The sequence below is a fragment of the Mycobacterium paraintracellulare genome (genome assembly GCF_000276825.1).
Lineage (GTDB): Bacteria > Actinomycetota > Actinomycetes > Mycobacteriales > Mycobacteriaceae > Mycobacterium > Mycobacterium intracellulare.
The window spans coordinates 3,882,160-4,109,448 of record NC_016948.1 but is presented as its reverse complement, the minus strand read 5'-3'; the positions used below and the strand labels follow the sequence as shown (position 1 = coordinate 4,109,448).

Annotated in this window: 224 protein-coding genes, 2 tRNA genes and 4 pseudogenes (2 of these 230 cut by a window edge); 148 read left to right on the top strand and 82 right to left on the bottom strand. The window is 69.5% G+C overall.

Annotated elements, in window-relative coordinates; translation table 11 throughout:
• Positions 1-850: the 5' portion of a cytochrome P450 gene (locus OCQ_RS18890; RefSeq protein WP_008259190.1), read on the bottom strand. Its footprint begins 626 nt before the window's first position; 850 of the gene's 1,476 nt are visible here — the first part of the coding sequence; its start codon is at positions 848-850; its stop codon lies off the left edge, out of view.
• A gap of 113 nt (positions 851-963) precedes the next feature.
• Between OCQ_RS18890 and OCQ_RS18885 the strand changes: the two genes are divergently transcribed.
• Together OCQ_RS18885 and OCQ_RS18880 are read left to right on the top strand one after the other, a co-directional pair.
• Positions 964-1,599, top strand: coding sequence for a TetR/AcrR family transcriptional regulator (locus OCQ_RS18885; protein WP_008259189.1), 636 nt, complete (start codon positions 964-966; stop codon positions 1,597-1,599).
• 37 nt (positions 1,600-1,636) lie between these two features.
• Positions 1,637-2,578, top strand: a complete 942-nt coding sequence (locus OCQ_RS18880; protein ID WP_008259188.1) for an SDR family oxidoreductase — start codon at positions 1,637-1,639, stop codon at positions 2,576-2,578.
• Here OCQ_RS18880 and OCQ_RS18875 read toward each other — a convergent pair.
• On the bottom strand, positions 2,513-3,556 hold the full coding sequence (locus OCQ_RS18875; protein ID WP_008259187.1) for a DNA polymerase IV: 1,044 nt from the start codon (positions 3,554-3,556) through the stop codon (positions 2,513-2,515). The genes OCQ_RS18880 and OCQ_RS18875 overlap by 66 nt on opposite strands.
• An 8-nt stretch (positions 3,557-3,564) precedes the next feature.
• Positions 3,565-4,179, bottom strand: a complete 615-nt coding sequence (locus tag OCQ_RS18870; protein WP_008259186.1) for a TetR/AcrR family transcriptional regulator — start codon at positions 4,177-4,179, stop codon at positions 3,565-3,567.
• A 91-nt stretch (positions 4,180-4,270) separates the two neighbouring features.
• Here OCQ_RS18870 and OCQ_RS18865 point away from each other — a divergent pair, with 91 nt between their 5' ends.
• The 4 genes from OCQ_RS18865 (at position 4,271) to nrdE (ending at position 8,212) form a co-directional block, all read left to right on the top strand.
• A complete protein-coding gene (locus tag OCQ_RS18865; protein ID WP_008259185.1) occupies positions 4,271-4,825 on the top strand; it encodes an NAD(P)H-dependent oxidoreductase in 555 nt (184 codons plus the stop codon).
• A gap of 528 nt (positions 4,826-5,353) precedes the next feature.
• Complete coding sequence (locus OCQ_RS18860) at positions 5,354-5,593, top strand: redoxin NrdH (protein WP_008259184.1); 240 nt, start codon at positions 5,354-5,356, stop codon at positions 5,591-5,593.
• Positions 5,594-5,624: 31 nt separating this feature from the next.
• The gene (gene nrdI / locus OCQ_RS18855) at positions 5,625-6,077 is read left to right on the top strand and encodes a class Ib ribonucleoside-diphosphate reductase assembly flavoprotein NrdI (protein ID WP_008259183.1); all 453 of its coding nucleotides are present in this window, start codon (positions 5,625-5,627) and stop codon (positions 6,075-6,077) included.
• A 17-nt stretch (positions 6,078-6,094) separates the two neighbouring features.
• Positions 6,095-8,212: a class 1b ribonucleoside-diphosphate reductase subunit alpha gene (nrdE, locus tag OCQ_RS18850; protein ID WP_014385517.1), complete on the top strand. Its 2,118-nt coding sequence runs from the start codon at positions 6,095-6,097 to the stop codon at positions 8,210-8,212.
• 27 nt (positions 8,213-8,239) lie between these two features.
• On the opposite strand, the gene OCQ_RS18845 is transcribed toward nrdE, so the two are convergent.
• Entirely contained in the window at positions 8,240-8,707 is a 468-nt protein-coding gene (locus tag OCQ_RS18845; protein ID WP_167324041.1) for a VOC family protein, read from the bottom strand.
• A 27-nt stretch (positions 8,708-8,734) separates the two neighbouring features.
• Between OCQ_RS18845 and OCQ_RS18840 the strand changes: the two genes are divergently transcribed.
• The 4 genes from OCQ_RS18840 (at position 8,735) to OCQ_RS18825 (ending at position 12,587) form a co-directional block, all read left to right on the top strand.
• Positions 8,735-9,565: a helix-turn-helix domain-containing protein gene (locus OCQ_RS18840; RefSeq protein WP_008259179.1), complete on the top strand. Its 831-nt coding sequence runs from the start codon at positions 8,735-8,737 to the stop codon at positions 9,563-9,565.
• Between the two features lie 74 nt (positions 9,566-9,639).
• Positions 9,640-10,368: a TetR/AcrR family transcriptional regulator gene (locus OCQ_RS18835; protein WP_041785136.1), complete on the top strand. Its 729-nt coding sequence runs from the start codon at positions 9,640-9,642 to the stop codon at positions 10,366-10,368.
• Between the two features lie 155 nt (positions 10,369-10,523).
• Positions 10,524-12,077, top strand: a complete 1,554-nt coding sequence (locus tag OCQ_RS18830; protein ID WP_008259176.1) for a flavin-containing monooxygenase — start codon at positions 10,524-10,526, stop codon at positions 12,075-12,077.
• A 51-nt stretch (positions 12,078-12,128) separates the two neighbouring features.
• Positions 12,129-12,587 carry a universal stress protein gene (locus tag OCQ_RS18825; protein WP_008259174.1) on the top strand — a complete coding sequence of 153 codons (459 nt, stop codon included), beginning with the start codon at positions 12,129-12,131 and terminating at the stop codon, positions 12,585-12,587.
• A 14-nt stretch (positions 12,588-12,601) separates the two neighbouring features.
• Here OCQ_RS18825 and OCQ_RS18820 read toward each other — a convergent pair whose 3' ends face one another.
• Together OCQ_RS18820 and OCQ_RS18815 are read right to left on the bottom strand one after the other, a co-directional pair.
• On the bottom strand, positions 12,602-13,138 hold the full coding sequence (locus tag OCQ_RS18820) for a TetR/AcrR family transcriptional regulator (RefSeq protein WP_008259171.1): 537 nt from the start codon (positions 13,136-13,138) through the stop codon (positions 12,602-12,604).
• Complete coding sequence (locus OCQ_RS18815; RefSeq protein WP_009954742.1) at positions 13,122-13,568, bottom strand: SRPBCC family protein; 447 nt, start codon at positions 13,566-13,568, stop codon at positions 13,122-13,124. Before OCQ_RS18815 ends, OCQ_RS18820 begins: the two co-directional genes overlap by 17 nt.
• Before the next feature lie 210 nt (positions 13,569-13,778).
• Between OCQ_RS18815 and nrdF the strand changes: the two genes are divergently transcribed.
• Together nrdF and OCQ_RS18805 are read left to right on the top strand one after the other, a co-directional pair.
• A complete protein-coding gene (nrdF, locus tag OCQ_RS18810; protein ID WP_009954743.1) occupies positions 13,779-14,753 on the top strand; it encodes a class 1b ribonucleoside-diphosphate reductase subunit beta in 975 nt (324 codons plus the stop codon).
• 143 nt (positions 14,754-14,896) lie between these two features.
• Positions 14,897-15,247, top strand: a complete 351-nt coding sequence (locus tag OCQ_RS18805; protein ID WP_014385513.1) for a DUF3349 domain-containing protein — start codon at positions 14,897-14,899, stop codon at positions 15,245-15,247.
• A 4-nt stretch (positions 15,248-15,251) separates the two neighbouring features.
• Here the strand turns inward: OCQ_RS18805 and OCQ_RS18800 are convergent, their stop codons facing one another.
• Both OCQ_RS18800 and OCQ_RS18795 read right to left on the bottom strand, forming a co-directional pair.
• Positions 15,252-16,292 carry an NAD(P)-dependent alcohol dehydrogenase gene (locus OCQ_RS18800; RefSeq protein WP_014385512.1) on the bottom strand — a complete coding sequence of 347 codons (1,041 nt, stop codon included), beginning with the start codon at positions 16,290-16,292 and terminating at the stop codon, positions 15,252-15,254.
• 101 nt (positions 16,293-16,393) lie between these two features.
• Entirely contained in the window at positions 16,394-17,452 is a 1,059-nt protein-coding gene (locus tag OCQ_RS18795; RefSeq protein WP_014385511.1) for an iron-siderophore ABC transporter substrate-binding protein, read from the bottom strand.
• A gap of 344 nt (positions 17,453-17,796) precedes the next feature.
• On the opposite strand from OCQ_RS18795, the gene ctaD reads away from it, so the two are divergent.
• The 8 genes from ctaD (at position 17,797) to OCQ_RS18755 (ending at position 26,211) form a co-directional block, all read left to right on the top strand.
• Positions 17,797-19,542 carry an aa3-type cytochrome oxidase subunit I gene (ctaD, locus tag OCQ_RS18790; RefSeq protein ID WP_008259158.1) on the top strand — a complete coding sequence of 582 codons (1,746 nt, stop codon included), beginning with the start codon at positions 17,797-17,799 and terminating at the stop codon, positions 19,540-19,542.
• A gap of 24 nt (positions 19,543-19,566) precedes the next feature.
• Positions 19,567-20,802, top strand: a complete 1,236-nt coding sequence (gene serB / locus OCQ_RS18785) for a phosphoserine phosphatase SerB (protein WP_008259156.1) — start codon at positions 19,567-19,569, stop codon at positions 20,800-20,802.
• A 24-nt stretch (positions 20,803-20,826) separates the two neighbouring features.
• Positions 20,827-21,687, top strand: a complete 861-nt coding sequence (locus OCQ_RS18780; RefSeq protein WP_029385157.1) for an ABC transporter ATP-binding protein — start codon at positions 20,827-20,829, stop codon at positions 21,685-21,687.
• The gene (locus tag OCQ_RS18775; RefSeq protein WP_014385509.1) at positions 21,684-22,514 is read left to right on the top strand and encodes an NUDIX hydrolase; all 831 of its coding nucleotides are present in this window, start codon (positions 21,684-21,686) and stop codon (positions 22,512-22,514) included. The genes OCQ_RS18780 and OCQ_RS18775 overlap by 4 nt, the downstream gene beginning before the upstream one ends.
• Positions 22,511-23,275, top strand: coding sequence for an enoyl-CoA hydratase (locus tag OCQ_RS18770; protein WP_051019792.1), 765 nt, complete (start codon positions 22,511-22,513; stop codon positions 23,273-23,275). The genes OCQ_RS18775 and OCQ_RS18770 overlap by 4 nt, the downstream gene beginning before the upstream one ends.
• Before the next feature lie 10 nt (positions 23,276-23,285).
• Entirely contained in the window at positions 23,286-24,257 is a 972-nt protein-coding gene (locus OCQ_RS18765) for a class I SAM-dependent methyltransferase (RefSeq protein WP_008259148.1), read from the top strand.
• Complete coding sequence (locus tag OCQ_RS18760; RefSeq protein ID WP_179960106.1) at positions 24,215-25,453, top strand: THUMP-like domain-containing protein; 1,239 nt, start codon at positions 24,215-24,217, stop codon at positions 25,451-25,453. The genes OCQ_RS18765 and OCQ_RS18760 overlap by 43 nt, the downstream gene beginning before the upstream one ends.
• Positions 25,454-25,527: 74 nt before the next feature.
• A complete protein-coding gene (locus OCQ_RS18755; RefSeq protein WP_014380768.1) occupies positions 25,528-26,211 on the top strand; it encodes an esterase in 684 nt (227 codons plus the stop codon).
• Between the two features lie 7 nt (positions 26,212-26,218).
• On the opposite strand, the gene OCQ_RS18750 is transcribed toward OCQ_RS18755, so the two are convergent.
• Positions 26,219-26,605: a DUF6264 family protein gene (locus tag OCQ_RS18750; protein WP_014380767.1), complete on the bottom strand. Its 387-nt coding sequence runs from the start codon at positions 26,603-26,605 to the stop codon at positions 26,219-26,221.
• An 18-nt stretch (positions 26,606-26,623) separates the two neighbouring features.
• Positions 26,624-27,958, bottom strand: a complete 1,335-nt coding sequence (locus tag OCQ_RS18745; protein WP_014385506.1) for an outer membrane protein assembly factor BamB family protein — start codon at positions 27,956-27,958, stop codon at positions 26,624-26,626.
• Positions 27,959-28,040: 82 nt separating this feature from the next.
• Between OCQ_RS18745 and OCQ_RS18740 the strand changes: the two genes are divergently transcribed.
• Positions 28,041-28,778 (top strand): acyltransferase, encoded by a 738-nt coding sequence (locus OCQ_RS18740; protein WP_008259129.1) that lies wholly within the window; start codon positions 28,041-28,043, stop codon positions 28,776-28,778.
• Here OCQ_RS18740 and OCQ_RS18735 read toward each other — a convergent pair.
• The 4 genes from OCQ_RS18735 to OCQ_RS18720 form a co-directional block, all read right to left on the bottom strand.
• Complete coding sequence (locus tag OCQ_RS18735) at positions 28,775-29,320, bottom strand: anti-apoptotic protein (protein ID WP_036459391.1); 546 nt, start codon at positions 29,318-29,320, stop codon at positions 28,775-28,777. The two genes, OCQ_RS18740 and OCQ_RS18735, sit on opposite strands and share 4 nt — an antisense overlap.
• 92 nt (positions 29,321-29,412) lie before the next feature.
• A complete protein-coding gene (locus OCQ_RS18730; RefSeq protein WP_014385504.1) occupies positions 29,413-30,741 on the bottom strand; it encodes a cryptochrome/photolyase family protein in 1,329 nt (442 codons plus the stop codon).
• 11 nt (positions 30,742-30,752) lie between these two features.
• Complete coding sequence (locus OCQ_RS18725) at positions 30,753-31,232, bottom strand: TspO/MBR family protein (protein WP_008259124.1); 480 nt, start codon at positions 31,230-31,232, stop codon at positions 30,753-30,755.
• Positions 31,229-33,334: an MMPL family transporter gene (locus OCQ_RS18720; RefSeq protein WP_369751693.1), complete on the bottom strand. Its 2,106-nt coding sequence runs from the start codon at positions 33,332-33,334 to the stop codon at positions 31,229-31,231. The genes OCQ_RS18725 and OCQ_RS18720 overlap by 4 nt, the downstream gene beginning before the upstream one ends.
• A 144-nt stretch (positions 33,335-33,478) precedes the next feature.
• On the opposite strand from OCQ_RS18720, the gene fni reads away from it, so the two are divergent.
• Both fni and OCQ_RS18710 read left to right on the top strand, forming a co-directional pair.
• Positions 33,479-34,525, top strand: a complete 1,047-nt coding sequence (fni, locus tag OCQ_RS18715; protein ID WP_008259122.1) for a type 2 isopentenyl-diphosphate Delta-isomerase — start codon at positions 33,479-33,481, stop codon at positions 34,523-34,525.
• A gap of 11 nt (positions 34,526-34,536) precedes the next feature.
• A complete protein-coding gene (locus OCQ_RS18710) occupies positions 34,537-35,787 on the top strand; it encodes a glycosyltransferase (RefSeq protein ID WP_008259121.1) in 1,251 nt (416 codons plus the stop codon).
• A 15-nt stretch (positions 35,788-35,802) separates the two neighbouring features.
• Here the strand turns inward: OCQ_RS18710 and OCQ_RS18705 are convergent, their stop codons facing one another.
• The 4 genes from OCQ_RS18705 to OCQ_RS18690 form a co-directional block, all read right to left on the bottom strand.
• A complete protein-coding gene (locus OCQ_RS18705; RefSeq protein WP_008259120.1) occupies positions 35,803-36,369 on the bottom strand; it encodes a MarR family winged helix-turn-helix transcriptional regulator in 567 nt (188 codons plus the stop codon).
• A 136-nt stretch (positions 36,370-36,505) separates the two neighbouring features.
• Positions 36,506-36,838 carry a DUF3140 domain-containing protein gene (locus tag OCQ_RS18700; protein ID WP_009955826.1) on the bottom strand — a complete coding sequence of 111 codons (333 nt, stop codon included), beginning with the start codon at positions 36,836-36,838 and terminating at the stop codon, positions 36,506-36,508.
• A gap of 20 nt (positions 36,839-36,858) precedes the next feature.
• Positions 36,859-37,074: a hypervirulence associated TUDOR domain-containing protein gene (locus tag OCQ_RS18695; protein WP_008259118.1), complete on the bottom strand. Its 216-nt coding sequence runs from the start codon at positions 37,072-37,074 to the stop codon at positions 36,859-36,861.
• Positions 37,071-37,502: a hypothetical protein gene (locus OCQ_RS18690; RefSeq protein ID WP_008259117.1), complete on the bottom strand. Its 432-nt coding sequence runs from the start codon at positions 37,500-37,502 to the stop codon at positions 37,071-37,073. The genes OCQ_RS18695 and OCQ_RS18690 overlap by 4 nt, the downstream gene beginning before the upstream one ends.
• Before the next feature lie 152 nt (positions 37,503-37,654).
• Between OCQ_RS18690 and OCQ_RS18685 the strand changes: the two genes are divergently transcribed.
• The gene (locus OCQ_RS18685; protein WP_008259116.1) at positions 37,655-37,876 is read left to right on the top strand and encodes a hypothetical protein; all 222 of its coding nucleotides are present in this window, start codon (positions 37,655-37,657) and stop codon (positions 37,874-37,876) included.
• On the opposite strand, the gene OCQ_RS26195 is transcribed toward OCQ_RS18685, so the two are convergent.
• The 10 genes from OCQ_RS26195 to OCQ_RS18635 all read right to left on the bottom strand — a co-directional run bounded on the left by OCQ_RS26195 (position 37,811) and on the right by OCQ_RS18635 (position 46,452).
• Entirely contained in the window at positions 37,811-38,134 is a 324-nt protein-coding gene (locus OCQ_RS26195; RefSeq protein WP_369751753.1) for a DUF2784 domain-containing protein, read from the bottom strand. The two genes, OCQ_RS18685 and OCQ_RS26195, sit on opposite strands and share 66 nt — an antisense overlap.
• Positions 38,135-38,261: 127 nt before the next feature.
• The gene (locus tag OCQ_RS18675; RefSeq protein WP_014385502.1) at positions 38,262-39,266 is read right to left on the bottom strand and encodes a DUF5914 domain-containing protein; all 1,005 of its coding nucleotides are present in this window, start codon (positions 39,264-39,266) and stop codon (positions 38,262-38,264) included.
• The gene (locus OCQ_RS18670) at positions 39,263-40,795 is read right to left on the bottom strand and encodes an FAD-dependent oxidoreductase (protein ID WP_014385501.1); all 1,533 of its coding nucleotides are present in this window, start codon (positions 40,793-40,795) and stop codon (positions 39,263-39,265) included. Before OCQ_RS18670 ends, OCQ_RS18675 begins: the two co-directional genes overlap by 4 nt.
• The gene (locus OCQ_RS18665; protein WP_014385500.1) at positions 40,792-41,517 is read right to left on the bottom strand and encodes a class I SAM-dependent methyltransferase; all 726 of its coding nucleotides are present in this window, start codon (positions 41,515-41,517) and stop codon (positions 40,792-40,794) included. Before OCQ_RS18665 ends, OCQ_RS18670 begins: the two co-directional genes overlap by 4 nt.
• Complete coding sequence (locus OCQ_RS18660) at positions 41,504-41,815, bottom strand: lycopene cyclase domain-containing protein (protein WP_009955833.1); 312 nt, start codon at positions 41,813-41,815, stop codon at positions 41,504-41,506. The genes OCQ_RS18665 and OCQ_RS18660 overlap by 14 nt, the downstream gene beginning before the upstream one ends.
• Positions 41,812-42,135: a lycopene cyclase domain-containing protein gene (locus tag OCQ_RS18655; protein ID WP_014385499.1), complete on the bottom strand. Its 324-nt coding sequence runs from the start codon at positions 42,133-42,135 to the stop codon at positions 41,812-41,814. Before OCQ_RS18655 ends, OCQ_RS18660 begins: the two co-directional genes overlap by 4 nt.
• Positions 42,132-43,085 carry a phytoene/squalene synthase family protein gene (locus OCQ_RS18650; RefSeq protein ID WP_014385498.1) on the bottom strand — a complete coding sequence of 318 codons (954 nt, stop codon included), beginning with the start codon at positions 43,083-43,085 and terminating at the stop codon, positions 42,132-42,134. Before OCQ_RS18650 ends, OCQ_RS18655 begins: the two co-directional genes overlap by 4 nt.
• Positions 43,082-44,602: a phytoene desaturase family protein gene (gene crtI, locus OCQ_RS18645; protein ID WP_014385497.1), complete on the bottom strand. Its 1,521-nt coding sequence runs from the start codon at positions 44,600-44,602 to the stop codon at positions 43,082-43,084. The genes OCQ_RS18650 and crtI overlap by 4 nt, the downstream gene beginning before the upstream one ends.
• Positions 44,603-44,630: 28 nt before the next feature.
• Positions 44,631-45,752 carry a polyprenyl synthetase family protein gene (locus OCQ_RS18640; protein WP_014942678.1) on the bottom strand — a complete coding sequence of 374 codons (1,122 nt, stop codon included), beginning with the start codon at positions 45,750-45,752 and terminating at the stop codon, positions 44,631-44,633.
• Between the two features lie 268 nt (positions 45,753-46,020).
• Positions 46,021-46,452 (bottom strand): STAS domain-containing protein, encoded by a 432-nt coding sequence (locus OCQ_RS18635; RefSeq protein WP_009955839.1) that lies wholly within the window; start codon positions 46,450-46,452, stop codon positions 46,021-46,023.
• Positions 46,453-46,781: 329 nt separating this feature from the next.
• Here OCQ_RS18635 and OCQ_RS18630 point away from each other — a divergent pair, with 329 nt between their 5' ends.
• The 3 genes from OCQ_RS18630 to OCQ_RS18620 all read left to right on the top strand — a co-directional run bounded on the left by OCQ_RS18630 (position 46,782) and on the right by OCQ_RS18620 (position 49,380).
• The gene (locus OCQ_RS18630; RefSeq protein ID WP_014380751.1) at positions 46,782-47,522 is read left to right on the top strand and encodes an Rv1815 family serine proteinase; all 741 of its coding nucleotides are present in this window, start codon (positions 46,782-46,784) and stop codon (positions 47,520-47,522) included.
• Positions 47,523-47,591: 69 nt separating this feature from the next.
• Positions 47,592-48,275 carry a hypothetical protein gene (locus tag OCQ_RS18625; RefSeq protein WP_014380750.1) on the top strand — a complete coding sequence of 228 codons (684 nt, stop codon included), beginning with the start codon at positions 47,592-47,594 and terminating at the stop codon, positions 48,273-48,275.
• A 25-nt stretch (positions 48,276-48,300) separates the two neighbouring features.
• Positions 48,301-49,380: an NAD-dependent epimerase/dehydratase family protein gene (locus OCQ_RS18620; RefSeq protein WP_009955841.1), complete on the top strand. Its 1,080-nt coding sequence runs from the start codon at positions 48,301-48,303 to the stop codon at positions 49,378-49,380.
• On the opposite strand, the gene OCQ_RS18615 is transcribed toward OCQ_RS18620, so the two are convergent.
• Genes OCQ_RS18615 through OCQ_RS18600 form a run of 4 tightly spaced genes read right to left on the bottom strand, consistent with a single transcriptional unit; the run spans position 49,358 to position 54,422 of the window.
• Positions 49,358-50,740, bottom strand: coding sequence for a TIGR01777 family oxidoreductase (locus tag OCQ_RS18615; protein WP_009955842.1), 1,383 nt, complete (start codon positions 50,738-50,740; stop codon positions 49,358-49,360). The two genes, OCQ_RS18620 and OCQ_RS18615, sit on opposite strands and share 23 nt — an antisense overlap.
• Positions 50,741-50,762: 22 nt before the next feature.
• On the bottom strand, positions 50,763-52,007 hold the full coding sequence (locus OCQ_RS18610) for a glycosyltransferase family 4 protein (RefSeq protein WP_041785750.1): 1,245 nt from the start codon (positions 52,005-52,007) through the stop codon (positions 50,763-50,765).
• Positions 52,008-52,020: 13 nt separating this feature from the next.
• Positions 52,021-53,601 (bottom strand): 1,4-alpha-glucan branching protein domain-containing protein, encoded by a 1,581-nt coding sequence (locus OCQ_RS18605; RefSeq protein ID WP_009955845.1) that lies wholly within the window; start codon positions 53,599-53,601, stop codon positions 52,021-52,023.
• Positions 53,598-54,422: a class I SAM-dependent methyltransferase gene (locus OCQ_RS18600; protein ID WP_014385494.1), complete on the bottom strand. Its 825-nt coding sequence runs from the start codon at positions 54,420-54,422 to the stop codon at positions 53,598-53,600. Before OCQ_RS18600 ends, OCQ_RS18605 begins: the two co-directional genes overlap by 4 nt.
• Positions 54,423-54,651: 229 nt before the next feature.
• Between OCQ_RS18600 and OCQ_RS18595 the strand changes: the two genes are divergently transcribed.
• The 6 genes from OCQ_RS18595 (at position 54,652) to mnmA (ending at position 60,757) form a co-directional block, all read left to right on the top strand.
• Positions 54,652-55,452, top strand: a complete 801-nt coding sequence (locus OCQ_RS18595) for an electron transfer flavoprotein subunit beta/FixA family protein (RefSeq protein WP_008259088.1) — start codon at positions 54,652-54,654, stop codon at positions 55,450-55,452.
• 51 nt (positions 55,453-55,503) lie between these two features.
• Positions 55,504-56,460 carry an electron transfer flavoprotein subunit alpha/FixB family protein gene (locus OCQ_RS18590; RefSeq protein WP_009955847.1) on the top strand — a complete coding sequence of 319 codons (957 nt, stop codon included), beginning with the start codon at positions 55,504-55,506 and terminating at the stop codon, positions 56,458-56,460.
• Between the two features lie 332 nt (positions 56,461-56,792).
• Entirely contained in the window at positions 56,793-57,635 is an 843-nt protein-coding gene (locus OCQ_RS18585; protein WP_014380749.1) for a GNAT family N-acetyltransferase, read from the top strand.
• Positions 57,632-58,468 (top strand): lysophospholipid acyltransferase family protein, encoded by an 837-nt coding sequence (locus OCQ_RS18580; RefSeq protein WP_014380748.1) that lies wholly within the window; start codon positions 57,632-57,634, stop codon positions 58,466-58,468. The genes OCQ_RS18585 and OCQ_RS18580 overlap by 4 nt, the downstream gene beginning before the upstream one ends.
• A gap of 33 nt (positions 58,469-58,501) precedes the next feature.
• Positions 58,502-59,680 carry a cysteine desulfurase family protein gene (locus tag OCQ_RS18575; protein ID WP_009954359.1) on the top strand — a complete coding sequence of 393 codons (1,179 nt, stop codon included), beginning with the start codon at positions 58,502-58,504 and terminating at the stop codon, positions 59,678-59,680.
• Positions 59,681-60,757 (top strand): tRNA 2-thiouridine(34) synthase MnmA, encoded by a 1,077-nt coding sequence (gene mnmA / locus OCQ_RS18570; RefSeq protein WP_014385493.1) that lies wholly within the window; start codon positions 59,681-59,683, stop codon positions 60,755-60,757.
• Positions 60,758-60,764: 7 nt separating this feature from the next.
• On the opposite strand, the gene OCQ_RS18565 is transcribed toward mnmA, so the two are convergent.
• Positions 60,765-61,355 (bottom strand): sensor domain-containing protein, encoded by a 591-nt coding sequence (locus tag OCQ_RS18565; RefSeq protein ID WP_179960105.1) that lies wholly within the window; start codon positions 61,353-61,355, stop codon positions 60,765-60,767.
• Between the two features lie 153 nt (positions 61,356-61,508).
• Between OCQ_RS18565 and OCQ_RS18560 the strand changes: the two genes are divergently transcribed.
• The 6 genes from OCQ_RS18560 (at position 61,509) to OCQ_RS18535 (ending at position 67,290) form a co-directional block, all read left to right on the top strand.
• Positions 61,509-62,525, top strand: a complete 1,017-nt coding sequence (locus tag OCQ_RS18560; RefSeq protein WP_041785746.1) for a uroporphyrinogen decarboxylase/cobalamine-independent methonine synthase family protein — start codon at positions 61,509-61,511, stop codon at positions 62,523-62,525.
• A 64-nt stretch (positions 62,526-62,589) separates the two neighbouring features.
• A complete protein-coding gene (locus OCQ_RS18555; RefSeq protein ID WP_009954355.1) occupies positions 62,590-63,072 on the top strand; it encodes an SRPBCC family protein in 483 nt (160 codons plus the stop codon).
• Positions 63,069-63,404, top strand: a complete 336-nt coding sequence (locus tag OCQ_RS18550; RefSeq protein WP_008259061.1) for an ArsR/SmtB family transcription factor — start codon at positions 63,069-63,071, stop codon at positions 63,402-63,404. Before OCQ_RS18555 ends, OCQ_RS18550 begins: the two co-directional genes overlap by 4 nt.
• 48 nt (positions 63,405-63,452) lie before the next feature.
• Positions 63,453-65,534 (top strand): NAD-dependent DNA ligase LigA, encoded by a 2,082-nt coding sequence (gene ligA, locus OCQ_RS18545; RefSeq protein WP_014385490.1) that lies wholly within the window; start codon positions 63,453-63,455, stop codon positions 65,532-65,534.
• 3 nt (positions 65,535-65,537) lie between these two features.
• A complete protein-coding gene (locus OCQ_RS18540; RefSeq protein WP_014385489.1) occupies positions 65,538-66,644 on the top strand; it encodes a cystathionine gamma-lyase in 1,107 nt (368 codons plus the stop codon).
• A 34-nt stretch (positions 66,645-66,678) separates the two neighbouring features.
• Entirely contained in the window at positions 66,679-67,290 is a 612-nt protein-coding gene (locus OCQ_RS18535) for a TetR/AcrR family transcriptional regulator (protein WP_029384610.1), read from the top strand.
• On the opposite strand, the gene OCQ_RS18530 is transcribed toward OCQ_RS18535, so the two are convergent.
• A complete protein-coding gene (locus OCQ_RS18530; RefSeq protein ID WP_014385488.1) occupies positions 67,287-67,805 on the bottom strand; it encodes a pyridoxamine 5'-phosphate oxidase family protein in 519 nt (172 codons plus the stop codon). The two genes, OCQ_RS18535 and OCQ_RS18530, sit on opposite strands and share 4 nt — an antisense overlap.
• A 246-nt stretch (positions 67,806-68,051) precedes the next feature.
• On the opposite strand from OCQ_RS18530, the gene OCQ_RS18525 reads away from it, so the two are divergent.
• The 3 genes from OCQ_RS18525 to OCQ_RS18515 all read left to right on the top strand — a co-directional run bounded on the left by OCQ_RS18525 (position 68,052) and on the right by OCQ_RS18515 (position 72,732).
• Complete coding sequence (locus OCQ_RS18525; protein WP_009954349.1) at positions 68,052-68,456, top strand: MmpS family transport accessory protein; 405 nt, start codon at positions 68,052-68,054, stop codon at positions 68,454-68,456.
• Positions 68,453-71,353 (top strand): MMPL/RND family transporter, encoded by a 2,901-nt coding sequence (locus OCQ_RS18520; RefSeq protein ID WP_014385487.1) that lies wholly within the window; start codon positions 68,453-68,455, stop codon positions 71,351-71,353. The genes OCQ_RS18525 and OCQ_RS18520 overlap by 4 nt, the downstream gene beginning before the upstream one ends.
• A gap of 80 nt (positions 71,354-71,433) precedes the next feature.
• Positions 71,434-72,732 carry an HNH endonuclease signature motif containing protein gene (locus OCQ_RS18515; protein ID WP_041785133.1) on the top strand — a complete coding sequence of 433 codons (1,299 nt, stop codon included), beginning with the start codon at positions 71,434-71,436 and terminating at the stop codon, positions 72,730-72,732.
• 116 nt (positions 72,733-72,848) lie between these two features.
• Here the strand turns inward: OCQ_RS18515 and OCQ_RS18510 are convergent, their stop codons facing one another.
• On the bottom strand, positions 72,849-73,505 hold the full coding sequence (locus OCQ_RS18510; protein WP_085977602.1) for an ACT domain-containing protein: 657 nt from the start codon (positions 73,503-73,505) through the stop codon (positions 72,849-72,851).
• A 99-nt stretch (positions 73,506-73,604) separates the two neighbouring features.
• Here OCQ_RS18510 and gatC point away from each other — a divergent pair, with 99 nt between their 5' ends.
• The 5 genes from gatC to gatB all read left to right on the top strand — a co-directional run bounded on the left by gatC (position 73,605) and on the right by gatB (position 79,264).
• Positions 73,605-73,904 (top strand): Asp-tRNA(Asn)/Glu-tRNA(Gln) amidotransferase subunit GatC, encoded by a 300-nt coding sequence (gene gatC / locus OCQ_RS18505; protein WP_009952003.1) that lies wholly within the window; start codon positions 73,605-73,607, stop codon positions 73,902-73,904.
• Positions 73,901-75,382, top strand: a complete 1,482-nt coding sequence (gatA, locus tag OCQ_RS18500; protein WP_014380741.1) for an Asp-tRNA(Asn)/Glu-tRNA(Gln) amidotransferase subunit GatA — start codon at positions 73,901-73,903, stop codon at positions 75,380-75,382. The genes gatC and gatA overlap by 4 nt, the downstream gene beginning before the upstream one ends.
• A 43-nt stretch (positions 75,383-75,425) precedes the next feature.
• Entirely contained in the window at positions 75,426-76,457 is a 1,032-nt protein-coding gene (locus OCQ_RS18495) for an ATP-dependent 6-phosphofructokinase (RefSeq protein WP_008259042.1), read from the top strand.
• Positions 76,458-76,515: 58 nt separating this feature from the next.
• Entirely contained in the window at positions 76,516-77,628 is a 1,113-nt protein-coding gene (locus OCQ_RS18490) for a MinD/ParA family ATP-binding protein (protein WP_225336823.1), read from the top strand.
• A gap of 124 nt (positions 77,629-77,752) precedes the next feature.
• Positions 77,753-79,264: an Asp-tRNA(Asn)/Glu-tRNA(Gln) amidotransferase subunit GatB gene (gene gatB, locus OCQ_RS18485; protein ID WP_014385484.1), complete on the top strand. Its 1,512-nt coding sequence runs from the start codon at positions 77,753-77,755 to the stop codon at positions 79,262-79,264.
• Positions 79,265-79,354: 90 nt separating this feature from the next.
• Here gatB and OCQ_RS18480 read toward each other — a convergent pair whose 3' ends face one another.
• Positions 79,355-80,485, bottom strand: coding sequence for a PQQ-dependent sugar dehydrogenase (locus OCQ_RS18480; protein WP_080552487.1), 1,131 nt, complete (start codon positions 80,483-80,485; stop codon positions 79,355-79,357).
• Positions 80,486-80,738: 253 nt separating this feature from the next.
• Between OCQ_RS18480 and OCQ_RS18475 the strand changes: the two genes are divergently transcribed.
• Positions 80,739-81,599: a DoxX family protein gene (locus tag OCQ_RS18475; protein WP_008259038.1), complete on the top strand. Its 861-nt coding sequence runs from the start codon at positions 80,739-80,741 to the stop codon at positions 81,597-81,599.
• 12 nt (positions 81,600-81,611) lie between these two features.
• Here the strand turns inward: OCQ_RS18475 and OCQ_RS18470 are convergent, their stop codons facing one another.
• On the bottom strand, positions 81,612-81,968 hold the full coding sequence (locus tag OCQ_RS18470) for a PH domain-containing protein (protein ID WP_008259037.1): 357 nt from the start codon (positions 81,966-81,968) through the stop codon (positions 81,612-81,614).
• 405 nt (positions 81,969-82,373) lie between these two features.
• Here OCQ_RS18470 and OCQ_RS18465 point away from each other — a divergent pair, with 405 nt between their 5' ends.
• From OCQ_RS18465 to ilvC, 3 genes are read left to right on the top strand one after another with little or no spacing between them, the layout of a single operon-like run.
• Positions 82,374-84,176, top strand: a complete 1,803-nt coding sequence (locus OCQ_RS18465; RefSeq protein ID WP_225324875.1) for an acetolactate synthase large subunit — start codon at positions 82,374-82,376, stop codon at positions 84,174-84,176.
• A complete protein-coding gene (gene ilvN, locus OCQ_RS18460) occupies positions 84,176-84,682 on the top strand; it encodes an acetolactate synthase small subunit (RefSeq protein WP_008259035.1) in 507 nt (168 codons plus the stop codon). The genes OCQ_RS18465 and ilvN overlap by 1 nt, the downstream gene beginning before the upstream one ends.
• Before the next feature lie 33 nt (positions 84,683-84,715).
• Entirely contained in the window at positions 84,716-85,717 is a 1,002-nt protein-coding gene (gene ilvC, locus OCQ_RS18455; RefSeq protein WP_009952794.1) for a ketol-acid reductoisomerase, read from the top strand.
• 89 nt (positions 85,718-85,806) lie between these two features.
• Here ilvC and wrbA read toward each other — a convergent pair whose 3' ends face one another.
• Together wrbA and OCQ_RS18445 are read right to left on the bottom strand one after the other, a co-directional pair.
• The gene (gene wrbA / locus OCQ_RS18450; protein ID WP_009952793.1) at positions 85,807-86,409 is read right to left on the bottom strand and encodes an NAD(P)H:quinone oxidoreductase; all 603 of its coding nucleotides are present in this window, start codon (positions 86,407-86,409) and stop codon (positions 85,807-85,809) included.
• On the bottom strand, positions 86,406-87,833 hold the full coding sequence (locus OCQ_RS18445; protein WP_014380738.1) for a phytoene desaturase family protein: 1,428 nt from the start codon (positions 87,831-87,833) through the stop codon (positions 86,406-86,408). Before OCQ_RS18445 ends, wrbA begins: the two co-directional genes overlap by 4 nt.
• Before the next feature lie 29 nt (positions 87,834-87,862).
• Here OCQ_RS18445 and serA point away from each other — a divergent pair, with 29 nt between their 5' ends.
• Together serA and OCQ_RS18435 are read left to right on the top strand one after the other, a co-directional pair.
• Positions 87,863-89,449, top strand: a complete 1,587-nt coding sequence (serA, locus tag OCQ_RS18440) for a phosphoglycerate dehydrogenase (protein WP_009952790.1) — start codon at positions 87,863-87,865, stop codon at positions 89,447-89,449.
• Between the two features lie 61 nt (positions 89,450-89,510).
• A complete protein-coding gene (locus OCQ_RS18435; RefSeq protein WP_009952789.1) occupies positions 89,511-90,521 on the top strand; it encodes a 3-isopropylmalate dehydrogenase in 1,011 nt (336 codons plus the stop codon).
• On the opposite strand, the gene OCQ_RS18430 is transcribed toward OCQ_RS18435, so the two are convergent.
• Both OCQ_RS18430 and OCQ_RS18425 read right to left on the bottom strand, forming a co-directional pair.
• Positions 90,518-91,708, bottom strand: a complete 1,191-nt coding sequence (locus OCQ_RS18430; protein ID WP_014385483.1) for an MFS transporter — start codon at positions 91,706-91,708, stop codon at positions 90,518-90,520. The genes OCQ_RS18435 and OCQ_RS18430 overlap by 4 nt on opposite strands.
• Positions 91,709-91,711: 3 nt before the next feature.
• Entirely contained in the window at positions 91,712-93,028 is a 1,317-nt protein-coding gene (locus OCQ_RS18425) for an MFS transporter (RefSeq protein WP_009952786.1), read from the bottom strand.
• Positions 93,029-93,314: 286 nt separating this feature from the next.
• Between OCQ_RS18425 and OCQ_RS18420 the strand changes: the two genes are divergently transcribed.
• The 4 genes from OCQ_RS18420 to OCQ_RS18405 all read left to right on the top strand — a co-directional run bounded on the left by OCQ_RS18420 (position 93,315) and on the right by OCQ_RS18405 (position 95,953).
• Positions 93,315-94,121: a fumarylacetoacetate hydrolase family protein gene (locus OCQ_RS18420; protein WP_009952784.1), complete on the top strand. Its 807-nt coding sequence runs from the start codon at positions 93,315-93,317 to the stop codon at positions 94,119-94,121.
• A complete protein-coding gene (gene gltX / locus OCQ_RS18415) occupies positions 94,118-95,584 on the top strand; it encodes a glutamate--tRNA ligase (RefSeq protein WP_080588037.1) in 1,467 nt (488 codons plus the stop codon). The genes OCQ_RS18420 and gltX overlap by 4 nt, the downstream gene beginning before the upstream one ends.
• Positions 95,585-95,735: 151 nt before the next feature.
• Positions 95,736-95,807, top strand: a tRNA-Gln gene (locus OCQ_RS18410).
• 73 nt (positions 95,808-95,880) lie between these two features.
• Positions 95,881-95,953, top strand: a tRNA-Glu gene (locus tag OCQ_RS18405).
• Positions 95,954-95,968: 15 nt separating this feature from the next.
• On the opposite strand, the gene OCQ_RS18400 is transcribed toward OCQ_RS18405, so the two are convergent.
• Both OCQ_RS18400 and OCQ_RS18395 read right to left on the bottom strand, forming a co-directional pair.
• A complete protein-coding gene (locus OCQ_RS18400; protein ID WP_009952782.1) occupies positions 95,969-96,481 on the bottom strand; it encodes a pyridoxamine 5'-phosphate oxidase family protein in 513 nt (170 codons plus the stop codon).
• A 50-nt stretch (positions 96,482-96,531) separates the two neighbouring features.
• Entirely contained in the window at positions 96,532-97,233 is a 702-nt protein-coding gene (locus OCQ_RS18395) for an IclR family transcriptional regulator (protein ID WP_014380734.1), read from the bottom strand.
• An 85-nt stretch (positions 97,234-97,318) separates the two neighbouring features.
• Here OCQ_RS18395 and leuC point away from each other — a divergent pair, with 85 nt between their 5' ends.
• The 3 genes from leuC (at position 97,319) to OCQ_RS18380 (ending at position 100,240) form a co-directional block, all read left to right on the top strand.
• On the top strand, positions 97,319-98,758 hold the full coding sequence (gene leuC / locus OCQ_RS18390) for a 3-isopropylmalate dehydratase large subunit (protein ID WP_008259010.1): 1,440 nt from the start codon (positions 97,319-97,321) through the stop codon (positions 98,756-98,758).
• Between the two features lie 26 nt (positions 98,759-98,784).
• Entirely contained in the window at positions 98,785-99,381 is a 597-nt protein-coding gene (gene leuD, locus OCQ_RS18385) for a 3-isopropylmalate dehydratase small subunit (protein ID WP_008259008.1), read from the top strand.
• A 211-nt stretch (positions 99,382-99,592) separates the two neighbouring features.
• Positions 99,593-100,240: an HU family DNA-binding protein gene (locus OCQ_RS18380; RefSeq protein ID WP_008259006.1), complete on the top strand. Its 648-nt coding sequence runs from the start codon at positions 99,593-99,595 to the stop codon at positions 100,238-100,240.
• 113 nt (positions 100,241-100,353) lie between these two features.
• On the opposite strand, the gene mutT1 is transcribed toward OCQ_RS18380, so the two are convergent.
• The 3 genes from mutT1 to cofC all read right to left on the bottom strand — a co-directional run bounded on the left by mutT1 (position 100,354) and on the right by cofC (position 104,379).
• A complete protein-coding gene (gene mutT1, locus OCQ_RS18375; RefSeq protein ID WP_014385481.1) occupies positions 100,354-101,301 on the bottom strand; it encodes an 8-oxo-(d)GTP phosphatase MutT1 in 948 nt (315 codons plus the stop codon).
• An 84-nt stretch (positions 101,302-101,385) separates the two neighbouring features.
• Entirely contained in the window at positions 101,386-103,587 is a 2,202-nt protein-coding gene (locus OCQ_RS18370) for an RNA degradosome polyphosphate kinase (protein ID WP_009952778.1), read from the bottom strand.
• 141 nt (positions 103,588-103,728) lie between these two features.
• Complete coding sequence (cofC, locus tag OCQ_RS18365) at positions 103,729-104,379, bottom strand: 2-phospho-L-lactate guanylyltransferase (protein WP_009952777.1); 651 nt, start codon at positions 104,377-104,379, stop codon at positions 103,729-103,731.
• Positions 104,380-104,534: 155 nt separating this feature from the next.
• Here cofC and OCQ_RS18360 point away from each other — a divergent pair, with 155 nt between their 5' ends.
• On the top strand, positions 104,535-105,578 hold the full coding sequence (locus OCQ_RS18360; RefSeq protein WP_009952776.1) for an NAD(P)H-dependent glycerol-3-phosphate dehydrogenase: 1,044 nt from the start codon (positions 104,535-104,537) through the stop codon (positions 105,576-105,578).
• A 31-nt stretch (positions 105,579-105,609) separates the two neighbouring features.
• A complete protein-coding gene (locus OCQ_RS18355) occupies positions 105,610-106,755 on the top strand; it encodes a D-alanine--D-alanine ligase family protein (RefSeq protein WP_014380729.1) in 1,146 nt (381 codons plus the stop codon).
• Here the strand turns inward: OCQ_RS18355 and OCQ_RS18350 are convergent, their stop codons facing one another.
• Entirely contained in the window at positions 106,756-107,340 is a 585-nt protein-coding gene (locus tag OCQ_RS18350) for a DUF3515 domain-containing protein (protein WP_014380728.1), read from the bottom strand. It abuts the gene before it with no gap.
• A gap of 45 nt (positions 107,341-107,385) precedes the next feature.
• Here OCQ_RS18350 and OCQ_RS18345 point away from each other — a divergent pair, with 45 nt between their 5' ends.
• Genes OCQ_RS18345 through OCQ_RS18335 form a run of 3 tightly spaced genes read left to right on the top strand, consistent with a single transcriptional unit; the run spans position 107,386 to position 109,993 of the window.
• Complete coding sequence (locus tag OCQ_RS18345) at positions 107,386-108,333, top strand: thiamine-phosphate kinase (RefSeq protein WP_179960087.1); 948 nt, start codon at positions 107,386-107,388, stop codon at positions 108,331-108,333.
• 41 nt (positions 108,334-108,374) lie between these two features.
• The gene (locus OCQ_RS18340) at positions 108,375-109,058 is read left to right on the top strand and encodes a uracil-DNA glycosylase (RefSeq protein WP_014380726.1); all 684 of its coding nucleotides are present in this window, start codon (positions 108,375-108,377) and stop codon (positions 109,056-109,058) included.
• A 5-nt stretch (positions 109,059-109,063) separates the two neighbouring features.
• Positions 109,064-109,993 (top strand): NADP-dependent oxidoreductase, encoded by a 930-nt coding sequence (locus OCQ_RS18335; RefSeq protein ID WP_008258982.1) that lies wholly within the window; start codon positions 109,064-109,066, stop codon positions 109,991-109,993.
• A gap of 10 nt (positions 109,994-110,003) precedes the next feature.
• On the opposite strand, the gene OCQ_RS18330 is transcribed toward OCQ_RS18335, so the two are convergent.
• The 4 genes from OCQ_RS18330 to OCQ_RS18315 are packed head-to-tail and all read right to left on the bottom strand — an operon-like array spanning position 110,004 to position 113,713.
• On the bottom strand, positions 110,004-110,834 hold the full coding sequence (locus tag OCQ_RS18330; RefSeq protein ID WP_008258981.1) for an oxidoreductase: 831 nt from the start codon (positions 110,832-110,834) through the stop codon (positions 110,004-110,006).
• A gap of 2 nt (positions 110,835-110,836) precedes the next feature.
• A complete protein-coding gene (locus OCQ_RS18325) occupies positions 110,837-112,081 on the bottom strand; it encodes a hypothetical protein (protein ID WP_008258980.1) in 1,245 nt (414 codons plus the stop codon).
• Positions 112,074-113,264: a sulfotransferase family protein gene (locus tag OCQ_RS18320; protein WP_014385478.1), complete on the bottom strand. Its 1,191-nt coding sequence runs from the start codon at positions 113,262-113,264 to the stop codon at positions 112,074-112,076. Before OCQ_RS18320 ends, OCQ_RS18325 begins: the two co-directional genes overlap by 8 nt.
• 5 nt (positions 113,265-113,269) lie before the next feature.
• On the bottom strand, positions 113,270-113,713 hold the full coding sequence (locus tag OCQ_RS18315; protein WP_008258978.1) for a nuclear transport factor 2 family protein: 444 nt from the start codon (positions 113,711-113,713) through the stop codon (positions 113,270-113,272).
• A gap of 67 nt (positions 113,714-113,780) precedes the next feature.
• On the opposite strand from OCQ_RS18315, the gene OCQ_RS18310 reads away from it, so the two are divergent.
• Both OCQ_RS18310 and OCQ_RS18305 read left to right on the top strand, forming a co-directional pair.
• A complete protein-coding gene (locus OCQ_RS18310) occupies positions 113,781-114,683 on the top strand; it encodes an SDR family NAD(P)-dependent oxidoreductase (protein WP_008258976.1) in 903 nt (300 codons plus the stop codon).
• Positions 114,684-114,685: 2 nt separating this feature from the next.
• Entirely contained in the window at positions 114,686-115,507 is an 822-nt protein-coding gene (locus OCQ_RS18305) for a mycofactocin-coupled SDR family oxidoreductase (RefSeq protein WP_008258974.1), read from the top strand.
• 6 nt (positions 115,508-115,513) lie between these two features.
• Here the strand turns inward: OCQ_RS18305 and rpmB are convergent, their stop codons facing one another.
• Complete coding sequence (gene rpmB / locus OCQ_RS18300; protein ID WP_008258973.1) at positions 115,514-115,705, bottom strand: 50S ribosomal protein L28; 192 nt, start codon at positions 115,703-115,705, stop codon at positions 115,514-115,516.
• 459 nt (positions 115,706-116,164) lie between these two features.
• On the opposite strand from rpmB, the gene OCQ_RS18295 reads away from it, so the two are divergent.
• From OCQ_RS18295 to OCQ_RS18280, 4 genes are all read left to right on the top strand, one after another.
• The gene (locus tag OCQ_RS18295) at positions 116,165-116,848 is read left to right on the top strand and encodes a transglycosylase (RefSeq protein ID WP_330981670.1); all 684 of its coding nucleotides are present in this window, start codon (positions 116,165-116,167) and stop codon (positions 116,846-116,848) included.
• 165 nt (positions 116,849-117,013) lie between these two features.
• On the top strand, positions 117,014-118,663 hold the full coding sequence (locus OCQ_RS18290; protein WP_051019747.1) for a DAK2 domain-containing protein: 1,650 nt from the start codon (positions 117,014-117,016) through the stop codon (positions 118,661-118,663).
• A 2-nt stretch (positions 118,664-118,665) separates the two neighbouring features.
• Positions 118,666-120,885 (top strand): ATP-dependent DNA helicase RecG, encoded by a 2,220-nt coding sequence (gene recG, locus OCQ_RS18285; RefSeq protein WP_014385475.1) that lies wholly within the window; start codon positions 118,666-118,668, stop codon positions 120,883-120,885.
• Positions 120,882-121,595: an HNH endonuclease family protein gene (locus OCQ_RS18280; RefSeq protein ID WP_009955164.1), complete on the top strand. Its 714-nt coding sequence runs from the start codon at positions 120,882-120,884 to the stop codon at positions 121,593-121,595. The genes recG and OCQ_RS18280 overlap by 4 nt, the downstream gene beginning before the upstream one ends.
• A gap of 7 nt (positions 121,596-121,602) precedes the next feature.
• Here the strand turns inward: OCQ_RS18280 and OCQ_RS18275 are convergent, their stop codons facing one another.
• Together OCQ_RS18275 and OCQ_RS27390 are read right to left on the bottom strand one after the other, a co-directional pair.
• A complete protein-coding gene (locus OCQ_RS18275) occupies positions 121,603-122,448 on the bottom strand; it encodes an aldo/keto reductase (protein WP_161807802.1) in 846 nt (281 codons plus the stop codon).
• A 5-nt stretch (positions 122,449-122,453) separates the two neighbouring features.
• Positions 122,454-122,674 (bottom strand): annotated as a pseudogene (locus OCQ_RS27390) (aldo/keto reductase); the annotation flags it as partial.
• 130 nt (positions 122,675-122,804) lie between these two features.
• On the opposite strand from OCQ_RS27390, the gene OCQ_RS18270 reads away from it, so the two are divergent.
• From OCQ_RS18270 to OCQ_RS18245, 6 genes are all read left to right on the top strand, one after another.
• Complete coding sequence (locus tag OCQ_RS18270; protein WP_009955165.1) at positions 122,805-123,923, top strand: alpha/beta hydrolase; 1,119 nt, start codon at positions 122,805-122,807, stop codon at positions 123,921-123,923.
• Positions 123,924-124,018: 95 nt separating this feature from the next.
• On the top strand, positions 124,019-124,786 hold the full coding sequence (locus OCQ_RS18265) for a DsbA family protein (protein WP_041785129.1): 768 nt from the start codon (positions 124,019-124,021) through the stop codon (positions 124,784-124,786).
• On the top strand, positions 124,783-125,415 hold the full coding sequence (locus tag OCQ_RS18260; RefSeq protein WP_008258963.1) for a vitamin K epoxide reductase family protein: 633 nt from the start codon (positions 124,783-124,785) through the stop codon (positions 125,413-125,415). The genes OCQ_RS18265 and OCQ_RS18260 overlap by 4 nt, the downstream gene beginning before the upstream one ends.
• A gap of 10 nt (positions 125,416-125,425) precedes the next feature.
• The gene (gene rsmD / locus OCQ_RS18255) at positions 125,426-125,980 is read left to right on the top strand and encodes a 16S rRNA (guanine(966)-N(2))-methyltransferase RsmD (protein ID WP_008258961.1); all 555 of its coding nucleotides are present in this window, start codon (positions 125,426-125,428) and stop codon (positions 125,978-125,980) included.
• Positions 125,981-126,155: 175 nt separating this feature from the next.
• Positions 126,156-126,638, top strand: coding sequence for a pantetheine-phosphate adenylyltransferase (gene coaD, locus OCQ_RS18250; protein WP_009953984.1), 483 nt, complete (start codon positions 126,156-126,158; stop codon positions 126,636-126,638).
• Between the two features lie 226 nt (positions 126,639-126,864).
• Positions 126,865-128,574 carry a thiamine pyrophosphate-requiring protein gene (locus OCQ_RS18245; RefSeq protein WP_014385472.1) on the top strand — a complete coding sequence of 570 codons (1,710 nt, stop codon included), beginning with the start codon at positions 126,865-126,867 and terminating at the stop codon, positions 128,572-128,574.
• A 6-nt stretch (positions 128,575-128,580) separates the two neighbouring features.
• Here the strand turns inward: OCQ_RS18245 and OCQ_RS18240 are convergent, their stop codons facing one another.
• Positions 128,581-129,747, bottom strand: coding sequence for a permease (locus OCQ_RS18240; RefSeq protein WP_041785127.1), 1,167 nt, complete (start codon positions 129,745-129,747; stop codon positions 128,581-128,583).
• 433 nt (positions 129,748-130,180) lie between these two features.
• Between OCQ_RS18240 and sepIVA the strand changes: the two genes are divergently transcribed.
• From sepIVA to mutM, 4 genes are all read left to right on the top strand, one after another.
• Complete coding sequence (sepIVA, locus tag OCQ_RS18235) at positions 130,181-130,918, top strand: cell division protein SepIVA (RefSeq protein ID WP_009956333.1); 738 nt, start codon at positions 130,181-130,183, stop codon at positions 130,916-130,918.
• 69 nt (positions 130,919-130,987) lie between these two features.
• A complete protein-coding gene (locus OCQ_RS18230; protein ID WP_179960086.1) occupies positions 130,988-131,587 on the top strand; it encodes a YceD family protein in 600 nt (199 codons plus the stop codon).
• Positions 131,584-132,291: a ribonuclease III gene (rnc, locus tag OCQ_RS18225; RefSeq protein WP_014385469.1), complete on the top strand. Its 708-nt coding sequence runs from the start codon at positions 131,584-131,586 to the stop codon at positions 132,289-132,291. Before OCQ_RS18230 ends, rnc begins: the two co-directional genes overlap by 4 nt.
• 4 nt (positions 132,292-132,295) lie before the next feature.
• Positions 132,296-133,144 carry a DNA-formamidopyrimidine glycosylase gene (gene mutM, locus OCQ_RS18220; RefSeq protein ID WP_009956339.1) on the top strand — a complete coding sequence of 283 codons (849 nt, stop codon included), beginning with the start codon at positions 132,296-132,298 and terminating at the stop codon, positions 133,142-133,144.
• 111 nt (positions 133,145-133,255) lie between these two features.
• On the opposite strand, the gene OCQ_RS18215 is transcribed toward mutM, so the two are convergent.
• On the bottom strand, positions 133,256-134,029 hold the full coding sequence (locus OCQ_RS18215; RefSeq protein WP_009956340.1) for a PIG-L deacetylase family protein: 774 nt from the start codon (positions 134,027-134,029) through the stop codon (positions 133,256-133,258).
• 52 nt (positions 134,030-134,081) lie between these two features.
• On the opposite strand from OCQ_RS18215, the gene OCQ_RS18210 reads away from it, so the two are divergent.
• The 7 genes from OCQ_RS18210 (at position 134,082) to OCQ_RS18180 (ending at position 144,313) form a co-directional block, all read left to right on the top strand.
• A complete protein-coding gene (locus OCQ_RS18210) occupies positions 134,082-134,495 on the top strand; it encodes an OsmC family protein (RefSeq protein WP_014382984.1) in 414 nt (137 codons plus the stop codon).
• A complete protein-coding gene (locus OCQ_RS18205; RefSeq protein ID WP_008258938.1) occupies positions 134,482-134,775 on the top strand; it encodes an acylphosphatase in 294 nt (97 codons plus the stop codon). Before OCQ_RS18210 ends, OCQ_RS18205 begins: the two co-directional genes overlap by 14 nt.
• 135 nt (positions 134,776-134,910) lie before the next feature.
• A complete protein-coding gene (smc, locus tag OCQ_RS18200; RefSeq protein ID WP_008258935.1) occupies positions 134,911-138,501 on the top strand; it encodes a chromosome segregation protein SMC in 3,591 nt (1,196 codons plus the stop codon).
• A gap of 62 nt (positions 138,502-138,563) precedes the next feature.
• On the top strand, positions 138,564-139,895 hold the full coding sequence (ftsY, locus tag OCQ_RS18195) for a signal recognition particle-docking protein FtsY (protein WP_014382983.1): 1,332 nt from the start codon (positions 138,564-138,566) through the stop codon (positions 139,893-139,895).
• A 153-nt stretch (positions 139,896-140,048) separates the two neighbouring features.
• A complete protein-coding gene (locus OCQ_RS18190; RefSeq protein ID WP_009955175.1) occupies positions 140,049-141,470 on the top strand; it encodes an ammonium transporter in 1,422 nt (473 codons plus the stop codon).
• Complete coding sequence (gene glnB, locus OCQ_RS18185) at positions 141,467-141,805, top strand: nitrogen regulatory protein P-II (RefSeq protein ID WP_003878721.1); 339 nt, start codon at positions 141,467-141,469, stop codon at positions 141,803-141,805. Before OCQ_RS18190 ends, glnB begins: the two co-directional genes overlap by 4 nt.
• A gap of 45 nt (positions 141,806-141,850) precedes the next feature.
• Complete coding sequence (locus OCQ_RS18180) at positions 141,851-144,313, top strand: [protein-PII] uridylyltransferase (RefSeq protein ID WP_080588036.1); 2,463 nt, start codon at positions 141,851-141,853, stop codon at positions 144,311-144,313.
• An 18-nt stretch (positions 144,314-144,331) separates the two neighbouring features.
• Here the strand turns inward: OCQ_RS18180 and OCQ_RS18175 are convergent, their stop codons facing one another.
• From OCQ_RS18175 to OCQ_RS18160, 4 genes are all read right to left on the bottom strand, one after another.
• On the bottom strand, positions 144,332-144,700 hold the full coding sequence (locus OCQ_RS18175; protein ID WP_036459365.1) for a VOC family protein: 369 nt from the start codon (positions 144,698-144,700) through the stop codon (positions 144,332-144,334).
• A 23-nt stretch (positions 144,701-144,723) separates the two neighbouring features.
• Positions 144,724-145,152 (bottom strand): DUF6188 family protein, encoded by a 429-nt coding sequence (locus tag OCQ_RS18170; protein ID WP_009955179.1) that lies wholly within the window; start codon positions 145,150-145,152, stop codon positions 144,724-144,726.
• A gap of 61 nt (positions 145,153-145,213) precedes the next feature.
• On the bottom strand, positions 145,214-146,977 hold the full coding sequence (locus OCQ_RS18165; RefSeq protein ID WP_014385468.1) for a DEAD/DEAH box helicase: 1,764 nt from the start codon (positions 146,975-146,977) through the stop codon (positions 145,214-145,216).
• 101 nt (positions 146,978-147,078) lie between these two features.
• Positions 147,079-147,873: an alpha/beta hydrolase gene (locus OCQ_RS18160; RefSeq protein ID WP_009955181.1), complete on the bottom strand. Its 795-nt coding sequence runs from the start codon at positions 147,871-147,873 to the stop codon at positions 147,079-147,081.
• Between the two features lie 205 nt (positions 147,874-148,078).
• Between OCQ_RS18160 and ffh the strand changes: the two genes are divergently transcribed.
• The 4 genes from ffh (at position 148,079) to OCQ_RS18140 (ending at position 153,268) form a co-directional block, all read left to right on the top strand.
• The gene (gene ffh, locus OCQ_RS18155; protein ID WP_009955183.1) at positions 148,079-149,635 is read left to right on the top strand and encodes a signal recognition particle protein; all 1,557 of its coding nucleotides are present in this window, start codon (positions 148,079-148,081) and stop codon (positions 149,633-149,635) included.
• A 19-nt stretch (positions 149,636-149,654) separates the two neighbouring features.
• Positions 149,655-150,737 (top strand): amidohydrolase family protein, encoded by a 1,083-nt coding sequence (locus tag OCQ_RS18150; RefSeq protein ID WP_014385467.1) that lies wholly within the window; start codon positions 149,655-149,657, stop codon positions 150,735-150,737.
• A gap of 103 nt (positions 150,738-150,840) precedes the next feature.
• Positions 150,841-152,673, top strand: coding sequence for an N-acyl-D-amino-acid deacylase family protein (locus tag OCQ_RS18145; RefSeq protein WP_020188524.1), 1,833 nt, complete (start codon positions 150,841-150,843; stop codon positions 152,671-152,673).
• A gap of 1 nt (position 152,674) precedes the next feature.
• A complete protein-coding gene (locus OCQ_RS18140) occupies positions 152,675-153,268 on the top strand; it encodes a TetR/AcrR family transcriptional regulator (protein WP_014385466.1) in 594 nt (197 codons plus the stop codon).
• Between the two features lie 16 nt (positions 153,269-153,284).
• Here OCQ_RS18140 and OCQ_RS18135 read toward each other — a convergent pair whose 3' ends face one another.
• Positions 153,285-154,172 carry a D-alanyl-D-alanine carboxypeptidase family protein gene (locus tag OCQ_RS18135; RefSeq protein WP_009955186.1) on the bottom strand — a complete coding sequence of 296 codons (888 nt, stop codon included), beginning with the start codon at positions 154,170-154,172 and terminating at the stop codon, positions 153,285-153,287.
• 59 nt (positions 154,173-154,231) lie between these two features.
• On the opposite strand from OCQ_RS18135, the gene OCQ_RS18130 reads away from it, so the two are divergent.
• The 5 genes from OCQ_RS18130 to trmD all read left to right on the top strand — a co-directional run bounded on the left by OCQ_RS18130 (position 154,232) and on the right by trmD (position 156,874).
• Positions 154,232-154,651, top strand: coding sequence for a nuclear transport factor 2 family protein (locus OCQ_RS18130; RefSeq protein ID WP_009955187.1), 420 nt, complete (start codon positions 154,232-154,234; stop codon positions 154,649-154,651).
• A gap of 219 nt (positions 154,652-154,870) precedes the next feature.
• Complete coding sequence (gene rpsP, locus OCQ_RS18125) at positions 154,871-155,392, top strand: 30S ribosomal protein S16 (protein WP_014382972.1); 522 nt, start codon at positions 154,871-154,873, stop codon at positions 155,390-155,392.
• 8 nt (positions 155,393-155,400) lie between these two features.
• Entirely contained in the window at positions 155,401-155,643 is a 243-nt protein-coding gene (locus OCQ_RS18120) for an RNA-binding protein (protein ID WP_003878715.1), read from the top strand.
• Positions 155,644-155,652: 9 nt separating this feature from the next.
• Complete coding sequence (rimM, locus tag OCQ_RS18115; RefSeq protein WP_014385465.1) at positions 155,653-156,168, top strand: ribosome maturation factor RimM; 516 nt, start codon at positions 155,653-155,655, stop codon at positions 156,166-156,168.
• A gap of 10 nt (positions 156,169-156,178) precedes the next feature.
• Positions 156,179-156,874 (top strand): tRNA (guanosine(37)-N1)-methyltransferase TrmD, encoded by a 696-nt coding sequence (trmD, locus tag OCQ_RS18110; RefSeq protein ID WP_014385464.1) that lies wholly within the window; start codon positions 156,179-156,181, stop codon positions 156,872-156,874.
• On the opposite strand, the gene OCQ_RS18105 is transcribed toward trmD, so the two are convergent.
• Positions 156,871-157,857, bottom strand: coding sequence for a serine hydrolase (locus OCQ_RS18105; RefSeq protein WP_014385463.1), 987 nt, complete (start codon positions 157,855-157,857; stop codon positions 156,871-156,873). The two genes, trmD and OCQ_RS18105, sit on opposite strands and share 4 nt — an antisense overlap.
• 353 nt (positions 157,858-158,210) lie before the next feature.
• Here OCQ_RS18105 and rplS point away from each other — a divergent pair, with 353 nt between their 5' ends.
• The 4 genes and pseudogenes from rplS to OCQ_RS18085 all read left to right on the top strand — a co-directional run bounded on the left by rplS (position 158,211) and on the right by OCQ_RS18085 (position 160,646).
• Entirely contained in the window at positions 158,211-158,552 is a 342-nt protein-coding gene (gene rplS, locus OCQ_RS18100; RefSeq protein ID WP_007775353.1) for a 50S ribosomal protein L19, read from the top strand.
• A 102-nt stretch (positions 158,553-158,654) separates the two neighbouring features.
• Complete coding sequence (lepB, locus tag OCQ_RS18095; protein WP_014385462.1) at positions 158,655-159,551, top strand: signal peptidase I; 897 nt, start codon at positions 158,655-158,657, stop codon at positions 159,549-159,551.
• A gap of 2 nt (positions 159,552-159,553) precedes the next feature.
• Positions 159,554-160,325 (top strand): annotated as a pseudogene (locus OCQ_RS18090) (ribonuclease HII).
• A 15-nt stretch (positions 160,326-160,340) separates the two neighbouring features.
• Complete coding sequence (locus tag OCQ_RS18085) at positions 160,341-160,646, top strand: DUF2469 domain-containing protein (protein ID WP_003875077.1); 306 nt, start codon at positions 160,341-160,343, stop codon at positions 160,644-160,646.
• Between the two features lie 7 nt (positions 160,647-160,653).
• Here the strand turns inward: OCQ_RS18085 and OCQ_RS18080 are convergent, their stop codons facing one another.
• On the bottom strand, positions 160,654-161,424 hold the full coding sequence (locus OCQ_RS18080) for a GAF and ANTAR domain-containing protein (protein ID WP_009955198.1): 771 nt from the start codon (positions 161,422-161,424) through the stop codon (positions 160,654-160,656).
• 191 nt (positions 161,425-161,615) lie between these two features.
• On the opposite strand from OCQ_RS18080, the gene OCQ_RS18075 reads away from it, so the two are divergent.
• The 9 genes from OCQ_RS18075 to OCQ_RS18035 all read left to right on the top strand — a co-directional run bounded on the left by OCQ_RS18075 (position 161,616) and on the right by OCQ_RS18035 (position 172,001).
• Positions 161,616-162,605 (top strand): NAD-dependent epimerase/dehydratase family protein, encoded by a 990-nt coding sequence (locus tag OCQ_RS18075; RefSeq protein WP_014380694.1) that lies wholly within the window; start codon positions 161,616-161,618, stop codon positions 162,603-162,605.
• Between the two features lie 46 nt (positions 162,606-162,651).
• Complete coding sequence (locus OCQ_RS18070; protein WP_029384859.1) at positions 162,652-164,991, top strand: FdhF/YdeP family oxidoreductase; 2,340 nt, start codon at positions 162,652-162,654, stop codon at positions 164,989-164,991.
• On the top strand, positions 164,991-165,812 hold the full coding sequence (gene fdhD, locus OCQ_RS18065) for a formate dehydrogenase accessory sulfurtransferase FdhD (RefSeq protein ID WP_009955202.1): 822 nt from the start codon (positions 164,991-164,993) through the stop codon (positions 165,810-165,812). Before OCQ_RS18070 ends, fdhD begins: the two co-directional genes overlap by 1 nt.
• 119 nt (positions 165,813-165,931) lie before the next feature.
• Complete coding sequence (locus OCQ_RS18060; protein ID WP_051019746.1) at positions 165,932-166,306, top strand: YraN family protein; 375 nt, start codon at positions 165,932-165,934, stop codon at positions 166,304-166,306.
• Positions 166,306-167,817, top strand: coding sequence for a YifB family Mg chelatase-like AAA ATPase (locus OCQ_RS18055; RefSeq protein ID WP_014380692.1), 1,512 nt, complete (start codon positions 166,306-166,308; stop codon positions 167,815-167,817). Before OCQ_RS18060 ends, OCQ_RS18055 begins: the two co-directional genes overlap by 1 nt.
• A gap of 26 nt (positions 167,818-167,843) precedes the next feature.
• Positions 167,844-168,983: a DNA-processing protein DprA gene (dprA, locus tag OCQ_RS18050; protein ID WP_179960104.1), complete on the top strand. Its 1,140-nt coding sequence runs from the start codon at positions 167,844-167,846 to the stop codon at positions 168,981-168,983.
• Between the two features lie 33 nt (positions 168,984-169,016).
• Positions 169,017-169,886: a siderophore-interacting protein gene (locus tag OCQ_RS18045; protein WP_008258817.1), complete on the top strand. Its 870-nt coding sequence runs from the start codon at positions 169,017-169,019 to the stop codon at positions 169,884-169,886.
• 25 nt (positions 169,887-169,911) lie between these two features.
• Complete coding sequence (locus tag OCQ_RS18040; protein ID WP_014385459.1) at positions 169,912-171,072, top strand: lactate 2-monooxygenase; 1,161 nt, start codon at positions 169,912-169,914, stop codon at positions 171,070-171,072.
• Positions 171,073-171,104: 32 nt separating this feature from the next.
• The gene (locus tag OCQ_RS18035; RefSeq protein ID WP_008258813.1) at positions 171,105-172,001 is read left to right on the top strand and encodes a tyrosine recombinase XerC; all 897 of its coding nucleotides are present in this window, start codon (positions 171,105-171,107) and stop codon (positions 171,999-172,001) included.
• Between the two features lie 231 nt (positions 172,002-172,232).
• On the opposite strand, the pseudogene OCQ_RS18030 reads toward OCQ_RS18035, so the two are convergent.
• Positions 172,233-172,688 (bottom strand): annotated as a pseudogene (locus tag OCQ_RS18030) (M23 family metallopeptidase); the annotation flags it as partial.
• Positions 172,689-173,027: 339 nt separating this feature from the next.
• On the opposite strand from OCQ_RS18030, the gene rpsB reads away from it, so the two are divergent.
• The 3 genes from rpsB to OCQ_RS18015 are packed head-to-tail and all read left to right on the top strand — an operon-like array spanning position 173,028 to position 176,139.
• A complete protein-coding gene (gene rpsB, locus OCQ_RS18025) occupies positions 173,028-173,864 on the top strand; it encodes a 30S ribosomal protein S2 (RefSeq protein WP_008258810.1) in 837 nt (278 codons plus the stop codon).
• 12 nt (positions 173,865-173,876) lie between these two features.
• On the top strand, positions 173,877-174,704 hold the full coding sequence (gene tsf / locus OCQ_RS18020) for a translation elongation factor Ts (RefSeq protein ID WP_008258809.1): 828 nt from the start codon (positions 173,877-173,879) through the stop codon (positions 174,702-174,704).
• 31 nt (positions 174,705-174,735) lie between these two features.
• Positions 174,736-176,139, top strand: coding sequence for an amidase (locus OCQ_RS18015; protein WP_014382957.1), 1,404 nt, complete (start codon positions 174,736-174,738; stop codon positions 176,137-176,139).
• On the opposite strand, the gene OCQ_RS18010 is transcribed toward OCQ_RS18015, so the two are convergent.
• On the bottom strand, positions 176,140-176,565 hold the full coding sequence (locus tag OCQ_RS18010) for a MarR family winged helix-turn-helix transcriptional regulator (RefSeq protein WP_008258807.1): 426 nt from the start codon (positions 176,563-176,565) through the stop codon (positions 176,140-176,142).
• Between the two features lie 132 nt (positions 176,566-176,697).
• Between OCQ_RS18010 and OCQ_RS18005 the strand changes: the two genes are divergently transcribed.
• The 5 genes from OCQ_RS18005 (at position 176,698) to OCQ_RS17985 (ending at position 180,934) form a co-directional block, all read left to right on the top strand.
• Complete coding sequence (locus tag OCQ_RS18005; protein ID WP_014385455.1) at positions 176,698-177,111, top strand: ChaB family protein; 414 nt, start codon at positions 176,698-176,700, stop codon at positions 177,109-177,111.
• A gap of 144 nt (positions 177,112-177,255) precedes the next feature.
• Positions 177,256-178,434, top strand: coding sequence for a phosphatidylserine decarboxylase (locus OCQ_RS18000; protein WP_014385454.1), 1,179 nt, complete (start codon positions 177,256-177,258; stop codon positions 178,432-178,434).
• A gap of 139 nt (positions 178,435-178,573) precedes the next feature.
• The gene (locus OCQ_RS17995) at positions 178,574-179,074 is read left to right on the top strand and encodes a hypothetical protein (protein WP_014385453.1); all 501 of its coding nucleotides are present in this window, start codon (positions 178,574-178,576) and stop codon (positions 179,072-179,074) included.
• Between the two features lie 11 nt (positions 179,075-179,085).
• Entirely contained in the window at positions 179,086-180,576 is a 1,491-nt protein-coding gene (locus OCQ_RS17990; RefSeq protein ID WP_041785124.1) for a molybdopterin-dependent oxidoreductase, read from the top strand.
• Between the two features lies 1 nt (position 180,577).
• Entirely contained in the window at positions 180,578-180,934 is a 357-nt protein-coding gene (locus tag OCQ_RS17985) for a hypothetical protein (protein WP_009952693.1), read from the top strand.
• Here OCQ_RS17985 and OCQ_RS17980 read toward each other — a convergent pair.
• The 4 genes from OCQ_RS17980 to OCQ_RS26825 all read right to left on the bottom strand — a co-directional run bounded on the left by OCQ_RS17980 (position 180,900) and on the right by OCQ_RS26825 (position 183,493).
• The gene (locus OCQ_RS17980; RefSeq protein WP_014385451.1) at positions 180,900-181,232 is read right to left on the bottom strand and encodes a hypothetical protein; all 333 of its coding nucleotides are present in this window, start codon (positions 181,230-181,232) and stop codon (positions 180,900-180,902) included. The genes OCQ_RS17985 and OCQ_RS17980 overlap by 35 nt on opposite strands.
• 10 nt (positions 181,233-181,242) lie before the next feature.
• Positions 181,243-182,313 (bottom strand): YncE family protein, encoded by a 1,071-nt coding sequence (locus tag OCQ_RS17975; RefSeq protein ID WP_014942632.1) that lies wholly within the window; start codon positions 182,311-182,313, stop codon positions 181,243-181,245.
• Between the two features lie 81 nt (positions 182,314-182,394).
• Positions 182,395-183,234: an SDR family oxidoreductase gene (locus OCQ_RS17970; RefSeq protein WP_008258798.1), complete on the bottom strand. Its 840-nt coding sequence runs from the start codon at positions 183,232-183,234 to the stop codon at positions 182,395-182,397.
• An 82-nt stretch (positions 183,235-183,316) separates the two neighbouring features.
• On the bottom strand, positions 183,317-183,493 hold the full coding sequence (locus OCQ_RS26825; RefSeq protein WP_167324040.1) for a hypothetical protein: 177 nt from the start codon (positions 183,491-183,493) through the stop codon (positions 183,317-183,319).
• A gap of 296 nt (positions 183,494-183,789) precedes the next feature.
• On the opposite strand from OCQ_RS26825, the gene OCQ_RS17965 reads away from it, so the two are divergent.
• The gene (locus OCQ_RS17965) at positions 183,790-184,368 is read left to right on the top strand and encodes an MPT63 family protein (RefSeq protein ID WP_008258797.1); all 579 of its coding nucleotides are present in this window, start codon (positions 183,790-183,792) and stop codon (positions 184,366-184,368) included.
• A 91-nt stretch (positions 184,369-184,459) separates the two neighbouring features.
• Positions 184,460-185,398, top strand: a complete 939-nt coding sequence (locus tag OCQ_RS17960) for a lysophospholipid acyltransferase family protein (RefSeq protein WP_020188526.1) — start codon at positions 184,460-184,462, stop codon at positions 185,396-185,398.
• A 45-nt stretch (positions 185,399-185,443) separates the two neighbouring features.
• Here the strand turns inward: OCQ_RS17960 and OCQ_RS17955 are convergent, their stop codons facing one another.
• Together OCQ_RS17955 and mbp1 are read right to left on the bottom strand one after the other, a co-directional pair.
• A complete protein-coding gene (locus tag OCQ_RS17955) occupies positions 185,444-186,166 on the bottom strand; it encodes a winged helix-turn-helix transcriptional regulator (protein WP_014385447.1) in 723 nt (240 codons plus the stop codon).
• 190 nt (positions 186,167-186,356) lie between these two features.
• Positions 186,357-186,596: a microaggregate-binding protein 1 gene (gene mbp1, locus OCQ_RS17950; protein ID WP_008258793.1), complete on the bottom strand. Its 240-nt coding sequence runs from the start codon at positions 186,594-186,596 to the stop codon at positions 186,357-186,359.
• Positions 186,597-186,921: 325 nt separating this feature from the next.
• Here mbp1 and pyrH point away from each other — a divergent pair, with 325 nt between their 5' ends.
• From pyrH to OCQ_RS17920, 6 genes are all read left to right on the top strand, one after another.
• Positions 186,922-187,719, top strand: a complete 798-nt coding sequence (gene pyrH / locus OCQ_RS17945; protein ID WP_014712070.1) for a UMP kinase — start codon at positions 186,922-186,924, stop codon at positions 187,717-187,719.
• 15 nt (positions 187,720-187,734) lie between these two features.
• Complete coding sequence (gene frr, locus OCQ_RS17940) at positions 187,735-188,292, top strand: ribosome recycling factor (protein ID WP_014385446.1); 558 nt, start codon at positions 187,735-187,737, stop codon at positions 188,290-188,292.
• Between the two features lie 32 nt (positions 188,293-188,324).
• Positions 188,325-189,269 carry a phosphatidate cytidylyltransferase gene (locus OCQ_RS17935; RefSeq protein ID WP_036429090.1) on the top strand — a complete coding sequence of 315 codons (945 nt, stop codon included), beginning with the start codon at positions 188,325-188,327 and terminating at the stop codon, positions 189,267-189,269.
• 32 nt (positions 189,270-189,301) lie between these two features.
• Positions 189,302-190,405 carry a 23S rRNA (adenine(2503)-C(2))-methyltransferase RlmN gene (rlmN, locus tag OCQ_RS17930; protein ID WP_008258789.1) on the top strand — a complete coding sequence of 368 codons (1,104 nt, stop codon included), beginning with the start codon at positions 189,302-189,304 and terminating at the stop codon, positions 190,403-190,405.
• 74 nt (positions 190,406-190,479) lie between these two features.
• Positions 190,480-190,989, top strand: a complete 510-nt coding sequence (locus OCQ_RS17925; RefSeq protein ID WP_014385444.1) for a protein disulfide oxidoreductase — start codon at positions 190,480-190,482, stop codon at positions 190,987-190,989.
• A 4-nt stretch (positions 190,990-190,993) separates the two neighbouring features.
• Positions 190,994-191,875: a cytochrome c biogenesis CcdA family protein gene (locus OCQ_RS17920; RefSeq protein WP_014385443.1), complete on the top strand. Its 882-nt coding sequence runs from the start codon at positions 190,994-190,996 to the stop codon at positions 191,873-191,875.
• Here the strand turns inward: OCQ_RS17920 and OCQ_RS17915 are convergent.
• Positions 191,868-192,122: a DUF2631 domain-containing protein gene (locus tag OCQ_RS17915; protein WP_036390065.1), complete on the bottom strand. Its 255-nt coding sequence runs from the start codon at positions 192,120-192,122 to the stop codon at positions 191,868-191,870. The genes OCQ_RS17920 and OCQ_RS17915 overlap by 8 nt on opposite strands.
• Positions 192,123-192,236: 114 nt before the next feature.
• Between OCQ_RS17915 and dxr the strand changes: the two genes are divergently transcribed.
• The 13 genes from dxr to OCQ_RS17850 all read left to right on the top strand — a co-directional run bounded on the left by dxr (position 192,237) and on the right by OCQ_RS17850 (position 206,861).
• A complete protein-coding gene (gene dxr, locus OCQ_RS17910) occupies positions 192,237-193,448 on the top strand; it encodes a 1-deoxy-D-xylulose-5-phosphate reductoisomerase (RefSeq protein ID WP_020823213.1) in 1,212 nt (403 codons plus the stop codon).
• A gap of 19 nt (positions 193,449-193,467) precedes the next feature.
• Positions 193,468-194,691, top strand: coding sequence for a M50 family metallopeptidase (locus OCQ_RS17905; RefSeq protein WP_008258786.1), 1,224 nt, complete (start codon positions 193,468-193,470; stop codon positions 194,689-194,691).
• Positions 194,692-194,699: 8 nt separating this feature from the next.
• Positions 194,700-195,866, top strand: a complete 1,167-nt coding sequence (gene ispG, locus OCQ_RS17900) for a flavodoxin-dependent (E)-4-hydroxy-3-methylbut-2-enyl-diphosphate synthase (protein ID WP_014385441.1) — start codon at positions 194,700-194,702, stop codon at positions 195,864-195,866.
• A 49-nt stretch (positions 195,867-195,915) separates the two neighbouring features.
• A complete protein-coding gene (locus tag OCQ_RS17895) occupies positions 195,916-196,770 on the top strand; it encodes a GNAT family N-acetyltransferase (RefSeq protein ID WP_009952679.1) in 855 nt (284 codons plus the stop codon).
• Positions 196,771-196,937: 167 nt separating this feature from the next.
• Positions 196,938-198,752: a penicillin-binding transpeptidase domain-containing protein gene (locus tag OCQ_RS17890; protein ID WP_008258774.1), complete on the top strand. Its 1,815-nt coding sequence runs from the start codon at positions 196,938-196,940 to the stop codon at positions 198,750-198,752.
• 51 nt (positions 198,753-198,803) lie between these two features.
• Complete coding sequence (locus OCQ_RS17885; protein ID WP_014382951.1) at positions 198,804-199,388, top strand: DUF1707 SHOCT-like domain-containing protein; 585 nt, start codon at positions 198,804-198,806, stop codon at positions 199,386-199,388.
• Between the two features lie 31 nt (positions 199,389-199,419).
• The gene (gene map / locus OCQ_RS17880) at positions 199,420-200,277 is read left to right on the top strand and encodes a type I methionyl aminopeptidase (RefSeq protein WP_009952674.1); all 858 of its coding nucleotides are present in this window, start codon (positions 199,420-199,422) and stop codon (positions 200,275-200,277) included.
• A 25-nt stretch (positions 200,278-200,302) separates the two neighbouring features.
• Entirely contained in the window at positions 200,303-201,823 is a 1,521-nt protein-coding gene (locus tag OCQ_RS17875; RefSeq protein ID WP_008258771.1) for a cobyric acid synthase, read from the top strand.
• A 153-nt stretch (positions 201,824-201,976) separates the two neighbouring features.
• Positions 201,977-202,528 (top strand): alpha/beta hydrolase, encoded by a 552-nt coding sequence (locus tag OCQ_RS17870; protein ID WP_008258770.1) that lies wholly within the window; start codon positions 201,977-201,979, stop codon positions 202,526-202,528.
• A gap of 20 nt (positions 202,529-202,548) precedes the next feature.
• Complete coding sequence (locus OCQ_RS17865; RefSeq protein WP_008258769.1) at positions 202,549-203,934, top strand: glutamine synthetase family protein; 1,386 nt, start codon at positions 202,549-202,551, stop codon at positions 203,932-203,934.
• Entirely contained in the window at positions 203,915-204,712 is a 798-nt protein-coding gene (locus OCQ_RS17860; RefSeq protein ID WP_232065617.1) for a gamma-glutamyl-gamma-aminobutyrate hydrolase family protein, read from the top strand. The genes OCQ_RS17865 and OCQ_RS17860 overlap by 20 nt, the downstream gene beginning before the upstream one ends.
• Position 204,713: 1 nt before the next feature.
• Positions 204,714-206,078 (top strand): aldehyde dehydrogenase family protein, encoded by a 1,365-nt coding sequence (locus OCQ_RS17855; protein WP_014385438.1) that lies wholly within the window; start codon positions 204,714-204,716, stop codon positions 206,076-206,078.
• Positions 206,079-206,081: 3 nt separating this feature from the next.
• A complete protein-coding gene (locus OCQ_RS17850) occupies positions 206,082-206,861 on the top strand; it encodes a 3-oxoacyl-ACP reductase (RefSeq protein ID WP_014385437.1) in 780 nt (259 codons plus the stop codon).
• On the opposite strand, the gene OCQ_RS17845 is transcribed toward OCQ_RS17850, so the two are convergent.
• The 8 genes and pseudogenes from OCQ_RS17845 to OCQ_RS17810 form a co-directional block, all read right to left on the bottom strand.
• Positions 206,833-207,792 (bottom strand): PPE family protein, encoded by a 960-nt coding sequence (locus OCQ_RS17845; RefSeq protein WP_038536960.1) that lies wholly within the window; start codon positions 207,790-207,792, stop codon positions 206,833-206,835. The genes OCQ_RS17850 and OCQ_RS17845 overlap by 29 nt on opposite strands.
• A 117-nt stretch (positions 207,793-207,909) precedes the next feature.
• Positions 207,910-208,371 carry a hypothetical protein gene (locus tag OCQ_RS17840; RefSeq protein ID WP_014380670.1) on the bottom strand — a complete coding sequence of 154 codons (462 nt, stop codon included), beginning with the start codon at positions 208,369-208,371 and terminating at the stop codon, positions 207,910-207,912.
• A gap of 82 nt (positions 208,372-208,453) precedes the next feature.
• Positions 208,454-209,578: an alkaline phosphatase family protein gene (locus OCQ_RS17835; RefSeq protein WP_014380669.1), complete on the bottom strand. Its 1,125-nt coding sequence runs from the start codon at positions 209,576-209,578 to the stop codon at positions 208,454-208,456.
• A 47-nt stretch (positions 209,579-209,625) separates the two neighbouring features.
• A pseudogene (locus OCQ_RS17830) lies at positions 209,626-210,492 on the bottom strand (Kae1-like domain-containing protein); the annotation flags it as partial.
• A 24-nt stretch (positions 210,493-210,516) separates the two neighbouring features.
• The gene (locus tag OCQ_RS17825) at positions 210,517-211,014 is read right to left on the bottom strand and encodes a hydrogenase maturation protease (protein ID WP_009955396.1); all 498 of its coding nucleotides are present in this window, start codon (positions 211,012-211,014) and stop codon (positions 210,517-210,519) included.
• A gap of 398 nt (positions 211,015-211,412) precedes the next feature.
• A complete protein-coding gene (gene nicT / locus OCQ_RS17820) occupies positions 211,413-212,552 on the bottom strand; it encodes a Nickel transporter NicT (protein WP_014380667.1) in 1,140 nt (379 codons plus the stop codon).
• Positions 212,553-212,695: 143 nt separating this feature from the next.
• A complete protein-coding gene (gene mtr, locus OCQ_RS17815; RefSeq protein WP_008258759.1) occupies positions 212,696-214,075 on the bottom strand; it encodes a mycothione reductase in 1,380 nt (459 codons plus the stop codon).
• A gap of 4 nt (positions 214,076-214,079) precedes the next feature.
• Entirely contained in the window at positions 214,080-215,093 is a 1,014-nt protein-coding gene (locus OCQ_RS17810; protein WP_008258758.1) for an alpha/beta hydrolase, read from the bottom strand.
• A gap of 166 nt (positions 215,094-215,259) precedes the next feature.
• Here OCQ_RS17810 and mqo point away from each other — a divergent pair, with 166 nt between their 5' ends.
• From mqo to OCQ_RS17770, 8 genes are all read left to right on the top strand, one after another.
• The gene (gene mqo, locus OCQ_RS17805; RefSeq protein ID WP_050989421.1) at positions 215,260-216,693 is read left to right on the top strand and encodes a malate dehydrogenase (quinone); all 1,434 of its coding nucleotides are present in this window, start codon (positions 215,260-215,262) and stop codon (positions 216,691-216,693) included.
• Positions 216,686-217,156: a GNAT family N-acetyltransferase gene (locus tag OCQ_RS17800; protein ID WP_008258755.1), complete on the top strand. Its 471-nt coding sequence runs from the start codon at positions 216,686-216,688 to the stop codon at positions 217,154-217,156. The genes mqo and OCQ_RS17800 overlap by 8 nt, the downstream gene beginning before the upstream one ends.
• On the top strand, positions 217,153-218,994 hold the full coding sequence (locus tag OCQ_RS17795) for a magnesium chelatase subunit D family protein (RefSeq protein ID WP_014385433.1): 1,842 nt from the start codon (positions 217,153-217,155) through the stop codon (positions 218,992-218,994). Before OCQ_RS17800 ends, OCQ_RS17795 begins: the two co-directional genes overlap by 4 nt.
• Positions 218,995-219,009: 15 nt before the next feature.
• Entirely contained in the window at positions 219,010-219,624 is a 615-nt protein-coding gene (gene cobO / locus OCQ_RS17790; RefSeq protein ID WP_009956278.1) for a cob(I)yrinic acid a,c-diamide adenosyltransferase, read from the top strand.
• 11 nt (positions 219,625-219,635) lie between these two features.
• Entirely contained in the window at positions 219,636-221,018 is a 1,383-nt protein-coding gene (locus OCQ_RS17785) for a cobyrinate a,c-diamide synthase (RefSeq protein ID WP_014385432.1), read from the top strand.
• A gap of 81 nt (positions 221,019-221,099) precedes the next feature.
• Complete coding sequence (gene cobA / locus OCQ_RS17780) at positions 221,100-222,305, top strand: uroporphyrinogen-III C-methyltransferase (protein WP_014385431.1); 1,206 nt, start codon at positions 221,100-221,102, stop codon at positions 222,303-222,305.
• A 33-nt stretch (positions 222,306-222,338) separates the two neighbouring features.
• On the top strand, positions 222,339-223,946 hold the full coding sequence (locus OCQ_RS17775) for an MFS transporter (RefSeq protein WP_041785119.1): 1,608 nt from the start codon (positions 222,339-222,341) through the stop codon (positions 223,944-223,946).
• Between the two features lie 116 nt (positions 223,947-224,062).
• Positions 224,063-225,814, top strand: a complete 1,752-nt coding sequence (locus tag OCQ_RS17770; protein WP_014385429.1) for a proline--tRNA ligase — start codon at positions 224,063-224,065, stop codon at positions 225,812-225,814.
• Here OCQ_RS17770 and OCQ_RS17765 read toward each other — a convergent pair.
• Entirely contained in the window at positions 225,811-226,257 is a 447-nt protein-coding gene (locus OCQ_RS17765) for a ferritin-like domain-containing protein (RefSeq protein WP_008258734.1), read from the bottom strand. The genes OCQ_RS17770 and OCQ_RS17765 overlap by 4 nt on opposite strands.
• The gene (locus tag OCQ_RS17760; RefSeq protein ID WP_014380661.1) at positions 226,254-226,781 is read right to left on the bottom strand and encodes a hypothetical protein; all 528 of its coding nucleotides are present in this window, start codon (positions 226,779-226,781) and stop codon (positions 226,254-226,256) included. Before OCQ_RS17760 ends, OCQ_RS17765 begins: the two co-directional genes overlap by 4 nt.
• 207 nt (positions 226,782-226,988) lie before the next feature.
• Here OCQ_RS17760 and rimP point away from each other — a divergent pair, with 207 nt between their 5' ends.
• Positions 226,989-227,289, top strand: the 5' portion of a protein-coding gene (gene rimP / locus OCQ_RS17755; RefSeq protein WP_014385427.1) for a ribosome maturation factor RimP. It continues 224 nt past the right edge of the window; the window shows 301 of its 525 coding nt (coding positions 1-301); it begins with the start codon at positions 226,989-226,991; its stop codon lies beyond the right edge, outside the window.

The following is a 227,289-nucleotide window of genomic DNA, read 5'->3' as shown; positions in this document are numbered from 1 at the left end:
CGTCGTCGTCCTCGGTGTGGCACAGCACCGTGAGCATGTCGTTGCCCGTGGCGTTGCGGCGCTCCTTGACCCGCTCGTTGAAGTAGTCCTCGAGCAGCTGGCGGGCGCGCAGGCCACGCCACCACTTGAACGGCGGAACCGGCTGCCGGATGATCGCCCCACCGGCGCGGGTCGTGGTGGTGAACGCCTGGTTGACCTTGGTGACGAGGTCGTGGTCGGACCCTGGCTCGTGCCCCATGAACACCAAGGACGCGATGTCGAGGGTGAGTTCCTTCATCGCCGGGTGGAACAGGAATCGGGCGTCGTTGGTCGGCCAGCCGGCGACGATGTCGGTCGCCACGCGGTCGATGTGCTCGACGTACCCGGTCAGGCGGCTGCGGGTGAACGCCTCCTGCATGATGCGCCGGTGATACATGTGCTCGTCGAAGTCCAGCATCATCAGCCCGCGGTTGAAGAACGGCCCGATCACCGGGTGCCAGCCCTTCTGCGAGAAGTCCTTGTTGCGGTTGGAGAACACGGCCTGGGTGGCGTCGGGCCCCAGCGCCGTGACCGCCGGCATGATCGGCGAATCGAGGTAGATCAGCGGGCCCTTGTTCCTGTAGAGGTACAACGCGTAGTCCGGGCCGCCGCGAAACAATTCGATGATGTGGCCGAGGATCGGGAGCCCGGCGTCACCCATCACGGGCTTCAGGTCGCTGCCGGCGGGCGGTTCCGCCAGGACTTTCGTGTCCCACTCGTGGGCGAGCAGACGCTTCTCGATCGCCCCCATGCCGGGGATGGTGTTCAGCGTCGGGGTGAATCGGCGCCGCGCCTGATCCAGCAGGTAGTGCGGAGTGCTGATGGTGGTCATAGACGCTCCTTTGCGTGCCCTCGGGGTGACAGCGGTCACTGATTATTACCTTCGCTGAAAAACTTGACGGCTGTCAAGTTTGCTTTTTGCGCGGCGTGGTGCAAGGTCAGGGAGTGAGCAGCCACCCCGCCAATCCGGAGCCGGGCGCGCGTCGGCGTGGCGACAAGCAACGCCAGGCGATCGTGGAGGCCGTGCGCGAACTGCTGCAGGAAAAACCGTTCGCCGAGTTGTCCGTCAGCACCATCAGCCTGCGCGCCGGGGTCGCCCGTTCGGGCTTCTACTTCTATTTCGACTCCAAATACGCCGTGCTGGCACAGCTGATGGCGGAGGCCACCGAAGAGCTCGAGGAACTCACCCAGTACTTCGCGCCACGCCAGGCGGGCGAGTCACCCGAGGAGTTCGCCAAGCGGATGGTCGGCAGCGCCGCCGCCGTCTACGAGCACAACGATCCGGTGGTGACCGCCTGCAACGAGGCCCGCCACACCGACGTGGAGATCCGCGACCTGCTCGACCAGCAGTTCGAGGTGGTGCTGGCGCAGATCGTCGCCATCGTCGAGGCCGAGATGAAGGCCGGGACCGCCAGGCCGATCAGCGACGATCTTCCGACGCTGATCCGCACCCTGACGGGTACCACCGCGCTGGTGTTGACCGGCGACCCGGTTCTGACCGGATCCGACAGCGACCGTGACCGACGGGTGCGCGTGCTCGAGCAGTTGTGGCTGCACGCCCTGTGGTCCGGCCGTCCCTAGCGCCGGTCTGGGTGATACCGGCGGTATCGTCACCGCCATGGCGAACAAGGCGTCCGGGCGGTATTTCGCGGGAAAGCGGTGCTTTGTCACCGGCGCGGCCAGCGGCATCGGCCGCGCGACGGCATTGCGGCTCGCCGCCCAGGGGGCCGAGCTCTACCTGACCGACCGCGACTCCGACGGTCTGGCACTGACGGTGGCCGACGCGCGCGCGCTGGGCGCGCAGGTCCGGGAGCATCGGGCGCTCGATATCGCCGACTACGACCAGGTGGCCGCGTTCGCCGCCGACATCCACGCCGCGCATCCGGCCATGGACGTGGTGCTCAACATCGCCGGCGTATCCGCCTGGGGCACCGTCGACCGGCTGACCCACGAGCAGTGGAGCAAGATGGTCGCCATCAACCTGATGGGCCCGATCCACGTCATCGAGACGTTCGTGCCGCCGATGGTGGCGGCCAAGCGGGGCGGCCATCTGGTCAACGTGTCCTCGGCGGCCGGGTTGGTCGCCCTGCCCTGGCACGCCGCCTACAGCGCCAGCAAGTACGGACTGCGCGGCGTCTCGGAGGTGCTGCGTTTCGATTTGGCCCGCCACCGCATCGGGGTGTCGCTGGTGGTGCCCGGCGCGGTGAACACCCCGCTGGTGGGGACCGTGGAGATCGCCGGTGTGGACCGCGAGGATCCCAACGTCGCCCGGTGGATACGGCGATTCGCCGGCCACGCCGTGTCGCCTGAGAAGGCCGCCGAAAAGATCCTTGCCGGCGTGGCCAAGAACCGATACCTGATCTACACCTCGGCCGACATTCGGGCGCTCTACGCGTTCAAAAGGCTTGCGTGGTGGCCCTATAGCGTCGCCATGCGCCAGGTGAACGTGATCTTCACCCGCGCGCTGCGGCCGGGCCCACCCAACCCGGCGCCGCTAGTCCGGCATGAGCAACTCCAGCCGCACCCCGAGCAGGCGGACCGGGCGGTCGAGGGAGAATAAATCCAGGACGCGCAAGGCGGCAGCGACGATCGTGTCGCGATCGGTGGTGGGCGCGTCGAGTTTGCGAATCTTGGTGCGGGTGTAGAAGGTTGAGGTTCGCACGGTGACCGCCACCCGCGTCACGACCCGCGCTTCGGCCAGCACGTCGTCCAGCGCTTGTTCGGCCAAACCCGTAACGGCCGCGTTCATCTCGGCGCGATCGGTGAGGTCGCGGGGAAAGGTGACGACGTGGCTGCGCGAGCGCGGCACCCACGGCTCGGCGCTGACGTGGCTGTCACCCCCACCCTTGGCCAACAGCAGGAGCCACAGCCCGGTGCGCGCCCCGAACGTGGCCGTCAACAACTCGGCGTCGCTGTGGGCCAGTTGCCACACCGTCGTAATCTCAAGATCCGCAAGTTTTTTCGCGGTCTTGGGCCCCACGCCCCACAGCGCGTCGACCGGACGGTCGGCCATCAGCGCCATCCAATTCGCATCGGTGAGCACGAAAACGCCGTCGGGCTTGGCGAATCCGGTGGCGACCTTGGCGCGTTGCTTGTTGTCGCTGATGCCGACCGAGCAGGACAGTCCGGTTTCGGTGGAGATGACGCTGCGGATCTGTTGTGCCACCTCGCCGGGGTCCTCGGCGTGGACGGCGACGTAGGCCTCGTCCCATCCCCACACCTCCACCGGATGGCCCAGATCCCTTAGCAGGCCCATGACTTCACCGGACGCCGCGTCGTAGGCGGCCGGGTCGGAGGGGAGGAAGGTCGCATCCGGGCAGCGGCGGGCCGCCGCGCGCAGTGGCATGCCCGCCCGCACACCGAATTCCCGGGCCTCATAGGACGCGCAGGTGACGACCTTGCGCGGTTCGCTGGGATCACCGCTGCCGCCGACGATGACGGGCAGCCCGGCCAATTCGGGGCGACGGCGCAACTCGACCGATGCCAGGAATTGGTCGAGGTCCACGTGCAGGACCCAGTCGCGCGCCGCCGCGGACATGCCGACGTTCACCTCCCACAAAGCTTGCGCGCCAAGCTTTCCCACGCGTCGCCCAATGTCTGCAGGGTGTGACCGCCGTCGTTCAGCTGATGCTCCACGTAGTCGGTGTCGAGGAGGGCGAGCAGGGCGTCGGCCTGGACCACGAGGTCGCCGGACGTCTCCGCCGAGGCCAGCAGCACGCGCACGTGCCTGCGCAGGACGGCGGCCGGCGGCCCGTAACGGGTCCGCGGGTCGCGGTTGGCCGCCGACAGCAGCGCGTGATGGGTGTGGGCGAAGCGCATCCGTTCCCGGCCGAAGGCCACCAGCCGATCCCACGGCGGGGCGTCGGGCCCCAGCGGCGGGGGACCGAACAGAAACGCCTCCTGGCTGGCGCGTTCGTCCTCGTCGAGCAGCACCATCATCAGGCCGGCCCGGCTGCCGAACCGGCGGAATAGGGTGCCCTTGCCGACGCCGGCGGCCGCGGCGACGTCGTCCATGGTGACGGCGTCGGCCCCGCGCTCGGCGACCAGGCGACGCGCCGCATCCAGCAACAGCGCGCGGTTGCGCAGGGCGTCGCCCCGTTCCTGCGCCGGCAGCTGCGGCACGCACATCGGCAACTCGCCCGACCGTTCGACGCCGCTCACCCTTGCACTTTAACGCCGGAGGAATAAATCGGACCACAGTCCGTTTAGGTCGTGCGAGGATGTATACCAACGACCGAAGGGAACTGCGAGAGTGGCAATCAAAATCTTGGCGTTAGTGGGAAGCCTGCGCGCGGCGTCGATCAACCGCCAGATCGCCGAATTGGCGGCGGCGGTCGCCTCCGACGGTGTCAGCGTCACGCTCTTCGAGGGGCTCGCCGACCTGCCGTTCTACAACGAGGAGATCGACGACGCGATGAACGCCGACGCCCCGCCGCTGGCCCCGGTGGCCGCGCTGCGGGCCGCGGCGGCCGACGCCGACGCCGCCCTGGTGGTCACACCCGAGTACAACGGCAGCATCCCGGCGGTGGTCAAGAACGCGATCGACTGGCTGTCGCGCCCGTTTGGCGACGGCGCGCTGAAGGGCAAGCCGCTGGCCGTCATCGGGGGCTCCTTCGGCCAGTACGGCGGGGTGTGGGCGCACGACGAGACCCGCAAGTCCTTCGGCATCGCCGGCGCGCGGGTCGTCGATTCGATCAAACTGTCCGTGCCGTTCAAGACGCTGGAAGGCAGGCCGCCCGCCGAGCATGCCGAGCTGTCGGCGAACGTGCGCGACGTGGTGGGCAAGCTCGCCGCCGAAGCCGGCTGATTGGCAGAAGTCGACAAGCCGTCCGGGAGGTGACCAGCGGGGTTGCCGCCGACGAATAGCCAAAGCCGCCAGCACCGTCTGGCGGCTTTGCTAGCTGTCGGTAGGCCCGTCGTGGCCAGCGGTTCGAAACCGGGGTTGTCGGTGGCCGCTGCTATACCGATACCCGGAGGCGACTTGGCGTCGGCGTGTGATCTGCGACACGCCGGGGCGGGTTCCCGAATTTGTTCGACACAGGCCTCACGACCAGGGAATTTCAGAAATGTTATTCAGAACATCTTGTATCTCGACATCTTGTCAGCCACTAGGTGTAGTGTTTCGATGCACCGGCGGATCCCAGGATCGCCAAGCCAGCCAGGCTCGGTGAACCCCCCGAAATCGGCGCGAAGTGGTCGAAGACAGGTCTTCGGCACTGGTCGCCGCAGGACGGGAATCTGGGCGCCTGCCGGATCGCTGAACCTAGCAAAGACGCAGTCCAAAAGTAGTTGCCAGTCCATTGGGTCCCCCTCTTCCGCAAAGGAGCGGCATTCTATGAGCATCACCGTGTACACCAAGCCGGCATGCGTGCAGTGCAGCGCCACCTACAAGGCGCTGGACAAGCAGGGCATCGTCTACGACACGGTCGACATCACGTTGGACTCCGAGGCGCGTGATTACGTGATGGCGCTGGGCTATCTGCAGGCTCCCGTCGTGGTGGCCGGCAACGACCACTGGTCGGGTTTCCGGCCCGATCGCATCAAGGCGCTCGCCGCGGTGGAACTCAGCGCGTAAGGCAAGACGTTAGGTAAGGAGTTGCCGCACCATGGACACCACGGGGCGCAACCTGGTCTATTTCTCCTCCGTGTCGGAGAACACCCACCGCTTCGTGGAGAAGCTGGGGATTCCCGCCACGCGGATACCGCTGCACGGCCGTATCGAGGTGGACCAGCCGTACGTCCTGGTGCTGCCCACCTACGGCGGCGGGCGGGCCACTCCTGACCTCAACGCCGGCGGCTATGTCCCCAAACAGGTCATCGCCTTTTTGAACAATGAGCACAACCGTTCGTTGATCCGCGGCGTCATCGCCGCGGGCAACAACAACTTCGGCGCCGAATTCGCCTACGCGGGCGACGTGATCTCACGCAAGTGCGGCGTCCCGTACCTCTATCGCTTCGAACTCATGGGAACCCAGGACGACGTGGATGCCGTCCGCGCGGGCTTAGCCGATTTCTGGAAGGAACAGACGTGTCAACAACCGTCGCTGCAGAGCCTGTAACCACCGGAGCCCACGCGTTGCCGGGGGAGACGGATTACCACGCGCTCAACGCGATGCTGAATCTGTACGACGCGGACGGCAAGATTCAGTTCGACAAGGACCGCGAGGCCGCGCATCAGTACTTCCTGCAGCACGTCAACCAGAACACGGTGTTCTTCCACAATCAGGACGAGAAGCTCGACTACCTGATCAAGGAGAACTATTACGAGCGCGAGGTTCTCGACCAGTACAGCCGCAACTTCGTCAAGACGCTGCTGGATCGGGCCTACGCCAAGAAGTTCCGGTTCCCGACGTTCCTGGGCGCGTTCAAGTACTACACCTCCTACACGCTGAAGACGTTCGATGGGAAGCGCTACCTGGAGCGCTTCGAGGACCGCGTGGTCATGGTGGCGCTGACGCTGGCCGCTGGTGACACCATCCTCGCCGAGAAGCTCGTCGACGAGATCATCGACGGACGGTTCCAGCCGGCCACCCCGACGTTTTTGAACTCGGGCAAAAAGCAGCGCGGCGAGCCGGTGAGCTGCTTTCTGCTGCGCATCGAAGACAACATGGAGTCCATCGGGCGATCGATCAACTCCGCGCTGCAGCTGTCCAAGCGGGGCGGGGGAGTTGCGTTGCTGCTGAGCAACATCCGCGAGCACGGCGCCCCGATCAAGAACATCGAGAACCAGTCCTCGGGCGTCATCCCGATCATGAAGCTGCTCGAGGACTCGTTCTCCTACGCCAACCAGCTCGGGGCGCGCCAGGGCGCGGGCGCGGTGTACCTGCACGCGCACCACCCCGACATCTACCGATTCCTGGACACCAAGCGCGAGAACGCCGACGAGAAGATCCGCATCAAGACGCTGAGCCTGGGCGTGGTGATTCCCGACATCACCTTCGAGCTGGCCAAGAAGAACGAGGACATGTACCTGTTCTCGCCCTATGACGTCGAGCGGGTGTACGGCCTGCCGTTCGCCGACATCTCGGTCACCGAGAAGTACTACGAGATGGTCGACGACGCCCGCATTCGCAAGACCAAGATCAAGGCGCGCGAGTTCTTCCAGACGCTGGCCGAGCTGCAGTTCGAATCCGGCTACCCCTACATCATGTTCGAGGACACGGTGAACCGGGCCAACCCGATCGACGGCAAGATCACCCACTCGAACCTGTGCTCGGAGATCCTGCAGGTCTCCACGCCGTCGGTGTTCAATGATGACCTGTCGTATGCCAAAGTGGGCAAGGACATTTCGTGCAACCTGGGGTCGCTGAACATCGCCAAGACGATGGACTCGCCCGACTTCGCCCAGACCATCGAGGTGGCGATCCGCGCGCTGACGGCGGTGAGCGATCAGACGCACATCACCTCGGTGCCCTCAATCGAGCAGGGCAACAACGAGTCCCACGCGATCGGGCTCGGACAGATGAACCTGCACGGCTATTTGGCCCGCGAGCGCATCCACTACGGCTCCGAAGAGGGCGTCGACTTCACCAACATCTACTTCTACACCGTGCTCTACCACGCGCTGCGCGCGTCGAATCGTATTGCGATCGAACGGGGAAGCAAGTTCGGTGGCTTCGAGAGGTCGAAATACGCCTCGGGTGAGTTCTTCGACAAGTACACCGAGCAGGTGTGGGAGCCGGCCACCCCGCGGGTCCGCGAGATCTTCGCCGAGGCGGGCATTCGCATTCCGACGCAAGACGATTGGCGGCGGCTAAAGGAGTCGGTGGCCGAGCACGGCATCTACAACCAGAACCTGCAGGCCGTCCCGCCGACGGGGTCGATCAGCTACATCAACCACTCGACCAGCTCGATCCACCCGGTGGCGAGCAAGATCGAGATCCGCAAGGAAGGCAAGATCGGCCGCGTCTACTACCCGGCGCCGTATCTGACCAACGACAACCTGGAGTACTACCAGGACGCCTACGAGATCGGCTACGAGAAGATCATCGACACCTACGCCGCGGCCACCCAGCACGTGGATCAGGGGCTGTCGCTGACGCTGTTCTTCAAGGACACGGCCACCACCCGCGACGTGAACAAGGCGCAGATCTACGCCTGGCGCAAGGGAATCAAGACGCTGTACTACATCCGTCTTCGCCAACTGGCATTGGAGGGCACCGAGGTCGAGGGCTGCGTGTCCTGCATGCTGTAGGACACGGATTCACTCTCCGGGAGTGCTTTACAGGTTGTCGGCGCCCCAGCTGGCAAGCCGGTGTTCGCGCTCGGCGGGATCGATGTCTTCGACCCTTGTCATGATCGACCAGCGTTGCCCGAAAGGGTCGACGATTGAGCCGAACCGGTCGCCCGTGACGAAGGTCTGGGCCTCTTCGCGTACCGTCGCGCCCGCTCGCTGGGCCCGCGCCAGCACGGCGTCGACGTCGGTGCAGTAAAACACCAAAGAATGGGTCACCGATTCTGTCCGGCCGGGGGCTTCGAGGTGGTAGCCGGGGTTGGGATCGGACAGCTGCAACCTGCCGTGGCCGAAGTCCAGTTCCGCGTGCGCGATCGTGTCATTCGGTCCGGCCATCTTCTCGACGAGTGTCGCGCCGAAGACGTCGATGTAAAAGCTGATGGCGGCTTCGGCGCCATCGACGACCAAGAACGGGGTCAAACTCGTGTAGCCCTCGGGAATCGGTTGCACATTCATGCAATCCAGGTTGGCTAGATTCGTCATGTGGAGGCTTGGAAAAACGCGCCACAGGCGATCGGTCCACAGCCGGGGGTGGTCGGACGCGCGGGCAGCGCATCGACGTTCGACCTCCGTCGCCAAGCGCCGTCGCAGGCCGCAGCCAAGTTCGTCGAGCATTTTTGGTCGGTGTGCTGGGATCTGACGGGACAGCCGCCGCGTGAAAGTCAGGTGATCACTTTCCCGTCGATCAACCTGAGCCATGAATGGGGCACCGACTCCCCGCGCCATGGATTCGCTTTGCCCGCCACGTTGGTACACGGCGTCGTCGAGAGGGTCTTCACCATCACGTTGTCGGGGCGTGGTGCGGTTGTCGGTGCGCGCTTCCGCGCCGGCGGGTTCACCGCCCGATTCGGACGCGATGCGGCTGCGCTGACCGGCCGAATCGTTCGAGTCGACGACGACTTGTTCAGCGGTCCAACGCTTTTCGACGACGACATCGAGCTCGCCGCCGCACAACTGGACATGGCGATCGGCGCTGCGACCATCTGCGACCCGACCTACGACGCCCTCACGGCGCTGCTCCGCCGGATGCACGACGACGAGGCTTTGCACCGCGTGGAGCAGGTGATGGCGTGCTCGCCCTGGAGCGCGCGAACCACTCAGCGCGTGTTCCGGCGCTATGTCGGTGTGCCGGTCAAGTGGGTGCTGTGCCGTTACCGCCTGCAGCAAGCTGCGTTGGCGATCGAGAGCGATCGACGCGTCGACTTCGCCGACCTGGCCGTCCGGCTCGGCTGGTATGACCAGGCGCATTTCACCAACGAGTTCCGGTCGATGCTCGGCTGCAGCCCGGGGGAGTACGCCCAGCGGCACCGTTAACCGCGGTGTCTTCGTCTGGGCCAGTCTGCCCAGGTCAGAAGCGACGACGGGGTAAAGTGCGTGAGGTGGTGAGAATGCCTCGACCTCCCAGGCCCCACCCGGCCGCCAAGCCGGGGGCCAAGGTCGACGCGCGCAGCGAACGCTGGCGCGAGCACCGCAAGAAGGTGCGCGGCGAGATCGTCGACGCGGCGTTCCGCGCCATCGACCGCCTGGGACCCGAGCTCTCCGTGCGGGAGATCGCCGAGGAGGCGGGCACCGCCAAACCGAAGATCTACCGGCATTTTCACGACAAGTCCGACCTGTTCCAGGCGATCGGGGAGCGGCTGCGCGACATGTTGTGGGCGGCGATCTTCCCGTCCATCGACCTGAAAACGGACTCGTCCCGCGAGGTGATCCGGCGCGCCGTCGAGGAGTACGTCAACCTGGTCGACAAGCACCCCAACGTGCTGCGGGTCTTCATTCAGGGCCGCTCGCCGGCGAGCCCCCAGATCCTCAACGAGGGACGCGGCATCACCCTGGCGGTGGCCGACATGTTCGACAACGAGTTGCGCGAGATGGAGCTGGACCACGCGGCCGTCGAGCTGGCCGGGAACGCGGCGTTCGGCTGCGCCGCCTCGGCCACTGAGTGGTGGCTGGGCCCCGACCCCGACAGCCCCCTTCGCATGCCGCGCGAGCAATTCGTCGCCCACCTCACGACCATCATGATGGGGGTCATCGTCGGCACCGCCGAGGCGCTCGGCATCCGCATGGACCCTGACCAGCCGATCCACAGCGTGGTCCCGGCCAACCGCGCCGCGGGCTGAGAACCTTCGGCACGTTGACATCACCCTGGCGATCGTCAACACTCGTCCCAACCGATACCCTGGGTACTGGGTATCTGCGCCAGCCGGGCGGCTACGGCCGAGGATGCCGGCGAGCGCCGACCCGAGACTGGCCCGACTAGAAAGACCGATCGACCGTGACCGACGTCGTGACACACACCGAGACCGCCCCGGTTCCGGCGGCCAAGGCCTCCAAACCCGTCCACACCCGCGCCGTCATCATCGGGACCGGGTTCTCCGGCCTGGGGATGGCCATCGCGCTGCAGAAGCAGGGTGTGGGCTTCGTCATCCTGGAAAAGGCCGACGACATCGGCGGCACCTGGCGCGACAACAGCTACCCCGGGTGCGCCTGCGACATCCCGTCGCACCTGTATTCGTTTTCGTTCGAGCCCAAGCCGGACTGGAAGAACCCGTTCTCGTATCAGCCCGAGATCTGGGACTACCTCCAGGGCGTCACCGAGAAGTACGGGCTGCGCCGCTACATCGAGTTCAACTCACTGGTGGATCGGGCCCACTGGGACGACGACGAGCACCGCTGGCACGTGTTCACCGCCGACGGGCGCGAATACGTCGCGCAGTTCCTGATCTCGGGCGCCGGCGCGCTGCACATCCCGTCCATGCCCGACATCGAGGGTCGCGACGAATTCGCCGGTCCCGCTTTCCATTCCGCGGAGTGGGACCACAGCGTCGACCTGACCGGCAAGCGGGTGGCGGTGATCGGTACCGGCGCCAGCGCGATCCAGATCGTGCCGGAGATCGTCGGGCAGGTCGCCGAACTTCAGCTCTACCAACGCACCCCGCCGTGGGTGGTGCCGCGCTCGAACCCCGAGATCCCGTTGGCGGTGCGCCGGGCCATGGAGAACGTGCCCGGCCTGCGCGCGCTCGTGCGACTTGTCATCTACTGGGGCCAGGAGGCTTTGGCCTTCGGCATGACCAAGCGGCCCAACCTGCTCAAGTTCATCGAGGCGTACTGCAAGTACAACATTCGGCGATCGGTCAAGGATCGGGAGTTGCGCCGCAAGCTGATCCCCAACTACCGCGTCGGGTGCAAGCGAATCCTGAACTCCTCCACCTATTACGGCGCGGTCGCCGACCCGAAGACCGAACTGGTCACCGACCACATCGCCCGGATCACCGCCGACGGCATCGACACCGTCGACGGCACGCACCGCCAGGCCGACGTGATCGTGTACGCCACCGGCTTTCACGTCACTGACTCCTACACCTACGTCCAGATCAAGGGCCTGCACGGCGAGGATCTGGTGGACCGCTGGAACCGCGAGGGCATCGGCGCCCACCGCGGGATCACCGTGGCCGACGTGCCCAACCTGTTCTTCCTGCTGGGCCCCAACACCGGGCTGGGACACAACTCGGTGGTGTTCATGATCGAGTCCCAAATCCGTTACGTCGCCGACGCGATCGCCACCTGCGACAAGCTGGGCGCGCAGGCGCTCGCCCCGACCCGGGCCGCCCAGGACGAGTTCAACGACGAGCTGCAGCGCCGGCTGGGCCCGTCGGTGTGGAACAGCGGCGGCTGCAGCAGCTGGTATCTGGACGAGCACGGCAAGAACACCGTGCTGTGGGGCGGCTACACCTGGGAGTACTGGCGGGCCACGCGCTCGGTCAGGCCCGCGGAGTATCAGTTCTTCGGGGTCGGCACGGGCAGGCACGCGGCCGCCGTGCAAAGTTGAGCCAATTCGTTTGGAGATTTGGCCGCCGCCGGGCGTTACAGTGACAGGGAAATGAGCGCCTATCAGACCGTCGTGGTCGGCACCGATGGCTCGGACTCGTCGCTGCTCGCGGTGGAGCGCGCGGCGGCGATCGCCGCGGACCACGGCGCGCGATTGATCGTGGTGACGGCGCACCTCCCCGTCCCCAAGGAACGCGGCCGCTACGCCATCCCGCCGGGGAGCGACCACGGCCAGGACTATCGGACGGTTGGGGAGGCCCCGTACTACAGGATCCTTCGCGACGCCACGGAACGGGCGCACCAAGCGGGGGCCAATAACGTGGAGGAACGGTCGATCGTCGGCGCGCCCATCAACGTGCTGGTGCAGGTCGCCGAGGAGGTCCGTGCCGACCTGATGGTCGTGGGCAACGTCGGGCTCAACAGCGTCGCCGGGCGGCTGCTGGGATCGGTGCCGTCCGAGGTCTCCCGCCGGGTCAAGACCGATGTCCTGATCGTGCACACCGCCAACTGAGGCACCGGTACGAATCAGCGGAGCAGTTCCGCAAAGGCGCGCGCGGCCGCGTCCACGCCGGCGTCATCGTCGGTGGCCACGAGATCCAGTAGCAGGCCTCGGATTACGGCCAGCCCGAGCCTCGCCAGGGCGGGGTCGACCGGGCCGTCGGCGGCCTCCTTGACCTCGCCCAGCCAGCCGTCGACGGCGCCGGGAACCATTCGCGCGAAAGGCTTTTCGCCCTGCGCGGCGCGGGCGTAACACTCGAAGAAGAGTCGCTCGAACTGTCGCAGTTCGGGCCGGCGGACATCGGCCCACATGGCGGCGAAGCCCTCGACCGGGTCGTCGGGCAACTCGGCCAGCAGTCCCATCTGGCGGCGCTCGACCTCCTCGACGATCGCTACCAGCAGTCCTTCCCGAGACCCAAAGTGGTGCAACAACATTCGGTGACTGGTGCCGACCGCGTCGGCCACCGCGCGCAGCGACCGATCGCCGACGCCGCCCGTGGCGAACTCGGTGACGAGGGCATCGAGGAGTTGGCGGCGCCGCTCGGTGTCAGGGGTGCGCGCCATCGGCGCGGCTGAGCTGCTCGGAGCGGGCCTTGAGGCCCTGGGCCTCGAGTTTGAGGTATCGCCGGGTCATCGATCGCATGAGCCGCCCGACAAGTGCGCCGAGCATGCCGTTCTGGTCGATGCGCTGGCGCACCAGGGTGCCGCCGCCGGGCTGCGCGATCACATCATGGCGGGCGCTGGCCCGCGCGCCGGGGGCGCGTTGCTCCCAGGTCCAGGACGTCCCCGGCTCGAGCTCGGTGATCTTCCAGACCAGCTTCGACATGCGTGGCTGCTTGATCGCGAACCGCTTGCCGACCGCGAGCCCGGGCCCGTCCACCGCGGCCAGCGACGTCACCGAGGCCGTCCACTCGGGCCAGCGCTCGACATCGCTGAACACCTTCCACACCACTTGCGCCGGCGCGTCGATCTCGACGCTGTCTTCGGTAATCATGTACCAAATGGTACATCCCGCTCCCCGGTTGTGGCCACGAAACGTCGGCCCGCGCGCGCATACTGGAGTGAAGAGGCAAATCCGGCGGCCCGCGGGCGTCCGCGACACGCAAAACACAACTTCTTGTGTTGCGCTCGGTTGTCGTACCCCAGGGGTAGTGTCTGGAGCCTGACGTCCCTCAGGCAAAACGGCGTGTGAAGCGGGGTTCTGGTGACCGAAAACATGAAGCTGATCGACCGCGTTTCGGCGATCAACTGGAACCGGCTGCAGGACGAAAAAGACGCGGAGGTGTGGGACCGGCTCACCGGCAACTTCTGGTTGCCCGAGAAGGTGCCGGTGTCCAACGACCTGCCGTCGTGGGGCACCCTGACCGCCCACGAAAAGCAGATGACCATGCGGGTGTTCACCGGCCTGACGCTGCTGGACACCATCCAGGGCACGGTCGGGGCGGTCAGCCTCATTCCCGACGCGCTGACCCCGCACGAGGAGGCCGTCTACACCAACATCGCCTTCATGGAGTCGGTGCACGCGCGCAGCTACAGCAACATCTTCTCCACGCTGTGCTCGACGGCCGAGATCGACGACGCGTTCCGCTGGTCGGAGGAGAACCCCAACCTGCAGCGCAAGGCCGAGATCGTCATGCAGTACTACAAGGGCGACGAACCGCTCAAGCGCAAGGTCGCCTCCACGCTGCTGGAAAGCTTCCTCTTCTACTCCGGCTTCTACCTGCCGATGTACTGGTCGAGCCGGGCCAAGCTGACCAACACCGCCGACATGATCCGGCTGATCATCCGCGACGAGGCCGTCCACGGCTACTACATCGGCTACAAATTCCAGCGCGGCCTGGCGCTGGTCGACGACGCACGCAAGCAGGAGCTCAAGGACTACACCTACGAGTTGCTCTTCGAGCTCTACGACAACGAGGTGGAGTACACCCAGGACCTCTACGACGAGGTCGGGCTCACCGAGGACGTCAAGAAGTTCCTGCGCTACAACGCCAACAAGGCGCTGATGAACCTCGGCTACGAGGCGCTGTTCCCGCGCGACGAGACTGACGTGAACCCGGCGATACTGTCGGCGCTCTCACCGAACGCCGACGAGAACCACGACTTCTTCTCCGGCTCGGGCTCGTCGTACGTGATCGGCAAGGCCGTCGTCACCGAGGACGAGGACTGGGACTTCTAGCAGGGCATTCAGCCAAGCGGTGTGTGAACGCCGCGTGAATTGTGGCGACCCCGCGGCGGCCCGGTGGCGCCGCCGGCCGGGTTGCCGGGAGACTGGTGGGCGTGGCGATTACCCCATCTTCTACGGCCGCTTTCTTCCGTTCAGTGATCCAGTGGCTGCAATGCGGCTACCCCGACGGCGTTCCCGGACCCGACCGTGTACCGCTGTTGGAGCTGCTGCGCAGCACCCCGCTGACAGAGGACCAGATCAAGGAAGTCGTCGACGCGATAGACGAGGAAACCAGGCCGGGCGAGGAGATCAACCGCGACGTGATCGCCGATTTCATCTCCGACATGACCCACTACGACGCCGGCCCGGAGAACATCGCGCGGGTGGCCGCCCGGCTGGCCGCGGCGGGCTGGCCGCTGGCGGGCATCACAAACCCGCCCGAGGCGGCCGAAAATCCCGGCGCGGCCAACGGCAAGGCCGAACCGGCCCCGCACACGGCGTCCTGAGCCGCTACAGCTTCGAGATGTCGATGACGAAGCGGTAGCGGACGTCGCTGGCCAGGACGCGCTCGTACGCCTCGTTGATGTAGTCGGGGTCGATGACCTCGATTTCGGGCGTCACGTTGTGTTCGGCGCAGAAGTCCAGCATTTCCTGGGTCTCGGCGATCCCGCCGATGTTCGACCCGGACAGGCTGCGGCGTGCCAGCGCCAGCGGGAACGCGCCGACTTCCATGGGGTGCTCGGGGATGCCCAGTTCGACGAGGGTGCCGTCGACGTCGAGCAGGCTCAGGTAGTCGTTGAGCTTCAGGTTCGCCGAGACGGTGTTGAGCATCAGGTCGAAGCTGCTGCGCAACTTCTTGAAGGTCTCGGGGTCGGCGGTGGCGTAGTAATGCTTGGCGCCCAGCCGCAGCCCGTCTTCCATCTTCTTCAGCGACTGCGAGAGCACGGTGACCTCGGCGCCCATCGCCGCGCCCAGCTTGACGCCCATGTGCCCCAGGCCGCCCAGGCCGATGATCGCCAGCCGGGTGCCCGGCCCGGCCTTCCAGTGCCGCAGCGGCGAGAACAGCGTGATGCCCGCGCACAGCAGCGGCGCCGCCTTGTCCAGCGGCAGCGAGTCGGGGATGCGCAAGACGAAGTTCTCGTCGACGACGACCGCCTGGCTGTACCCGCCCTGCGTCGACGTGCCGTCCTTGTCGATCGAGTTGTAGGTGAAGGTCGCGCCGTTCTTGCAGTACTGCTCGAGCCCGGCGTCGCAGCTGCTGCACCGGCCGCAGGAATTCACCATGCAACCCACGCCGACGTGGTCGCCCACCTTGAACTTGGTGACCTCGGCGCCGACCTCGGTCACGACGCCGGCGATCTCGTGGCCCACGACCACGGGGTAATTCGGCGTGCCCCATTCGCCCTTGGCGGTGTGGATGTCGGAGTGGCAGATGCCGGCGAATTTGATGTCGATCGCCACGTCTCGCGGGCCCGGGTCGCGCCGCTCGATGGTGGTCTTGGTCAGCGGTTCGGTCGCCGACGTGGCGGCGTATGCCGAAACAGTGCGCATGAATATTCCTCTTCGGTCCGATGGCTTCGACCAAAATTTTAGCTAGGGTAACGTTCTTCCGCCAACTATCGGGGCGAACATCACGTTCGACTGGCCCGGCCTCAGTTGATGGGGGCGTTCACCAGGCGCAGGTCGTCGACGATGCCGCGGGCCGCGATCAGCCCCTCGCCGGTTTGCCAGATCTCGTCGTTGACGACATAGACCCGGTTGTCGCGGTTGGCCGACAGCTTGCGCCACGGGCCGCTGTCGAGCACCGTGGCGGCACGGTCGGCGGCGGCCGGGGTGGCGCACGACAGGTACACCACGTCGGCGTCGGCGATGGACAGGTCGGGATCCTTCGCGAGGTCGGCGTCGGTGGCGCCGATCTCGACGTAGGGCTTGTCGGTGAACCGCTGCGTCGCCGGCCGGTCGACGCCGACCGAGCCGAGCACGCTGGCCGGGAAGTTGTTGGCGCCGTAGACCCGGATCGCCTCGGTGGTCAGCCGCACGATCGACGCCTGAAAGTGGGAGGCGTCGTGGCGCGCGCCTACGTCGGTCGCCCGTTTCGCGAACCCGCCGAGCAACCCGTCCATCGCGGTGCCGCGCGCGGTGGCGGCGCCGACGGCGCGCAGGTTGTCCTCCCACCCCGCGCCCGGCGCGCCGGTGAACACCGTCGGGGCGATCGCCGCCAGCTGCGGATACAGGGTGGGCGTCAACCCCTGGGAGCCCAGGATGAGATCCGGGTGGGCCGCCTCGATCGCCTTCACGTCCGGGTGGGAGCGCGTGCCGGCGCCGGGCACACCGTGCACCGCGCCACCGAGATAGGCGGGCTGGGTCGGCGAGCCGTCCGGCAGCGCGGCGGCGACCACCCGCGATTGCAGGCCCAGGGCGCACAACGCGTCGAGCTGATCGCCGGAGAGCACCACGATGCGCTGCGGGTCGGCGGGCACCTGCACCACGTCCGGCTCGACGCCGGCGGCGTTGTGGACGCGCCGCTTCGCGGCCCCCGCGTCGGCCTCGGCGGCCTCGCGGGCGCACGAATCGTCGGGCCGGCGGTCGTTTCCGAGCACCCCGGCCCCCGCGATCTGCGTGGTGGGGGTGACCAGCGAACGGGCCGGGGGCGTGGCGGCGGGCCGGTGGGATCCGCAGCCGCCGCATGCCAGCACGACCGCGGCCGCCACGGCGCCGGCGACGGCAACCCGGGGGCCACCGGGGGGGTCTGATCACGCCGAACGACACGCGTCAGACGCTAACATCGCCGACCCCCATGGCGATCGCGAGCGCGGCGGAGCCGGGCGAAGCGGGTCGCCACCATCGACCCGTGGCGATCGCGAGCGCGGCGGAGCCGGGCGAAGCGGGTCGCCACCATCGACCCCTCCCGGCGCCGCGACGAAGGACGCGGCGCCCCGCAGACCCATTTACGACAGTTTGTAGGACCAGCCCTGACGTCGCCATCATCGACGGCTAAGATTCGACTCAATAGTGATGTTGGGCCAGTGTCCGATCCGGATGTTTGGAGAAGCTGTTGACAGCCGAAGCGCCCCCCTTGGGAGAACTCGAGGCCGTTCGTCCGTACCCGGACCGCATGGGCCCCAAAGGGAACCTCGTCTACAAACTGATCACGACCACCGATCACAAGCTGATCGGCGTGATGTACACCGTCACCTGCTTCGCCTTCTTCTTCATAGGCGGGCTGATGGCGTTGCTGATGCGCACCGAGTTGGCCGCTCCCGGGCTGCAGTTCCTGTCCAACGAGCAGTTCAATCAGCTGTTCACCATGCACGGCACGATCATGCTGCTGCTCTACGCCACCCCGGTGGTGTTCGGTTTCGCCAACCTGGTGCTGCCGCTGCAGATCGGGGCGCCCGACGTGGCGTTCCCGCGGCTGAACGCCTTCTCGTACTGGCTGTTCTTGTTCGGCGGGCTGATCGCCGCGTCCGGCTTCATCGTCCCGGGTGGGGCCGCCGACTTCGGCTGGACCGCCTACACACCGCTGTCTGACGCCGTCCACTCGCCCGGCGCCGGGGGAGACCTGTGGATCACCGGGCTGATCCTCGCCGGTCTGGGGACCATCCTCGGGGCGGTCAACATGATCACCACCGTGGTGTGCATGCGCGCGCCCGGGATGACGATGTTCCGGATGCCGATCTTCACCTGGAACATCCTGGTGACTTCGATCCTGATCCTGATCGCGTTCCCGATCCTGACCGCCGCGCTGTTCGGACTGGCCGCCGACCGCCATCTGGGCGCCCACATCTACGACGCGTCCAACGGCGGAGTCCTGTTGTGGCAGCACCTGTTCTGGTTCTTCGGCCACCCCGAGGTCTACATCATCGCGCTGCCGTTCTTCGGCATCGTCACCGAGATCATCCCGGTGTTCTCGCGCAAGCCGGTCTTCGGCTACACCACGCTGGTGTACGCGACGCTGTCGATCGCGGCCTTGTCGGTAGCTGTGTGGGCGCACCACATGTTCGCCACCGGAGCCGTTCTGCTGCCGTTCTTCTCGTTCATGACGTACCTGATCGCGGTGCCCACCGGGATCAAGTTCTTCAACTGGATCGGCACAATGTGGAAGGGGCAGTTGACCTTTGAGACACCGATGCTGTTCTCGGTCGGCTTCCTGCTCACCTTCCTGCTCGGTGGCCTGACCGGCGTGATGCTGGCCAGCCCGCCGCTGGACTTCCACGTCACCGACAGCTACTTCGTCGTCGCCCACTTCCACTACGTGCTGTTCGGCACCATCGTGTTCGCGACGTATGCGGGCATCTACTTCTGGTTCCCGAAGATGACCGGCCGCCTGCTCGACGAGCGGCTGGGCAAGCTGCACTTCTGGTTGACGTTCATCGGGTTCCACACCACCTTCCTGGTGCAGCACTGGCTGGGCGACCTCGGCATGCCGCGGCGCTACGCCGACTACCTGCCCAGCGACGGCTTCCAGCCCTACAACATCGCGTCGACCGTGGGCGCCTTCATCCTGGGCGCGTCGATGTTCCCGTTCGTCTGGAACGTCTTCAAGAGCTGGCGCTACGGCGAGGTCGTCACGGTCGACGACCCGTGGGGCTACGGCAACTCCCTGGAGTGGGCGACCAGCTGCCCGCCGCCGCGGCACAACTTCACCGAGCTGCCCCGAATCCGTTCGGAGCGGCCGGCATTCGAGTTGCACTACCCGCACATGGTGGAACGGCTGCGCGCCGAGGCGCATGTGGGCCGGGCGCACGGGCCCGCGGACAAGGACGTCACCAGGCTGGACGACGTCCAGGTTCGCAGCTGATGGCCTGACGGGCGGCTGTCGCGAGTGAACTCACCACCCAAGGTGTCGGTGCTGATCACCGTCACCGGCGTGGACCAACCGGGTGTGACCGCGACCCTTTTCGAGGCGTTGTCGCGGCACGGGGTCGAGCTGCTCAACGTCGAACAGGTGGTGATCCGGCACCGGCTGACGCTCGGCGTGCTGGTGTGCTGCCCGGCGGCCGTCGCCGACGGCGACGAGCTTCGCCACGACGTCGAGTCGGCCATCCGCAAGGTGGGCCTGGACGTCAGCATCGAGCGCAGCGACGACGTGCCGATCATCCGGGAACCCTCGACGCACACCATCTTCGTCCTGGGCCGGCCCATCACCGCCGGCGCGTTCGGCGCGGTGGCCCGCGAGGTGGCCGCGCTGGGCGTCAACATCGACCTGATCCGCGGGGTCTCCGACTATCCGGTGACGGGGCTGGAGTTGCGTGTCTCGGTGCCGCCCGGGACCGACGGCCGGCTGCGGACCGCCCTGAACCGGGTGTCCAGCGAGGAGCACGTCGACGTCGCGGTCGAGGACTACACGCTGGAGCGGCGGGCCAAGCGGCTCATCGTGTTCGACGTGGACTCCACCCTGGTGCAGGGTGAGGTCATCGAGATGCTGGCGGCCAAGGCGGGCGCCGAGGGCAAGGTCGCCGCGATCACCGACGCCGCGATGCGCGGCGAGCTGGACTTCGCGCAGTCGCTCGAGCAGCGGGTCGCGACGCTGGCCGGCCTGCCCGCCACGGTGATCGACGAGGTCGCCGATCAGCTGGAGCTGATGCCGGGCGCGCGGACCACGCTGCGGACCCTGCGGCGGCTGGGTTACGCGTGCGGCGTGGTCTCCGGGGGCTTCCGCCGGATCATCGAGCCGCTGGCCGAGGAGCTGATGCTGGACTACGTCGCGGCCAACGAGCTCGAGATCGTCGACGGCACCCTCACCGGGCGCGTGATCGGCCCCATCGTTGACCGGGCCGGAAAAGCAACGGCGCTAAGGGAATTCGCGCAGCACGCCGGTGTTCCGATGGCGCAGACCGTCGCCGTGGGCGACGGCGCCAACGACATCGACATGCTGGCCGCCGCCGGGCTGGGGATCGCGTTCAACGCCAAGCCCGCGCTGCGCGAGGTCGCCGACGCGTCGCTGAGCCACCCGTATCTGGACACGGTGCTGTTCCTGCTGGGCATCACCCGCGGCGAGATCGAGGCGGCCGACGCGATCGACGGCGAGGTCCGCCGGGTGGAAATCCCGCCCGAGTAGGTTGCTTGTGTCGATCCGATGGGCATACGGCACCATGGTCGGGTGCCCGAAAACGGAAGCGAGGCAGCCGACCCCGATCTGCTGATCGAATTGCGCGAGGTGGCGCTGCAGCGCGGCGGCAACGTCCTGGTCGGGCCGTTGGATTGGGCGGTCGAACTCGACGAGCGCTGGGTCATCGTCGGGCCCAACGGGGCGGGCAAAACCTCGCTGCTGCGGATCGCCGCGGCCGCCGAACATCCCTCGTCCGGCGTGGCTTTCGTGCTCGGTGAGCGGCTGGGCCGGATCGACGTGACGGAGTTGCGTTCCCGCATCGGCCTCAGTTCCTCGGCGTTGGCGCAGCGCGTCCCCGGCGACGAGGTGGTGCGCGATCTCGTGGTCTCGGCCGGCTACGCGGTCCTGGGCCGCTGGCGCGAGCGCTACGAAGACGTCGACTACCGCCGGGCGATCGACATGCTGGAGAGCCTGGGCGCGGAGCATCTGGCGGACCGCACCTACGGCACACTGTCGGAGGGCGAGCGCAAGCGGGTGCTGATCGCCCGCGCGCTGATGACCGACCCCGAACTGCTGCTGCTCGACGAACCGGCCGCCGGCCTGGACCTGGGCGGCCGCGAGGAGCTGGTGGCGCGGCTGGCCGACCTGGCCGCCGACCCCGACGCCCCCGCCCTGGTGCTGGTCACGCACCACGTCGAGGAGATCCCGCCCGGGTTCAGTCACTGCATGCTGCTCGCGGAAGGTCGGGTGGTGGCCGCGGGATTGCTCACCGACGTGCTGACCGCGGAGAATCTGTCCACCGCGTTCGGCCAAGCGATCGCCCTCGACGTCGTCGACGGGCGCTACTTCGCGCGGCGAGTCCGCACCCGCGCAGCCCACCGGAGGCAACTATGACGTCACCCGAGGAAGCCCCGCTGGTCCCCAGGCCGGCGGCGACCGTGATGCTGGTCCGAGACACGGGTCCGGGACTGGGCGTCTTCCTGATGCGGCGGCACGCCAAGATGGAGTTCGCCGCCGGGACGATGGTGTTCCCCGGAGGCGGCGTCGACGACCGCGACCGCAACGCCGACATCGCCTGGGCCGGACCGCCGCCGGAGTGGTGGGCGCAGCGCTTCGGCATCGAACCCGACCTGGCCGAGGCGCTGGTCTGCGCCGCGGCCCGCGAGACGTTCGAGGAATCCGGGGTGCTGTTCGCGGGGCCGGCGGGCCGGGGCCGTTCGGCGCCGGACAGTATCGTTGGCGACGCGTCGGTGTACGGCGACGCCCGCCGGGCGCTGGCCGACGGGACGTTGTCGTTCGCGGATTTCCTGCGGCGGGAGAACCTGGAGCTGCGCTCGGACCTGTTGCGGCCGTGGGCCCGCTGGGTCACCCCGGAGGCCGAGCGCACGCGGCGCTACGACACCTATTTCTTCGTGGGCGCCCTGCCGAAGGGGCAGCGCGCCGACGGCGAGAACACCGAATCCGACAGGGCGGGCTGGACGACGCCGGAGGCGGCGATCGAGGACTTCGCGGCCGGACGCAGCTTTTTGCTGCCGCCGACCTGGACGCAGCTGGACTCGCTGGCCGGGCGGACCGTCGCCGAGGTGCTGGCCGTGGAGCGCCAGATCGTGCCGGTGCAGCCGCACCTCGAAATCCAGGGCGACAACTGGGTTTTCGAGTTCTTCGATTCCGACCGCTACCACCAGGCGCGGGAAGCCGGCGGGCTGGGGTGGCGGCATTGAGCGAGTTCGTCAGCGTCGTGGTCAGCGACGGCTCGCAGGACGCCGGCCTGGCCATGCTGCTGCTGTCGCGGCCACCGACGAACGCGATGACCCGCCAGGTCTACCGCGAGGTCATCGCCGCGGCCGAGGAACTGGGTCGCCGGGACGACGTCGCCGTCGTGATCCTGTTCGGCGGCCACGAGATCTTCTCGGCCGGCGACGACATGCCCGAACTGCGGACGCTGCGGGGCGCCGAAGCCGAGACCGCCGCCCGAGTCCGGCAGGAGGCCATCGACGCGGTGGCGGCCATCCCCAAGCCGACCGTGGCCGCGATCACCGGATACGCGCTGGGCGCGGGGCTCACGCTGGCGCTGGCCGCCGATTGGCGCATCAGCGGGGACAACGTGAAGTTCGGCGCGACCGAAATCCTGGCCGGCCTGGTGCCCGGCGGCGACGCGATGGCCCGCCTGACCCGGGCCGCCGGGGTGAGCAAGGCCAAGGAACTGGTGTTCAGCGGGCGATTCTTCGACGCCGAGGAAGCCCTGGCGCTGGGCCTCATCGACGAGATGGTGGCGCCCGACGACGTCTACGACGCCGCCGCACGATGGGCGCGCCGTTTCCTCGACGGCCCCCGGCACGCGCTGGCCGCCGCCAAGGCCGGGATCAACGACGTGTTCGACCTGGAGCGCGCCGAGCGGCTCGCCGCCGAACGCCGCCGCTACGCGGAGGTGTTTTCCGCTGGTCAGGGCGGTGGCGATCGGGCGGATCCCGGCGGCCGTTAGGCTGCCCTGCATGACGAGTTCGACCGACGCCGTTCCGACGCCCCACGCCACCGCCGAGCAGGTGGAGGCCGCCCGGCACGACAGCAAGCTGGCCCAGGTGCTCTATCACGACTGGGAGGCCGAAACCTACGACGAGAAGTGGTCGATCTCCTATGACCAGCGCTGCATCGACTACGCGCGGGGCCGTTTCGACGCCATCGTGCCCGACGCGGTGCTGCGGGAGTTGCCCTACGACCGGGCCCTCGAATTGGGCTGCGGCACAGGGTTTTTCCTGCTGAATCTGATCCAGTCCGGGGTCGCTCGCCGCGGGTCGGTGACCGACCTGTCGCCGGGCATGGTCAAGGTCGCCACCCGCAACGGGCAGTCCCTGGGCCTGGACATCGACGGCCGGGTGGCCGACGCCGAGGGCATCCCGTATGAGGACAACACCTTCGATTTGGTCGTCGGGCACGCCGTGCTGCACCACATTCCCGATGTCGAGCTTTCGCTGCGCGAGGTGATCCGGGTGCTGCGCCCGGGCGGGCGGTTCGTCTTCGCCGGCGAACCGACCAGCGCCGGCGACGTCTACGCCCGCGAGCTGTCCACGCTGACCTGGCGGATCGCCACCAACGTCACCAAGCTGCCGGGCCTGGGCAGCTGGCGGCGCCCGCAGGCCGAGCTCGACGAATCCTCCCGCGCCGCGGCGCTGGAGGCCATCGTCGACCTGCACACCTTCACGCCCGGTGACCTCGAGCGGATGGCCGCCAACGCCGGCGCGACCGAGGTGCGGACCGTCAGCGAGGAGTTCACCGCCGCGATGTTCGGCTGGCCGGTGCGCACCTTCGAGGCGTCGGTGCCGGCCGGGCGGCTCGGCTGGGGCTGGGCGAAATTCGCGTTCAACGGCTGGAAGGCCCTGAGCTGGGCGGATGCCAATGTGTGGCGGCGCGTGGTGCCGAAGGGCTGGTTCTACAACGTGATGGTGACCGGGGTCAAACCCTCCTGAGCGGTGGGCTGCGGTTCAGCGCCGACGACGTCGGCTACCTGCGGTCGCAAGCCGGCGCCGCGGCGCTGGCGGCCGTCGCCGAACTCGAGCTGACGGACGCCACCCGGGTCGCCGACGTCGCCGCGACCCGCGCCCGCTTCGGTGAGCGGGCGGCGGTGCTGGTGGAGACGGTCCTGTTGCGCCGCCGCGCCGCGGAGAAACTGAGCGGGCTGGGGTGCGCCGTGTCGGACTGGCTGTTCACCGACGAGGCGCTGCAGCAAGCCACCGCCGCGCCGGTGGCGGTGCACCGGGCCGGGCGGCTGGCCGAGGCCGCCCCGGACGCCGTCGTGCACGACGCGACGTGTTCGATCGGCACCGAGCTGGCCGCGCTGCGCGGCCGCGGGATCACGACGGTGGGCAGCGACGTCGACGCCGTGCGGCTGGCCATGGCCCGCCACAACGTGGGGGCGGCGGGGCTCTGCCGCGCCGACGCGCTGCACCCGGTGACCCGCGATGCCGTGCTCGTCGTCGATCCGGCGCGCCGCGCCGAGGGTCGGCGGCGCCTGCGCATCGACGACTATCAGCCCGGCCTGGCCGCGTTGCTGGAGGCGTATCGAGGCCGGGATTTTGTCGTAAAGTGCGCTCCGGGAATCGATTTCGACGAGGTGCGGCGGCTGGGCTTCGACGGAGAGATCGAGGTGACGTCCTATCGCGGCTCGGTTCGGGAAGCCTGCCTGTGGTCGTCGGGATTGGCGCGGCCCGGCGTCACCCGGCGGGCGAGCGTCCTCGACCGCGGCGAACAGGTCACCGACGCCGACCCCGACGACTGCGGCGTGCGCCCAGTCGGGCGGTGGATCGTCGACCCGGACGGCGCCGTGGTCCGGGCCGGGCTGGTGCGCCACTACGGCGCGCGGCACGGGCTGTGGCAGCTCGATCCCGACATCGCCTACCTCTCGGGTGATCGGCTGCCGGCCGGGGTGCGGGGCTTCGAGGTGATCGAGCGGCTGGTCTTCGACGAACGACGGCTGCGGCAGGCGCTCTCGGCGCTGGACTGCGGGTCGCTGGAGGTATTGGTCCGCGGGGTGCGGGTCGACCCCGACGCGCTGCGCAAACGGATGCGGCTGCGGGGCCGCCGGCCGCTGTCGACGGTCATCACCCGGATCGGGTCGGGAACCTCGGGGCGCGCGACGGCGTTCGTTTGCCGGGCGTCCCGGTAGCGCCGGGTACGCTGGCGGCGGTTACTTTTCCGGTCGCACCCCCGCCCTGGCTAGTTTGCGAGGACAATTCCACGATGCGTTATCTGATAGCCGCTGCGCTGCTCGCAACGGCGGTGTTGTTGGGCTGGCCGGCCGCCGCCGAGCCGCCGTCGTGCGCGAGCCTCGGCGGCAGCGTCGAGGCCGGCCAGATGTGCCGCGTGCACGCCACCGGCCCCAACTACATGCTCACCATGACGTTTCCCACCGACTACCCGGATCAACAGGCGCTGACCGACTACATCACCCAAAACCGGGACGGCTTCGTCAACGTCGCGCAGAGTTCCGGGGGGCGCGACCAGCCGTACCAGCTGGAGGCCACCACCGACCAGCACAGCGCCGGTCAGCCGCCGCACAACACCCGCAGCGTGGTGCTCAAGTTCTTCCAGGACGTCGGGGGAACGCGGTCGTCGATCTGGTACAAGGCGTTCAACTACAACCTCGGGACGAAGCAGCCCATCACCTTCGACACCCTGTTCCCGCCGGGGACGACGCCGCTGGACGCCATCTTCCCGATCGTGCAGCGCGACCTGGAACGTCAAACCCCTTTGGGCGCCGCGATTTTGCCGTCGACGGGCCATGATCCGTCGCACTATCAGAATTTCGCCATCACCGACGATCAGCTGATCTTCTACTTCGCCCCGGGCGAGATGCTGCCGGCGTTCGGGGGGCCCGCCCAGGCCCAGGTGCCGCGCAACGCGATCCCGCCGCTGGCAATCTGACCACGGCTCAGACCGGCCCGGCCCGCAATTCCATCGCCACGGCCAGCGCCGCCAGCGCCACCTGGGCGAGGCAACCGATGATCGGGACGAAGAAGGCCCTCCTCCCGCGCACCAGCAGGTACACGGCGACCACGACGTCGGCGACCAAGAGGGCGGCCCCGCCCCAGGTGCCCAGGTTCATGGCCCGGTCGATCCAGGCGGGATCGCCGCACTTCTGATAGCTGCACGGGTCGGTGCTCATCACCAGCAGGCCCAGGACCACAAAGGTCGCCCCGTAGAGGCCGCCATGGATGACCAGCAGGACGAGCGTCGCCACGATGTCGGCGGTGCTTGCGCGCCGGCCCTCCGCCGTGGTGGTCGCGGCGTCCTGCGCTGTGGGGTCGTCGATCGGCACTTAAGGAGTATGTCCCGGTCAGGCCGGCGCGAAACCGTAGACCTGGCCGTCGCTGGTGGCGGCCACCACCCGCCGGTCGGTGCCGACCGCAACCCCGAGCGGATACCCGGTGGCCGCCGGCAGCGGATAACTGTTCAGCGTGTGGCCGTCACCGGGATCGAAGACCAGCACCGACATCCCGGGGGCGCCGTTGGCGGGCGGTCCGCCGACCACCGTGTAGCCGACCCCGGCGCCCGCGAGGCTCGACGACGACAGGGGGACGGCGTCGTCGCGGCGCCACACCTGGTCGGCGTGATCGCCGGCGTCCTTGAACGCGACGAGCCGCGTGTCGGGCCCGCCACCGGACACGATCAGCCCCTGCGGGGTGATCGCCGGGGGAGTCTGCGCCAGAAATCCCAGCGGCGCCGACCACTTCACCTTCGCGTCCGCTGTGCGCAGCGCCCACAGGCGTTCGTCGCGGCCGTTGACGTAGACGGTCGACCCGTCGGCCGAGAGCACCGGGCTGGCGATGGCGCCGGCGCCCACGGCGTCGCTGGTCCACTCCTTGGTCAGCAGCGGCGTCTGCCCGGGGTGGTACTTCAGGCCCACCAGCACAGCGGCCGGTGCCCCCGGCTGCCAGACGCCGAGCACCGCCATCCCGTTGGCGGCCGAGAAGGCGGGGGCCGCCGCCACCGGGCAGCCCTGGCGCGCCGGCGCGCAGTCGGCGAGCCCGCGCGTCGCATCGGTGGGATCGATGCCGTCCACCAGATCGAGCGGGCTGCTCACCACCTGGCCGCGATGTGAGTCGAAAACCAGCACCTGCCCCAGGTGCGTGGCGACGAGTAACTCGCCGCTACCGAGGAACCGCGGCGTCGTGGGCATGCCGATGACCGGCTGGCGCCAGCGCGTCCACTGCGTCACCGGGAACGACAGGAAGGCGCCGGGCTGGCCGACGTAGAGGTTGTCGAAGCCGTCGAGCAGCGGCCCGCCGAAGCCGCCGCCCTGGAACAACCGCACACACCAGCGCTGGCGTCCGTTGTGGTTGTTCTCCCACTCCATCAGCGAACAACCCGCGGAGGTCTGGGCGTTCAGTGCCAGATAGCCCCGCCCGCTCAGCGCCGGTCCGGCGGCCAGGCTCCCCTTGACCGACCGGGTCCACTGCAACGACAGCTTGGTGGCCCCGCCGGTGGGGGTGTAGCTGCTGTTGGCGGCGTCGGCGTATTGCGCCGGCCAGCCTTGTGCGGCCGATGCGTCCACCCACGAGTCGGTGGTGCCGCAGCCGCCGACCCCGGCCACGAGCGCCGCCGCCAGCAGCGCGGATGAGCAACGCCGAAGCCCACTGACGAGGTGTCGGGCAAGCACGTCGGTTTCCAAGTCCTTCCCCAGGGCGTGCGCAGGTGCGGCGGTCGAGTACACGTGAGGGTATCGCTTGGGCTCTCGACTAGGCTTTCCGGCCATGACGAGCATGTGGGGCGCCCCGGTCCATCGCCGCTGGCGTGGATCGAACCTGCGCGACCCGCGCCAGGCCAGGTTCCTCACGCTGGCCTCGCTGAAGTGGGTGCTGCGCAACCGCGCATACACCCCGTGGTACCTGGTGCGCTACTGGCGGTTACTGAAGTTCAAGCTGGCCAACCCGCACATCATCACCCGCGGCATGGTCTTTCTCGGCAAGGGTGTGGAAATCCATGCCACGCCCGAGCTCGCGCAGCTCGAGATCGGGCGCTGGGTCCACATCGGTGACAAGAACACCATCCGCGCGCACGAGGGTTCGCTGCGGTTCGGCGACAAGGTGGTGCTGGGCCGCGACAACGTCATCAACGCCTACCTCGACATCGAGCTCGGCGATTCGGTCCTGATGGCCGACTGGTGCTACGTCTGCGATTTCGACCACCGCATGGACAACATCGACATGCCCATCAAGGACCAGGGCATCGTCAAGTCCCCGGTGCGGATCGGCCCGGACACCTGGGTGGGGGTCAAGGTGTCGGTGCTGCGGGGCACGTCGGTCGGGCGCGGTTGCGTGCTGGGATCGCATGCGGTGGTGCGCGGGGTGATTCCGGACTACTCGATCGCGGTGGGCGCGCCGGCCAAGGTGGTCAAGAACCGCCAGCTCGCCTGGGAGAGCTCGGCCGCGCAGCGTGCCGAACTCGCCGCCGCCCTGGCCGACATCGAACGGAAAAAGGCCTCCCGCTAGCTGTCCGGTTGCGGCCGGTCGTCGACCTTGAAATGGAAGTTGACGTCGCCCGCGGCGACGTTCGTGACGGTCACCAGCACACCGTATTTCTGGCCGTGGTCGGTGAGCTGACACCGAAGTGTCGCGCCCGCAACGCCTCTCAGATTGTCGGGGCAGGTCACCGAGTCCGGCTTTCTGCCCACCCGCTGGCCGAGCTGGGTGCTGATCGCGGCGGCGACCTGCTCCTTGCCGACCATCTCCACCATGTCGAACTTGACGTCGCCGCCCTCGACGCTGGTGACCGTGACGTTGACGCCGAACGGCCGGTTCTTGACCTTCATTTCGCAGGTCATCTGCGCGCCGAGGGTTGCTGGCAGGTCGTTCGGGCAGTTCACCGACTCGGGCTTGTTGCCCGCGGCGTCGGTCATCTTCGCGGAGATCTGGCCGGCGACCTCGCTCCTGCTCACCGCGTGCGACGAACCGATCGAGCAGGAACAGCCCGCGACGGCGGTGATGAGGCCGGCGGCAGCGCACGAAACCGGCAGCGCACGGATGACGGTTATTGTCGCCTCCCGAATGGCTTGACCAGCTGAATCGGCCGATCATGGCATGCCCATCGGCTACGGGTGCACGATTGGGCAAACGAGCGCCGAGATCAGATGCTCTGATAGCGCCGCAGCGCTTCGGCCCGTTCGGCGGCGTGGTCGACGATGGGCTGCGGGTAGTTGTCCGGCCGCCGGCCCCTGCGCAGGTGCGCGTCATCGGCCGAGCGCAGCTCGGGCACCCAGCGGCGGATGTAATCGCCTGTGGGGTCGAACTTTTCGCCCTGTGTCGTCGGGTTGAACACCCGGAAGTAGGGCGCGGCATCGGTGCCGCAGCCCGCACACCACTGCCAGCCGTGCTGGTTGTTCGCCATGTCCCCGTCCACGAGCTGGTCCAGAAACCATTCGGCGCCCCACTGCCACGGCAGATGAAGGTCCTTGACCAGAAACGACGCGACGCTCATCCGCACCCGGTTGTGCATGAACCCGGTTTCGCGCAGCTGCCGCATCCCGGCGTCGACGAAGGGAAAACCGGTCTCACCGGCCTTCCACGCCGCGAAGCGGCGCTCGGCCTCGGCGCCGGAGTCGGTCGGGATGCCGTCGAAATCTTTGTTCCAGTTGCGCCACGCGCTCGCGGGCCAGTGGTGCAGCACGTCGGCGTAGAAATCGCGGAAAGCCAACTCCCGCAGGTACGCCTGCGCCCCGCCGCCGCGCAGGTCCAGGTCGGCGGCCAGGGTGCGGGGGTGGACGGTGCCGAATTTCAGGTGCGCCGACATCCGGCTGGTGCCGCGCAGGTCGGGCCTGTTGCGGTCGTCGGCGTAGCTTCTCAATCCGTTGTCGAGGAAGGACTTCCACTGGGCGCGCGCCGCGGCCTCGCCGGCGGCGACATCGAGCGAGACACCGGGGTCGGGGATTTCGCAGTGCTCGACTTGCAGGCGCGCCGGATCGAGCCAGCGCGCGGAGGCGGCGCCCGATGTGGCCGGGGCCCGCCAGCCGACTTCGTGCCACTGCCGCAGAAACGGTGTGAACACCTGGTACGGGGAGCCGTCCGGCTTGGTGACGCGTCCGGGCGAGACGAGGTACGGCGAGCCGGTCGCCACCAGCGGGACCGCGCCCAGTGCGGCGCGCACCCGTTCGTCGCGGCGCGTGCCGAACGGCGCGAAGTCCTCGGAGATGTGCACCGACGTCGCGCCGATCTCCTTGGCGATGTGGGGAATCTGGGTGTCGGGCCGCCCGCGGGTGACGAGCAGCCGCCCGTCGAGGTCCGCGCGCAGCCGCCGCAGCGAGTCACCCAGGAACTGCAGCCGGCGCTGTCCCGACGAGCTTTCCAGCCGCGGATCGAGCACAAAGCAGGCGAGCACCTCGTGGGCCTCGGCCGCGGCGAGCAGCGCCGGATGGTCACGCAGCCGCAGATCGCGGCGAAACCACAACAGGGCGGGCATGATTCGGCCCCTTAACGGTTGAGCCGCCAGATGTGGGTGGACAGGACGGTCGCGAAGCCGCACCACATGGGGTAGGGCAGTAGCGCCGGCCCGCCCCGCGGGCCGGCTTGCGCGGTGCGCCTCACCAGGTCGGCGCTGCTGGCCGTCAGCGCCGCGGCACCGACCGCGGCCGCACCGAGCTTGTGGTACCGAAAGAAGAGCCAACTCCACCCGGCGTTGAGGAGCAGATTGACCACCAGGGCAGCGGCGTAGCTGCGCGCCTGGTCATGGCGCCCGGTGGCGCGAAACCGGTCGATGGCCACCGCCGACGTGACCGCGATGTCCGCGTAGAGCGTGGTCCACGCGACGGGGAAGGCGGCGCGCGGCGGCTGGTACGCGGGCTTGCGAAGCCGCGCGTACCACGGCGAGGCGGCGTTGGCGCTGGCGACGCTGCCGGCGCCGGCGGCCGCGGCGACTCCCAGGGCCGTCGCACCTAAGATCGATTTGTTCACGGCGTGCTCCGTTCGCGTTGGGCCCGATCCGCTTGTTGTTCAACGGGTTCGGCATTGGCGGGGCTGGTGGGCCACCAGATTCGGTCGCCGATGAGGGCGAACAACGCCGGGATGACCAGGGTGCGCACCACGAAGGTGTCGAGCAGGATGCCCAGGCCGACGATGATCCCCAACTGCGTCAGGACGATCAACGGCAGCACCCCGAGCACGCAGAACACGGCGGCCAAAACGATTCCCGCGCTGGTGATTACGCCTCCGGTCGCCGACACCGCGCGCACCATCCCGTCGCGCGCGCCGTGCCGTGCGGCCTCTTCGCGGGCGCGGGTGACCAGAAAGATGGTGTAGTCCACGCCGAGGGCGGCCAAGAACAGGAAGGCGAACAGCGGGGTGGTGTTGTCCAGTGCCGGAAAACCGAAGATATGGATGCTCGCCCAGCCGCCCATGCCCAACGCGGCCAGGGCACCCAGAATCGTCGCGGCCAGCAGGGTCGGCGGCGCGAGGGCGGATCGCAGCAACGCATACAGGACGACCAGGATGACGGCCAGGATCGCCGGGATCAGCAGCACGCGGTCATGCGCGGCCGCGTCCCGGACGTCGAGGGCCTGCGCGTCGGCGCCGCCCACCAGCGCGCCGGGGTCGGCGGCCCGGGTCGAATCCCGCAGTGCGGCAACGATGCCGAACGCCCGGTCGGACGACGGCGGTGCGTCGATCACCACCGACCACTTCGTCAGCCCCGTTTCCGCGCGGCCGGACTCGGTCACCGAGACGACGCCGGGCGTGGCCCCGATCGCCTGCCGCACGGGCGACGCGTGGGCGGTGGGCGCGACAACCAGTGTCGGGTTGGCCAGGCCGGCCGGGAAGTGTTCGGCCACCACGGCGTAACCGGACACCGAATCCGCGCGCACGCGGAACTGCTCGGTCTGCGACAGCCCGATCCGGGTCCCCCACAAGCCCGTGCCCAGGGCGGCCAGCACCGCGATCGCGACCACCGCAACCAGCGCGGGACGACGGGCGACCGATTCCGCGATGCGCCGCCAGGCACCGGAATCCCGGTCCTCGGCGTCGTCGGCGTGCGGGATGAACGGCCAGAACAATCGGCGGCCGCACACGGCCAGCATCGGCGGCAGGATGACCAGCACCGACACCGCGGCGACCACGAGGCCGCACGCCGCCAGCGCGCCCAGACTGCGTGTGCTCGGAGTGGCCGCGAACAGCAGCGTGAGCAGCGCCAGCACCACGGTGGCATTGCTGGCAACGATGGCCGGCCCCGCCCGGCGCACGGCGTGCCGCAGCGCGACGCGGTGCCCGGAATGGCGCCGTAGCTCTTGGCGATACCGGGAGATCAACAACAGCGCGTAATTGGTGCCCGCCCCGAACACCAGCACGCTGGTGATGCCCGAGGTGGCGCCGTCGAAGCTCAGCCCGGTCAGCGACGCCACCGCCGTACCGACCGCGGCGGCGACCCGGTCGGCGAATCCGACGACGAGCAAGGGGACCAGCCACAGCACCGGGGACCGGTACGTGGCGATCAGCAGCAGCGCCACCACCGACGTCGTCACGGCGAGCAAGGTGATGTTGGCGTTGGTGAAGGCGCTGGCGATGTCGGCGCCGAACGCCGGCCCGCCCGTGACGTGCACCTGCAGATCCGTGGGCAGGCCGCTCGCCGCGGCCGTGCGCAGCGCCGTGACCGTGCGGTCGAGGTCAAGCCCCGACAGGCCGCCGCTGATCGGCACGATGCCCAGGACGGCCTTCCCGTCGGTCGACGGCAGCGCGGGCGCCGCGCCATCCCCGCCGGGCGGCGCGGCGGCCTGGGCCCGATCGCGGGCCGCGCGTGCGGCCGAAACGTCCGAGGGGCTGAGCACCGCGCCGTCGGTCCGGCTGACCACGACAATCACCGGGGCGCGGTCGCCGCCGGTGAACTGCCGCGACAGCGCGTCCACCTCGGCCGACGCGGAGTCGTCGGGCAGCGATTTCGGTGACTGGCCCGCCGCCGCGTTCTCGCCGATGAGAACCATGAAACCGACCCCCAGCAGGGCCGCGACCAGCGCGAGCAGCCACGAACGTCGACCCGTCACAGCGGTGGCCAAGGGCTCCCATACCACGAACACAACCCTTTCAGTTAGTTAAACATTAATCAACTGAAACGACGCAGCGCCACGAAGTCGGCATGGCGCTGCGCGAAAGGGGGCACTATGAACATTATGGACGCGATGCGGAGACATTGATGGACGCGAGGCTTGCCGGCGATGACCGCTGACCGTGGCGCGATGAAGAATCGCAAGCGGCGGCACATCGACGTGTGCCTGAGCGAGCCGGTCGGTTATGCCGGGGTCAGCACCGGCCTGGACCGGTATCACCTGCCCTACAACGCGCTCACGCAGACCAGCCTGGGCGACATCGACCTGTCCACCACGTTTTTCGGTGCCAACCTGCGCTCTCCGATCCTCATCGGCGCGATGACCGGGGGCGCAGAGTTGTCCGGGACGATCAACCGCAATCTGGCGGCCGCCGCCCAACAGCTCGGCGTCGGCATGATGCTCGGCTCGCAGCGCATCATGCTCGACAGCGCGCTGGGGGAGCGCGCCGCGGACAGCTTCACGGTTCGCGACGTCGCCCCAGATGCGTTGCTGTTCGGCAACATTGGGCTATCCCAGCTGGCGAAGGCGGCCGTGCCGGACCTGGCCAAGGCCCTCGATCGGGTGGGCGCCGACGCGCTTGCCGTGCATACCAATCCGTTGCAGGAAGCGATGCAACACAACGGCGACACCGACTTCTCCGGCTCGGTGGACCGGCTGCGCGAAGCGGCCGACGCCCTCGGCTACCCCGTGTTGCTCAAGGAGGTCGGCCACGGGATCGGCGGCGCCGCGGTGGCCGAACTCCTTGGGGCCGACGGCACGCTTCCGGTTGCCGGAATCGACGTGGCGGGCGCCGGCGGCACGTCGTGGTCGCGGGTCGAACAGTTCGTGCGTTACGGCGAACTGCGCCATCCGGAGTTGGCCGACTGGGGAATCCCCACCGCGCGTGCGGTCGTGGAGGTGCGCGAGGCGCTGCCGGAGATCCCGCTGGTGGCGTCCGGTGGCATTCGAACCGGGATGGACGCGGCCAAGGCGATCGCCCTGGGGGCCGACGTCGTGGCGGTGGCCCGGCCGCTGCTGCCGGCCGCGATCGAATCCACTGCGGCGGTGGTGGATTGGCTGCAGCCGTTCATCGATGAGCTTCGGGTTTGCCTGCACGGCTGCGGTGCGGCAAACCTCGCGGCGCTGCGCGACGTCGACCTCGTCCGCGTTACGTAGCTTCGCGCGACGTGGCTGTCATCCTCGCGTACGGCTCGCCGGCACTCGGACATCTGCTGCCGGTCGGCGCCCTGCTGGCCGAACTCGCCCGGCGGGGTCACGACGTTCATGTGCGCACCATGGCGGGCGGCGTCTCGACGATGCGCTCGGTTGGCGTGCACGCCGCGCCCGTCGATCCGCGAATCGAGGCGATTGCCGGGAAGGACTGGCGGGCGCGAAACGCCTTGGAGGTCTTGACCTCGTCGGTCGACGTGCTGTGCCGGCGAGCGGTGTTCGAGGTCGACGACCTGCGTCGGGCCGTGGCCGAGGTTCGGCCGGATGCGGTCATCGTGGACGCGAATTGTTGGGGCGCCTTGTCGGCCGCAGACGCCGGGGAGATTCCGTGGTCGCTGTTTTCGCCGTTCACCCCGTACCTGCGCTCCCGGGGCGTGCCGCCGTTCGGTCCCGGGCTGCGGCCCCTGCCGGGCGTCGTCGGTGACCTGCGGGACGCCACGGTACGCCCGATCGTGAGGTACCTGTTCGACCGGCCAATGCTGCCGCGCGTCAACGCAATTCGCGTGCAGCTGGCGGTGCCACCGGTAACGTCGGTGGACGGCTTCATGCGCCGCGCGCCGCTGCTGCTGGCCGTCGGAGGCGAGCCTTTCGAGTATCGGCATCCGGGATGGCCCGATGTGTTGCACCACATCGGCGCGTGCGTATTCGAGCCGACCGAAACCGTGACAGCGGGTTGGATCGATGACCTCGACCGGCCCGTCGTGCTGGTGAACACGTCGTCGTTGCGGCAGGCCGACGAACCGCTGGGGCGAATCGCCTTGCACGCGCTGGCCGATGAGGACGTGCACGTCGTGGCGACGTTTCCGGCGGGCATACCCACCGATTTGCCGCGCCCCGACAACGCGACGGTATGCCGTTTCGTGCCGCACACCGCCGTCCTGGAGAAGGCCGCCTGCGCGATCACGCATGGCGGAATGGGGACCACACTGAAGGCTCTCGACCGGGGTGTACCGGTCTGCGTCGTTCCCTTCGCCCGCGATCAGGCCGAAGTCGCCCGGCGGGTGGAGGTCGCTCACTGCGGCACCCGGCTGAGGGCGAAAAAACTCACACCGGCGCGGCTGAGAGCGAAGGTGCGTCAGGCAATGACGATGGCGGACGGTGCGCGACGGGTGGCCGCCGGGTTCGCGGCCACCGGAGGTGTGGCCCGCGGAGCGGATCTCATCGAGCAGCGGCTGTTGGGATGCACCGTCGAGCGCCCGGTGCACTAACCGGCCCGGTGCGTCTCAGCGCACGGCGCCGCCGCGGCCTTTCGCCGGGGTGCGCTTCCCCTCGGGGGTGGCGGGCCGTTTGGGAGCCGGTGCGGTGAGCGTGGATTCGAAGGCGGACATCGCCTCGATCATCGCCGTGAAAACCCGATGAGCGGCCGCCAAGTCGCGGTCGGGAAGCTCGGCGAGGGCGGTATGCAGTTCGGCGCCCAACGGCGTGAAAAATGAGCGCGCCAGCGCCATTCCAGGTTTCTCGTAGCGCAGCAGCGTCTTGCGGCGGTCCTGCGGGTCCGGTTCGCGCCGGAGGTGCCCTGCGTCGATCATGCGGTCCACGAGATAGGTGATGGCGGCGGGCGATACGTCCATGCGCCTCCGCAATTGCGCCGCCGTCAAAGGCGTTCCGGCAGTCTCGGCGACCATGATGTGCAGCAGGGCGTGGAAGTCGGTGCCGCTGACCTCGTTTTGCCGCGCGAAGTGCCGGCCGATGCGGTCGGACTGCGCCGTGATCGCGCGCATGTCCGCCGACATCAACTTCTCGAGTTCGGCTCGGTCCATTCGCCGGTCAGCGGCGCCGCGCTTGGTCACTTACCCGCATCCTCTTGCAAGATAGGCCGACCAGCGTTTCGGGACCGCTGCGCGCGGCCCCCGGTCCGGTCGGTGGCCATCAGCCTACGGCACCCCTACCGGATCACCGTGGCTTAGCCGGTGGGTCGAGGCGGTGTCACGACTTCGCGGGGTCGTGACCCCAGTTCATCAACGAGTAGCGCCAGGGGCTCTCGTCGATGTTGCCCTGTGGACGTTGCGCCAGATGGCGCTTGGCGTACCCGACAACCTTGCGCATGTGCGCGTAGTCGGCCTCGGTGAGGTCTTTTCGCTTCGCCGTGAGTATCTCGACGATGCGGCGCCCGCTGGCATGACCGGTCGACTCGCTCTCGCCCTGCTTTTGTCCCACGGCGTTCGACTCTTCTGTGGCGAGCCACTTTTCCAGCTCACCGGCGGTCATGTTCACCGCGTCGTGGAAGCGGGCCCAGGTGGTGTCCTTGTCCTCTGTCATCGGATGACCCTCGACACGAATCAGTCCGCGCGGCGCAGCGCGTCCGGCTTGTGCACCGCATCCGCGCCCGTCTTGTCGCTGCGCACCTTGTACTGCGGCTGGTCCGCGGAGGCGCGCACCGTGCGCCCGGCGGCCTCGGTATCCGAGGTGATCTCGCCCTCGACGGTACCGCGGACCGTCGTGCCGTGGCTTTGCCACTCGACCGCGTCGCCCTTGTCGAATTCTCTGTTGCTCATAGGTTTTCACCATTCGTCGATTCGTCGTTGGGCGACGCGGTGTGGGCGGGGTGACCCGCGGTGCGCCGCTCCTCTTTCATCGCCATCTCGTAGCGGTGGCGCTGTCCGCCGGCGAGTCGCATTCGCACCAGCTGTTCGATCTCCTTGAAGCAGCGGTAGTAGCCGTCGTCGTAGTCTTCGACCACCTGAAAGCTCCAGCGCCCCGGGAGGACGTTGCGCCCGATCAGCTCGCGGCTGATGTGTTGGGCCAGACCGGCGTGCCCGAGTTCGTGCAACCGCGACACCGCCTCGTCGAGTTGGAGGTCGGCATGGCCGGTGAGTTGGTGGAAGGAGTACAGGTGTCCCCGGGCGCGCTCGATGGTTTCCAGCGCCTCGGTGACTTTTCCCACCGCCTGCGTGGCGCCCTCGCCGGTGTTGTCGAAGCTCATGGTGTTCCTTCCCCGTATTCCGCTATGGCATTCCCGCTGAGCAGGGCGCCGAATCGCGGAGACGTTTCATGTATTCAATAGTCAAATGCTTGTGGCTACAGACCGCGGCGTCCTGCGGTTTGAACAGGTGCTCCTCGGGTATGTGATGGCCGATGACCGTGCACGAGACGTCGCAACGCCTGCGGGGCGCCCAGCGCAAAGTGCTGCGCCTGCAACGGCGTGTGTGGCTTGCCGAACTGGCCCTGTGGCCGGCCGCGATCGTGTTCGCGGCGCTGGTGCTGGGCACCGTATGGCTGCTGTGGCGGCGCTCAGCCGTTCACGCCGACGGGCCGCCTCCGGGGATGAAGGATCCGCCGCGCCAGGACGCACCATGAGACGCCGGCCGCGCTGAACGCCAACGCCTGTGCGGCACCAATGCGCCCGGTCGGCACGAAATGACCTGCGACATAACGCTCGATGAAGCCCGCGGTCGGCAGCGGATTCATCCCCGCGCTGCGGCGGGCCCACGATTCCAGGATGGTCAACGGGCAGGGGAGCCTGAGCGTGACGACGGCGATACCCCAACCCACCGCCGGCACGTGCAGCGCCATGGTGCGCGGCCAGCGCAATGCGAGAAAGCCGCCGCTGGGCACGTAGAGCAGGTACGCAAGGTGCGCGCCGACGGTCACTGCGACCGCGACTGCGTAGTGCCTCGTGACGGCCGAGGCGGACTCGGGTGCGGAACTGATCCGACGATTCTTGCATGCGCACCGCTGTGGGTCATCCGCGTGCGGCGCGTACCTGGTAACGACGCTCGGCGTAGGCGAGGTCGTCGCGCCAGAGCCTGCTCGACGCGAAGCGCATGAGCGGCGTGATCAGCGGCGCCACCCGGGATGCCCGCTTGAACCCGGGCCGCCCCGAGTGCGCGATGGTGGCTTCCAGGACGGCGGTGCGGGGGCGGCCATCGGGGCCCAAACCGATTGGGGTGGCGTGGGTTTCGACGACGCTGCCCGCCCCCTCCCCGTCCACGATGCGCATGACGATGGTGCGGGCCTCCGGGCAGCTGAACTCCGCGACGACCGGCACCCCCAGGCGTCCCATCCGGAACGTCACGGCCACCAAGAAGCGGTCGGCGTGTTCGGTCGGTGTGGTGAGCACCTCGAGGCGGGTGAACGAGTACGGGTGAAACCAGGCGCCATGCCACGGATCGAGCCGGTTGGCGATGACGTCGATCGGCTCGCAGACGCCCTCCATGCGGGCGACTGCGGCCAGGGTGTCGCCGGTCGGCCGCTCCGGAATCACCGGAAGCTCCAGCGGCGGCTCCCGTCCGACCGCATCGAGCCGCACCCAGACCAGGGTGCCGTCGTCGTGACCGGGCAATGGGCTCCAACCGAATTCGCGGGCGCGCCCGTCCAGGGTCAGCCCGTGCCACCGGCACACCAGCGTGCCGCGGTGCACCGTGCCGGTGGCGAGGTCGGCCCCCAGGTGCGGGCAACTGCGCGGTCCCACGCACAGGCGGTGCTGCTCGTCGCGCCAGGCGACGACCTCGACGCCGGCGACGAGCGCGCCGAACGGCCGCCCGCCGACCACCTGCCGGCTGGCGGCGAACGCGTACCAGTTGCCGGTGGGGCGGTGCTGTGAGCGGCGCAGCGCGGCGTCGATGACGGCGGGTTGTGCATCGCGATAGGTCGGGCGCTGATCGGCCCACGACACACGCGGGATCACCTGCAGGGGCCAATCTTTGGGCCACGCCCGCAGGCTTTGCAGCTGGTCGCGGATCTTCATCGCCGGGCGGCTCCCTCGCGGGTGGCAAGCCATCGCAGCAGTGGTGAACGGCCCCGGGTGGGCACCGTGGACAACGGGTGTCCGGCCAGTCCCCAGCGTTTCAGCAGTTGGTTCGCGGCGCACCACCCAGTGGTGGCGGCGCGCTCCATCAGCGCCACCGGCAGGTCGATCCGGATGGCGTCGCCGGCCAACACCAGGCCCGGTGTCGGGGTGATCACCGCGGGGCGGTCCGTATAGGTGCCCGGCGCGAAAAGCGGGCAGTCGCTGCGGTGCAGCAGCCTCTCGTGAACGATGTGTGCCGCCGCCGTTTCCGGGTACACCGCGTGCAGCCGGCGGAGCGCGGCGGCGCGCGACGGCGCCGAATCCAATGCGTAGGAATGCAATTCGACCACCGAACCCTGATGCGCGCACGCCCACGCGCGGGCTTCGCGTTCGTAGCGTTCCAGCACGCTGATGTTGTCCAGCGGCTTGTACCCGGCCGTGCCCAGAAACGCCGGGCGCCGCGCCGAGACGGGGCGATCGAGCCAGAACCGATGCACGGCGAACGGCGGCGCGGTGCGCAGCCGCGAGATCCGGGCCCGCCAGTCATCGGTGCCAAGGCCGCTCGATCCCGCCACGATCCGCTGCAGGCCCGCGACGTCGGTGGCCAGCACCACCGCGTCGACGTCGAGCCGCTCGCCGGAATCGGTGTGCACGCGAAAGCGCCCCGCCGAATCCCCCTCGATGCCCAGGGCGGCGGTGCCGAGCCGAAACCGCACCCCGCGCCCCTCGAGGTAGCCGCACAACGGCTGCCACAGCGCGCTGTCGTAGTTCGCGCACGGGACGTCGAAGATCAGCCCCTCGGCCGATCCCAGGAAGTAGATGTGGAACATGGTCGCCAACTCGGCCGCGGACAGCTTGGCGGGGTCGGCGAAGAAGCTGCGGGAGAACACCTCGAACGCCAGATGCCGTGCGGCCTCGGGGAATCGGATGTTTTCGAGGAACGCCGCGGCGTCGATGTGGTCGAGGCGCTCGTAGGTGCCCGGCACCGACACCGCGGCCAGCGGCGCGGCGGCGCGGGCATCGATGCGGGTGAAGTCGCGAAGGCGGAACGTCGGGCTGCGCGCGGCGAAGGCGACGGCGTTCCACGGCGGGGTGCGCGGCAGCCCGCGGAAGCTGTCGCGCCGCCCCGCGCCGTCGATGAGCGGGTAATCCTCGACGGGAGTCAGCATCCGCAATCGCGGGTCGATCCGGGCCAGCAGGGCGCGCAGGTTGTAGTACTGCCGGAAGAACGCGTGGAAGCCGCGGTTCATCGCGAGGTCGACGCCGCCGTCGCGCTCGGTCCAGCCGCCGACCCGACCGCCGAGGTAGGGTTCGCGTTCGATGACCTCGACCGCGACGCCGCGCTCGGCGAGTCCGGTGGCGGCGGCCAGTCCGGCGATCCCGCCGCCGACGACGGCGACCCGGGGCCGCGACGGCAGCGCGCCGGCGTCCGGCAATCCCGTTGGTGCGGGCAATGTTCGGCGGCGACGGTCGGCGTGCGCGGTCATGACGGCGCGTCCGCCAGGAAGGTGTGCACGATGTTGGCTTCCCAGCCGGGCATCGTCTCGCTGTGCACGGCGGTGAAGCCGGCGTCGGCGAGGCGGGTCCGGAACCGCGCGGCGCCGTCGAATGCGAGCACGCTACGCCACAGGTAGCGATACAGCGCGGTGTCGCGGGTGCGCCACCACCCGGACGGGATGATGATGCCCCAGCAGACCGCGTGCCAGATGCGGGTGGCGGCCCGGGAGTCGCGCACCGAATACTCGTGCACTGCCAGGGTGCCGCCGGGGCGCAACAGTGTGCGGAAATTGCGCAGTTGGTCGTCGCGGTCGGCGACGTTGCGGATCAGGTACGCGGCCAGGATGGCGTCGAAGGGCCCGGTGATCCCGTGCTCCGCCAATTGTTCGACGGGGGTGTGGACGAAGCGCACCGTGGCGGGCCAGTCCTTCGCGCGCGCCGCGTCGAGCATTCCGCGCGACGCGTCCACGGCGACGATGTCGGCGTGGGGCGCGACGGCGAGCAGTGCGGCCGTCGAGGCGCCCGTCCCGCAGCCGGCGTCGAGCAGCCGTAAGCCCTTGCCGCGGGCCGGAATCCGCATCCGGCGCGCCGACAGCAGCAGTTGCGCGTGGTAGCCCGGGCTGGCGCCGACCAGCCGGTCGTAGGCCGCGGCACCCGCGTCGAACGCGGCTGCCAGGTCGGCGGGGGCGGGGCCCGCATCACCGACGCGCATGTTGCCGTTCCCACAGCAGCAGCACCGCGGTGACCAACGCGAAACCGAACAGAAAGTCTTCGACCGGAATGTCGAACGGGAAGCGCAGCCCGCTCAGCTGCCGATCGTCGTAGCTGACGATGGGCGAGCTGAGCTTTGTCAGCCATCCGTCGACCGGGATCTGGAATCCCAGGACGATCACCATCGACAGCCAGTAGGCCGGCCGGCGAAACAGCCCGGTGCGCAGCACCGCCAATTCCAGTGCGCAGACGGCCAATACCGCCAGCGCGGCGGGCAGGGTGTAGCCGAGACCGCTCACCGCCGGTGCACCCTTGCCAGGATGGCGCCCACTGCGTTGTAGGTCAGCAGCGCGCATGTCGGAATGACGAGAAAGAACAGCACCTCTTCGATCGGCACCCGAAACGGGATGCTCAGGCCGCTGAGGTACGCGCCGTCGTAGGTCCACACGCGCGCGGCGACGGCGATCTCATCCCAGATCAGGAACACCGCGGCGACCGGCAGCACCGCCTTGAGGAAGCGTCGCCACTGTCGGTAGACGCCGGGGCCCAACGCCTCCAGCGGCGCCGTGATCAGCAGGCATGCGGCCAGGACCACAAGGTATTGCCACCGATCGCTCATGCGGCCCCCGAGTTGAGATCGTCCCGCTCGCGATTTCGCGCCCGCCACGACCGTATCAGTCCCGCACCGGCGACCCGAAGCCGTCGAGCCCGGCCCACGGTGGCCCGGTGGTCGAACACCGCGAACTCGCTTCTTTCGATGCAGTCCAGGATCTCGGCGTACAGGGCGGCCGCGGTTGCCACGCACGGCCGTGAGCGACGCGCCAGCGTGGCGATCCCCGCCGCGGCGAATCGGTAAGTCTGACGCGCGATTTCGTGCTGCGCGGCCAGGGCGCGGCGCACCCGGGGGTCGGTGCGGCGATGCGCATGACACCACGTCAACAGCTCCCGATCCACGCCGTCGGCCGCGAGTTCGTCGGTCGGCAGGTAGACCCGGCCGCGCACCAGATCTTCGTCGACATCGCGCAGGAAGTTGGTGAGCTGGAAGGCCCGGCCCAGCGCCGCGGCATACGGCGCGGCCTCCTCCATCGGCGTCACGGTTCCCAGGATCGGGAGTACCTGCAGCCCAATGGCTTCCGCGGAGCCCCGCATGTAGAGGTTGAGCGCTGCGCGGTCGGGATAGTCGGTGACCGTGAGATCCATCCGCATCGAGTTCAGGAAGTCCTCGAAGAGCCCGGCGCTGATCCGGTAGCGCCGTGCGGTGTGCGTCACCGCCGCCACCAACGGATCGTCGAGGTGGGCGCCGTCGGAGAAGAAGCGCTCGGACAGTTGCTGCAGCCGCCTGCCACGACTGCAAGGGTCCAGCCGCGGATCGAGATCGTCGAGGATGTCGTCGGCGTAGCGGGCGAAGCCGTACAGCGCGTGCACGGGCGGCCGTTGGTCGGGCGCGAGCAGCCGGGTCGCCAGGAAGAAGGTGCGGCCATGGGCGGCATTGAGTTCCCGGCACTGGCGGTATCCCTCGCGCAGCCGCGGATCGTCGATTCCGGCCGCGGCCAATTCGCTGCGCATCATGGCAAACCGGCTTTCGTGTCGAGGACGGCGATGGCCCTCGTGGCGGCCCCGGTGATGCGGTCCGCGGCGAGCCGCCCGGAAATCAGGGTGGTCGGCACGCCGACGCCGGGCACCGTGGAGGAACCGGCGAGCACCGCGTTGTAGATGCCGCGCACCATGTTGGCCGGCCGGAACGGCCCGGTCTGACCGAACGTGTGGGCCAGCGCGAAGGGGCTGCCGGCCGCCATGCCCTGACGGGCCCAGTCGGCGGGTGTGACGACGTCGAGAACCGTTGCGTCCTCCCGCAATCCGGGGAGCAACCGGTCCGCGACGTGTGCGACGAGGCCCTCGGCGTAGGCGGCGCCGGCCCGCGACCAATCGATGGTGCCGCGCTCCAGGTTCGGCGCGGGGGCCAGGACGTAGAGCAGATCGCGGCCCTCGGGAGCCAGCGCCGGGTCGCCGGCCGTCGGGCGGGTCACCAGCAACGACGGATCGGTCATCAACCGGCCGTCGCGGATGATGTCGGTGAAGGTCTGATCCCATGCCTCGCCGAACAGGATGGTGTGGTGGGCCGTGTCGCGAGCGACCGCGGGGCAACCCAGGTGCGCCACCACCGCCGACGGGGAGGCCCGCAACCGCACGGCGCGGCGGGGTGTGCGGCCCAGCAGCGCGTAGGTCTGGGGCAGTTCGGTGGTCAGCACGATCGCGTCGCACGAGATGCGCCCGGCCTGTTCGGTGAGTACGGCCCTGACCCGGCCGCCGGATTGTTCGAGGGCCGTAACGGTTGCGCCGTAACGGAATTGGACGCCGGCGTCGGTGGCCGCCGCGGCCAGCGCGTCGGGCAGCGCGCGCACGCCGCCCCGCGGGAACACCACGCCCGCGATGGTGTCCATGTAGGCGATGACCGCGTAGACCGCCAGGGCGTCGCGCGGCGCCACCCCGGCGTACAGCGACTGGAAGGTGAAGATCCGCTGCAGTCGCTCATCGCTGATGTGCCGCTTGACCATGCGATCCCACCTGCGGAAGCCGCCGATCGCCGTCAGCTGCGCCAGCCGCGGCGTGAGCAGCGAGAGCGGGGAATCGAAATTGGCACCGATGAACCCGTCGAATTCGGTGCGGTACAACCTGGTCAGCCACGTGCGCAGCCGCCGGTAGCCCGCCGCCTGCCCGGAACCGGCGAAGTCGGCGATTGCGTCGGCCATCCGGTCTGCGTCACTGTGCACATCGAGCGCGCTGCCGTCGGCGAACACGGCGCGGTAGGCGGGATCAACCGGCGACAGCTCCAGCCGGTTGGACCTTGTCTCGCCGACGGCCGCGAAGGTCTCGTCGATGATGTCCGGCATCGTGAGCACCGTTGGCCCGGTGTCGATCCGGTACCCGTCGATGTCGAGGCGCCCGGCCCGCCCGCCCGGCCATGGCTCACGTTCCACCACGGTGACCGCGCGCCCCCGCCCGGCCAGGTGCAGCGCCGCGGACAGGCCGGCCAGGCCGGCGCCGACCACCACGACGTGATCGGTGCGTCCGTCGATGGTCCGCATGGTCAACGCGCTCCCGACTCGGTACCGGTCATACGGCGCGATCCGTACAAGCCGCCGCCATTTCGGCCAGCGCGATGCGAACGGGCTCCTCGATCGGCAGGTCCCCGAGGTGGGCGCGCGCGGACGCGACGCGGTCGCCGATCATCTCTTCGATCAGCCCCACGGCCCCGGTCCCGATGATCAGCGCCTTCCACCTGTCGATCGCGTCACGCCCGAGGCCTTCACGATTCGCCAGCTCGGTGAGTTCACGGCGGGTCGCGGGATCGGCCAGCTGGTGGGCGGCCACCACGACGCTGGTTGCCTTGCGCTCGAGCAGGTCTATCGCGCCGGGCTTACCCGTTACGGCGGGTGAACCGAAGACGCCGAGCACGTCGTCGCGGAGCTGAAACGCCTCGCCGACGGCGCGGCCGTAGCGGCCCAGTTGGCACAGCGTGTGAGCGCCGCAGCCGGCCATGGCCGCCCCGATCTCCAGGGGTCGGCGCACGGTGTAGTTGCCCGATTTGCGCCGTGCCACATCGAGAACGAATTCCAGCCCGGGCGCCTGCCGCGCGTCGTTGATCAGGTCGGCGAACTGTCCCACGGCGAGCTCGGTGCGCATCGCGTCGTAGCGCGGCCACGCCAATTGCAGCCGCCGGGGATCGATTCCGCTGTCCCGCAGCATTTGTTCGGCCCAGATCAGGCACAGATCTCCGAGCAGGATGGCCGCGGACTCGCCGAATCGCCGTGAGGCGCCGGGCAATCCGCGTTCCCGGTGCCACCGCCCGAATTGCCGGTGCGCCGACGGGCGGCCGCGCCGTACGTCGGAACCGTCCATGACGTCGTCTTGCAGCAGCGCGAAGGCGTGCACCAACTCAAAGCTCGCCGCGGCCCGCAACGCCGCGGGGTCGGCCGGCGCGCCGCACAGCCACCCCAGGTACACGAACGTCGACCGCAGGCATTTACCGCCGGAGACGAAGTCGGCCAGGATGTCGCCGACCGCTTCGATGCCCGCCCCGTCCAGGTCGGCGGCGCGTCGCTGCGCGACGAACTCGGCGACCTCGACCAAAACCCTCCGCCGGACCTCCGACCGCCACTCGCCGAAGTCGTCACCGCCCGAGGAGCCCGTCACGGGCGGTGATGCGCCCGCGGGCGAAAACGACAAAGCTCCCATGGTGCCCAAGCGCTCCCTCCCGGACGGCTGGGAATGGCCGGGCCTGCGCTGGCCCGGCACACGCGGTCATACCCGCCGACGAGGCGGGCAAACCACGGCACGAGCCGCCAGGCCCCGCCCCGCGCCGCCCGGTGGGAGATACCACGTTGTTCAATAACTTAAACATTCACTTGATGAAGGTGATCCGTGTTTGCCGAGTCACGCTGGGCCCGAAACCGAGCACGGAGCCGAAACGCCAACCCGTGCGGTGTTTTAACCCCCATCGGGGTCACGACGCGGCGCTGCGGGGGACCCGGCTACGCGGCTGTCTCGGGCGGGCGAGTTCGGAGACGAAACGCCGTCGCGCCGCAAGGATGTCTTCGATGGTTTGAAAGGCCTCCGGTACCGAGTCGGTGGTCGCCAACCCGTTGTCGTGCACGATCCGCAGCAGCGGCCGGATCGCCTTGCCGGTGACCACGCTGCAGTGCACGCGGGCTTTACGGAGCTCGTCGTTGACGAACAGCAGCGCCCGAAAGCCCTCGACGCTGAGGAAGCGCAGTCGGCTCAAATCGAGGACCACCGGGGTCTTGAGCCGGGCGAAGCCGCGGATGGCTTCGGTGAGGTCTCTCGCATTCGCGGCATCGATCTCGCCGTCGACGCGCACCACCGTGGCGAGGCAGCGCGCATAGACGAACACGTGCGCCCTGGCGAATTGGGCCATGTGGCGGCCGCGTGTGGGATGTTGTTGGTCCGCCGAATCCGCGGAGTGAAGAGCAGCCATTGAAGCGCCTATCGATTGTGGTGAGAAGGGAGTGACCAGTGTTTGCACACCGCTCCCGCTAAAGACGCAGCTGTGAACTCAACCTGACAGCAGCCTAGCGTCCCCGCCGTCGCGCGGTAGCAAAGTTTCGTTTTCTGGACGGTGAGCAACGACGCCGATGAACCCGGTGGTGAATGCGTGTTTGGCGGCGTAACCGCGGGGTATACGCGGGCCACGTAACAAACGCGACGAATCCCTTGACGGACGGACGCGAGGGGTGGTGCGGCCCAATGGAAAAGCTCGGCCGCCGCTGGTGCCGGTTAGCGCTTGCGCCCGCTGCCATCATGATGTTTATCGGCGCACCGGGATGGGCCGGCGCCGACCCGGGGATCACGGTGTTTCCGGGAATGGAGATTCGTCAGGGCAACACGGTATGCATGCTCGGAATGGTCGAGCCGCGGCTGCGGGTCGCGCTGACCAGCGGGCAGTGCGACGGTGGGCAGTCGATGGTGACCGACCGTGACCGCAAGCCGATCGGCGATGTGGTCCTCGGCCGTAGGCAGGTCGACACGGACTCGGCTGCGGACACGTCGATGCTGCCGGTCGAATACGAAGTCATCGCTCTTGCAGGCAATGTCACGGCCTCGGACGTGTTGCCCACGGGCCGGCAGTTGCGGTCGACGCCCGGGCTGCGCGCGCAGCCGGGCCTGCCCGTGTGTCAGCTGCGCCGCTCGACCGGGCAGCGCTGCGGGCCGGTCGGCACGGTCACCAACGGCCGTTTCGCCATCCCCGACATGGTCGTGGACGGTCGCGACTTCGGCGGCCCGGTCTACGCGCTGACCGACGACAACAAGGCCGTCATCGTGGGGCTCTACGAGGGCATGTGGAGGGCCTCACCCCAGTTCGAGTCGTGGCAGGCGGTCATGGCGCAGGTCTACATCGACAGCCACTCCTACAGCGGGCAACAACAGCTGCCCGCTCTGCGCATGATCAACTGGCGCACCGCCGCTCGCGCTGTGGCGGCGCCGTAGCCGTCCCGTCGTCACCCAGGGACGCCGCGCGGCGTGTTTCCCCCGACACAGAACGGGAATCCGCCGCCGGTGAATGTTTTCGATCTTGTGGCGCTGCCCTTCCAGTGGGGCTCCGCGATCCGGGGCAAACGGATCTTTCATCCGAGCGGGGTGCTGGCGAGGGGCTTCATCGAACGCATCGCCCCGGCGGGTCAGGGCTTGCCGATCCCCTCGTCGGAGATCGTTGCCCGGGTATCCAAGGCCAGCGGCACACCGGGCGCGCTGCCCGACTTCGTCGGCCTGGCTTTCCGGTTGACGCCCCCGGAGCCGGCGGGAAAGCCGTGGGACATCTTGCTCGTGTCCGCCGGGTCGGGGGTGCTGTCCCGGGCGGTGGCGCTGCGGCCGACCGCGTCGTGGAACGGACAGACACTGACCACCCTGATGCCGTTGCACTATCAGAACCACAATTGGTGGCTGCGGGCCCGCACCCCGAGCGACATCGACGGCCTCGGCTTGTCGCTGGCCAACGTCCGCAACCGTCTCGAACGCGGCAATATCGAGATCGCGCTCGACCAAGCCTGCGGCAGAGGGCATTTCACCCCGGTGGGCCACTTGACGCTGACCGCGGTCGTCGACGACGAACAGCATCGCGACGTGTCGTTCGATCCCGTCGTCAACACCGCGCCGGGCCTGAGCCTGCACCCGCGGTGGCTCGCCGACCTGCGCGCCCGCGCGTATCGGCAGAGCCGTGACGGCAGGGATGCCGATGAGTAACCGGGCGTAGGAAAGGGGGTAGCCGGTGCCCAAGCGCATCGTGATCACCGGGGCCAGCGGCAACGTCGGCACCGCCTTACTGCGCCGGCTCACCGCCGACGACTCGGACTATGAGATCGTCGGAATCAGCCGGAGGCGACCGCCTTCGGACGACGTGTACCGGTCCGCCCACTGGCACGAGCTGGACCTGGCCGACTCGGGCGTGGAGCTCGAGCTGCTCAAGGTCTTCCGCGGGGCCGCGTGCGTGGTCCATCTGGCGTGGGGTTTCCAGCCCACACGCAACAGGCGTTATTTGGACGCGGTCGGGGTCAACGGCAGCGCGGCGGTATTGAGCGCGGCACACAACGCGAAAGTGCCGCACCTGCTGCACATGTCGTCGGTGGGGACCTACGCCGCCGGGCGATACGGGCAGAAGGTCGACGAGACCTTCTCGACCGCGGGCATACCATCCTCCGCGTACAGCAGGGCGAAATCCGCGGTGGAGCACATGCTCGACGGCTACGAGGGGCACAACCCCGACGGGGTCGGAATCACCCGGATGAGGCCCGGTTTCATCCTGCAGCGCGACGCCGCGTTGGGCCTGCGACGCTACACCCTGCCCGCCTACGTGGACCCGCGTTGGGTGCGCTGGTTGCCGCTGCTACCGCTGGACCGCTCGCTGAGCGTGTCCATCGTGCACGCCGACGACGTCGCCGACGCGTGCGTCAAGGCGATCGAGCGCCGCGCACTCGGGCCCTTCAACCTGGCCGCCGAACCGCCGGTCGGCCGCGATGACATCGCAAAGGCGTTGCGGGCACGCCCGATTCACGTGCCCTCCCCGCTACTGGGGCTGTTGGTGGCGGCGTCGTGGCGGGCCAGGTTGCAACCCCTCGATCGTGGCTGGCTGGACATGGCGTTTTCGTTGCCGCTGCTGGGCACCGACCGCGCGCGTAACGTTCTCGGATGGTCGCCGCGGTGGAGTTCCGAGGCTGCGCTGGCCGACCTGGTCGACGGGTTCTTGCATACCTGGGGAACCCAGAGCCCCGTCCTTCGTGCGCGTTCGTGCGCCGAGGCCATCAGCCGCGACCTTCACGAAGGCCCGCTCACCGTCCGCCGGGTGCCCTAACCGTTGACTGCCCGCGGCCCAACAGGTGACGCAGCGCCTGGGTCAGGTCGGGTTGACGGAACCGGTGCCCGGCCGCGACGAGCTTGCGGGGTGCCACCCGCTGGCTCGCGCAGGCCAGTTCGCGGGCGCCCTGCCCCCCGAGCAGGAGGCGAGGCCCCAGCGACGGCACCGGCAACACGGCCGGCCGATGCAGCACCGCCGCCAGGGTCGACGTGTACTCCGCGTTGCGGACGGGTTGCGGCGCAACGGCATTCACGGGCCCCGACAGCGCCGTGTCCCACAGCGCGCGGTGATACACATCGACCAGGTCGTCGATTCCGATCCAGGACAGCCATTGCCTGCCGTCGCCCAATCGCCCCCCGAGCCCGGCGGCAAACAGCGGACGCATCAGCCTCAGCGTGCCGCCGCGCGGTGACTGGACGATGCCGGTGCGCACCCGCACCACCCGCAGCCCCGCCTCCTGCGCGGGTGCGGTCGCCTCCTCCCAGTCGGCCACCACGTCGGCCAGGAATCCCTCCCCACGGTCGCTGTCCTCGCTCAGCGTGTCGTCGCCGCGGTCGTATCCGTAATAGCCGACCGATGACGCCGAGATCAGCACGGCGGGCCGGGGGTCGGTGCGGGCCAAGAGTTCGGCGAGGCGCCGGGTGGGCCCAATCCTGCTGTCCCGGATGGCATCCCGGTGCTTGTCGGTGAACCGTCCGGCGATGGAGGCGCCAGCCAGATGGATGACCGCGTCGACTCCGGCCAACAGCTGCGGGTCGGGATCCTCGGGGTCCCAACGCCGTTCGTCGGTGTCGCGTGCGTCGCGCCTGACCAGCAGGATGACCCGGTGCCCGCCGGTGCGCAGAAACGCCGTCAGCGCCGAACCGACCAGCCCCGACGATCCGGTGACGGCGATCGTCGATCGCTTCAGACCGTTCTCGGCGGCCAACCGGTGGGCAGCCAAGTCGTCGGCCAGCTGGCGGTGCCGGTAGTCGAACATGGGCCGCAACAGCGATCCCGGCACCGCGGTCTCGACCCGGTCGATCACCCGCGTGCGGTCATCGCCGATGTCTACGAACTCGTGGGTGTGGCGCCAGCGCAACGCCATTCGCGCCGGAAGCGTGGCCAGGCCGTCACCACCGAGGGCGTCGACGAACCGGCGCGGGGGATCGTAGCCGTCCGGCTGATGCACGGCGATCCAGCGCAGGCCGCCGGGCAGCGCCAGCGTCGCCCGCCCGTCCTCGAGCGAGGATGCCTCGGCGATGAGGCGCATCGGCTGCCACGGCGGCGAGAGGCGGTGGAAGGCACCCGGCCTGGCATGCCAATCGAAGACGTCCGTGATCGGCGCGTGCACCACGCTCGAATAGTCCAGGCCCATGCCTGAAACGTTAGAAAGCTCGCTACCGGTCCGGCAAGGCGTGTTCGACGATGGGGAGCCGCGCCTGCGGCTGCCGCTCGCCGCGCTTGGCCGACAGATAGACCTGCGCGGTCTTGTCGGCCACCGTATGCCAATCGAAGTCGGACGTGAGGCGTTCGCGGGCGGCCCGGGCGCGTTGTTGCGCGGCGCGCGGATCGTCGAGGACGGTGCGAATCGCCGCGGCCAGCCGGGTCACGTCGCGGGGCGGGCACGATACGCCGGTCCGACCGTCGATCACCGCCTCGCCCAGCCCGCCGATGTTCGACGTCACCAGGGGAGTGCCGGCCGCGGCCGCCTCGAGCGCCACGATGCCGAACGGCTCGTAGTGGCTGGGCAACACCGCGGCGTCGGCGCGATGCAGTACGGCCAACAGCTCCGCGTGCTCGAGGTGCCCGACGAACCGAATCGCCTTGAGCACCCGGTGTTTACGGGCTTGCTCGATGAGCCAGCCCTGCTGGGTGCCCTCGCCGGCGATGGTCAGCGTGGTGCCCGGGTGGGTGCGCCTGACCCGCGGGAGCGCGGCGATGACGTCGTGCACCCCCTTTTCGTACTCCAGCCGCCCCAGGTAAAGCAGTTCGGCCGGCCCCGTGCGCGGCCGCCGCGCCGCGAACGGCCACCGCGCCGTCTCGATGCCGTTGCAGATCACGGTGATCTCGGCCAGCCCCGGACCGAACAGTTCGGTGATCTCGTCGGCCATCGACCCCGAACAGGTGATCAGCGAATCGGATTCGCGCACCAGCCAGGACTCGACCGCGTGCACCTGACGGCTGAGCCCGCCGCTGACCCAGCCGGAATGCCGACCGGCCTCGGTCGCGTGGATCGTGGAAACCATTGGCACGTCATAGAATTGGGCCAGCGCGATCGCCGGATGGGCCACCAGCCAGTCGTGGGCGTGCACGACGTCGGGCCGCCACGCGTGGCTGCTGCCGGGTTTCTTCAGGCTCAGCCCGGCGCGGACCATGGAATGCCCCATCGCGAGCGTCCAGGCCATCATGTCGGTGCCGAAGGTGAACTCGTGCGGATCCTGCGCGGCCGCGATCACCCGAACACCCTCGCTGATCTGGTCGGACGACGGATGGCTGCGGGGATCGGTCCCGGTGGGTCGGCGTGACAGCACCACGACGTCGTGACCTGCGGCCGCCAGCGCGGTGGACAGGTGGTGGACGTGCCGGCCGAGCCCGCCGACGACCACCGGCGGGTACTCCCACGACACCATCAGGATCTTCACTTCGTGGTCCACCTCATCGGGGCAACCTGCGGGCGTCGAGGGCGCCGAAGAGTCCGTCCGCGCGGTTCCACCCCTCCGCCAGGCGCTGCGCGGTGTCGCGCCGCCCGGACGCCAGCGCCCCCGCGATCTCACGGGTGGCGTGCGCGTGCAGGTGGGCGCGGTAGCGGGCGTAGTCGGCGGCCGAATCCTTGCTCACCATGAACGGCCAGTCGCTGGAGACCGTCAGCAAGGTTTCGCGCAGGATCTGGTCGGCGACGTGGTCGCGGGGGATGGGCCCGTCCAGCGTCGCGGTTTGGGACAGCGCCTTGTCGACGGTGCTCAGCGCGGTGTCGACCACTTCGTTGTTGAGCTGCACCAGGTCGGCGACCTGGTCGCCGGCCCACACCTGCCAGTCCTTGCCCGAACCCCACGAGCTGGGCGGCAGGGCCACCGGGCTACCGACGAAGCCGTCGGCGATCGCGTCGGTCAGGGTGCCCACCCGCACGCCGGCCTCGGGCAGGGCGCGCAGCACCCGCTCCAACCAGGTCGGGCCCTCGTACCACCAGTGGCCGAACAGCTCGGTGTCGAAGGCGGCGATCACATGCGCGGGCCGCCCGATGCGCGCGGACTCGCTCGTCAGGCGGTTGCGGACCGTCTCGACGAAGTCGGCGACGTGAATGTCGACGGCGTGGTCGGCCCGCTCGGGGTCGTAGGGCGCCTTGCCTTCCGAGGGCACGTTGCGGCCGGTGACCCTGGCCGGCTTGAGCCCGGTGAGGTGGTCATAGGTGTGGAAATCGCGATAGGCGGCGTGCCCGGGGTAGCCGGACTTCGGCGACCACACCCGGTAGCTGACCTGCAGGTCGCGCCCGAACGCCACCACGTCGGTGTCGCCGACGGGCCGGCCCAGCGCAGTGTCGCCGTGCAGTGACGGGCCGTCGACCATGAAGTGCGTGACCCCGGCGGCGGCGTAGTCGTGTTCGAGCCCGGGCGCGTACGCGCATTCGGGCGCCCAGATGCCGGTGGGGGTGTGCGCCAGCCGCTGCCCGGCGTCGGCCAGCCCCTCGCGCAGGGCGAACTCGCGCAGGCGGGGGGCGAGCAGCGGTTGGAACGGGTGGGCCAGCGGCCCGCCGAGCAGCTCCACCGTGCCGGCGTCGAGCAACCCGCGCAGCGGCGCGCTGCCGCCGTGCCGCCATAGGGTGGCGAAGTCCTCAAGGGCGTTCTCGGCCTCCGCCTCCTCGCGAATCCCCAAGGCGCGCAACGCCTCCGGCGTGCACGACTGATAGCCGGCCGACTTCGATCGGGGAATCGACCGCACACTGGCCGCCTCGGCTGCGCGCAGCCGCCAGTTCGCCAGCCAATGATGCATGCCGCCAAGGCAATACGGGTCGTCGAGTTGCGCGTTCACCACCGGCGTGACGCCGAGCGTGATCAGTCCCTGGCGGTCCTCGCCGGCCAGCGTGTTCAGCACGCGCATCAGCGGCAGGTAGGCCGCCGCCCAGGATTGATACAGCCATTCCTCACCGACCGGCCAGCGGCCGTGGTGGGCCAGCCACGGAAGATGGGTGTGCAAAACCAGGGTGAACAGGCCGGGGACCCGGTCTGGCGTCGAGTTCACGGCGCTACCGCGATTGCGATCAGGTCGAGGCTGTCGTCGATGTGCCGGCCGGTCGCCGCGCCGGATCCGCTTTCTACGAGTTCGAAGTCGTCGGTGGTGACCGCGGCGACGTCCGCCGCCAGGTCGGGTGGCCACGGGGCGTCGGTTACCGCGCGCGCGATCTGCGCGTCGATGATCGAACCGCCGTGCCGGGCGTCCATCTCCTGCAGCCGCGGACCGTGGAACAGGCCGCTGATCGACACGTCCGAAAAACCGCCGGCGATGAGCAGCTCAGCCATCTCGTCGGCGTTGAGTTCGCGGGTGTGGAACGGGTTGATCGGGGTGTCGCGCCCGGGCGAGAAGGTGATCCGGTTGGGCGTCGACATCATCAGCAGCCCCGACGGTCGCAGCACCCGCGCGCACTCGGCGACGAATTGTGTTTGGTCCCACAGATGCTCGATGACCTGGAAGTTGACCACAATGTCCACCGACGAATCGGGCAGCGGGAGCCGCGCGAGGTTGGCCTGCATGACGTCCACCCGGGGGTAGCGGGCGCGGACGTGGGCCACGGCGGACTCGTCGTAGTCCACCGCGATGACGCGGCGAGCGACGCCGGCGATCAGGTCGGCGCCGTATCCCTCGCCGCAGCCCGCCTCGAGCACCTCGCGGCCCACGCAGCGCTCGGCAAGCCGCTGGTAGACCACCTCGTGGCGCCGAAACCAGTAGTTTTCGATGTCCAAACCCGGGATGGTGCGCTCGCCCGTCAGCATCATCACCGCGTCGCCCACCGACGCGGTGACGCCGGGGGTGTGCGGGGGGAGGTCAGGTACCGGTGCGCTCATTGCATAGGCAGGCTAACGCGAAGTGTCGGATTCGCGAACCACACAAGTGGGTAACCCCGCGCGCGCAGGGGGAGGCGGGCCGCAAGAACCTGCAGCACTACCAGCTATGGTGTGAAGGCATACCGCACAAAGTTACCGGGTAGTAACACGGCTGTGCGTTGCGAAAAACGCGTACCGAGGTCTCGCAGTCGAGCGCTGCGGACCCCTTCGAGGAGGACGAACCACACTCATGACGAACATCGTGGTCCTGATTAAGCAGGTCCCAGACACTTGGTCAGAGCGCAAGCTGACAGACGGCGATTACACGCTGGACCGCGAGGCCGCCGACGCGGTGCTGGACGAGATCAACGAGCGCGCGGTAGAAGAGGCCCTGCAGATCCGGGAGAAGGAAGCCGCCGACGGCGTCGAGGGGTCGGTGACCGTGCTGACCGCGGGTCCCGAGCGCGCCACCGAAGCGATCCGCAAGGCCCTGTCGATGGGCGCCGACAAGGCCGTCCACCTCAAGGACGACGGCCTGCACGGCTCCGACGTGGTGCAGACCGGGTGGGCGCTGGCCCGCGCGCTGGGCACCATCGAGGGCACCGAGCTGGTGATCGCCGGTAACGAGGCCACCGACGGCACCGGCGGGGCGGTCCCGGCCATCATCGCCGAGTACCTGGGCCTGCCGCAGCTCACCCACGTGCGCAAGCTCTCCCTCGAGGGCGACAAGGTGACCGGCGAGCGCGAGACCGACGACGGCGTCTTCAACCTCGAGGCCACGCTGCCCGCGGTCGTCAGCGTCACCGAGAAGATCAACGAGCCGCGCTTCCCGTCGTTCAAGGGCATCATGGCCGCCAAGAAGAAAGAGGTCACGGTGCTGACCTTGGCCGAGATCGGGGTCGAAAGCGACGAGGTCGGGCTGGCCAACGCCGGATCCACCGTGCTGTCGTCGACGCCGAAGCCGCCGAAGACCGCGGGTGAGAAGGTCACCGACGAGGGCGAGGGCGGCAACCAGGTCGCCCAGTACCTGGTCGCCCAGAAGATCATCTAATTCGAGCACCCCATCGAAGACCATTCCTGAGACGAGAAGAGCGATATAACCATGGCTGAAGTATTGGTGCTCGTGGAGCACGCCGAAGGTGCGCTGAAGAAGGTCACCTCCGAATTGATCACCGCCGCCCGCGCGCTGGGCGAGCCCTCCGCCGTCGTGGTCGGGGCGCCGGGGACGGCCGCCCCGCTGGCCGACGGGCTGAAGGAGGCCGGCGCCGCCAAGATCTACGTCGCCGAGTCCGACGACGTGGACAAGTACCTGATCACCCCGGTGGTCGACGTGCTTGCCGCGCTGGCCGAGTCGAACGCGCCCGCGGCCGTGCTGCTGGCCGCCAACGCCGACGGCAAGGAAATCGCCGGCCGGCTCGCGGCCCGGATCGGTTCCGGTCTGCTGGTCGACGTGGTCGAGGTCAAGGAGGGCCCCAAGGCCATCCACTCGATCTTCGGTGGCGCGTTCACCGTCGAGGCCCAGGCCAACGGCGACACCCCGGTGATCACCCTGCGCGCCGGCGCCGTCGACGCCGAGCCGTCCGCCGGAGCCGGCGAGCAGGTCACCGTCGAGGTCCCGGCCCCCGCCGAGAACGCCACCAAGATCACCGCCCGCGAGCCCGCGGTCGCCGGTGACCGCCCCGAGCTGTCCGAGGCCACCATCGTGGTCTCCGGCGGTCGCGGCGTGGGCAGCGCGGAGAACTTCAGCGTGGTCGAGGCCCTGGCCGACTCGCTCGGCGCGGCCGTCGGCGCGTCTCGTGCCGCCGTCGACTCCGGCTACTACCCGGGCCAGTTCCAGGTGGGCCAGACGGGTAAGACGGTCTCGCCGCAGCTCTACATCGCGCTGGGCATCTCCGGTGCGATCCAGCACCGCGCCGGGATGCAGACGTCCAAGACCATCGTCGCGGTCAACAAGGACGAAGAGGCACCCATCTTCGAGATCGCCGACTACGGCGTGGTGGGCGACCTGTTCAAGGTCGCCCCGCAGCTGACCGACGCGATCAAGGCACGCAAGGGCTGAGCTTCTCGGCCTCGAAGAGCCCCCGGCGCCGCGGCGCCGGGGGCTTTCTTGTGTGCCACGCCCGTCCGGTGCGTCACACCGGCCCCACCAGTCCCCGGCCCAGGGGGATGTGCCGTTGTGCCCACCTCCGAGCGACAACCGCAACGGCGGCCGTCGTTGTCGCTCGGAGGTGGGCACAAAGCTCCTCCCGCCTTCCAGTGATCCGAGTGACGGATGGGACGACGGCGCCCCCGCGTCGTCGGTTGGCTCGGTCTCATTTCGTCATCTGACGTGCACCGACACGTCACAGCGCCGATGCCGACCCGCTCACCGGCTACGCCACGTTGTGTCTCATGAGCATCGCTTCTGTCCTCATCCCCGCCGACAAGCTCAGCGGCGCGTCGACCACGCCGCGCTACTCGCTGTTGCTGTCCACCGATCCCGGCCTGATCGAAGCGGCGCAGCGACTCCGGTATGACGTCTTCACCAGCACCCCCGGCTTCGCCCTGCCGCCGGACGGCGGGCACGGATCGGACCGGCGCGACGAGGACCGCTTCGACGAGTTCTGCGACCACCTGCTGGTCCGGGACGACAACACCGGTGAGCTGGTGGGCTGCTACCGCATGCTGGCGCCGGCGGGCGCCATCGCGGCCGGCGGGCTCTACACCGCCACGGAATTCGACATCCGCGCGTTCGACCCGCTGCGGCCGTCCCTGGTCGAGATGGGGCGCGCCGTGGTGCGCGACGGGCACCGCAACGGCGGCGTGGTGCTGCTGATGTGGGCGGGCATCCTGGCTTACCTCGACCGCTACGGCTACGACCACGTCACCGGGTGCGTGTCGGTGCCCATCGGCGACGAGGCCGACGATCAACCGCCGGGCAGCCGGCTGCGCGGCGTCCGCGACGTCATCCTGGCCCGTCACGGCGCGCCCGCGCACCACCGGGTGCGGCCACACCGCCCCGTCGTCGTCGACGGGACCGCGCTCGACGACATCCCGGCGCCCGCGCGGCCCTCGGTTCCGGCGCTGCTGCGCGGCTACCTGCGGCTGGGCGCGCGGGTGTGCGGGGAGCCCGCGCACGACCCGGATTTCGGTGTCGGTGACTTCTGCGTGCTGCTGGGCAAACAGCACGCCGACACCCGATACCTGAAACGCCTCCGCTCGGTGTCGGCCGCCGCGGAGATGGCGGGGAAATGACCGGCATCGCGCACTCCTGGCTACCGCGCGCCTCGTGCGGCGCCGGCTGCGTGCGCCCCGGCGACGCGGTCGCCTGCCCGCCGCCGCTGGTGGCGCTGCGGGTCACGCTTCGCCTGCTGCTGGCGCTGCTGCTCGCGCCGGGGCTGCCGCTGCTGGCCCTGCCACTGCCGGGCCGCACCCGCGTGCAGCGCATCTATTGCCGGCTGGTGCTGCGCTGCTTCGGTGTCCGGATTGCGGTGTCGGGCAACCCGATTCGCAACCTGCGCGGTGTGCTGGTGGTCAGCCCGCACATGTCGTGGCTCGACGTCTTCGCGATCGGCTCGGTGTTGCCCGGGTCGTTCGTCGCCCGTGCCGACATGTTCAGCGGGCCGGCGACCGCGATCGTGGCCCGCGTCTGCAAGGTCATCCCGATCGAGCGGTCCAGTTTGCGGCGGCTGCCCGGCGTGGTGGACGCCGTCGCCCACCGGCTGCGCGCCGGGCAGACGGTGGTGGCGTTTCCGGAGGGCACCACGTGGTGTGGTCGCGACTGCGGGGCGTTCTATCCGGCCATGTTCCAGGCCGCGATCGATGCCGGACGGCCGGTGCAGCCCCTGCGGCTGACCTACCACCACATCGACGGCGGCCTGTCGACGGTGCCGGCCTTCGTCGGCGACGAGACCCTGCTGGGCTCGATCCGCCGGCTGCTCGCGCAGCGCCGCACGCTGGCGCGGGTGCACGTCGAGTCGCTGCAGCTCCCGGGGACCGATCGGCGCGCCCTGGCCGGCCGCTGCCAGTCGGCGGTGGGCGCCGGAACGGCCCGGGGCGCTGGTCACGGGCGCGTGCTGGTGGCCTGAGCCCACCGGTGGGCCGGTATCGTGGGTCGCGTCATGGTCTATTTGGATCACGCCGCCACCACCCCGATGCACCCCGCCGCCGTCGAGGCGATGACGGCTGTGCTGGGCACGGTGGGCAACGCCTCCTCGCTGCACACCAGCGGCCGGGCGGCGCGGCGCCGCATCGAGGAATCCCGTGAACTGATCGCCGACAAGCTGGGGGCGCGTCCCTCGGAGGTGATCTTCACCGCCGGCGGCACCGAGAGCGACAACCTGGCCGTCAAGGGCATCTACTGGGCCCGGCGCGACGCCGAGCCGCGGCACCGGCGCATCGTCACCAGCGAGGTCGAACACCATGCCGTGCTGGACTCGGTCAATTGGCTCGTCGAGCACGAAGGAGCCGAGGTGACGTGGCTGCCGACGGCGCCCGACGGCTCGGTGTCGGCGGCGGCGCTGCGCGAGGTGCTCACCCACCACGACGATGTCGCGCTGGTCTCGGTCATGTGGGCCAACAACGAGGTCGGCACCGTGCTGCCCGTCGCCGAACTCGCCGCCGTCGCAGCCGAATTCGGGGTGCCGATGCACAGCGACGCCATTCAGGCGGTGGGGCAGCTGCCCGTGGACTTCGCCGCCAGCGGGCTGTCGGCGATGAGCGTGACCGCGCACAAGTTCGGGGGCCCCGCAGCCGTGGGCGCGCTGCTGTTGCGCCGCGACGTCGCGTGCGTGCCGCTCGCACACGGCGGCGGCCAGGAGCGCGACATCCGTTCGGGGACGGCCGATGTGGCCGGTGCGGTCGGAATGGCCGCGGCGGCCCGGATCTCGATCGACGGGCTCGAGGTCAACAGCGCCCGGCTGCGGGCGCTGCGGGACCGGCTGGTCGACGGGGTGCTCGGCGGCATCGAGGACGTCAGCCTCAACGGTGCCCGCGACCCGCTGCGCCTTCCCGGCAACGCGCACTTCACGTTCCGCGGTTGCGAGGGCGATGCGCTGTTGATGCTCCTGGACGCCAACGGAATCGAGTGCTCGACCGGTTCGGCGTGCACCGCCGGTGTCGCGCAGCCCTCGCACGTGCTGATGGCCATGGGCGCCGACCCGACCAGCGCCCGTGGGTCGCTGCGACTCTCATTGGGGCACACCAGTGTTGACGCCGACGTCGATGCGGTGCTGCGGGTGCTGCCCGGGGCGGTGGAGCGGGCGCGTCGGGCGGCCCTGGCCGCGGCGGGGGCGTCCTAAGTGAAGGTGCTTGCAGCCATGAGCGGTGGCGTCGACTCGTCGGTCGCCGCGGCCCGGATGGTCGACGCCGGACACGACGTGGTGGGCGTGCACCTGGCGCTGTCGTCCTCGCCCGGCACGCTGCGCAGCGGCTCGCGCGGCTGCTGCTCGAAGGAGGACGCCTCGGACGCGCGGCGGGTCGCCGACGTGCTCGGAATACCGTTCTACGTCTGGGATTTCGCGGAAAAGTTCCAGGCGGACGTCATCGACGAATTCGTGTCGTCCTATGCCCGCGGCGAGACGCCCAACCCGTGCGTGGTGTGCAATCAGAAGATCAAGTTCTCGGCCCTGTCGGCGAGAGCCGTTGCGCTCGGGTTCGACACGGTGGCCACCGGCCACTACGCCCGGCTTTCCGGTGGTCGGCTGCGCCGCGCCGTGGACCACGACAAGGACCAGTCCTACGTGCTGGCCGTGCTGAGCGCCGAGCAGCTGCGCCACGCCGCGTTCCCGATCGGCGACACCCCCAAGTCACAGATCCGCGCCGAAGCCGCCCGCCGCGGCCTGGCCGTCGCCGAAAAGCCGGACAGTCACGACATCTGCTTCATCCCGTCGGGCGACACCCGCGCCTTTTTGGGCTCACGCATCGGGGTTCGCCGCGGCGCCGTGGTCAATGCGGACGGGACGGTGCTCGCCGAGCACGACGGCGTGCACGGCTTCACCATCGGGCAACGCAAGGGTCTCGGCATCGGCGGGCCCGGCCCCGACGGTCGCCCGCGCTACGTGACCGCGATCGACGCCGAGACCGCGACCGTGCGGGTGGGGGACGCGGCCGATCTCGAAGTGCGCGAATTGACCGGGCGGGCACCGGTATTCACCTCGGGTGTGACGCCGTCGGGGCCGATCGAGTGCGCGGTTCAGGTGCGCGCGCACGGTGAGACGGCCGACGCCGTGGCCGAACTCGCCGGCGGCGAACTCGTCGTGCGGTTGCGCGTCCCGCTGCGCGGCGTCGCGCCGGGCCAGACGCTGGTGCTGTACCGGCCCGACCCCGACGGGGACGAGGTGCTCGGCAGCGCCGTCATCGCCGCGACGTCGCGCTGATCGCGAACTAGCGCGGCACGTTCGCGGCGATGTTCGTCATCACGATGTCGGACACCGATTGCGCGAAGCCGCAGAACGTGACCTCCAGCATGGCCACCGACAGGATCCGGTAGTCGCGGCCGCAACCGCCGGGCCGCAGGTGCAGCGAGGTGCCGTCGGCGTTCCACTCGCCGACGTAGAGCTGCCCACCCGAGCCGTTCGCGCAGTCCCCGACGGTGCCCACCAGGGCGTTGAAGGCGGTCCGCGCGGAGTCGGCGTCGCGATAGGCCGCCGCGCCCTCCGAGATCAACGCGCCGTCGGGCGGGTCCTGAAAGGTCGTCTTGTGAAACGCCTCGAGATCGGTCCCGAAGGTCGCGGTCTCGTCGTAGATGAACCGGCACTCCCGCGGCGCGGTCTGGGCCAGCGCGTCGATGTTCACCGGGCTGGTGCCGTCCATCGAGGGAATGATGGTCAGGTGCTCACCGGCGCCGGTGATCGCACGCATCCGCGACTGGTCCAGCAGGATCGTGTCGACATTGACGCCCTGCACCACCCTGCGGTTGTTGTCAGGACCCGCGAGCGCCGCGCCGTCCACCACCCGGGTGCACGACACCGCCATCAGCACCGCCCCGCACCACAGCGGTAGCCTCGCCCACTTCGTCCTCTGCGACACCGTTTTTGCACCCCTCTGCGGTTGAACCTACCCGCGGGGACCCTCGGCACACAGCCCCTGCCGACCGGCGGCCCGGGCGACGTCGAATACGGTTGGCCGGTGAGTGTTTTCGCGGGGCCCAGTGGCGTCGGTTCCTGGCCGGGCATCGCGGCGCGGGAGGCCGCCGCCGTGATCGTTGGCGAATTGGCGGGGGCGCTGCCGCACATCGTCGAACTGCCCGCCCGCGGGGTGGGCGCCGACCTGCTGGGCCGGGCCGGGGCGCTGCTGGTCGACGTCGCCATCGACACGGTGCCGCGCGGGTACCGCCTCGTCGCCCGTCCGGGCGCGGTCACCCGCCGCGCCATCAGCCTCCTCGACGAGGACATGGACGCGCTGGAAGAGGCCTGGGAGGCCGCCGGCCTGCGCAATGACGGCCGCGTGGTCAAGGTGCAAGCGCCGGGCCCCATCACGCTGGCCGCCGAGATCGAGCTGGCCAACGGGCACCGGGCGATCACCGACCCCGGCGCGCTGCGCGACCTCACGTCGTCGTTGGCCGAAGGCGTCGCCGCGCATCGTGCTCAGCTGTCGCGGCGCCTCGAGACGCCGGTGGTCGTCCAGTTCGACGAGCCGTCGCTGCCAAAAGCGTTGGGGGGCGCGTTGAGCGGGGTGACGGCGCTCAGTCCGGTCGCGCCGCTCGACGAGGCGGTGGCCGGCGGCCTGCTCGACGCCTGCGCCGAGACGGTGGGCGGCGAGGTGGCGCTGCACTGCTGTGCACCCGGCGTGCCCTGGGACCTGTTGCAGCGCAGCGCATTCAGCGCGGTCTCGGTCGATCCGGGCGCCTTGAGCGCGGCGGATCTCGACGGCATCGCCGCGTTCGTCGAGTCCGACCGCGCCGTCGTGCTGGGCGTCGTCCCCGCTAGCGCCCCGGCGCGGCGGCTGTCGGCGGAGGAGGTCGCCGGTGGTGTGGTCGCGGTGACCGATCGCCTCGGCTTCGCCCGCTCGGCGCTGCGCGAACGCATCGGCGTCACCCCGGCCTGTGGTCTGGCCGGCGCCACCCCCGCGTGGGCCCGCACCGCGATCGAGCTAGCCCGCAAGGCCGCCCAGATGTTCGCCGAGGATCCCGACGCCATCAAATAGGCAACCGAGGGGTTGCGCTTCATACCGCGCCGTGCTGAACTAATAGGCAACCAGGAGGTTGCATATGAAGATCGAAAAGCAGGTGGTGCTGCGCGCGCCGCTGGAGCGGGTGTGGCGGGCCATCAGCGACGCCGAGGAGTTCGGCCGCTGGTTCGGGGTGCGCTTCGACGGGCCGTTCGTCGCCGGGACATCGGTGACCGCGGCGATCAGCCCGACCACCGTCGACGGCGAGGTCGCCAAGCGCCAACAGTCGCACGCGGGCGTGACGAGCACCTGGCAGATCGTCGCCGTCGAGCCGCGGCGGCGGTTCGCCTACCGCTGGCATCCCTTCGCCATCGACCCGGAGGTCGACTATGAGGGCGAGCCGACCACGCTGGTCGAGTTCACCCTCGCCGAGCAGTCCGACGGGGTGCTGCTGACCATCACCGAATCCGGTTTCGAGGCCATTCCGGAGGCCCGCCGCGGCGCGTCGTTCGAGGCGAACGGCGAAGGCTGGGCGATCCAGACCACGCTGGTGCGCAAGTACATCGAGGGCGTCCGGGTATGAGCGGACGAGTCGCCGTCGGCGCCCCGATCTTCGGTGCGCTCGGTGACCCGAACCGGCTGCGCATCATCGTGCGGCTCTGCGATCAGGGCCCGAGCTCGACGTCGCAGGTCACCAGCGTCGTCCCGGTCACCCGGCAGGCGGCGAGCAAGCACCTGCAGCTGTTGGAGTCGGTCGGGCTGGTCACCAGCAGCCGGCGGGGGCGCGAGCGCGTGTGGACGGTGCAGACCGGGCCGCTGGCGTCGGCCAGCGACTACCTCGACCAGTTGTCCCGCCGGTGGGATGCGGCCCTGGATCGGTTGCGGTCCTTCGTGGAAGACGGAGTGGAGGATTGAGTCGAGCGCGCCGGGTTTTGCGTCGGTGTCCTCGGATAGCCTGCCAAGGTGAGCTCAGCAGAAGCTGATTCGGTAGCGCCCGAGGTCCGGCGGCAGTGGCAGGACCTGGCCGAAGCGGTCCGGGAACACCAGTTCCGCTACTACATCAAGGACGCGCCGATCATCTCGGACGCCGAATTCGACACGATGTTCAACGAGCTCCTCGCGCTGGAGGAGCGCCACCCGGAGCTGCGGGTCGCCGATTCGCCGACCCAGCTGGTCGGCGGCGCGGGCTTCGCCACCGACTTCGCCGAGGCGCAGCACCTGGAACGCATGCTGAGCCTCGACGACGTCTTCGACCGCGACGAGCTGGTGGCCTGGAGCAATCGCGTCGAGAACGAGGTCGGCAAGGAACCGCATTACCTGTGCGAACTCAAGATCGACGGGGTCGCGCTCTCACTGGTGTACCGCGACGGCCGGCTGGAACGCGCCGCGACCCGCGGCGACGGCCGCGTCGGTGAGGACGTGACGCTCAACGCGCGCACCATCGACGACGTGCCCGAGCGGCTGTCCGCCGCCAAGGACTTCCCGACGCCGTCCCTGCTGGAGGTGCGCGGCGAGGTGTTCTTCCTGCTCGCCGATTTCGAGGCGCTCAACGCCAGCCTGGTCGAGGACGGCAAGGCCCCGTTCGCCAACCCGCGCAACAGCGCCGCCGGGTCGCTGCGCCAGAAGAACCCGGCCGTCACCGCCCGGCGCAAGCTGCGGATGATCTGCCACGGCATCGGCCGCACCGAAGGGTTCGCCCCGAAGACCCAGCACGAGGCCTACGCCGCGCTGAAGGCCTGGGGGCTGCCGGTGGCCGAACAGACGGCACGCGTGCGCGGCCTCGCCGCGGTCGAGGAGCGGATCGGCTACTGGGGAGAGCACCGCTACGACCTCGAGCACGAGATCGACGGCGTGGTGGTCAAAGTCGACGACGTCGCGTTGCAGCGCAGGCTCGGCACCACGTCGCGCGCGCCGCGCTGGGCCGTCGCCTACAAGTACCCGCCTCAGGAGGCGCAGACCAAGCTGCTCGACATCCGCGTCAACGTCGGGCGCACCGGGCGCGTCACGCCCTTTGCCTTCATGACGCCGGTGAAGGTGGCCGGGTCCACCGTCGGGCTGGCCACCCTGCACAACGCCGCGGAGGTCAAGCGCAAGGGCGTGCTGATCGGAGACACCGTGATGATCCGCAAAGCCGGCGACGTCATCCCGGAGGTGCTGGGCCCCGTCGTCGACCTGCGCGACGGCTCCGAACGCGAATTCGTCATGCCCACAACGTGTCCCGAGTGCGACACCCCGCTGGCACCGGCCAAGGAGGGCGACGCCGACATCCGCTGCCCCAATGCCCGGTCCTGCCCGGCGCAACTGCGGGAGCGGGTGTTCCACGTCGCGGGTCGCGGGGCGTTCGACATCGAGGGGCTCGGCTACGAGGCCGCCATCGCGCTGCTCAAGGCCGAAGTGATCGCCGACGAGGGCGACCTGTTCACGCTGACCGAGGACGACCTGTTGCGCACCGAGCTCTTTCGGACCAAGGCGGGCACCTTGTCCGCCAACGGCAGACGGCTGCTCGACAACCTGGACAAGGCCAAAAAGGTTGCGCTGTGGCGGGTTTTGGTGGCGTTGTCCATCCGCCACGTCGGGCCGACGGCGGCGCGCGCCCTGGCGACCGAGTTCGGCGACCTGGACGCCATCATGTCGGCCTCGACGGAGCGGCTCGCGGCGGTCGAGGGTGTGGGCCCGACGATCGCCGCCGCGCTCACCGAATGGTTCACCGTCGACTGGCACCGCGCGATCGTCGACAAGTGGCGCGCCGCCGGCGTGCGGATGGCCGACGAGCGCGACACCAGCGTGCCGCGCACCCTCGAGGGCCTGACGGTGGTGGTCACCGGGTCGCTCGCCGGCTTTTCGCGCGACGACGCCAAGGAGGCGATCCTGGCGCGCGGGGGCAAGGCCGCCGGGTCGGTGTCGAAGAAGACCGACTACGTCGTGGCCGGGGATTCGCCGGGGTCGAAGTACGACAAGGCCGTCGAGCTGGGGGTGCCCGTCCTCGACGAGGACGGCTTCCGGCGGCTGCTGGCCGACGGTCCGCAAAAAACACCGGCGGAATAACCGATGAGCGGCCGGTACGGCGATTCCACCCGCAGCCTCAAAGCCGTGAATTCCCAAGCGGTTTCGGGCCAGCCCGTCGCGCCGCAGCCGGTGCTCGCCGCCACGTATCACCTTTCGGCCGACGAAACCCTGGACAGCTACGGCCGCAGCTCCAACCCGACGTGGCGGCAACTCGAATCGGCCCTCGCCGAGCTGGAGGGGGCGGCGGGTGCGGTGGTGTTCGGCTCGGGGATGGCGGCCGTGAGCGCGGTGTTGCGGGCCTGGGCGCCGCCCGGGTCGACGGTGGTGGTGCCGGCCGACGGCTACTACCAGGTGCGCCGTCACGCCACCGAGGATCTGGCGCTCGCGGGGGTCACGGTCGTCGCGGCGTCGAGCTCGCAGATCTATGACGCCGCCGCGCAAGCCGACGTGGTGCTCGCCGAGACCCCCACCAATCCGGCGCTCGACGTGGTCGACCTGCACCGGCTGGCCACCATCTGCCACGGCCGCGGCGCACGCCTGGTCGTCGACAACACCGCCGCCACGCCGCTGGGTCAGCAGCCGCTGTCGCTGGGCGCCGACGCGGTGGTGGCCAGCGCCACCAAGGCCCTGTCCGGTCACAGCGACCTGCTGGCCGGCTATGTCGCAACCAGTCAGTCCGAGTTACTCGCCGCCGCCGAGCGCCAACGCCTGCTCGCCGGCGCGGTCCTGGGCGGGTTCGAGGCGTGGCTTCTGTTGCGCAGCCTGGAAACTGCCGGACTGCGATTCGAGCGCCAATGCCAGAACGCCCGGGCGGTGGCGACGATGTTGGCCGGCCACCCGGCGGTGCGGGCCGTGCGCTACCCGGGGTTGGCGCAGGATCCGGCGCATCCCGTCGCCATGGCGCAGATGCGCCGATTCGGCGGCCTGCTCTGGGTCGAACTGGCCGACGCCGCGGCGGTGCACGCCCTCGTCGACGCCAGCGAGCTGCTGATCGCCGCCACCAGCTTCGGGGGCCTGCACACGTCGGTGGATCGGCGGGCACGCTGGGGCGACCCGGTCGCCGACGGGTTCGCGCGCATCTCGCTGGGCATCGAGGACACCGACGACCTTGTCGCCGACATCGAACACGCGCTCATGACCTCCCGATAACGACATATACATGCCGCACCGCCCGGGCGGCTCTATCGTGGGTTCTATGACCCAGACGGCCGAGGAGTGCGCGCAGGCATCGCCGTGGTCGCCGCGCGAGGCCGAGATCCTGGCGGTGACCCTGCGGCTGCTGCAGGAACACGGCTATGACCAGCTGGCGGTTGACGCGGTGGCCAATGCCGCCCGCGCCAGCAAGGCCACGGTGTACCGGCGCTGGCCGTCCAAGGCCGAACTGGTGTTGGCCGCCTTCATCGAAGGCGTCCGCCAGGTGGCCGTCCCGCCGAATACGGGCACGTTGCGCGGCGACCTGCTGAGCCTGGGGGAGACCATCGCCGTCGAGTGCGGGCAGCACGCCAGCACCATCCGCGCGGTGATGGTCGAGGTGTCGCGGCACCCCGCACTCAACGAAGCCCTGCAGCATCAATTCCTCGACCAGCGCAAGGCGATGATTCAGCACGTGCTGCACCAGGCCGTCGACCGCGGCGAGATCACCGAGGACGTCATCACCGACGAACTCTGGGACCTGTTGCCCGGCTACCTCATCTTCCGGTCGATCATCCCCGGGCGTCCGCCCACCCGTCGCACCGTGCAGGCGTTCGTCGACGGGTTCCTCATCCCGGGCCTGACCGCGGGGCCCGGCGCCTAGGGCGCGAACCGCCAACGCGTCGCCCCGTGGGGCTCGGCGGTTGCGACACCGACAGCGCCCCGGGCCACGAATCGGTACAAATACCACGGCGGCGGCCCCGCGCTCTGGGCGCTGTACGGGGCGGTGACGGCGTCGCCGTCGCGTTCGCAGGGCCAGCCGGAGTCGCGATAGCGCGCCGTGACCTCGTCGAGTTCGCGCACATCGGTGGTCCGGTGGGCTACGCCGTCGAGGACCAGGTCGACTCCGGGAAGGCGGAACGACAGGGTGCAGGCCGGATTGGCGGCCAGGTTGCGGGATTTCAGCGTCGCGGGGCCGCTGGTGAAATAGATGTGGCCGCCGTGTTCGATCGAGCCGATACCCGCCGAGTGTGGGCTGCCGTCCGCCCGGACCGTCCCCAGAAACTGTGGCGTCTCCTCGGACGGCAGGGCCTTCATCGCGTCAAGGGCCCTGGCCCACGGCAGCTCGGCGTCGCCGTAGATGTTCAGGTCGGTTGCCGAAATCGGGTCGGGCAGCATGGTTACTCCTCGCAGGATTGCTCGTACGGAGACTGACCGGTGACGGCGCCGGAATTCATCGCCCGACTTGACCAGGGGAAAAATTTCCCCTTGTAGAGTACGGTCCCGTACCGCACTGTCATAGCTGTCGATCACGCTGACGACGTTGGCAGCCGCGCTCGCATCGGGCGCGTCCCTGTCACCCGATTTTCGAAAGGCTAACGGGTGAAAGGCTTTTCGTTAGCACCCCTGGTGAGGCGGGGGTGGATGGTGATCGTCAGCGTGCTCGTCGTCGCGCTCGCGGGGTTCGGGATCTATCGGCTGCACGGCATCTTCGGCTCGCACGACAACACGACGGCCAACAGCGGCCTGGCGGCCGAGATCGTCCCGTTCAACCCCAAGCAGGTGGTCCTCGAGGTTTTCGGCGCCCCGGGCGCGGTGGCCACCATCAACTACCTGGACGTCAACGCCCAGCCGCAGCAAGTCAAGGACGCGCCCCTGCCATGGTCGTTCACCATCACCACCACGGAGCCCGCGGTCATCGGCAACGTCGTCGCGCAGGGCAACGGGGACACCCTCGGCTGCCGCATCACCGTCAACGGTGAAGTGAAAGACCAACGCACGGTTCACAAAGTCGACGCCTACACCTTCTGTCTGGACAAATCTGGATGAGCAACGAACAACAGCCGCGGTCCTTTGTGCCGCGCACCATTCGCCGGCTCGCGCTGCCGATCCTGCTGTTCTGGGTGGGGCTCGCCGCCCTCACCAACATCGCGGTGCCGCAACTGGAAGACGTTGGGAAAACCCATAATGTGGCGCTGAACTCGCCCGACGCCCCGTCGCTCAAGGCGATCAAGCGCATCGGTGAAAAATTCCACGAGTTCGACACCGACAGCTCGGCCATGATCGTGCTGGAAGGTGACAAGCCGCTCGGCGCGGACGCCCACCGCTTTTACGACGAGATGATCCGAAAGATCGAGCGGGACAAGAAACACGTCCAGCACGTCCAGGATTACTGGGGCGACACGCTCACCGCGGCGGGATCGCAGAGCAGCGACGGCAAGGCCGCCTACGTTCAGGTCAACCTCGCCGGCAATCAGGGCTCGGCGCTGGCCAACGAGGGCGTCGGCGCCATCCGCGACATCGTCGAACACATGAAGCCGCCCCCCGGCGTCAAGACCTATGTGACCGGCGCGGCGCCGCTGATCTCCGATCAGTTCGACGTCGGGAGCAAGGGGACCGCCAAGGTCACCGGGATCACGGTGGGGGTGATCGCGGTGATGTTGTTCTTCGTCTACCGCTCGGTGCTCACCACGTTGCTGGTGCTCGCCACGGTCCTGATCGAAATGTCAGCCGCCCGAGGCCTTGTCGCGTTCCTCGGCAACGCGGGAGTCATCGGGCTGTCGACCTATGCGACGAATCTGCTGACGCTTCTGGTGATCGCCGCGGGAACCGACTACGCGATATTTTTCGTCGGCCGCTATCAAGAAGCGCGCGGATCCGGTGAGGATCGCGAAACCGCGTTCTACACGATGTATCACGGCACCACGCACATCGTTCTGGGGTCGGGTCTCACCGTTGCGGGTGCGGTGGCCTGCCTGAGCTTCACCCGGCTGCCCTACTTCCAAAGTCTGGGTGTGCCGGCGGCATTGGGCATTCTCGTCGCGCTGTTCGCCGCGCTCACCCTGGGGCCGGCCATCCTCACTTTGGGCGCCAAGGTGGGGATCTTCGACCCCAAGCGGGCGATCCGGACGCGAGGTTGGCGGCGCATCGGCACCGCCATCGTCCGTTGGCCCGGCGCGGTTTTGGCGTCGGCGTGTGCGCTGGCGCTGGTCGGTCTGCTCGCCCTGCCCGGATACAAGACGAGTTACGACACCCGGCCATACATGCCCGCGAGCGCACCGGCCAACATCGGTTACACGGCCGCCGAGAAGCACTTCTCGCGGGCCCGGCTCGAGCCCGAATTGCTGATGGTCGAAACGGATCACGACATGCGTAATCCGGAGAGCATGCTCATCCTGGACAAGGTGGCCAAGGCGGTGTTCCACGTTCCCGGCATCGCCCAGGTGCAGTCCATCACCAGGCCGTTGGGAACCCCGCTGGTCCACAGCTCGCTTGCCTTCGTGGTCAGCAATCAAAGTGCGGCGCAACAGCAAAACCTGACCTACCAACGCGATCGGGCCGACGACGCCCTCAAGCAGGCCAATGAGCTGACCAAGACCATCAACATCTTGAAGCAGCAGTACGTATTGCAGCAGCAGCTCGCCGGCACCACCCACGAGGAAACCGAAAGTTTCCGCGACACGCTCGGCACGATCCGGGACCTGCGCGACAAGATCGCGAATTTCGACGATTTCTTCCGGCCGGTGCGCAGCTATTTCTATTGGGAAAAGCATTGTTACGACATTCCCGCCTGCTTCGCGTTCCGCTCTCTCTTCGATGCGATCGACGGCATCGACCAGCTCACCGAGAAGTTCGAAAACCTCACCGCTTCCCTCGACAAGCTTGACGCGTTGCAACCGAAACTGACGGCGCTGATCCCGCCGCAGATCGAGAGCCAGCAGACCAATCGCGATCTGACCTTGGCCAATTACGCGACGCTGTCGGGCATTTACGCGCAGACCGCCGCGGCGATCGACAACGCGACGGCACTGGGGCGAGCCTTCGACGCGGCCAAGAACGACGACACCTTCTACCTGCCGCCCGAGGTGTTCAACAATCCCGACTTCAAACGCGGGCTGAAGCTGTTCCTGTCACCGGACGGCAAGGCCGCCCGCATGATCGTCACCCATGAGGGCGATCCCGCTACGCCGGAAGGCATTTCGCACATCGATCCGATGGCCAAGGCCGCGCACGAGGCCCTGAAGGGCACGCCGATGGCCGGCGCGCAGATCTATCTCGGCGGCACCGCCGCGACGTACAAGGACATCCAGGACGGTGCCAAGTACGACCTGATGATCGTGGCCTTCGCGGCGCTGAGCCTCATCCTGCTGATCATGATGATCATCACGCGCAGCCTGATCGCCGCGCTCGTCATCGTGGGTACCGTGGCCCTGTCGCTGGGCGCCTCGTTCGGGCTATCGGTTCTGGTGTGGCAGTACATCTTCGGCATCCAGCTCTATTGGGTGGTGCTGGCGCTGGCCGTGATCCTGCTGCTCGCCGTCGGGTCCGACTACAACCTGCTATTGATCTCGCGATTCAAGGAAGAGATCCGTGCGGGTATCAATACCGGCATCATCCGGGCGATGGCCGGCTCGGGCTCGGTGGTCACCTCGGCCGGCGTCGTGTTCGCCGTCACCATGTGTGCGTTCGTCTTCAGCGGTTTCCAGGTCCTCGGCCAGATCGGCACGACCATCGGACTCGGCCTGCTGTTCGACACGCTGATCGTGCGGTCGTTCATGACGCCTTCTGTCGCAAGGCTTCTCGGGCGCTGGTTCTGGTGGCCGCAGCGGGTGCGGCCACGACCCGCCAGCACCATGCTGCGCCCCTACGGCTCGCGCCCGGCGGTTCGTCAGCTGCTGCTGTGGGAGGACGACGACCCGGTGGCGATGTCGTCGGGTGCCCGCTGATCTGGTTGCGCCGGGTCGCGCCCTCCTAGCGCGACATGACTTGGCCCGAACTTGTCGGTGGTGGCTGTGATGATGACAGCATGTCGTCGATCGCATCCGCTGAGGCTGTGGTGGTCACTGCGAGTGACCGTCTTGAGGTGTTGTTTGGGGAGTTGGCGGAGTTGGCGGGTCAGCGCAATGCGATTGATGGGCGCGTTGTGGAGATCGTGGCCGAGATTGATCGTGACGGGTTGTGTGGTGTGACCGGGGCGCGCTCGGTGCCGGCGTTGGTGGCCTGGAAGCTGGGGTGTTCGTCGGCCAACGCGCACACGCTGGCCGCGATCGCGGCCCGGCTCGAGGAGTTTCCGCGCTGCACCGCCGGCCTGCGGGAGGGTCGGCTGTCGGCCGATCAGGTCGGGGTGATCGCGGCGCGCGCGGGTGAGGGGTCTGATGAGCATTACGCGGAGCTGGCCGCGGTGGCGACGGTCAGTCAGTTGCGTACCGCGGTGAAGCTGGAACCGCGACCCGAGCCTGAACCTCGGTCCGAGTCAGAGTCAGAGTCCGAGTCCGAGTCCGAACCTCGGCCCGAGATCGAGCCGGAGCGTTCGATCACTACGACCGCCATTGAGTGGGGCGCCTGTTATCGGATCATGCTGGGCCACTTGGATGCCGCGAAGTTCGACGCCGCTTTGGCGTCTCATCGTGAGGCGCTGATCGCCGAGTGGAAACACGATCAGGCAAACGGCGCGGGTTCATCCGATCAGCGGCCCCCGTTGCCGAGTACGGTCGATGCGTTGATGCGGCTGGTCGAGGCGGGTTGGGACGCCGAGGCCGCCCGCCGCCCCCATGGGCAGCACACCACGGTGGTGGCCCACCTCGATGTGGGGCGCCGCGTGGCGGGGCTGCATTTGGGTCCGCTGCTCTCGGATGCCGAGCGCCGCTTGTTGACCTGTGATGCCACCTGTGAGGTGTGGTTTGAACGCGAGGGTGAGGTCATCGGTGCCGGCCGGACCACGCGGGTGATCAATCGGCGGCTGCGCCGCGCGCTGGAGTACCGCGACCGCTCGTGTGTGGTGCCCGGTTGTGGGGCCAGCCGTGGCCTGCACGCGCATCACCTGTGGCATTGGGAAGACGGTGGCCCCACGGAGTTGGCCAACCTGGTGCTGGTCTGCCCGTATCACCACCGGTTGCATCACCGGGGCGTTATCACCCTCACCGGACCCGCCGACGCCCTGACCGTGACCGACGAGGCCGGCCGGGTACTGAGCCCGGGATCGTTGGCGCGTCCACCCACTGGGCCCCCGCCCGCGGTGCCACCGTGTCCGGGACCTACCGGCGAGCGGGCCGACTGGTGGTGGTATGACCCCTTCCAACCCCAACCACCACCGACAAACAACTAGCCCGGTCAGTGCTGGCGATCAAACACGTTGGTGCATAACGGAATTCATTCCTACCACACTCGCACCGCCGCCCGCCCGGAACCCCAAGGCCTAGGCTTCGACGGGGTTGCGGCCGATCAGCGCAGCATGGTGGCGACGATCCCGGCGAGGTAGCCCAACCGGGCGACCTCGGACGGCCGGAATTCGGGGCCCGGCCGGCCGAGCACCACGGCGGTGTGCGGGTCTCCCAGCGGGGCCGCGACCATCGTCATGTCCATGTCGCGCCATGCCTTGGGCACCCAGTCGGCGCTGCTGTCCAGCGGCACGGCCCGCTCGAGGGGCAGCCACGGGGCCGTGTCCGCCTTGGTTTCGGGGGCGCCGCGACTGCCGGCGAGGCGCTGCAGCTCGCCGCCGGCACTGCGCAACACCGTGCACCAGCTGACGCGCAGCACCCTGGGCGCCTCGTTGGCCAGCACCTGCAGCCTGGACGCCGTGTCGCCGGCCGCGGCAATGTGGTCGAGCAGCTCGAGCTCGCGGTGCGCCTCCAGCAGACCGGTGTGCGGGCGCACACTGTCCACCCGGACCCCGGACAGTGATTCGGCGGCGGTGATCAGCGAGTCCGGCATCGCCCCCGGCGGCAGCTCGATGACCAGGTCGTCGATCGCGTACCCCGAGCTCCGCTCCACGACGTCGAGCGACAAGATGTCGGCGCCCACCGAACCGAGCGCGACCGCCAGCGACCCCAGGCTTCCCGGACGGTCGACGAGCTCGATGCGCAACAGATAGGAGGGCACGGCCAACACTGTTGCACAGCGATGTGTCGGCGGCATTTCGGCTCGAGCCGGCTCGGGCCCCCTCCGCCGGCAGCGGGCCCGCGGCTAGGCTTTCGGATCGTGTCCCAGATCTCCCGCGACGAGGTAGCGCACCTGGCCCGGCTGTCCCGGCTGGCGTTGACCGACAGCGAGCTCGACAGCTTCGCCGGCCAACTCGACGCCATCCTGACGCACGTCAGCCAGGTACAGGCGGTCGACGTCACCGGTGTCGAAGCGACGGACAACCCGCTCAAGGACGTCAACGTCACCCGCCCGGACGAGCCGGCGCCCTGCCTGACCCAGGCCGAAGCGCTGGCCGAGGCGCCGTCGGCCGTCGACGGCCGCTTCGCGGTCCCGCAGATCCTGGGAGACAGCGAGTGAACGAGATCATCCGGTCCGACGCCGCCACGCTGGCAGCCCGGATCGCCGCCAAGGAACTGTCGTCGGTCGAGGTCACCCAGGCGTGTCTGGACCAGATCGAAGCCACCGACGATCGCTACCACGCCTTCCTGCACGTGGCGGCCGACGAGGCGCTCGGCGCGGCCGCCGTCGTCGACGAGGCGGTGGCCGCGGGGGAACGGCTGCCGTCGCCGCTGGCCGGGGTGCCGCTGGCGCTCAAGGACGTCTTCACCACGGTCGACATGCCCACCACCTGCGGATCCAAGATCCTCGAGGGCTGGCGCGCCCCCTACGACGCCACCGTCACCTCGCGGCTGCGCGCCGCCGGCATCCCGATCCTCGGCAAGACCAACATGGACGAGTTCGCGATGGGCAGCTCGACCGAGAACTCCGCGTACGGGCCCACCCGCAACCCCTGGAACGTCGACCGGGTGCCCGGCGGCTCCGGTGGCGGCAGCGCGGCGGCGCTTGCCGCGTTCCAGGCGCCGCTGGCCATCGGGACCGATACCGGCGGCTCCATCCGGCAGCCCGCCGCGCTGACCGCGACCGTCGGCGTCAAGCCGACCTACGGCACGGTGTCGCGCTACGGCCTGGTGGCGTGCGCGTCGTCGCTGGATCAGGGCGGCCCGTGCGCGCGCACCGTGCTGGACACGGCGCTGCTGCATCAGGTGATCGCGGGGCACGACACCCGCGACTCGACATCCGTCGACGCGGCGGTGCCCGACGTCGTCGGCGCGGCGAGGGCCGGGGCGGCCGGTGACCTCAAGGGCGTGCGCGTCGGCGTGGTCAAGCAGCTGCGCGGCGAGGGGTATCAGCCCGGGGTGCTGACCTCGTTCGAGGCCGCCGTCGAGCAGCTGACCGCGCTGGGCGCCGAGGTGAGCGAGGTCGACTGCCCGCACTTCGAGTACGCGCTGTCCGCCTACTACCTGATCCTGCCCTCGGAGGTGTCGAGCAACCTGGCGCGCTTCGACGCGATGCGCTACGGGCTGCGGATCGGCGACGACGGCAGCCACAGCGCCGAGGAGGTGATGGCGCTGACCCGCGCCGCGGGCTTCGGCCCGGAGGTCAAGCGGCGCATCATGATCGGCACCTACGCGCTCTCGGCCGGCTACTACGATGCCTACTACAACCAGGCTCAGAAGGTGCGCACCCTGATCGCCCGCGATCTGGACGAGGCGTACCGGTCGGTCGATGTCGTGGTGTCACCGGCGACGCCGACCACCGCGTTCGGGCTCGGTGAGAAGGTCGACGATCCGTTGGCGATGTACCTGTTCGACCTGTGCACGCTGCCACTGAACCTGGCCGGTCACTGCGGCATGTCGGTGCCGTCGGGCCTGTCGCCGGACGACGACCTGCCCGTCGGATTGCAGATCATGGCGCCCGCGCTGGCCGACGACCGCCTGTACCGCGTCGGGGCCGCCTACGAAGCGGCGCGCGGGCCGCTGCCGGCCGCGATCTGACGTCTGCTCGCGCCGGTAGCCCGCCGCCCGGCAAGATAGGGCTATGCGGATCGGAGTGCTCACCGGAGGCGGCGACTGCCCCGGGCTCAACGCCGTCATCCGGGCGGTGGTGCGTACGTGCGACTCCCGGTACGGCTCGTCGGTGGTCGGATTTCAGGACGGATGGCGCGGGTTGCTGGAGAACCGGCGCGTCCAGCTGCACAACGACGACCGCAACGACCGCCTGCTGGCCAAGGGCGGAACGATGCTGGGGACCGCGCGCGTGAATCCCGACAAACTTCGGGCCGGGCTGAACCAGGTCAAGCAGACCCTCGACGACAACGGGATCGACGTCCTCATCCCGATCGGGGGGGAAGGCACGCTGACGGCCGCGCACTGGCTCTCCGAGGAAAACGTTCCCGTGGTCGGCGTGCCGAAGACCATCGACAACGACATCGATTGCACGGACGTGACTTTCGGCCACGACACCGCGTTGACCGTCGCCACCGAGGCGATCGACCGGTTGCACAGCACCGCCGAGTCCCACCAGCGCGTGATGCTGGTCGAGGTGATGGGCCGGCACGCGGGTTGGATTGCGCTGAACGCGGGCCTGGCTTCCGGCGCGCACATGACGCTGATCCCCGAGCAGCCATTCGACGTCGAAGAGGTCTGCCGGCTCGTCAAACGTCGCTTCCAGCGCGGAGATTCGCACTTCATCTGCGTGGTCGCCGAGGGCGCCAAACCCATACCCGGCTCGATTGCGTTGCGGGAAGGCGGGATTGACGAGTTCGGCCACGAGAAATTCACCGGTGTGGCCGCGCAGCTGGGCGCCGAGGTGGAAAAGCGCATCAACAAGGACGTCCGGGTGACCGTCTTGGGTCACGTCCAGCGCGGCGGCACCCCGACGGCATATGACCGGGTGCTGGCCACCCGGTTCGGCGTGAATGCGGCCGACGCGGCGCATGCCGGCGAATACGGCCAGATGGTGTCGCTGCGCGGCCAGGACATCGGCCGGGTGCCGCTGGCCGATGCCGTCCGCCAGCTCAAGCTGGTGCCCGACAGCCGCTACGACGACGCCGCGGCCTTCTTCGGCTAGGCCCGCCGGGCAGATAACCGGTGGTTTCCGGACCCGTGCATAACGGCTATACCGGGGTATGAGCAACCGTGGTGAGAGTCGCGGAGTCGTTCAGCATTCCGTCGGATCGGCGGGCCCACCGGGCCCGGCACCCCACCACCCGCGCCCGCCCAGCTGGCGCGCCGACGCCCGCCCGTCGGCGACCACGGTGCCCCAACCTCGCGGGCCCGGCCGCCGTCCGCCGGTCCCGCCGCGCCCCGGGCCGGTGCTGGGCGAGACCGCGCTGGATCGCTTCGACCACCCCGAGACCGACGCCAGGCTCAACTGGCGAGGGTTGATCCACCGCGTCACCGGGATCGATCTCGGCCCGGGCAAAAACGCCGCCTACGAGACGGAGTTGCGGGAGCGCATCCGCGCGACCGTGGGCAGTGCTTTTCCGATCGCCGTCCTCAACCTCAAAGGCGGGGTGGGCAAGACCGCGGTGGTCGAGGCCCTCGGGTCGACTTTCGCCGCGGTGCGCAACGACCGGGTGCTCGCACTCGACATCGACGCGGGGGACCTGGCCGAGCGCCACGGCCGTCACAACCCGCACAGCATGGCCGACCTGCTCCGCGGCGGCCCGGCAACGAGCTACGAGGACATCCGGGCGCTGACCTATATGAACGGCTTCGGGCTGGAGGTGCTCGGGCTGCCGGACTACGCAAGCACCGACTGGCGCCTGGAGCGCCGTGACGTTCTGCGGGCGTTCTCGATGCTGAGAAACCAGTATTCGGTGGTGCTGGTCGATTGCGTCAAAGCGCTCAATTCCAGTGTGATGGAGGCTGTTCTGCCGGAGTCGCGGGCCCTCGTGGTGGTCACGAGCACCTCGATCGACGCGATACGCAAGACCCACACCACCCTGGAGTGGCTGTGCCACAACGGGTATCAACGATTGATGGCGTCGACCGTGCTCGCGGTCAATCACGTCGAGCCGGCCAAGGTGGAGGGTGTGGCCGTGACGGAACTTGACCGGCTGTCCGCACGCGTCGCCGCCACCGTGGTGCTGCCGTTCGACCGGCACGTGCACGAGGGCAGGAAGATCGCGCTGGACCGAATGAGCAAGGAGAGCCGGCGCAGCTACCTCGAGATGGCCGCCGTGCTGGCCGGGATGTTCCCGGGCAGGGGAGGAGAGCGCGCTCGCGATCACCACTAGTCTTGATCGGTGGTGACCCGCTTCGCCCGGCTCCGCCGCGCTCGCGATCACCACTAGTCTTGATCGGTGGTGACCCGCTTCGCCCGGCTCCGCCGCGCTCGCGATCACCACTAGGATCGAGCGCATGAGTGTTGCCGCCAGCGCCGACCTGATGGAGTACGACGACGTCATCGCGCGTTTCGATCCGGTGCTCGGCCTCGAGGTGCACGTCGAGCTGTCCACCGTCACCAAGATGTTCTGCGGCTGCACGACCGCATTCGGCGCCGAACCCAACACCCAGGTGTGCCCGGTGTGCCTCGGGCTGCCCGGCTCGCTGCCGGTGCTCAACCAGACCGCGGTGGAGTCGGCCATCCGAATCGGGCTGGCGCTCAACTGCGAGATCGTGCCCTGGTGCCGCTTCGCCAGGAAGAACTACTTCTACCCGGACATGCCGAAGAACTACCAGATTTCGCAGTACGACGAGCCCATCGCCATCAACGGCTACCTCGAGGCCCCGCTGGAAGACGGCAGCACCTGGCGGGTGGAGATCGAGCGCGCGCACATGGAGGAAGACACCGGCAAGCTCACCCACATCGGCAGCGAGACCGGCCGCATTCACGGCGCGACGACGTCGCTGATCGACTACAACCGCGCCGGGGTACCACTGATCGAGATCGTCACCAAGCCCATCGTCGGGGCCGGGGACCGGGCCCCGCAGATCGCCCGGGCCTACGTGACCGCGCTGCGGGACCTGTTGCGCGCCTTGGACGTATCCGACGTCCGGATGGATCAGGGCTCCATGCGCTGCGACGCCAACGTGTCGCTGAAGCCGACCGGCCAGGCCGAATTCGGCACCCGCACCGAAACCAAGAACGTCAACTCGCTGAAAAGCGTCGAGGTGGCCGTGCGTTACGAAATGCAGCGCCAGGCCGCCGTCCTGGCCTCCGGCGGCCAGATCACCCAGGAAACCCGGCACTTTCACGAGGCGGGCTACACCAGCCCGGGCCGCGTCAAGGAGACCGCCGAGGACTACCGCTACTTCCCCGAGCCCGACCTGGAGCCCGTGGCGCCCAGCCGCGAGCTCGTCGAGCGGCTGCGCCAGACCATCCCCGAGCTACCGTGGTTGAGCCGCAAGCGAATTCAGGAAGAGTGGGGGATCTCCGACGAGGTGATGCGCGACCTGGTCAACGCCGGCGCCATCGAACTGGTCACCGCCACCATCGAACACGGCGCGTCCAGCGAACAGGCGCGGGCCTGGTGGGGGAACTTCTTGATGCAGAAGGCCAACGAAGCCAACGTCGCGCTCGACGAACTGGCCATCACGCCGGCCCAGGTCGCCGCGGTGGTGGCGCTGGTCGACGAGGGCAAGCTGTCCACCAAACTGGCGCGCCAGGTCGTCGAGGGCGTGCTGGCCGGGGAGGGCGAACCCGAAGAGGTCATGTCCGCGCGCGGCCTGGCGCTGGTGCGCGACGACTCGGTCACCCAGGCGGCCGTCGACGAGGCGCTGGCCGCCAATCCCGATGTGGCGGAAAAGATCCGGGGCGGCAAGGTGGCCGCGGCGGGCGTGATCGTCGGAGCGGTGATGAAGGCCACCCGCGGGCAGGCCGACGCCGCCCGGGTGCGCGAACTGGTCCTGGCGGCCTGCGGCCAGGGCTAGCCCCACCCCAAAGTCGCGAGAGTGCAGTTGTCGACGGCGCGTCTCGGCAGATGCATCGCCAGTTGCACTTTCGCGCAAACCCGGCGCGCGCTACGTCTTGTCGTCGTTGTTGCGCGGGAAGCCGCCGCCCTGCGGGAAGAGCGGGAACACCACGTCGTCCAGTTTCTCGGCGTCGCCCGCCGTCTTGTTTACGGTTGCGCCCCAGACGTTTCCATCCGGTGACATGCGCAGCGCCCACGCGTGCGCGTGCGTGTCCTTGCGCACGACGTCGGGTTCACCGGTGACCGCGCCCGTCGTCGGAGCCAGCCGGACCGCCACCGTCAGCTTGGTGTTGATCAGGTTCACCAGCACGGTGCCGTCCATCGCCGCGCAACCGGCCACGCCGGGTTTGTCCGGCCAGGTCCACACCGTGGAGACGTCCGACGTTTTGGTGATGCGCTGCAACCGATCCGCGGTCGGGGTGCGGTCGGCGACATACAGCGAGCCGTCGACCGGGTCGGTGCACAAGCCGCCGCCCGAACCCACGCCGGACAGCGCCGTGGTGGGCGGGGCCTGACCGACGGTGGTCGGCTGCTCGATGCGCAGCACCTTGCCGGCCAGCGAATTGGGGTCCGCGGCCATCGCCGGGTTACCGGCGTCGCCGGTCAGCACGACCAGCGTGGTGGGGCTGGTGAAGATCAACGCCCCGGTGTTGCCGGTGGCGCCCTTGGGGATCCCGGTCAGGATGTCCTTGGGGATGTCGCCGTCGGCGATGCGAATGACCCGGTTGTCGGTCGGGGTGCTGACGTAGGCGTACATCAGGCGGTCTTGGGTGTAGGTGGGCGACAACACGATGTCCATCAACCCGCCATCCCCGGACGGGTCGACCGGGATGACCATCTTCACCTTCGGCTCGGCGCTGACCGAGATCTCCTTGACCGCTCCGGTGGTGCGCTCGGCGACCAGCGCGGTTTTGCTGTCGGGCCCCATAATCAGCCCGCTGGTGCTCTCCAGGCAGCCCTGCATGACCCCCGGCGCCGGGCAGGCCTTCGGGAACGGGGTGGGCGGCAGCGGCGGCGGCGGGGGCGGCGTCGAGCTCGGCTGCGGCTTCAATTCCGGGGCGGTCGTGAACGGTTGTGATTGCGCGTCGTTGAAGCGCGCGCACCCGCTCGTCACCAGCACGAGGGCACACAGCGCGGCGAACCCGCGCCGCACCGACCGCCCCGATCGCCCTAGTCGCATGACCGTCAGGCTACGGACACCGCCGCCGCCGCCGCCACACGCGTCCCGCTCGCCCGCCGCCGAACCCGCGATCGGATCCCGCTTTCCGCCGGGTGCCGACGGGCCCCGAATCGTGCCTTCCGGCCCCTCCAGACGGGCTCGCAGGCCGATTTCGGACCGATCCGGGCGTTTTTGGCGGGCAAACCGTCGATTGCCTGGCGAAAGCGCCGCTCAAATCCCCAATTCGGGGCCAACTGCCCTTACCCTGACACCCGTGACCAGTCAACCGAATGACGCAGATTGGCAGCGGCCCGGCGAATCCCCGGAGTCGACCCCGGGACGCCCCGCCTCGGCGCGCCTGGTCGACCCCGAAGACGATCTGACCCCAGTCGGCTACCCCGGTGACTTCAACCCGTCCACGGGAACCACCACCGTCATCCCCTACGGCGCCGCCGCGGCGATGGCCGGCTCCGGGGCCTCGGGTTACAACCTGCTCGAACACCAGGAGCCGCTGCCGTACGTCCAGCCGCATTCGGCGGCCCGGCACGCGGCGCCGGAGTCCACCGACATCGACGACGACGAGCACGACGACCGGTTGCACGACGTCGGGCGGCGCGGAACCCAGCATCTGGGTTTGCTGGTGTTGCGGGTCGGGCTTGGCGTGGTGCTCGGCGCCCACGGGCTGCAGAAGTTGTTCGGCTGGTGGGGCGGTTCGGGAGTGACCGGGTTCAGGAACTCGCTGTCCGACGTCGGCTACCAGCACGCCGACATCCTCGCCTACGTGAGCGCCGGCGGCGAGCTCGTGGCCGGTGTGCTGCTGGTGCTGGGCCTGTTCACGCCGCTGGCCGCGGCCGGCGCTCTTGCGTTTTTGATCAACGGCCTGCTGGCCACCGTCTCGGCGCGGCCGCACACGCACACCTTCTCGTACTTCCTGCCCGAGGGGCACGAATACCAGATCACCCTCATCGCCGTGGCCGCCGCGGTCATCCTGTGCGGACCCGGCCGCTACGGTCTCGACGCGCGCCGCGGCTGGGCCCACCGGCCGTTCATCGGGTCGTTCGTCGCCCTGCTGGCCGGCATCGCCGCCGGCATCGGCGTGTGGGTGGCGCTCAACGGCGTGAACCCGATCGGCTGAGCTGGGCCGCCGTCACTGATAGGGGTTGGGAACCCGCCCCGCGCTGGCCGCGGTGAGCTCCGGCAGCGTCGAGAAGCTGACCGCCGGCAATCGCAGCTCGGCGCCGCTCTTGAGGCGCGCCCGTGCCCAGGAACCGCGATGGAAACGCAGCCCGTCGATGTCGTCCCAGCGCACCGTCTGGCTGCCCAGCAGCGTGCGGACGGTGACACCGCGGTCGTCGGCGACGGTGCGTAACCGGACGATCATCGCCGACAGCACCACCGGAATGATCAACAGCGGCGCGGACGGCGGCCACAGCATCACCGGGATCAGCAAGCCCAGGGCCAGGAATCCGACCGCGAGGTGCGCGATGGGGGACAGCTTGATCACGAGAGGTGTTCGGGAAGACGAACCGGTAGCCACCCGACCATCATTTCACCCGGGGCGCCCGGCGGATCCCGCGAGCGGCCAGGCGGCGGCGCGCGCCCAACCCGGCTGGTGACGGTGACGGATTTGACTGCTGAGCTGTGCGAAGACTACCGTCGAGCGCTATGGATACCGCCGGAAAGCCCGGGATGCTCGTAGTAATTAGGCGCGTTGGTGCCTGACTTGCCTTTGAGCATTTGAAGCAATCCAGCACCAACGCGCAACCCTCGTGCAGCAGATGAGCTGTCGGGGGTTTTTTGTTGCCCCCGCGAGATTCCCAGAGTGAATAAGGACTGAACGACAGTGAGCGCTCCCACCAGGCGGCCCGCCCCCGACACACCGGGCGCCGCCGACATCGCCACCGACGCGGTGAAGCCGGCCGCGAAGTCTGCCAACGGCAAGCCGAAACGCATTGGGCCCGAGCAACTTACCGGCGCGCAGTCGGTGATCCGGTCGCTGGAGGAACTCGACGTCGACGTCATCTTCGGCATCCCCGGCGGCGCGGTGCTGCCGGTCTATGACCCGCTGTTCGACTCAAAGAAGCTGCGCCACGTGCTGGTCCGCCACGAACAGGGCGCGGGTCACGCCGCCAGCGGCTACGCGCACGCCACCGGCAAGGTCGGTGTCTGCATGGCGACTTCCGGCCCCGGGGCCACCAACCTGGTCACCGCGCTGGCCGACGCCCAGATGGACTCGATCCCCGTCGTCGCGGTCACCGGCCAGGTGGGGCGCACGCTGATCGGCACCGACGCCTTCCAGGAAGCCGACATCTCGGGCATCACGATGCCGATCACCAAGCACAACTTCCTGGTCCGCTCCGGTAACGAGATCCCGCAGGTGCTCGCCGAGGCCTTCCACATCGCCTCCTCGGGCCGCCCCGGCGCGGTGCTCGTCGACATCCCCAAGGACGTGCTGCAGGGCCAGTGCACGTTCAGCTGGCCGCCGCGCATCGATCTGCCCGGATACAAGCCGACCGTCAAGCCGCACAACCGGCAGATCCGCGAGGCCGCCAAGCTGATCGCCGCGGCCCGCAAACCGGTGCTGTACGTGGGCGGGGGTGTCATCCGCGGGGACGCGACCGAGCAGCTGGCCGAGCTGGCCGAGCTGACCGGCATCCCGGTGGTGACCACGCTGATGGCGCGCGGCGCGTTCCCGGACAGCCATCGTCAGCACATGGGCATGCCCGGCATGCACGGCACCGTCGCCGCGGTGGCGGCCCTGCAGCGCAGCGACCTCCTGATCGCGCTGGGCACCCGCTTCGACGACCGGGTGACCGGGAAGCTGGACACCTTCGCGCCCGAAGCCAAGGTCATCCACGCCGACATCGACCCGGCCGAGATCGGCAAGAACCGCCACGCCGACGTGCCGATCGTCGGTGACGTCAAGGCCGTCATCGCCGAGCTGGTCGAGCAGCTCCGCCACGACGGGGTGCCCGGCAAGATCGACATGACCGAGTGGTGGGCCTACCTCGACGGGGTTCGGTCCACGTATCCGCTGAGTTACGGACCGCAGAGCGACGGCAGCCTGGGCCCGGAATACGTCATCGAGAAGCTCGGCCAGATCGCCGGCCCGGACGCCATTTACGTCGCCGGCGTCGGCCAGCACCAGATGTGGGCGGCCCAATTCATCTCCTATGAGAAGCCGCGCACCTGGCTCAACTCCGGCGGCCTGGGCACCATGGGGTTCGCCATTCCGGCCGCCATGGGCGCCAAGATGGCCCGCCCGGACGCCGAGGTCTGGGCGATCGACGGCGACGGCTGTTTCCAGATGACCAACCAGGAGCTGGCCACCTGCGCGATCGAAGGCGTGCCGATCAAGGTGGCGCTGATCAACAACGGCAACCTGGGCATGGTCCGCCAGTGGCAGACGCTGTTCTACGAAGAGCGTTACTCGCAAACGGATCTGGCCACGCATTCGCACCGCATCCCGGACTTCGTGAAGCTGGCGGAGGCGCTGGGCTGCGTCGGGTTGCGTTGCGAGCGTGAGGAAGACGTCGCCGACGTGATCGAGCAGGCGCGGGCGATCAACGACCGACCGGTCGTGATCGACTTCATCGTCGGCGCGGACGCGCAGGTGTGGCCGATGGTCGCCGCCGGCACCAGCAATGACGAGATCCAGGCGGCCCGCGGGATCCGCCCGCTGTTCGACGACGAGAGTGAAGGGCACGCCTGATGAGTCCGCAAACCCACACTCTGTCGGTGCTGGTCGAAGACAAACCCGGTGTCCTCGCCCGCGTGGCCGCGCTGTTCTCGCGGCGCGGCTTCAACATCGAGTCCCTGGCGGTCGGCGCGACCGAGCAGAAGGACATGTCCCGGATGACGATCGTGGTCTCCGCCGAGGAGACCCCGCTCGAACAGATCACCAAGCAGCTCAACAAGCTGATCAACGTCATCAAGATTGTCGAGCTCGACGACGACAACTCGGTGTCGCGGGAATTGGCGATGATCAAGGTGCGCGCCGACGCCGGCACCCGCAGTCAGGTGATCGAAGCGGTGAACCTGTTCCGCGCCAAGGTGATTGACGTTTCCACGGAGGCGCTGACGATCGAGGCGACGGGCGACCGCGGCAAGATCGAGGCGCTGCTGCGGATCCTGGAACCGTTCGGCATCCGTGAAATCGTGCAATCGGGAGTGGTGTCGTTGTCTCGCGGTCCACGCGGAATCGGCACGGCCAAGTAACACACAAGGAGATATTCAACAGTGGCACTAGAAATGTTCTATGACGACGATGCGGACCTGACCATCATTCAGGGTCGCAAGGTCGGGGTCATCGGATACGGCAGCCAAGGGCACGCGCACTCGCTGAGCCTGCGCGACTCCGGCGTGCAGGTGAAGGTGGGCCTGAAGGAGGGTTCGAAGTCGCGGCCCAAGGTTTCCGAGCAGGGCCTGGACGTCGACACCCCCGCCGAGGTCGCCAAGTGGGCCGACGTGATCATGCTGCTGGCGCCCGACACCGCGCAGGCCGACATCTTCAAAAATGACATCGAGCCGAACCTGAAGCCCGGTGACGCGTTGTTTTTCGGTCACGGCCTCAACATCCACTTCGACCTGATCAAGCCGCCCGCCGACGTCACCATCGCCATGGTCGCGCCCAAGGGGCCCGGTCATTTGGTGCGCCGGCAGTTCGTCGACGGCAAGGGTGTGCCCTGCCTGATCGCGGTCGACCAGGACCCGTCCGGCAAGGGTGAGGCGCTCGCCTTGTCCTACGCCAAGGCCATCGGCGGTACCCGCGCCGGCGTCATCAAGACCACCTTCAAGGACGAGACAGAGACCGACCTCTTCGGTGAGCAGGCCGTCTTGTGCGGTGGCACAGAGGAATTGGTGAAGACCGGTTTCGACGTGATGGTCGAGGCGGGCTACCCGCCGGAGATGGCGTACTTCGAGGTGCTGCACGAGCTCAAGCTGATCGTCGACCTGATGTATGAGGGCGGCATCGCCCGGATGAACTACTCGGTGTCCGACACCGCGGAATTCGGCGGGTATCTGTCGGGGCCCCGCGTCATCGACGCCGGCACCAAGGACCGGATGCGGGAGATCCTGCGCGACATCCAGAACGGCGACTTCGTCAAGAAGCTGGTCGCCAACGTCGAGGGCGGCAACAAGCAGCTCGAGCAGCTGCGCAAGGAGAACGCCGAGCACCCCATCGAGGTCACCGGCAAGAAGCTGCGCGACCTGATGAGCTGGGTCGACCGGCCGATCACCGAGACGGCTTAGCTTTTCGGCGCCGAGCGTGCACTCAGGGCGAGTTTTCGTCGATTTTTTCGCCGTGAGTGCACGTTCGGCGGGCTAAGAGGCGAGGCGGCTCAGGACGAGGCGAGGCGATCCGCCGTCTCGACCACCCGGCGGGCCAGGTGCTCGAGGGCCTTGTCGGTGGGCTCGTCGAATTCGTTGATGTTGTCGTGGGTGGTGACCAGGCTGACCCCGTACGGGTTGCCGTCGACGAACTTGCACGCATCCGTGTAGCCCGGCGGCACGATGATGCCGCCGAAATGCATCAGCGTGATGTACAGGGAGAGCAGGGTGGTTTCCTGACCGCCGTGCACGGTGTTGGACGACGTGAAGCCCGCATACACCTTGTCGGCGAGCTTGCCCTGTGCCCACAGCCCGCCCAGCGAGTCGAGGAACGCGCGCAATTGCGCTGCGGGAGAGCCGAACCGCGTCGGTGAACCGAAGATCACCGCGTCGGCCCAGACGATGTCGTCGCCGGTTGCCACCGGAAGGTCCTTGGTGGCCTCGTAATTCGCCGTCCAGGCCGGGTTGTGGGCGAACGAGGCGGGATCCTGGGTTTCGGCGACGTGGCGCAGGCGGACATCGGCCCCTGCCGACTCGGCCGCCGCGGCGACGCGCTGCGCCATCGTGGTGCCGTGTCCGGTGGCCGAGTAATAGATGATCGCGAGTTTGGTCACGGGGCCAGCTTAGGCATGCCGATCCCGAATTCGCGGCGCAACAGCGTGCGCGCGGCGTAGTAGCCGGCCATGCCGTGGACGCCGCCGCCCGGTGGCGTGGCCGCCGAACACAGGTACACCTTGGGAATGGGTGTGCGCCAAGGGTTTAGCCGCGGAGTCGGTCCCGCGATCGCTCGCCAGGCCGAATTGCCGCCCATCCCGATGTCGCCGCCCACATAGTTGGCGTTGTGGTCGCACAGCCGCGCGGCGGGCACCGCGCGTGCGGCCACCACGACGTCGCGGAAGCCGGGCGCGAAGCGCTCGACCACCGCGGTCACGGCCTCCGTCGGATCGACGGTGGACCCCGACGGCACGTGGGCATAGCTCCAGAACGGGCGGCGTCCGTTCGAGTCGATGCGGCCCGGGTCGGCGACGTGCGGAGAGGCGGCCAGCACCATCGGCCATTGCGCGTGCCGGCCGGCGGCGATCTCGGCCTCGGCGCGGGCCATCTGGGCCCGGGTGCCGCCGAGATGCAGGGTGGGGGCCTTTCGTAGCCGCGGGTCCGCCCAGGGGATCTCGTCGGCCAGGACGAAGTCGACCTTGGCCACCCCCGGGCCAAACGTGTAGCGCCGCAACGCTTTGGCGTAGCGCCTCGGGAGGGAGTCGCCGTAGATCCGCAGCAGCGCGGTCGGCGCCGTGTCGAAGGCGACGACCCCGCCAGGCGGCGAAGTGACCTCCGTGCCCGCCGTCAGCTCGCCGCCGTGAGCGCGCAGGTCGGCGATCAGTGCGTCGGTGATCGCCTGGCTGCCCCCCACCGGAATCGGCCAGCCCACCGAATGCGCGAGGGTGGCCAGCATCATCCCGGCACCGGCCGCCGTCAACGACGGCATCCGCGAAATGATATGGGCGGCAACACCGGTGAACAGGGCGCGGGCGTCCTCGCCGGTCAGCGAACCCCACGCCGGGGTGCCCTGGGCCAGCATCCGCACCCCGAGCCGCCACGCCGACGGCACGGAGTTCGGCACCGACCGCTTGTCGCCCAGCAGCAGGGCCACCACGTCGTCGGAGCGCTCGACCAGCGGGCCGAGCAGGCGCCGGAATGAGGCGCCGCCCTCCAATTCGGCGCAGGTGCGGTCCAGGTCGCGGTACGCGATGGCCGCCGGGCGGCCCGGCAACGGGTTGGCGTACGAAATCTCGGGGACCGCCAATTGCACGCCGCGCGCGGGCAGGTCGAACTCCATGAAGAACGGCGATGCCAGCGCCAACGGGTGCACCGCCGAGCAGATGTCGTGCACGACGCCCGCGGAATCGGGATCGGTCGCGGTGCGCGCACCCCCGCCAAACGTCGGTTGAGCTTCGACGACCTGCACTTTCAGGCCGGCCCGGGCGCAGATTACGGCGGCGGTCAACCCGTTGGGTCCGCTGCCGACGATGGTGACGTCCACCCGTCAATTACAGCCGATAGGCTGGCCGGGTGAATTTGCCTGTTGTACTCATTGCCGACAAGCTCGCTGAATCAACCGTCGCGGCCCTGGGCGACCAGGTCGAGGTGCGCTGGGTAGACGGGCCCGATCGCGAGAAACTGTTGGCGGCCGTGCCTGAGGCCGACGCGCTGCTGGTGCGCTCGGCCACCACCGTCGACGCTGAGGTGCTCGCGGCGGCCCCCAAGCTGAAGATCGTCGCCCGCGCCGGGGTCGGCCTGGACAACGTCGACGTGGACGCGGCCACCGAGCGCGGTGTCCTGGTGGTCAACGCGCCGACGTCGAACATTCACAGCGCCGCCGAGCACGCGCTGGCGCTGCTGCTCTCCGCGGCCCGCCAGATCCCGGCGGCCGACGCCTCGCTGCGCGAGCACACCTGGAAGCGGTCGTCGTTCTCGGGCACCGAGATTTTCGGCAAGACGGTGGGCGTCGTCGGGTTGGGCCGCATCGGGCAGCTGGTCGCCCAGCGGCTCAGCGCCTTCGGCACCCACCTGATCGCGTATGACCCTTACGTGTCGCCGGCCCGCGCCGCGCAGCTGGGCATCGAGCTGTTGACGCTCGACGAACTGCTGGCCCGCGCCGACTTCATCTCGGTGCACCTGCCCAAGACGCCCGAAACGGCCGGACTGATCGGCAAGGACGCGTTGGCGAAAACCAAGCCGGGCGTGGTCATCGTCAACGCCGCCCGCGGCGGCCTGGTCGACGAGGCGGCGCTGGCCGACGCGGTCCGCAGTGGCCACGTGCGCGCGGCCGGCCTTGACGTGTTCTCCAAGGAGCCGTGCACCGACAGTCCGCTGTTCGAGCTGCCGCAGGTGGTGGTCACACCCCATCTGGGGGCCTCGACTGAGGAGGCCCAGGATCGGGCCGGCACCGACGTCGCGGCGAGCGTGAAGCTCGCGCTGGCCGGGGAATTCGTTCCCGACGCCGTCAACGTCGGCGGCGGGGTGGTCAACGAAGAGGTGGCGCCGTGGCTGGACCTGGTGCGCAAGCTCGGCGTGCTGGCGGCCACCCTTTCCGACGGTCCGCCGGTGTCGTTGTCGGTGCAGGTGCGCGGCGAGCTCGCATCCGAAGACGTTGAGGTGCTGAAACTTTCGGCTCTGCGGGGGTTGTTCTCGGCCGTCGTCGAGGGTCCGGTGACGTTCGTCAACGCTCCGGCGCTGGCCGAGGAACGCGGCATCACCGCCGAAATCGGCACGGCGTCGGAGAGCCCGAACCACCGCAGCGTGGTCGACGTGCGCGCGGTCGCGCACGACGGCAGCGCGGTCAACGTCGCCGGCACCCTGTCCGGGCCGCAGCTGGTGGAAAAGATCGTGCAAATCAACGGCCGCAACTTCGACCTGCGCGCCCGCGGCATCAACCTGGTGATCAACTACGTCGACCAGCCCGGTGCGCTGGGCAAGATCGGTACCCTGCTGGGCTCGGCCGGGGTGAACATCCAGGCCGCGCAACTGTCCGAGGACGCCGAAGGTCCGGGAGCGACGATCCTGTTGCGCCTGGATCGGGACGTGCCGGGCGACGTGCGGGCGGAGATCGGTGCGGCCGTCGGCGCGAACAAGCTTGAGGTGGTTGATCTTTCATGAGGCGCGCCGGCGACCCGACCACGCGCCGCATGAGCGGCGCCAATGAGGAGGAGCGGCGCCCATGAAGCTGGCGGTGATCGAGGGCGACGGTATCGGGCCCGAAGTTGTGGCCGAGGCCGTCAAGGTCCTGGACGCGGTGCTGCCCGGCGTGGAGAAGACCAGCTACGACCTGGGGGCGCGGCGTTACCACGCCACGGGTGAGCTTCTGCCGGACTCGGCGGTCGACGAGCTGCGCGCGCATGACGCCATCCTGCTCGGCGCCATCGGTGACCCGTCGGTGCCCAGCGGCGTGCTGGAGCGAGGTTTGTTGCTGCGCTTGCGTTTCGAGCTGGATCATCACATCAACTTGCGGCCCGGGCGGCTGTACCCGGGTGTGAACAGCCCACTGGCCGGCAACCCCGACATCGACTTCGTGGTGGTGCGCGAGGGGACCGAAGGTCCCTACACCGGCACCGGCGGCGCCATCCGCGTCGGAACGCCCAACGAGGTCGCCACCGAGGTCAGCCAGAACACGGCTTTCGGCGTGCGACGCGTGGTGGCCGACGCGTTCGAGCGGGCTCAGCGACGCCGAAAGCACTTGACCCTGGTGCACAAAACCAACGTGCTGACCTTCGCCGGAAGGTTGTGGTCGCGCATCGTGGCCGAGGTCGGCCGGGACTATCCCGACGTCGAGGTGGCGTATCAGCACATCGACGCGGCCACCATCTTCATGGTGACCGATCCCGGTCGGTTCGACGTGATCGTCACCGACAACCTGTTCGGCGACATCATCACCGACCTGTCGGCGGCGGTGTGTGGCGGAATTGGCTTGGCCGCCAGCGGAAACATCGACGCCACGCGGACCAACCCCTCGATGTTCGAGCCCGTTCACGGCAGCGCACCGGATATCGCCGGGCAGGGCATCGCCGATCCGACGGCGGCGATCATGTCGGTGGCGTTGCTGCTCGCCCATCTCGGCGAGGACGACGCCGCCGCCCGGGTGGACCGGGCCGTCGAGCGCCACCTGGCAACGCGCGGGAGCGAACGGCTCGCCACCCGCGAAGTCGGCGAACGGATCGCCGCCGGGCTCTAGTCGCGGGCGGCCGCGCGCGAGCGCGCCTCCGACGGCACCACCGGCAGGGCCAGCAACGGAAACAACGCGCACACCGCGAAGGCCAGCGGGTATCCGGTCGCGTCGATCATCTCGCCGAAAACCGGGGGCCCGACCGCCGCGGTGAGTCGCTGAGTGGTGTTCTGCGCGCCCATGGCGCGCCCGCTCCAAAATCGGCCGGCCACTTCCGGAATGGCGGTGAACGCCAAACCGTTGTCGAGCACGGTGATCACCGACGCGGCGACCATCAGCGTCACCGCCATCGCGGAGTGCGCATGATCCGCGATCGCCAGCAAGACCATCACCACGGCGGCGGCCATCGCGATGATGCGGATCGGGCGCATTCGCGATCCCAGGCGGTCGGACCATCTGCCGACGGCGATGCGTCCCAGCGCGCTCAACAGCTGCGAGAAGCTCACCAAGACGCCGGCCGTCGCGATCGACCAATGCTGGTTTTTCATCAACCAGACGAGCATGAACGTCAAGACCACGGTTTGGGGCACCATGAGCAGCGCCGACGCGAAGTGAATGCGCCACAGCACCGTCGTGCCGCGGTACGGGCTGGCCAATTCGGCCTTGTCGGCCGTCGACCGTTCGGGGCGTGCGGGATCGCGCACCCACACGGCGCACAGCACCGCGGACACCGCGCACACCGCCGCGGGGAACAACAGCGCGACCGAGATGTTGCGTTCGCCGAGCTCGGGAAGTACCAAGGCGGCCAACGCGATTCCCAACGGTTGCGCGGTCTGTCGAATCCCCATCGCCAGGCCGCGCTGCTGCGGCGGGAACCACCCCGTCACCAGGCGGCCACTGGCGGTGTTGGCGCTCGCCGCGGCCATGCCGCCACCGAACAGGGCGATCCCTTCCGTCAGCATGGATTCCGGCACCGCCGCAGCGATGAGCGCCGCCGCCGCGGTGAGGGCCAAGCCCGCCGTGAGCACGATCCGCTCGCCGACGATGTCGAGTATGTAGCCCCAGGCGATCAGCGTGACCACCATGCCGAAGCTGGGCATCGCCGAGAGCAGCGCCGCCTCGGCCAGATTGATGCCGCGTACGTCGTTGAGGGCGGGGATCAGAAAGGCGATGCCGTTGATGAAGACCGTCGCGCTCAACGTCGCGATCAGTCCCGTCCCCAGCATCACCCATCGACGCGTCGATGTCGTCTGCACCTATTAATAGTTCTCACCGGATCGTTGCGGCAAACGTCGCTCCGGCCTATTCGGCATTGCGTGGGAACGGATGGCACGCCACCAACGAACGCGACGGACGGTTTGCCGCCGGGCCCTGGTCTCCAAACCGGGCGGCAGCAACCGCGTCGGCACCAGCGGCACCGCCGCCAACGGGAACAAGGCGCACAAGAGCCACGCCGGTGGATATTTCGCGGCCGCGATCAAGGCGCCGAACAGCGGGGGTCCGGCCGCCGCCATCATGCGCTGGGTGGTGTTCTGAATGCCCAGGGCGCGGCCGCTCCAATACGGGCCGGCGAATTCGGTGATGGCAGTGGCCTCCAGCCCGTTGTCGAGCACGGAGATCACCGCGATGACCACCATGAGCCCCGCCTGCCACCGCGAATTCATGTAGTCGGCCCACGCCAGCAAGAGGAGCGCCAACACCGCGACCGCCGCGATGTAGCGCACGGGACGCATCCGCGACCCGACGCGATCGGACAGGCGGCCCACGGCAACCCGGCCGAGCGCGCCCAACAGCTGCGAGAGGGTGACCAACCCGCCCGCGGCCGTAACCGACCAGTGCAGGTTCCTGATCAGCCACACCAGCATGAACGTCACCGTCACCGTTTGCGGCATCATCATCAGGCCCGCCACAGCGTGAATCCGCCACAGCGTCAACGACTTTCGATAGGGACTGGCGAGTTCCTGATGACTCGCGCTCGCGCGCGGTTTCCGGGGCGGGTCGACGATTCCGATCACGCTCGCTATCGCCCCGACCGCGCATGCCAGGGCGGCGAACCTGAGGCCGTGCTGCGGTCCGTGTTCGGCGAGCTCGGGAATTACCATCGCGCCCAAGGCGATTCCCAGGGGTTGCGCGGTCTGGCGGATGCCCATGGCCAGGCCGCGTTGCTGCGGCGGGAACCAGGCGGACACCAGCCGCCCGCCCGCCGTGTTGCAACTGGCGGCGGCCATGCCGCCGAGAAACAGATACACCGACATCAGCACCAACGAATGCGCGGACGCCGCGGCGTAGGCCGCCGCCGCGGTCAGCGCCGAGCCCGTGGCCATCACCACCCGTTCGCCCACCCGGTCGAGCACATAGCCCCACAACACCAGCGTCACCACCATGCCCCAGCTCGGCATCGAGGCAAGCAGGGCGGCTTCGTCCAGCCGGACTCCGCGCACTCGCAGCGACGGGATCAAAAATGCGACGCCGTTGATGAAGAGGAACGAACTCGCCGTCGCCAGCAGCGAAACGACCATGATCGACCAGCGCACGCCCGCGCCGATTTCGGGCGTATCGGTCGAGTCGGTCTGCATTCCCCATGCTTGCATACCACCGGGAAATTTGGCCGCAGGACGTGTGCCGTTGCTGGTCATCGCCTGGCCCGCCACGCCCGGCTTCGCCGCGCTCGCGACCCTGGCTAGGCGGGATCGTCCGGCTCCTCCTCGGGCCGTCCCGGCCCGAATCGTCGCCAGACTAGGTCGGATGGTGACGGCCCGCCACGCCCGGCTACGCCGCGCTCGCGACCCTCACTGGGTCGGATGGTGAGGGCCCGCCACGCCCGGCTTCGCCGCGCTCGCGACCCTCACTAGGCTCAACCGAATGCGCCTTGGTCGAATCGCCAGCCCCGACGGTGTCGCCTTCGTCAGCATCGAAGGCGAACTCGACGACCCCGCCGAGATGATCGCCCGTGAGATCGCCGAGCATCCATTCGGCACGCCGAACTTCACCGGCCGGTCATGGCCGCTCGCCGACGTCCGGCTGCTCGCCCCGATACTCGCCAGCAAGGTGGTCTGTGTCGGCAAGAACTACACCGATCACATCGCCGAGATGAAGGACATGACCGGCCCCGCGCCGGCCGAGCCGGTGATATTCCTCAAGCCGAACACCGCCATCATCGGGCCCAACGTACCGATTCGCCTGCCGGCCAACGCATCACCGGTTCACTTCGAGGGCGAGCTGGCCGTGGTCATCGGCCGGCCCTGCAAGGACGTCTCGGCCGCCCAGGCCGCGGACAACATCCTCGGCTACACCATCGGCAACGACGTGTCGGCGCGCGATCAACAAAAAGCCGACGGCCAGTGGACGAGGGCCAAAGGCCACGACACCTTCTGCCCGGTCGGGCCGTGGATCGTGACCGACCTCAAGCCGCTGGACCCGGGCGATCTCGAATTGCGCACCGAGGTCAACGGCGAGGTCAAGCAACACAGCCGCACGTCGCTGCTGATCCACGACATCGGCTCCATCGTCGAGTGGATCTCGGCGGTGATGACCTTGCTGCCCGGCGACATCATCCTCACCGGAACCCCGGCGGGCGTCGGCCCCATCGAGGACGGCGACACCGTCTCCATCACCATCGAGGGCATCGGCACCCTGACCAATCCCGTGCTCCGCAAAGGAAAATCGTGACTGCACCCGCGAACGTACGCGTCCGATTCTGCCCGTCGCCCACCGGCACCCCGCACGTCGGCATGGTCCGCACGGCGCTGTTCAACTGGGCCTACGCCCGGCACACCGGGGGCACCTTCGTCTTCCGCATCGAGGACACCGACGCCCAACGCGACAGTGAGGAAAGCTATCTGGCGCTGCTGGACGCGCTGCGCTGGCTCGGCCTGGACTGGGACGAGGGGCCCGAAGTGGGCGGCCCCTACGGCCCGTACCGCCAATCTTTGCGCGGCGAGATCTACCGCGACGTGGTGGCCAAGCTGGTCGAGGCGGGAGAGGCCTACTACGCCTTTTCGACGCCGGAGGAGGTCGAGGCGCGGCACCTCGCCGCGGGCCGTAATCCCAAGCTGGGCTACGACAATTTTGACCGGCAGCTGACCGACTCGCAGCGCGCGGCATTCCTCGCCGAGGGCCGCCAGCCGGTGGTGCGGCTGCGGATGCCCGACGGCGACCTCAGCTGGGACGACCTGGTGCGGGGAACCACCACCTTCGCGGCCGGGTCGGTGCCCGACTTCGCGCTGACCCGCGCCAACGGAGATCCGTTGTACACCTTGGTCAATCCGTGTGACGACGCGCTGATGAAGATCACCCACGTGCTGCGCGGCGAGGACCTGCTGCCGTCGACATCGCGCCAGCTCGCTCTGTATCAGGCGCTGATCCGCATCGGCGTCGCCGAGCGCACCCCGCAGTTCGCGCATCTGCCAACGGTATTGGGGGAGGGCACCAAAAAGCTGTCCAAGCGCGACCCGCAGTCGAACCTGTTCGCGCACCGCGACCGCGGCTTCATCCCCGAAGGGCTGCTCAATTACCTGGCGTTGCTGGGCTGGGCCATCGCCGACGACCACGACGTGTTCAGTCTCGATGAGATGGTGGCCGCGTTCGACGTCGTCGACGTCAACTCCAACCCGGCCCGCTTCGACCAGAAAAAGGCCGACGCGCTCAACGCCGAGCACATCCGGATGCTCACCGTCGAGGACTTCACCGCCAGGCTGCGCGATTACTTCGGCGTGCACGGTCATCGCCTCGAGCTCGACGACGCCGGCTTCGCCACGGCCGCCGACCTGGTGCAGACCCGGATCGTGGTGCTCGGTGACGCCTGGGACCTGTTGAAGTTCCTCAACGACGACGAGTACGCGATCGACCCCAAGGCCGCGGCCAAGGAGCTGGGGCCGGACTCGGCCACCGTGCTCGATGCGGCGCTGGGCGCGCTGGACGGCGTCGCGGACTGGACGACGCCACAGATCGAAGCCGCCCTCAAGGCGGCGCTCATCGACGAGCTGGGCCTCAAACCGCGCAAGGCGTTTGGCCCGATCCGGGTGGGCGCCACCGGCACGACGGTCAGCCCGCCGCTGTTCGAGTCGCTCGAGCTGCTGGGCCGCGACCGCAGCGTGCGGCGGCTGCGCGCGGCGCGCGCGACGATCGGTTAGGGGAGACCCAGACCACGCATGCGGACTGCCCCGCGAGACTTTGGTAGTCTGCACTGCGGTTTACCAAAGCCGACAACGACTGGCAGTGGCGGTCCCCAAAGAGCTTGCAAAGGCCCGCAATCGGCGCTGACCAGCAGTTTTAGGCGGCCAATGGGGTATGGTGTAATTGGCAACACAGCTGATTCTGGTTCAGCCATTCTAGGTTCGAGTCCTGGTACCCCAGCAAAATCCGCACCGTTTCAAGCGATTAGGTGGGCTTAGCGCGGTGAGCTATGCTGACTGCTCGGATCGTTTCTGGCCCCGTCGTCTAGCGGCCTAGGACGCCGCCCTCTCACGGCGGTAGCGTGGGTTCGAATCCCATCGGGGCTACAAACTAAACCGCAGTTACTGGTCGTTCCCCAGGACGGCCGGAGCGGTCGATCCACCCACCGGCATCGGCGCCAGGCCCAGTTTGCGGTGATCCCACGAACGAGCGCGGCGGGCCACGATGCGAACACAGACCCGCTTGTTCATCATCTGCTCGACGAACGGCTTCATGTCCTCGGTGTAAGGGCCGGTGTAGCGCTCCCAGACGCTGACCCCTACCCGGTGTGAGACGTCGGGGTCGTCCACGATCTCCGCGACGCCCTCGAAGGACACCCCGCGAAGCGTGTCGTAGGTGTGGCCGTCCTCGATCAAAAAGCTCACCCGCGGGTCCCGCTTGAGGTTGACGGCCTTCTGCGACTTCGCCTTGGTCTCCAGCCAGATCTCGCCGTCGACCACGGCGTACCACATGGCGGTCAGGTGAGGCTGGCCGTCGGGGCCGACGGTGGCCAGCGTTCCGGTGCGGCTCTTGACGACGAAATCGGCGATCTCGTCTTCCGACATGACGATGCTCGCGCGCTGATTGGTTCCCATGCCGGTCAGTCTGTCAGGCCCGCCGCGGCGCTCGCGGAAGGACCTGGGAACTAGAGCCGGCGGGCCATCGCATCGGCGGCGGACAGCAGATCGGCGGCCCAACGCGCGCCCGGACGCCGGCCGATCCGATCGATGGGGCCCGACACCGAGATGGCGGCGACGACGGTGCCGCGGCCGTCGCGCACCGGGGCGGACACGCTCGCCACACCGGGCTCGCGCTCGGCCACGCTCTGTGCCCAGCCACGGCGGCGCACCTCGGCCAGCGTTCGTTCGGTGAATTTGGCCGTCGCCAGCACCGCCTTCTGGGTGGCCGCGTCGCTATGTGCCAGCAGCACTTTGGCGCCCGACCCCGCCGTCATGGGCAGTCGCGCCCCGACCGGAACCGTATCGCGAAGGCCCGCAGCGGGTTCCAGGGCGGCCACACAGACCCGGTCGGTGCCCTCACGCCGGTACAGCTGCACGCTTTCGCCGGTGGTCTCGCGCAACAGGGGCAGCACCGCGCTGCTGGCGGCCAGCAGCGGATCGTTGACGTGCGCCGCGAGTTCGGTGACGGCCGGGCCCAGCCGCCAACGCCCTTCGTCGTCGCGCGCCAACAGGCGATGGACTTCCAGGGCCGCCGCCAACCGATAGGCCGTGGCCCGGGGCAGCCCGGTCCGCTCACACAGTTCGGCCAATCCGCAGGGGGATTGGGCGACGCTGTGCAGGACACCCACGGCTTTGTCCAGGACGCCGATACCGCTATGCTGTCTCACAAGAAGATACTAGCGTCTCGCATTCTGAGATCACAGCCCGAATGATCGGCGAGCCGCGGATGACGCGAATTGAGGCGAGTTCGATATGGGGAGCGACGCAGGGGCGGCCGCCAAGCCGCGCACGCTGGCCGAAAAGGTCTGGGACGACCATGTTGTGGTCTCCGGGGGTGCCTCGGGGCAGGGGGCCCCCGACCTGATCTACATCGATCTGCACCTGGTGCACGAGGTCACCAGCCCGCAGGCTTTCGACGGCCTGCGCCTGGCCGGCCGGCCGGTGCGACGCCCCGATTTGACGCTGGCCACCGAGGATCACAACGTTCCGACCATCGACATCGACAAGCCGATCGCCGACCCGGTGTCCCGCACGCAGGTCGAGACATTACGGCGAAATTGTGCCGAATTCGGTGTGCGGCTATATCCGATGGGCAACCTCGAGCAGGGCATCGTTCATGTCGTGGGGCCACAACTGGGCCTCACCCAGCCGGGCATGACGATCGTCTGTGGGGACAGTCACACCTCGACCCACGGCGCATTCGGCGCGCTGGCCATGGGAATTGGCACCTCGGAGGTCGAGCACGTGCTCGCGACCCAGACGTTGCCGCTGCGGCCGTTCAAGACGATGGCGGTCAATGTCGACGGGAAATTGCCCCCCGGCGTGACGGCCAAGGACATCATCCTCGCGCTGATCGCCAAGATCGGCACCGGCGGCGGGCAGGGGCATGTCATCGAATACCGCGGCAGCGCCATCGAATCCCTGTCGATGGAAGGCCGGATGACCGTCTGCAACATGAGCATCGAAGCCGGCGCCCGGGCGGGAATGGTGGCTCCCGACGCCACCACCTACGAATTCCTGTGTGACCGCCCGCACGCCCCGAAAGGCGCGCAATGGGATGCGGCCATGCGTTATTGGCAGCAGCTGCACACCGACCCGGGCGCCGAATTCGACACCGAGGTCTACCTCGATGCGGAGTCGCTGAGCCCGTTCGTGACGTGGGGCACAAACCCCGGCCAGGGCGTGCCGCTGGCCGCCGCCGTGCCCGACCCCGAACTGATGGCCGACGACGGCGAGCGCCAGGCCGCTGAGAAAGCGTTGGCATACATGGACCTTCGACCGGGTACCCCGATGCGTGACATCGCCGTCGACGCGGTGTTCGTGGGCTCTTGTACCAACGGTCGTATCGAAGATCTCCGCGCCGTGGCCGACATTTTGCGCGGGCGCAAAATCGCCCCGGGGGTGCGGATGCTCGTCGTGCCGGGGTCGATGCGGGTGCGCGCGCAGGCCGAAGACGAAGGGCTGGGCGAGGTTTTCACCGCCGCGGGCGCCGAATGGCGGCAGGCGGGCTGCTCGATGTGCCTGGGGATGAATCCGGACCAGTTGGCGCCGGGCGAGCGGTGCGCGGCGACGTCCAACCGCAACTTCGAAGGGCGCCAGGGTAAAGGCGGCCGCACGCATTTGGTGTCTCCGGCCGTTGCCGCGGCGACAGCAGTTCGGGGCACATTGTCCGCTCCGGCCGATTTGAGCTGACGTATCCGACGTCTGAAGGGATGAGCATGGAAGCTTTTCACACCCACACCGGTATCGGTGTGCCGCTGCGGCGCTCCAACGTCGACACCGATCAGATCATTCCGGCGGTGTATTTGAAGCGTGTAACCAGAACCGGTTTCGAGGACGGCTTGTTCGCGAGCTGGAGGTCGGATCCGTCATTCGTGCTCAACCTCAGCCCGTTTGATCGGGGGTCGGTCCTGGTCGCAGGACCCGATTTCGGGACCGGCTCGTCGCGCGAGCACGCGGTGTGGGCGCTGATGGACTACGGGTTCCGAGTGGTCATCTCGTCTCGATTCGGTGACATTTTCCGGGGCAACGCCGGCAAGGCGGGGCTGCTGGCGGCCGAAGTTTCTCAGGACGGGGTGGAGCTGCTCTGGAAGCTGATCGAGCAGAGCCCCGGCTTGGAAATCACTGCCAATCTTCAAGATCGAAATATCACCGCGGGAACGACGGTGCTGCCGTTCAAGATTGACGACCACACCGCGTGGCGGCTACTCGAAGGTCTCGACGATATAGCCCTTACGCTGCGGAAACTCGATGAAATCGAGTCTTTCGAGGCGGCCTATCCGGACTGGAAACCTCGCACTCTGTCCACCTCCTGAACGGTCGGACGGAGCCGAATTTCTGCTCGATCGGCTAACTAAACCGGGCCGATTTTACGATCCCCCACCGGTCAAGGGCGGCAACCGGATTGCGAAAACGCCGTACCCCTTGCCGTGAAATTGCGCGTGGCTCTTGGAAATTTGCTGGGTGAGGGTTTACCGTGTCCACTAGTCGGTTCAAAATCGAGGACCACTAGTGTCGGAGGGATTGATGAATAAGGCAGAGCTCATTGATGTGCTCACACAGAAATTGAACACGGACCGTCGGCAGGCGACCGCAGCGGTCGAGAACGTTGTCGACACCATTGTGCGTGCGGTACACAAGGGCGACAGCGTCACCATTACCGGGTTCGGTGTGTTCGAACAGCGGCGCCGCGCAGCGCGCGTGGCTCGCAACCCGCGTACCGGTGAGACGGTGAAGGTGAAGCCGACTTCCGTCCCCGCGTTCCGTCCCGGTGCCCAATTCAAAGCGGTTGTGTCTGGCGCACAGCGTCTCCCGTCGGACGGCCCGGCCGTCAAGCGCGGTGTGGTAGGTGGCACGGGCGCGGCCAAGAAGACCGCGGCCAAGAAGGCTCCCGCCAAGAAGGCTGCGGCCAAGAAGGCTCCCGCCAAGAAGGCGGCGGCCAAGAAGGCTCCCGCCAAGAAGGCCGCAGTGAAGAAGGCTCCGGCCAAAAAGGCCGCAGTGAAGAAGGCTCCGGCCCGCAAGGCCGCGACCAAGGCTCCGGCCAAGAAGACTGCGGCAAAGAAGGCTCCGGCCCGCAAGGCCGCGACCAAGGCCCCGGCCAAGAAGGCCGCGAGCAAGTCGACGGCCCGCAAGGCTCCCGCCAAGAAGACGACCGCGCGTCGCGGCCGCCGCTAGGCAGAGCACGTTCTAGACACGAATACCCTTCGGCGGCAGCGGTGCCCCGGAGGGTATTCGTGTGCTAGCGGCGGGCCGCCGCCATCGAGCTGCGGTCGGCCGTCGCTCTTTCGCTAGGCGCGCACGTTGGCGGCCAGCGCACCGCCGAGGTGATCGGCGGCGACCAGCCGGCCGCCCGACAACGACAGCACCCAGGTGCTGCCCTTGTGATTGCGCGATTTGTCCGGCCGCACCCCATCGCGGGCACACCACCACGCGATCAGGTCCGGAATCACCTTGCCCTGCGTGCAGACAACCGGTGTGCCGTGCTCGCCGGCGATGTCCAGCATCCGGTGGCGGCCGCGTTTGGCGTTCTTGGCGTAGGCCTCTTCGGTGAGGGTGGGCTCGTTGTGCACGGTCGAGCCGAGTTCCTCGGCGAGTGGTTCCACGGTCTGATGACAGCGGACCCGGTCGGCCGCATACACCCGCGACGCACCGAAGGCGAGCAGCTGGGGAACCAGCGCCTTGGCCTGCGCGCGCCCCCGTTTGTCCAGCGGCCGCTTGGTGTCATCGCCGGAGAAGCGCGACTTGCGTCCCGCGGTCGCGTGCCGGACCACCAGCACGGTCTGGGTGTCGGCCGGCTTTTTGTTGAAGTGGCGCAACACTTTTCGGTCCTGGGCGTAATCGAGTTTCCGCATGGCTTCGGCCGCCGGCAACCAGAGCAACCGGTCGACCTCGTCGCCGGGAACGAACTCGCCGCCCACGGCGCGCGCCGACCAGTAGGAGACTTTTTTGACGCCCGCGTCGATCGGATAGCTCACCGCGTTGAGCCGCCTGCCCAGGACGGCGTGTTGGCCGGTCTCCTCGTACACCTCCCGCACCGCCGCCACGGGCGCGGTCTCGCCGGGGTCCACTTTGCCTTTGGGCAGTGACCAATCGTCATAGCGGGGGCGGTGGATGACGGCGATCTCGACATCGTGGTCGGCGGTGTCGGCATCGCCCGGCCGCCACAGGACCGCGCCGGCGGCATGGACGATTCGGCTTCCAGAGCGCCGGGCGCTAGACGAGCTCGAAGGCGGCACCTCAACTCCTGCAGGTCAATTCGGTCAGAGTCGCACGTTCAATCACGCTGCGGCCCGGGAACAACCGGAAATCACCGCACAGGTCTAGGGACTGCGATGCCGCTCCATCAACGATACTTGGTGGTCGCGCACCGTATGGCCCTCTTGCGGCGACGCGGTCCACTGCCCGTCGGACCCGAGTTCCCAGCAGCGCGTGGACGGATCCAGTGCGGACTCGAACAATTCATCCAGCTGCGCGGTGAGCTTGGGGTCCTTGACCTGAGCCAGCACCTCCACGCGGCGATCGAGGTTGCGGTGCATCATATCGGCGCTGCCGATCCAGAATTCGTTGATGTTGCGGAAATGGATGATCCGCGAGTGCTCGAGGAAGCGCCCGAGAATGGAGCGCACAACGATGTTTTCGGAGTAGCCCTGTGCACCCGGGCGCAGCGCGCAGATGCCACGCACCACCACCTCGACCCGCACGCCGGCCTGCGACGCCCGGTACAGCGCATCGATGACCTGCTCGTCCACCAGCGCATTCATCTTGAGACGAATTCGCCCGTCCCCGCGTTCGCGGTGCGCCGCGATCTCACGTTCGACGCGTTCGATGATCCCGGTGCGAATTCCGTGCGGCGCCACCAGCAGATTGCGGTAGGAGACCTTACGCGAATAGCCGGTAAGCGAATTGAACAAATCGGTGAGGTCGGCGCCGATGTCGGGGGCCGCGGTCAGCAGGCCGACATCCTCATAGAGACGGGCGGTCTTGCTGTTGTAGTTGCCCGTTCCGATGTGGCAGTAGCGCCGGATCGCCGAGCCTTCGCGACGCACCACCAAACAGGTCTTGCAGTGCGTCTTGAGCCCGACGAGTCCGTAAACCACGTGCACGCCCGCCTGTTCGAGTGCGCGCGCCCAGCGGATGTTGGCCTGTTCGTCGAAGCGCGCCTTGATCTCCACCAGTGCCACGGCCTGCTTTCCGGCCTCGGCCGCTTCGATCAGCGCGCGAACGATCGGCGAATCACCGGAGGTGCGGTACAACGTCTGTTTGATCGCCAGCACGTTGGGGTCGGCGGCGGCCTGCTGGATGAATCGCTGCACGCTGGTGGAGAACGAGTCATACGGGTGATGCACCAGCACGTCGCCCTCGCGCAGCGTCGCGAAGATGCTCTTGGGGGATTCGCGATCGGCGAAGGCCGGATGCGTGTCGGGGACGAACGCGGGGTCCTTGAGCGCCGGGCGGTCCAGGTCGTAGATCTGCCACAGCGACGAAAGATCCAAAAGGCCGGGGACTTCGATGACGTCGCCGGGATGCACATCGAGTTCGCGCAGCAGCAATTCCAGCATGCCCTCGGTCATGTCGTCGGCGATCTCGAGTCGCACCGGCGGGCCGAACCGCCGGCGCGCCAGTTCGCGTTCCAGGGCCTGCAGCAGGTCTTCGTCGCGGTCTTCTTCGACCTCCATGTCGGCGTTGCGGGTGATGCGGAAGGCGTGGTGCTCCACGATTTCCATGCCGGGGAAGAGAAGAGGAAGGAAGGCCGCGATCAGTTCTTCCAGCGGCAGATAGCGCACGATGGACCGGGCTTCGCCCGCGGCGCTGTCCCGGCCCGACCTGGGGGCGGCGAGTTCGACGAAGCGATCGACGTTGTTGGGCACCTTGACTCGCGCGAAGTGCTGGCCACCATCCTCGGGCTGGCGGACCATGACCGCCAGATTCAGGCTCAGCCCGCTGACGAATGGGAACGGGTGCGCGGGGTCGACGGCCAGCGGCGTCAGGACGGGAAAGACTTGTTCGGTGAAATAGGCCGAGAGTTCGTCGCGTTCGGCCTGATCGAGGTCCGCCCACGTGACGATGTGGATGCCTTCCTCGGCCAGCGCGGGCCGCACCGAATCGAGGAACACCCGCGCGTGCCGGGTCGCGATCCGCTGGGTCTGTTCCCCGATGAGGGCCAGCTGCTTGCGCGGCGTCAGACCGTCGGCGGAGCGCACCGACAGGCCCATCTCGTCGCGGCGCTTGAGGCCGGCGACCCGCACCATGTAGAACTCGTCGAGGTTGGAGGCGAAGATCGCCAGGAATTTCGCCCGTTCCAGCAGCGGCAACGAATTGTCGTCGGCCAGCGCCAGCACGCGGGCGTTGAAGTCCAGCCAGCTCAGTTCCCGGTTGAGGTAACGCTCGTCGGGCAGATCGGTCATCGCGGTGGGCGTCGCAGCCGGGGGCGCCGCCACGGCCGAGTCGCCGGAATGCCACAAATTCTCGTCGGGTCGCGCCTCAGCTTCGATTTCAGTCACCCTGCGATCATCGCTCATCACGCGCGGGTGCTGCCAGTGGTGATCGCGAGCGCGGCCGTGGCGGGTCGCCACTACAGGCCGTCACCGGGCGCAGCGCGCACGGGAATCATTCGCCGTTGGGCCGACGTTCGCTTTCCGGACATCGACCGCTCGTGAGGCAAATCAGTGCGCGGCGATGGCGCGGGCGGTCGCGGCGCCCACCCCCAGGCGGCGGGCGGCAGCGAGGTCGGTCGGAGTGTCGACGTCACAGCGCAGGCCGGGCCACGCGCCGGTCAGCTCGATCGCACCCGAACTGCGGTGCCGCGCCGAGGAATCGGAACCGAACCGGGGATCGAGCGGACCCCCGAACGCGAAGAGCGCCGCGGTTCCGGTCGCCAGCCGGTCGGCGACGAAGCTGCGCCGGTGCTGGCGGGCGGCGGCGACGGCCTCGGCCAGCTCCTGGGTCTGCAGCGCCGGCAAATCACCTTGCAGCGCAACGACATTGGAGAACGAAGTTGCCACCGCGCGCGCCGCGGTGGCGATCGCGTTGTTCAGGGGATCGGGGTGGCCCTCGGGCGTCGGGTCGACCAGCACGTCGGCACCCAGCTCGGCGGCCGCAGCGGCCGCCGCGTCGTCGGGGGTGATGACGGTGATCGAGCCCAGCGATTCCACGCGTCCCGCGGCGGTCAGGGTGTCCATCAACATCGCCAGCACCACGCTCTCGCGGGTGCGCGCCGAGAAAACCGGCGCCAGTCTTGTCTTGGCCGCGGCCAACCTCTTGACGGCGATGATCAACGCGACATCGCCCGCGCCGTCGGCTCGTATGCCGCTCATGAGATGTCATCCTGCCAGCGCGGCCCCGCGCGCCGGCGTCATGGCCCCGGCGCGCGGGACACGCTGGCGCGCGTGACGCCCGGTCCGTCGCTGATCTAGGGTGTAGCGGCTGCACGTGCCGCATGAGCAACGCCGACCACGACAGGGGGTGACACATGACCAGCACGCATGCCGGTTCGACCGGCGCCGTCACGGTCATGGGCGCCGGGGCGTGGGGCACGGCGCTGGCGAAGGTGCTCGTCGAGGCGGGCGGGCCGGAAACACAGGTCACGTTGTGGGCCCGCAGGCCGGAGCTCGCCGAGCGGATCAACGCCACCCGATCGAACCCGGACTATCTGCCCGGCACGTCGCTGCCGCCGGGCATCCGCGCCACCGCCGACGCCGCCGAGGCGCTCCAGAACGCGTCCACGGTGCTGCTCGGCGTGCCGGCGCAGACGATGCGGAGCAACCTCGAGCGCTGGACGCCGCTGCTGCGCGAGGGCGCGACCCTGGTCAGCCTGGCCAAGGGCATCGAGCTGGGCACCCTGATGCGGATGAGCCAGGTGATCGTCGCGGTGACCGGCGTCGACCCCGCTCACGTCGCGGTGATCTCGGGGCCGAACCTGGCCAGCGAGATCGCCGGATGCCAGCCGGCCGCGACCGTGGTCGCCTCCGGCGACTCGGGCCGGGCCGTCGCCCTGCAGCGCATGCTGAACAGCGGATACTTTCGCCCCTACACCAACAGTGATGTGGTGGGCACCGAGATCGGCGGGGCGTGCAAGAACGTGATCGCGCTCGCCTGCGGGATGGCCGCCGGCGTGGGGCTCGGCGAAAACACCGCGGCGGCGATCATCACCCGGGGCCTGGCCGAGATCATGCGGCTGGGGATCGCGCTGGGCGCCAAGGGCGCGACGCTGGCCGGGCTCGCCGGCGTGGGCGACCTGGTGGCCACGTGCAGCTCCCCGCATTCGCGCAACCGGTCGTTCGGTGAACGGCTCGGCCGCGGAGCAACCGTCGAGTCGATTCTTTCCGGCACGCCCGACGGCGGCGACGGGCACGTCGTCGAGGGTGTGACGTCCTGCGAGTCGGTGCTGGCGCTGGCGGCCAGTTACGACGTCGAAATGCCGCTCACCGATGCCGTGCACCGGGTCTGCCACAAGGGGCTGTCGGTCGATGAGGCGATGGCGCTGCTGTTGGGCCGTCGCACCAAGCCCGAGTGAGACCCCACCTACCCGGTAGCCTCTTGAGATTGTGAATGCCAGCGATCGGTCGACGCCGCACCCCGGCTCGGGGGGCGGCGAGCGGGCGCGCGTGGCCGTCGTCTTCGGGGGGCGCAGCAACGAGCACGCCATCTCGTGCGTCTCGGCGGGCAGCATTCTGCGCAACCTCGACCCCGAGCGTTTCGAGGTGGTCGCGATCGGCATCACCCCGGAAGGTTCCTGGGTGCTCACCGACGGCGACCCGGCCGCGCTGGCGATCACCGACCGGCGGCTGCCCGAAGTCACCGCCGAGTCGGGAACCGAACTGGCGCTGCCGGCCGATCCGCGGCGCGGCGGCCAATTGGTCGCCCTGCCGCCCGGCGCCGGTGAGGTGTTGGCGTCCGTCGACGTGGTGTTCCCCGTGCTGCACGGCCCCTACGGCGAGGACGGCACCATCCAGGGTCTGCTCGAACTCGCCGGCGTGCCGTATGTGGGCGCCGGTGTGCTGGCCAGCGCCGCCGGCATGGACAAGGAGTTCACCAAGAAGCTGTTCGCCGCCGAGGGATTGCCGGTCGGCGACTACGCGGTGCTGCGCCCCTCGCGCGCGCGGCTGCGGCCCGAGGAGTGCCAGCGGCTGGGGCTGCCGGTGTTCGTCAAACCCGCCCGGGGAGGTTCCTCGATCGGTGTGAGCCGGGTAGCGAGCTGGGACCAGCTGGACGCCGCCGTCGCCGCGGCGCGCCGCCACGATCCCAAAGTCATCGTCGAGGCCGCGATCGTCGGCCGCGAGCTGGAGTGCGGTGTGCTCGAAATGCCCGACGGCACAGTCGAAGCCAGCGCGCTCGGCGAGATCCGGGTGGCAGGCGTGCGGGGCCGCGAGGATTCGTTCTACGACTTCGCCACCAAATACCTTGACGACGCAGCCGAATTGGACGTGCCCGCAAAGGTCGACGACGAAATCGCCGACACAGTGCGCCAATTGGCGGTCCGCGCCTTCAAGGCCATCGACTGCCAGGGTCTGGCGCGGGTGGATTTCTTCCTCACCGAGGACGGGCCGGTGCTCAACGAGATCAACACGATGCCGGGGTTCACCACGATCTCGATGTACCCGCGGATGTGGGCGGCCAGCGGCGTGGACTACCCGACCCTGCTGGCGACGATGGTCGAGACGGCGCTGGCCCGCGGGGTGGGCCTGCGCTAGCTAGCGCGCCGGCCCGGGGCTGATGGGCCCGGCCGGGATGCGCTGCGCGATTACCTCCGACAGGCGCTGGATGGGCGCCGGGCCCGACCCGGTGGGCAGCGTGAGCGCCACGTAGACACCGCGATCCACCGCGTACCAGGTGGATCTGCCGGCGTCACCGGCGGATTGCTGGTCGGAGCGCACCTGGAACCACTGCACCCGGTCGACCACCTGGATCGGGGAGCCGACGACGAACTCGCCCGGGCGGTCCAGGCCGCAGCGCAGCACGACGGGGTCGGCGCCCCGCCCGGAGCGCCATGCCGCCGCGCCCACCGGTTCCGGCTGCTCGAGCGCCGCCCGCTGGTAGTCACCCAGGCGCTGCGGCAGCGCGTCCATCAGCGCCCGGCACGCGGGGCTGTCGGCCTGCGGCGCCGGGACGCCCGCGACGGCGACCGGCTGCGGGGGCGCCTCACGGGTGGCCGCGATCGCCAGGATCACCCCGATGGTCGTGACGGCCAGCGCCACCGCGACGATGATCACCGCGCGCGGCGGCCCGCCGTCGGCGTCCGATTCGGTTGCCACCGCCCGCACCTCCTGTCCCCACATCACTATCGCCTCAGCTCACCCCGATGGCCAATTATCGTGGGTGGCGTGCGGGACGAATCGACGCTGCGGCAACTCGGCGAATTCGCCGTGATCGACCGCCTGGTGGCCGGTCGCCGCCAGCCCGCCGCTGTGGTGCTCGGGCCGGGTGACGACGCGGCGCTGGTCGCGGCCGGCGACGGCCGCACCGTGGTGTCGACCGACATGCTGGTGCAGGACCGCCACTTCCGGCTGGACTGGTCGACGCCGCACGACATCGGCCGCAAGGCGATCGCCCAGAACGCCGCGGACATCGAGGCGATGGGCGCGCGGCCCACGGCGTTCGTCGTCGCCTTCGGCGCGCCCGGTGAGACGCCGGCGGCCGCGGTGGACGCGCTCGTCGACGGGATGTGGGACGAGGCGCAACGGGTCGGGGCCGGCATCGCCGGCGGCGACCTGGTCAGCTGCCCGCAGTGGGTGATCTCGGTGACGGTGCTCGGCGATCTCGGCGGCCGCGAGCCGGTGCGGCGATCGGGCGCAACGCCGGGTTCGCTGGTCGCCGTCGCCGGTGACCTGGGCCGTTCGGCCGCGGGATTCGCCCTGTGGCACAACGACATTGGTGGGTTCGACGAGCTGCGGCGCCGGCATGTGGTGCCCGAGCCGCCGTACGGTCAGGGCGCGGCCGCGGCCGCCGGGGGAGCGCAGGCGATGATCGACGTCTCCGACGGCCTGATCGCCGACCTGCGGCATGTGGCCGACGCGTCGGGGGTGGGCGTCGACCTGTCCACGGCGGCGCTGGCCGCCGACCGCGACGCGCTCGCCGCGGCGGCCGCCGCCGCAGGCGCCGATCCCTGGCCGTGGGTACTGGGGGGCGGCGAAGACCACGCCCTGGTGGCATGTTTCGCCGGACCCGCGCCGGCCGGATGGCGCATCATCGGGCGGGTGCTCGACGGGCCCGCCCGGGTGCTCGTCGACGATCAGGAGTGGAGCGGCCACGCCGGCTGGCAGTCGTACTAGGGTGACGCGGTGACCGTTTACCCGATCGCGAAGGGCCGACGATGACGGCGCGCCCGCTGAGCGAATTGGTCGAGCCGGGCTGGGCGAACGCGCTGCAACCCGTGGCCGGGCAGGTCGCCCAGATGGGGCAGTTCCTGCGGGACGAGATCGCCGCCGGGCGCAGGTATCTGCCCGCCGGCCCGAATGTGTTGCGCGCCTTCACCTATCCATTCGACCAGGTCCGGGTGCTGATCGTCGGGCAGGACCCCTACCCGACGCCCGGACACGCTGTGGGGCTGAGCTTTTCGGTGGCCCCCGAGGTGCGGCCGCTGCCGCGCAGCCTGGCCAACATCTTTCAGGAGTACACGACCGACCTGGGCCACCCCCCGCCCTCGTGCGGTGACCTGACGCCCTGGGCGCAGCGCGGTGTGCTGCTGTTGAACAGGGTGCTCACCGTGCGACCCAGCAATCCGGCGTCGCACCGGGGCAAGGGCTGGGAAACGGTGACCGAATGCGCCATCCGGGCGCTGACCGCGCGCTCGCTGCCGCTGGTGGCGATCCTGTGGGGCCGCGACGCCTCGACGCTCAAACCAATTCTCGCCCAAGGCAATTGCGTGGCCATCGAGTCACCGCACCCCTCGCCGCTGTCGGCGTCGCGGGGGTTCTTCGGCTCCCGCCCGTTCAGCCGTGCCAACGAACTGCTGGCCGGAATGGGCGCGGACGCGATCGATTGGCGGCTGCCCTGAACGAGATGACCGCGCTACGGGCGAACCGGCGCGGCGGACCGGAGCAGCTGGTGATCGAGCGGGCGCCCGTGCCGGTCGCGGCGGCCGGGGAAGCCTTGGTGGCCGTGCACGCGGCCGCCATCACCTTCGACGAGCTGACATGGGAGGAGACGTGGACCCGCGACGGCGTCAGCCGAACCCCCGTCATCCCGTCCCACGAGGTCTCCGGTGTGGTGTCCGCGGTGGCCGACGACGTCACGGATTTCGTGCCCGGCGACGAGGTCTACGGACTGATCGCGTTCGACCGCGACGGCGCGGCCGCCGATTTCGTCGCCGTGCCCGCGGCCGATCTGGCCGCCAAACCGTCGACGGTCTCCCACGTCGTCGCCGCCGCGCTCCCGCTGGCCGGCCTGACCGCGCTGCAGGCACTGGTCGATCACGCCGCGGTGCAGCCAAAGGAGAGCGTGCTGGTGCACGGAGGCGCCGGCGGGGTGGGCCTGTTGACCGTTCAGTTGGCCGCCCTGCTGGGTGCGCGGGTGACCGCGACCGTGCGCAGCGACACCGCGAATCTTCTTCGCGGCTGCGGCGCGCAGCGGGTGATCGACACACGCACCGAGGCATTTGACGAGGCCGGCGCCGCCTACGACGTCGTCGTCGACACCGTCGGCGGGCAGACGCTGGAAAGGTCCTACGGCGTGCTGCGCCGCGGCGGCCGGCTGGTGACGTTGTCGGCACCGCCGCCGGACGGCCGGGCCGACGAATTCGGCGTCAGCGCAACCTTCTTCATCGTCACACCGAATCGGGATCAGCTCGCCGAGCTCGCCGCGCTCGTCGACAGCGACCGGTTGCACGTCGCGATCGCCCAGACGTTCCCGCTCGACGAGGGCCGGGAGGCGTTCGAAAGCCGGGAGCGGGGCGGCCGCGCCGGCAAGACGGTCCTGGTCGTGCGGGATTGACGGCTCGGCGTCACGACGCCGGGAAGTTGACGTCCTTGGTGACGGCTTCCCATTCGTCGATCGACGCCGACAACGCGGCGATCTTGTCCCGCATGGCCTTGAGCACGTCGCGGCCCAGCAGCAACCGCAGCGGCGGGTCGTCGAGCTTGGCGAGCATCAGCACCGCCTCGGCCACCTTGCGCGGGTCGCCGGGCAGGTGATCGGCGAACTGCTTGATCAGGTCCTTGCGCGCCGCCACGTCGGCGTAATCGGTGATCGGCGCCCCGGATTCCTTCATCGACCTTGTCGCCCAATCGGTGCGGAACGCGCCGGGTTCGACGGCGGTCACCTTGATGCCCAGGGGGCGGACCTCGGTGGCGAGCGCCTCGGTGACCGCCTCCAGCGCGAACTTGGTCGACGAATAGTAGGCGTTGGGCGGGTTGGCCACCAGGCCGGTCATCGAGGAGATGTTGATGATGTGGCCCGATCCGCGGGCGCGCATGGCCGGCAGCACCGCCTTGATCATGTCGACGGCGCCGAAGTAGTTCACGTCGAACAGCTTTCGGACCTCGGCGTCCTCACCCTCTTCCACCGCGGACAGGTAGCCGTGTCCGGCGTTGTTGACCAGCACATCGATTCCGCCGAAGGCCTCGTCGGCCGCCGCCACCGCGGCCGCGACCTGGCCGGTGTCGGTCACGTCGAGCGCGACGGCCAGCGCCCGGTCGCCGAACTCGTCGGCGAGGTCCTGCACCGCCTCGGCGCGCCGCGCCGTCACCACCACGCTGTGGCCGGCTTCCAGTGCGGCGCGGGCGATTTCGCGTCCGAAGCCGGTGGAGCATCCCGTGATCAGCCAGCGAGCCATCGCTAAATCGTCCCTTCCGGTAGGCGGCGCAGATATCCCTTGCGGCGCTCGGCGAGCTGGGCGGCCCGCTGCTGCGGGCTCACCCGCGCCAGGTGTGGCACCTCGGCGTCGAGCCGGTCCAGCTTGACGACGCGACCGCGGGCCCCGAGGTCTTCGCGGGGACCGTTTTCGCCGAACTCCGCCATGCGCAGGGTCAGGATGGCCTCGCGCAGGCCGTCGGAGTCGATCCAGTTGGCCACGCCGGGGTCGACGGGGGAGATCACGTAGGTGTAGGCGCCGTCCTGGTTGGGGACCGACTGCGCCTTGTTGAGGCTGCCGGTGCGGTCGACGAGCTCGAGCGTGGTGCCCCAAACGTTGCTGAGCGGGACGGTGAAGTATTCGGCGCCACCGTCATTCAGGTCGACGACGAACGCCTCGTCGGGGCCGAGATCGAAGCGGCCCATCACGTACACCTGGTTGCGCATGGCGCCGATCTTGTCGGCCGACCAGGCCAGGTTGAACTGGTTGGCCGGCATCTTGTACACGCCGTGGCTGAGCTTGCCGGTGAAGTTCGCGAAGTAATCCATCATGGCGGCGGTGGCCTCGGCCTGCTCGTCAAGGGTGCGTGCCGGTGTTGACGCCGGGGCGCCAAGCCGTTGCACCTCAAGGTGATTGGGGTCGTCGCGGCCCCAGTCCAGCAGTACGTCTCGAATGTAGAACTCGTGTGCCGCCGGGGTGCTCCGCACGTGATTGGGCCGGCCGTTGGCGGGTTCGGAGTCGACGGTGATGGTGAAGCTGCCGTCGGAATCGACCCGCATGGTGCGGCCGTTGAGCACGTCGACGGTGCCCATGTTCGCATCCCAGAGGGTGAAGTAGTTCTCGGTCATCCGGTGTTCGCCGACCCGGCCGTGGATCTCGTAGCGCTCGTCCCCGGAGATGGGGATCACCCGGTACACGCTGTCGGGATTGTCGATGCCCCACCGCGATCCGGGGATCCGGCGGCCGTTTACGGGGTGGGCCAGCCGGGTGATGCAGCTGACCTTGGGGCGCAGCTTGTCCTGGTTGGACGACCACATCGCCGCCGAGAACATCACCTCGGCGAACGCGCCGTCGAACCGCTCGCGCATCGCGTCGGACGCCTTGGCGCGGCCCAGCCAGGTTTCGGCAACGGTCCGGTACGCGGCCTTGACGGTGGGATGCTCGATCAGCTCGAGCGCCGCCAGTTCCTGTTCGTGCTGGGATGCCGTCGCGACCGGGTCTTCAGGCATGCGCTGTTCCTCCGATATATCGTGCAAATCGCTTGTTGTACAACGTGAATCGCTCGTCGACCTGCTCGGGAAGCAGACCGTAGTTCTCCAGGCCGTAGGGCGGGCGCGCCGCCTCGCGCGGGCGCTCACGCAGCCAGCGCCGCATCGCGTCCTCGGCCTCGGCCGTCAGCGGCAGCCCGATCGCGTCGTAGACGCGGGCCACCTGCCCGATCGGGTCGGCCACCGCATCGTCGAACCCGATGTCGGTGACGCGCTCACCGTCGTCGGACCAGCCGTCGCGGGTCGTCATCGCACGGTCGTTGGTCCAGCCCATCCGTGCCAGCCATTGCGCGCCGACCCGGTGGGCGTCGACGACGTCGGCGTGCATCGCGTGCAGCGTGGCGTTCAGACTGGCCCCCGACGCGATCGTGGTGCGAGGATGGCGGTGCATGTGCACGACGTGCAGGTCGGGGAACTGGGCGCGCAGCAGGCCCAAATACCCCAGGTGCGCCGGCGATTTGAGCACCCACCGTTGACCGGCCAGCCCGCGTTGGCTTTTTTGCCATTGCAGGAACTGCAGCATGCGGTGCAGGTAGCCATAGGCGGGGGAGAAGTCCTGGTCGTCGAGCCAGGTTCGGTAGTGGGGCAGGTGGGCGCCCGACTCGGGGACGTGTGACAAGAAGGCGTCCGCCAAAAAGACGATCTCCTCCTCGGCTTCGGTGGCGTACATCGGGTGGATGGAGAACAACTCCGGCGCCAGTTCGCGCGATTTCGCCTCGCGCGCTTGGCTGATGGCGATGCGCGGATCCACCCCGGTGAACGGACGGTTCAACCGCGGCGCGACCTCGACGACCTCCCACCCGTACGCGCAGACGAAGCGCGGATCGGCCGCCAGCAGGCGCTGCAACAGCGTGGTCCCGCTGCGCATCATCCCGACGACGACGATCGGCGCGGCCACCCGCTCGTCGAGAATCTCCGGATGGCGGCGGATCCACTCCTGGGTGCGCAGCCGCATCCGCAGGCTGTGCACGATGCCCGAGCGCAGGATGTGGGCGCCGATCGCGTTGAGGTCGGCGCGCGCATAGTCGCGCAGCAGGACGGTCAGCGGCTCTTCGAATTCGCCCGGGCCCCAGTCGGTGAGCCCTTCCTTGCGTTGCGCGTCGGCCAGGACGGCGGCCGGCTCGAAGACGCTGGGGGATGGCACGAGGCTCAGAACTTCAGGTGGTGGCTGACGTCGCCGACCTGGTCGACGAACATGGTGCGGCTGTCGAAACACCAGGCGCCGTCCACCCGGTGAAAGGTGTCCTTGTAGTGCCCGGTCACGATGACCTGCAGCGGCAGGTCGGGGGTGGCCTGGGTGACGCAGTAGTAGGACGTGCTCGTCGCGGTGCCCTGAGCCTCGTCGATGTACAGCTGGACGTTGGTGGTGTTGTGTTTGGTCTTCGGGGTGCCGTCTTCGTAGATGCGCGTGGCCATTTCGTACATCTCGCGGACCCGCGCCGAGCCGGCGAACACCGTTTCCGGCGGGCCGTCCTCGACGCCGCAGATGCGGCCGTGCTCGAAGAGGCGGGCCACCCCGTCCAGGTCGCCGCCGTCGAGCAGCTGCGCATAGGTGTAGATGAGATTGGTGATCTCGGTGGCGCTGTCACTCATGTCGAACCGCCTCGGGAAAGTCCGTCCGGTCCAACTTACATAGAACCGACGATTACTCTTAGTCGCCGTGACCTTACCGTGGACGCCGAGCAGGCTCGGCAACCTGACCGGCAAGCGCGTGATCGTGACCGGAGCGACCAACGGGGTGGGGCTGGGCACCTCGCGCGCGCTCGCCCACGCCGGCGCGCACGTGATCCTGGCCGTGCGCAACACCGAACTCGGCGAGCAACGCGCTGCCGAAATCTCCGCGAACGGCGGCGGTGCGACGTCGGTGCTCAAGCTCGACCTCGCCGACCTGTCGTCGGTGCGGGCCTTCGCCGGCCTGATCGACGAGCCGGTGGACATCCTGATCAACAACGCCGGCGCGCTCACCGACCGCCGCACCGAGACGGTCGACGGATTCGAGATGACGCTGGGCACCAACCTGCTCGGGCCGTTCGCGCTGACGAACCTGCTGCTGCCCAAGGTGCGTTCGCAGATCATCAACGTCGGCTCCGACGCCCACCGGTCGGCGACGCTGCACCTCGACGACCTGCACCTGCGCCGCCACAAGTGGACGAGGTTGGGCGCCTACGCGCAGTCCAAGCTCGCCGTGATGCTGTGGGGGCTCGAGCTGGACCGCAGGCTGCGCGCGGCCGCATCGCCGCTCGTCACGCAGCTCACCCACCCCGGTTGGGTGGCCTCGAACCTGTCCAACCTGGGCGACTCGCCGCTGATGTCGCTGGCCCACAAGGGGGTCAAGGCGGTGGCCGACCGGTTGGCCAACGACATCGACGAGGGCGCGGCGCCGACGCTGTACTGCATCAGCGAGCCGATTCCGCCCGGCAGCTACGTCGGGGTCAGCGGCAGGTTCGGGCTGCGCGGTGGGCCGGTGCTCATCGGCCGCACGCAACTGGCATGCGACTACGACACGGCCGCGCGGCTGGTGGCCTTCGCCGAGCGCGAGACCGGCACGAAACTGGAGATCTGAGCATGGGTGAATTCGACAACGTCGTCGCCGTCGTGACCGGCGCCGCGCGCGGCCAGGGCCGCAGCCACGCCGTCGCGCTGGCTGAGCAGGGCGCCGACATCATCGCCGTCGACATCTGCGCCGACCTCGAGGCCATTCCCTACGCGTTGGGCACCGAGGCAGAGCTGGCCGAAACGGTCCAGCTGGTCGGGTCGGCGGGCCGCAAAGCGGTTCCGGTGATCGCCGACGTGCGCGACCTTGCGGGTCTGCGGGCCGGCGTGCAGGCGGGCATCGACGAGCTCGGCGAGGTCGACGTCGTCATCGCCAACGCCGGGGTGGTGGCGATCGGCGTCACCGAGCCCGACGCCGAACCGGTGTTCAACACGATCGTCGACACCAACCTCAAGGGTGTGTGGCACACCATGCTGGCGACGGTCCCCTCGATCGTGCGCAAGGGCGTCGGCGGCTCGGTCGTGCTGGTCAGTTCGTCGCAGGGCCTGACCGGACGTGGCGGTGACGGCAGCGCCGCGATGTTCGCCTACGCGGCGTCCAAGCACGGTGTCGTGGGTCTGATGCGCTCGGCGGCCAATGCGTATGCGCCGCACAAGATTCGGGTCAACTCGGTGCACCCCAGCGGTGTCGCGACGCCGATGATTCTCAACGACTTCGTGGTGAACCGGATGACGGAGAACCCGAACCCGGCCGTCTCGCAGATGCTGCTGCCCGGCGTGCCGTTGGTCGAGGCGCGGGACGTCACCGAGGCGGTGCTGTGGCTGGCCGGGCCGCGGTCGCGCTACGTGACCGGGGTGTCGATCCCGGTCGACGCCGGCCACGTCGTCATGTAGGGGGAACTAGCCCCTGACGACCTTGCCGGCCTTGATGCAGGACGTGCAGACATTGAGGCGCTGCTTGTTACCGCCCGGACGGGCGACGTGCACGGTCTGGACGTTGGGGTCCCACCGGCGGCTGGTGCGGCGGTGGGAGTGCGACACCGACTTGCCGAAGCCGGGGCCTTTCCCGCAGATGTCGCACACAGCGGCCATTGTTCAAGCTCCTCAAAATCTCGGGGGTCCGGCAATCCGGCCGGGACAGCCCGGCCTCACCGGGCCCAATCAGAATACCGATTGTCGTGGTAACCACCAAAACGTCGACGGGCGGCCCGGGCCATGCCGGGGTCAGGTGTGCGCCGCGACCCCTTGGGCGGTAAACACCGAGTCGATCACAGTACCGGCGCGAATCCGGGCTGCTCGGACGCGGCGCCGCTAGGATGGCGTCGCCGCCGATGGTCGGTGCGGTCGCTGCCTATATCAGGTGCGGACGGCGCGCTGATTGGCTGAAGTCTTCTTCCCGGTGGTGCCGGCCCGCGCGGAGCTGCGGATGAGGCTGGGAAGCGAATATCGGCAGGCTTGAGGGGAGTGCGCGGGGTGGTTGCGCGCGCCGAAAACGCCGCCGGTCCAGCCGACGTCGAAAGCGGGCGGGGCTCACCGGCGGGCGTACGACGGTTGGTGTTGAGGTTGCGCCGGGTGGCGGCGGCCTATCTGGTGGTGGCGGCGCTGGGCAGCGTCGCCATAGGGAGTACGTCGGTCAACTGCCCGACCGCTGTGGGCGGGCAGGACGGCATCGGGCAGGGCGGACCGGGCCCGAGAGCATCGGGCCCCGCTCCAGCCGATGCGACGTGGTGGTGGCAGCCCCGTCCGCCCCGTCCCGCGGTGCAAGAGGCGGCCGCGGTGCGCGGCGGAATCCAGCTGCGGCAGGTCGCTTTCGACGGTCGGGGAGTGTGGCCGGACGGACCCGACGCGATCCGCGGCTATCTCGAGGAGGCACTGACCCGGGTCGGCGTCACCGAGGCGTCGGCCCGTGGTCACTGGATCGAGGGCATGATGACCATCGCCGACCACGAATCGCAATTTCATTCGGGTGCGATCAACCTGTCAGACAGCAACGCCTACGGGCCTTCTCAGCTCGACGGTGGCCCGCTGCACGCCACGCGCGGCCCGTGGCAGGTAATGCCGGATACCTTCGCGGCCTTCCACCAGCCCGGGACGTCGAACTCGGCGTGGGATCCGGTGGCGGCCGCATGCGCGTCGATGAACTATCAGATGAGCCGCTACGGCGTCAGCCGCGACGGCAGCAATCAGCGCGCGCTGGTGGGGCAGGCCAATCCCGGTATCCGGCAGGGCTATTAAGCTCTGCCGCTGCCGGCCGGCCGCTCGATCTTCCTCAACGGCGCGGAGCAACTGAGCGCAGCGGCTGCGTCGCCGGGCTACGCTGGCGCCCACCGGGAGACAGGTGCGGAGGAGGTGGGTCAACTGGGCACTGCTGATACGTCGCAGCTACGTCTCCTGGACGCGATGACCCTGCGAGACTGGGCGCACACCGCCGTCAGCGACCTGATCACCCACATCGACGAGATCAATCGACTCAACGTCTTTCCCGTCGCCGACTCCGACACCGGCGCGAACATGCTGTTCACCATGCGTTCGGCCCTGGCGGAACTGAACGCGCAGGGCGGCTCGGGGTGCGCCGCCCGGGCCGCGGCCGCGCTGTCGGCCGGCGCGCTGAACGGCGCCCGTGGCAACTCCGGGGTGATCCTGTCGCAGATCCTGCGCGGCCTCGCCGACGTCACCGCCACCGCCGCGAGCGACGCCGGCGGCGACCTGCCCCACATCGACGCCGTCGTGCTGGGCGATGCGCTGCAGCGCGGCGTGGAGCTGGTCATCACCTCGATGGGCGGCGAGGAAGTCCCGGGGACCATCGTCTCGGTGCTACGGGCCGCCGCGACCGCCGTGCAGCAGTGCGCGCGCGCCGGGGACGGGCTCGCGCCGGCGGTCATCGCCGCCGGGGACGCGGCGGTGGTCGCCCTGGAAAAGACCCCCGAGCAGCTCGACGTGCTCGCCGACGCCGGAGCCGTGGACGCCGGCGGGCGGGGCCTGCTGGTCCTGCTGGACGCGTTGCGGACCACCATCACGGGGCAGGCGCCCGCCCGGGCGGTCTACGAGCTCGCGCCGCGGGCGCAGCGCACCGAAGCCCCCGCGCCGCGCCCGGCGCCCCAATTCGAGGTGATGTACCGGCTGGACGGCTGCGAGCCCGCGGCGGCGGACGCGCTGCGGGACCGGCTGGAGGACCTGGGCGATTCGGTGGGCATCGCGTCGGCGCCGTCGTCCGCGCAACGCACCTATTCCGTGCACGTGCACACCGACGACGCCGGCGCCGCCGTCGAGGCGGGACTGACGGCCGGACGACTCAGCCGCATCGTCATCTCGGCCCTGAGCTCCGGGGCCCCCGGGTTGCCCGCGGGCGGCTGGACGCGGGAACGGGCGGTGCTGGCCGTCGTCGACGGCGACGGCGCCGCCGAGCTGTTCGCCGGGGAAGGCGCCTCCGTGCTGCAACGCGACCCCGCGGCGCACGATCCCACGACCAACATCAGCGCGCACCAGCTGATGCGCGCCGTCGTCGACACCGGCGCCGCGCAGGTGATGGTGCTGCCCAACGGCTATGTGGCCGCCGAGGAGCTGGTCGCGGGGTGCACGGCGGCCATCGGCTGGGGGATCGACGTGGTGCCGATCCCGACCGGGTCGATGGTGCAGGGCCTGGCCGCGCTGGCCGTGCACGAGACCGGCAGGCAGGCCGTCGACGACGGCTACACCATGGCCCGGGCGGCCGGCGCCGCGCGGCACGGATCGGTGCGCATCGCCACCGAGAGCGCGTTGACCTGGGCGGGCCGCTGCCATCCCGGCGACGGCCTGGGCATCGCGGGCGACGAGGTGCTGATCGTGGCCGCCGACGCCGTCGGGGCGGCGATCGGCCTGCTCGACCTCCTGTTGGCCTCCGGCGGCGACCTGGTGACCGTGCTGCTGGGCGCCGGCATCGAGACCGATGGGGACGTCGGCGCCGTCGGCGACATCCTGGAAGAGCACATGCACGACCACCACCCGGGGACCGAACTGGTCACCTACCGCACCGGCCACCACGGTGACGCGCTGCTGATCGGGGTCGAGTAGCGATGGTGTCGCTGTCCGACCGGCTGGACTACGCCGTCGGCGGGAAGGTCGTGGAGCTCCTCGACGAGGTGTTCGGCATCCGGACCGTCAACGACCTGCTGCGCCACTACCCCCGCAGCTACACCGAGGGCGCCAGCCGCTGGGACGCCGACGACGAACGGCCGCCCGCCGGTGAACACATCACCATCGTCGACACGATCACCGACACCGAGACGTTCCCGATGAAAAAGACGCCGAAGAAGGTCTGCCACCGCATCACGCTCGGCTCCGGGCGCAACAAGGTGACCGCCACGTTCTTCAACGCGAACTACATCAAAAAGGACCTCACCACCGGCACCAAGGTGATGCTCTCCGGCGAGGTCGGGTTCTTCAGGAACGTCATGCAGCTCACCCATCCCGCGTTTCTCCTCCTCGACACGCCGGACGGGAAGAACCGCGGCACCGTGTCCCTCAAGAGCATCGCCAACGCCTCGCACGCCACCACCGGCGAAGACATCGCGGACGCGTATCAGCGCCACTTCTTCCCGATCTATGCGGCCAGCGCCAAGCTGCAGAGCTGGACCATCTTCGCCACCGTCCGCCAAGTGCTCGACGTCCTCGACCCGGTGCCCGATCCCCTGCCCGAGGACCTGCGCGCGAAATTCGGCCTGGTCTCCGAGGATCAGGCGTTGCGCGACATCCACCTCGCCGAAAGCGAGCCCCGCCGTCAGCAGGCACGCGAGCGCCTGACCTTCGACGAGGCCGTCGGGCTGCAGTGGGCCCTGGTGGCCCGCCGGCACGGCGAGCTTTCGGAATCGGGGCCCCCGGCGCCGCCGCGTTCGGACGGTTTGGCCGCGGAACTGTTGGGGCGGTTGCCTTTCGAGCTGACCGCGGGGCAGCGTGACGTGCTCGGCGTGCTGTCCGAGGGGCTGGCGTCCAACCGCCCGCTGAACCGCCTGCTGCAGGGGGAGGTGGGCTCGGGTAAGACGATCGTGTCGGTGCTGGCGATGCTGCAGATGGTGGACGCCGGTTATCAGTGCGCGCTGCTGGCCCCGACGGAAGTGCTTGCCGCGCAACATCTTCGATCCATCCGCGACGTGCTCGGCCCGCTGGCGATGGCGGGCCAGCTGGGCGGCGCCGATCGGGCCACCCGGGTGGCGCTGCTCAGCGGTTCCATGACCGCCGCGCAGAAGAAGCAGATCCGGTCCGAGATCGCCGGAGGCGAGGTGGGCATCGTCGTCGGCACCCACGCGCTGCTGCAGGACGCGGTGGAGTTCGACAACCTGGGCATGGTGGTGGTCGACGAGCAGCACCGCTTCGGGGTCGAACAGCGAGATCAGTTGCGGGCCAAGGCCCGTCCCGGTGTCACCCCGCACCTGCTGGTGATGACGGCGACGCCGATCCCGCGCACCGTCGCGCTCACCGTCTACGGGGACCTGGAAACGTCGACGCTGCGCGAACTTCCGCGTGGACGCCAGCCGATCACCAGCAACGTCATCTTCGTCAAGGACAAGCCCACCTGGCTCGGCCGCGCCTGGCAGCGCATCAGCGAAGAGGTCGCCGCCGGCCGGCAGGCCTACGTGGTGGCGCCCCGCATCGACGAGGACGACGATCCGGGCGCGCAGGAACAGAACGCCAAGGCCCCCGAGACCGCCGAAGGCCTCTACGCCCGACTGCGTTCCGGCGAGCTGGCGCACCTGCGGCTGGGGCTGATGCACGGGCGGCTGTCCGGCGACGAGAAGGACGCGGTGATGGCGGCCTTCCGCGCCGGCGAGATCGATGTGCTGGTGTGCACCACCGTCATCGAGGTCGGCGTCGACGTCCCCAACGCCACCGTGATGCTGGTGATGGACGCCGACCGGTTCGGGATCAGCCAGTTGCATCAGCTGCGCGGCCGGATCGGCCGCGGCCGGCACCCGAGCCTGTGCCTGTTCGCCAGCTGGTCCGCGCCCGACTCGCCGGCCGGCCGGCGGCTGCGCGCGGTGGCCGGGACGCTGGACGGCTTCGCCCTGGCCGACCTGGACCTCAAGGAGCGCCGCGAGGGAGATGTCTTGGGCCGCAACCAGTCCGGCCGGGCGATCACGCTGCGGTTGCTGTCCCTGGCCGACCATCTGGAGTACATCGAGGCGGCGCGGGAATTCTGCGTCCGAACCTATTCCGAGGACCCCTCCGATCCCGGATTGGCCGTGCTGGCGGCGCGATTCACCGACACCGACCGCATCGAATACCTGGACAAGAGTTGAACCGCAAGGTGCTGTTGTGGTTGGCCGCGGCGGCCGCGCTCGCGGTGGTGGTGGCCTACCAGACGGTCGGGACCTCGGCCTCCCGGCACTCCGCGGAATACGCTGCGCGCGCGGATGTTCCGACGGTGCTGCCCGGCGTCGACGTGCTCGCGGGCATCGCGGTCGTGCCGGTGCGGCTGCACCGCTACGACTACCTGCGGGCGGCGTTCGGCGACGCCTGGGATGACGACAACGACGCGCCGTTGGGGCACAACGGGTGCGACACCCGCGACGACATCCTCAACCGCGATCTCGTCGACAAGACGTACGTGTCGATCAAGCGGTGCCCGGACGCCGTGGCCACGGGCACGCTGCACGACCCGTACACCAACAAGACGATCGCCTTTGCGCGCGGCCCCAAGGTCGGCGAATCGGTGCAGATCGACCACATCGTGCCGCTCGCGTACGCCTGGGACATGGGCGCGTACGGCTGGCCGGCGCCCGAGCGGCTGCGCTTCGCCAACGATCCGGCCAACCTGCTGGCCGTCGACGGGCCGGCCAATCAGGACAAGGGCGATTCGCCACCGGGCCAATGGATGCCGCCCAACGGGGCGTTCGCCTGCCAGTACGCCATGCAATTCATCGCCGTGCTGCGCGGCTATGCGCTGCCGGTGGATGCGGCGTCGACCGGTGTTTTGCGTCAGGCCGCCGCGAGCTGCCCCGCGGGGTAGCCGTCGGTTATGAACCCTCGTAGGTGTCGGGGTCCGGGCGCAGCCGGGTGCCGTCGTTGAGCCCGTTGATCGCATCCATGTGCTCGGCGGCCAACTCGAAATCGAACACGTCCATGTTGGTCGCGATGTGCTCTTCCTTGGCCGAGCGGAAGACGACCGCGTTGCCCAGCTGCAGGTTCCACCGCAGCAGCACCTGCGAGGCGGTCTTGCCGTATTCGCCGGCGATCGAGCTCACGGTCGGGTTGTCGATCAGCTTGCCCAGCGCCAGCGGCGTGTAGGACTGGGTGACGACGTTGTGCTCGGCGTTGGTCTTGCGCAACGCCTCCTGGTTGAGCAGCGGGTGCAGCTCGATCTGGTTGACCGCGGGAGTGACGAACGTGAGGTCAATGACGGTCGTCAGGTGTTCCTCGGTGAAGTTGGAGACGCCGATCGAGCGGGCCTGCCCGTCCCCGCGGGACTGGATCATTCCGCCGAAGGAGTTCACGTAGTTGCCCAGCGACGGGGCCGGCCAGTGAATCAGGTACAGGTCGACGTAATCCAGGCCCAGCCGTTCCAGGCTGGCGGTGCAGGCGTCCATCGCCCCCTTGAAACCCTGATCGGAGGTGGCCAGCTTGGTGGTCACGAACAGCTCGGCGCGCGGAATCCCGGAGGCGGCGATGGCGCGCCCGACGGCGGCCTCGTTGCCGTAGGCCGCGGCGGTGTCGATGAGCCGGCAACCGATTTCCAGCGCCGCCGATACCGCGCGTTCGGTCTCGTCGTCCGACAATTCCGCGACGCCCAGGCCCAGGGCCGGCATCGTGTTTTCGTCGTTGAGAGCAATTGAGGGTGCGGCGGAGCCCGACTCGCCAGTCAATTCATTCACCTGCCTGTGAAATTAATGGTCCGAGATTGTGCACCGAGCCGGGTTCCGCCATCGCGCGAGAAGATCAACGGCGTTCGGCGCCGAGTTCGAGGCGCTGCGTTCGAAATCGAACACGTCGAAGTTGCTCGCAATCCGTGAGGGCTTCATCGGCTTGGGGATCACGATATTACCGAGGGAGCAAATGCAACCTAATCAACACCTGGGCAGGTGTCCATCCGCGGCCTCCGGTACCCGGTGCGCCACCACGTACAGTTGGTCGCGCGGCACACCGGAATCGGCGGCCGCTCAGGGGTGAAATCACTTTCGTCGTCAAGCGGTGCCACGTTGTTTGAAAAAGGGGGTTGCCCATGACCAAGCCTCTGTCTGCCGCGCCAGACGTGCACACCGCAGCGCAGCGCGCGTCGGTGCCCCTGGCCAGTCGCATCCAGGGCGCCGTCACCAGCGCCGGGGTCAAGGTCATCCCGTGGATCCCGACCGCGGTGCGACGAGGGCTGGTTCGCGGCCGATCGGTCATCATCGACGGCAACACCCTCGATCCCACCTTGCAGCTGATGTTGTCGGGCCTGCGCGCCGTCGGCATCGACGGGCTGGTCGTCGGCGACGACCCGGCGGCGTCCCGGGCGCAGATGCACGACTCGACCGTGGGCTTCCCCGGTCCGCAGATCCACGTCGAGGTCACCGAGTTGTCGCTGCCCGGCCCGGCCGGGGACATCGGCGCCCGGCACTATCGTCCGGCCGACGGCGCGGCGGCCCCGTTGCTGGTCTTCTACCACGGCGGCGGCTGGTCGATCGGTGACCTGGACACCCACGACGCGCTGTGCCGGCTGACCTGCCGTGACGCGGGCGTCCACGTGTTGTCGATCGACTACCGGCTGGCCCCCGAGCACCCGGCGCCGGCCGCGATCGAGGACGCGTACGCCGCGTTCACGTGGGCATACGAGCACGCCGGCGAGCTGGGCGCCGCCCCCGGCCGTATCGCGGTCGGCGGCGACAGCGCCGGGGGCAACCTCGCCGCCGTCGTCAGCCAACTGGCGCGCGACGAGGGCGGCCCCGCGCCGGTGTTGCAGTGGCTGATCTATCCGCGGACCGACTTCACCGCGAAGACCCGGTCTCTGAGCCTTTTCTCGCGCGGCTTCCTGCTGACCAAACGCGACATCGACTGGTTCGAGTCCCAATACCTGCGCCGTTCGGAGCTGGACCGCACGGACCCGCGCGTCTCGCCGGCCCTGGCCGAATCGCTGGCCGGACTGGCGCCGGCGCTGATCGCGGTTGCGGGCTTCGACCCGCTGCGCGACGAGGGCGAGGCCTACGCCGAGGCGCTGCGGGCCGCCGGGACGGCGGTCGACCTGCGTTACCTGGGCTCGCTGACCCACGGCTTCGCCAACATGTTCCAGCTGGGCGGCGACAGCATGGTCGCGACCAGCGAGCTGATCTCGGCCCTGCGCGCACACCTCAGCCGGGTCTGAGTCGCCCGGCGGCCCGCGCCGGTAATCTAGAGGCGCCTTGTCCGATCGCTTTGTCGGCAGACCGACAACTCGCCTACCGAAAGATCAGGGAACCTGTGGCCGACAAACCCAAACGCCCCCCACGATTCGACATGAAGTCGGCCTCCGGCGGTAGGTCCGGCCGGCTCGTCCAGATCGGCGGTACCGCGTTCGTCGTGATCTTCGCGGTCGTCCTCGTCTTCTACATCGTGACGTCGAACCACAAGAAGCCCGCCGCCACCGGCGCGGGCGACACGGTGCGGGTGACGTCGAGCAAGCTGGTCACCCAGCCCGGCACCAACAACCCCAAGGCCGTGGTGACGTTCTACGAGGACTTCCTGTGCCCGGCCTGCGGCAACTTCGAACGCACCTTCGGGCCGACGGTGTCGCGGCTCATCGACGTCGGGGCCATCGCGGCCGATTACTCCATGGTGTCGATCCTGGACAGCTCGCGGAACCACAACTATTCGTCGCGCGCGGCCAACGCGGCCCGCTGCGTCGCCGACGAATCCCTCGACGCCTTCCGCCGTTTCCATACCGCGCTGTTCACCACCGACATTCAGCCCAGCGAAACCGGCAAGAGCTTCCCGGACAACGCGCGGTTGATCGAACTCGCCCGTGAGGCCGGCGCCGCGGGCAAGGTGCCCGACTGCATCAACAGCGGCAAATACCTCGACAAGGTCACCGGCGAGGCCGCGGCCGCACAGATCAAGGCCACGCCGACGATCAAGATCAACGGCGAGGACTACGACCCGTCGACGCCCGACGCGCTGGTCAGCAAGATCAAAGAGATCGTGGGCAACATCCCGGGCATCGACGGCGCGGTCGCGCCGGCCGCCATGTGACCGGCGCGGTGTCGACCGAATCGGCCGATCCCAGCGCCGATCCCACCCCGGCCCCGGTGCCGGCGCCCAGCGCGTGGTGGCTGCTGATCGCCGGGGCGATCGGCCTGGTGGCGTCGATGACGCTGACGGTCGAGAAGATCGACATCCTGCTCGACCCGTCGTACGTGCCGTCCTGCAACATCAACCCGATCCTGTCGTGCGGCTCGGTGATGATGACGCCGCAGGCGTCGCTGCTGGGGTTCCCCAATCCGTTGCTCGGCCTGGTGGCCTTCACCGTGGTGATCGTCACCGGACTGCTGGCGTTGACGAAAGTTGTTCTGCCCCAATGGTATTGGCTGGGACTGACGGCCGGGGTGCTGGCCGGTGCGATGTTCGTGCACTGGCTGATCTTCCAGAGCCTGTATCGCATCGGCGCGTTGTGCCCGTACTGCATGGTGGTGTGGGCGGTCACCATGTCGCTGCTGGTGGTGGTCGCCTCGATCGCGTATCGCCCTGCGCTGCAGGCCCGCCAAGCCGGCCCGGCGTGGGTGGTGTACCAATGGCGATGGTCGATCGCCGCGCTGTGGTTCACCGCGGTGTTTCTGCTGTGCATGGCGCGGTTCTGGGACTATTGGTCGACGCTGCTGTAGGAATCTGGACGTGACCCGGATCATCGGCGGCGTGGCCGGGGGCCGGCGCATCGCGGTCCCGCCGCGGGGCACGCGGCCCACTACCGACCGGGTCCGCGAGTCGCTGTTCAACATCCTGACCGCGCGCCGCGAGCTGCGCGGCCTGGCGGTTTTGGACCTCTACGCCGGCTCGGGCGCCCTGGGATTGGAGGCGCTCTCCCGCGGCGCCGCCAGCGCGCTCTTCGTGGAGTCCGACCCGCGCACCGCGTCGGTCATCGCGCGCAACATCGACACCCTGGGGCTGCCGGGCGCGACGCTGCGCCGGGGCGCGGTGGCGGCCGTGCTGTCGGCCGGGACCGCCTCTCCCGTCGACCTCGTCCTGGCCGACCCGCCGTACGACGTCGCCGCCGCCGAGGTCGAGGCCGTGCTGGCGGCGCTGATCGCGCACGGGTGGGTGCGCGAGGGCGCCGTCGCGGTCGTCGAGCGCGCGGCCGGCGGCGCGCCGCTGCGCTGGCCGGCCGGCTGGTCGGTGTGGCCGCAACGCGTTTACGGCGACACCCGTTTGGAGCTCGCCGAGCGGGTATGAGCGGGCGTGTACCGTCATTTGCCATGGCGCCGCTCCTCCGCATCGCTTCGCTCTGCATCGTCTCGGCGCGCGCCATGGCGCCGCTCCTCATTGCTTGCTCTGCATCGTCGCCGGCGCACCACGTGGGCGCCGCTCCTCCGCATCGCTTCGCTCTGCATCGTCGTCGGCGCGGGCTATGAGCGGCGCGGTATGCCCGGGCTCGTTTGACCCGGTGACGTTGGGCCACATCGACGTCTTCGAGCGCGCGTCGGCTCAGTTCGACGAGGTGGTGGTGGCGATCCTGACCAACCCCGCCAAGAAGGGCATGTTCGACCTCGACGAGCGGATCGCGATGATCAACGAATCGACGACGCACCTGCCCAATCTGCGGGTGGAGGCCGGGCAGGGCCTGGTGGTCGATTTCGTGCGGTCGCGGGGGATGACCGCCATCGTGAAGGGGCTGCGCACCGGCACCGACTTCGAATACGAGCTGCAGATGGCGCAGATGAACAAGCACGTCGCCGGTGTCGACACCTTTTTCGTCGCGACCGCGCCCCGGTATTCGTTCGTGTCGTCGTCGTTGGCCAAGGAGGTCGCCATGCTCGGTGGCGACGTGTCGGAGCTGCTGCCCGAAGCGGTCAACCGTCGCTTGCGCGAAAAGCGTGCCGGTCGGTCCTGAGCGACACCGTCTGCCGCCGAAGGCGTTGGGCGGCAACGTCGTTGACGAGACGGCAACGGTGTGGAGTAGCCGGGCGCTGCGCGGGTACCCGATGGCTCCGAGCGCGCAACGCCACGCCCAGCGAGCGGAACGGGTCAATTACGCCACGGCGGAACGTATCTTGAAGATCTGATCCGAAGAAGAGGGGGGTTCGCGCGGTCGCCGACGTCAAAGGAGAACGGCAGCCATGACGGTAGACAATCTTTTCGACGTTCCCGAGGCCGCGACCAACCTGATCGCCCTGCTGGCCGACGAGGGAGTCGCGCACTTCTTCATCAACCCCGGAACCGACTCCGCCCCGATCCAGGAAGCGCTGGCGGCGGCGCGCGCGGCCGGCACGCCGAGCCCGCGGGCGGTGCTGTGTGTCCACGAGAGCGTCGCGTTGGCGGCGGCTATCGGACACCACATGGCCAGCGGCCGTCCGCAGGCGGTCATGGTGCACGTCGATGCCGGGACGCTGAACCTGGGCTGCCAGCTGCACAACGCCCAGCGCAACGGGACGCCGGTGGTGATGTTCGCCGGGCGCACCCCCTACAGTTCGGCGCCGGAGGTCCGCGGCCACCGCGACGCCTACATCCATTGGCAGCAGGAGCAACTCGACCAGCCGGCCGTCGTGCGCAACTACGCCAAATGGCACATGGAGGTTCCCCGCGGGCGAGAGTTGGCCCCCATCGTCCGGCGGGCATTCCAGGTCGCCCAGTCCAGCCCGTCCGGACCCGCCTACGTCATGCTGCCGCGAGAAGCCCTGATGGAGCCCGGCAGCCGTGTGTTGCCGCGCCGGCTGCCGCCGGCCATACCGCCCGGCCCGGACCCCGGGGCCCTGGGCCGGCTGGCCGGGATCCTGGTCGCCGGGCAGCGGGTCGTCATCGTCGCGTGCCGGACCGCGGCGGAACCCGGGGCCGCGGTCGTGTTGGCCCGCATCGCCGAGCTGCTCGGTGCGCCGGTGATCGACCAGGGCGACCGCGCCAACCTGCCGTTCGGGCACCCCCTGCACGTGGTGGGCGACGCGGGCCCGCTGGAAACCGCCGACACCGTGCTGCTGCTGGACTCCGAAGTGCCCTGGGTGCCCGCACAGCTGGCCCCGCCCGCGGATGCCCACGTGGTGCAGATCGACGCGGACCCCGTCAAGGCCGGCATGCCGCTGTGGTCCTATCCGGTCGAGATCGCGCTGACCGCCGACACGCGGGTGACGCTGGTGCTGCTCGAGCAGACCCTGCTGCGGCTGGCCACCGACGAGCTGCGCGAGAAGTGGAGCGCGCGGCGGCGGGCGGCCGAATCCGATGTCGCGCAACGCCGCCGGGAGGCGGCGCGCCGTGCCGCGTCCGACCGGCCGGCCGATGCGCCCGACGCGATGCTGGCCGCGCTGGGCGCCGCGCTGCCGCACGACGCCGTGGTGGTCCAGGAGGCGGTGACCAACCGGCCCGCCGTGGCCCGGCAGGTCCAGCGGCCGCCGGGGCAGTTCTTCGACACGGGCGCACCGGCGTTGGGCTGGGCGCTCGGCGGGGCCTTCGGGGTCAAACTGGCCAGGCCGCAGGCGCCCGTCGTCGCGATCTGCGGTGACGGTTCGTTCAACTTCGGTGTGCCCACGGCCGCGTTGTGGTCGGCGCATCGCCATGACGCGCCGTTCGTGACGGTGGTCTTGAACAACCACTCGTACCTGGCCTCGAAGCTGCCGGTGATGGAGCTCTATCGGCCGGGAATATCGATGCGGGAGAACGACTTTCCCGAGACCCGGCTCACGCCGGACACCGACTACGCCGCCCTGGCGCGCGCGTGCGGGGGAAGCGGACGCAGCGTGACCACGCCGGCGGAGATGCGCGAGGCCATCGGGTGGGCGCTCGCCGAGGCGGACGAGGGCCGGTGCACGGTGCTCGATGTGCAGTTGCCGCAACCGTGACGCGGATCAATGCGCGTGGCCGGAGCGGTCGGCGTCGGGGGAGCCGCCCATCATGCGCAGCATCGGCAGGCCCCCTGAGGTGATGAACCGGGCGACGAGGACGATCGCGAGCACGCCGAAGGCGATGTTGAGCAAGGTCGTGTAGTTCCACGAGATAGAGGCCTCCAGCACGGTCGCGTTGCGTTGCGCCGGGATGAGATGCGTTGTGCCGAAGATCAATTCGACCAGGTATCCGGCGACCACCATCGCGGCGTAGAAGGTGCCCAGCAGGGTCAGCATCATCTTGGTGCCGTAGTACTTGCGGTAGATGTTCAGGATCGGGAGGATCAACAGGTCGGCGTAGATGAACGCGATGACGCCCCCGAAGCTGATCCCCCCGTTCCACAACACCGCGGCCAGCGGGACGTTGCCGATCGAGCACACGAAGGACACGATCGCCACGACGGGGCCCACGAGCGGACCCCACAGCGCCGACCAGACCGGGTGATCCACCAAAAAGAAGCTCTGCCAGAACTTCTCGGGAACCCACGCCGCGACGGCCCCCGCGATCAACAGGCCCAGGATAAGGTCGCGCAGGATCGCCAGCCACTCCATCACGAACACGTGCGAGACCGAGGTGAAGCCGGCCGGGGAGAACAGCCGCCGCCAGAACGAGCCTTCTCCTTTGACCGACATGTCCATGGCGGCATGGCCTTCCATCGATCCGGCGATTCCCTTTTCGGCCTGCTCGCGGGCGGCGTCGACGAGTCGCGAGCGCACGAACAGCCGGAACAAGGCGGCGAGCACCACGATCATCAACGGGCCGCCGACGAATTCGGCGGCGGTGAACTGCCAGCCCATCAGCAGCGCCAGGATGATGCCCAACTCCGCCACGAGGTTGGTCGAACCGATCTCGAACGCCATCGCGGCGGTGAAGTCGGCGCCCTTGCGGAACAGCGATCGCGCCAGGGCCACCGCGGCGTACGAGCACGACGACGACGCCGCCCCCAGCCCGGCGGACACCGCCAGGGTGCGGGGGCGGTCATCGCCCATCAGCGCCACGATCGTCGAGCGCCGCACCACCGCCTGCACCACCGCCGAGAGGGTGAAGCCGACGATCAGCGCCCACAGGATTTCCCATGTCATCGAACCCGCGAGCGTCAGGGCGTGCCCGATCGCCGATAGCACCGTCATCACTGAAACCTCCTGCGGTGAGCCGCCGGCGCGAGGTGAGTCTGTTCCGACGGATCGGACTATACCCCTTGGGGGTATAAGGGCACAGGGCCCGATCGTCCGGCGGTTCCTCGGACCCTAGAATCGCTGGCAAATAGCCGGGTCCGGGCGCGTCGACGCAAAACCCACACCGGGGCAAAGGCCGCAGCGGCGCGGCCCGGCGACGAATATGGACGAACCACCGCGCGCGGCCGTCGCCGCCGCGAAAACAGCGTGAACGGGCGCTTTCGCATGAAACTCACTGACCACGCCCACGCCGGCACCGGCTCGCCGGGGCGTTTAGGACACCGGGAACGGGCAAATACCCGACACACCGGTGTCGCCACCGCTGTCACAGAGACAACACCAGGCACACTGGTAACAACAGTTTTGCAGACGCCAGGAGGGTACGGCCGTGTATCGAGTGTTTGAAGCGCTGGATGAATTGAGCGCCATCGTCGAAGAAGCCCGCGGCGTCCCGATGACGGCCGGCTGCGTGGTGCCCCGCGGCGACGTGCTGGAGCTGATCGATGACATCAAGGACGCGATTCCGGGCGAGCTGGACGACGCCCAGGACGTGCTGGACGCGCGCGATTCCATGCTGCAGGACGCCAAGACGCACTCCGAGTCCATGGTCGAATCGGCGACCACCGAGTCGGAGTCCATGCTCAACCACGCCCGCGCGGAGGCCGACCGGCTGCTATCGGACGCGAAGGCGCAGGCCGACCGGATGGTGAGCGAAGCCCGCCAGCACAGCGAGCGCATGGTCGGCGAGGCCCGCGAGGAGTCGATGCGCATCGCCACCGCGGCCAAACGCGACTACGAGGCCAGCGTCGGGCGCGCCCAGGCCGAGGCCGACCGGCTGCTCGAAAACGGCAACATCTCCTACGAGAAGGCCGTGCAAGAGGGCATCAAGGAACAGCAGCGCCTGGTCTCGCAGAACAGCGTGGTCGAGGCGGCCAACGCCGAGGCCACCCGGCTCATCGACTCGGCGCACGCCGAGGCCGACCGGCTGCGGGGCGAATGCGACATCTACGTCGACAACAAGCTCGCCGAGTTCGAGGAATTTCTCAACGGCACCCTGCGGTCGGTGGGCCGCGGCCGCCACCAACTGCGGACGGCGGCCGGGACGCACGACTACGCCGTGCGCTAGCGTTTCGCCGCCCGCCCAGCGGGCGGGCGAGCCCTGGAATTGTGCGGCGGGCGCCGTAGGATTTCCGATATGACGCGCCAGCACACCACCTCATCGACGCGCGGCGGTGCGCCTCGGCTATCTGGGCCGATGACGTTCGACATCACCCGGCTCGGGCGGCGGCCCGGCGCGATGGTGACCGTGCGCAACACCGTGCCCACCCCGGCGCGCATCGGGCTGGACATGATCGCGATCGAGGCCGGCGCGCCCCTGGAACTGGACCTGCAGGTCCAGTCGGTGTCCGAGGGCGTCCTGGTGACCGGGACGGTGACCGCGCCCACCGCCGGCGAATGCGCGCGGTGCCTGACCCCGCTCGACGGGACCGTGCAGGTGCGGTTGACCGAACTGTTCGCCTACCCGGACAGCACCACGGAGGCGACCACCGAGGAGGACGAGGTCGGCCACATCGTCGACGACACCATCGACCTCGAGCAGTCCATCGTCGACGCGGTGGGGCTCGAACTCCCGTTCTCGCCGGTGTGCACGCCGGATTGCCCGGGGCTGTGCCCCGAATGCGGGGTGCCGCTGGCCGCCGAGCCGGGCCATCAGCACGACCGCATCGACCCGCGCTGGGTCAAGCTGGCGGGCATGTTCGACCCCGAGGCGGACGAATCGCGGGGTGAGCGGTGAGCTCACGGCAGGCTCTGCTCGACGCCCTCGGGGTTGAGCTGCCCGACGAACTGCTGTCCTTGGCGCTGACGCACCGCAGCTACGCCTACGAACACGGCGGGCTGCCGACCAACGAGCGGCTGGAGTTTCTCGGCGACGCCGTGCTGGGCCTGACCATCACCGACGAGCTCTACCACCGCCATCCCGATCGCAGCGAGGGGGACCTGGCCAAGCTGCGGGCCAGCGTCGTCAACACCCAGGCGCTGGCCGACGTCGGGCGAAAGCTGTGCGAGGGGGGCCTCGGGGTGCACCTGCTGCTGGGGCGCGGGGAGGCGAACACGGGCGGGGCGGACAAGTCGAGCATCCTGGCCGACGGCATGGAATCGCTGCTGGGTGCGATCTACCTCGAGCAAGGGATCGACGTTGCGCGCGAGGTGATCCTGCGGTTGTTCGGCCCGCTGCTGGACGCCGCGCCGACGCTGGGGGCCGGGCTGGACTGGAAGACCAGCCTGCAGGAGCTGACCGCGGCCCGCAGCATGGGCGCGCCGTCCTACGTCGTCACCTCGACCGGCCCCGACCACGACAAGGAATTCACCGCCGTGGTCGTGGTGGCCGACACCGAATACGGCTCGGGCGTGGGCCGCTCCAAGAAGGAAGCCGAACAGAAGGCCGCGGCGGCGACCTGGAAAGCGCTGGAAGCGCTGGACACCGTTCCCGGCAGCTGAATCGATGCCCGAACTGCCCGAAGTCGAGGTGGTGCGCCGCGGCCTGCACGCCCATGTGGTGGGAAAGACGATCACGGCCGTCCGGGTGCACCACCCGCGCGCGGTCCGACGCCACGAGGCGGGGGCCGCGGACCTGACCGCCCGGCTCCTCAACGACCGGATCACCGGCACCGACCGGCGCGGTAAGTACCTGTGGCTGCTGCTCGACAGCGACGCGGCGCTCGTCGTGCACCTCGGCATGAGCGGGCAGATGCTGCTCGGCGCGGTGCCGCGCGCTGACCACGTCCGGATCTCCGCCCTGCTCGACGACGGGACCGTGCTGAGCTTCGCCGATCAGCGCACCTTCGGCGGGTGGATGCTTGCCGACCTGGTCGAGGTGGACGGCAGCGTGGTGCCCGAACCCGTCGCGCACCTGGCGCGCGACCCTCTGGACCCCCGGTTCGACGCCGACGCCGTCGTAAAGGTCTTGCGGCGCAAGCACTCCGAAATCAAGCGCCAACTGCTCGACCAGCAGGTGGTGTCGGGCATCGGCAACATCTACGCCGACGAGGCGCTGTGGCGGGCCAAGGTGCACGGGGCGCGGATCGCCGACGCGCTGACCCGCAAGCAGTTGACCGCCGTGCTCGACGCGGCCGCCGACGTGATGCGTGACGCGCTGGCCAAGGGCGGGACCTCGTTCGATTCGCTGTACGTCAACGTCAACGGCGAATCCGGATACTTCGACCGCTCACTGGACGCCTACGGCCGCGAAGGCCAGGGCTGCCGCCGCTGCGGCGCGGTGATGCGCAGGGAGAAGTTCATGAACCGCTCGTCGTTCTATTGCCCGAAATGCCAACCGCGCCCGCGTGTTTGAGTGTGAAGACTTGGCTTTGACGGTGACCACACGGTTGCGACACGCCGAGGGTGGGTGACCGGCTTTCACACCGGACGCCCCGCGTTCACACTCGACGACGCAAAAGGTGCATCACTCGAAGATGTCACGGCGCAGCGTCCCCGTGGGCAGTGCCGGATCCACAAACCACTCGTGGCTGAACAGCGCGCCGAACACCTGGGGCGGCAACCGCATCAGGAGCCCGAACAGGCGCGCGCCCAGGCCCGAACTGCCGATCTGGGAACGGTGCGCGGCAAAAGCGTCCCGCTTCTGGCGGGCGAAGCGGAACACGTTGACCCGGTGGGTGATGGTCGCGCGCGGGGCATACGCGCCCCGGACGATGTCACGTTCGTACGGTCCGGGAAGCCGCAGCAGGTGCGCGAGATCGCTGACGCGAAGCAGCATTTCGCGTGGCATCGTCACCTCGAGCACCCGGGGAATCGCGGCGAGCTCGGCGGCGCGCTTGCCGACGTGGTGGACCTGCACATGATCGCGGTGGCCGTAGCCGCCGTTGGGCTGGTAGCTAAGCAGCAGATCGGCGCGCTCATCGCGAAGGATGGCGGCCAGCCGCCCCGCCGCCTCGTCGAGGTCCGCCCGCCCGAATCGGGTGCGCCCGGGCGGATCGGGGTAGAACAGCGGGCCGTAGCCGCTGTCGGCGTAGCCGAGGCACTCCACCCGCTGGGCCCCGAGAATGCTTGCGCTCGACCGCAATTCGCCCAGCCTGTTGCCGTCCTCGTTGTGCACCCGCCCGTCGGTCGCCGTGACCACGACGACGCGATGCCCGGCCGCGGACGCGCGCGCAAGCGTGCCGCCGGTGAGGACCACCTCGTCGTCGGGGTGCGCGTGGAACGCGACGACGGTGGCCATGCCAAACAGTATGCCCGCGCGTCACGGCGCGGCCGGCCGGTAGAAATGAGCCATGGCCGAACTATGGGTGGAACGCACCGGAACTCGCCGCTACACGGGATACAGCTCGCGGGGAGCGCAGGTGCTCGTCGGCTCCGAGGACGTCGACGGCGTGTTCACTCCCGGCGAGCTGCTCAAGATCGCGCTCGCGGCCTGCAGCGGGATGTCCAGCGATATGCCGCTGGCCCGCCGGCTGGGCGACGACTACAAGGCGGTCATCAGGGTCTCCGGCGCGGCCGACCGCGAGCAGGAACGGTATCCGCTGCTCGAGGAGACGCTGGAGCTGGATCTGTCGGGGTTGGCCGAGGACGAGAAGGAGCGCCTGCGCGTCGTGGTCAACCGGGCCATCGACCAGGTCTGCACGGTCGGGCGCACCCTGCAGTCCGGCACCGCCGTCAACTTCGAGGTGAGCGATGTCGGATCCTGACGCCCGGCTCACCGCCTGGGTGCACGGGAACGTCCAGGGGGTGGGTTTCCGGTGGTGGACGCGGTGCCGGGCGCTGGAGCTGGGCCTCACCGGCTACGCCGCCAACCAGGCCGACGGCCGCGTGCTGGTGGTCGCCCAGGGGCCGCGGGAGGCCGGCGAGAAGCTGCTGGAGCTGCTGCGGGGCGGCGCGTCCTGGCCCGCCCAGCCCGGACGCGTCGACAAGGTCGTCGCCGACTGGTCGCAGCCCCAGGAGCGTTTCGAGGGGTTCGTCGAGCGGTGACGGCGCCTGCTTCTCGTGGCTGATGTGACCACTGTGACCAGTGCGTCGCGCCGCGACGCCGCCGGCAGATTTCGGCCCGGCCGACACCCCTCGGTGAGCCTGTCCGGGATGGTTTGAGCGGTAGTCTGGCTCGCCGTGTACCTCAAGAGTCTGACGCTGAAGGGCTTCAAGTCCTTTGCCTCGCCGACGACTCTGCGTTTCGAGCCGGGCATCACCGCGGTGGTCGGGCCCAACGGTTCGGGCAAGTCCAACGTCGTCGACGCGCTGGCCTGGGTCATGGGCGAGCAGGGCGCCAAGACGCTGCGCGGCGGGAAGATGGAGGACGTCATCTTCGCCGGGACCTCGTCGCGCGCCCCGCTGGGCCGCGCCGAGGTCACCGTCACCATCGACAACTCCGACAACGCGCTGCCCATCGAGTACTCCGAGGTCTCGATCACCCGGCGGATGTTCCGCGACGGCGCCAGCGAATACGAAATCAACGGCAGCAGTTGCCGTTTGATGGACGTTCAGGAACTACTGAGCGACTCCGGGATCGGCCGGGAGATGCACGTCATCGTCGGGCAGGGCAAGCTCGACGAGATCCTGCAGTCGCGGCCCGAGGACCGTCGCGCGTTCATCGAGGAAGCCGCGGGCGTGCTCAAGCACCGCAAGCGCAAGGAGAAGGCCCTCCGCAAGCTCGACGCGATGTCGGCGAACCTGGCCCGGCTCACCGACCTGACCACCGAGCTGCGCCGCCAGCTCAAACCGTTGGGCCGCCAGGCCGAGGTGGCCCGCCGCGCCCAGACGATCCAGGCCGACCTGCGTGACGCGCGGCTGCGGCTGGCCGCCGACGACCTGGTCAACCGCAAGGGCGAGCGCGAGGCCATCTTCGAGGCCGAGGCCGCCATGCGGCGCGAACACGACGAGGCCTCCGCGCGGCTGGCCGTCGCGTCCGAGGAACTCACCGCGCACGAGACCGCCGTCGGCGAGCTCTCCGGACGCGCCGAATCGGTGCAGCACACCTGGTTCGCGCTGTCCGCGCTGGCCGAACGGGTGGCCGCCACGGTGCGCATCGCCAGCGAGCGGGCCCAGCACCTCGACGTGGAGCCGGTGGCGGCGGGCGACACCGACCCCGACGCTTTGGAAGCCGAGGCCGAGCAGGTCGCGATCGCCGAGCAGCGGCTGCTGGCGGAGTTGGCCGCGGCGCGCACCCGGCTCGACGGCGCGCGCGCCGAGTTGGCCGAGCGCGAGCGCGAGGCCGCCGAGGCCGACCGGGCGCACATGGCGGCGGTGCGCGCCGAGGCGGATCGGCGCGAAGGGCTGGCGCGGCTGGCCGGTCAGGTGGAGACGATGCGGGCGCGTGTCGAGTCGATCGACGACAGCGTCGCGCGGCTGTCCGAACGCATCGAAGCCGCCGCCGCCCGCGCCCAGCAGGCCAAGGCCGAATTCGAAACCGTGCAGGGTCGCGTCGGGGAACTCGACCAGGGCGAGATGGGACTCGACGAGCACCACGAGCGCACCGTGGCCGCGCTGCGGTTGGCCGACGCGCGGGTCGCCGAACTGCAGTCCGCCGAGCGGGACGCCGAACGCCAGGTGGCCTCGCTGCGCGCCCGCATCGACGCGCTCGCCGTCGGCCTCGAACGCAAGGACGGCGCCGCCTGGCTTACCCAAAACCATTCCGGCACAGGTCTTTTGGGTCCGATGGCCAAGCTGGTCAAGGTCCGCTCCGGCTACGAGGCGGCGCTGGCCGCGGTGCTGGGATCGGCGGCCGACGCGCTGGCCGCCGAGAGCTTCGGCGCGGCCCGGTCCGCGGTCGCCGCGCTCAAACAGGCCGACGGCGGCCGGGCCGCGCTGGTGCTCGGAGACTGGCCCGCCGATCACCCCGCCCCGCAGGCCGCCCCGGCGGGCGCGCTGTGGGCGCTCGACCTGATCGACGCTCCCGAGCGGCTGCGCGGCGCGATCACGGCGATGCTCTCGGGCGTCGCGGTGGTCGACGACCTGGACCGGGCGCTGGCCCTGGTGGCCGAGCATCCCCGGTTGCGCGCGGTCACCCTCGACGGCGACCTGGTGGGCGCCGGCTGGGTGAGTGGGGGCTCCGATCGCAAGCTGTCCACGCTCGAGGTGACCTCCGAGATCGACAAGGCCGGCGACGAGCTGACCGCCGCGGAGGCCCAGGTGGCCCAGCTGAGCGCGGCGCTGTCCGGCGCGCTGACCGAGCAGGCCGCCCGCCAGGACTCCGCCGAGCAGGCGCTGGCCGCCCTCAACGAATCCGACAGCGCCATCTCGGGAATGTACGAACAGCTCGGCCGGCTCGGCCAGGAAGCCCGCACGTCCGAGGACGAGTGGAGCAGGCTGCTGCGGCAACGCGAGGAGCTCGAAGCGGGCCGGACCCAGACCGTCGCCGAAGTCACCGAACTGGAAACCCGGCTGCGCAACGCCCAGGAGACCCAGCAGGCGCCGGCGGAGGAACCGGTGGACCGCCAGCAGATCGCCGCCGCCACCGAGAACGCGCGCAGCGTCGAAGTGGAGGCCCGGCTCGCGGTGCGCACCGCCGAGGAGCGCGCGAACGCGGTGCGCGGGCGGGCGGATTCGTTGCGCCGCGCGGCCGCCGCCGAACGCGAAGCCCGGGTGCGGGCCCAGCAAGCACGTGAGGCGCGGCTGCGGGCGGCCGCGGTGGCCGCGGCGGTGGCCGACTCCGGCCGGCTGCTGGCGCAGCGGTTGAACGGGGTCGTCGACTCGGCGTCCAAGATCCGCGACGCCCTGGCCGCCGAACGCCAGCAGCGCGCGACGGCGATGGCGGCGGTGCGCGACGAGGTGAACGCGCTGGGCGCCCGGGTGGCCGCCCTGACCGACTCGCTGCACCGCGACGAGGTGGCCAACGCCCAGGCTGCGCTGCGGATCGAGCAGCTCGAGCAGATGGTGCTCGAGCAGTTCGGCATGGCGCCCGAGGATTTGATCGCCGAGTACGGCCCGCAGAACGAGCTGCCGCCGACCGACCTGGAAATGGCCGAATACGAGCAGGCCAAGGAGCGCGGCGAGCAGGTCTTCGCGCCGGCCCCCATTCCCTACGACCGCGCCACCCAGGAGCGCCGGGCCAAGCGGGCCGAGCGCGAACTGGCCGAACTCGGCAGGGTCAACCCGCTGGCGCTGGAGGAGTTCGCCGCGCTCGAGGAGCGCTACAACTTCCTGTCCACCCAGCTCGAGGACGTCAAGGCCGCCCGCAAGGACCTGCTCGGGGTGGTCGACGAGGTCGACGCCCGCATCCTGCAGGTGTTCAGCGAGGCCTATGCCGACGTGGAGCGCGAATTCACCGAGGTCTTCACCGTGCTGTTCCCCGGCGGCGAGGGCCGGCTGCGGCTGACCGATCCGGGCGACATGCTCACCACGGGCATCGAGGTGGAGGCCCGTCCGCCGGGCAAGAAGGTCACCCGGCTCTCCCTGCTGTCCGGTGGCGAGAAGGCGCTGACCGCGGTGGCGATGCTGGTGGCGATCTTCCGGGCCCGCCCGTCGCCGTTCTACATCATGGACGAGGTGGAGGCCGCCCTCGACGACACCAACCTGCGGCGCCTGATCTCGCTGTTCGAGCTGCTGCGGGCGCGCTCGCAGCTCATCATCATCACCCACCAGAAGCCGACCATGGAGGTCGCCGACGCGCTCTACGGCGTGACCATGCAGGGCGACGGCATCACCGCGGTGATCTCCCAGCGGATGCGCGGCCAGCAGGTGGAGCAGTTGGTCACGACCTGATCGGCGGGCCGGGGCACGCCCCGGTGACCGACCGGCACCGGACCGCTTGAAACAATGTCAGCGTGTCCCAAGGTCTTTGGATCGCGCTCGCGGTCCTGATAGCTCTCGTCGTCCTGGTCGCGCTGGTCTTGGGCCTGCTGCGGTATCGCCGGCGGCGGATCAGCTTCTCGACGCGCGCCGAACCCGGGGCGATCGACCGCTCCGGCGGATACACCGCGTCGTCCGGGATCACCTTCAGCCAGACTCCGACCGTGGTGCCGCCCGAGCGGCTCGACACCACCGGGCTGCCCGGGGTGGGCGACGACGCCACCATCCCGCGTGATGCGCCGCGGCGCACCATCTCCGACGTCGACCTCCCCGAACCGGAGACCGTCGCGCCGCCACCGATCCCCGCCGCGCCACCCGAACCCGAAACCCCGGCGCCCGAGACCCCGGCGCCCGAAACGCCGGCCGCCCCCGAGATCGAGGAGATCGCGCCGCCCGAGGGCCGCCTGGAACGGCTGCGCGGCCGGCTGGCCCGTTCGCAAAGCGCCTTCGGCCGCAGCATGCTGGGCCTGATCGGCGGCGGCGACCTCGACGAAGACGCCTGGCAGGACGTCGAGGACACGCTGCTCGTCGCCGACCTGGGCCCCGTGGTCGCCGAATCGGTCATCGCCCAGCTGCGCGCCCGGCTGGCCGGCAGCGACGTGCGCACCGAGGCCGACGCGAAGGCCGTGCTGCGCGACGTGCTGATCAAGGAGCTGCAGCCCGGCATGGACCGGTCGATCCGGGCGCTGCCGCACGCCGACCATCCCTCGGTGCTGCTGGTCGTCGGCGTGAACGGCACCGGGAAGACCACCACGGTCGGCAAGCTGGCCCGCGTCCTGGTCGCCGACGGGCGGCGCGTCGTCCTGGGCGCCGCCGACACCTTCCGGGCCGCGGCCGCCGATCAGCTGCAGACCTGGGCGTCGCGGGTGGGCGCCGAGGTGGTGCGCGGGGCCGAAGGCGCCGACCCGGCGTCGGTGGCGTTCGACGCCGTCGACAAGGGCATCGCCGCCGGCGTCGACGTCGTGCTCATCGACACCGCGGGCCGGTTGCACACCAAGGTCGGGCTGATGGACGAACTCGACAAGGTCAAGCGCGTGGTGACCCGGCGCGCCGCGGTCGACGAGGTGCTGCTGGTGCTCGACGCCACCATCGGGCAGAACGGCCTGGCCCAGGCCCGGGTGTTCGCCGAGGTCGTCGAGATCACCGGGGCCGTCCTGACCAAGCTGGACGGAACGGCCAAGGGCGGCATCGTCTTTAGGGTCCAGCAGGAGCTCGGCGTGCCGGTTAAGCTGGTCGGGCTCGGTGAGGGCCCCGACGACCTCGCGCCATTCGAACCGGCCGCGTTCGTCGACGCGCTGCTCGGCTGACACCACCGCAGCGGCGCGCGGGACGTTAATCCCGCCGAAACACGACGGCACCATCGCCGAAACAACCATTGCGCAATCTTCTCGCAGGTCATCGGACGCATGTCCGGCGTCCCATTGCGGCCCGACCGGAGGAGATTGCGAGTGACATACCCGATGCTGGGCCAGCCCAACACCGGCGATACCGCCTGGATGCTGGCCAGTTCCGCGCTGGTGCTGTTGATGACGCCGGGTCTGGCGTTCTTCTACGGCGGTATGGTGCGCGCCCGAAGCGTGCTGAACATGCTCATGATGAGCATCAGCGCGATGGGCGTGGTCACCGTGCTGTGGGTGCTCTACGGCTATTCGATCGCCTTCGGCGACGACGTCGGCAACTTCATGGGCAAGCCGACGTCCTATTGGGGCCTCAAGGGCCTCATCGGCGTCAACGCGGTGGCCGCCGACCCCAGCAAAGGCACTGCGGCAACGGACATTCCGCTCGCCGGCACCCTGCCCGCCACGGTGTTCGTGGCGTTCCAGCTGATGTTCGCGATCATCACCGTCGCGCTGATCTCCGGCGCGGTGTCCGACCGCCTGAAGTTCGGCGCCTGGCTGGTGTTCGCCGGCCTGTGGGCCACGTTCGTCTACTTCCCGGTCGCCCACTGGGTTTTCGCGTTCGACGGCTTCGCCTCCGAGCACGGCGGCTGGATCGCCAACAAGCTGCACGCGATCGACTTCGCCGGCGGGACCGCCGTCCACATCAACTCCGGTGTGGCGGGCCTGATGCTGGCCATCGTGCTGGGGAAGCGGCGCGGCTGGCCCACCACGTTGTTCCGCCCGCACAACCTGCCGTTCGTGATGCTCGGCGCCGGGTTGCTGTGGTTCGGCTGGTACGGGTTCAACGCCGGGTCGGCCACCAGCTCCAACGGCGTCGCCGGGACGACGTTCGTCACCACCACGGTCGCGACGGCCACCGCGATGCTGGGCTGGATGCTGACCGAGCGCATCCGCGACGGCAAGGCGACGACGCTGGGGGCGGCGTCGGGCATCGTCGCGGGCCTGGTCGCCATCACCCCGTCCTGCTCGTCGGTCAACGTCCTGGGCGCGCTGGTCGTGGGCCTGGTCGCCGGGGTGCTGTGCGCGCTGGCCGTCGGCCTGAAATTCAAACTCGGCTTCGACGACTCGCTCGACGTGGTCGGGGTGCACCTGGTCGGCGGCCTGGCCGGCACGCTGCTGGTGGGCCTGCTCGCCGCCCCGGAAAGCCCGGCGATCAACGGCGTGGTCGGGGTGTCGAAGGGATTGTTCTACGGCGGCGGCTGGGCTCAGCTCGAGCGGCAGGCGATCGGCGCGTTCAGCGTCCTCGCCTACTCCGGGGTGGTTACGCTGATCCTGGCTTTGATCCTGAAGTACACCATCGGGCTTCGCCTCAACCCGGAAGCGGAAGCCACGGGTATCGACGAGGCCGAGCACGCCGAGAGTGGTTACGATTTCGCGGTGGCTACCGGCTCGGTGCTCCCGCCCCGGGTCGCTGTCGCGGACACCCGCAACGGCGTGAAGGAGGACCGAGTGGGCGACAAAGTGGAGGCAGAGCAGTCATGAAGCTGATCACCGCGATCGTGAAGCCGTTCACGCTCGATGACGTGAAGACCAGTCTCGAGGACGCGGGCGTCCTGGGGATGACGGTCAGCGAAATCCAGGGCTACGGGCGGCAGAAGGGGCACACCGAGGTCTACCGCGGTGCCGAATACTCCGTCGACTTCGTGCCCAAGGTGCGGATCGAGGTCGTCGTCGACGACTCCATCGTCGACAAGGTCGTGGACAGCATCGTCCGGGCGGCGCGCACCGGCAAGATCGGCGACGGCAAAGTGTGGGTCAGTCCCGTGGAAACCATTGTGCGCGTGCGCACCGGCGAGCGCGGAACCGATGCGCTATGACGCATTTCGTCAATTGCTGATTCGCCCCGGGCGGGCCGCGAGGGCATGACCCCGAACGGCTCCGATCCGCCCGGGCACCAAGCGGGGACAGGAAGCGCCGGCGGGGCAGTCGATTTGGCCGCCTCGCGGCGCCAACTGCTGTCCGAGGGCAGCAAGCTACACGCCGCCGAACTGCGGCACGCCTGGCTGGATCTGCACGAATCATGGTTGATGGCCAAGGCCGCCGAGATCGGGATCGACGACGACAGCGGCTTCGCGATCGTCGGCATCGGCGGGTTGGGCCGCCACGAGCTGCTGCCGTACTCCGACCTGGACCTGATGCTGTTGCACGACAACAAGTCCGACGACGTGCTGGGCAAGGTCGCCGACGGGTTGTGGTATCCGTTGTGGGACGCCAACGTTCGCCTCGACCACAGCGTGCGGACCGTGTCCGGCGCCCTGGGTGTGGCCAATGCCGACATGATCGCGGCCCTGGGCATGCTGGACGCACGCCACATCGCCGGCGACGCGCGGCTGTCCGAGGAACTGATCGCGGGCGCGCGACGCCAGTGGCGCAGCGCAATTCGCTCCCGGATGGATGAGCTCGTCGCGATGACGCAGGCCCGCTGGGAGCGCTGCGGGCGGATCGCGCAGCGGGCCGAACCGGACCTGAAGTCGGGCCGGGGCGCCCTGCGCGATGTGCAGTTGCTCGACGCGCTCGGCGTGGCCCAGCTCATCGACCGCCACGGCATGGCCCGCCCGGAGTCGCCGGGCGGCTCGCTGGACGACGCCCACCTGACGCTGCTCGACGTGCGCACCGAGTTGCACCGCGTGTCCGGACGCGGACGCGATCAGCTGCTGGCCCAATACGGCGACGAACTCAGCGCCGCGCTACACATCGGTGACCGATTCGACTTGGCCCGCAAGCTATCCGACGCCGGGCGCACCATCGCCTACCACGCCGAGACGGGGCTGCGCACCGCCGAGAACGCCCTGCCGCGCCGCGGCGTCTCGGCGTTGGTGCGCCGGCCCAAGCGCCGCCCCCTCGACGAGGGCGTCGTCGAATACGGCGGAGAGATCGTGCTCGCCCGCGACGCGCGACCCGACACCGACGTGGGCTTGGTGCTGCGGGTGGCCGCCGCGTCGGCCGACACCGGGTTGCCGATCGGCGCCGCCACGCTGAGCCGCCTGGCCGCCGGCGCGCCCGAGATGCCGGTGCCCTGGCCGCGGGAAGCGTTGGACGACTTACTGGTTGTGCTGTCCGCCGGCCCGACGACCGTGGCCACCATCGAGGCGCTCGACCGCACCGGGCTGTGGGGCCGGCTGCTGCCCGAATGGGACGCGATCCGCGACCTGCCGCCGCGCGACGTCGCGCACAAATGGACGGTGGACCGCCACGTCATCGAGACGGCCGTCAACGCCGCGCCGCTGGCGACCCGCGTGGCGCGGCCCGACCTGCTCGCGCTCGGCGCGCTGCTGCACGACATTGGCAAGGGCCGCGGCGTCGACCACAGCGTGCTCGGCGCGGGCCTGGCCCTGGATATCGGGCCGCGACTGGGGATCTCGCCCGCCGACTCCGAGACGCTCGCGCAGCTGGTCCGCCACCACCTGCTGCTGCCGGTCGTGGCGACCCGCAGCGACCTGAACGACCCCAAAACCATTGAGCGCGTGTCGAAGTCGCTCGGCGGCGATCCGCTGCTGCTCGAAGTGCTGCATGCGCTCACCGAAGCCGACTCCAAGGCCACCGGGCCGGGGGTGTGGAGCGAATGGAAGGCGTCCCTGATCGAGGAGTTGGTTCGGCGCTGCCGGCTGGTGATGGCGGGGGAGCCGCTTCCGGAGGCCGAACCGACTGCACCCCAATATCTTTCGTTGGCCGCTCAACGCGCGGTCCACGTGGAGATCAAGCCCAGTGGCGGTGAGCGGCTGGACGTGGTGATGGCCGCCCCGGATCAGCGGGGGCTCGTGTCCAAGGCCGCGGCGGTGCTGGCGCTGAACTCGCTGCGCATCCATTCGGCGTCGGCCAGCACCGACGCGGGTTTCGCGGTCGTCGAATTCGTGGTGTCGCCGCTGTTCGGTTCGCCGCCGGAGGCGGGCCTGCTGCGCCAGCAGTTCACCGGCGCGCTCGCCGGTGACGTCGACGTGTTGGGCACGCTGGAGAAACGCGACAGCGACGCCGCCGGCGCGGCGTCCACGCGGGCCGGCGAGGTTCAGGTCGGGGTGCCGGTGACGCGCTCGACCGCCCCGCCCCGCATCCTGTGGGTCGATACGGCCACCGCCGGCCAGCTGATCGTCGAGGTCCGCGCCATGGACCGCCTGGGGCTGCTCGCGATGCTGACCCGGGCGCTGGAGCGGGCCGGAACCGACATCGTCTGGGCCAAGGTCAACACGTTCGGGTCGACAGCGGCCGACGTCTTTTGCGTGACGGCCGCCTCCGGCGGGCAAGCCGGGCGGGACGCGGTCGAGCAGAGCCTGCTCGCCGCGCTCGGCGGGCCGGCGGTCGAGGTGCTCGAGGAACCCGTCGGCGACTAACCCCGATGACGCCGGCGATCACCGCAACTTCTGGGCGAATTCGATGACGTGGCCGTCCGGGTCGGCGATGTGGAGCGTCCTTTCACGCCAGGGCCGGTCCACCGGTCCCGTGAGGATTTCGACACCGAGGTGCCGCAACCGTTCCGCCTCGCTGTCCACGTCGTCAACCAGGAAACCGATCTCACCGCACGGCGGGTCGCCGCCCTCGCGGCCGATGAGCTGCGGCAGCTTCGACCGCTCGAAAAGCGAGAACTTGGTGTTGGCCGTCTCGAACTCGACGTAGCCGTCGCCTTCGATCCGCACCTGCAGCCCGATCACGTCGCGGTAGAACGTCACCGACCTCGTGAGCGACTCCACGTAGTGGATGACGTAGTCCACGCGCCGCATGAAACACCTCGGCGGGTGCTAGCTCACCGGTCGCCGTCGGCCCGAGCCGTATCGAGCCGAACGACCCGCAGTTCGCCGTGCGCGAGGCAGGCTGCATAACCGTGGTGCTTGCTGTAGAGCTCCCACGCGATGGCGTTGTCGTTGCACGGCACGTCGATCTTGTGATCGTCGGAGAACTCGAGGTGGAGATCTCCGGTGTCGGACCAGACGGCACTCGTGCAGCTCGATCCGGCGAAATCGAAGAGCGGACGCAGTTGACCCGCCGGGTGGTTCGGGTCGATGGCGATCACTTCGGCGGGTGAGGTTTCGATGGCCGGCAGGGTCAGACGCATCGGTGCCGTGATCACCAGCTCGTTGTAGTCCTCGAAATTCAGCACCAGGCCGTCGCGGAACATGATCCGCTGAACCGCACAGCCCTCGAGCCACTGCTCGATCACTTTCTGTTCGGTCATAGATTCCACTCTGGCCCCAATTTGGCACATGCACAACCGTGGTGGGCCATGCCGTACCGGCTCACGACGTCTCGGCGTTGAGCCGGCGCACGGCGTCGATGCGCGCCCGCAGCTGTTCGCGGCTCGCGGCGGCGATCGGGGGGCCGCCGCAGCGGCGCCGCAATTCGTTGTGGATCCAGCCGTGCGGCTTGCCCGTCCGGTGATGGGCGATCGAGACGAGCGCGTTGAGCTCGCGGCGCAGCTCGCGAAGCTGGCCGTGCACCGTGGCCGACGGGGATTCGACGGCACCCGGCGATCCGGTCTCCTGGTGCAGCCGGGCCCGCCGCTGCAGCTGTTCGTCCTGGCGCTGGTGCAGCAGCGCACGCATCTGCTCGGCGTCGAGCAGGCCCGGGATGCCGAGGTAGTCGGCCTCCTCGTCGCTGCCCGCCGGCGCGGCGGTGCCGAACGATGATCCGTCGAAGATGAGCTGATCGAGCTCCGCGTCGGCGCCCAGCGAGGTGAACCCCTTGTCGAGGTCGCTCTTCTCGTCCTGCGTCTTGGTGGCGGGATCGCCGTCGAGGGGATCGCCCTCGGATTCCCGGTGCGGCTCGCCGAGCACGTGGTTGCGCTGCGCCTCCAGCTCGCTGGCCAGCTGCAGCAGGTTGGGCACCGACGGCACGAAGATGCTGGCGATCTCGCCCGGGCGCCGCGACCGCACGAACCGGCCGATGGCTTGGGCGAAGAACAGCGGGGTCGAGGCGCTGGTGGCGTAGATCCCGACCGACAGCCGCGGCACGTCGACGCCCTCGGAGACCATGCGCACCGCGACGAGCCAGCGGCTGGTGCTCGCCGCGAACTCGCTGATGCGCGCCGACGAGCCGGGGTCGTCGGAGAGCACCAGCGTCGGCGCCTCGCCGGTCAGCTTCGTCAGCAGGGTGGCATAGGCGCGGGCCGCGGTCTGATCGGAGGCGATGATCATGCCGCCGGCGTCGGGCACGTGCGTGCGCAGCTGGCGCAGCCGCAGGTCCGCGGCGGTGATCACCGCGGGCATCCACTCGCCGGCGGGATCCAGCGCCGTGCGCCACGCCCGCGCCGTCTGCTCGGCGGACAGCGGCTCGCCCAGTCGGGCGGCGTGCTCCTCGCCGGCGCTGTCGCGCCACCGGGCCTCCCCGGAGTAGGCGAGGAAGACCACGGGCCGGACCACGCCGTCGGCCAGGGCGTCGGTGTAGCCGTAGGTGTGGTCTGCCTGCGACCGCCGTATGCCGTCGGGACCGGCCTCGTAGGTCACGAACGGGATGGGGCTGTCGTCGCTGCGGAAGGGCGTGCCCGTCAGCGCGAGCCGGCGGGTGGCGTCGTCGAACGCCTCGCGGATGGCGTCGCCCCAGGTCTTGGCGTCCCCGCCGTGATGGATCTCGTCGAAGACGACCAGCGTCTTGCGCTGCTCGGTGCGGACCCGGTGCAGCGTGGGATGCGCGGCGACCTGAGCGTAGGTGACCATGACGCCGTGATACTCCGGCGCGATCCGCGGGTTGGCGTTGGAGAATCTCGGGTCCAGGGCGATGCCGTGCCGCGCCGCGGCCTGCGCCCACTGCACCTTGAGGTGCTCGGTGGGCACCACGACGGTGACCTGCTCGACCGCGCGCTGGCCGAGGAGTTCGGCCGCCACCCGCAGCGCGAACGTCGTCTTGCCGGACCCGGGGGTGGCCACCGCCAGGAAGTCGCGCGGCTGGCCGGCGAGATATTTGACGAGCGCCCTGCGCTGCCAGCCGCGCAGCACGGCGGTGCCGCTGTGGTCGCCGTGGTCGGTGTCGGTCCGCGCTTGGATGCTGCTGGCCGGCATCGACACAGGCCCCCCAATCGTTGCTGTTCGACACGGCCAGCTCGGTTGAGTGGCGGCTGTGAAATCTAGCACGCCAACGCTTTTCGATGTTGGAGCGACTCGACTCGCTATCGTGCGTGGGTCACCGCTTCGTGGGTCTGCAGCCAGTCGCGGATGCGTTCGGCGACGTCGGCCCAGCCCGGCTCGAGCATCATGTTGTGGCCCATGGAAAAGAATTCCGGCTCGGTGCCGTAGGCCCGCGCGGTGGCGCGCACGTCGCCGGGGCTGACGAAGCCGTCGTGCTCGGCGCCCAGGACCAGGATCGGCGTGGTCACCCGCCGGGTCCGGACGCGGCGGACCATCGGATCGGTCATGGCGGCGCGCACGCTCTCGGCCCCGGCCTGTTGCCGGCAGGCCTCGACGATGTCCTCGGGTGTGTCGGCGCAGAAGAGGTATTCGCGGGCCAGCGCCGGGGTGGCCAAAAATTTCAGCAGCGTGGGATCGTTCCAGGCTTCCATGGTCATCGACGGCCGGCGGCGCCAGACGCGCAACGCCATTTTGAGCACGCCCTGCGGCGGCACCGAGCCCACCAGCACCGCGGCCGGGGCGCTGCGCTCTTCGAGGTAGCGCTGGATCACGAACCCGCCCAGGGAGTGCCCGATCAGGATCGGCGCGCCACCGAGGTCGTCGGCCACCGAGCGGACGTCCTCGATGTAGTCGGCGATGGACACCTTGCGCAACGGCTTCGCGGTGGGGCTGGTGCCGTGCCCGCGCAGGCTCACCGCGACCGTGCGGTAGCCGGCGTCGGCGAAGAAGTCCTGGAAGTGTTCCCAGCACCACGCGCCGTGCCACCCGCCGTGGACGAAGAGCAGGGGCACCGGGTGCTCGGCAGTGCAGGACCCTTTGTCGATCAGCTCGAGCATCAGGTCATTCCCTTCGCTAGTCCCTGCCGAAACATAAGCCACGCCGACGCGTGTCCGGGGCGGATTCGTGCCGACGGGGGCGGCCGAGTGTGCGGCCGCGCGCGCACTCGCGGCCGAATGGGCGGCGGGCCGTACACTCGTCGTCCGCGCGGCAAGCTGCGCCCGGCGGCGTGGGTCGCGCTTGCGGTGCCACTAGGCTGGCGGGGTGTTTGAATCGCTGTCCGACCGATTGACCGGCGCCCTCGCGGGGCTACGTGGCAAGGGTCGACTGACCGACGCCGATATCGAGGCCACCACCCGCGAGATCCGGCTGGCGCTGCTGGAAGCCGACGTGTCGTTGCCCGTCGTGCGCGCCTTCGTCACCCGGATCAAGGACCGCGCCAAGGGCGCCGAGGTCTCGGGTGCCCTCAACCCGGCGCAGCAGGTCGTCAAGATCGTCAACGAAGAACTCATCGGCATCCTGGGCGGACAGACCCGCCAGCTGGCGTTCGCGAAGACGCCGCCGACCGTGGTGATGCTCGCCGGCCTGCAGGGTTCCGGTAAGACGTCGCTGGCCGGCAAGCTGGCGGCCTGGCTGCGCGGGCAGGGCCACACCCCGCTGCTGGTGGCGTGCGACCTGCAGCGCCCGGCCGCGGTCAACCAGCTGCAGGTGGTCGGCGAGCGGGCCGGGGTGCCGGTGTTCGCGCCGCACCCGGGTGAATCCCCGGGGTCCGGACCCGGCGACCCGGTCGCGGTCGCCGCGGCGGGAATCGCCGAGGCCAACGCCAAGCACTTCGACGTCGTCATCGTCGACACCGCCGGCCGGCTCGGCATCGACGACGAACTGATGGCGCAGGCCGCGGCCATCCGCGACGCCATCGACCCCGACGAGGTGCTCTTCGTCCTGGACGCGATGATCGGTCAGGACGCCGTCACCACCGCCGAGGCGTTCCGCGAGGGCGTCGGCTTCACCGGGGTGGTGCTCACCAAGCTCGACGGCGACGCCCGCGGTGGCGCGGCGCTCTCGGTCCGCGAAGTGACCGGTGTCCCAATCCTTTTCGCCTCCACCGGCGAGAAGCTGGAGGACTTCGACGTCTTCCATCCCGACCGGATGTCCAGCCGCATCCTGGGCATGGGCGACGTGCTGAGCCTGATCGAGCAGGCCGAGCAGGTCTTCGACGCCGAACAGGCAGAGGCCGCCGCGGTCAAGATCGGCACCGGCGAGCTCACGCTCGAGGACTTCCTGGAACAGATGCTCGCCATCCGCAAGATGGGCCCGATCGGCAACCTGCTGGGCATGCTGCCCGGGGCCGGGCAGATGAAGGACGCGCTGGCCCAGGTCGACGACCGCCAACTCGACCGCCTGCAGGCCATCATCCGCGGTATGACCCCCGCCGAGCGCGCCGACCCGAAGATCATCAACGCGTCGCGGCGGCTGCGCATCGCCAACGGTTCGGGCGTCACGGTCTCGGAGGTCAACCAGCTGGTCGACCGCTTCTTCGAGGCCCGCAAGATGATGTCGTCCATGCTCGGCGGCATGGGCATCCCCGGGATGGGCCGCAAGTCCGCGACGCGAAAGTCCAAGGGCGCCAAGGGCAAGGCGGGCAAGAAGGCCAAGAAGGGCGGGCGGGGCCCGACGCCACCCAAGGCGAGAAACCCGCTGGCCGCCGGCATGCCGGCCGGGTTCCCCGACCTGTCGCAGATGCCCGAGGGTCTCAACGAGCTGCCGCCCGGGCTGGCCGACTTCGATCTGTCCAAGCTGAAGTTCCCGGGCAAGTCGTGACCGGAAGAAACTAGCCGCCGTGCGCCTGCACGTGCGGGGCGTGGGACTGCCCGACGAGACCGAGATCCAACTGTGGATCGTCGACGGCCGCATCAGCACCGAACCCATCGCCGGCGCCGACACCGTCTTCGACGGCGGATGGATCGTGCCCGGGCTGGTGGACGCGCACTGCCACGTCGGCCTGGGCCATCACGGCGAGATCCCGCTCGACGAGGCGATCGCCCAGGCCGAGACGGAACGCGACGTCGGGGCGTTGTTGTTGCGGGACTGCGGATCGCCCACTGACACGCGCAGCCTCGACGACCGCGACGACATGCCCCGCATCATCCGCGCCGGCAGGCATCTGGCCAGACCCAAGCGCTACGCGGCGGGGTTCTCGCGCGAACTGGAGGACGAGTGGCAGCTGCCGGACGCGGTCGCCGAGGAGGCGCGCCGCGGCGACGGCTGGATCAAGCTCGTCGGCGACTGGATCGACCGCGGCGCCGGCGACCTCGCGCCACTGTGGTCCGACGACGTCCTGGCGGCCGCGATCGAGGCCGCCCACGCCCACGGCGCCCGGGTCACCGCGCACGTCTTCAGCGAGGACGCGCTGCCCGGCCTGATCAACGCCGGCATTGACTGCATCGAACACGGCACCGGCCTGGACGACGACACCATCGAGCTGATGGCCTCCCGCGGCACCGTGCTGGTTCCCACGCTGGTCAACGTCCTCGAGAATTTCCCCGGCATCGCCGAGGCCGCCGCGAAGTATCCGGCCTACGCCGCCCACATGCGCGACCTGCACGCGCGCGGCCCGTCGCGTATCGCCGCGGCGCGGGAAGCCGGCGTGCAGATATATGCCGGAAGTGACGCCGGCACCATGGTCGCGCACGGTCGCATCGCCGACGAGGTCGAAGCGCTCAAGGGCATCGGCATGAGCCCGACGCAGGCGCTGGGGGCGGCCTGCTGGGACGCGCGCCGCTGGCTCGGCCGCCCCGGCCTCGACCACGGCGCCTCGGCGGACCTGCTGTGCTTCGCCCGCGACCCGCGGTCGGGGCCCGCCGTGCTGAACAATCCCGATCTGATCATGTTGCGCGGCAAGATCTTCCGTTCACCGGCGTAGCCGGCGCGTCGCGGTCGCCGCGGCCGCTCGGTGACGCAGACTAACCAGCGCTTCCGGGCACCGCCACGCTGCGCCGAAGAAAGATTGCGAGTGCTTGCTATCTATGTTAGCGTTCGGCAACGATGACCGGAAGGACGCCATGGCCTACGACGTGATCATTCGCGACGGATTGTGGTTCGACGGCACCGGCGCCGCGCCGCTCACCCGCACACTGGGCATCCGCGACGGTGTCGTGGTCGCCGTCTCGGCCGAGGCGCTGGACGAGACCGGTTGCCCCGAGGTGATCGAGGCGGCCGGCAAATGGGTCGTGCCCGGCTTCCTCGACGTGCACACCCACTACGACGCCGAAGTGCTGCTGGACCCCGGCCTGCGCGAGTCGGTGCGCCACGGTGTCACCACCGTGCTGCTGGGCAACTGCTCGTTGTCGACCGTCTATGCCGATTCCGAGGACGCCGCCGATCTGTTCAGCCGAGTGGAGGCGGTTCCGCGCGAATACGTCTTCGGCGCGCTGAGTTCGGGCCGGACGTGGTCGACGGCGGCGGAATACGTCAAGGCGATCGACGCCCTGCCGCTGGGCCCCAATGTCGGTTCGCTGCTTGGTCATTCGGACCTGCGCACCGCGGTGCTCGGACTGGAACGGGCCACCGATCCGACGATTCGGCCCACCGACGACGAGCTGAAAAAGATGGCGGCGCTGCTCGACGAGGCGCTGGACGCCGGGCTGCTCGGCATGTCCGGGATGGACGCGGCCATCGACAAACTCGACGGCGAACGTTTCCGGTCCCGCGCGCTGCCGTCCACCTTCGCGACCTGGCGGGAACGGCGCAAACTCATCAAAGTCCTGCGCAAGCGCGGCCGGATCCTGCAGAGCGCGCCGAATCTTCAGAACCCGATCCTGTCGCTGATGTTCTTCTTGACCAGCAGCCGAATCTTCGGGCGCGGCAAGGGAGTCCGGATGAGCATGCTGGTCTCCGCGGACGCCAAGTCGATGCCGCTCGCCGTGCACACCTTCGGGCTCGGCACCCGGGTGCTCAACACCTTGCTGCGGTCCAGCGTGCGGTTCCAGCACCTGCCGGTGCCGTTCGAATTGTATTCCGACGGAATCGATCTGCCGGTGTTCGAGGAGTTCGGGGCGGGCACCGCAGCGCTGCACCTGCGGGATCAGTTGCAGCGCAACGAACTTCTGGCCGACGAGGCCTATCGTCGTCGGTTCCGCCGCGAGTTCGACCGCATCAAGCTAGGACCGTCGCTGTGGCACCGCGACTTTCACGACGCGGTCATCGTCGAATGCCCCGACGCGTCGTTGATCGGCAAGAGCTTCGGTGCGATCGCCGACGAGCGTGGCCTGCACCCACTGGACGCGTTCCTCGACGTGCTCGTCGAAAACGGCGAGCGCAACGTCCGGTGGACCACCATCGTGGCCAACCACCGGCCCAAGCAGCTCGACAAGCTCGCCGCCGACCCCAGCATCCACATGGGTTTCTCCGACGCCGGCGCGCACCTGCGCAACATGGCGTTCTACAACTTTGCACTGCGCATGCTCAAGCGCACCCAGGACGCGCACCGGGCCGGGGCGCCCTTCCTGTCGATACAGCAGGCGGTGCACCGGCTCACCGGCGAACTGGCCGAGTGGTTCGGCATCGACGCCGGCACGCTGCGGGTCGGCGACCGCGCGGACTTCGTGGTCATCGACCCGGCCGGTCTCGACGAATCCGTCGACCGCTACCACGAGGAAGCGGTGCCGTTCTACGGTGGCCTGCGCCGCATGGTCAACCGTAACGACCACGCCGTCGTCGCGACCGGCGTGGGCGGCGTCGTCGTGTTCGGCGGGGGCCGATTCCGCGACGGCTACGGGCAAACCGTGACGTCGGGCCGCTACCTGCGGGCCGGCGAGCGCGCCCGCCGACCACAGGGCGCCCTGACCCAGAGCGCCTGACATGGCCAGAACCCAGCAACAGCGCCGCCAGGAAACCGTCGGGCGGCTGCTCGACGCCTGCATCGCCACCATCATCGAGGTCGGCTACGCCCGGGCGTCCGCCGCGGTGATCACCAAGCGGGCCGGGGTGTCGGTGGGCGCGCTGTTCCGGCACTTCGACACTATGGGCGACTTCATGGCGGCGACGGCGTCGGAGGTGCTGCGCCGCCAGCTGGAGTCGTTCACCAAGGGGGTCGCCGAGATACCCGCCGACCGGCCGGCCCTGGAGGCGGCCCTGGGGATCCTGCGTGACATCACCAGCGGTCCGGCCAACGCCGTCATCTATGAACTGCTGGTGGCCGCCCGCACCGACGAAAAGCTCAGGGAGACTTTGCAACACGAGCTCGGGCAGTATGCGGCGAAGATCCACGACGCCGCCCGGGCGCTCCCGGGCGCCGAACGCTTCCCCGAGGACACCTTCCCGGTGTTCGTGGCGCTGATGACCAACGTGTTCGACGGCGCCGCCGTGGTGGAAGGCGTGCTGCCGCAACCGGACATCGCGGCCCAGCGGATCCCGGTGCTGATGGCGCTGCTGACCGCCGCGCTGCCGGATTGAGCTGCGCGAGCGGCGATTACAGCGAGCCGATGCCGGCCTGCGGGCTTTGCGCGAATCCCCAGTCGAACAACGTCGCCGCCTGATCCCAATACGACGGCCCGCCCTCTTTCACCAACCCGTACATCATGGCGATCACCAGCCGGCGGCCACCGCGCGCGGCGGCGCCGACGAAGGTCTTGCGGGCGGCGTTGGTGAACCCTGTCTTGCCGCCGATCGCGCCGGGGTAGCGCTGCAGCAGTTCGTCCTGGTTGGTGATGAGGCGGTCGCCGTTATCGCCGGGGAACATCGCCGACGGCTCGGCGGTGATCTGCGCGAACACCGGGTTGGCCATCGCCGCGCGGAAGATCACGGCCAGGTCGTGCGCCGTGGACGAGCCCGACCCGCCCGGGCCGTCCAGGCCGGACGGCGTCGCCGCGTGCGTGTTGGTGGCGCCCAGCGAGGCCGCCTTCGCGTTCATCTTGGCGACGGTGACGTCGGGGCCGCCCAGCATGTGGGCCAACGTGTTGGCGGCGTCGTTGCCCGAGACCAGCAGCAGGCCGTCGAGGAGCTGGCGCGCGGTGTAGGTGCGGCCCGGTTTGATGCCGACGCAGTTGCATTCGACCTGGGTGTCGGCGACGTCGGCGACCACCGTGGAATCCAGGCTCACCGAATCCAGGACCACCTGGGCCAGCAGCGTCTTGATCGTGCTCGCCGGCGGGTGGGCCACGTTCTGGTCGCGGCCGGCGAGCACCTGACCGCTGTCCAGATCGGCGATGATCCACGTCTGCGCCGGGCCGTCGGGGATGGGGATCGAGCCGATCGGTTGGCTGCTGTCGGCGCGCGAGAGGGGGACAGGGGCACCGAACGCGACGACGGCGAGCAGCGCCGCGGCCATCCCGGACACCGAGCCCACGAGCTTCCGCATGGGCCGAGAGTCTAACTTCCGGCCCTTGTCGCCGCGGATTTTCGTCTACTGTCCGATGCATGTTGAGCCTGGCCGAGATATCCGACCGCCTTGAGATCCAGCAGCTTCTGGTGGATTACTCCACCGCCATCGACAATCGCCGCTTCGACGACCTGGACCGGGTGTTCACCCCCGACGCCTACATCGACTACACGGCGCTGGGCGGCATCGAGGGGCACTATCCCGAGGTCAAGAAGTGGCTGGCCGAGGTGCTGCCCAACTTCCCGGTGTATGCCCACATGCTCGGCAATTTCTCGGTACGCATCGACGGGGACACGGCGTCGTCGCGGGTGATCTGCTTCAACCCGATGGTGCTCGGTGGCGATAACGAGCAGGTGCTGTTCTGCGGCCTCTGGTACGACGACGAGTTCGCGCGCACCCCCGAGGGCTGGCGGATGACCCGGCGCGTGGAGACCAAGGTCTTCCAGAAGGTGATGTGAGGCTCGACCGGATGGTGGCGACCCGCCGCGCCCGGCTGCGCCGCGCTTGCGATCGCCACAATTTCTGATCGCCGCCCCTGGTCTGGCACAATAGGCGGCTGTCCGCCGAGCGATCACGCATCGCCGGCCGGTCAGAAACGCGAGGCAAAACCGGATCCGGGCATTCCCGCCCCGATCGCTGAATTGCAGCGTGACACACACAGGAGAAGTCGCTTAACCATGGCTGTCAAGATCAAGCTCACCCGGCTTGGCAAGATCCGCAATCCCCAGTACCGCATCGCCGTCGCCGACGCGCGGACCCGGCGCGACGGTCGCTCCATCGAGGTCATCGGCCGGTATCACCCGAAGGAAGACCCGAGCTTCATCGAGATCGACTCCGAGCGCGCCCAGTACTGGCTGTCCGTGGGTGCCCAGCCCACCGAGCCCGTCCTCAAGCTGCTGAAGATCACCGGCGACTGGCAGAAGTTCAAGGGCCTGCCCGGGGCCGAGGGCCGCCTGAAGGTCAAGCCCGCCAAGCCCAGCAAGCTGGAGCTGTTCAACGCCGCGCTGGCCGAGGCCGAGGGCGGACCGACCACCGAGGCCGCGAAGCCGAAGAAGAAGTCCCCGGCGAAGAAGACCGCGAAGGCCGCCGAGGGCGAGTCCAAGGCCGAGTCCGAGGGCGCCGCGCAGACCGCCGAGACGAAGCCGGCCGAGGCGCCCGCCGAGGGCGGCGAGCAGGCCGAGTCGACCACCGAGAGCTGACCCCGGCGATGAGTACGGTTGTCGTTGACGCTGTTGAGCACCTGGTTCGCGGGATCGTTGACAACCCCGACGACGTCCGGGTCGACATGGTGACCAGCCGCCGGGGGCGGACGGTCGAGGTTCACGTCCACCCCGACGACTTGGGCAAGGTGATCGGCCGCGGCGGTCGCACGGCGACCGCGCTGCGCACGCTGGTCGCCGGTATCGGCGGTCGCGGCATCCGCGTCGACGTGGTGGACACCGACCAGTAGAGAACCCCGGTGGAATTGACCGTCGGGCGCGTCGTCAAAGCGCACGGGATCGGCGGCGAAATCGTCGTCGAAATCCGCACCGACGACCCGGACGCCAGGTTCGCGCCGGGTAATACGTTGCGCGGCAAGGCGTCTCGCGGCGGTGGGGAGCGGGATTTCGTCGTCGAGAGCGCGCGTGAACACGGCGGACGGCTGCTGGTGCGGCTGGCCGGCGTCACCGACCGCGACGCCGCCGACGCGCTGCGCGGCACCCTGTTCGTCGTCGATTCCGACGATTTGCCGCCGATCGACGAGGCCGACACCTACTACGATCACGAACTCGAAGGCCTGCACGTGCGGACGATCACGGGCCACGACGTCGGTGTCGTCGCCGAGGTCCTGCACACCGCCGCGGGGGAGTTGTTGGCGGTGCGGCGCGAATCCGGGGAGGCGTTGGTGCCGTTCGTGACCGCGATCGTGACGTCGGTGTCGCTGGACGACGGCACCATCGAGATCGATCCGCCCGAAGGCCTCCTGGATCTGTAGGGCCTTCGAGATGAGAATCGACGTCGTCACGATCTTTCCCGCCTACCTGGACCCGCTGCGGCAATCGTTGCCGGGCAAGGCGATTCAGTCCGGGCTGGTCGATTTGGCGGTACACGACCTGCGGCGGTGGACGCACGACGTGCACCGCTCGGTCGACGACGCCCCCTACGGCGGCGGTCCGGGGATGGTGATGAAGGCGCCGGTGTGGGGTGATGCCCTCGACGAGATCTGCTCCGGCGAAACGCTTTTGGTGGTCCCGACGCCGGCCGGGGCCCTGTTCACGCAGGCCACCGCCGCGCGCTGGAGCGCCGAGAAGCACCTGGCGTTCGCGTGCGGCCGCTACGAGGGCATCGACCAGCGGGTCATCGAGGACGCCGGGCGGCGGATGCGGGTGGAAGAGGTCTCCATCGGCGACTACGTGTTGCCGGGCGGGGAGTCGGCGGCCGTCGTGATGATCGAGGCCGTGCTGCGGCTCCTCGACGGCGTCCTGGGCAATCCCGCGTCGCGCCAAGATGATTCGCACTCGCCGGCGCTGGACCGCCGCCTGGAGGGGCCGAGCTATACCCGTCCGCCGACCTGGCGGGGGCTGCAGGTCCCCGAGGTGCTGCTCTCCGGTGACCATGCGCGAATCGCCGCGTGGCGACGGGAGATCTCGCTGCAGCGCACCCGCGAACGCCGCCCGGAGCTGCTTGACCCGGAAGACTAGAGGCCGCGCGCCACCGCGTCGATGCGGCCCTCGGGAAAGATCGTCTTGACCGCCCGGGTGATGGTGTCCCGCGCGGTGGCGTCGTCGGAGGCCTGCAGGGACTGCACCACCATGATGTAGCGGCGGTCGGCCCCGATCACGCCCGTCGACAGGTGCATCCAGTCGCTGCCGATGCAGCACATCCAACCCTGCTTGACGGCGACCGGTTCGGCGTACAGGCCGTCCGGGATGCCGAACCGCTGCGGGTAGCCGTCGACGCCGTTGGGGGTGGACTGGGCCAGGTCGTTGACGATGATCTTGGCCTGGTCGGCGGGCAGGCCGCCGGAGCCGTCCAGCAGCATCTCGTAGTAGCGGATCAGGTCGGTCACCGAGCTCATCGTGTTCCACCAGCGCCCGTCGCTGGGCGGGGTGGTGGACGCCAGGCCGTAGCGGGCGGCCACCTCGGAGATGATGGCGGACCCGCCGCCCTGCCCCCAGAACCGCTCGGCGGCGCCGTCGTCGGAGGACTGCAACATGATGTCGAGCGCCTGGCGGTCCTCGGCGCTCAGGGCGGCCTTGCCCTCGGCCTGGTGCAGCAACAGGTCGTCGGCGATGAACAGCTTCGCCACCGACGCGGTGCCCACGACCTGGCCGTTGCCGTTGGAAACCAGCTGGTGGGTGCGGCGATCGAGGATGGCCACCGACAGCGCGGCGCCGCTCGCGGCGGCCTCCTCGGTGGCCTGATGGACGCGCTCCTGCAGCGGGGCGGACCCCGCGCCCGGCAGCGCCTGGGGCGGCTGGGGCTCCTGCGGCGGTGTGGCGGCCTCGAGCATCAGCGCCGCCGACTGCGGTGGTGCGGGTGCCGGCCGCTGCGGGATGACCCGAACGGGCGCGTTGATAGGCAGGCTGTACACCTTGGCCTGAACCAGCGCCTCGGAACCGGCGGCAACCAGCAACGTCACCGCCGCGGTGGCGGTGAGCAGCGTCAGTGGCCGTACCCGCATTCCACTCCTTCGGCGCGACTTCGGACGTGACTTGGACACAGTGCAGCGGTGCGGACCCTCGCGCGCCACCCGTACCGGCCGTCACGCAATGGTGCGGGTAGCGCGTTCCGACCCCAGTCATATGTACCATTCACCAGCGCATTCGGCTCGCCGCGAACCGCCGACTTCGTGTGATTTTCGCGGCACGCGCACCGTCTGGCACAATTGACCAGTTGTCTCCAGCGGCTGCAGGCCGCCTGCGCCATTTCCCGCCCGCTGCGAGATACGCCAGAAAGCCCATCGGCTCGGCGACCGCCTCACACCTACGTGTGGGTAGCTGCCGTCGGCCGCGACCTCAAGGAAGTGTCTCTCAGATGAACCGGCTGGACTTCGTCGATCAGGCGTCGCTGCGCGACGACATCCCGGTTTTCGGCCCGGGCGACACCATCAACGTGCACGTCAAGGTCATCGAGGGCGCCAAGGAGCGCATCCAGGTGTTCAAGGGCGTGGTGATCCGCCGCCAGGGCGGTGGCATCCGCGAGACCTTCACCGTCCGCAAGGAAAGCTATGGCGTCGGCGTCGAGCGGACCTTCCCGGTGCACTCGCCCAACATCGACCACATCGAGGTCGTGACCCGTGGTGATGTCCGCCGCGCCAAGCTGTACTACCTGCGGGAGCTTCGCGGCAAGAAGGCCAAGATCAAGGAGAAGCGCTGAGCCGGGACGCCTTGGCGGCGCTGGTGATTCGCCTTACGGGTTTCCGGAGCGGATCACTCGCCGGCTTGCCGGGCGACAACCTGTGCTGGCTACGCTGATCACGTGACCGACACCGCGGATTCATCTAACCCCCAGTCCCACGCTGGCGATTCAGATCCGAAGGTCTCTACGCGCAATCCGGAGACGCGCCCCGACGACGCCGCGGCGGCCGACGGGCCGGTTCCCGAACCAGGCCCCGCGGACCAGGCATCCGAACCCGCCGGCGCCAAGCACTCCACGCTGCGCGAATTCGCCCTGCTGGCGGTCATCGCCGTCGTGCTCTACTACGTCATGTTGACCTTCGTGGCGCGGCCCTACCTGATCCCGTCGGAATCCATGGAGCCCACGCTGCACGGCTGCACCGGCTGCGTCGGCGACCGGATCATGGTGGACAAGATCAGCTACCGGTTCAGCGCGCCGAGCCCCGGCGACGTCATCGTCTTCAAGGGGCCGCCTCCCTGGAACCTCGGCTACAAGTCGATCCGGTCGAACAACACCGTGCTGCGCTGGATGCAGAACGCGCTGTCGTTCATCGGCTTCGTCCCGCCGGACGAAAACGACCTGGTGAAGCGGGTTATCGCGGTTGGCGGGCAGACGGTGGCGTGCCGGGCGGAGACCGGGTTGACGGTCGACGGCAAGCCGCTGAAGGAGCCGTACCTGGATCGCAACACCATGGCGGCCGACCCGTCGGTCTACCCGTGCCTGGGCAGTGAGTTCGGGCCGGTCGCCGTCCCGGCCGGGCGGCTGTGGGTGATGGGCGACAACCGGACGCACTCGGCGGATTCGCGCGCCCACTGCACCAGCGTGCCCGCCGAGGCGCTCAAGGGCGTGCTGTGCACGGGCGACCCCACCACGGGGACCGTGCCGGTGTCCAATGTGATCGGCAAGGCCAGGTTCATCGTGTGGCCGCCGTCCCGGTGGGGTGGCGTGGAGTCGGTGAACCCGCAGCAGACTCGGTAGCCATGGCCACGACGTGGCCGCCGCGCACGGTGATCCGGAAGTCGTCAGGGTTGCGCACCCTGGAGTCGGCGCTGTACCGCAACGGGCTGGGCCCGGTGGCCGGCGTCGACGAGGTCGGCCGCGGCGCCTGCGCGGGCCCGCTGGTGGTGGCCGCCTGTGTGCTCGGCCCGGGGCGAATGGAAAGCCTTGCCGCGCTTGATGATTCCAAGAAGCTCACCGAGGCCGCCCGGGAGAAGTTGTTCCCCCTGATCCGCCGCTACGCGTTGGCCTACCACGTGGTGTTCATCCCGCCTGCCGAGGTGGACCGGCGCGGTGTGCACGTCGCCAACATCGAGGGGATGCGCCGCGCCGTCGCCGGGCTGTCCGTGCGGCCGGGCTATGTGCTCAGCGACGGTTTCCGGGTGCCCGGCCTGGCGGTCCCGTCGCTGCCGGTCATCGGTGGTGACGCGGTCGCGGCGTGCATCGCGGCGGCCAGCGTGCTGGCGAAGGTCAGCCGGGACCGGCTGATGGTGGCCATGGAGGCCGATCATCCCGGCTACGGGTTCGCCCTGCACAAGGGCTACAGCACGCCGGCGCACAGCACGGCGCTGGCGCGGCTGGGCCCGTGTCCGGAGCACCGCTATTCGTTCATCAACGTGCGGCGCGTCGCGAACGGATCGGGCACCAGGCTGGTGGCCGACTGCGATCCGGACCCACCGCTGCAGCGCGACGGATATCGGTGAGGAAAGATGGGACCAGGGTCCCGGGGACAGCATGTGGGAGAAGGACGTCTGAGCGGATGAGTGGCAGATGAGCGCAGAAGATCTCGAAAAGTACGAAACCGAGATGGAGCTCTCGCTGTACCGCGAATACAAGGACATCGTCGGCCAGTTCAGCTACGTCGTGGAAACCGAACGGCGCTTCTACCTGGCCAACAGCGTGGAGATGACGCCGCGCAACGCCGACGGCGAGGTCTACTTCGAGCTGCGGCTGTCCGACGCGTGGGTGTGGGACATGTACCGCCCGGCGCGTTTCGTCAAGCAGGTGCGGGTGGTCACCTTCAAGGACGTCAACATCGAAGAGGTCGAGAAGCCCGAGCTGCGGCTCCCCGAATAACCGCCGGTCAGGCGTTCGGGGGCAGCTGGTTTTCCGCGAGGGCGGGCAGCTGGCCGCGTTGCTCGATCACCGCGCGGGCGACCTCGGCCAGTTTGATGTTCAGCGCCTGGGAATGGCGGCGCAGCAGGTCGAAGGCGTCGTCCTCGCTCATGTCGTGCAGCAGCATCAGCATGCCGACCGCCTTGCCGATCTCGCGGTTGCTGAGCAGTCCCCGGCGCAGGCTGGCGGCGTCTTCCCCCTTGGCGACCGCGTTGATGGCGACGCTCGCGAAGGCCGCCAGCACCGCCGCCCGCCCGGCGGACTCGGCGTCGAACATGTTCGGGGTATCGCTGAACAGGTTGAGCGCCGCGCCTTTGCGTTTGTCGACCAGGAGGCGAAATCCCATCGCCCCCCGCACCGGTGTCTCCGCGACCAGCACCGCCGCCAGCTTGGGCCACAGCGACGGCGTGGTGAGGTCGGGATCGATCTGGGGCGTCTCCTCCTCGATCGCATCGATGCACGGGCCGTCGCCGGCGCGGCGTTCCAACTCGTCGACCTGCTGCGCCAGCCGGTCGCTGGCGCCGACGGTGACGTACCGGTCGTTCTCGCGCACCATCAGGCTGGCGTGGTCGCAGCCGCGGATGGCCAGGGTGGCGGCGACACAGATGGCCGCGTACATTTCGTTGGCATCCGAGCCCCGATAGATGATTTCGGCCAGAGCTGCGAAAACCGTCGAGGGGTCGGCTTTCTCCCCGCCAGTCGGGGGCGCGACCGCACGGGCTTTCGCGTTGTCCGCCATGCTGTGCCTCGTTTCCTGCGGTGTTGGCGCTGTGACCCTTCGGTCGCCGTAGATTATCGGTCGCCGGCCCCACCCTTACACGCGGTTTGGCCCGGTCGCAGCGAATCGGTGAGCGACCCGTCCGTCGCCTTTGACCGCGGTGGCGTTTCCGCGCAGGGTTTCGGTTGGGAACGGGAGGGAAGGACGTCTAGATGGGTGTGACCGTCGCGGTGACCGGGCCCACCGGGGAGATCGGCATCTCCGCGGTGACGGCGCTCGAGCGCGAACCGGCCGTCGACGCCATCATCGGGATGGCGCGCCGCCCGTTCGACCCGTCCTCACGCGGCTGGCTCAAGACTACCTATCAGCGGGGCGACATCTTGGACCGCGAGGCCGTCGACGCCGTGGTCGCGCAGGCCGACGTGGTGATCCACCTGGCCTTCATCATCATGGGCTCGCGCGACGAGAGCGCCCGCGTCAACCTGCAGGGCACCCGCAACGTCTTCGAGGCGACGGTGGCCGCCGAGCGGCCGCGGCGCCTGGTCTACACCTCGTCGGTGGCGGCCTACGGCTATCACGCCGACAATCCGGTCCCGCTGACCGAGGACGTGCCGGTGCGCGGGTCCGCCGAGCATTACTACTCCGCGCAGAAGGCCACGTGCGAGGCGATGCTCGCCGACATCACCCGGGATTCGCCGCTGGAGGTCTTCGTCCTGCGGCCGTGCGTGGTCGCCGGGCCCAACGCCACCGCCCTGGCCGACGCCATGCCGTGGAACCAGCTGCCCGGCCCGATCCGCGCCGTCGTCAAGGCGCTCAAGGCCGTTCCCCTGCTGAAACCGGTGGTGCCGGATCCGGGTGTCGGGCTGCAGCTGGTTCACCACGACGACGTCGCCTCCGCGATCGCGCTGGCGGCCACCGCACCGGCGCCGCCGGGGGCCTACAACATCGCCGGCGACGGCGTGGTGTCGGTGGCCGACGTGGCCAAGGCCCTGGGCGCGCGGTCGGTCCGGGTTCCCGCCGTCGCGGCCTCGGCGGCCTCGGCGGCGATTTCGCGCGTTCCGCTGATGCCGGCGATGCTGGAATGGCTGCACACCGCGCGCACGTCGATGGTCATGGACACCACCAAGGCCAAGACCCAACTGGGCTGGCGGCCGCTCTACTCCTCGGCGCAGGCCCTGGCGGCGCTGGCTTCCGCGGTCTGAACGGTCTGAGGGGTCTGAGGCCCCCGCCAAGCGGTAATTTGATGCTGTGAGGTCTCACCGCTCGGCCGTGTCCGGGCCTGCCGCCGTCGACTACGACGAACACGCGGTCACCGTCACGCCCCGCAAGCGCGAGGCGGCGGGCGTTCGGGCGGTGATGGTCTCGCTGCAACGCGGGTTCGAGCAGATGGGCGCGCTGCGCACCGCGGCGGTGCTGGCCCGGCTCAACCAACGCAACGGCTTCGACTGCCCCGGGTGCGCGTGGCCCGAGGAGCACGGCGGTCGCAAGCTGGCCGAGTTCTGCGAGAACGGCGCCAAGGCCGTCGCCGAGGAGGCCACGAAGCGCACCGTCACACCGGAGTTCTTCGCCCGGCACTCGGTCGCCGAGCTGTCCGCGAAGCCCGAGTATTGGCTGTCCCAGCAGGGCAGGCTCACCCACCCCATGGTGTTGCGTCCCGGTGACGACCACTACCGGCCGATCGGCTGGGACGCCGCCTACCGGCTGATCGCCGACCAGCTCGGCGCCCTGGACAGCCCCGATGAGGCGGTGTTCTACACGTCGGGCCGCACCAGCAACGAGGCCGCGTTCTGCTACCAGCTGCTGGTCCGGTCGTTCGGCACGAACAACCTGCCCGACTGCTCCAACATGTGCCACGAGTCCTCGGGCTCGGCGCTCACCGAGTCGATCGGCATCGGCAAGGGTTCGGTCACCGTCGAGGACGTCGAGCTGGCCGACCTGATCGTCATCGCCGGACAAAACCCGGGCACCAACCACCCGCGGATGCTGTCGGTGTTGGAAAAGGCAAAGGCCAACGGCGCCAACATCATTGCGGTGAACCCGCTGCCCGAGGCCGGGCTGATCCGGTTCAAGGACCCGCAGAAGGTGCATGGCGTCGTCGGGCACGGCATCCCGATCGCCGACGAATTCGTGCAGATCCGCCTGGGCGGTGACATGGCGCTGTTCGCCGGGCTGGGCAGGCTGCTGCTGGAGGCCGACGACCGCGCCCCGGGGACCGTCATCGACACCGCGTTCGTCGACGCGCATTGCGCCGGGTTCGACGAATACCGGCGCCGAACCCTCGACATCGACCTCGACGACGTGTTCGCCGCCACCGGCATCGAACGCCGACAGCTCGACCGCGTCGCCGACATGCTGATGGCGTCGCGGCGGACGGTGGTGTGCTGGGCGATGGGCCTGACGCAGCACGCGCACGCGGTGGCCACCATCGGCGAGATCACCAACCTGCTGCTGCTGCGGGGCATGATCGGCAAGCCGGGCGCCGGGGTGTGCCCGGTGCGCGGACATTCGAACGTGCAGGGCGACCGCACGATGGGCATCTGGGAGCAGATGCCCGAGGAGTTTCTGGCCGCCCTGGATGATCGGTTCGGCATCGCCACTCCCCGCAAGCACGGGTATGACACCGTGGCCGCGATCCGGGCGATGCGCGACGGGCGGGCGAAGGTGTTCGTGGGTATGGGCGGCAACTTCGCCTCGGCCACCCCCGACACCGTCGTCACCGAGGCCGCCCTGCGCAATTGCGCGCTGACCGTGCAGATCTCGACCAAACTCAACCGCAGCCATCTCGTGCACGGGAATACGGCGCTGATCCTGCCCACCCTCGGCCGCACCGACCGCGACGTTCGAGGTGGGCGCAAACAGGTTGTCTCGGTTGAGGATTCGATGTCGATGGTGCACCTGTCCCGCGGCAGCCTGCACCCGCCCAGCGACCAGGTGCGCAGCGAGGTGGAAATCGTGTGCCGGCTGGCCCGCACGCTTCTCGGTGCGGCGCACCCGGTTCCGTGGGAGAGCTTCGCCGCCGACTACGACACCATCCGCGACGCGATCGCCGCGGTGGTCCCCGGCTGCGCCGATTACAACCGCAAGGTGCGTGCGCCCGACGGATTCCAGCTGCCGCACCCGCCGCGTGACACGCGCGAATTCCACACCAGCACGGGGCGGGCCAACTTCGCCGTCAACCCGCTGCAATGGGTGCCGGTGCCCGAGGGCCGGCTGGTGCTGCAGACCATACGCAGCCACGACCAGTACAACACCACGATCTACGGCCTCGACGACCGTTATCGCGGGGTGAAGGGCGGGCGCCGCGTGGTGTTCATCAACCCCGCCGACATCGACGCGCTGGGCCTGACCCCGGGAGGGCGCGTCGATCTGGTGTCGGAGTGGACGGACGCCGAGGGCCGGCTTCAGGAACGGCGCGCGAAAGACTTTCTGGTGGTTGCGTATTCGACTCCCGTCGGCAACGCCGCGTCCTACTATCCCGAGACCAACCCGCTGGTTCCGCTCGATCACACTGCGGCGAAGTCGAACACCCCGGTGTCGAAGGCCGTCGTCATCCGGGTGGAGCCCGCCGCCGGCGGTGAAACCGCGTAGTGGGGCACGTAACGTCACGCCGGCGGGTCACGCATCTGACCGCCGAGAAGGCGATCACCCGGCCGGAGACCCTGGTCGTCGAGGAGCCCTTGGAGATCCGGGTCGACGGCGCGGCGGTCACCGTGACGATGCGCACGCCGGGCGCGGACATCGAACTCGCCCAAGGCTTTCTGCTCACCGAAGGGGTCATCGGCGGCCGCGACGACATCCACAGCATCCGTTACTGCGCCGGGCGTGACGACGACGGCGCCAACACCTACAACGTGCTGGACGTGACGCTGGCGCCCGGGGTGCCCAAACCCGACCTCGACGTCACCCGCAACTTCTACACCACCTCGTCGTGCGGGGTCTGCGGCAAGGCGTCCCTGGATGCGGTGCGGTTGAGCAGCCGGTTCACCCCGGGTGCCGATCCCGCGACCGTAGCCCCGGCCACGCTGAAGGCGATGCCGGACCAACTACGTTCCGCGCAAAAGGTTTTCGAGAGCACCGGCGGGTTGCACGCGGCCGCGCTGTTCGGCGTCGACGGCACGATGCTGGTGGTGCGCGAGGACGTAGGCAGGCACAACGCGGTCGACAAGGTGATCGGCTGGGCGCTGGAGCATCGGCGGGTGCCGCTGGCAGCCTCGGTGTTGCTGGTCAGCGGGCGGGCATCCTTCGAGTTGACGCAGAAGGCCGTAATGGCTGGGATTCCGGTGCTGGCGGCCGTCTCCGCGCCGTCATCGCTGGCGGTCTCGCTGGCCGAGGAGTCCGGCATCACGCTGGTGGCGTTCCTGCGCGAGGACTCGATGAACATCTACACCAGGGCCGACCGCATCGCGTGACCCCGTGTCGCCCGGCCTCCTGTGGATGGAGGCCGCACTGGGGATAACCCGCGGGCCCGGGCGGTCGCGGCCCGCGACGGCGGCCCGGCCCGTCGGCCCCGGCGGGCACCGTGGCCCGCATGACAACCGAAATGACGATGACCCGGATCCAGCTGGGGGCCATGGGCGAGGCGCTCGCCGTGGACCACCTGACGCGGGCGGGATTGCGGATCCTGCACCGCAACTGGCGCTGCCGCTACGGCGAACTCGACATCATCGCCTGCGACCGCGCCGGCACGGCGGTGTTCGTCGAGGTCAAGACCCGCACCGGCGACGGCTACGGGGGACTGGCGCACGCGGTGACCCCGCGCAAGGTCCGGCGGTTGCGCAGGCTGGCCGGGCTGTGGCTGGCCGGCCAGGACCGGCGGTGGGCGGCGATCCGCATCGACGTGATCGGCGTGCGGGTCGGACGCCGGCGCACCCCGGAGATCACCCACCTGCAAGGTGTCGGCTGATGGCGCTGGGGCGCGCGTTCTCCGTCGCGGTGCGCGGCGTGGACGGCGAGATCGTGGAGATCGAAGCCGACATCACGTCCGGACTGCCGGGCGTGCACCTGGTGGGTCTGCCCGACGCCGCGCTGCAGGAGTCGCGCGACCGGGTCCGGGCCGCGGTCACCAATTGCGGCAACGACTGGCCCATGGCGCGGCTCACGCTGGCGTTGTCGCCGGCGACGCTGCCGAAAATGGGCAGCGTGTACGACATCGCCCTGGCCGCGGCGGTGCTCTCGGCGCAGCGAAAAAACCCGTGGGACCGGCTGGAGAAGACCGTGCTGCTGGGCGAGCTTTCGCTGGACGGGCGGGTCCGGCCGGTGCGCGGGGTGCTGCCCGCCGTGCTCGCCGCCAAGCGCGACGGATGGCCGGCCGTGGTGGTCCCGGCGGACAACCTCGCCGAGGCCAGCCTGGTGGACGGCATCGACGTGTGGGGCGTGCGGACCCTGGGGCAGCTGAAGAAATGGCTCGGCGGCACCGGCGCCCTGCACAACCGGGTCAATCCGGACCGCACGCCGGAGGAGCCGGTGGTGGACCTGGTCGACGTGGTCGGCCAGACGCAGGCGCGCTTCGCGGTGGAGGTGGCCGCCGCCGGCGCGCACCACCTCATGCTCACCGGGCCGCCCGGTGTGGGCAAAACGATGCTGGCGCAACGCCTTCCGGGCCTGCTACCGCCGCTGTCGGAGAGCGAGTCGCTGGAGGTCACCGCGATCCACTCGGTGGCCGGGCTGCTGTCGGGGGACACACCGTTGATCACCCGGGCGCCGTTCGTGGCGCCCCACCACAGTTCCAGCGTGGCGGCCCTGGTCGGCGGGGGCTCCGGGATGGCGCGACCGGGCGCCGTCAGCCGGGCCCACCGCGGGGTGCTGTTCCTCGACGAGTGCGCCGAGATCCGGGTCAGCGCTTTAGAGGCCTTGCGAACACCGTTGGAGGACGGCGAGATTCGCCTCGCCCGCCGCGACGGGGTGGCGTGCTATCCGGCCCGGTTCCAGCTGGTGCTGGCCGCCAACCTGTGCCCGTGCGCGCCGGCCGATCCGCGGGACTGCATGTGCCCGGCGGCGACCAAACGCCGCTACCTGGGCAAGTTGTCCGGGCCGTTGCTGGACCGCGTGGACCTGCGGGTGCAGATGGATCCGGTGCGGGCGACGGCGTTCTCGGGTCGCGACGGCGAATCCACGGCACAGGTGCGTCAGCGGGTGGCGGCCGCCCGTGCGGCCGCCGCGCAGCGCTGGCAGCCGCACGGCTTTCGCACCAATGCCGAAGTCAGCGGGACCCTGCTGCGCCGAAAGTTCCGCCCCAGCAAAGCGGCGATGGAGCCGCTGCAAAGGGCGCTGGATCGCGGCCTGATCAGCATCCGGGGCCTCGACCGCACGCTGCGGGTCGCGTGGAGCCTGGCCGACCTGGCGGGCCGCACGTCGCCCGGGCTCGACGAGGTCGCCGCCGCACTGAGCTTTCGCCAGCCGGGGACGCAGCGGTGAGCGCCCCGACCGGCCGGCAGCGCGCGCTGCGGGCGTGGGCGTATCTGTCCCGGGTGGCCGAACCGCCCTGCGCCGGGCTCGCCGCCCTGGCGCGGCGTGTCGGCCCGGTCGAGGCGGCCGAGCGGGTCCGGCGGGGCGCGGTCGACGACGTCCTGGCCCGGCACACCGAGGCCAGGCGCGACATCGACACGTCGGCGGCCGATCTCGAGGCGATCGCCCGGCGGGGCGGCCGGTTGATCACGCCCGACGACGACGAGTGGCCGGTGCTGGCGTTCGCCGCGTTCGGCGGCGCCGAAGCACGGCGGCGCGGCGGCCCGCCGATGGTGTTGTGGGCGCAGGGGCCCGCCCGACTCGACGAGGTCGCGCAGCGGGCCGCCGCCGTGGTGGGGACGCGCGCCTCGACGGCCTATGGCGAGCAGATGGCCGCCGAACTCGCCGCCGACCTGGCGCAACGCGACGTGGCCGTCGTCTCGGGCGGTGCCTACGGCATCGACGGCGCCGCCCACCGGGCCGTGCTGGATTGCGACGGGATCACCGTGGCGGTCCTCGCGGGCGGGCTCGACGTCCCCTACCCGGCCGGTCACACCGCGCTGCTGCACCGCATCGGCCAGCACGGGCTGTTGTTCACCGAATACGCCCCCGGCGTCCGCCCGGCCCGTCACCGGTTCCTGACCCGCAATCGCCTGGTGGCCGCCGTCTCCGGCGCGGCGGTGGTGGTGGAAGCGGGCCTGCGCAGCGGCGCGGCGAACACCGCGGCCTGGGCGCGGGCGCTGGGGCGGGTGGTGGCCGCGGTGCCCGGACCCGTGACCTCGTCGGCGTCGGCGGGTTGCCACGCGCTGCTGCGCGACGGCGCCGAGCTGGTCACCCGCGCCGAGCACATCGTCGAGCTGATCGGCCACATCGGCGAACTGGCGCCGGACGAGCCGCGGCCGGTCACGCCGTTGGACGGCCTGAGCGAGGCCGAGCGCCGGGTATACGAGGCGTTGCCGGGCCGCGGCGCCGCCACGGTCGACGAGATCGCGGTCGCGTCGGGGCTGGTGCCCGAGCAGGTGCTGGGGCCGCTGGCGATGCTCGAGCTGGCCGGGTTGGTGCAGCGCCAGGACGGGCTGTGGCGAATCGTCCGGGCGACCGCGGGCCACGCTGCGTCAACGCCGCGGCTCGTATAGTCGAGGCGGGTCGGGCGTCGGACAGGAGGACACGTGGCAGGTCGACCGCTGCAATGCTTCGAAGTTGTCGGTACCGAGCAGCTCACCCCGCACATGGTGCGGGTGGTGCTGCGGGGCAAGAATTTTGACGCCTTCGTGCCCAGCAAGTTCACCGACTCCTACGTCAAGCTGGCGTTCGTCGCCGACGACGTGGACGTCGCCGGTCTTCCCGAGCCGCTCACCCTCGACAGCTTCGCCGGTCTGCCCCCGGAGAAGAGGCCCACGGTGCGCACCCTCACCGTCCGGCACGTCGACGTCGAGGCCCGCCAGATCGCGCTGGACATCGTCGTGCACGGCGAGCACGGGACGGCCGGCCAGTGGGCGGCCACCGCCCAGCCCGGCCAGCCGATCTACCTGATGGGCCCCGGCGGCGCCTACACGCCGGACCCCGCCGCCGACTGGCACCTGCTGGCCGGCGACGAATCGGCGCTGCCGGCCATCGCCGCGGCCCTGGAGGCGTTGCCGCCCAGCGCGGTCGGGAAGGCGTTCATCGAGGTGGCGGGGCCGGAGGACGAGATCCCGCTGACCGCACCGGATGGCGTCGAGGTGCACTGGGTGTATCGCGGCGGACGCGCCGACCTGGTGCCCGAGGACCGCGCCGGCGATCACGCCCCGCTGATCGAGGCCGTCACCAGCGCCCCGTGGCTGCCGGGGCAGGTGCACGTGTTCATCCACGGCGAGGCGCAGGCGGTCATGCACAACCTGCGGCCCTACATCCGCAAGGAGCGGGGCGTGGACGCGAAATGGGCGTCGTCCATCTCGGGTTACTGGCGCCGCGGCCGCACCGAAGAGACGTTCCGCCAGTGGAAGAAAGAACTCGCCCAGTCAGAATCCGAGGCGGAGGCGGCGAACTCGTCCGCCTGACGGCTCGACTGGCATTCTCTTTTCCATGGCATTCGCGGACTACCAGAACGAGATCTACTTCAAGGGCCTGGGCGGAATCGCGCCCGCGCTGCCGATGGCCTTCGCGGAGTTGGAGGCCCGCGCCGAGCGGGCGATGTCGCCGTCGGTGTGGTCGTACGTCGCCGGCGGCGCCGGTGACGAACGCACGCAGCGGGCCAACCGGGAGGCGTTCGATCGCTGGGGCCTGATCCCGCGCATGTTCGTCGGCGCCGCCGACCGCGACCTGTCGGTCCAGATGTTCGGCCTGACCTTGCCGTCGCCGGTGTTCATGGCGCCGATCGGCGTCATCGGCATCTGCGCCCAAGACGGCCACGGCGACCTGGCCACCGCGCGCGCGGCCGCGAAAACCGGTGTGCCGATGGTGGTTTCGACGCTGACCGCCGACCCGATGGAAGACGTCGCCGCCCAGTTCGGCGATACCCCCGGCTTCTTCCAGCTGTACACGCCGAAGGATCGTGACCTGGCCGCCAGCCTCGTGCGGCGGGCCGAAGCCGCCGGCTTCCAGGGCATCATCGTCACCCTCGACACCTGGATTCCCGGGTGGCGCCCGCGCGACCTGTCCACGGCCAACTTCCCCCAATTGCGGGGGCTCTGCCTGAGCAACTACACCAGCGATCCGATCTTCCGCGCCGGCCTGCAGCGCCCGCCCGAGGAGGACCCGCAAGGCACCGTGCTGCAGTGGATCACGACCTTCGGAAACCCGTTGACCTGGGACGACCTCGAATGGCTGCGGTCGCTGACCGACCTGCCGCTGATCATCAAGGGCATCTGCCATCCCGACGACGCCCGGCGGGCCAAGGACGGCGGCGTCGACGGCATCTACTGCTCCACCCACGGTGGGCGCCAGGCCAACGGCGGCCTGCCCGCGCTGGACTGCCTGCCGGGCGTGGTCGAGGCGGCCGACGGGCTGCCCGTGCTGTTCGATTCGGGCGTGCGCAGCGGGGCCGACGTCGTCAAGGCGCTCGCGCTGGGCGCGACGGCCGTGGGTATCGGCCGGCCCTACGCCTACGGCCTGGCGCTCGGCGGCGACGACGGCATCGTGCACGTGCTGCGCTCGATCCTCGCCGAGGCGGACCTCATCATGGCCGTCGACGGCTATCCCACGCTCAAAGATCTCACCCCGGACACGCTGCGGCGCGTCGGCTAGAGCGCCCCGGCCGGCCCTGCGACCGTGGGGGAGTGCAGGCGATCCTCGAGGAGTTCGACGAATACCTGGATTTGCAGTGCCTGCGTTCGGCGCACACCCGCCGCGCCTACCTGGGCGACCTGCGCTCGCTGCTCGCGTTCGCGGCGGAGCGCGGCGTCGGCCTGGACGGGTTGAGCCTGCCGCTGCTGCGCTCGTGGTTGTCCGCCGCGGCCGCGGCCGGCGTCGCCCGCACGACACTGGCCCGGCGCACCTCGGCGGTCAAGGCGTTCACCGCCTGGGCCGTCCGGCGTGGCCTGCTGGACACGGATCCGGCCGCGCGGCTTCAGGTTCCCAAGGCGCACCGCACCCTGCCCGCGGTGCTGCGCCAGGACCAGGCCCTCGACGCCCTGGCCGCCGCCAAATCCGGTGCGCAGCAAGGTGAGCCGATGGCCCTGCGGGACCGGCTCATCGTCGAGATGCTGTATGCCACCGGGATCCGCGTCAGCGAGCTGTGCGGCCTGGACATCGACGACGTGGACACCCGGCATCGGCTGGTCCGCGTGCTGGGCAAGGGCAACAAGCAGCGCAGCGTGCCGTTCGGGGCGCCGGCCGCCGAGGCGCTCGACGCGTGGCTGGCCGACGGGCGTCCCGCCCTGGTGAACGCCGCGTCGGGCCCGGCGCTGCTGCTGGGCGCGCGGGGACGCCGGATCGACGTTCGCCAGGCCCGCACGGTGGTGCACCAGACCGTCGCCGCGGTGGACGGCGCGCCGGACATGGGTCCGCACGGCCTGCGGCACAGTGCGGCCACACACCTCCTCGAAGGGGGCGCCGACCTGCGCGTCGTCCAGGAGCTGCTCGGCCATTCCAGCCTGGCGACCACGCAGCTCTACACCCACGTCGCGGTGTCCCGGCTGCGCGCCGTGCACGACCAAGCCCACCCCCGCGCCTGAGCGCCGCCGCGGCCCGGGCGACGGGCCGGCGTCGTCACACGTCGCGTCGCACCAGTCCCATCGGCCACACCAGGCGCTGGCGGAGGGCGCACTGCGAGTGCCCACCTCCGAGCGACAACACGTTTTCGCAGGTCATGGGGCCGCCCGAGATTGTCGCTCGGAGGTGGGCGCAACGCCTGTCCACCCGCGCAGCGACGCGTGTGGCGCCTGTTACCCATGTTGCGCGGCGTCGCCCGGCGGCCGCAGCGGCTTGAGCCGGATCGGCGTCGACCTCAGCAGGCCCAGCGGATCGACATAGTGGGCCCCCGACGCCGGACCCCACATCGCGCCCCAGTGCAAACACGCCGCGACCCGGCACCCCGGGTGGCCGGCCATCAACGTCCCGATCACGGTCCCGGCCGCCACCGACTGCCCGGCCCGCACGGCCGCCCACACCGGCTCGTAGCTGGTGCGCAAGCCCCCGGGATGCGCCAGCGACACCACCGGCCGCCCCGCCAGCAGCCCGGCGAAGACCACGGTGGCCGCGCCCGCCGCGTACACCGGCTGACCGGCGGCGCCGGCCAGGTCCACACCGCGGTGGCCGGGATGCCAATCCTGCACGGGGGCATCGAACGCCCGGGTGACGGCCGGCGGCGGGCGCAACGGCCAGTCCAGGCGATCGTCGTCGGCCGCCGCCGGCACCGCGCTGACCAGGGCCGCACCCAACGTCAGCGCCATCCACCGCATCCAGGCAGTTCAGCGCGGCCCGCCCGGCCACGCCACCCGGCCGCACCGGCACTGTGGACGGCGACGCCGCCTGGGGAAGCGTGGCAAAAGCACCCGCCGAACCGGTGTAAACTGCTGGTCGCAGCTCGTCCGCGGGCTGACTTCGCGCGTCCGCATCGCGTCTCCGGTTCCACGAGGAGAACGCAATCGCGTGCCGGGCGGTCCCGACCGGATTTTCCGGACGGGTCCGGCATCGCAGCAGGCGCCAGGGCCCGGCTTCACCCGATGCCAGGCGACAACCGACACAAGTAAGGCACAACCATGGCCGTCGTAACCATGAAGCAGCTGCTCGACAGCGGCACCCACTTCGGGCACCAGACCCGCCGGTGGAATCCCAAGATGAAGCGGTTCATCTTCACCGACCGCAACGGCATCTACATCATCGACCTGCAGCAGACGCTGACCTTCATCGACCAGGCGTACGAGTTCGTCAAGGAGACCGTCGCCCACGGCGGCACCGTCCTGTTCGTCGGCACCAAGAAGCAGGCGCAGGAATCCGTCGCCGCCGAGGCGACCCGCGTCGGCATGCCCTACGTCAACCAGCGCTGGCTGGGCGGCATGCTGACCAACTTCTCCACCGTGCACAAGCGGCTGCAGCGCCTCAAGGAGCTCGAGGCGATGGAGCAGACCGGTGGCTTCGAGGGCCGCACCAAGAAGGAAATCTTGATGCTGACCCGCGAGAAGAACAAGCTGGACCGCAGCCTTGGCGGTATCCGCGACATGGCCAAGGTGCCGTCGGCCATCTGGGTCGTCGACACCAACAAGGAGCACATCGCCGTCGGCGAGGCCCGCAAGCTCGGCATCCCGGTCATCGCGATCCTGGACACCAACTGCGACCCCGACGAGGTCGACTACCCGATCCCGGGCAACGACGACGCGATCCGGTCGGCCGCGTTGCTGACCAAGGTCATCGCCTCCGCCGTCGCCGAGGGCCTGCAGGCCCGCGCCGGGGTCGGCCGCGGCGACGGCAAGCCCGAGGCCGAGGCCGCCGAGCCGCTGCCCGAATGGGAGCAGGAGCTGCTGGCCTCCGCTGCTGCCAGCGCCCCCACCGACGCCGCTGCGGGCACCCCCGAACCAACCACCACTGAATCCTCCTAGGAAGGCGGAACATTGGCGAACTTCACCGCTGCCGACGTCAAGCGGCTTCGGGAACTCACCGGTGCCGGCATGCTCGACTGCAAGAACGCGCTGGCCGAAAGCGACGGCGACTTCGACAAGGCCGTCGAGGCGCTCCGGATCAAGGGCGCCAAGGACGTCGGCAAGCGCGCCGAGCGGGCGACGGCCGAGGGTCTGGTCGCCACCCAGGGCGGCGCGCTCATCGAGTTGAACAGCGAGACCGACTTCGTGGCCAAGAACGCGGAGTTCCAGGCGCTGGCCGACCAGATCGTGGCCGCGGCCGTGTCGTCGAAGGCCGCCGACGTCGACGCGCTCAAGGCTTCTTCTATTGACCAAACCTCGGGTACCAAGACCGTCGAGCAGGCGATCGCCGAGCTGTCGGCCAAGATCGGCGAGAAGTTGGAGCTGCGCCGGGTCGCGAACTTCGACGGCACCGTCGAGGCGTACCTGCACCGGCGGGCGGCGGACCTGCCCCCGGCGGTGGGCGTGCTGGTCGAGTACCAGGGCTCCGACAAGGAGGCCGCGCACGCGGTCGCCCTGCAGATCGCCGCGCTCAAGGCCCGCTACCTGTCCCGCGACGACGTGCCCGAGGACGTGGTGGCCAGCGAGCGCCGCATCGCCGAGGAAACCGCCAAGGCGGAGGGCAAGCCGGAGCAGGCCCTGCCCAAGATCGTCGAGGGCCGGTTGAACGGCTTCTTCAAGGACGCCGTGCTGCTCGAGCAGCCGTCGGTGTCCGACAGCAAGAAGACGGTCAAGGCCCTGCTCGACGACGCCGGTGTGACGGTGACGCGGTTCGTGCGCTTCGAGGTGGGTCAGGCGTAGCCGGCGCGCGTGAGCGGCTAGCGTCACTGCTATGCGGCACGTGCACGCGTTCGGCGACGACGCCCTCGGCGATCTCGACGCGGTCGGGCTCGCCGAGGCCATCCGCTCCGGACGCGTCGGCAGGGCCGAGGCGGTCGAGGCGGCGATCGCCCGCACCGAAGCCGTCGACCCGGCCCTGAACGGGTTGGCGTACGCGGGTTTTCGGCAAGCGCGTGCGGCCGCCGAGCAGGCGGCCGACGGCTATTTTTCCGGCGTCCCGACGTTCATCAAGGACAACGTCGACGTCGCCGGGCAGCCCACGATGCACGGCACCGACGCGTGGACACGCCGCGACGCCGTCGCCGACAGCGTGTTCACGAAGCTGTACCTGGCCACCGGGATGACCTCGCTGGGCAAGACGCAGCTCTCGGAATTCGGTTTCAGCGCGTCGGCCGAACACCCGCGGCTGGGCCCGGTCCGCAACCCGTGGGACACCGAATACAGCGCCGGCGCATCCTCATCGGGGTCGGGCGCCTTCGTCGCCGCCGGTGTGGTGCCGATCGCGCACGCCAACGACGGCGGCGGCTCGATCCGCATCCCGGCGTCCTGCAACGGGCTCGTCGGCCTCAAACCGTCGCGCGGGCGGTTGCCCCTGGACGCGGTGCTGCGCCGGATGCCGGTCGGCGTCGTCGTCAACGGCGTGGTGACCCGTTCGGTGCGCGACACCGCGGCGTTCTACCGGGAGGCCGAGCGGATCTGGCGTAACCCCAAGCTGGCCCCGGTCGGGGACGTCACCGGGCCCGGCCGGCAGCGGCTGCGGATCGCGGTGTTGACCCGCTCGATCCAGCGCGAGTGCAGCCCCGCGGTGCGGGAGCTGACGCTGAAATCCGCGGGCCTGCTCGAAGAGCTGGGCCACCGCGTCGAACACGTCGACGAACCGCCGGTGGCGGCCAGTTTCGTCGACGACTTCGTGCTGTATTGGGGATTTTTGGCGCTGGCCCAGGTGCGCGGCGGACGGCACATGTTCGGCGAGACGTTCGACCGCGCCAAGCTCGACTGCCTGACGCTGGGCCTCATGCGACACACCGGCCGCCACCTGCACCGGCTCCCGGCGGCGATCATGCGCCTGCGCGGGGCGCGGCGGCGCACCGCGCGGTTCTACGGCACCTACGACGCGGTGCTCACGCCGACCCTGGCCGACGAGACGCCCCGCATCGGGTTCCTGGCGCCGACCGACTATCAGCAGGTCATCAACCGGCTGATCGAGTGGGTGTCGTTCACCCCGCTGCACAACGTGACCGGCGAACCGGCGATCTCGCTGCCGTTGGCCCAATCCGCCCACGGCATGCCGGTCGGCATGATGCTGTCGACCGGTATGGGGCAGGAGTCGCTGCTGCTCGAACTCGCCTACGAACTCGAAGAGGCCCGGCCGTGGGCGCGGATCCAGGCCGGGTGATCAGGCCTGCTCGTCGGACCCGAGTTTTTCGAGCATCCTTTTGAATTCGCGCTGCTGCGTCTCGGTGAGCTTGCTCAGGATCCGGGCGTCGGCGCCGCGCACCGCCGCTTCGGCGCGCTTGAGCAGGGCGCGGCCCGCGCCGGTCAGGTTGGCCGGCAGCGCCCGCCCCGACGACACCGACGAAGGCCGCTCCACCGCACCGACGTCCTCCAGCTTGCGCAGCACCGTGTTCATCGCCTGCGGGGTGACGCCCGCGTGGCGGGACAGCTCGGCGCTCGACATCCCCGGGTGCATCGAAAGGATGCGCAGGCAAACGAATTCGGGCAGGGCCAGGTCCAACGGACTCAGCACCGCGGCAACCTCCGGCCGCAACACCGTCCCCACCCGGTACAGCAGATAGCCAAGCGGGGCGTCGTCCTGATTCATGTCAACCATGTTGACATATGTCCGCCTGGTCACGGCGCACATTTCCCGGACCGCGATTGCCCGGCCCGCAACGGGGTAACCGACCGGCGGTAACAGGTTTCCCGCACCGCTTTTGGCGCACGAGGAGGTTCGATGCCGAAGACGACGAAAGGCGGAGCGCCCAAGAAGAGCGAACTGCCCAGCACTTTGCGGCGTTCCGACGCCAAAGCGCAACGCACGTTCGCGAAATCCCACGACGCGGCCGCCGACCAGTACGGCAGCGAGGAACGGGCCCACCGGGTGGCTTACGCCGCCGTCAAGCACAGTTTCGAAAAGGTCGGCGACCACTGGGAACCCAAGGAGAAGAAGGGGCCGTCCGACGAGCGCGCCGAGCGTGGCGGGCTGCGACCGTCCGGCGAGTCGGCCGAGGGCGTCGACGCCAACGCCAGCAAAAAGCATCTGCTCGACGTGGCGCGCCGGCTCGAAGTTCCGGGCCGATCGACGATGAACAAAGCGGAGTTGGTCGACGCGATCAAGAAGCACAATCGCCGCGTCCGCGGACGCTGAGCGGGAATCGCCAACTCCCCGCGGTCCTTTGCGTTCGCGTGCGCACCGCGGCGATGCGGCGCCGTTTGCCGCCCGAGTCCGCGGGTACGTGACTGCCCGTGGTCGCGAAGCGTTCGCGCACAGACGACACCAGGGAGCAGTGACATGAGCGAGCCGGATTCCGTCATCCACAATCTGCGCGACACGCTCAACAACGAGCCCGGTCTCGCGGATCGGCTCGAGCGGTCTTTGCAAAAGGCGCGCGGGCGGGCCGAATCCGAGCTGAACCCGGAGCTGTACGAGGCGCTCGAGTGGCCGCGCGACATCGGCGAGTACGAGGCCTACCTGAAGCGCTTCCTCCGATGGGTGCCCCACGAGTCGGACGCGGACGCCTGGAAGAACGAAAAGCGGCAGGCTCAAGAGGTCAGCGATCGCATGGCGCACTTCTACTTCCTGGTCGACCAGGGCGACGAGCCGGCCCAGGGCTCCGGTGTCTTTCGGGAATGGCTGACGGACTTCGCCCGGCAGTGGGGGAATTTCCTGGACACGCCGGAGTCGTTCAGCCCCGAAGCCCTGCAGTCGTTCATCGACAACGCGCCGGAGTACCGCATCCATGAGTCGCTGGTCGACGGCGTCCCGAACGCGCCCAGCGGATGGCTGACCGCCAACCAATTCATCGCGCGGGAAATCAACGGAGGGCTGCGCCCGATCGCCGAGCCGACCACCAACCTGGTGGTGACCTCACCGGCCGACTGCAAATACCAGCACGCCTACGACATCGCTGCCGACTCGAGCATCCCCGCCACCACCGTCAAGAACGAAAAGTACGGCAACATCAAGCAACTCATCGAAGGAAGCCAATACAGCGAGAGCTTCGCCCGCGGCACCTTCGTGCATTACATGCTGCCGGTGCATGCCTACCACCGCTATCACCTGCCCGTCGCGGGACTGGTCGAGGAGTCCTTCCGGATCAACGGGAAAGTCTTCATGCGGGTGGGCCTGGAAGAACACGAGTTCGCCTCCAGCGACAGCGCCAGCAGCGGGTACGAGTTCTCCCAGACCCGCGGCGTGGTCACCGTCGACACCTCGCAATCGGATTGCGGCGACATCGGCATCGTGGCGGTCATCCCGGTGGGCATGGCCCACGTGTCGTCGGTCGTCCTCACCGCGGTGCCCGGCAAACACATGGCCAAGGGGGAGGAGTTCGGGTACTTCCAGTTCGGCGGCTCGGACATCATCATCCTCTTCCAGGAGGGCGTCGATCCCCAGCTGGACACCAGTGAGGAGTTCCGGCTGGTCGGTTCGCCGGTGGCGCGCTGCGCCGCGCCGCGAAACCCGCAGTGAGGGTGATTATTACGCCGCCCAAGGGGTAAAAGCCCTGCCTGCGGGGGGCAAGGCGGCTTCTCCGACGGTGCGGATCGAGCCGTTCGAGGTCGCCTCGGTCGATCGTTTGTGGGGCTATCAGTCGGGGTAGTCAGCCGCAATGGCCGGTCTCCTGGGGCGACTGTGGCTCACGGCGTGGCACAAGGTGCTGTCCTCGCCCCTCCTCACGCTCAACGGCTACGTCGCCTTCGACTTGCCGCGCACCGTAACCGCGTTGGGCACATCGCTGCTCATGGGCCTGGTGGCGGTGCACGCCTACCTGGCGGCCACCCGGCCCGGCCTGCCGCTGTATTTCTGGGTGTATCTGGCCGCGCTGATCGCCGCCTGCCTGGCCGTCGCCGCCGCGATGGCGTTTGCCGCCAAACCCCTTGTGCCGCAAGCGGGCTGGTACGCCGGGAGCCTGGTGTGCGCGGCCTTCCTGGTGATCTATCTGGTCAGCCGGTTTGTCAGCCTGCCGGGTCTGGTGGCGGTGACCGGGCGGTGGGACCTGGCCCCGGGAACGTTTGCCATGGCGTTCGCCGGTGCCTTCATCGCCGTGCACACCACCGTCCTGTCCGGCATCAACGTGGCGTATCCGCAACGGCAGAACTGGCGCGACTGAACGGTGACGACATGACAGTGCTCGACTATCCGGCGTGGCTGCGCATCGACCACTGGCTCAATGTCCTTTTTCTGACGCTGGTGATCCGCAGCGGCATCGAGATCCTGTCCACGCACCCGAAGCTGTACTGGCACGACGACAGCAGGCCCGGCAGCGAGTGGGCGCGCTTCACGGTCAAGGAAATGCCGGTCAACAAGCTCTACGACACCCTCGACGAGGAGGAGGACTACAGCTCGCTGTTCTCGTTGCCCGGCCACAAGAAACTCGGCATGGGCCGCCACTGGCACTTCTTCTCGGTGATCGGCTGGATCCTCGTCGGCCTCTCGTATTACATCCTGCTGTTCGCCACCGGGCAGTGGCACCGGTACTGGCCGGCGTCGTGGTCGATCTTCGGTGAGGCGTGGAACGACGTCGTCACCTACATGAGTTTCAACCTGCCGCCGCTGCTGCCGGGCGAGCCACTGGATGCCATCCAGAAGCTGACCTACGCCGGGGTCATCTTCGTGCTGGCGCCGTTCCAGATCCTGACGGGCGCCGCGCAGTCACCGGCCATCGAGGCCGCGTTCCCCTGGTATGTGCGCATGTGGGGCGGCCGGCAATGGGCGCGCAGCCTGCACTTCCTCGGCCTGATCGCGTTTGTGGTGTTCATCGTCATCCACCTGTCGATGATCTTCTTCTGGAGTTGGGGCCAGCTCACCGCGTCGATGATCTTCGGTTCCGTGCGCAACATCGGTTGGGCCACCGCCCTGTCGCTGGTGATCATCGCGGCCATCGTCGCCGTCCACGTCGCGGCGACGGTGTGGAGCCTGCGCCGGCCCGTTCAGGTGCGCCGCGTGCTCGGCGCCGTGGTTACCCGCGCCCGCAAAATCCTGTTGCGGCCGCTGAATTCGAGGCAGAACTACCCCGAGCGGATGACGTCCAAGGAGCACCGGGTCAACGGCAAGCCGCCGACCAGCGCCGAGTACAAGGTGATGGCCGTGCACAACTTCGTCGATTGGCGCGTGCGGGTGGGGGGGCTGGTGGAAAACCCGGTGACGCTGGACCTCGACGCGCTGCGCGGCCTGGCCGAGCAGCAATCGCAACGCGTGATGCACAACTGCGTGCAGGGGTGGACCAGCATCGGCCAGTGGAGCGGAATTCCGCTGGCCCAACTCGCCGATCATGTGCGTCCGCTCCCGCAGGCGAAGTACATCTGCTTTTTGACCATGCAGGACACCGGCCGCGACGAGCCCAGCGCGGAGGGGGAGGGCCAGTTCTACGAGGTGATCGATCTCGAACTCGCCTACAAGCCACAGACGTTGCTGGCCTACGAGATGAACGGGAAGCCGCTGCCCATCAAGCACGGGGCGCCGCTGCGGCTGCGGGTGGAGACCCAGGTCGGTTTCAAGATGGCGAAGTGGATCAACCAGATCGAGTTCATCGACGACTACTCCGGCATCGGCCACGGCCTTGGGGGCTGGCGCGAGGACAACGTCCACTACGACAAGGACGTGGAGATCTGACATGCCCGACCCTTCGGCAACGCGTCCCGAGCTGATCGACCTGCAAAGCGTTGAGCGCGAACGAGTTTCAGAGCTGGTGGCCGTCAAGGGCGGACACTGTGCCGGCTGCGGCGGCAGGGACTTCGCCGTCGGGCACGCGCTGTATCTCGGGTTCTTGTTCCTCGACGAGGACGACGACGCCTTCATGGTGGCGTTGACGTGCCGCAACGACGACTGTCCGGCCCCGCGCACCGGAATCGTGTTGGCCGCCAACGAGTTTTTGTCCGACTACCGGGAGATCTCCGACGTCGAGGACATCGCGAGCCGCGCCAGGGCGAGACAGGCTAGCGCAACGTGGGGTGGCTCGGGGTATCGGTGAACCGCGGCCGGGCGAGATCGAACCTCTCGATCAACTCCGACACGGAACGCAGGTCGTCACATAGGGATTGGAACCGTCGTTCGGCGGGCTCGTCGAGCACGCCCAGGCAACTGTAGTGCACCAACCGGCGGAACCTCCCGGCGAGCGCTGCCCCCCAACGGATCCCGAAGTCGTAGGCCTGCCCTTCGGGAACGTCGTCGAGCCGCGCGAGCTCTTTGAGCGCCGCGATCTGCTCCTCGAGCAGCTCGAAGTCGTCATCGATGCCGATCGGCTCGGGCCGCCGCGCTGTGGTGCTCATCTGAACTCCCTCACAGGCGTGGCTTCGCCACGCTGATCACGTGGGGCTGGCCGCGCAGGGTCAGATACACCCGCTTGGGCCCGATCGCCATCCCGGACAGCGGCGCCGAAGCGACCGGGCCCGACGGCAATCCCGCCCGGTAGTCGAGGGTGCGGATCACCCGGATGGTCCCGTTCGGAAAGCCGGTGAAGCTCGCGGTTTCCAGCACCGTCACGTCGCGGTCGGTGGCCGCGTAGATGCGCGTGTCGTCGGTGCCCAGATAGCGAATCGGCGACGACAGCTCGGTTCGGGCCAGCACCTCGAGCCCGTCCCCGCCGCGACGCGAGTCGACCGCGTACAGCACCTTGTCGTCGCGCCCGGCCACATAGCTGCGGGTGACCTGGGTTCCGTCGCCCGCCCACACGGCGACGGCCATCGGAAGCGAGCCGCGTTCTTCGGGCGGCGACGTGGGCCCCTTGTAATAGCGGATGCCCGAGGCGCCGTAGAGGTGGTACTCGATTTGCCGCCCGCGGTTGGACCCGTCGATCGTGTCGGCCGGGTCCCCGGCGTAGGTGGCCGTCGGCAGCTTGCGGAACCCGTACTGGTCCACCGGCGTCACCGACGAACCGTCCGCGGCGAGCGCCAGCAACACCCGCATGCCGGCGTCCTCGGCGAGGTAGGAAGGCGCGGGGCCGGCGTCGATTTCGGCGACCGGCCGCAGGGTCGCGATGTCGACGACGGCGACCTTGCCGCGCTCCGGCTGCGGCACGAAGACGTGGCGGTCGTCCTTCTGGCTGATCTGCAGGTTGCGCCCGGACCCCATCGGGGCCGACAGCCGGGTATGGGCGGTGCCCGGCCCGGCGTAGCCGATCGCGGCCAGCCGGTGATCGTCGGTGAGGCCCAGCAACTCGTGGTCGTGATAGGACCAGACCGGGTCATGCAGGGCCGCGTCGATGGTCGCCACGCTGACCGCCGGCGCGCTCTCCAGCGAGGACCCGGGGGCCGAACATCCCGCTACCGCCACGACCCCGGAGGCCGCCGCGACCGACCATCGTCGCAACCTTCGCCGCTGACCGCTCCCGATGGCCACGATCGGTGCCATCCTTTCGCCGTTTCGCCCGTCCGGGCTGTACCCCGGCGGGCGGCCCGTTACACCTGCGAGAGGGCGCGACGGGATCGCCGCCTACAGAATCGGCCGCCCGCCCGTGACGGCCACCCGCGCCCCGGAGATGTAGCTCGCGTCGTCGGAGGCCAGCAGCACGTAGAGCGGGGCGAGTTCGGCGGGCTGGCCGGCACGCCCCAGCGGCACGTTGTCGCCGAAGGACTCCACGCTGTCCGGCGGCATCGTCGACGGGATCAGCGGCGTCCAAATCGGACCCGGCGCCACGCTGTTGACCCGAATCCCCTTCTCGCCCAACAGCTGAGCCAAGCTGGCGGAGAAATTGGCGATCGCCGCCTTGGTCGCGGCGTAGGGCGCCAGGGTCGGATTGGGGCTGTCGGAGTTCACCGACGAGCTGCCGATGATCGACGAGCCGGCGTTCAGGTAGGGCAGGGCCGCCTTGGCGAGGTAGAAATACGCGCCCACGTTGAGCCGGAAGGTGTAATCCCACTCCTCGTCGCTGATCTCGTCCAGGCTCTTGCGCATCATCTGATACGCGGCGTTGTTGACCAGGATGTCCACGCCGCCCAATTCCTGCACCGCCCGGTCCACGACGGCGCGGCAGTGGGCGGCGTCGGAGAGGTCACCGGGCACCAGCACGCACTTGCGTCCGGCGTTGGTGACGTAGCGGGCCACGTCGCGCGCGTCGTCGTCCTCGTTGAGGTACGCGATCAGCACGTCGGCGCCCTCGCGCGCGAAGGCGATCGCGACCGCACGCCCGATGCCGCTGTCGCCGCCGGTGATGATCGCCTTTTTGCCGAGGAGTTTTCCCGAGCCCTGGTAAGTGTTTTCACCACAATCGGGAATTGGATCCATCTGGGCCTGCACGCCCGGGACGGATTGTTGTTGCGCGGTAAAGCCCATCTTGATTTCCTTTGCCTCGCTCGAAAGTTGGCCATGTCATTGGAGAAGCCGGCCCGGGCAAACGCCGGCGCCGCTTCCCGCTTTACGATTCGCGACGGGTTGGGCCGGCGGCCGGAACGTCCGGATCGTCGTCGGCCGGCGGCTCCGGGTCCCGCCACTCCTCGCTACGGCTGGACCGATTGCCGCGGACCGTGCCCTCCAGTTCGTGCTTGAGCTCGTCGTCTTCCCGTGAGCTGTGCTTGGAGTTGCCACGTTGCACGCGATCGCCCCCTTCGCGGATGTCTCGGCCTGTGCTCAGAACGCCTTCGCGCACCGGTTACCCGGCGGCGCACGGCTTAATCGGGGCGCGCGGCGGGTGTTAGCGGTGATGCGGATGTTGTGTTCTGTTACCAAAGATGTCGTCGGCGAAAACACCCGCATTTCACCAGCTAATGGACCCGATTATTGGCGTGCGGCGCGGGTAGATGTTTAAAGCCGGAGCCGCATGGCTATTTCGCTGCGTATATCTGCATGCCCTTGACGGGGGGCGTTTGTGTGCGACGAAAGGAATGAAGAATGAAGGTCACCAAGACGGCCATTAAGACAGTTGCCGCCGCCGGGATTGCGGCCGCGGGCGTTTTCGCCGCGGCGCCGGCTTTGGCTTCGCCGCCGCCCAACATTCAGGGATTCGGCACCAGCGAACAGCTCGTGGACGGCGCCCTGATCACCAATTACACCGTGAGCAACCTGCAGCCGAGCAATGTCACCATCCCGGGCTACACGCCCAAGGGCACGCTCTACCAGGCGGACATCAGCGCCCGGTCGGAGGCCGGCCTCGTGACCCCGATGGTCAACGACTTCATCGCCCGCGGACCCAACGGTCAGAATTACCGGGTGATCGACAAGGTCGGGACCCCGAACGGGCTCAGCCCCGCGCCGATCCCGCAGGGCAGCGAGTCGACCGGCACGCTGTACTTCGACGTGACCGGCGCGCCCCCCAACGGCGTCGTCTACAACGACGGCATGCAAGACGTCCTGATCTGGACGTCGAACATGGAGGGCGGCTCCGCGTCCGGGACGATCAACAGCCCGGCGCCCGGCGCGCCGAACAGCCCGGCACCCGGTGCCCCGCCGGCGCCGGCGCCCAGCGCCTGATCCGGCCGGCAAAACTCCCCGCACCCCCGTGGTGCGGGGAGTTTTTGCGTCCCGACGAATCGGGCGCGGGTGAACCGGGTACCCGGCATTCATGAGTAATCCGGACCACAGGCCGGCGAGCGTGCGCAAACAAGCGCAACGCAACGCCGAGCGAACGCGAGCGGCGATGGACGAGCGGCGCAGCGAACACAGCGGCGGGCTGAGCGGCTGGGTCGCCGAGCGCGCCGGCCGCTGGGATCTGTCCGGCCAGGACGAGGCCGCCCTGCAGCGACAGAAGTATTTGTGGAATGTGCTGGTGGACTATTGGTTTCGGATGGAGATCGACGGCTGGGAGAACATTCCGGAAGCACCGCCGGCGCTGCTGGTCGGGATCCACTCCGGGGCCCCGTTCGTGTGGGACGCCTGGACGGTTGGTCTGCAATGGTGGCGACGGTTCGGCCAGGACCGGCCGCTGCACGGCACCGCCCATGACGCGTTGATGGCAATCCCGTTGTTCGGGCGCTACTTCCGGTCGATGGGGGTGCTCCCGGCCGCCCCGGACGCGATCGCCACCGCCCTGGCCGAAGGGCGTGACGTCGCGCTGTGGCCGGGTGGGGAAGTGGACTCGCTGCGCCCATGGACGGAGCGCGATCGGGCCAACCTCGCCGGGCGGACGGGCTTCGTCAAGATGGCGATCCGGGCCGGGGTGCCGATCGTGCCCATCGCCACCGTCGGCGGGGCCGACGCGATGCCCGTGCTGATCCGCGGCGACCGGCTGTCAAAAGCCTTGCAACTGGACCGGTTACTGCGGCTCAAGGTGTTCCCGCTGGCGATCTCGCTGCCGTGGGGGATCGCCCCGGCGGCGCTGCCCCAACTGCCGCTGCCGGCCAAGATCAGGACGCGCTTCATGCCCGCCGTGGAACTCGACCACGACCCCGCGCGGGCGGACGACGAGGAATACATCGACCGCAAATACCACGAAGTGCAGGATTCCATCCAGGAGGGCATGGACGCGCTGGCGCGCAAGCGCGCCTTCCCGTTCTTCGGGTGACGGCCGCGAAAACCGTTGCGGCCACGTCGATGAGGGCGTCGTGGATCAGGTTGCCCGCGTGGGTGTCAGCGCCGGATCGGCGAGCACCCACTCCGGTTGCGGGGGCGTGGGCGCCCGGTAACCGACCCCGCGGACGGTGCCGATCACGAATTCGTGCCGGGTGCCGAGCTTGGCGCGCAGTCGCCGGATGTGGACGTCGACCGTGCGGGCCCGGCTGTTGCTGTCATAGCCGCACGCCTCCCGCATCAATCGGGTGCGCGTGAAGGCCTGGCCGGCATGCAGCACAAGGAAACTCAGCAATCTGAACTCGGTCAGGGTCAGAGTCAGGTCGTGGCCGTCCAGCGACGCGGTGAAGCTCGCCGGGTGCAGGCGGAGGTCGCCGAACTTCAAGATGCCGTCGGCGGTGCCGCGGCGGCGGCCGACCGCCAGCCGCAACCGCGCCCGCAGCTCGTCCGCGCCGGTGCCGGGCAGCATCACGTCGTCGAAATTGCCATCGGTGTCGACCGCGGCGCAATCCGCCGGCCTCACCAGGGCCACCACCGCGGTAGCGGGGTTCTGCGCCGCCAGTCGGCGGCTAACCGCCTGGGCCGCAGGCATATTGCTGCGCGCGTCGACGATCGCCACGTCGGCGGTGGCGCAATGACCGTCGGTGTGGGCGGTCAGCGCCACGCGCGCCGGGAGCGCGAACGTGGTCAAATCCGGTAAGGCCGATTCGAAATCAGCCTCGTCGGTGAGCACCACAATGTCCATCGACCTGTCCAACGACATCTCCAACCTCGTGAGGTCCCTGCGTTCCCCCCGGTCCGTAGGCGCCTCGCGCGAGATGTCTGGCAGCGCTAGGGCTGTTTACCCACTCGGCCGAAAACTATGCAAAGCTATGCAAACTCAGGCCGGCGCGCTGGAGAAAGTCGATGGGCCCGGCCCATTTTCATGGACCGGACCCATCTTTCCCATCAAGCTACTGGTTGGACTTCTGGCGCTCCTCGGCCGCCTCGGCGCCGCCACGCGCGGCTTCCGCCTCGGCTTCCTTCTTCGCCGCGTCACGCTGCGCTTCGGCCTTGTCCTGCTGCGCCTGGCCCTCACGGGTCAGGTCATCGCGACCGGCCACCGCGCCTACGGCCTCCTTGGCCTTACCCTTGACGTCCTCGACGACGCCCTTCACCGCTTCAGCGGGTCCCGACTTGTTTTCTTCCGCCATGGATCCGTTCCTCCTCGTTGGCGTACTGTGAGCGATCCACGCTCAACGATCGCGAGCGATCGATCCGGTCATACGGCGAACCCGGTCCTCATTGCTCGAGACCGCATATGTCACCGCGTTGTAGCGGGTTCCCCTGCCGTCGGCGGCTCAAACGCAGCGCCGGGCGTCGGAACATTCGGTACCGGCAGGCTCGAAAATCGCTCCCGCACGCCAACTGTGCGCATAATGCACCCCACCGACGCCCCGTTGTGCTGCGATGAGGCAGGATGTGAAATGCCGTTCCGGATGAGATCGCCCGGGATGGCACTCTCATGCGAGGAGTCTGATGACGGAGTCCAGGGAGCCCCACGTCGCCGGCCCGGCGGCTCCGAGGCAGGAGCCCACGAACGGACTGGCTTCCGGCCAGGCGCTGACCCGGGCCAGGTATTCGCGAGTGCTACTCAAGCTCGGCGGCGAAATGTTCGGTGGCGGCCAGGTGGGCCTGGATCCCGACGTCGTGGCGCTGGTGGCGCAGCAGATCGCCGAGGTGGTCCGCGGCGGCGTCCAGGTCGCCGTCGTGATCGGCGGGGGCAACTTCTTCCGGGGGGCGCAGCTGCAGCAGCGCGGCATGGAACGCACCCGTTCGGACTACATGGGCATGCTGGGCACCGTCATGAACAGCCTCGCGCTGCAAGACTTTCTGGAGAAGGAAGGCATCGTCACCCGCGTCCAGACCGCGATCACCATGGGTCAGGTCGCCGAGCCCTACCTGCCACTGCGCGCCGTACGCCACCTGGAAAAGGGGCGCGTGGTGATCTTCGGTGCCGGCATGGGCCTGCCGTACTTCTCCACCGACACCACCGCCGCGCAGCGGGCGCTCGAGATCGGCGCCGAGGTGGTGTTGATGGCCAAGGCCGTCGATGGCGTCTTCTCCGCGGACCCGCGGCAGTATCCCGAGGCCGAGCTGATCACCGCGATCAGTCATCGCGAGGTCATCGACCGCGGGCTACGAGTGGCCGATGCCACCGCGTTCAGCCTGTGCATGGACAATGGCATGCCGATCCTGGTGTTCAACCTGCTGACCAATGGCAATATCGCCCGGGCGGTCGCTGGTGAGAAAATCGGGACTCTGGTCACCACCTGATGAGGAGCGGCGCAGATGATTGACGAGGCTCTCTTCGACGCTGAAGAGAAAATGGAGAAGGCCGTAGCGGTCGCCCGCGACGACTTGTCGACCATCCGGACCGGGCGCGCCAATCCCGGCATGTTCTCGCGGATCGTGATCGATTACTACGGCGCCGCCACCCCCATCACGCAGCTGGCGAGCATCAACGTCCCCGAGGCGCGCCTGGTGGTGATCAAGCCCTACGAGGCGAGCCAGGTGGGGGCGATCGAGACGGCGATCCGCAACTCCGACCTGGGCGTGAATCCCACCAACGACGGCACCCTGATCCGCGTGGCGGTCCCGCAGCTCACCGAGGAACGTCGCCGCGAGCTGGTCAAACAGGCCAAGAGCAAGGGGGAGGACGCCAAGGTCTCGGTGCGCAACATCCGCCGCAAGGCGATGGAGGAGCTGCACCGCATCCGCAAGGACGGCGAGGCCGGCGAGGACGAGGTCGCCCGGGCCGAAAAGGACCTGGACAAGACCACGCACCAGTACACCACCCAGATCGAAGAGTTGGTCAAGCACAAAGAAGGCGAGCTGCTGGAGGTCTAGCGACCACTCGGCAGCTAAGTTGACTCAGGCCCGTGGCTACCCCAGATCCCGGCGCAGGCACCCCGCCCGACGAGCCCGGCGCCGCAGCCCAGCCGGAGCCTGCGTTCACGGCGATGCCGCCGCCCGCGAAGAAGACCTCGCGGGCCGGCCGCGACCTGCGCGCCGCGATCGCGGTGGGCGCCGGTATCGGCGGCGCTTTGGTCGTCACGCTGGTGTTCGCCCCCCGCTTTTGGGTCCCGATCGTCGCGATGGCCATCCTGGTCGCCACCCACGAGGTGGTGCGGCGGCTGCGTGAAGCCGGATTCGTCATTCCGGTCATCCCGTTGCTGGCCGGCGGGCAGCTCACGGTGTGGCTGACCTGGCCGTTCCACGCCGCCGGCGCGCTGGCGGGCTTCGGCGTCACCGTGGTGGCGTGCCTGTTTTGGCGATTGTTCATGCAGGACAACCGCACACCGCCCGAACCCGCCGGTGGGTCCCCGTCGCCGTCCTACCTGCGCGACGCGTCCGCCACAATTTTCCTGGCCGCGTGGGTGCCGCTGTTCGCGTCCTTTGCCGCGTTGCTGGTGTATCCCGCCGACGGCGCGGGGCGGGTGTTCTGCCTGATGATCACGGTGGTCGCGTCGGACGTGGGCGGCTACGCCGTCGGCGTGTTGTTCGGCAAGCACCCGATGGTCCCGGCGATCAGCCCGAAGAAGTCCTGGGAGGGGCTCGCCGGTTCGCTCGTCCTGGGCATCACCGCGGCGACCCTGACCGCGACCTTCCTCGCCGGCAAACCGCCGTGGGTGGGCGCGCTGCTGGGTCTGGTGCTCGTTTTGACCTGCACGCTCGGCGATCTGGTGGAATCGCAGATCAAGCGCGACCTCGGCATCAAGGACATGGGCCGGCTGCTGCCCGGCCACGGCGGACTGATGGACCGCCTCGACGGCGTCCTGCCGTCGGCGGTCGCGGCGTGGACGGTGCTGACGCTCGTTCCCTAGGTCGGCCCGACGTGACCGATACTGGACAGGTCATGGTCCAACAACTGGTGTTCTCCGAGCCGCGACCCGGCAAGCCGCCGCGGCACCTGGCCGATCTCGACGCGGACGGCCGCGCCGCCGCCGTCGCCGAGCTGGGGCTGCCGGCCTTTCGCGCCAAGCAGCTGGCGCATCAGTACTACGGGCGGCTGATCGCCGACCCGCGGCAGATGACCGACCTGCCGGCCGGGCTGCGCGACGCGATCGCCGACACGATGTTCCCGATCCTGCTCACCGCGGTCTCCGAGGTGGCCTGCGACGCCGGCGAGACGCGAAAGACGTTGTGGCGGGCCCTCGATGGGGTCACCGTGGAGTCGGTGTTGATGCGCTATCCGCAGCGCAACACGGTGTGCATCTCGTCGCAGGCCGGCTGCGGCATGGCGTGTCCGTTCTGTGCGACGGGCCAGGGCGGGTTGAGCCGCAACCTGTCGACGGCCGAGATCCTCGAGCAGGTGCGCGCCGCCGCCGCGGTGCTGCGCGACGACTTCGGCCCGCCCAGTCAGCGGCTGTCCAACGTGGTCTTCATGGGCATGGGGGAGCCGTTGGCCAACTACGCCCGGGTGGTCGCCGCGGTGCGGCGCATCATCGCCGCGCCGCCCCACGGGTTCGGCATTTCGGCCCGTTCGGTGACGGTGTCGACGGTCGGCCTGGCGCCCGCGATCCGCAAACTCGCCGACGAAGGGCTCGCGGTGACCCTGGCGCTGTCGCTGCACGCGCCCGACGACGAACTGCGCGACACGCTGGTGCCGGTCAACAACCGGTGGAAGATCGCCGAGGCGCTCGACGCCGCACGGTATTACGCCGACGTCACCGGCCGGCGGGTATCGGTGGAGTACGCGCTGATCCGTGACGTCAACGACCAGCCGTGGCGGGCGGACCTGTTGGGGCAGCGGCTGCATCGCGCGCTGGGGCCGTTGGTGCACGTCAACCTGATCCCGCTGAACCCGACGCCGGGCAGCGAGTGGGATGCGAGCCCGAAGGCGGTCGAGCGCGAGTTCGTGCGGCGGGTCCGCGCCAAGGGCGTGTCCTGCACGGTCCGCGACACCCGCGGCCGCGAGATCAGCGCCGCGTGCGGCCAGCTGGCCTTCGAGAACCGGTAGCTCGCTGGGAGCGGATGAACCGGACTACGGGCTGTCCCGTCGAGTAAGGCATGACTCCAGTAATGAGGTGTGCCATGAGGATTCGCTTGTCAGCCCTGAACAAAGCGTTTGCCGCGGCGATGGTCGTCGCCGCGATGATGGTCGGCGTGGCCAGCGGACCACGCGCGCAGGCCGCCGACGACCGATTGCAGTTCACCGCGACGACCCTGAGCGGTGCACCCTTCAGTGGCGCCAGTTTGCAGGGCAAGCCGGCGGTGCTGTGGTTCTGGACGCCGTGGTGCCCGTACTGCAACGCAGAGGCCCCCGGCGTCAGCCAGGTCGCGGCCGCCAACCCCGGCGTCGCTTTCGTCGGCATCGCGGCGCACGCGGACGTGGGTGCGATGCAGGGCTTCGTCTCCAAGTACAACCTGAATTTCACCAACCTCAACGACACCGACGGCGCCATCTGGGCCCGCTACAACGTCCCCTGGCAGCCCGCCTACGTGTTCTACCGCGCGGACGGCAGCTCGACCTTCGTCAACAACCCGACCTCGGCGATGTCACAGCAGGAGCTCTCCGACCGGGTCTCCGCGCTGAGGTCCTGACCAAATGGACCAGGGTCTGGTCGGCCTGGCCTTCGCCGCCGGATTGGTGGCCGCGCTGAATCCGTGTGGGTTTGCCATGCTGCCCGCCTACCTGTTGCTGGTGGTGCGCGGCCGGCGACCCGACGAACGCTCCGGCGTGGCCGCCACCGGGCGGGCGCTGGCGGCCACCGTCGGGATGGCGCTGGGCTTCTTGACCGTGTTCGGCGTGTTCGGCGCGCTGACCGTGTCGGCGGCCACGACCGTGCAGCGCTACCTGCCGTACGCCACCGCGCTGGTCGGCGTGGTGTTGATCGTGCTCGGTGCCTGGCTGCTGTCGGGTCGGGAACTGTCGGCCCTGGCCTCGCGGCCGCTGGGGCCGAGGTGGGCCCCCACGGTGCGGCTGGGCTCCATGTACGGCTACGGCATCAGCTACGCGGTCGCCTCGCTGTCGTGCACCATCGGGCCGTTCCTGGCCGTCACCGCAGCCGGCCTGCGCGGGGGATCGATCGTCACCGGCGTGGCGATCTACCTCTCCTACAGCGCGGGGCTGACCCTGGTCGTCGGTGTGCTCGCCGTCGCCGCCGCGACGGCGAGCACCGCGATGGTGGACCGGCTGCGCCGAATCCTGCCGTTCGTCAACCGGATCGGTGGCGCGTTGCTGGTGCTGGTCGGGCTGTACGTGGCCTACTACGGCAGCTACGAGGTGCGCCTGTTCGGCGCAAACGCCAACCCGCGGGACGCGGTGATCACCGCGGTCGGTCGTCTGCAGGGTGCGACTGCCGGCTGGGTGCACCAGCACGGAATATGGCCGTGGCTGGTGGCCGTGCTCGCGTTGGCGGTCGTCGTGATCGGCGGCGCCTGGCATCGCCGGGTGAAACGCCAGGGCAAACGGGGAGCGGCTACCTGATCCAGCCGCGCCGGCGGCCCCACAGGTCGCGGATCAGGACGACGAGGACCAGGGCCGCGAAGCCGATCAGGAACCAGTCCTCGATGTGGCCGACGTGGTTGCCGCGCAGCATCGCCAGCAACAGCCCGAAGATGCACAGGCCGACGATGTGCCAGGTCCGGTGATTGATCCGGCTCCAACCCCACGCCGCCGACGGCACCTCGACGGAGTCGACGCCGGTGAAGTGTTCGACCTCGGTACTGGCCACGGCGAATCCCTTTCGGATCGGATCGGCTTGCTGAACCCAAATTCTGGCATAAGGCCGCGCCGCGGGCGCGGCCGCATCGTGGCCCCCGTCCGGGCCGGGCGGCACAATGAATGGGTGACCAACCCGACGACCGACGGGCAAACCCCGGGCCGCGTGCGCGTGCTGGTGCTGGGCAGCACCGGCTCCATCGGCACCCAGGCGCTGGACGTCATCGCGGCCAATCCGGACCGCTTCGAAGTGGTCGGCCTGGCCGCGGGTGGGGCGAACCTGGACACGCTGTTGCACCAGCGCGCCGCCACCGGTGTGACCAACATCGCGGTCGCCGACGAAGCGGCGGCGCGGCGGGCCGGCGACATCCCCTTTGCCGGGCCCGAGGCCGTGACCCGGCTGGTCCAGGAGACCGAGGCCGACGTCGTCCTCAACGCGCTGGTGGGGGCGCTGGGCCTGCGGCCCACCCTGGCCGCGCTGGAGTCGGGCGCCCGGTTGGCGCTGGCCAACAAGGAATCGCTGATCGCCGGCGGTCCGCTGGTGCTCAAGGCCGCCAAGCCCGGCCAGATCGTGCCGGTCGACTCCGAACATTCCGCGCTGGCCCAGTGCCTGCGCGGCGGGACCCCCGACGAAGTCGCCAAGCTGGTGCTGACCGCGTCCGGCGGCCCGTTCCGCGGCTGGACCGCCGCCCAGCTCGAGGACGTCACCCCCGAGCAGGCCGGCGCCCACCCGACGTGGTCGATGGGCCCGATGAACACGCTGAACTCGGCCTCGCTGGTCAACAAGGGGCTCGAGCTCATCGAGACCCACCTGCTGTTCGGCCTTCCCTATGACCGCATCGAGGTGGTCGTGCACCCCCAGTCGATTGTTCATTCGATGGTCACCTTCGTCGACGGCTCGACCCTCGCCCAGGCCAGCCCGCCGGACATGAGGCTGCCGATCGCGCTGGCCCTGGGCTGGCCGCGCCGGGTGCCCGGCGCGGCCGCCTCCTGCGACTTCAGCACGGCGTCTAGCTGGGAATTCGAGCCCCTGGACAACGACGTCTTCCCCGCCGTCGAGTTGGCCCGGCACGCCGGGCAGACCGGCGGCTGCATGACCGCGGTCTACAACGCCGCCAACGAGGAGGCGGCGCAGGCGTTCCTGGCGGGCCGCATCGGGTTCGGTGCCATCGTCAAAACCATCGCCGACGTGCTGCACGCCGCCGACCAATGGGCCGTCTCACCCGCTAACGTGGATGAGGTACTCGACGCGCAGCGCTGGGCACGGGAGCGGGCCCAGCGTGTCGTCGCACAGGCGCAGCCCGCCAACTTATCGGTCAAAGCCTCCGGAGCGGTGTGAGAAAGGTCCTCGCAGCCTAATGATGTTCGTCATCGGCATTGTGCTGTTCGCACTGGCCATCCTGATCTCGGTGGCCCTGCACGAGTGCGGCCATATGTGGGTTGCGCGCGCCACCGGCATGAAGGTGCGGCGCTACTTCGTCGGCTTCGGCCCCACGCTGTGGTCGACCCGCCGCGGCGAGACCGAGTACGGCCTCAAGGCCGTGCCGCTGGGCGGATTCTGCGACATCGCCGGCATGACCTCGGTGGAGGAGCTGGCGCCCGACGAGACCGACCGCGCCATGTTCAAGCAGGCGGTCTGGAAGCGCGTCGCGGTGCTGTTCGCCGGGCCCGCCGCGAACTTCGTCATCTGCCTGGTGCTGCTCTACGGCATCGCGCTGGTGTGGGGCCTGCCCGACCTGCACCCGCCCACCAAGGCGGTGGTCGGCGAAACCGCTTGTGTGGCACCGGAAGTGGCGCCCGGCAAGATCGCGGACTGCACCGGGCCCGGGCCGGCGGCACTCGCCGGAATCCGTCCCGGCGACGTCATCGTCAAGGTGGGCGACACCCCGGTGTCGACCTTCGAGGAGATGGCCGCGGCCATCCGCAAGGTGCACGGCAACACCCCGATCGTCGCCGAGCGGGACGGCACCGCCATCACCACCTACGTCAACGTCACGCCCACGCAGCGCTACCTGACCACCGGGCCCGACGGGCAGGGCGCTCAACCGCAAGCCTCGACGGTCGGCGCCATCGGCGTCGGCGCCGTCCGGACCGGCCCGACGCACTACGGGGTGCTCTCGGCGATCCCGGGCAGTCTGGCGTTCGCCGGGGACCTGACCGTCGAGGTGGGCAAGGCGCTCGTGACGATTCCCACCAAGGTCGGTGCGCTGGTGCACGCCATCGGCGGCGGCCAGCGCGACCCGCAGACGCCGATGAGCGTGGTCGGAGCCAGCATCATCGGCGGCGACACCGTCGACCACGGACTGTGGGTGGCGTTCTGGTTCTTCCTGGCCCAGCTGAACCTCATCCTGGGCGCGATCAACCTGGTGCCGCTGCTGCCCTTCGACGGCGGGCACATCGGGATCGCGATGTTCGAAAAGGTCCGCAACCTGATCCGCTCGGCCCGGGGCATGGTCGCGGCCGCGCCGGTGAACTACCTCAAACTCATGCCGGCGACGTACGTCGTGCTGGTGTTCGTGGTCGGCTACATGCTGCTGACCGTGACCGCCGATCTGGTCAACCCGATCAGGCTGTTTCAGTAGGAGAACTCATGTCCGTTGGCCTGGGCATGCCGGACGCCCCGGCGCCCACGCTCGCACCCCGGCGCAAAACGCGCCAATTGATGGTGCGCGACGTCGGGGTCGGCAGCGACCACCCGATCTCGGTGCAGTCGATGTGCACCACCAAGACCCACGACGTCAACACCACGCTGCAGCAGATCGCCGAGCTGACCGCGGCCGGCTGCGACATCGTCCGCGTGGCCTGCCCGCGTCAGGAGGACGCCGACGCGCTGGCCGAGATCGCCCGGCACAGCCAGATCCCGGTGATCGCCGACATCCACTTCCAGCCGAAGTACATCTTCGCCGCGATCGACGCGGGATGCGCCGCGGTGCGAGTGAACCCGGGCAACATCAAGGAATTCGACGGCCGCGTCGGCGAGGTCGCCAAGGCCGCCGGCGCCGCCGGCATCCCCATCCGCATCGGGGTCAACGCGGGCTCGCTGGACAAGCGGTTCCTGCAGAAGTACGGCAAGGCCACCCCCGAGGCGCTGGTCGAGTCCGCGCTCTGGGAGGCCTCGCTGTTCGAGGAACACGGCTTCGGCGACATCAAGATCAGCGTCAAGCACAACGACCCGGTGGTGATGGTCGCCGCGTACGAGCAACTGGCCGAGCGGTGCGACTATCCGCTGCACCTCGGCGTCACCGAGGCCGGCCCCGCGTTCCAGGGCACCATCAAGTCCGCGGTCGCGTTCGGCGCGCTGCTGTCGCGCGGGATCGGCGACACCATCCGGGTGTCGCTGTCGGCGCCGCCGGTCGAAGAGGTCAAGGTCGGCATCCAGATCCTCGAGTCGCTGAACCTGCGCCCGCGCGGGCTCGAGATCGTGTCCTGCCCGTCGTGCGGCCGCGCGCAGGTCGACGTCTACACCCTGGCCAACGCCGTCTCGGCGGGCCTCGACGGCCTCGACGTCCCGCTGCGCGTCGCCGTGATGGGCTGCGTGGTCAACGGTCCGGGCGAGGCCCGCGAGGCCGACCTCGGCGTCGCATCGGGAAATGGCAAGGGGCAGATCTTCGTTCGCGGCGAGGTGATCAAGACCGTGCCCGAGGCGCAGATCGTCGAGACCTTGATCGAGGAAGCGATGCGGCTCGCCGCCGAGATGGGCGGCGATCACGGACCGGACACAACATCGAGCGGTTCGCCGGTTGTGACCGTAAGCTGATAAACGCCAGCGCCCTGGCCCTGAGATCGCACCACAGAGAGTTCGCCACATGTCGGCTCCGCCCCTTTTCCGCCTGGTCGGCGAGCGTCGGGTGTCCGTGGTGCGCGATGCGGCCGCGGTCTGGCGGGTTCTCGAGGACGATCCCGTCGCCTCGTGCATGGTCGCGGCCCGGGTAGCCGACCACGGCATCGACCCCAATTCCATCGGCGGGGAACTGTGGACGCTGCGCGGCGCCGAGCAATCGCTGTGCTTCGCCGGCGCCAACCTGATCCCGCTGCGCGGCGCCCCGGCCGACCTGAGCGCGTTCGCCGACGAGGCCATGCGCGGGACGCGGCGCTGCTCGTCGCTGGTCGGCAGGGCCGACCTGGTGATGCCGATGTGGGAGCGGCTCGAGGGGGCGTGGGGGCCGGCCCGCGACGTGCGCGACCGCCAGCCGCTGCTGGCGTTGTCCACCCACCCGAGCTGCGACATCGACACCGCGGTGCGCCAGGTCCGGCCCGAGGAGCTGGACGCCTACCTGGTGGCGGCCGTCGACATGTTCATCGGCGAGGTGGGCGTCGACCCGCGGATCGGGGATGGCGGTCGCGGCTACCGGCGGCGGGTGGCCAGCCTCATCTCGGCCGGTCGCGCCTGGGCACGGTTCGAGCACGGCCAGGTCGTCTTCAAGGCCGAGGTGGGCTCGCAGTCGCCGGGGGTCGGCCAGATCCAGGGGGTGTGGGTGCACCCGGAGTGGCGCGGCCTGGGCCTGGGCACCGCCGGCACCGCCACGGTCGCCGCGGTGATCGTCGGCAGCGGGCGGACGGCCAGCCTCTACGTCAACGACTTCAACGCGGTGGCGCGCGCGGCCTACGCCCGCGTCGGCTTCGCCGAGATCGGCACCTTCGCGACGGTGCTGCTCGACTAGTTGTGCTCCCCGGCAGCGGCCGCCGCCCGGCTGGGCGGGCGCCGGCCGGCGAACGCCCGACTGCCCGGGCGCTCGGCATCGGGGCGAGCTGCCACGACCACGCATAACGGTTCGGTCTCGGTGTGGCGGCGCCGCAGTTCACCCCGCAGCTCATAACATCAGCACCGATGGTAACTAGAACAACAGCGGCCTCATCCGTTTCAGGCCTGCTGCTCGTCGCGGTCATCGCGCTGTCCGGGTGCACGCCCCGGCCCGACGGCCCGGGCCCGGCCGCGGAGAAGTTCTTCCGCGCCCTCGCCGTCGGCGACACCGCGACGGCCGCCCAGCTCAGCGACAGCCCCAACGAGGCGCGCGAAGCGCTCAACGCCGCCTGGTCCGGCCTGCAGGCGACCCACCTCGACGCGCAGGTCCTCAACGCCAAGTACGCCGAGGACACCGGCACGGTCGGCTATCGCTTCGCCTGGCACCTGCCCAAGAACCGCGTCTGGAGCTACGACGGCCAGCTGAGGATGGCGCGCGACGAGGGCCGCTGGCGGGTGCGCTGGACCACCACGGCTCTGCACGCCAAACTGGGCGAGCACCAGACGTTCGCGCTGCGCGCGGATCGGCCGCGCCGCGCCTCGGTGAACGAACTCGGCGGCAGCGACGTGCTGGTGCCCGGCTACGTGTACCACTACACGCTGGACGCCACCCAGGCCGGACCCGCGCTGTTCGGCACGGCGCACGCGGTGGTCGACGTACTGCACCCGTTCAACGACACGCTCAACGACCCGCAGCTGCTCGCCGAGCAGGCCAGCTCGACACCCCACCCGGTCGACCTCGGCGTCACGCTGCACCCCGACGACAACGACAAGGTGTTCCCGGCGATCGGCCGGCTGCCCGGCATCGTGGTCACGCCCCAGCCCGAAATGCTGCCCACCGACCCGCATTTCGCGCCCGCGGTCGTCGCCGCGGTGAAGAAGGCCGTGGTGGACCAGCTGGACGGCGAGGCCGGCTGGCGGGTGGTGAGCGTCAACCAGAACGGCGTCGAGGTCGAGGTGCTGCACGAGGTCGAGGGATCACCGGCCCCCTCGGTGTCGCTCACGATGGACCGCGCGGTGCAGAACGCCGCCCAGCATGCGGTGGACACCCGCGGCGGCAAGGCGATGATCGTGGTGATCAAGCCCTCGACCGGGGAGATCCTCGCGATCGCCCAGAACGCGGGCGCCGACGCCGACGGCCTGCCGGCCACCACCGGGCTGTTCCCGCCCGGGTCGACGTTCAAGATGGTCACCGCCGGCGCGGCGGTCGAACGCGACATGGCCACGCCCAACACCATGCTGGGCTGCCCGGGCCGCCTCGACATCGGGCACCGCACCGTCCCCAACTACGGGGGCTTCGACCTCGGGGTGGTGCCGATGTCGCGGGCGTTCGCCAGTTCGTGCAACACCACCTTCGCCGAGCTCAGCAGCAAGATGCCCCCGCGCGGCCTGACCCAGGCGGCCTCCCGCTACGGGCTCGGGCTGGATTACCAGATCGACGGCATCACCACGGTGACCGGCTCGGTGCCGCCGACGGTCGACCTCGCCGAGCGCACCGAGGACGGCTTCGGCCAGGGCAAGGTGCTGGCCAGTCCGTTCGGCATGGCCCTGGTGGCGGCGACGGTCGCGGCCGGCAAGACGCCGGTGCCGCAACTGATCGCGGGCCGCCAGACGGCCGTGCAGGGCGACGCCACGCCGATCAGCCCGAAGATGATCGACGCGCTGCGGCCCATGATGCGGCTGGTGGTGACCAACGGGACCGCCAAGGAGATCGCCGGCTGCGGCGAGGTGTACGGGAAGACCGGTGAGGCCGAGTTCCCGGGCGGGTCGCATTCCTGGTTCGCCGGCTACCGCGGCGATCTGGCGTTCGCGGCGCTGATCGTCGGGGGTGGCAGCTCGGAGTACGCCGTCCGGATGACCAAGGTGATGCTCGAGTCGCTGCCGCCGGACTTTCTGGCCTAGCAGTCCTACGGGCCCGGTCCGCTTCGGCCGCGGCGGCGGTAAATTGCGAGCATGACCGATACCGGCGGCGACATGGTGACGTTGCGCGTCTCCGACGCCGACCGCAATGGCACGATGCGGCGACTGCACAACGCGGTCGCGCTCGGGCTGATCGACATCGACGAGTTCGAGCAGCGCTCCTCGCAGGTGTCCTACGCGCGCACGCGCGGGGAGCTGGACCATCTGGTCGGCGACCTGCCGGGACCGGGCGCCATCGTCACCTCGGCGGCCGACCGGGTGGAACTGCGCGGCTGGGCGGGCTCGCTGAAGCGGCACGGCGAATGGACGGTGCCCACCCGCCTGGCGCTGGTGCGCCGGCTGGGCTCGGTGGAACTCGACCTCACCAAGGCCCGGTTCGCCGGGCCGGTGGTGGTCGTCGAACTGGACATGCGGTTCGGCTCCGTCGAGATTCGATTGCCCGACGGCGCCAGCGCGTCGATCGACGACGTCGAGGTCTACGTGGGCAGCGCCAGCGATCGCCGCAAAGACCCGCCTGGTGAGGGCAGGCCGCACGTCGTGCTGACCGGGCGAGTGGTGTGCGGTTCGGTGATCATCCGGGGCCCGCGCCGCTCGCTGCTGCGCCGCCAGCGAGTCTGATCGCCGGGGGGACCCCGGTTAAGCTGGTCGCATGCCCGCTCGCACCGCGCTTTCCCCCGGAGAGTTGTCCCCGACTCTGCCGGTGCCCGGCAGCGTCCCGCGCCCCGAGTACGCCTGGAAGCCGACGGTCCACGAGGGCAGCGAGCCGTGGGTGCAGACGCCCGAGGTGATCGAGAAGATGCGGGTCGCCGGCCAGATCGCGGCGCGCGCACTGGTGGAGGCGGGCAAGGCGGTCGCGCCCGGGGTCACCACCGACGAACTCGACCGGATCGCCCACGAATACATGGTCGACCACGGCGCCTATCCCTCGACGCTGGGCTACAAGGGCTTCCCGAAGTCGTGCTGTACGTCGCTCAACGAGGTCATCTGCCACGGCATCCCCGACTCGACGGTGATCGAGGACGGTGACATCGTCAACATCGACGTCACCGCCTACATCGACGGCGTGCACGGCGACACCAATGCCACCTTCCTGGCCGGCGACGTCGCCGAAGAACACCGGCTGCTGGTGGAGCGGACCCGGGAGGCGACGATGCGCGCCATCAACGCCGTCAAGCCCGGGCGTGCCCTGTCGGTTGTCGGCCGCGTCATCGAGTCGTACGCTAACCGGTTCGGCTACAACGTCGTTCGCGACTTCACCGGGCACGGCATCGGCACCACGTTCCACAACGGGCTGGTCGTCCTGCACTACGACCAGCCCTCGGTGTCGACCGTCATGCAGCCGGGCATGACGTTCACCATCGAACCGATGATCAACCTCGGCGGCCTGGACTACGAGATCTGGGACGACGGCTGGACGGTGGTCACCAAGGACCGCAAGTGGACCGCGCAGTTCGAGCACACCCTGCTGGTCACCGACACCGGCGTCGAAATCCTCACGCTGCCATGAGGGCCCCACTGCTCGCCGCGCACGGGTGAGCGGGGCGCTGCTGGTCGCCGGCACCAGCTCCGACGCCGGCAAATCGGTGGTGGTGGCCGCCCTGTGCCGGTTGCTGGCCCGCCGCGGAACCCGGGTCGCCCCGTTCAAGGCGCAGAACATGTCCAACAACTCCGTGGTCACCGTCGAAGGCGGCGAAATCGGTCGCGCCCAGGCGATTCAGGCCCGCGCGGCCGGCCTGGAGCCCAGCGTGCGGTTCAATCCGGTGCTGCTCAAGCCGGGCAGCGACCGCACCTCGCAGCTCGTGATCAAGGGCCGGGTCACCGACTCCGTCAGCGCGAAAAGCTATGTCCAACACCGCGATCGGCTCGCCTCCGTCGTACTCGACGAATTGGCATGCCTGCGAGACGAATTCGACGCGGTCATCTGCGAGGGCGCCGGATCACCCGCCGAAATCAACCTGCGCGCCACCGATTTGGCCAACATGGGGCTGGCCCGGGCCGCCGGCCTGCCGGTGGTCCTGGTCGGCGACATCGACCGCGGCGGCCTGCTCGCGCACCTGTTCGGCACCGTCGCGGTGCTCGAGCCCGACGACCAGGCGCTGATCTCCGGTTTCATCGTCAACAAGTTCCGGGGCGATCCCGCGCTGCTCGAGCCGGGATTGCGTCAGCTGCAGGCCATGACGGGGCGGCCCACCTACGGGGTGCTGCCGTACGCCGAGGAGCTGTGGCTCGATGCCGAGGACTCGCTGTCCGTGGTCGCGCACCGCGTCATCGGCACGCCCGCCCCGCCGCGCGGCGACGAGTGGCTGCGGGTGGCCGCGGTCCGGCTGCCCCGGATCTCCAACTCCACCGACGTCGAGGCGCTGGCCTGCGAACCGGGCGTGGTGGTGCGCTGGGTCGCCGACCCCGCCGGCGCGGCCGACGCCGACCTGATCGTCGTCCCGGGCAGCAAGGCCACCGTCGCCGACCTGTCCTGGTTGCGCGAGCGCGGCCTGGCCGAGGCGATCGTGTCGCACGCGCGGGCCGGCAAACCGGTGCTGGGGATCTGCGGGGGATTTCAGATGCTGTGCCGTCGTATCGATGACGCGGTGGAGTCCGGCGCCGGCGAGGTGCCGGGGCTGGGGTTGCTCGACGCCGACATCGCCTTCGATCCGGCCAAGACCCTGCGCCGCTGGCGGTGTGGGATCGACGGTCCCTTGGGCGGATACGAGATCCATCACGGGCGGATCGCGCGCTGCGCCGAGCAAACCTGGTTCGCCGCGGGCACCGATCCGCAACCGCAAGGTGTGGTGCGCGGCGCGATCTTTGGGACGCATTGGCACGGCGTGCTCGACAACGACGACTTCCGGCGCGCCTGGCTCACCCGGGTCGCCGACGCCGCGGGCCGGGGCGGCTTCGTGGTCGACGACGACACCAACGTCGCCGCGCGGCGCGACGCCCAGCTCGATCTCGCCGCCGATCTGCTGGCCGCCCATCTCGACGTCGACGCCGTCCTCGGGCTGCTGCGCGGCCCGCCGCCGGCGCGTCCGCATCTGGCAAGTCTGTTGCGCCCGTAAGGTATTCGCCGAAGTCGCGATGTGAACGCCGCCGTTGACGACGCGGCCGGCGGGCCGTCATCGAGTGCCGGTGGAAACTGTGTCCCTGTATCACATGCCGCAGAATCATCGCGCGCGCATGCCGTTTGGCTGTAGCGTGCTTGGGTGTCCTCGATGATGACCACCCTGGAGGGGTTCCCGGTCCCGGTCGTTGTGGCCGGACCGGAGACGGGCGTCGTCGTCGTCATATTGGGCGACGAGGAACGCGCCCCCGCCGCGTATGACGCGGTCTGCGAGCGCCTGCACACCGCATCGCTGCGGACGGTCGTGATCGGCTTCGACCCGCGGCTGACCCCCAAGTCGGTGATCGGCATTCTCGACGCCCTGGGAATCGGTTGGGCCGTCGTCATGGGCGACCGCGCCGGTGGCGACCTCGCGTGGGAACTGACGGCGACCCGGCTGGGCCGGTTCGTCGGGCTGGTGGTGATCGACCGCGGGCATCCGCGCGCCGGCGATCGCGACGGCGCCATCCGCGACGGGCACTGCCCACCGGTGGAGATCGGCACCACCGTGTTGGTCAGCTCGCCGGCCGCCCGGTCGGTGGCCCAGGCCAGCCAGCAGTACGTCTACGCCGACTACCGGGTGGTGCATCTGGGACGGCGCACCGTGCAGGAGTCGACGGCGCAACTGGCCGCCGAGATCATTTTGCGCACCAGCACCTGGTAGCGCCTGGTTGACTAACGGTCATGGCCTCCGACGATGACGCCGTGACCGACCCGATGCTCTCGCTGAGTGCCCTGCGGCAGCTGGTGGCCGCCGGCGCGGTGGACACGGTCATCGTGGCGTTCGCCGACATGCAGGGACGCCTGGTCGGCAAGCGGGTGGCCGCGCAACTGTTCGTCGACGAGGTGGCCACCCGGGGCGCCGAGTGCTGCGACTATCTGCTGGCGGTCGACGTCGACATGAACACCGTCGATGGCTACGCGATGTCGAGCTGGGACACCGGATACGGCGACACCGTGCTGAGGCCCGATCTGTCCACCCTGCGGCGCATTCCCTGGCTGCCCGGCACGGCCCTGGTGATCGCCGATGTGGGCTGGGCCGACGGCAGCCCGGTCGCCGTGTCACCGCGGGCCATCCTGCGCCGCCAGCTCGATCGGCTGGCCCGGCGCGGGTGGAGCGCCGACGCCGCGACCGAGCTGGAATTCATGGTGTTCGACGAGACCTATCGCCAGGCGTGGGCCGGCGGATACCGCGGCCTGACCCCGGCCAGCGACTACAACATCGACTACGCGATCGCGGCGTCGTCGCGCATGGAGCCGCTGCTGCGCGACATCCGCAACGGAATGACCGGCGCGGGCCTGCAATTCGAGGCCGTCAAAGGCGAATGCAACAGGGGACAGCAGGAGATCGGTTTCCGTTACGCCGAGGCGCTGGTCACCTGCGACAACCACGTCATCTACAAGAACGGGGCCAAGGAGATCGCCGATCAGCACGGCAAGAGCCTGACGTTCATGGCGAAATACGATGAGCGAGAAGGCAACAGCTGCCACATACACCTCTCGCTGCGCGACCCGCAGGGCGGCGCGGTGTTCGCCGACCCCGCCCGTCCGCACGGCATGTCGTCGACGTTCTGCAGCTTTGTGGCCGGGCTGCTGGCGACCCTGCGCGAATTCACCGTGTTCTATGCGCCGAACATCAACTCCTACAAGCGATTCGCCGACGGCAGCTTCGCGCCCACCGCGGTGGCCTGGGGGCTGGACAACCGCACCTGCGCGCTGCGGGTGGTCGGCCACGGGCCCAACACCCGGGTCGAGTGCCGGGTGCCCGGCGGCGACGTCAACCCGTATCTGGCGGTGGCGGCGATCGTCGCCGGCGGGCTGTACGGTGTCGAACGGGGCCTCGAGCCACCGGAGCCCTACGCGGGGAACGCCTATCACGCCCCCGGCGTCGAGCGGCTGCCCGCCACCCTGGCCGAGGCGGCCTCGGCCTTCGAGCGCTCGACGCTCGCGCGCGAGGTGTTCGGCGACGACGTGGTCGCCCACTACCTGAACAACGCCCGCGTGGAACTGGCGGCGTTCAACGCCGCGGTCACCGACTGGGAAAGGACGCGTGGTTTTGAACGGCTCTGAGCTGGATGGTGGCGACCCGCTGCGCCCGGCTGCGCCGCGCTTGCGATCGCCACGCAAGTCCGCGCGCCCGGTCGTGGGCCTGACCACGTACCTCGAGCGGGTGCAGACCGGGATCTGGGACATCCCCGCCGGATACCTGCCGACCGACTACTTCGAGGGCGTCATCCAGGCCGGCGGGATCGCCGTCCTGCTGCCCCCGCAACCGGCGGACGCCGAGGTCGTCGGCGCGGTGCTCGACGGCGTGCACGCGCTGGTGATCACCGGCGGTTACGACCTCGACCCCGCCAGCTACGGCCAGCAACCGCATCCCACGACCGACGAACCCCGCACCGACCGCGACGCCTGGGAGTTCGCGCTGTTGCGCGCCGCGCTGCACCGGGGGCTGCCGGTGCTCGGGATCTGCCGCGGCACACAGGTGCTCAACGTCGCGCTCGGCGGCACGCTGCACCAGCACCTGCCCGACGTGCTCGGGCACTGCGGGCACCGCGCCGGCGACGGGGTGTTCACCCGGGTGCCGGTGCGCACCGTCGCCGGCACCCGGGCGGCCGCGCTGGTGGGGGAGACCGTCGACGCGCCGTGCTATCACCACCAGGCCATCGACCGGGTCGGGGACGGGCTGGTGGTCAGCGCGACCGATCCCGACGGCGTCGTCGAGGCGCTGGAGCTTCCCGGGGACCGGTTTGTGCTTGGCGTGCAATGGCATCCGGAGCAGTCCCTGGAGGATCTGCGGTTGTTCGCCGCGATCGTGGACGCGGCCCGGGCGTATGCGGGGCGCTGACGTGGTTGCGACGCAACTGATCAACCCGGCGACCGAGGAGGTGCTGCGCTCGGTCGAGCACGCCGACGCGGCGGCCGTCGACGACGCGGTGGGCCGCGCGCGGGCGGCGCAGCGGCGGTGGGCGCGGCTATCCCCGGCCGAACGAGCCTCCGGCCTACGGGCTTTTGCCGCCGCCGTCGACGCCCATCTCGACGAGCTCGCGGCCCTCGAGGTCGCGAACTCGGGTCATCCCATCGGGTCGGCCGAGTGGGAGGCCGGCCACGTCCGCGACGTGCTGACCTACTACTCGGCAAGCCCGGAACGGTTGTCCGGCAAGCAAATTCCGGTGTCCGGCGGGCTGGACGTCACGTTCAACGAACCGCTGGGCGTGGTCGGTGTGATCGCCCCGTGGAACTTCCCGATGCCCATCGCCTGCTGGGGGTTCGCGCCGGCGCTGGCGGCGGGTAACGCCGTGCTGGTCAAGCCCGCCGAGGCGACGCCGCTGACCACGATCCGCCTCGGTGAGCTGGCGGCCGACGCCGGCCTGGACCCAGACCTGCTCCAGGTGCTGCCGGGACCGGGCCCGGTGGTGGGGGAGCGGTTCGTCACGCACCCCGACATCGCCAAGATCGTGTTCACCGGCTCCACCGAGGTCGGCAAAAGGGTGCTGGCCGTGGCGGCGGCCCGCGTCAAGCGGGTGACCCTGGAGCTGGGCGGCAAGAGCGCCAACATCGTGTTCGCCGACTGCGATCTGGAGCGGGCGGCCGCGACCGCGCCGGCCGGGGTGTTCGACAACGCCGGGCAGGATTGCTGCGCCCGCAGCCGGATCCTGGTGCAGCGCAGCGTCTACGACCGCTTCATGGAGCTGCTCGAACCCGCCGTCAAAGGTGTCGTCGTCGGGGACCCCGCGTCCCGGGGCACCGAAATGGGCCCGCTGGTGTCGGCCGCGCACCGCGCCAGGGTGGCGTCCTACGTGCCCGACGGCGCCCCCGTCGCGTTTCGCGGCACCGCGCCGAGCGGGCGCGGATTCTGGTTCCCGCCAACGGTTCTCACCCCGCAGCGCACCGACCGCACCGTCACCGAAGAGATCTTCGGCCCGGTGGTCACGGTGTTGGCCTTCGACGACGAGCAGGACGCCGTCACGCTGGCCAACGACACCGCCTACGGCCTGTCCGGATCGATCTGGACGAACGACCTGTCCCGCGCCCTGCGGGTGTCCCGCGCGGTGGAAGCCGGGAACCTGTCGGTGAATTCGCACTCGTCGGTGCGGTACAACACCCCGTTCGGCGGTTTCAAGCAGTCGGGCCTGGGCCGCGAGCTGGGTCCGGACGCGCCGCTGGGATTCACCGAGACCAAGAACGTTTTCATCGCGATCGGAGAGGATTAGGCGGTGGCGGTCGATCTCACCCAACGGTTGGCGGGCCGGGTCGCCGTCGTCACCGGCGCCGGCGGCGGCATCGGGCTGGCCTCGGCGCGGCGGATGCGCGCCGAGGGCGCCACCGTCGTGGTCGCCGACGTCGACCACGACGCGGGCGCCGCCGCGGCCGACGAGCTGTCCGGCCTGTTCGTGCCCACCGACGTCGCCGACGAGGACGCGGTCAACGCGCTGTTCGATACCGCGGCGCAGGCCTACGGCCGCGTCGACATCGCGTTCAACAACGCCGGCATCTCACCCCCCGACGACGATGTCATCGAGAACACCGAGCTGCCCGCCTGGCAACGCGTCCAGGACGTCAACCTGAAGTCGGTGTACCTGTGCTGCCGGGCGGCGTTGCGGCACATGGTTCCCGCGCGGCGCGGCTCGATCATCAATACCGCGTCGTTCGTCGCCGTCCTGGGGTCAGCGACGTCGCAGATCTCCTACACCGCGTCCAAGGGCGGGGTGCTGGCCATGTCGCGGGAGCTGGGGGTGCAGTTCGCCCGGCAGGGCATCCGGGTGAACGCGCTGTGCCCCGGGCCGGTCAACACCCCACTGCTGCAAGAGCTTTTCGCCAAGGACCCCGAACGTGCCGCGCGCCGGCTGGTGCACGTGCCGGTGGGCCGCTTCGCCGACCCCGGCGAAATCGCCGCGGCCGTCGCGTTTTTGGCGAGCGACGACGCGTCGTTCATCACGGCGTCGACGTTCCTGGTCGACGGCGGCATCAGCTCGGCCTACGTGACTCCGCTCTAACGGCGGCACCCACCGGCCCCGACCACGCGGGCGCCTTCGCCCGCCGGTCCCCGCCCAGGCCTTGCGCGGCGGACGCGGCCGTCGTCCAGCTGCGCGGCACCGACAGCGCGCCCAGCGACACCCCGCGGCCCACGCGCGCGTTCACCCCGTCGACGGCGGCCGGCCTGGGGAACAGTGTGCGCAGCGCCGCCGCCTTGTTCATCGAATTCAGGTGGCCGATCGCGAAATCCGACGGCGCGGTCAGCGAATTCAGCTTCGACAGCGACGGTGTCACCGAGGAAAGGGACGCCTCGAACGTGGTCCGCGATGCCGACGACAGGTGCTCGAGCGCGCCGGGAATGGCCGACATCACGCGGCGGCCGGCCGATATGACGTCGGGCGCCGCCTTCAACAGCCAGCTGTCTGCGCGCGCACCGGCGTCGGAAGGCGGAGGGGTGAACGGGGCCAACGTCGCCGCGCCGGCGGCGGCGTCGGCGTAGGCGTACATGGCGCCGGCGTTGCGCGCCCACATGGCGTCGTAGTCGGTGTCGACGTCCGCGATTGCCGCGCTGTGCTGGCCCAGCCAGTTCGCCGACACCAGTGCCGTGCGGCGCGCGCGGTTGCCCGCGATCGCCGGTGGGGGCACCGTCGCCGCGAACGCCGCCTCGTGCGCCCCGGCCGCCGCGCCCAGCTGCACGGCCGCCTCCTGGCTCCGTGCGGCGTTGGCGTCCAGCCAGTCGACGTAGCGGGCGGCCTCGCGCAGCGCCGAGGGCGCCGGGCCCTCCCATTGCGCCGCCAGCTTCGCGGTCACCGCCCGGTAGTCGGCCGCCGCGGTGCAGAGCCGCGCGGCAAGCTTGTCCCACGCCGCGGCGGCCGCGACCATCGATCCCGCACCGGGACCCGAATACATCAGCGCGGAGTTGATCTCCGGGGGCAGCGTCGCGAAATCCATTACAGCCTCCGCCGGGGGCGGGCGGTGTGGTTGATGCTCGAAAACATTGGGGGCGTCCTTCACGAGATAGACACGGGAGATATGAGCCCTGTCGCGCGAATGCGCGGCGTGCGGCGATCAGACGCGGGCGATGCAGAGCCGGGTCAACGTATCTCGGTCGGTGGCAATGATTGCGGGAGAACGGGATTGGGCGTGGTCGGGCGCCGCCCGCACCGGGCCGAACGTCGTCGGCGCCGGTGACAGGGCCACTTGCGCTGACGAACGGTTCCAGGTTTGGGGCCGTTCCTTCGTCATCCACATGCTGTGGAACGGCTTCTTGTTGGTGTTGTCCGCCGGTGCCGGCGACTCCCACGCGGCCGGCGCCGGGCGGCCGACGGCGGAGTGGAGGCCCCGGGGGAGCGCATGCGCGCCGACCCCGGCGGCCGGGCCGGACCAGGCGGCAGGCTCGGGCAGGCTGGACGCGGCGAACTGAGGCCGCAGCGACGAACCGGCTATCAGGGCGATGAACACACCCAGGGCTGCGACGATCGCGGTGGCGGGCCGCCACCGCCGAGTCTGACCGCCAACCCGGAACAACACAGTGCGCCGAATGTACAACGCGAATCGTGGTAAACCGGTCGGAACGAGCTGTGAAGTCGGTCCGAATCCACGGTCGGTGCAGCTAGGGGCGGAAAACGATGAGCGGGATCGCCATCTCGGCCGGGCTGGCTCCGCCGTGGAAACCGATCAGGCGCGAGGCTTCCGGCGGCTCGTGCGCGCTGGCCAGCACCGCCGTGTCGCCCGAGCAGACCACCACCACGTCGCCCAGCCGCTCCAGGTGCGGCGCGGCGACCGGCCCGAACATCCCGGTGCCCACCGCCTGCTCGCGGCTGTACACGGTCGCCCGGCCGCCGAGCACCTCGGCCCACGCGGCCCGCACGTCGGGCGCGGCGCCCGGCTCGGTGTGCAGGTAGCGGACCCGGGGCTCGCCGGCGACCACCCGGACGCCCCGGGCCAGCCGGGCGTCGGCGTCGAGGTCGATGCGGGCCTCCGGCGGGACGTTGAGGCCGCCGTGGTCGGCGGTCACCAGCAGCGCCGCGTTCGGCGGCAGCGCCTCGAGCAGGCGCGAAAGCAGCGTGTCGACGCTCGCCGCGGCCGCGTGCCACTGCTCGGAGCCGACGCCGAAGACATGGGCCGCGGTGTCGAGTTCGGCGGTGTAGCCGTAGACCAGTCCGGGCGCCGAGCGCAGGTCGTCGACCACCAGCTGGGCGTAGTCGTCGGCGGGGCCGGCCGGGCGGAATTCCGCGCCGCGGTACGCGGCCTCGGTCAGCCCACTGCCGAGGAACAGCGCCGGCAGCACCGCGCGGGCGCTGACGCCGGCCTCTTTGAGCCGCTGAAACCAGGTCGGCACCGGCTGCCAGACGGCCGGCGAGGGATCGTCGCGCCACCGGACGTGGTTGAGCACGGTCTCGGTGCCCGGCACCCGCAGGGTGAAGCCCAGAACCCCGTGCTCGCCGGGCGCCGCACCGGTGCCCAGGGACACCAGGCTGGTCGGCGTGGTCGACGGGAAGGTGCACTCCAGCCGGGTCAGCCGGCCGGTGGCGCCCCCCAGCACGGAGGCCAGCAGCGGCGCGCCGCCCGCCAGCTGCGGAAGCAGGTGCCAGCCCAGCCCGTCCACCAGCACGACGAGCACCCGGTCGATCCGATCGGAGCCGGCCCGCTCCGTCACCGCCAGGGTGTCGACCGCGCCCGGAACGCCGAGCAGGGCGGCCGCGGCGGGCAGCACGTCACGCAGGGAACCGGGCACCGGGCCAGTCTGACGTCGAAGCTAGACGCGCGCCAGTCGCCGGTCGGTCACCGCGTGGCCCCCTCCCGCGCCGTCAGCACCGAGACCACGGCCTGTCCCGGCGACGGTCCGCCGCCGTTCGGCGGCACGGTGCGGTGGGTGAGGACCTCGAAACCGTTGCGCTGCAATAAGTCACGGCAAGCGCGCGTCAGCAGAACGTTCTGGAACACCCCGCCGGTGAGCCCCACCAGCCGGGTGTCGCCGGCCACCCGCGCCACCACGTCGGCGACCGCGTCCGCGACCGCGAGGTGGAACGTCGCGGCCAGCACCGCGCGCGGCGTCCCGGCGTACAGCGCCGCGACCATCGTCTGCACCATCGGTACCGGATCGATCACCCCGTTGGGGCGCACCGCCAGCGGCAACGACGGCCGGGGCCGCCCGGGATCGCAGCCCGCCGACTCCGCCAGCGCCTCGAGCTCGACCGCGGCTTGCCCCTCGTAGTCGATGCGATGCCGCACGCCGAGCAGGGAAGCGACCGCGTCGAACAGCCGTCCCATGCTCGAGCACGGCACACAGCCCGTCCCGGTCTCCAGTTGCGAACGGACCAGGCGCAGTGCGTCATCGGTCGCGGCGGCGACGGGCGCCAGATCCGGGGTCCAATCGATGTCGGCCGTCCATAACTGGGACAGCGCCATCCGCCACGGTTCGCGCACCGCCGCATCGCCGCCGGGCATCGGCACCGGCCGCAGGTGGCCGACCCGGACGAACTGCCGGCTCCGGGCGCCCAGCGCCAAAATCTCTCCGCCCCAGATCGTTTCGTCACCGCCGTTACCGGTGCCGTCGAAGCAGACCCCGACGATGGGTTCGCCGATGCGCCCGCGCTCGGCCAGCAGCGACACCACGTCGGCGCGGTGGTGCTGAACGAGATCCAGCGGCCCCCCTGGTGCCGGGCACATGGTTCAGTACCCGTCTTCGGCCGCGGGTAGTGCCGCCCCGTGCAACGCCGCGACGATCTCTTCGACCGCCCGCGCCGCCCGGGGGACGGCCTTGGCGACCGGTTCGGTCAGCCCGATGCCTTCCTGGACGCTGCCGGCCTCGCACCCGACGACGACGGTGTAGGGCGGACGGCCGCCCAGCGCCCGCAGGCTGGCGAAGACGGCGGCGGGGTCCATGCTGTGGCCGTCCAGACCGCTTGTCCGCGAGGGTGTTTCGTGATCGGCCTGGAAGACGTGCAGCGTGCCGGGATGGCCGCGGCTGGGTACGGCGTCGACGAGGACCAGCGTGTCCCACTCCTCGAGCAGGTCATAGGCCAGGTGCATCCCCCTGATTCCGTAGTCGATGACCTGGACCATCGGATCATCTTGCGGCAGTTCGGCATTGCGGACCACTTCGGAGCCGAATCCGTCATCCCCCAGGAAGCTGTTGCCGATCCCGGCTACCAAGATGCGGGCTGTCATGCCGGCACCGCAGTCCGCCGGCTTTGATCGTCCGCCTCGCGCCACTGCGCCGCCCGTGCTGAAGTTCCCGTCGGCTGCACCGGGCGATCCGCCATGGCCGTCACCCCCCGACCGTGTCGACGGTGCGTTCCGTGATACCCCTCGAACTTCGAATCACGGTGCCGTGCACACGCGACGCGGCGCCCGAGACCTTGCCGCGCAGAACACGGGTCAACGGTGGTGCTGTCTGGACTGCCGCTTCCGTTGGCATGCTGCAGCTTTCCGGAGCCGGGCCGGGGCTCCTGCACCGCCGGAGTCGAACGTCGGCCCACTTGCGCGGCGCTGTTTTTTGGGTCTACTCCCGCTGCCGAGCGTTGTCAACGCTTCGCGCGCCTCGCACGCCCGCGCCCGGTGAGCCGCTAGGTCGCGGATTCGGCCCCCAGGTCGGTGGGGCCCCACTTTTCCTCGATGCGGCCGTAGCGCCAGACGAGCAGGGCCACCGCCCAGGTGACGACGAACATGCCGACGACGACGTAGCCGACCGCGTTGAGGTCCAGCCCGCCGATCCAGGTCCAGAAGGCGCCCCGCCAACCGAATTGGTCGGCGAACAGGACGAGCAGTTCGACGCTCCCGATCAGCAGGGCGACGGCCACCGACAGCGCGGTGATGGTGATGTTGTAGTAGATCTTGCGCACCGGATTGGAAAACGCCCAGCCGTAGGCGAAGTTCATGAACGAACCGTCGATGGTGTCCAGCAGGCACATGCCCGCGGCGAACAGCACCGGCAGGCAGATGATGGCGTACCACGGCAGCCCGGCGGCGGCGCTGGTGCCGGCGAGCACCAGAAGTGCGATCTCGGTGGCGGTGTCGAAGCCCAGCCCGAACAACAACCCGATCGGGTAGCAGTGCCACGACTTGGTGATCGACTTGGTGAGCCGGCCGAGCACCCGGTTCATCAGTCCGCGGCTCTGCAATTGCCGCTCCAGCTCGGCCCCGTCGGTCTCGGGGTCGAATTCGCCGCGGCGCAACCGCGCGAACACGCGCAGGATGCCGGCCAGGACGATGAGGTTGAGAAGGGCGATCGCATACAGGAAGACGCCGGAGACGCTGGTGCCGATCAACCCGGTGTAGTGGTGCAGCGTCGAGGAGTCGTCCTCGACCGGCCCGACGACCGTTTTCACCCCGCCCGCCAGCAACAGCGCCAACGCGAACACCACGGTGGAGTGGCCCAGCGAAAAGAAGAAGCCGACGGCCAGCGGGCGCTGCCCGTCGTTCATCAGCTTGCGGGTGGTGTTGTCGATGGCGGCGATGTGGTCGGCGTCAAAGGCGTGCCGCATACCCAGCGTATAGGCCGTCAATCCGATCCCGACACCAAAAGCTTTGCCGCCCAAGCTGTATTGGGCCGGTGCCACCAAGAACACCAGGGTGAGCCAGCCGAGCAGGTGCAGCGCGACGATGGACGCGAGCATCGCGGCCAGCCGCCACCACTCCGCTGTGGTCAGGGCGCCGAGAAGTCTGGTCACCCGTGACGGCCGCCGGTCGATCTCGGTGCTGGCCACTGGGGTCCTTCCGGCGCGTCCTTGCGGTATCGGGCTGAGAACAACCGGCCACGACTGTAAGTTCCCCGCCGCGCCGGATGCAAGTGAAGCGCGGATTCTTGGCCCTCGACACTGAACCGCTCACGCCCGAGCCGCCGCCGAGGTCAGTGCAGACCCAGTAGCGCGTTCTCCACCACCTCGGCCAGGGCCGGATGAATCCAGTATTGCCCGCGGGCCGTCTGCAGGGCGGTCAGCCCGAAGCTCATCGCCTGGATCAACGGCTGGATGATCGACGAGGCCTGATCACCCATGATGTGCGCACCCAGCAGGCGGCCGGTGCCGCGCTCGGCGACGAGCTTGACGATCCCGGTGGTGTCCTCGGCCGCCCAGCCGTAGGCGACGTCGCCGTAATTCTGGATCTTCACCGAAATCTTGAAACCCTGTGCGATGGCCTGGTTTTCGGTCAGCCCGACGGAGGCGATCTGGGGATCGGTGAACACCGCCGCGGGCACGTAGCGGTGGTCGGTGGCGGCCAGGGCTTCGGTGTCGTCCCAGTCGCACAGCAGGTTGTGCTGCACGACGCGCGCCTCGTGGTTGGCGACGTGCTTGAGCTGATACGACGAGGAGACGTCGCCGAGCGCGAAAACGCCACGCGCCGTGGTCCGCTGGTACTCGTCGACGACCACCAGGCCGTCGGTGACGGTGACGCCGGCCTGCTCGGCGTCGAGCAGATCGCCGTTGGGCACGCGGCCGGTCGCCACCAGCAGCGCGTCGGCGTTCACGGTGCGACCGTCGTCGAGTTGCACCGCGACGCCCGAACCCTGGTTTTCGGCGCCCACGACGTTGCGGTGGGTGTGCAGCTCCCACTTGCTGGCCGCGATGCGGGTGAAGCGTTCGCCGACGACGTCGTCGAGGTGCCGCAGCAATGTGGAGCCCCGGACCACCAGGGTGACCCGCGAGCCCAGGGAGGAGAAAGTGTGGGCGAATTCGGCTGCGACGAAACCGCCGCCGACGATCACCAAATGCTCGGGCAGTTCAGGGATTCGCATGATCGTGTCGCTGGTGTGGTACGTCGCGCCGCACTCGAGGATCGCGGGCGGGACCACGGCGCGCGCCCCAGCCGCGATCACCACCTGATCGGCCGTGAACTCGTCGCCGGCGTCGGTGCGCAACAGGTAGCGCCCATCGGGTTGGACCGCGCCGAACCGGGTGTGCTGTTTGTACACATCGATATTGGGCGCGGCGTTGCGATAGTCCTCGCCGCTGACCCCGATCGGGTCGATGCGCCCGAACACGCGCGAGACGATGTCGTCCCAGCGCACCCGCTCGATGCGGGCGTCGATGCCGTAGCGCGCCGCCTCCCGGATGCTCTGGGCGACCTCGGCGGCGTAGACGAACATCTTGGTCGGGATGCACCCGACGTTCAGGCACGTGCCCCCGAACGTGCCCTGTTCGCAGATGGCCACCCGTTTGTCGGCGAAGCGTTCATCGAGAATGCTGTTGCCCGAACCGGTTCCGATGATCGCGACGTCGTAGGTCTCCACACCGTCACCCCCTTCCGAACGACGCCGGGGCGTCGCTGTTGTTGGTGGGCAGGTACTCGTCCAGCCAGAGATCCAGTTCCCGATAGGCGACGTCGCGCGGGCCCTCCAACGACAAGAACACATCGTGCTTGGCATCGACCACCGGGACGATGGTGCTGCGGTTTCCGACACAGCCTGCCCACCTGGCGATCTGGGTGACGTCGAGAACGGCGTCGCCGCACCGCATGGGCTCCGGGTCCGCGGTTTCGCGCACGCTGTGGTCCGAGCGCAGGATCAGATTCGGCACGCCGACGTCGAGGCCGCGGTGCAGCCGGGCCTGGCCGCGGCGGACGGCGTGCAGCCAACCGAAGGTGATCGGGAAGCCACCCACGGGTTTCCACTGCAGGTTGTAGTCGAATTGCCCGCCATAGTCGCGGTGCAACGTGGTGCCGTAGCCGCCCTCACCCGGCGACCTGGCCACGCCCTTGGACCGCACCCGCGACAGACCCCCGAGCAGCGCCACGGTCGCCGAATGCCGCAGGATGGCCGGGCCGGGCAGATCCAAAAACGGGCTGTTGAGCACCAACCCGCCGATGTCGGCGTGCGCGTCCGGGTTGCGGCGGCGCAACCGATCCAGCCACAACGACACGATGAGCCCGCCCGCGGAATGCCCGTACACCAGCACGTCGCGGGCCTGCGCGCGCACGACGTCCAGGGCGTGCTCGAGTTCGGTGTCGTAGTTGGCGAGGTCGGTGACGAAGTGCGGCGTCTGGCCGTCGCGCCGCGACCGACCGCACTTGTGAAGGTCCAGCGCGTAGAAGGCGAAGCCGCGCGCGGCGAAATGGTCGGCCAGCTCGGTGTGGAAGAAGTAATCGGTGTAGCCGTGCACCGCCAGCACCGCGCGCCCGGCCGGGCCCGCCTGTGCCGGCCCGCGCCGGATCAGGGTCGCGACGATGTCGCCCTCACCGGCGGGATCGCGGCCGAGCGCGATGGTGCGCTGCCAATATCCGGGGAGGACATCGGGCACCCAGCCAGTCACGAGGCAAGCTTAGCTTTTGCTGGGCACGGGGAGCCGCACGTCGTTCGCGCCCACTTTGCCTCGGGATAACCTGGGGATCGGCCCAGTCGAGGGAAGGACCAGCAAGCCGGTGTCATCGCTAGCCACAACCGCGCGGACGGACGTCGTGCTGGTGGGCGCGGGCATCATGAGCGCGACGCTGGGCGCGTTGCTGCGCCGGCTGCAGCCGGAGTGGTCGCTGACCTTCGTCGAACGCCTCGACGCCGTCGCCGCGGAAAGCAGCAGCCCCTGGAACAACGCCGGCACGGGGCATTCGGCGCTGTGCGAGCTGAACTACACCCCGCAGCGCGCCGACGGCTCGATCGACATCAGCAAAGCGGTGCGCATCAACGAGCAGTTTCAGGTGACCCGCCAGTTCTGGGCTCACGCCGTGGAGAACGGCATCCTGACCGATCGGAGCTTTTTGACCCGGATCCCGCACGCGAGCTTCGTGCGCGGGGCGCGGCGCGTGGACTATCTGCGGCGGCGCCGTGACGCGCTGGCGGCCAACCCGCTGTTCGCCGGCATCGAATTGATCGAGGACCCGGGCGAGTTCGCCCGCCGGCTGCCGTTGATGGCCGCCCATCGCGACTTCTCCACGCCGACCGCACTCAACTGGGCCGCCCACGGCACCGACGTCGACTTCGGTGCGCTGTCGCGCCAATTGGTCGGATTCTGTGTGCGGGGCGGCGCGACGGCCCTGTTCGGGCACGAGGTCCGCAACCTGACCCGCGGGTCCGACGGCGGCTGGACGGTGTCGATCCGCAATCGCCGCACCGGCCAAAAGCGCCGCTGTCACGCCAAATTCGTCTTCGTCGGGGCCGGCGGCGACGCGCTGCCCCTGCTGCAGAAGTCCGGCATCAGCGAGGTCAGGGGTTTCGCCGGATTCCCGATCGGCGGCCGGTTCCTGCGCGCCGACAAGCCGGCGCTCACCGCCGCGCATCGGGCCAAGGTGTACGGGGCGCCCGCGCCCGGCGCCCCGCCCCTGGGGGCGCTGCATCTGGACCTGCGCTACGTCAACGACAAGCCGTGGCTGGTGTTCGGCCCGTACGCCGGCTGGTCACCGAAGTTCTTGAAACGCGGGCACTTCACCGACCTGCCCCGCTCGGTGAAGCCGCATAACCTGGCCTCCCTGCTCGGGGTCGGCGCCACCCAGCTGACGCTGCTTGGGTACCTGCTCGGCCAATTGCGGCTCTCCGAGCCGGACCGGCTGCGCATGCTGCGCGAATTCGCGCCCACCGCAGCGGGTTCCGACTGGGAGTTGACCGTGGCCGGTCAGCGCGTGCAGGTGATCCGGCGCGACAGGCGAAAGGGCGGGGTGCTCGACTTCGACACCACGGTGGTGGGGGCCGCCGACGGAAGCATCGCGGGTCTGCTCGGCGGCTCGCCCGGGGCGTCGACCGCGGTGCCGATCATGCTCGACGTGTTGCAGCGGTGCTTTGCCAACCGTTTTCAGTCGTGGTTGCCCGCGCTCAAGGAGATGGTTCCCTCTTTGGGGGCGTCGCTGTCGGACGAGCCGGCGCTCTACGACGAGGTCTTTTCGTGGGGAACGAAGGTACTGGGGTTGGATGTCAATGACTGAAGCACTGCGGCGTATCTGGGCCAAAGACCTTGATGCCCAGACACTTTACGAGCTGCTCAAGTTGAGGGTGGAGGTGTTCGTCGTCGAACAGGCGATCCCGTATCCCGAACTGGACGGCCGTGACCTCCTCGCCGAAACCCGGCACTTCTGGCTGGAGACGGCCGACGGCGAGGTGATCTGTACGCTGCGGCTGATGGAGGAGCACGCCGGAGGCGAGAAGGCGTTCCGCATCGGGCGCCTGTGCACCAAGCGCAGCGCCCGTGGCCAGGGCCACACCACCCGGCTGCTGCGCGCGGCCCTGGCCGAGGTGGGTGACTACCCGTGCCGGATCAACGCGCAGACCTATCTGGCCGACATGTACGCGCAGCACGGATTCGTGCGCGACGGCGACGATTTCGTCGACGACGGCGTCCCGCACGTGCCCATGCTGCGGCCGGGCTCCGGTCTGGCGGCCAAGCCGTGAGGCCCTACCCGTTCAGCGCCATCGTCGGGCACGACCAGCTGCGTCTCGCCCTGCTGTTGTGCGCCGTGCGCCCTGAGATCGGGGGCGCCCTCATCCGCGGCGAGAAGGGCACCGCCAAGTCGACGGCCGTGCGCGGCCTGGCGGCGCTGCTGTGCGCGGCGACCGGCAGCGATTCCGGCCTGGTCGAAATGCCGCTCGGGGCAACCGAAGACAGGGTCATCGGCTCGCTGGATCTGCAGCGGGTGCTGCGCGACGGCGAGCACGCTTTTTCCCCGGGCCTGTTGGCCCGCGCGCACGGCGGGGTGCTCTACGTCGACGAGGTCAACCTGCTGCACGATCATCTCGTCGACGTGCTGCTCGACGCCGCGGCGATGGGGCGGGTGCACATCGAACGCGACGGCATCTCGCATTCGCATGAGGCGCGGTTCGTGTTGATCGGCACCATGAATCCCGAAGAGGGCGAACTGCGTCCGCAGCTGTTGGACCGCTTCGGGCTCACCGTCGACGTGCACGCCTCACGCGACGTCGACGTGCGGGTGCAGGTCATCCGGCAGCGAATGGCGTATGAGGCCGACCCGGACGGCTTCGCGGAGCGATACGCCGCCGCCGACGCCGAGCTGGCCCGGCGCATCGCCGCGGCCCGCGCGCTCGTCGACGATGTGGTGTTGCCCGACAACGAGTTACGGCGCATCGCGGCGCTGTGCGCGGCGTTCGATGTCGACGGCATGCGCGCGGACCTGGTGGTGGCCCGCACCGCCGTCGCCCACGCTGCCTGGCGCGGGGCGCCCGCCGTCGAGGAACAGGACATCCGGGTCGCCGCCGAGCTGGCGCTGCCGCACCGGCGCCGCCGCGACCCCTTCGACGATCCGGGGATCGACCGCGACCAGCTGGACGAAGCCCTGGCGCGGGCCGGCTCCGAGCCGGACCCCGAGCCCGACCCGCCCGGCGGCGGTCAAACGCCGGACACCGAACAGGCTGGGCCACAACGGGACTCGGGGGACAGCACCACGGGGAAGCCGCCGAAGTCCAAGCCCAGCGCGCCTCCGTCGAAAACCTTCCGCACCCGCGCGCTGCGCGTCCCCGGGGTGGGGGAGGGCGCGCCCGGGCGGCGGTCGCGGGCGCGCAACGCCGGCGGCAGCGTCATCGCCGCCACCGACGGGGACGACACCAGTTGCGGCGGGCACGGACTGCACGTGTTCGCCACGCTGCTCTCGGCCGCCGAGCGCGCCGGGGCCGGGCCGCTGCGGCCCGGGCCCGACGACGTGCGCCGCGCCGTGCGCGAGGGACGCGAGGGCAACCTGGTGATCTTCGTGGTGGACGCCTCGGGTTCGATGGCCGCCCGCGACCGGATGGCGGCGGTCAGCGGCGCCACGCTGTCGCTGCTGCGCGACGCCTACCAGCGCCGCGACAAGGTCGCCGTGATCACCTTCCGGCACCAGCAGGCGCAATTGTTGCTACCGCCGACCTCCTCGGCCCACATCGCCGGGCGGCGACTGGCCCGCTTCGACACCGGCGGCAAGACGCCGCTCGCCGAAGGCCTGCTGGCCGCGCGCGAGCTGATCGTCCGGGAGAAGGCGCGCGACCGGGCCCGCCGCGCCCTGGTGGTGGTGCTCACCGACGGCCGGGCCACCGCCGGACCGGATCCGTTGGGCCGCACCCGATCCGCGGCGGCCCGGCTGGTGGCCGAAGGCGCGGCCGCGGTGGTCGTGGATTGCGAGACGTCGTTCGTGCGGCTGGGCCTGGCCGAGCAGCTGGCCCGCCAACTCGGCGCACCCGCCGTTCGGCTGGAGCAGCTGCACGCCGATTCGTTGACGCGTGCGGTACGCGACGTCGCGTGAGAAAGGTAACCCGTTATGCCGCAAGGAGTTCCAGTCCAGGTTCCCGATGATGGCCTGACCACCCGGGCGCGACGTCACACGCCGGTGCTGGCGGTGCACACCGGCGCCGGCAAGGGGAAGTCGACGGCGGCGTTCGGAATGGCGTTGCGGGCCTGGAACGCCGGGCTTTCCGTCGCGGTGTTCCAATTCGTCAAGAGCGCGAAGTGGAAGGTCGGCGAGGAGGCGGCGTTCGCCGCGCTCGGCGACGTGCACGAACAACACGGCGCCGGCGCGCCGGTCGAATGGCACAAGATGGGTGCGGGCTGGTCCTGGACGCGCAAGGCGGGCAGCGACACCGATCACGCGGCGGCCGCGGCCGACGGCTGGGCCGAAATCGCGCGCCGGCTGGCCGACCAGCGCCACGACTTCTACGTGCTCGACGAGTTCACCTATCCGCTGAAGTGGGGCTGGGTCGACGTCCACGAGGTGGTCGAGGTGCTCGCGGCGCGGCCCGGCCACCAGCACGTCGTCATCACCGGACGCGACGCCCCGCGGCCGCTGATCGATGCGGCCGACCTGGTCACCGAGATGACCAAGCTCAAGCATCCGATGGACGCCGGGCGCAAGGGGCAGAAGGGCATCGAGTGGTGAGTGTTCCCGCCATGGTCATCGCCGCACCCTCGTCCGGCAGCGGAAAGACCACCGTGGCAACGGGTTTGATCGGCGCTTTGCGCCGGGCGGGTCACACCGTCGCGCCGTTCAAGGTGGGCCCGGACTTCATCGATCCCGGCTATCACGGCCTGGCCGCAGGCCGGCCGGGCCGCAACCTCGACCCGGTGCTGGTCGGGGAGGGCCTCATCGGCCCTCTGTACGCGCACGGCGCCGCCGGCGCGGACATCGCGGTGATCGAGGGCGTGATGGGGCTGTTCGACGGGCGGATCGGGCCGTCCGCCGCCACCCCCGCCGCCGGATCGACCGCCCACGTCGCCCGCCTGCTGGGCGCACCCGTCGTGCTGGTCATCGACGCGCGCGGTCAAAGCCAGAGCATCGCCGCGCTGCTGCACGGCTTTTCGACGTTCGACACCGCCACCCGGGTCACCGGCGTGATCCTGAACCGGGTCGGCTCGACCCGCCACGAGCAGGTGTTGCGGCAGGCCTGCGAGCAGGCCGGTGTCCCGGTGCTGGGGGCCATCCCGCGGGCGGCCGAATTGGAGCTTCCCACAAGGTATCTGGGGCTCGTCACCGCCGTGGAGTACGGCCGCCGGGCCCGGCAGGCGGTCGACGCGATGACCGCGTTGGTCGCCGCCCACGTCGACCTGGCGTCGGTGATCGCGGTCGCGCGGGCCCCGGCGGCCGGGCAGCCGTGGGATCCGGCGGCGGCGGTGGGGGAGTCGGCGCGGCGGCGCGCCACCGTGGCCGTGGCGGCCGGGAAGGCCTTCAGCTTCGGCTACGCCGAGCACCCGGAGCTGCTGGCGGCCGCCGGCGCGGACGTCGTCGCATTCGATCCGCTCAGCGACGCGTTGCCCGACGGCAGCGATGCGGTGTTGCTGCCCGGCGGCTTTCCCGAACAGTTCACCGCCGAGCTGTCCGCCAACGAGGTCGTGCGCCGGCAGATCAAGGAGCTGGCCGCCGCCGGGGCGCCCGTGCACGCCGAGTGCGCCGGGCTGATCTACCTGGCCACCGAACTCGACGGCCACCCGATGTGCGGCGTGCTGGCCGGACGGGCCCGGTTCACCCCGCAGCTGACGCTGGCCTACCGCGACGCCGTCGCCGTGGCCGATTCCCCGCTGTACACTGCGGGCCAGCGGGCCGTCGGGCACGAATTCCACCGCACCGCAGTCACATTCAGCGACAGCTACCAGCCGGCATGGATGTACCGGGCCCCCGACGCCGACGACGCCGACGATGCCGGCGGGGCCGTGCGCGATGGCGTCGTGCACGGCGGCGTGCACGCGTCGTATCTGCACACCCACCCGGCCGCCGCGCCGGAGGCGGTGGCGCGCTTCGTCGCCCACGCGGCCCGGCGAGCGGGTTCGCGGACGTAACGTCACGGCGAAAAATCCGGCCGAACTTCGCCGCGGCGTTACGCGCGCGATGCCAAGGCCACGAACCACTAAGCTTGCCGGGTGACTGAGAGCGCCTACCTCGTAGGGCTGCGGCTGACCGGTAAGAAGGTCGTCGTCGTGGGCGGCGGCACCGTCGCCCAGCGCCGGTTGCCGTTGCTCATCGCCAGCGGCGCCGACGTCCACGTCATCTCCCGCAGCGCCACCCGGTCGGTCGAGGCCATGACCGGAATCACTCTGGCACTGCGCGAATACCGCGACGGCGACCTCGACGGCGCCTGGTACGCGATCGCGGCCACCGACGACCCGCGCGTCAACGAGGCCGTGGTCGCCGAGGCCGCAAGCCGCCAGATCTTCTGCGTCCGGGCGGACATCGCCGTCGAGGGAACCGCGGTGACGCCAGCGTCTTTCAGCTATGCGGGGCTGTCCGTCGGCGTCCTGGCCGGCGGCGAGCACCGGCGTTCGGCGGCGATCCGCTCGGCCATCCGGGAGGCGCTGCAGACCGGGGTCATCACCCCCGAGGGCCCGGTGGGCTCCGACGCCGTCAAGGGCGGCGTGGCGCTGATCGGGGGCGGTCCCGGCGACCCCGAACTGATCACCGTGCGCGGGCGCCGGCTGCTCGCCCAGGCCGACGTCGTGGTCGCCGACCGCCTCGCGCCGCCGGAACTGCTCGCCGAACTGCCCCCACACGTGGAAGTCATCGACGCCGCCAAGATCCCGTACGGGCGGGCGATGGCCCAGGACGCCATCAACGACGTGATGATCGAACGCGCCCGGGCCGGAAGCTTCGTGGTGCGCCTCAAAGGGGGGGACCCCTTCGTCTTCGCCCGCGGCTACGAGGAGGTGCTCGCGTGCGCCGAGGCCGGGATCCCGGTCACCGTGGTGCCGGGTGTGACAAGCGCCATAGGGGTGCCCGCACTGGCGGGTGTCCCCGTCACCCATCGGGCGATCAACCACGAGTTCGTGGTGGTCAGCGGCCATCTCCCACCCGGGCATCCCGAATCGTTAGTGAATTGGGATGCGCTGGCCGCGATGTCCGGCACGATTGTTTTGCTGATGGCCGTCGAACGCATCGAACTTTTCGCCGAAGCCCTTTTGGCAGGCGGTCGACCAGCGGATACGCCCGTGCTTGTCGTTCAGCACGGAACGACGGCCGCTCAACACACTTTGCGGGCCACCCTCGCCGACACGCCCGAAAAGATTCGCGCCGAGGGGATCCGACCTCCCGCGATCATCGTGATCGGCGCCGTGGCGGCTTTCGGGGTTTAAACGCTTCTTAAGATTACTGTAAGGTAACCCTTTATGACGGCTCTCAACGACTCAGAGCGCGCTGTCCAAAACTGGACGTCTGCACGCCCCGATCGTCCGGCCCCGGTGCGCACGGCGGAGACCGCCGCAAAGCCCCCGGCGGAGACCGCCTCCAATCGCATCAGCAAGTACTACCCGGCGTGGCTGCCCTCGCGACGCTTCATCGCGGCCGTCATCGCCATCGGCGGTATGCAGCTGCTTGCGACGATGGACAGCACCGTCGCGATCGTCGCGCTCCCCAAGATCCAAAACGAGCTCAGCCTGTCCGACGCCGGCCGCAGCTGGGTGATCACCGCATACGTGCTGACATTCGGCGGGCTGATGCTGCTCGGCGGGCGGCTCGGCGACACCATCGGGCGCAAGCGCACCTTCATCGTCGGTGTCGCCCTGTTCACCATCTCCTCCGTGCTGTGCGCCGTCGCCTGGGACGAGGCGACCATGGTCATCGCCCGGCTGTCGCAGGGCGTCGGGTCGGCCATCGCCTCGCCGACGGGCCTGGCGCTGGTGGCGACCACCTTCCCCAAGGGACCGGCGCGCAACTTCGCGACCGCGGTCTTCGCCGCGATGACGGCCGTCGGCTCGGTGATGGGCCTCGTGGTCGGGGGAGCGCTCACCGAGGTGTCGTGGCGGCTGGCGTTCCTGGTGAACGTGCCGATCGGCCTGGTGATGATGTATTTGGCCCGCACCGCGCTGCGCGAGACCAACCGCGAGCGGATGAAGCTGGACGCCACCGGCGCCATGCTGGCCACCCTGACGTGCACCGCCGCGGTGTTCGCCTTCTCGATGGGGCCGGAAAAGGGGTGGGTTTCGATCACCACCATCGGTTCGGGTGTGGTGGCGATGCTCGCCGGGCTGGGCTTCATCATCGTGGAGCGCACCGCCGAGAACCCCGTCGTGCCGTTCGATCTGTTCCGCGACCGCAACCGCCTGGTCACGTTCACCGCGATCTTCCTGGCCGGCGGGCTGATGTTCAGCCTGACCGTGTGCATCGGCCTGTACGTGCAGGACATCCTCGGCTACAGCGCGCTGCACGCCGGCGTCGGCTTCATCCCGTTCGTCATCGCGATGGGGATCGGCCTCGGCATCTCCTCGCAGCTGGTGTCGCGGTTCTCGCCGCGGGTCTTGACCATCGGCGGCGGCATCTTGCTCTTCTGGGCGATGCTCTACGGCTGGGCGTTCATGCACCGCGGCGTCGCCTACTTCCCCAACCTGGTGTTGCCGATCGTGGTCGGCGGGATCGGCATCGGCATGGCCGTCGTGCCCCTGACGCTGTCGGCCATCGCCGGTGTGGGTTTCGATCAGATCGGTCCCGTCTCCGCGGTCACGCTGATGCTGCAAAGCCTGGGTGGCCCGCTCGTGTTGGCCGTCATCCAGGCCGTGATCACTTCGCGGACACTGTATTTGGGCGGCACCACCGGCCCGGTGAAGAACATGAACGACGCGCAGCTGCAGGCGCTCGACCACGGCTATACCTACGGCCTGCTGTGGGTGGCCGGGGTGGCCGTCATCGTCGGCGGTGCCGCGCTGCTCATCGGCTACACACCCGACCAGGTTGCGCACGCGCAAGAGGTCAAGGAAGCGATGGACGCCGGGGAGCTGTAGCTCGCTGACCCTCCGCGAGAGTGCAGCTACCTACGTCCTACTCGGGAAACGCGTCGCTGGTTGCAGTCTCGGGCTGCCGGATACCGGGCCCCGCGTCACCGCTAGGCTAGCCCGCTGTGATCACCCGGATGTCCCAGCTGTTTTTGCGCACGTTGCGCGACGATCCCGCCGACGCCGAAGTCGCCAGCCACAAGCTGCTGATCCGGGCCGGCTACATCCGGCCCGTCGCGCCCGGGCTGTACAGCTGGCTGCCGCTGGGCCTGCGGGTGCTGCGCCGCATCGAGGGCATCGTCCGCGAGGAGATGAATGCCATTGGCGGGCAAGAGATCCTGTTTCCCGCCCTGCTGCCCCGCGCGCCCTACGAGGCGACGAACCGGTGGACCGAATACGGCGACTCGGTGTTCCGGCTCAAAGACCGCCGCGGTAACGACTACCTGCTGGGCCCGACGCACGAGGAGTTGTTCACCCTGACGGTCAAGGGCGAATACAGCTCCTACAAAGACTTTCCGGTCCTGCTCTACCAAATCCAGAACAAGTACCGCGACGAGGCGCGGCCGCGCGCCGGCATCCTGCGCGTGCGGGAGTTCCTGATGAAGGACTCCTACTCGTTCGACGTCGACGACGCCGGGCTCAAGGCCGCCTACCACGCGCACCGCGAGGCCTATCAGCGCATCTTCGCGCGCCTGCAGGTGCGCTACGTCATCGTCTCGGCGGTCTCCGGCGCCATGGGCGGCAGCGCCTCCGAGGAGTTTCTGGCCGAAAGCCCGGTCGGCGAGGACACCTTCGTGCGCTGCCTGGAGTCCGGCTACGCGGCCAACGTCGAGGCCGTCGTCACCGCGCGCCCGGAGGCGCAGCCGATCGACGGGCTGCCCGAGGCGGTGGTCCACGACACCGGCGACACCCCGACCATCGCCACCCTGGTGGACTGGGCCAACACCGCCGACCTGGGCCGCACCGTCACCGCGGCCGACACACTGAAGAACGTCCTGCTCAAGGTGCGCGAGCCCGGTGGGGACTGGGAGCTGCTGGCCATCGGGCTACCCGGCGACCGTGAGGTCGACGACAAGCGGCTGGGCGCGGCGCTCGAACCGGCCGAATACGCGATGCTCGACGACGCCGACTTCGCCAAGTACCCCTTTCTGGTGAAGGGCTACATCGGTCCGAAAGCGTTGCGCGACAACGGTGTTCGCTACCTGGTCGATCCACGCGTGGTGGACGGCACCAGCTGGATCACCGGGGCCGACGAGCCTGGCCGGCACGTCGTCGGGCTGGTCGCCGGCCGCGATTTCACCGCCGACGGCACCATCGAGGCCGCCGAGGTGCGCGACGGGGACCCGTCGCCGGACGGCGCGGGCCCGCTGGTGTCGGCGCGCGGCATCGAGGTCGCGCACATCTTCCAGCTCGGCCGCAAATACACCGACGCCTTCACCGCCGACGTGCTCGGCGAGGACGGCAAGCCGGTGCGCCTGACGATGGGCTCCTACGGCCTGGGCGTCTCGCGGATGGTGGCCGTGATCGCCGAGCAGCATCACGACGAGCTGGGGCTGCGGTGGCCGTCGTCGGTCGCGCCCTTCGACGTCCACCTGGTGATCGCCAACAAGGACGACCGGGCCCGCACCGGGGCCACCGAGCTCGCCGGCGAGCTCGACCGGCTGGGCGTCGACGTGCTGCTCGATGACCGCCAGGCGTCACCCGGCGTGAAGTTCAAGGATGCCGAGCTGTTGGGCGTGCCCTGGATCGTGGTGGTGGGGCGCGGCTGGGCGGACGGCGTGGTGGAACTGCGCGACCGCTTCGGCGGGCAAACCCGCGAACTGGCGACGGGGGCGTCGCTGGCCTCCGACATCGCGGCGGCGCTTGAGACGGGCTAGTCGTTGCCGCCCGGGAAGCTCGTCGTGATCGGCCAGGCGCCCAACACCCGGTTCCACCGGGCGGCCATGACCGCGCTTTGCACCAGCGCCGTCGAAGCGAACGCCCGGTCCTCGGCGGTCTCGGCGTGTTCGGCGACAACGCGCCACGCGCCGGCGCCGTCGTTCTCCATCCGCGCGGCCAGCCGCGCCGCGTCCGCCGGGCTGCCGACCACCAGGGGCAGCTGGTAGCCGGCGGCGGCAACCGGGGCGGTGACCTTGCGGGCGGTCAGCATCGCGATGACGTCGTCGCGGCGCTGCCGGTGCTGCTCGAGCGCCTCCACCACCATGCCGTTGACGCTGGGCGGCGACATGGCCGAGACGATGCCGTAGCCGTAGATCGTCGAATGTTCGATGGCTAGCGCGTCGGACAGCGCGGCGTTGTCGGCGTCCTTCCCCGAGCTCATATCGACGGCCCCCCGGGCACCAGCGCCACGGTGTAGGACGCCGTGCAGGACGCGGCGATCGAGGCGAGCAGCCCGGCCCGGTAGCCGGATTCGGTGCCGACCAGGCGAGCGGCGCTGTCGGCCGAGGCGTGCAGCGCGTTGATCACGTCGGCCACCGGCGGCGGGGGAGGCGGGGGACCGGCCGGCTCGGCCTGACTCGGGCTGGGCGTTTCGCTCGACGACGGCGCGGCGAGCTTGCCGGCGGCCCGCGCGATCTCGGTGGACAGCGCGCGGGCGTGCGCGGCGCGCTGGCTCGCCACCACCGTCAGCGCGGCGGCGACCTGCGGGGGGTTCCCGACGGCCGAGGCGGCGGCACTCGCCAGCGCGCTGTCGTGGCGCGCCTGGTCCAACGGGCCCAGCAGTTGTTCGACGGGCGGGGGCTTGGGCGCGGACTTTCCGCACGCGGACACCACACCGAGCGCGGCCAAAGCGACGCCGCCGGAGAGGACGTCTCGCCGGTTGACGAACGGAACTGCGCTAGGCACAAGCACATCCTGCCACCGGTGCGTCGGCGGGCACGAAGCCAGCACGCGATCGCGCCGCCATCCGCGATTCCTGGCGTATCGTGGATAGCTGGTTCTCGCAGAGGACAGCCAGCACGTTCTCCGCCGGGACACCGGAAGCCGGACGCGAAGCCATCGCGGCGGCGACATCCGCCAGATGACCGGACAACTCAAGATGAGGAGCTCGCCGTGACCACCGGGCTACCGTCGCAGACGCAGGTGATCGAGCTACTCGATGCAGAGTTTGCGCGCGCGGGATACGAGATCGAAGACGTGGTCATCGACGCACGCACCCGGCCCCCACGCATCACGGTGATCGCCGACGGCGACGACGGCCTCGACCTGGACACGGCCGCCACGCTGTCACGCTCGGCGTCGGCGCTGCTCGACGATCTGGACACCATCGGCGACCACTACGTGCTCGAGGTCTCCTCGCCCGGCGTTGACCGCCCCCTGACCAGCGCGAAGCACTTCCGCCGCGCCCGCGGCC

Coding starts and splice junctions, on each gene's coding strand:
- OCQ_RS18875 (WP_008259187.1), bottom strand. CDS start 3,556: ATGTCCGCGGCGGCGCGCGACTGGGTCCTGCACGTGGACCTCGACCAA.
- cobO (WP_009956278.1), top strand. CDS start 219,010: ATGCCGCAAGGAGTTCCAGTCCAGGTTCCCGATGATGGCCTGACCACC.
- OCQ_RS18525 (WP_009954349.1), top strand. CDS start 68,052: ATGGTGATCGTCAGCGTGCTCGTCGTCGCGCTCGCGGGGTTCGGGATC.
- OCQ_RS18695 (WP_008259118.1), bottom strand. CDS start 37,074: ATGAGCAACAGAGAATTCGACAAGGGCGACGCGGTCGAGTGGCAAAGC.
- OCQ_RS18270 (WP_009955165.1), top strand. CDS start 122,805: ATGACCAAGCCTCTGTCTGCCGCGCCAGACGTGCACACCGCAGCGCAG.
- OCQ_RS17990 (WP_041785124.1), top strand. CDS start 179,086: ATGACAGTGCTCGACTATCCGGCGTGGCTGCGCATCGACCACTGGCTC.
- OCQ_RS18180 (WP_080588036.1), top strand. CDS start 141,851: ATGACCCCGAACGGCTCCGATCCGCCCGGGCACCAAGCGGGGACAGGA.
- OCQ_RS18630 (WP_014380751.1), top strand. CDS start 46,782: ATGGAAAAGCTCGGCCGCCGCTGGTGCCGGTTAGCGCTTGCGCCCGCT.
- OCQ_RS18085 (WP_003875077.1), top strand. CDS start 160,341: ATGAGCGCAGAAGATCTCGAAAAGTACGAAACCGAGATGGAGCTCTCG.
- OCQ_RS18055 (WP_014380692.1), top strand. CDS start 166,306: ATGGCGCTGGGGCGCGCGTTCTCCGTCGCGGTGCGCGGCGTGGACGGC.
- OCQ_RS18340 (WP_014380726.1), top strand. CDS start 108,375: ATGACGGCGCGCCCGCTGAGCGAATTGGTCGAGCCGGGCTGGGCGAAC.
- OCQ_RS18060 (WP_051019746.1), top strand. CDS start 165,932: ATGACAACCGAAATGACGATGACCCGGATCCAGCTGGGGGCCATGGGC.
- OCQ_RS18825 (WP_008259174.1), top strand. CDS start 12,129: ATGAGCGCCTATCAGACCGTCGTGGTCGGCACCGATGGCTCGGACTCG.
- OCQ_RS18105 (WP_014385463.1), bottom strand. CDS start 157,857: ATGCGGGTACGGCCACTGACGCTGCTCACCGCCACCGCGGCGGTGACG.
- OCQ_RS18815 (WP_009954742.1), bottom strand. CDS start 13,568: ATGATTACCGAAGACAGCGTCGAGATCGACGCGCCGGCGCAAGTGGTG.
- OCQ_RS18290 (WP_051019747.1), top strand. CDS start 117,014: ATGACCCTGCGAGACTGGGCGCACACCGCCGTCAGCGACCTGATCACC.
- OCQ_RS18595 (WP_008259088.1), top strand. CDS start 54,652: ATGACGAACATCGTGGTCCTGATTAAGCAGGTCCCAGACACTTGGTCA.
- OCQ_RS17785 (WP_014385432.1), top strand. CDS start 219,636: ATGGTCATCGCCGCACCCTCGTCCGGCAGCGGAAAGACCACCGTGGCA.
- OCQ_RS17845 (WP_038536960.1), bottom strand. CDS start 207,792: ATGGATTTCGCGACGCTGCCCCCGGAGATCAACTCCGCGCTGATGTAT.
- OCQ_RS18575 (WP_009954359.1), top strand. CDS start 58,502: ATGGTCTATTTGGATCACGCCGCCACCACCCCGATGCACCCCGCCGCC.
- OCQ_RS17765 (WP_008258734.1), bottom strand. CDS start 226,257: ATGAGCTCGGGGAAGGACGCCGACAACGCCGCGCTGTCCGACGCGCTA.
- OCQ_RS18675 (WP_014385502.1), bottom strand. CDS start 39,266: ATGAAGATCCGCGACCAGCTGCAAAGCCTGCGGGCGTGGCCCAAAGAT.
- OCQ_RS18230 (WP_179960086.1), top strand. CDS start 130,988: ATGACGCGCCAGCACACCACCTCATCGACGCGCGGCGGTGCGCCTCGG.
- OCQ_RS18635 (WP_009955839.1), bottom strand. CDS start 46,452: ATGGCCCAATTCGCCAGGGCGCACGTGTTCGTCTATGCGCGCTGCCTC.
- OCQ_RS18205 (WP_008258938.1), top strand. CDS start 134,482: ATGTCGGATCCTGACGCCCGGCTCACCGCCTGGGTGCACGGGAACGTC.
- OCQ_RS17970 (WP_008258798.1), bottom strand. CDS start 183,234: ATGGGCTTTACCGCGCAACAACAATCCGTCCCGGGCGTGCAGGCCCAG.
- OCQ_RS18860 (WP_008259184.1), top strand. CDS start 5,354: ATGAGCATCACCGTGTACACCAAGCCGGCATGCGTGCAGTGCAGCGCC.
- OCQ_RS18670 (WP_014385501.1), bottom strand. CDS start 40,795: ATGACCGCGCACGCCGACCGTCGCCGCCGAACATTGCCCGCACCAACG.
- OCQ_RS18845 (WP_167324041.1), bottom strand. CDS start 8,707: ATGAATGTGCAACCGATTCCCGAGGGCTACACGAGTTTGACCCCGTTC.
- OCQ_RS18690 (WP_008259117.1), bottom strand. CDS start 37,502: ATGAGCTTCGACAACACCGGCGAGGGCGCCACGCAGGCGGTGGGAAAA.
- mqo (WP_050989421.1), top strand. CDS start 215,260: ATGAGCGCGACGCTGGGCGCGTTGCTGCGCCGGCTGCAGCCGGAGTGG.
- OCQ_RS17955 (WP_014385447.1), bottom strand. CDS start 186,166: ATGTCGTTGGACAGGTCGATGGACATTGTGGTGCTCACCGACGAGGCT.
- mutM (WP_009956339.1), top strand. CDS start 132,296: ATGCCCGAACTGCCCGAAGTCGAGGTGGTGCGCCGCGGCCTGCACGCC.
- OCQ_RS18425 (WP_009952786.1), bottom strand. CDS start 93,028: ATGCAGACCGACTCGACCGATACGCCCGAAATCGGCGCGGGCGTGCGC.
- OCQ_RS18145 (WP_020188524.1), top strand. CDS start 150,841: ATGTTAGCGTTCGGCAACGATGACCGGAAGGACGCCATGGCCTACGAC.
- OCQ_RS18360 (WP_009952776.1), top strand. CDS start 104,535: ATGACCAGCACGCATGCCGGTTCGACCGGCGCCGTCACGGTCATGGGC.
- gatB (WP_014385484.1), top strand. CDS start 77,753: ATGAGTGTTGCCGCCAGCGCCGACCTGATGGAGTACGACGACGTCATC.
- OCQ_RS18765 (WP_008259148.1), top strand. CDS start 23,286: ATGACGAGTTCGACCGACGCCGTTCCGACGCCCCACGCCACCGCCGAG.
- ispG (WP_014385441.1), top strand. CDS start 194,700: ATGTCCGTTGGCCTGGGCATGCCGGACGCCCCGGCGCCCACGCTCGCA.
- OCQ_RS18305 (WP_008258974.1), top strand. CDS start 114,686: ATGGGTGAATTCGACAACGTCGTCGCCGTCGTGACCGGCGCCGCGCGC.
- OCQ_RS18585 (WP_014380749.1), top strand. CDS start 56,793: ATGAGCATCGCTTCTGTCCTCATCCCCGCCGACAAGCTCAGCGGCGCG.
- OCQ_RS18490 (WP_225336823.1), top strand. CDS start 76,516: ATGAGCAACCGTGGTGAGAGTCGCGGAGTCGTTCAGCATTCCGTCGGA.
- OCQ_RS17890 (WP_008258774.1), top strand. CDS start 196,938: ATGGTAACTAGAACAACAGCGGCCTCATCCGTTTCAGGCCTGCTGCTC.
- OCQ_RS18075 (WP_014380694.1), top strand. CDS start 161,616: ATGGGTGTGACCGTCGCGGTGACCGGGCCCACCGGGGAGATCGGCATC.
- rpmB (WP_008258973.1), bottom strand. CDS start 115,705: ATGGCCGCTGTGTGCGACATCTGCGGGAAAGGCCCCGGCTTCGGCAAG.
- OCQ_RS18700 (WP_009955826.1), bottom strand. CDS start 36,838: ATGACAGAGGACAAGGACACCACCTGGGCCCGCTTCCACGACGCGGTG.
- OCQ_RS18665 (WP_014385500.1), bottom strand. CDS start 41,517: ATGCGCGTCGGTGATGCGGGCCCCGCCCCCGCCGACCTGGCAGCCGCG.
- OCQ_RS18480 (WP_080552487.1), bottom strand. CDS start 80,485: ATGCGACTAGGGCGATCGGGGCGGTCGGTGCGGCGCGGGTTCGCCGCG.
- OCQ_RS18170 (WP_009955179.1), bottom strand. CDS start 145,152: ATGACCGAACAGAAAGTGATCGAGCAGTGGCTCGAGGGCTGTGCGGTT.
- rpsB (WP_008258810.1), top strand. CDS start 173,028: ATGGCCGTCGTAACCATGAAGCAGCTGCTCGACAGCGGCACCCACTTC.
- OCQ_RS17925 (WP_014385444.1), top strand. CDS start 190,480: ATGAGGATTCGCTTGTCAGCCCTGAACAAAGCGTTTGCCGCGGCGATG.
- OCQ_RS17920 (WP_014385443.1), top strand. CDS start 190,994: ATGGACCAGGGTCTGGTCGGCCTGGCCTTCGCCGCCGGATTGGTGGCC.
- OCQ_RS17870 (WP_008258770.1), top strand. CDS start 201,977: ATGATGACCACCCTGGAGGGGTTCCCGGTCCCGGTCGTTGTGGCCGGA.
- OCQ_RS18740 (WP_008259129.1), top strand. CDS start 28,041: ATGACGAGCATGTGGGGCGCCCCGGTCCATCGCCGCTGGCGTGGATCG.
- OCQ_RS18550 (WP_008259061.1), top strand. CDS start 63,069: ATGAGCGGACGAGTCGCCGTCGGCGCCCCGATCTTCGGTGCGCTCGGT.
- OCQ_RS18640 (WP_014942678.1), bottom strand. CDS start 45,752: ATGGGAGCTTTGTCGTTTTCGCCCGCGGGCGCATCACCGCCCGTGACG.
- map (WP_009952674.1), top strand. CDS start 199,420: ATGCCCGCTCGCACCGCGCTTTCCCCCGGAGAGTTGTCCCCGACTCTG.
- OCQ_RS18650 (WP_014385498.1), bottom strand. CDS start 43,085: ATGATGCGCAGCGAATTGGCCGCGGCCGGAATCGACGATCCGCGGCTG.
- OCQ_RS18350 (WP_014380728.1), bottom strand. CDS start 107,340: ATGTGGGGACAGGAGGTGCGGGCGGTGGCAACCGAATCGGACGCCGAC.
- OCQ_RS18435 (WP_009952789.1), top strand. CDS start 89,511: ATGAAGCTGGCGGTGATCGAGGGCGACGGTATCGGGCCCGAAGTTGTG.
- ilvN (WP_008259035.1), top strand. CDS start 84,176: ATGAGTCCGCAAACCCACACTCTGTCGGTGCTGGTCGAAGACAAACCC.
- OCQ_RS18140 (WP_014385466.1), top strand. CDS start 152,675: ATGGCCAGAACCCAGCAACAGCGCCGCCAGGAAACCGTCGGGCGGCTG.
- OCQ_RS18120 (WP_003878715.1), top strand. CDS start 155,401: ATGAGTACGGTTGTCGTTGACGCTGTTGAGCACCTGGTTCGCGGGATC.
- OCQ_RS18240 (WP_041785127.1), bottom strand. CDS start 129,747: ATGACGGTGCTATCGGCGATCGGGCACGCCCTGACGCTCGCGGGTTCG.
- OCQ_RS18015 (WP_014382957.1), top strand. CDS start 174,736: ATGCGGCACGTGCACGCGTTCGGCGACGACGCCCTCGGCGATCTCGAC.
- OCQ_RS18555 (WP_009954355.1), top strand. CDS start 62,590: ATGAAGATCGAAAAGCAGGTGGTGCTGCGCGCGCCGCTGGAGCGGGTG.
- glnB (WP_003878721.1), top strand. CDS start 141,467: ATGAAGCTGATCACCGCGATCGTGAAGCCGTTCACGCTCGATGACGTG.
- rplS (WP_007775353.1), top strand. CDS start 158,211: ATGAACCGGCTGGACTTCGTCGATCAGGCGTCGCTGCGCGACGACATC.
- ilvC (WP_009952794.1), top strand. CDS start 84,716: ATGTTCTATGACGACGATGCGGACCTGACCATCATTCAGGGTCGCAAG.
- OCQ_RS18400 (WP_009952782.1), bottom strand. CDS start 96,481: ATGGGAACCAATCAGCGCGCGAGCATCGTCATGTCGGAAGACGAGATC.
- frr (WP_014385446.1), top strand. CDS start 187,735: ATGATTGACGAGGCTCTCTTCGACGCTGAAGAGAAAATGGAGAAGGCC.
- OCQ_RS18005 (WP_014385455.1), top strand. CDS start 176,698: ATGCCGAAGACGACGAAAGGCGGAGCGCCCAAGAAGAGCGAACTGCCC.
- OCQ_RS18755 (WP_014380768.1), top strand. CDS start 25,528: ATGCGTTATCTGATAGCCGCTGCGCTGCTCGCAACGGCGGTGTTGTTG.
- OCQ_RS17825 (WP_009955396.1), bottom strand. CDS start 211,014: ATGACAGCCCGCATCTTGGTAGCCGGGATCGGCAACAGCTTCCTGGGG.
- OCQ_RS17975 (WP_014942632.1), bottom strand. CDS start 182,313: ATGGCACCGATCGTGGCCATCGGGAGCGGTCAGCGGCGAAGGTTGCGA.
- OCQ_RS18880 (WP_008259188.1), top strand. CDS start 1,637: ATGGCGAACAAGGCGTCCGGGCGGTATTTCGCGGGAAAGCGGTGCTTT.
- nrdI (WP_008259183.1), top strand. CDS start 5,625: ATGGACACCACGGGGCGCAACCTGGTCTATTTCTCCTCCGTGTCGGAG.
- crtI (WP_014385497.1), bottom strand. CDS start 44,602: ATGCGGACCATCGACGGACGCACCGATCACGTCGTGGTGGTCGGCGCC.
- OCQ_RS18380 (WP_008259006.1), top strand. CDS start 99,593: ATGAATAAGGCAGAGCTCATTGATGTGCTCACACAGAAATTGAACACG.
- OCQ_RS18655 (WP_014385499.1), bottom strand. CDS start 42,135: ATGAGCGATCGGTGGCAATACCTTGTGGTCCTGGCCGCATGCCTGCTG.
- OCQ_RS18135 (WP_009955186.1), bottom strand. CDS start 154,172: ATGCGGAAGCTCGTGGGCTCGGTGTCCGGGATGGCCGCGGCGCTGCTC.
- pyrH (WP_014712070.1), top strand. CDS start 186,922: ATGACGGAGTCCAGGGAGCCCCACGTCGCCGGCCCGGCGGCTCCGAGG.
- recG (WP_014385475.1), top strand. CDS start 118,666: ATGGTGTCGCTGTCCGACCGGCTGGACTACGCCGTCGGCGGGAAGGTC.
- OCQ_RS18160 (WP_009955181.1), bottom strand. CDS start 147,873: ATGCTCGAGCTGATCGACAAAGGGTCCTGCACTGCCGAGCACCCGGTG.
- OCQ_RS18190 (WP_009955175.1), top strand. CDS start 140,049: ATGCTGGGCCAGCCCAACACCGGCGATACCGCCTGGATGCTGGCCAGT.
- OCQ_RS18590 (WP_009955847.1), top strand. CDS start 55,504: ATGGCTGAAGTATTGGTGCTCGTGGAGCACGCCGAAGGTGCGCTGAAG.
- OCQ_RS17895 (WP_009952679.1), top strand. CDS start 195,916: ATGTCGGCTCCGCCCCTTTTCCGCCTGGTCGGCGAGCGTCGGGTGTCC.
- OCQ_RS18580 (WP_014380748.1), top strand. CDS start 57,632: ATGACCGGCATCGCGCACTCCTGGCTACCGCGCGCCTCGTGCGGCGCC.
- OCQ_RS18600 (WP_014385494.1), bottom strand. CDS start 54,422: ATGAGCGCACCGGTACCTGACCTCCCCCCGCACACCCCCGGCGTCACC.
- leuC (WP_008259010.1), top strand. CDS start 97,319: ATGGGGAGCGACGCAGGGGCGGCCGCCAAGCCGCGCACGCTGGCCGAA.
- OCQ_RS17980 (WP_014385451.1), bottom strand. CDS start 181,232: ATGAGCACCACAGCGCGGCGGCCCGAGCCGATCGGCATCGATGACGAC.
- OCQ_RS18775 (WP_014385509.1), top strand. CDS start 21,684: ATGACGTCACCCGAGGAAGCCCCGCTGGTCCCCAGGCCGGCGGCGACC.
- OCQ_RS18800 (WP_014385512.1), bottom strand. CDS start 16,292: ATGCGCACTGTTTCGGCATACGCCGCCACGTCGGCGACCGAACCGCTG.
- OCQ_RS17865 (WP_008258769.1), top strand. CDS start 202,549: ATGGCCTCCGACGATGACGCCGTGACCGACCCGATGCTCTCGCTGAGT.
- OCQ_RS18495 (WP_008259042.1), top strand. CDS start 75,426: ATGCGGATCGGAGTGCTCACCGGAGGCGGCGACTGCCCCGGGCTCAAC.
- OCQ_RS18615 (WP_009955842.1), bottom strand. CDS start 50,740: ATGGGCCTGGACTATTCGAGCGTGGTGCACGCGCCGATCACGGACGTC.
- leuD (WP_008259008.1), top strand. CDS start 98,785: ATGGAAGCTTTTCACACCCACACCGGTATCGGTGTGCCGCTGCGGCGC.
- OCQ_RS17995 (WP_014385453.1), top strand. CDS start 178,574: ATGGCCGGTCTCCTGGGGCGACTGTGGCTCACGGCGTGGCACAAGGTG.
- OCQ_RS18420 (WP_009952784.1), top strand. CDS start 93,315: ATGCGCCTTGGTCGAATCGCCAGCCCCGACGGTGTCGCCTTCGTCAGC.
- coaD (WP_009953984.1), top strand. CDS start 126,156: ATGAGCGGCGCGGTATGCCCGGGCTCGTTTGACCCGGTGACGTTGGGC.
- OCQ_RS18685 (WP_008259116.1), top strand. CDS start 37,655: ATGACCGTGCACGAGACGTCGCAACGCCTGCGGGGCGCCCAGCGCAAA.
- OCQ_RS18245 (WP_014385472.1), top strand. CDS start 126,865: ATGACGGTAGACAATCTTTTCGACGTTCCCGAGGCCGCGACCAACCTG.
- OCQ_RS18215 (WP_009956340.1), bottom strand. CDS start 134,029: ATGGCCACCGTCGTCGCGTTCCACGCGCACCCCGACGACGAGGTGGTC.
- OCQ_RS18515 (WP_041785133.1), top strand. CDS start 71,434: ATGTCGTCGATCGCATCCGCTGAGGCTGTGGTGGTCACTGCGAGTGAC.
- OCQ_RS18330 (WP_008258981.1), bottom strand. CDS start 110,834: ATGGCTCGCTGGCTGATCACGGGATGCTCCACCGGCTTCGGACGCGAA.
- OCQ_RS18820 (WP_008259171.1), bottom strand. CDS start 13,138: ATGGCGCGCACCCCTGACACCGAGCGGCGCCGCCAACTCCTCGATGCC.
- OCQ_RS18130 (WP_009955187.1), top strand. CDS start 154,232: ATGTTGAGCCTGGCCGAGATATCCGACCGCCTTGAGATCCAGCAGCTT.
- OCQ_RS18010 (WP_008258807.1), bottom strand. CDS start 176,565: ATGAATCAGGACGACGCCCCGCTTGGCTATCTGCTGTACCGGGTGGGG.
- OCQ_RS18565 (WP_179960105.1), bottom strand. CDS start 61,355: ATGGCGGTGTCGTGCACCCGGGTGGTGGACGGCGCGGCGCTCGCGGGT.
- OCQ_RS18000 (WP_014385454.1), top strand. CDS start 177,256: ATGAGCGAGCCGGATTCCGTCATCCACAATCTGCGCGACACGCTCAAC.
- OCQ_RS17905 (WP_008258786.1), top strand. CDS start 193,468: ATGATGTTCGTCATCGGCATTGTGCTGTTCGCACTGGCCATCCTGATC.
- OCQ_RS18210 (WP_014382984.1), top strand. CDS start 134,082: ATGGCCGAACTATGGGTGGAACGCACCGGAACTCGCCGCTACACGGGA.
- OCQ_RS18835 (WP_041785136.1), top strand. CDS start 9,640: ATGCCTCGACCTCCCAGGCCCCACCCGGCCGCCAAGCCGGGGGCCAAG.
- fni (WP_008259122.1), top strand. CDS start 33,479: ATGACCGCTGACCGTGGCGCGATGAAGAATCGCAAGCGGCGGCACATC.
- rlmN (WP_008258789.1), top strand. CDS start 189,302: ATGGTCCAACAACTGGTGTTCTCCGAGCCGCGACCCGGCAAGCCGCCG.
- OCQ_RS18080 (WP_009955198.1), bottom strand. CDS start 161,424: ATGGCGGACAACGCGAAAGCCCGTGCGGTCGCGCCCCCGACTGGCGGG.
- OCQ_RS18530 (WP_014385488.1), bottom strand. CDS start 67,805: ATGCTGCCCGACCCGATTTCGGCAACCGACCTGAACATCTACGGCGAC.
- mbp1 (WP_008258793.1), bottom strand. CDS start 186,596: ATGGCGGAAGAAAACAAGTCGGGACCCGCTGAAGCGGTGAAGGGCGTC.
- cofC (WP_009952777.1), bottom strand. CDS start 104,379: ATGAGCGGCATACGAGCCGACGGCGCGGGCGATGTCGCGTTGATCATC.
- OCQ_RS18315 (WP_008258978.1), bottom strand. CDS start 113,713: ATGAGTGACAGCGCCACCGAGATCACCAATCTCATCTACACCTATGCG.
- OCQ_RS17800 (WP_008258755.1), top strand. CDS start 216,686: ATGACTGAAGCACTGCGGCGTATCTGGGCCAAAGACCTTGATGCCCAG.
- OCQ_RS18325 (WP_008258980.1), bottom strand. CDS start 112,081: ATGCCTGAAGACCCGGTCGCGACGGCATCCCAGCACGAACAGGAACTG.
- OCQ_RS17885 (WP_014382951.1), top strand. CDS start 198,804: ATGACCGATACCGGCGGCGACATGGTGACGTTGCGCGTCTCCGACGCC.
- OCQ_RS17965 (WP_008258797.1), top strand. CDS start 183,790: ATGAAGGTCACCAAGACGGCCATTAAGACAGTTGCCGCCGCCGGGATT.
- OCQ_RS18175 (WP_036459365.1), bottom strand. CDS start 144,700: ATGCGGCGCGTGGACTACGTCATCCACTACGTGGAGTCGCTCACGAGG.
- OCQ_RS17985 (WP_009952693.1), top strand. CDS start 180,578: ATGCCCGACCCTTCGGCAACGCGTCCCGAGCTGATCGACCTGCAAAGC.
- OCQ_RS17960 (WP_020188526.1), top strand. CDS start 184,460: ATGAGTAATCCGGACCACAGGCCGGCGAGCGTGCGCAAACAAGCGCAA.
- rpsP (WP_014382972.1), top strand. CDS start 154,871: ATGGCTGTCAAGATCAAGCTCACCCGGCTTGGCAAGATCCGCAATCCC.
- OCQ_RS18335 (WP_008258982.1), top strand. CDS start 109,064: ATGACCGCGCTACGGGCGAACCGGCGCGGCGGACCGGAGCAGCTGGTG.
- OCQ_RS18040 (WP_014385459.1), top strand. CDS start 169,912: ATGGCATTCGCGGACTACCAGAACGAGATCTACTTCAAGGGCCTGGGC.
- OCQ_RS18540 (WP_014385489.1), top strand. CDS start 65,538: ATGAGCGGCCGGTACGGCGATTCCACCCGCAGCCTCAAAGCCGTGAAT.
- OCQ_RS18730 (WP_014385504.1), bottom strand. CDS start 30,741: ATGCCCGCCCTGTTGTGGTTTCGCCGCGATCTGCGGCTGCGTGACCAT.
- OCQ_RS17775 (WP_041785119.1), top strand. CDS start 222,339: ATGACGGCTCTCAACGACTCAGAGCGCGCTGTCCAAAACTGGACGTCT.
- trmD (WP_014385464.1), top strand. CDS start 156,179: ATGAGAATCGACGTCGTCACGATCTTTCCCGCCTACCTGGACCCGCTG.
- OCQ_RS18520 (WP_014385487.1), top strand. CDS start 68,453: ATGAGCAACGAACAACAGCCGCGGTCCTTTGTGCCGCGCACCATTCGC.